The sequence below is a fragment of the Aeromicrobium duanguangcaii genome (genome assembly GCF_024508295.1).
GTDB lineage: Bacteria > Actinomycetota > Actinomycetes > Propionibacteriales > Nocardioidaceae > Aeromicrobium > Aeromicrobium duanguangcaii.
The window spans coordinates 789588-1011684 of record NZ_CP101990.1 but is presented as its reverse complement, the minus strand read 5'-3'; the positions used below and the strand labels follow the sequence as shown (position 1 = coordinate 1011684).

The 222097-nt window shown below is 70.9% G+C and carries 232 protein-coding genes, 7 tRNA genes and 1 pseudogene (2 of these 240 only partly in view); 79 read left to right on the top strand and 161 right to left on the bottom strand.

Annotated features, from left to right (window positions below; genetic code table 11):
- A protein-coding gene (locus NP095_RS05200) for a thiamine-phosphate kinase (protein WP_232417046.1) crosses the window boundary here: on the bottom strand, positions 1 to 823 show its 5' portion. The gene continues 134 nt to the left of window position 1, outside the view; 823 of the gene's 957 nt are visible here — the first part of the coding sequence; the start codon lies at positions 821 to 823; the stop codon falls past the left edge of the window.
- 79 nt (positions 824 to 902) lie between these two features.
- Between NP095_RS05200 and NP095_RS05195 the strand changes: the two genes are divergently transcribed.
- Positions 903 to 1139 carry an Lrp/AsnC ligand binding domain-containing protein gene (locus NP095_RS05195; RefSeq protein ID WP_232417047.1) on the top strand — a complete coding sequence of 79 codons (237 nt, stop codon included), beginning with the start codon at positions 903 to 905 and terminating at the stop codon, positions 1137 to 1139.
- Between the two features lie 144 nt (positions 1140 to 1283).
- Positions 1284 to 2189 (top strand): DUF559 domain-containing protein, encoded by a 906-nt coding sequence (locus NP095_RS05190; RefSeq protein WP_232417048.1) that lies wholly within the window; start codon positions 1284 to 1286, stop codon positions 2187 to 2189.
- A 51-nt stretch (positions 2190 to 2240) separates the two neighbouring features.
- Here NP095_RS05190 and NP095_RS05185 read toward each other — a convergent pair whose 3' ends face one another.
- Entirely contained in the window at positions 2241 to 3293 is a 1053-nt protein-coding gene (locus NP095_RS05185) for a D-alanine--D-alanine ligase family protein (RefSeq protein WP_232417049.1), read from the bottom strand.
- A 34-nt stretch (positions 3294 to 3327) separates the two neighbouring features.
- Here NP095_RS05185 and NP095_RS05180 point away from each other — a divergent pair, with 34 nt between their 5' ends.
- Positions 3328 to 4356, top strand: coding sequence for a trans-sulfuration enzyme family protein (locus tag NP095_RS05180; RefSeq protein WP_232417050.1), 1029 nt, complete (start codon positions 3328 to 3330; stop codon positions 4354 to 4356).
- A gap of 84 nt (positions 4357 to 4440) precedes the next feature.
- Here NP095_RS05180 and NP095_RS05175 read toward each other — a convergent pair whose 3' ends face one another.
- Genes NP095_RS05175 through leuC form a run of 4 tightly spaced genes read right to left on the bottom strand, consistent with a single transcriptional unit; the run spans position 4441 to position 8226 of the window.
- A complete protein-coding gene (locus tag NP095_RS05175) occupies positions 4441 to 5442 on the bottom strand; it encodes an NAD(P)H-dependent glycerol-3-phosphate dehydrogenase (protein ID WP_232417051.1) in 1002 nt (333 codons plus the stop codon).
- Positions 5442 to 6176, bottom strand: coding sequence for a lysophospholipid acyltransferase family protein (locus NP095_RS05170; RefSeq protein WP_232417052.1), 735 nt, complete (start codon positions 6174 to 6176; stop codon positions 5442 to 5444). Before NP095_RS05170 ends, NP095_RS05175 begins: the two co-directional genes overlap by 1 nt.
- A 41-nt stretch (positions 6177 to 6217) precedes the next feature.
- Positions 6218 to 6817, bottom strand: a complete 600-nt coding sequence (leuD, locus tag NP095_RS05165; RefSeq protein WP_232417053.1) for a 3-isopropylmalate dehydratase small subunit — start codon at positions 6815 to 6817, stop codon at positions 6218 to 6220.
- An 11-nt stretch (positions 6818 to 6828) separates the two neighbouring features.
- Positions 6829 to 8226, bottom strand: coding sequence for a 3-isopropylmalate dehydratase large subunit (gene leuC, locus NP095_RS05160; RefSeq protein ID WP_232417054.1), 1398 nt, complete (start codon positions 8224 to 8226; stop codon positions 6829 to 6831).
- A 56-nt stretch (positions 8227 to 8282) separates the two neighbouring features.
- On the opposite strand from leuC, the gene NP095_RS05155 reads away from it, so the two are divergent.
- Positions 8283 to 8993, top strand: coding sequence for an IclR family transcriptional regulator (locus tag NP095_RS05155; protein WP_232417055.1), 711 nt, complete (start codon positions 8283 to 8285; stop codon positions 8991 to 8993).
- A gap of 7 nt (positions 8994 to 9000) precedes the next feature.
- Here the strand turns inward: NP095_RS05155 and NP095_RS05150 are convergent, their stop codons facing one another.
- The 3 genes from NP095_RS05150 to NP095_RS05140 form a co-directional block, all read right to left on the bottom strand.
- Positions 9001 to 9462 carry a methylated-DNA--[protein]-cysteine S-methyltransferase gene (locus tag NP095_RS05150; RefSeq protein WP_232417056.1) on the bottom strand — a complete coding sequence of 154 codons (462 nt, stop codon included), beginning with the start codon at positions 9460 to 9462 and terminating at the stop codon, positions 9001 to 9003.
- Complete coding sequence (locus NP095_RS05145) at positions 9459 to 10883, bottom strand: AlkA N-terminal domain-containing protein (protein ID WP_304523538.1); 1425 nt, start codon at positions 10881 to 10883, stop codon at positions 9459 to 9461. The genes NP095_RS05150 and NP095_RS05145 overlap by 4 nt, the downstream gene beginning before the upstream one ends.
- A 64-nt stretch (positions 10884 to 10947) precedes the next feature.
- Positions 10948 to 12105, bottom strand: a complete 1158-nt coding sequence (locus NP095_RS05140; protein WP_232417058.1) for an HNH endonuclease — start codon at positions 12103 to 12105, stop codon at positions 10948 to 10950.
- A 165-nt stretch (positions 12106 to 12270) separates the two neighbouring features.
- Here NP095_RS05140 and NP095_RS05135 point away from each other — a divergent pair, with 165 nt between their 5' ends.
- Positions 12271 to 13371, top strand: coding sequence for an S-(hydroxymethyl)mycothiol dehydrogenase (locus NP095_RS05135; protein WP_232417059.1), 1101 nt, complete (start codon positions 12271 to 12273; stop codon positions 13369 to 13371).
- Complete coding sequence (locus NP095_RS05130; RefSeq protein WP_232417060.1) at positions 13371 to 13976, top strand: MBL fold metallo-hydrolase; 606 nt, start codon at positions 13371 to 13373, stop codon at positions 13974 to 13976. Before NP095_RS05135 ends, NP095_RS05130 begins: the two co-directional genes overlap by 1 nt.
- 55 nt (positions 13977 to 14031) lie before the next feature.
- Here NP095_RS05130 and NP095_RS05125 read toward each other — a convergent pair whose 3' ends face one another.
- Both NP095_RS05125 and NP095_RS05120 read right to left on the bottom strand, forming a co-directional pair.
- Positions 14032 to 14538 (bottom strand): flavin reductase family protein, encoded by a 507-nt coding sequence (locus tag NP095_RS05125; protein ID WP_232417061.1) that lies wholly within the window; start codon positions 14536 to 14538, stop codon positions 14032 to 14034.
- A complete protein-coding gene (locus tag NP095_RS05120) occupies positions 14535 to 15059 on the bottom strand; it encodes an NADPH-dependent FMN reductase (RefSeq protein WP_232417062.1) in 525 nt (174 codons plus the stop codon). Before NP095_RS05120 ends, NP095_RS05125 begins: the two co-directional genes overlap by 4 nt.
- Before the next feature lie 138 nt (positions 15060 to 15197).
- On the opposite strand from NP095_RS05120, the gene NP095_RS05115 reads away from it, so the two are divergent.
- The 3 genes from NP095_RS05115 to NP095_RS05105 all read left to right on the top strand — a co-directional run bounded on the left by NP095_RS05115 (position 15198) and on the right by NP095_RS05105 (position 18400).
- Positions 15198 to 16109, top strand: coding sequence for a LysR family transcriptional regulator (locus NP095_RS05115; RefSeq protein ID WP_232417063.1), 912 nt, complete (start codon positions 15198 to 15200; stop codon positions 16107 to 16109).
- A gap of 93 nt (positions 16110 to 16202) precedes the next feature.
- Positions 16203 to 17624, top strand: a complete 1422-nt coding sequence (locus NP095_RS05110) for an FAD/NAD(P)-binding protein (RefSeq protein WP_232417064.1) — start codon at positions 16203 to 16205, stop codon at positions 17622 to 17624.
- A gap of 71 nt (positions 17625 to 17695) precedes the next feature.
- Positions 17696 to 18400, top strand: a complete 705-nt coding sequence (locus NP095_RS05105; RefSeq protein ID WP_232417065.1) for an HNH endonuclease family protein — start codon at positions 17696 to 17698, stop codon at positions 18398 to 18400.
- On the opposite strand, the gene NP095_RS05100 is transcribed toward NP095_RS05105, so the two are convergent.
- From NP095_RS05100 to NP095_RS05090, 3 genes are read right to left on the bottom strand one after another with little or no spacing between them, the layout of a single operon-like run.
- Positions 18366 to 19292 carry an LLM class flavin-dependent oxidoreductase gene (locus NP095_RS05100; RefSeq protein ID WP_232417066.1) on the bottom strand — a complete coding sequence of 309 codons (927 nt, stop codon included), beginning with the start codon at positions 19290 to 19292 and terminating at the stop codon, positions 18366 to 18368. The genes NP095_RS05105 and NP095_RS05100 overlap by 35 nt on opposite strands.
- A complete protein-coding gene (locus NP095_RS05095; protein WP_232417067.1) occupies positions 19289 to 21469 on the bottom strand; it encodes an LLM class flavin-dependent oxidoreductase in 2181 nt (726 codons plus the stop codon). Before NP095_RS05095 ends, NP095_RS05100 begins: the two co-directional genes overlap by 4 nt.
- A 17-nt stretch (positions 21470 to 21486) precedes the next feature.
- Entirely contained in the window at positions 21487 to 22128 is a 642-nt protein-coding gene (locus tag NP095_RS05090) for an FMN-dependent NADH-azoreductase (RefSeq protein ID WP_232417068.1), read from the bottom strand.
- Between the two features lie 84 nt (positions 22129 to 22212).
- On the opposite strand from NP095_RS05090, the gene NP095_RS05085 reads away from it, so the two are divergent.
- A complete protein-coding gene (locus tag NP095_RS05085; protein ID WP_232417069.1) occupies positions 22213 to 22740 on the top strand; it encodes a MarR family winged helix-turn-helix transcriptional regulator in 528 nt (175 codons plus the stop codon).
- 270 nt (positions 22741 to 23010) lie between these two features.
- Here NP095_RS05085 and NP095_RS05080 read toward each other — a convergent pair whose 3' ends face one another.
- The 8 genes from NP095_RS05080 to NP095_RS05050 form a co-directional block, all read right to left on the bottom strand.
- Positions 23011 to 23376: a hypothetical protein gene (locus NP095_RS05080; RefSeq protein ID WP_232417070.1), complete on the bottom strand. Its 366-nt coding sequence runs from the start codon at positions 23374 to 23376 to the stop codon at positions 23011 to 23013.
- Between the two features lie 579 nt (positions 23377 to 23955).
- Entirely contained in the window at positions 23956 to 24264 is a 309-nt protein-coding gene (locus NP095_RS05075; RefSeq protein WP_232417071.1) for a hypothetical protein, read from the bottom strand.
- Positions 24265 to 24346: 82 nt separating this feature from the next.
- Positions 24347 to 24559: an RNA polymerase sigma factor gene (locus tag NP095_RS15295; protein ID WP_404801102.1), complete on the bottom strand. Its 213-nt coding sequence runs from the start codon at positions 24557 to 24559 to the stop codon at positions 24347 to 24349.
- Between the two features lie 186 nt (positions 24560 to 24745).
- A tRNA-Glu gene (locus tag NP095_RS05070) sits at positions 24746 to 24821 on the bottom strand.
- A 42-nt stretch (positions 24822 to 24863) separates the two neighbouring features.
- Positions 24864 to 24935 (bottom strand) — tRNA-Gln (locus NP095_RS05065).
- A 97-nt stretch (positions 24936 to 25032) separates the two neighbouring features.
- Entirely contained in the window at positions 25033 to 26502 is a 1470-nt protein-coding gene (gene gltX / locus NP095_RS05060; protein WP_232417072.1) for a glutamate--tRNA ligase, read from the bottom strand.
- Positions 26495 to 27274 (bottom strand): fumarylacetoacetate hydrolase family protein, encoded by a 780-nt coding sequence (locus NP095_RS05055; protein WP_232417073.1) that lies wholly within the window; start codon positions 27272 to 27274, stop codon positions 26495 to 26497. The genes gltX and NP095_RS05055 overlap by 8 nt, the downstream gene beginning before the upstream one ends.
- Positions 27275 to 27284: 10 nt before the next feature.
- Positions 27285 to 28151, bottom strand: coding sequence for an NAD(P)/FAD-dependent oxidoreductase (locus tag NP095_RS05050; RefSeq protein ID WP_232417074.1), 867 nt, complete (start codon positions 28149 to 28151; stop codon positions 27285 to 27287).
- A 54-nt stretch (positions 28152 to 28205) separates the two neighbouring features.
- Between NP095_RS05050 and NP095_RS05045 the strand changes: the two genes are divergently transcribed.
- On the top strand, positions 28206 to 28631 hold the full coding sequence (locus NP095_RS05045; RefSeq protein WP_232417075.1) for a MerR family transcriptional regulator: 426 nt from the start codon (positions 28206 to 28208) through the stop codon (positions 28629 to 28631).
- 10 nt (positions 28632 to 28641) lie between these two features.
- On the opposite strand, the gene NP095_RS05040 is transcribed toward NP095_RS05045, so the two are convergent.
- From NP095_RS05040 to recO, 3 genes are all read right to left on the bottom strand, one after another.
- Complete coding sequence (locus NP095_RS05040) at positions 28642 to 29514, bottom strand: NAD(P)/FAD-dependent oxidoreductase (RefSeq protein ID WP_232417076.1); 873 nt, start codon at positions 29512 to 29514, stop codon at positions 28642 to 28644.
- A 234-nt stretch (positions 29515 to 29748) separates the two neighbouring features.
- Complete coding sequence (locus tag NP095_RS05035) at positions 29749 to 30504, bottom strand: isoprenyl transferase (RefSeq protein ID WP_232417077.1); 756 nt, start codon at positions 30502 to 30504, stop codon at positions 29749 to 29751.
- Positions 30504 to 31232, bottom strand: coding sequence for a DNA repair protein RecO (gene recO / locus NP095_RS05030; protein ID WP_232417078.1), 729 nt, complete (start codon positions 31230 to 31232; stop codon positions 30504 to 30506). Before recO ends, NP095_RS05035 begins: the two co-directional genes overlap by 1 nt.
- A gap of 53 nt (positions 31233 to 31285) precedes the next feature.
- On the opposite strand from recO, the gene NP095_RS05025 reads away from it, so the two are divergent.
- Positions 31286 to 32218: a pyridoxal-phosphate dependent enzyme gene (locus NP095_RS05025; RefSeq protein WP_232417079.1), complete on the top strand. Its 933-nt coding sequence runs from the start codon at positions 31286 to 31288 to the stop codon at positions 32216 to 32218.
- Between the two features lie 9 nt (positions 32219 to 32227).
- Here the strand turns inward: NP095_RS05025 and amaB are convergent, their stop codons facing one another.
- Positions 32228 to 33730, bottom strand: a complete 1503-nt coding sequence (gene amaB, locus NP095_RS05020; protein WP_232417080.1) for an L-piperidine-6-carboxylate dehydrogenase — start codon at positions 33728 to 33730, stop codon at positions 32228 to 32230.
- Positions 33727 to 34806: a saccharopine dehydrogenase family protein gene (locus NP095_RS05015; protein ID WP_232417428.1), complete on the bottom strand. Its 1080-nt coding sequence runs from the start codon at positions 34804 to 34806 to the stop codon at positions 33727 to 33729. Before NP095_RS05015 ends, amaB begins: the two co-directional genes overlap by 4 nt.
- Before the next feature lie 54 nt (positions 34807 to 34860).
- Between NP095_RS05015 and NP095_RS05010 the strand changes: the two genes are divergently transcribed.
- Together NP095_RS05010 and NP095_RS05005 are read left to right on the top strand one after the other, a co-directional pair.
- Entirely contained in the window at positions 34861 to 35769 is a 909-nt protein-coding gene (locus NP095_RS05010; RefSeq protein ID WP_232417081.1) for a LysR family transcriptional regulator, read from the top strand.
- 112 nt (positions 35770 to 35881) lie between these two features.
- Positions 35882 to 36595, top strand: a complete 714-nt coding sequence (locus NP095_RS05005) for a hypothetical protein (protein ID WP_232417082.1) — start codon at positions 35882 to 35884, stop codon at positions 36593 to 36595.
- Positions 36596 to 36783: 188 nt separating this feature from the next.
- Here the strand turns inward: NP095_RS05005 and leuA are convergent, their stop codons facing one another.
- The gene (leuA, locus tag NP095_RS05000) at positions 36784 to 38478 is read right to left on the bottom strand and encodes a 2-isopropylmalate synthase (protein WP_232417429.1); all 1695 of its coding nucleotides are present in this window, start codon (positions 38476 to 38478) and stop codon (positions 36784 to 36786) included.
- A 257-nt stretch (positions 38479 to 38735) separates the two neighbouring features.
- Between leuA and NP095_RS04995 the strand changes: the two genes are divergently transcribed.
- Positions 38736 to 39716 (top strand): glutathione S-transferase C-terminal domain-containing protein, encoded by a 981-nt coding sequence (locus NP095_RS04995; RefSeq protein ID WP_232417083.1) that lies wholly within the window; start codon positions 38736 to 38738, stop codon positions 39714 to 39716.
- 1 nt (position 39717) lies between these two features.
- Here the strand turns inward: NP095_RS04995 and NP095_RS04990 are convergent, their stop codons facing one another.
- The 3 genes from NP095_RS04990 to NP095_RS04980 are packed head-to-tail and all read right to left on the bottom strand — an operon-like array spanning position 39718 to position 43897.
- Complete coding sequence (locus tag NP095_RS04990) at positions 39718 to 41844, bottom strand: transglutaminase TgpA family protein (RefSeq protein WP_232417084.1); 2127 nt, start codon at positions 41842 to 41844, stop codon at positions 39718 to 39720.
- Positions 41841 to 42980 carry a DUF58 domain-containing protein gene (locus NP095_RS04985; RefSeq protein WP_232417085.1) on the bottom strand — a complete coding sequence of 380 codons (1140 nt, stop codon included), beginning with the start codon at positions 42978 to 42980 and terminating at the stop codon, positions 41841 to 41843. Before NP095_RS04985 ends, NP095_RS04990 begins: the two co-directional genes overlap by 4 nt.
- Before the next feature lie 2 nt (positions 42981 to 42982).
- Entirely contained in the window at positions 42983 to 43897 is a 915-nt protein-coding gene (locus NP095_RS04980) for an AAA family ATPase (protein WP_232417086.1), read from the bottom strand.
- Between the two features lie 69 nt (positions 43898 to 43966).
- Between NP095_RS04980 and NP095_RS04975 the strand changes: the two genes are divergently transcribed.
- Positions 43967 to 44416 carry a flavodoxin family protein gene (locus tag NP095_RS04975; RefSeq protein ID WP_232417087.1) on the top strand — a complete coding sequence of 150 codons (450 nt, stop codon included), beginning with the start codon at positions 43967 to 43969 and terminating at the stop codon, positions 44414 to 44416.
- Between the two features lie 3 nt (positions 44417 to 44419).
- Here NP095_RS04975 and NP095_RS04970 read toward each other — a convergent pair whose 3' ends face one another.
- Together NP095_RS04970 and NP095_RS04965 are read right to left on the bottom strand one after the other, a co-directional pair.
- Positions 44420 to 45439 carry a PHP domain-containing protein gene (locus NP095_RS04970; protein ID WP_232417088.1) on the bottom strand — a complete coding sequence of 340 codons (1020 nt, stop codon included), beginning with the start codon at positions 45437 to 45439 and terminating at the stop codon, positions 44420 to 44422.
- 29 nt (positions 45440 to 45468) lie between these two features.
- Entirely contained in the window at positions 45469 to 46068 is a 600-nt protein-coding gene (locus NP095_RS04965; RefSeq protein ID WP_232417089.1) for a LysE/ArgO family amino acid transporter, read from the bottom strand.
- Positions 46069 to 46147: 79 nt separating this feature from the next.
- Here NP095_RS04965 and NP095_RS04960 point away from each other — a divergent pair, with 79 nt between their 5' ends.
- Complete coding sequence (locus NP095_RS04960; RefSeq protein WP_232417090.1) at positions 46148 to 46990, top strand: LysR family transcriptional regulator ArgP; 843 nt, start codon at positions 46148 to 46150, stop codon at positions 46988 to 46990.
- A gap of 12 nt (positions 46991 to 47002) precedes the next feature.
- Here NP095_RS04960 and era read toward each other — a convergent pair whose 3' ends face one another.
- The 8 genes from era to hrcA form a co-directional block, all read right to left on the bottom strand.
- The gene (gene era, locus NP095_RS04955; RefSeq protein ID WP_232417091.1) at positions 47003 to 47929 is read right to left on the bottom strand and encodes a GTPase Era; all 927 of its coding nucleotides are present in this window, start codon (positions 47927 to 47929) and stop codon (positions 47003 to 47005) included.
- On the bottom strand, positions 47926 to 48258 hold the full coding sequence (locus NP095_RS04950) for a cytidine/deoxycytidylate deaminase family protein (RefSeq protein WP_154595428.1): 333 nt from the start codon (positions 48256 to 48258) through the stop codon (positions 47926 to 47928). The genes era and NP095_RS04950 overlap by 4 nt, the downstream gene beginning before the upstream one ends.
- A 29-nt stretch (positions 48259 to 48287) precedes the next feature.
- On the bottom strand, positions 48288 to 49571 hold the full coding sequence (locus tag NP095_RS04945) for a hemolysin family protein (RefSeq protein ID WP_232417092.1): 1284 nt from the start codon (positions 49569 to 49571) through the stop codon (positions 48288 to 48290).
- 4 nt (positions 49572 to 49575) lie between these two features.
- Positions 49576 to 50043: an rRNA maturation RNase YbeY gene (gene ybeY / locus NP095_RS04940; RefSeq protein WP_232417093.1), complete on the bottom strand. Its 468-nt coding sequence runs from the start codon at positions 50041 to 50043 to the stop codon at positions 49576 to 49578.
- Complete coding sequence (locus NP095_RS04935) at positions 50021 to 51043, bottom strand: PhoH family protein (RefSeq protein ID WP_232417094.1); 1023 nt, start codon at positions 51041 to 51043, stop codon at positions 50021 to 50023. Before NP095_RS04935 ends, ybeY begins: the two co-directional genes overlap by 23 nt.
- Before the next feature lie 47 nt (positions 51044 to 51090).
- Positions 51091 to 51435 (bottom strand): histidine triad nucleotide-binding protein, encoded by a 345-nt coding sequence (locus NP095_RS04930; RefSeq protein WP_232417095.1) that lies wholly within the window; start codon positions 51433 to 51435, stop codon positions 51091 to 51093.
- A gap of 96 nt (positions 51436 to 51531) precedes the next feature.
- A complete protein-coding gene (gene dnaJ / locus NP095_RS04925) occupies positions 51532 to 52674 on the bottom strand; it encodes a molecular chaperone DnaJ (protein WP_232417096.1) in 1143 nt (380 codons plus the stop codon).
- A 39-nt stretch (positions 52675 to 52713) separates the two neighbouring features.
- A complete protein-coding gene (gene hrcA, locus NP095_RS04920; protein WP_232417097.1) occupies positions 52714 to 53730 on the bottom strand; it encodes a heat-inducible transcriptional repressor HrcA in 1017 nt (338 codons plus the stop codon).
- A 110-nt stretch (positions 53731 to 53840) separates the two neighbouring features.
- Between hrcA and NP095_RS04915 the strand changes: the two genes are divergently transcribed.
- Positions 53841 to 54269 (top strand): hypothetical protein, encoded by a 429-nt coding sequence (locus NP095_RS04915; protein WP_232417098.1) that lies wholly within the window; start codon positions 53841 to 53843, stop codon positions 54267 to 54269.
- A complete protein-coding gene (locus tag NP095_RS04910) occupies positions 54262 to 55098 on the top strand; it encodes a DUF3097 domain-containing protein (protein ID WP_232417099.1) in 837 nt (278 codons plus the stop codon). Before NP095_RS04915 ends, NP095_RS04910 begins: the two co-directional genes overlap by 8 nt.
- A 3-nt stretch (positions 55099 to 55101) precedes the next feature.
- Here NP095_RS04910 and NP095_RS04905 read toward each other — a convergent pair whose 3' ends face one another.
- The 5 genes from NP095_RS04905 to NP095_RS15245 form a co-directional block, all read right to left on the bottom strand.
- Complete coding sequence (locus NP095_RS04905) at positions 55102 to 56349, bottom strand: arginine deiminase (RefSeq protein WP_232417100.1); 1248 nt, start codon at positions 56347 to 56349, stop codon at positions 55102 to 55104.
- A gap of 25 nt (positions 56350 to 56374) precedes the next feature.
- Positions 56375 to 57805: a basic amino acid/polyamine antiporter gene (locus NP095_RS04900; protein WP_256766120.1), complete on the bottom strand. Its 1431-nt coding sequence runs from the start codon at positions 57803 to 57805 to the stop codon at positions 56375 to 56377.
- A 50-nt stretch (positions 57806 to 57855) separates the two neighbouring features.
- Positions 57856 to 58974, bottom strand: a complete 1119-nt coding sequence (hemW, locus tag NP095_RS04895; protein ID WP_232417102.1) for a radical SAM family heme chaperone HemW — start codon at positions 58972 to 58974, stop codon at positions 57856 to 57858.
- A gap of 24 nt (positions 58975 to 58998) precedes the next feature.
- Positions 58999 to 60834: an AMP-dependent synthetase/ligase gene (locus NP095_RS04890; protein WP_232417103.1), complete on the bottom strand. Its 1836-nt coding sequence runs from the start codon at positions 60832 to 60834 to the stop codon at positions 58999 to 59001.
- 99 nt (positions 60835 to 60933) lie between these two features.
- Positions 60934 to 63168, bottom strand: a complete 2235-nt coding sequence (locus tag NP095_RS15245; RefSeq protein ID WP_306173283.1) for an esterase-like activity of phytase family protein — start codon at positions 63166 to 63168, stop codon at positions 60934 to 60936.
- A gap of 273 nt (positions 63169 to 63441) precedes the next feature.
- Between NP095_RS15245 and NP095_RS04875 the strand changes: the two genes are divergently transcribed.
- Positions 63442 to 64377 carry a hypothetical protein gene (locus tag NP095_RS04875; RefSeq protein ID WP_232417104.1) on the top strand — a complete coding sequence of 312 codons (936 nt, stop codon included), beginning with the start codon at positions 63442 to 63444 and terminating at the stop codon, positions 64375 to 64377.
- A gap of 115 nt (positions 64378 to 64492) precedes the next feature.
- Here NP095_RS04875 and lepA read toward each other — a convergent pair whose 3' ends face one another.
- Together lepA and NP095_RS04865 are read right to left on the bottom strand one after the other, a co-directional pair.
- The gene (gene lepA, locus NP095_RS04870) at positions 64493 to 66352 is read right to left on the bottom strand and encodes a translation elongation factor 4 (protein WP_232417105.1); all 1860 of its coding nucleotides are present in this window, start codon (positions 66350 to 66352) and stop codon (positions 64493 to 64495) included.
- A 51-nt stretch (positions 66353 to 66403) separates the two neighbouring features.
- Positions 66404 to 66739, bottom strand: a complete 336-nt coding sequence (locus NP095_RS04865) for a hypothetical protein (RefSeq protein WP_232417106.1) — start codon at positions 66737 to 66739, stop codon at positions 66404 to 66406.
- Positions 66740 to 66885: 146 nt separating this feature from the next.
- Between NP095_RS04865 and rpsT the strand changes: the two genes are divergently transcribed.
- The gene (gene rpsT / locus NP095_RS04860; protein ID WP_232417107.1) at positions 66886 to 67146 is read left to right on the top strand and encodes a 30S ribosomal protein S20; all 261 of its coding nucleotides are present in this window, start codon (positions 66886 to 66888) and stop codon (positions 67144 to 67146) included.
- A gap of 65 nt (positions 67147 to 67211) precedes the next feature.
- Here the strand turns inward: rpsT and holA are convergent, their stop codons facing one another.
- From holA to NP095_RS04825, 7 genes are all read right to left on the bottom strand, one after another.
- Entirely contained in the window at positions 67212 to 68186 is a 975-nt protein-coding gene (holA, locus tag NP095_RS04855) for a DNA polymerase III subunit delta (RefSeq protein WP_232417108.1), read from the bottom strand.
- A 14-nt stretch (positions 68187 to 68200) separates the two neighbouring features.
- Positions 68201 to 70420: a ComEC/Rec2 family competence protein gene (locus NP095_RS04850; protein WP_232417109.1), complete on the bottom strand. Its 2220-nt coding sequence runs from the start codon at positions 70418 to 70420 to the stop codon at positions 68201 to 68203.
- Positions 70401 to 71144, bottom strand: a complete 744-nt coding sequence (locus NP095_RS04845) for a helix-hairpin-helix domain-containing protein (RefSeq protein WP_232417110.1) — start codon at positions 71142 to 71144, stop codon at positions 70401 to 70403. The genes NP095_RS04850 and NP095_RS04845 overlap by 20 nt, the downstream gene beginning before the upstream one ends.
- 89 nt (positions 71145 to 71233) lie before the next feature.
- Positions 71234 to 72076 (bottom strand): DegV family protein, encoded by an 843-nt coding sequence (locus tag NP095_RS04840; protein ID WP_232417111.1) that lies wholly within the window; start codon positions 72074 to 72076, stop codon positions 71234 to 71236.
- Between the two features lie 61 nt (positions 72077 to 72137).
- Positions 72138 to 74951, bottom strand: a complete 2814-nt coding sequence (gene leuS, locus NP095_RS04835) for a leucine--tRNA ligase (protein ID WP_232417112.1) — start codon at positions 74949 to 74951, stop codon at positions 72138 to 72140.
- 40 nt (positions 74952 to 74991) lie between these two features.
- Positions 74992 to 75666, bottom strand: coding sequence for a potassium channel family protein (locus NP095_RS04830; protein ID WP_232417113.1), 675 nt, complete (start codon positions 75664 to 75666; stop codon positions 74992 to 74994).
- Positions 75659 to 77014, bottom strand: a complete 1356-nt coding sequence (locus NP095_RS04825; protein ID WP_232417114.1) for a TrkH family potassium uptake protein — start codon at positions 77012 to 77014, stop codon at positions 75659 to 75661. Before NP095_RS04825 ends, NP095_RS04830 begins: the two co-directional genes overlap by 8 nt.
- A 49-nt stretch (positions 77015 to 77063) precedes the next feature.
- On the opposite strand from NP095_RS04825, the gene NP095_RS04820 reads away from it, so the two are divergent.
- From NP095_RS04820 to arr, 5 genes are all read left to right on the top strand, one after another.
- Positions 77064 to 78830: a CDP-glycerol glycerophosphotransferase family protein gene (locus tag NP095_RS04820; RefSeq protein ID WP_232417115.1), complete on the top strand. Its 1767-nt coding sequence runs from the start codon at positions 77064 to 77066 to the stop codon at positions 78828 to 78830.
- 70 nt (positions 78831 to 78900) lie between these two features.
- A complete protein-coding gene (locus NP095_RS04815; RefSeq protein WP_232417116.1) occupies positions 78901 to 79863 on the top strand; it encodes a glycosyltransferase in 963 nt (320 codons plus the stop codon).
- Positions 79856 to 81025, top strand: coding sequence for a UDP-galactopyranose mutase (gene glf, locus NP095_RS04810; RefSeq protein WP_232417117.1), 1170 nt, complete (start codon positions 79856 to 79858; stop codon positions 81023 to 81025). Before NP095_RS04815 ends, glf begins: the two co-directional genes overlap by 8 nt.
- Positions 81018 to 82220 carry a CDP-glycerol glycerophosphotransferase family protein gene (locus NP095_RS04805; RefSeq protein ID WP_232417118.1) on the top strand — a complete coding sequence of 401 codons (1203 nt, stop codon included), beginning with the start codon at positions 81018 to 81020 and terminating at the stop codon, positions 82218 to 82220. Before glf ends, NP095_RS04805 begins: the two co-directional genes overlap by 8 nt.
- A gap of 59 nt (positions 82221 to 82279) precedes the next feature.
- A complete protein-coding gene (gene arr, locus NP095_RS04800) occupies positions 82280 to 82693 on the top strand; it encodes an NAD(+)--rifampin ADP-ribosyltransferase (RefSeq protein WP_232417119.1) in 414 nt (137 codons plus the stop codon).
- A gap of 30 nt (positions 82694 to 82723) precedes the next feature.
- Here arr and NP095_RS04795 read toward each other — a convergent pair whose 3' ends face one another.
- Positions 82724 to 84145, bottom strand: coding sequence for an MFS transporter (locus NP095_RS04795; protein WP_232417120.1), 1422 nt, complete (start codon positions 84143 to 84145; stop codon positions 82724 to 82726).
- Between the two features lie 96 nt (positions 84146 to 84241).
- Between NP095_RS04795 and NP095_RS04790 the strand changes: the two genes are divergently transcribed.
- Positions 84242 to 84688, top strand: a complete 447-nt coding sequence (locus tag NP095_RS04790) for a MarR family winged helix-turn-helix transcriptional regulator (RefSeq protein WP_232417121.1) — start codon at positions 84242 to 84244, stop codon at positions 84686 to 84688.
- A gap of 19 nt (positions 84689 to 84707) precedes the next feature.
- On the top strand, positions 84708 to 85049 hold the full coding sequence (locus NP095_RS04785; RefSeq protein ID WP_232417122.1) for a DUF2200 domain-containing protein: 342 nt from the start codon (positions 84708 to 84710) through the stop codon (positions 85047 to 85049).
- 4 nt (positions 85050 to 85053) lie between these two features.
- Here NP095_RS04785 and NP095_RS04780 read toward each other — a convergent pair whose 3' ends face one another.
- Positions 85054 to 85635, bottom strand: coding sequence for a TIGR03086 family metal-binding protein (locus tag NP095_RS04780; RefSeq protein WP_232417123.1), 582 nt, complete (start codon positions 85633 to 85635; stop codon positions 85054 to 85056).
- 100 nt (positions 85636 to 85735) lie between these two features.
- Here NP095_RS04780 and NP095_RS04775 point away from each other — a divergent pair, with 100 nt between their 5' ends.
- Together NP095_RS04775 and NP095_RS04770 are read left to right on the top strand one after the other, a co-directional pair.
- Positions 85736 to 86083 (top strand): TraR/DksA family transcriptional regulator, encoded by a 348-nt coding sequence (locus NP095_RS04775; RefSeq protein ID WP_232417124.1) that lies wholly within the window; start codon positions 85736 to 85738, stop codon positions 86081 to 86083.
- Between the two features lie 19 nt (positions 86084 to 86102).
- Positions 86103 to 86495: an ASCH domain-containing protein gene (locus NP095_RS04770; RefSeq protein ID WP_232417125.1), complete on the top strand. Its 393-nt coding sequence runs from the start codon at positions 86103 to 86105 to the stop codon at positions 86493 to 86495.
- Position 86496: 1 nt separating this feature from the next.
- On the opposite strand, the gene NP095_RS04765 is transcribed toward NP095_RS04770, so the two are convergent.
- From NP095_RS04765 to NP095_RS04755, 3 genes are all read right to left on the bottom strand, one after another.
- Positions 86497 to 86691 (bottom strand): PLDc N-terminal domain-containing protein, encoded by a 195-nt coding sequence (locus NP095_RS04765; protein ID WP_232417126.1) that lies wholly within the window; start codon positions 86689 to 86691, stop codon positions 86497 to 86499.
- Positions 86692 to 86801: 110 nt separating this feature from the next.
- Positions 86802 to 88133 carry a hypothetical protein gene (locus NP095_RS04760; RefSeq protein ID WP_232417127.1) on the bottom strand — a complete coding sequence of 444 codons (1332 nt, stop codon included), beginning with the start codon at positions 88131 to 88133 and terminating at the stop codon, positions 86802 to 86804.
- 197 nt (positions 88134 to 88330) lie between these two features.
- A complete protein-coding gene (locus NP095_RS04755; RefSeq protein ID WP_232417128.1) occupies positions 88331 to 89902 on the bottom strand; it encodes an FMN-binding glutamate synthase family protein in 1572 nt (523 codons plus the stop codon).
- Positions 89903 to 90008: 106 nt separating this feature from the next.
- Here NP095_RS04755 and NP095_RS04750 point away from each other — a divergent pair, with 106 nt between their 5' ends.
- On the top strand, positions 90009 to 90350 hold the full coding sequence (locus NP095_RS04750; RefSeq protein WP_232417129.1) for a YciI family protein: 342 nt from the start codon (positions 90009 to 90011) through the stop codon (positions 90348 to 90350).
- Positions 90351 to 90403: 53 nt separating this feature from the next.
- Here NP095_RS04750 and NP095_RS04745 read toward each other — a convergent pair whose 3' ends face one another.
- The 6 genes from NP095_RS04745 to NP095_RS04720 form a co-directional block, all read right to left on the bottom strand.
- Positions 90404 to 90955 carry a nucleotidyltransferase family protein gene (locus tag NP095_RS04745; protein WP_232417130.1) on the bottom strand — a complete coding sequence of 184 codons (552 nt, stop codon included), beginning with the start codon at positions 90953 to 90955 and terminating at the stop codon, positions 90404 to 90406.
- Positions 90948 to 91778: an ABC transporter permease gene (locus NP095_RS04740; RefSeq protein ID WP_232417131.1), complete on the bottom strand. Its 831-nt coding sequence runs from the start codon at positions 91776 to 91778 to the stop codon at positions 90948 to 90950. Before NP095_RS04740 ends, NP095_RS04745 begins: the two co-directional genes overlap by 8 nt.
- On the bottom strand, positions 91775 to 92515 hold the full coding sequence (locus NP095_RS04735) for an ABC transporter permease (protein ID WP_232417132.1): 741 nt from the start codon (positions 92513 to 92515) through the stop codon (positions 91775 to 91777). The genes NP095_RS04740 and NP095_RS04735 overlap by 4 nt, the downstream gene beginning before the upstream one ends.
- A 34-nt stretch (positions 92516 to 92549) precedes the next feature.
- On the bottom strand, positions 92550 to 93386 hold the full coding sequence (locus NP095_RS04730; RefSeq protein WP_232417133.1) for an ABC transporter ATP-binding protein: 837 nt from the start codon (positions 93384 to 93386) through the stop codon (positions 92550 to 92552).
- Positions 93387 to 93393: 7 nt separating this feature from the next.
- Positions 93394 to 94455, bottom strand: a complete 1062-nt coding sequence (locus NP095_RS04725) for an ABC transporter substrate-binding protein (RefSeq protein WP_232417134.1) — start codon at positions 94453 to 94455, stop codon at positions 93394 to 93396.
- Positions 94456 to 94585: 130 nt separating this feature from the next.
- Positions 94586 to 95062 (bottom strand): nucleoside deaminase, encoded by a 477-nt coding sequence (locus NP095_RS04720; RefSeq protein WP_232417135.1) that lies wholly within the window; start codon positions 95060 to 95062, stop codon positions 94586 to 94588.
- A gap of 106 nt (positions 95063 to 95168) precedes the next feature.
- Here NP095_RS04720 and NP095_RS04715 point away from each other — a divergent pair, with 106 nt between their 5' ends.
- Positions 95169 to 96101 (top strand): XdhC family protein, encoded by a 933-nt coding sequence (locus NP095_RS04715; protein ID WP_232417136.1) that lies wholly within the window; start codon positions 95169 to 95171, stop codon positions 96099 to 96101.
- On the opposite strand, the gene NP095_RS04710 is transcribed toward NP095_RS04715, so the two are convergent.
- Genes NP095_RS04710 through NP095_RS04660 form a run of 11 tightly spaced genes read right to left on the bottom strand, consistent with a single transcriptional unit; the run spans position 96070 to position 108524 of the window.
- The gene (locus NP095_RS04710; RefSeq protein WP_232417137.1) at positions 96070 to 98799 is read right to left on the bottom strand and encodes a molybdopterin-dependent oxidoreductase; all 2730 of its coding nucleotides are present in this window, start codon (positions 98797 to 98799) and stop codon (positions 96070 to 96072) included. The genes NP095_RS04715 and NP095_RS04710 overlap by 32 nt on opposite strands.
- Entirely contained in the window at positions 98796 to 99572 is a 777-nt protein-coding gene (locus NP095_RS04705; protein WP_232417138.1) for an FAD binding domain-containing protein, read from the bottom strand. Before NP095_RS04705 ends, NP095_RS04710 begins: the two co-directional genes overlap by 4 nt.
- A gap of 4 nt (positions 99573 to 99576) precedes the next feature.
- Entirely contained in the window at positions 99577 to 100413 is an 837-nt protein-coding gene (locus NP095_RS04700; protein ID WP_232417139.1) for a MurR/RpiR family transcriptional regulator, read from the bottom strand.
- Positions 100410 to 101645 carry an allantoate amidohydrolase gene (locus tag NP095_RS04695; RefSeq protein WP_232417140.1) on the bottom strand — a complete coding sequence of 412 codons (1236 nt, stop codon included), beginning with the start codon at positions 101643 to 101645 and terminating at the stop codon, positions 100410 to 100412. Before NP095_RS04695 ends, NP095_RS04700 begins: the two co-directional genes overlap by 4 nt.
- Entirely contained in the window at positions 101642 to 102856 is a 1215-nt protein-coding gene (locus tag NP095_RS04690; RefSeq protein WP_232417141.1) for a pyridoxal-phosphate-dependent aminotransferase family protein, read from the bottom strand. The genes NP095_RS04695 and NP095_RS04690 overlap by 4 nt, the downstream gene beginning before the upstream one ends.
- Entirely contained in the window at positions 102853 to 104202 is a 1350-nt protein-coding gene (allB, locus tag NP095_RS04685; protein ID WP_232417142.1) for an allantoinase AllB, read from the bottom strand. The genes NP095_RS04690 and allB overlap by 4 nt, the downstream gene beginning before the upstream one ends.
- Positions 104203 to 104204: 2 nt before the next feature.
- Positions 104205 to 105110 (bottom strand): factor-independent urate hydroxylase, encoded by a 906-nt coding sequence (gene pucL, locus NP095_RS04680; protein WP_232417143.1) that lies wholly within the window; start codon positions 105108 to 105110, stop codon positions 104205 to 104207.
- 2 nt (positions 105111 to 105112) lie between these two features.
- Positions 105113 to 105418: a hydroxyisourate hydrolase gene (gene uraH / locus NP095_RS04675; protein ID WP_232417144.1), complete on the bottom strand. Its 306-nt coding sequence runs from the start codon at positions 105416 to 105418 to the stop codon at positions 105113 to 105115.
- Entirely contained in the window at positions 105415 to 105906 is a 492-nt protein-coding gene (uraD, locus tag NP095_RS04670; RefSeq protein WP_232417145.1) for a 2-oxo-4-hydroxy-4-carboxy-5-ureidoimidazoline decarboxylase, read from the bottom strand. The genes uraH and uraD overlap by 4 nt, the downstream gene beginning before the upstream one ends.
- Positions 105907 to 105954: 48 nt before the next feature.
- Positions 105955 to 107475 (bottom strand): amidase, encoded by a 1521-nt coding sequence (locus tag NP095_RS04665; RefSeq protein WP_232417146.1) that lies wholly within the window; start codon positions 107473 to 107475, stop codon positions 105955 to 105957.
- Positions 107472 to 108524 carry an acetamidase/formamidase family protein gene (locus NP095_RS04660; RefSeq protein ID WP_232417147.1) on the bottom strand — a complete coding sequence of 351 codons (1053 nt, stop codon included), beginning with the start codon at positions 108522 to 108524 and terminating at the stop codon, positions 107472 to 107474. Before NP095_RS04660 ends, NP095_RS04665 begins: the two co-directional genes overlap by 4 nt.
- 82 nt (positions 108525 to 108606) lie before the next feature.
- On the opposite strand from NP095_RS04660, the gene NP095_RS04655 reads away from it, so the two are divergent.
- Positions 108607 to 109281 carry a DUF1275 family protein gene (locus tag NP095_RS04655; protein WP_232417148.1) on the top strand — a complete coding sequence of 225 codons (675 nt, stop codon included), beginning with the start codon at positions 108607 to 108609 and terminating at the stop codon, positions 109279 to 109281.
- Here NP095_RS04655 and NP095_RS04650 read toward each other — a convergent pair.
- On the bottom strand, positions 109229 to 110452 hold the full coding sequence (locus NP095_RS04650; protein ID WP_232417149.1) for a DUF6544 family protein: 1224 nt from the start codon (positions 110450 to 110452) through the stop codon (positions 109229 to 109231). The genes NP095_RS04655 and NP095_RS04650 overlap by 53 nt on opposite strands.
- 139 nt (positions 110453 to 110591) lie before the next feature.
- Between NP095_RS04650 and NP095_RS04645 the strand changes: the two genes are divergently transcribed.
- Complete coding sequence (locus NP095_RS04645) at positions 110592 to 111428, top strand: sigma-70 family RNA polymerase sigma factor (RefSeq protein WP_232417150.1); 837 nt, start codon at positions 110592 to 110594, stop codon at positions 111426 to 111428.
- A gap of 70 nt (positions 111429 to 111498) precedes the next feature.
- A complete protein-coding gene (locus tag NP095_RS04640; protein WP_154595482.1) occupies positions 111499 to 111735 on the top strand; it encodes a DUF1059 domain-containing protein in 237 nt (78 codons plus the stop codon).
- A gap of 10 nt (positions 111736 to 111745) precedes the next feature.
- Here the strand turns inward: NP095_RS04640 and NP095_RS04635 are convergent, their stop codons facing one another.
- Positions 111746 to 112396, bottom strand: a complete 651-nt coding sequence (locus NP095_RS04635; RefSeq protein ID WP_232417151.1) for a M23 family metallopeptidase — start codon at positions 112394 to 112396, stop codon at positions 111746 to 111748.
- Between the two features lie 82 nt (positions 112397 to 112478).
- Here NP095_RS04635 and NP095_RS04630 point away from each other — a divergent pair, with 82 nt between their 5' ends.
- Entirely contained in the window at positions 112479 to 113105 is a 627-nt protein-coding gene (locus NP095_RS04630) for a maleylpyruvate isomerase family mycothiol-dependent enzyme (protein ID WP_232417431.1), read from the top strand.
- 15 nt (positions 113106 to 113120) lie between these two features.
- A complete protein-coding gene (locus NP095_RS04625; protein WP_232417152.1) occupies positions 113121 to 113360 on the top strand; it encodes a hypothetical protein in 240 nt (79 codons plus the stop codon).
- A gap of 4 nt (positions 113361 to 113364) precedes the next feature.
- Here NP095_RS04625 and NP095_RS04620 read toward each other — a convergent pair whose 3' ends face one another.
- From NP095_RS04620 to NP095_RS04610, 3 genes are all read right to left on the bottom strand, one after another.
- Positions 113365 to 114192 carry an alpha/beta hydrolase gene (locus tag NP095_RS04620; protein WP_232417153.1) on the bottom strand — a complete coding sequence of 276 codons (828 nt, stop codon included), beginning with the start codon at positions 114190 to 114192 and terminating at the stop codon, positions 113365 to 113367.
- Positions 114193 to 114217: 25 nt separating this feature from the next.
- On the bottom strand, positions 114218 to 115015 hold the full coding sequence (locus NP095_RS04615) for a hypothetical protein (RefSeq protein WP_232417154.1): 798 nt from the start codon (positions 115013 to 115015) through the stop codon (positions 114218 to 114220).
- A 61-nt stretch (positions 115016 to 115076) separates the two neighbouring features.
- On the bottom strand, positions 115077 to 115868 hold the full coding sequence (locus NP095_RS04610; RefSeq protein WP_232417155.1) for an EthD domain-containing protein: 792 nt from the start codon (positions 115866 to 115868) through the stop codon (positions 115077 to 115079).
- Between the two features lie 105 nt (positions 115869 to 115973).
- Here NP095_RS04610 and NP095_RS04605 point away from each other — a divergent pair, with 105 nt between their 5' ends.
- Positions 115974 to 117029, top strand: a complete 1056-nt coding sequence (locus tag NP095_RS04605) for a tocopherol cyclase family protein (RefSeq protein ID WP_232417156.1) — start codon at positions 115974 to 115976, stop codon at positions 117027 to 117029.
- 12 nt (positions 117030 to 117041) lie between these two features.
- On the opposite strand, the gene NP095_RS04600 is transcribed toward NP095_RS04605, so the two are convergent.
- The 5 genes from NP095_RS04600 to NP095_RS04580 all read right to left on the bottom strand — a co-directional run bounded on the left by NP095_RS04600 (position 117042) and on the right by NP095_RS04580 (position 120511).
- Positions 117042 to 117638: a malonic semialdehyde reductase gene (locus tag NP095_RS04600; RefSeq protein WP_232417157.1), complete on the bottom strand. Its 597-nt coding sequence runs from the start codon at positions 117636 to 117638 to the stop codon at positions 117042 to 117044.
- A gap of 55 nt (positions 117639 to 117693) precedes the next feature.
- On the bottom strand, positions 117694 to 118209 hold the full coding sequence (locus NP095_RS04595) for a flavodoxin family protein (protein ID WP_232417158.1): 516 nt from the start codon (positions 118207 to 118209) through the stop codon (positions 117694 to 117696).
- A complete protein-coding gene (locus NP095_RS04590; protein WP_232417159.1) occupies positions 118206 to 119675 on the bottom strand; it encodes a DUF4389 domain-containing protein in 1470 nt (489 codons plus the stop codon). The genes NP095_RS04595 and NP095_RS04590 overlap by 4 nt, the downstream gene beginning before the upstream one ends.
- Positions 119676 to 119743: 68 nt before the next feature.
- On the bottom strand, positions 119744 to 120040 hold the full coding sequence (locus NP095_RS04585) for a DUF2277 domain-containing protein (protein ID WP_232417160.1): 297 nt from the start codon (positions 120038 to 120040) through the stop codon (positions 119744 to 119746).
- Positions 120041 to 120109: 69 nt separating this feature from the next.
- Positions 120110 to 120511 (bottom strand): VOC family protein, encoded by a 402-nt coding sequence (locus NP095_RS04580; protein WP_232417161.1) that lies wholly within the window; start codon positions 120509 to 120511, stop codon positions 120110 to 120112.
- Positions 120512 to 120617: 106 nt separating this feature from the next.
- Here NP095_RS04580 and NP095_RS04575 point away from each other — a divergent pair, with 106 nt between their 5' ends.
- A complete protein-coding gene (locus NP095_RS04575) occupies positions 120618 to 120908 on the top strand; it encodes a TFIIB-type zinc ribbon-containing protein (protein ID WP_232417162.1) in 291 nt (96 codons plus the stop codon).
- Positions 120909 to 120918: 10 nt separating this feature from the next.
- On the opposite strand, the gene NP095_RS04570 is transcribed toward NP095_RS04575, so the two are convergent.
- The 5 genes and pseudogenes from NP095_RS04570 to NP095_RS15290 form a co-directional block, all read right to left on the bottom strand.
- Positions 120919 to 121818: a carbohydrate kinase family protein gene (locus NP095_RS04570; protein WP_232417163.1), complete on the bottom strand. Its 900-nt coding sequence runs from the start codon at positions 121816 to 121818 to the stop codon at positions 120919 to 120921.
- 56 nt (positions 121819 to 121874) lie between these two features.
- Positions 121875 to 122348 (bottom strand): DUF3995 domain-containing protein, encoded by a 474-nt coding sequence (locus NP095_RS04565; protein WP_232417164.1) that lies wholly within the window; start codon positions 122346 to 122348, stop codon positions 121875 to 121877.
- A 69-nt stretch (positions 122349 to 122417) separates the two neighbouring features.
- Positions 122418 to 123170 (bottom strand): PIG-L deacetylase family protein, encoded by a 753-nt coding sequence (locus NP095_RS04560; protein ID WP_232417165.1) that lies wholly within the window; start codon positions 123168 to 123170, stop codon positions 122418 to 122420.
- 40 nt (positions 123171 to 123210) lie between these two features.
- Positions 123211 to 123723, bottom strand: coding sequence for a zinc-binding dehydrogenase (locus NP095_RS04555; RefSeq protein WP_232417166.1), 513 nt, complete (start codon positions 123721 to 123723; stop codon positions 123211 to 123213).
- Positions 123724 to 123866: 143 nt separating this feature from the next.
- A pseudogene (locus tag NP095_RS15290) lies at positions 123867 to 124217 on the bottom strand (alcohol dehydrogenase catalytic domain-containing protein); the annotation flags it as partial.
- A 61-nt stretch (positions 124218 to 124278) separates the two neighbouring features.
- On the opposite strand from NP095_RS15290, the gene NP095_RS04550 reads away from it, so the two are divergent.
- Positions 124279 to 124800 carry a hypothetical protein gene (locus tag NP095_RS04550; protein WP_232417167.1) on the top strand — a complete coding sequence of 174 codons (522 nt, stop codon included), beginning with the start codon at positions 124279 to 124281 and terminating at the stop codon, positions 124798 to 124800.
- Here the strand turns inward: NP095_RS04550 and NP095_RS04545 are convergent.
- A complete protein-coding gene (locus NP095_RS04545) occupies positions 124713 to 125186 on the bottom strand; it encodes an SRPBCC family protein (RefSeq protein WP_232417168.1) in 474 nt (157 codons plus the stop codon). The two genes, NP095_RS04550 and NP095_RS04545, sit on opposite strands and share 88 nt — an antisense overlap.
- Positions 125187 to 125218: 32 nt before the next feature.
- The gene (locus NP095_RS04540; RefSeq protein ID WP_232417169.1) at positions 125219 to 125914 is read right to left on the bottom strand and encodes a GAF and ANTAR domain-containing protein; all 696 of its coding nucleotides are present in this window, start codon (positions 125912 to 125914) and stop codon (positions 125219 to 125221) included.
- 282 nt (positions 125915 to 126196) lie between these two features.
- Between NP095_RS04540 and NP095_RS04535 the strand changes: the two genes are divergently transcribed.
- On the top strand, positions 126197 to 127015 hold the full coding sequence (locus tag NP095_RS04535; protein WP_232417432.1) for a pseudouridine synthase: 819 nt from the start codon (positions 126197 to 126199) through the stop codon (positions 127013 to 127015).
- A gap of 12 nt (positions 127016 to 127027) precedes the next feature.
- On the opposite strand, the gene NP095_RS04530 is transcribed toward NP095_RS04535, so the two are convergent.
- The 3 genes from NP095_RS04530 to NP095_RS04520 form a co-directional block, all read right to left on the bottom strand.
- A complete protein-coding gene (locus NP095_RS04530) occupies positions 127028 to 128470 on the bottom strand; it encodes an MFS transporter (RefSeq protein WP_232417170.1) in 1443 nt (480 codons plus the stop codon).
- A gap of 174 nt (positions 128471 to 128644) precedes the next feature.
- Positions 128645 to 130057: a bifunctional cytidylyltransferase/SDR family oxidoreductase gene (locus tag NP095_RS04525; RefSeq protein ID WP_232417433.1), complete on the bottom strand. Its 1413-nt coding sequence runs from the start codon at positions 130055 to 130057 to the stop codon at positions 128645 to 128647.
- Between the two features lie 18 nt (positions 130058 to 130075).
- The gene (locus NP095_RS04520; RefSeq protein ID WP_232417171.1) at positions 130076 to 130852 is read right to left on the bottom strand and encodes a siderophore-interacting protein; all 777 of its coding nucleotides are present in this window, start codon (positions 130850 to 130852) and stop codon (positions 130076 to 130078) included.
- Positions 130853 to 130870: 18 nt separating this feature from the next.
- Between NP095_RS04520 and NP095_RS04515 the strand changes: the two genes are divergently transcribed.
- The 4 genes from NP095_RS04515 to NP095_RS04500 are packed head-to-tail and all read left to right on the top strand — an operon-like array spanning position 130871 to position 135857.
- Positions 130871 to 132823, top strand: coding sequence for a M13 family metallopeptidase (locus NP095_RS04515; protein ID WP_232417172.1), 1953 nt, complete (start codon positions 130871 to 130873; stop codon positions 132821 to 132823).
- Between the two features lies 1 nt (position 132824).
- Positions 132825 to 134033: an MFS transporter gene (locus tag NP095_RS04510; RefSeq protein ID WP_232417173.1), complete on the top strand. Its 1209-nt coding sequence runs from the start codon at positions 132825 to 132827 to the stop codon at positions 134031 to 134033.
- Between the two features lie 55 nt (positions 134034 to 134088).
- Positions 134089 to 135291 carry an HNH endonuclease signature motif containing protein gene (locus tag NP095_RS04505; protein WP_232417174.1) on the top strand — a complete coding sequence of 401 codons (1203 nt, stop codon included), beginning with the start codon at positions 134089 to 134091 and terminating at the stop codon, positions 135289 to 135291.
- Positions 135288 to 135857 carry a GNAT family N-acetyltransferase gene (locus NP095_RS04500; protein ID WP_232417175.1) on the top strand — a complete coding sequence of 190 codons (570 nt, stop codon included), beginning with the start codon at positions 135288 to 135290 and terminating at the stop codon, positions 135855 to 135857. The genes NP095_RS04505 and NP095_RS04500 overlap by 4 nt, the downstream gene beginning before the upstream one ends.
- A 9-nt stretch (positions 135858 to 135866) precedes the next feature.
- On the opposite strand, the gene NP095_RS04495 is transcribed toward NP095_RS04500, so the two are convergent.
- From NP095_RS04495 to NP095_RS04450, 10 genes are all read right to left on the bottom strand, one after another.
- Positions 135867 to 136589, bottom strand: coding sequence for an ABC transporter ATP-binding protein (locus tag NP095_RS04495; RefSeq protein ID WP_232417176.1), 723 nt, complete (start codon positions 136587 to 136589; stop codon positions 135867 to 135869).
- Entirely contained in the window at positions 136586 to 137728 is a 1143-nt protein-coding gene (locus tag NP095_RS04490) for an ABC transporter permease (protein WP_232417177.1), read from the bottom strand. The genes NP095_RS04495 and NP095_RS04490 overlap by 4 nt, the downstream gene beginning before the upstream one ends.
- Positions 137729 to 137801: 73 nt before the next feature.
- Positions 137802 to 138374 carry a TetR/AcrR family transcriptional regulator gene (locus NP095_RS04485; RefSeq protein WP_232417178.1) on the bottom strand — a complete coding sequence of 191 codons (573 nt, stop codon included), beginning with the start codon at positions 138372 to 138374 and terminating at the stop codon, positions 137802 to 137804.
- A gap of 22 nt (positions 138375 to 138396) precedes the next feature.
- Positions 138397 to 139338 (bottom strand): quinone oxidoreductase family protein, encoded by a 942-nt coding sequence (locus tag NP095_RS04480; RefSeq protein ID WP_232417179.1) that lies wholly within the window; start codon positions 139336 to 139338, stop codon positions 138397 to 138399.
- A 69-nt stretch (positions 139339 to 139407) separates the two neighbouring features.
- A tRNA-Ala gene (locus tag NP095_RS04475) sits at positions 139408 to 139480 on the bottom strand.
- A gap of 57 nt (positions 139481 to 139537) precedes the next feature.
- Positions 139538 to 140206 (bottom strand): histidine phosphatase family protein, encoded by a 669-nt coding sequence (locus NP095_RS04470; RefSeq protein ID WP_232417180.1) that lies wholly within the window; start codon positions 140204 to 140206, stop codon positions 139538 to 139540.
- Positions 140203 to 140562 carry a ribosome silencing factor gene (rsfS, locus tag NP095_RS04465; protein ID WP_232417181.1) on the bottom strand — a complete coding sequence of 120 codons (360 nt, stop codon included), beginning with the start codon at positions 140560 to 140562 and terminating at the stop codon, positions 140203 to 140205. Before rsfS ends, NP095_RS04470 begins: the two co-directional genes overlap by 4 nt.
- Positions 140559 to 141188, bottom strand: coding sequence for a nicotinate-nucleotide adenylyltransferase (nadD, locus tag NP095_RS04460; RefSeq protein ID WP_255668730.1), 630 nt, complete (start codon positions 141186 to 141188; stop codon positions 140559 to 140561). The genes rsfS and nadD overlap by 4 nt, the downstream gene beginning before the upstream one ends.
- 2 nt (positions 141189 to 141190) lie before the next feature.
- Positions 141191 to 141340 carry a hypothetical protein gene (locus NP095_RS04455; RefSeq protein WP_232417182.1) on the bottom strand — a complete coding sequence of 50 codons (150 nt, stop codon included), beginning with the start codon at positions 141338 to 141340 and terminating at the stop codon, positions 141191 to 141193.
- 20 nt (positions 141341 to 141360) lie between these two features.
- A complete protein-coding gene (locus tag NP095_RS04450; protein ID WP_232417183.1) occupies positions 141361 to 142605 on the bottom strand; it encodes a glutamate-5-semialdehyde dehydrogenase in 1245 nt (414 codons plus the stop codon).
- 35 nt (positions 142606 to 142640) lie between these two features.
- On the opposite strand from NP095_RS04450, the gene NP095_RS04445 reads away from it, so the two are divergent.
- A complete protein-coding gene (locus NP095_RS04445; RefSeq protein ID WP_232417184.1) occupies positions 142641 to 143684 on the top strand; it encodes an FUSC family protein in 1044 nt (347 codons plus the stop codon).
- 1 nt (position 143685) lies between these two features.
- On the opposite strand, the gene NP095_RS04440 is transcribed toward NP095_RS04445, so the two are convergent.
- The 7 genes from NP095_RS04440 to NP095_RS04410 all read right to left on the bottom strand — a co-directional run bounded on the left by NP095_RS04440 (position 143686) and on the right by NP095_RS04410 (position 153340).
- Positions 143686 to 146703 (bottom strand): hypothetical protein, encoded by a 3018-nt coding sequence (locus NP095_RS04440; protein ID WP_232417185.1) that lies wholly within the window; start codon positions 146701 to 146703, stop codon positions 143686 to 143688.
- A gap of 69 nt (positions 146704 to 146772) precedes the next feature.
- Positions 146773 to 147858: a glutamate 5-kinase gene (gene proB / locus NP095_RS04435; RefSeq protein WP_232417186.1), complete on the bottom strand. Its 1086-nt coding sequence runs from the start codon at positions 147856 to 147858 to the stop codon at positions 146773 to 146775.
- Entirely contained in the window at positions 147855 to 149435 is a 1581-nt protein-coding gene (gene obgE, locus NP095_RS04430) for a GTPase ObgE (protein WP_232417187.1), read from the bottom strand. The genes proB and obgE overlap by 4 nt, the downstream gene beginning before the upstream one ends.
- 83 nt (positions 149436 to 149518) lie before the next feature.
- The gene (rpmA, locus tag NP095_RS04425; protein WP_232417188.1) at positions 149519 to 149773 is read right to left on the bottom strand and encodes a 50S ribosomal protein L27; all 255 of its coding nucleotides are present in this window, start codon (positions 149771 to 149773) and stop codon (positions 149519 to 149521) included.
- Between the two features lie 12 nt (positions 149774 to 149785).
- Positions 149786 to 150091: a 50S ribosomal protein L21 gene (gene rplU, locus NP095_RS04420; RefSeq protein ID WP_232417189.1), complete on the bottom strand. Its 306-nt coding sequence runs from the start codon at positions 150089 to 150091 to the stop codon at positions 149786 to 149788.
- 64 nt (positions 150092 to 150155) lie between these two features.
- Complete coding sequence (locus NP095_RS04415; RefSeq protein WP_306173282.1) at positions 150156 to 152429, bottom strand: Rne/Rng family ribonuclease; 2274 nt, start codon at positions 152427 to 152429, stop codon at positions 150156 to 150158.
- 134 nt (positions 152430 to 152563) lie between these two features.
- A complete protein-coding gene (locus NP095_RS04410) occupies positions 152564 to 153340 on the bottom strand; it encodes a TIGR03936 family radical SAM-associated protein (RefSeq protein ID WP_232417190.1) in 777 nt (258 codons plus the stop codon).
- 66 nt (positions 153341 to 153406) lie between these two features.
- Here NP095_RS04410 and NP095_RS04405 point away from each other — a divergent pair, with 66 nt between their 5' ends.
- Together NP095_RS04405 and NP095_RS04400 are read left to right on the top strand one after the other, a co-directional pair.
- Complete coding sequence (locus tag NP095_RS04405; RefSeq protein ID WP_232417191.1) at positions 153407 to 154222, top strand: CAP domain-containing protein; 816 nt, start codon at positions 153407 to 153409, stop codon at positions 154220 to 154222.
- 4 nt (positions 154223 to 154226) lie between these two features.
- Positions 154227 to 154523 (top strand): hypothetical protein, encoded by a 297-nt coding sequence (locus tag NP095_RS04400; RefSeq protein ID WP_232417192.1) that lies wholly within the window; start codon positions 154227 to 154229, stop codon positions 154521 to 154523.
- A gap of 6 nt (positions 154524 to 154529) precedes the next feature.
- Here the strand turns inward: NP095_RS04400 and NP095_RS04395 are convergent, their stop codons facing one another.
- The 3 genes from NP095_RS04395 to NP095_RS15240 are packed head-to-tail and all read right to left on the bottom strand — an operon-like array spanning position 154530 to position 158634.
- The gene (locus tag NP095_RS04395; RefSeq protein WP_232417193.1) at positions 154530 to 154928 is read right to left on the bottom strand and encodes a hypothetical protein; all 399 of its coding nucleotides are present in this window, start codon (positions 154926 to 154928) and stop codon (positions 154530 to 154532) included.
- Position 154929: 1 nt separating this feature from the next.
- Complete coding sequence (locus NP095_RS04390; RefSeq protein WP_232417194.1) at positions 154930 to 156861, bottom strand: TIGR03960 family B12-binding radical SAM protein; 1932 nt, start codon at positions 156859 to 156861, stop codon at positions 154930 to 154932.
- 18 nt (positions 156862 to 156879) lie between these two features.
- Positions 156880 to 158634, bottom strand: coding sequence for an Ig-like domain repeat protein (locus NP095_RS15240; protein ID WP_304523540.1), 1755 nt, complete (start codon positions 158632 to 158634; stop codon positions 156880 to 156882).
- 136 nt (positions 158635 to 158770) lie between these two features.
- Between NP095_RS15240 and NP095_RS04370 the strand changes: the two genes are divergently transcribed.
- Together NP095_RS04370 and NP095_RS04365 are read left to right on the top strand one after the other, a co-directional pair.
- Positions 158771 to 159517: a PspA/IM30 family protein gene (locus tag NP095_RS04370; RefSeq protein WP_232417195.1), complete on the top strand. Its 747-nt coding sequence runs from the start codon at positions 158771 to 158773 to the stop codon at positions 159515 to 159517.
- Positions 159514 to 159996: a DUF2505 domain-containing protein gene (locus tag NP095_RS04365; protein WP_232417196.1), complete on the top strand. Its 483-nt coding sequence runs from the start codon at positions 159514 to 159516 to the stop codon at positions 159994 to 159996. The genes NP095_RS04370 and NP095_RS04365 overlap by 4 nt, the downstream gene beginning before the upstream one ends.
- 3 nt (positions 159997 to 159999) lie before the next feature.
- Here the strand turns inward: NP095_RS04365 and NP095_RS04360 are convergent, their stop codons facing one another.
- From NP095_RS04360 to NP095_RS04345, 4 genes are read right to left on the bottom strand one after another with little or no spacing between them, the layout of a single operon-like run.
- Positions 160000 to 160302 carry a hypothetical protein gene (locus NP095_RS04360; RefSeq protein WP_232417197.1) on the bottom strand — a complete coding sequence of 101 codons (303 nt, stop codon included), beginning with the start codon at positions 160300 to 160302 and terminating at the stop codon, positions 160000 to 160002.
- Complete coding sequence (locus NP095_RS04355) at positions 160299 to 161705, bottom strand: WS/DGAT/MGAT family O-acyltransferase (RefSeq protein ID WP_232417198.1); 1407 nt, start codon at positions 161703 to 161705, stop codon at positions 160299 to 160301. Before NP095_RS04355 ends, NP095_RS04360 begins: the two co-directional genes overlap by 4 nt.
- Before the next feature lie 46 nt (positions 161706 to 161751).
- Complete coding sequence (locus NP095_RS04350) at positions 161752 to 162864, bottom strand: AAA family ATPase (protein WP_232417199.1); 1113 nt, start codon at positions 162862 to 162864, stop codon at positions 161752 to 161754.
- Positions 162861 to 163493: a hypothetical protein gene (locus tag NP095_RS04345; RefSeq protein WP_232417200.1), complete on the bottom strand. Its 633-nt coding sequence runs from the start codon at positions 163491 to 163493 to the stop codon at positions 162861 to 162863. Before NP095_RS04345 ends, NP095_RS04350 begins: the two co-directional genes overlap by 4 nt.
- A gap of 101 nt (positions 163494 to 163594) precedes the next feature.
- Here NP095_RS04345 and NP095_RS04340 point away from each other — a divergent pair, with 101 nt between their 5' ends.
- Entirely contained in the window at positions 163595 to 163840 is a 246-nt protein-coding gene (locus tag NP095_RS04340) for a helix-turn-helix domain-containing protein (RefSeq protein ID WP_232417201.1), read from the top strand.
- Here the strand turns inward: NP095_RS04340 and NP095_RS04335 are convergent.
- Positions 163797 to 164288 (bottom strand): hypothetical protein, encoded by a 492-nt coding sequence (locus NP095_RS04335; RefSeq protein WP_232417202.1) that lies wholly within the window; start codon positions 164286 to 164288, stop codon positions 163797 to 163799. The two genes, NP095_RS04340 and NP095_RS04335, sit on opposite strands and share 44 nt — an antisense overlap.
- Positions 164289 to 164340: 52 nt before the next feature.
- Positions 164341 to 164769 carry an Hsp20/alpha crystallin family protein gene (locus NP095_RS04330; protein ID WP_304523541.1) on the bottom strand — a complete coding sequence of 143 codons (429 nt, stop codon included), beginning with the start codon at positions 164767 to 164769 and terminating at the stop codon, positions 164341 to 164343.
- 107 nt (positions 164770 to 164876) lie between these two features.
- On the opposite strand from NP095_RS04330, the gene NP095_RS04325 reads away from it, so the two are divergent.
- The 3 genes from NP095_RS04325 to NP095_RS04315 all read left to right on the top strand — a co-directional run bounded on the left by NP095_RS04325 (position 164877) and on the right by NP095_RS04315 (position 166224).
- A complete protein-coding gene (locus NP095_RS04325; RefSeq protein ID WP_232417203.1) occupies positions 164877 to 165173 on the top strand; it encodes a MerR family transcriptional regulator in 297 nt (98 codons plus the stop codon).
- Between the two features lie 128 nt (positions 165174 to 165301).
- On the top strand, positions 165302 to 165784 hold the full coding sequence (locus NP095_RS04320; RefSeq protein WP_232417204.1) for a LysM peptidoglycan-binding domain-containing protein: 483 nt from the start codon (positions 165302 to 165304) through the stop codon (positions 165782 to 165784).
- Positions 165781 to 166224, top strand: coding sequence for an Rv3235 family protein (locus NP095_RS04315; protein WP_232417205.1), 444 nt, complete (start codon positions 165781 to 165783; stop codon positions 166222 to 166224). The genes NP095_RS04320 and NP095_RS04315 overlap by 4 nt, the downstream gene beginning before the upstream one ends.
- Position 166225: 1 nt before the next feature.
- Here the strand turns inward: NP095_RS04315 and secA are convergent, their stop codons facing one another.
- The 10 genes from secA to NP095_RS04265 all read right to left on the bottom strand — a co-directional run bounded on the left by secA (position 166226) and on the right by NP095_RS04265 (position 178826).
- Complete coding sequence (secA, locus tag NP095_RS04310) at positions 166226 to 168964, bottom strand: preprotein translocase subunit SecA (protein ID WP_455423610.1); 2739 nt, start codon at positions 168962 to 168964, stop codon at positions 166226 to 166228.
- A gap of 9 nt (positions 168965 to 168973) precedes the next feature.
- Entirely contained in the window at positions 168974 to 170188 is a 1215-nt protein-coding gene (locus NP095_RS04305) for a winged helix-turn-helix domain-containing protein (protein WP_232417206.1), read from the bottom strand.
- Complete coding sequence (locus tag NP095_RS04300; RefSeq protein ID WP_232417207.1) at positions 170185 to 170847, bottom strand: response regulator; 663 nt, start codon at positions 170845 to 170847, stop codon at positions 170185 to 170187. Before NP095_RS04300 ends, NP095_RS04305 begins: the two co-directional genes overlap by 4 nt.
- A gap of 26 nt (positions 170848 to 170873) precedes the next feature.
- Positions 170874 to 171500 carry a ribosome hibernation-promoting factor, HPF/YfiA family gene (gene hpf, locus NP095_RS04295; protein WP_232417208.1) on the bottom strand — a complete coding sequence of 209 codons (627 nt, stop codon included), beginning with the start codon at positions 171498 to 171500 and terminating at the stop codon, positions 170874 to 170876.
- A 42-nt stretch (positions 171501 to 171542) separates the two neighbouring features.
- Positions 171543 to 172235, bottom strand: coding sequence for a ComF family protein (locus NP095_RS04290; RefSeq protein ID WP_232417209.1), 693 nt, complete (start codon positions 172233 to 172235; stop codon positions 171543 to 171545).
- A gap of 62 nt (positions 172236 to 172297) precedes the next feature.
- Entirely contained in the window at positions 172298 to 173950 is a 1653-nt protein-coding gene (locus NP095_RS04285; RefSeq protein ID WP_232417210.1) for an LpqB family beta-propeller domain-containing protein, read from the bottom strand.
- A complete protein-coding gene (gene mtrB / locus NP095_RS04280) occupies positions 173947 to 175473 on the bottom strand; it encodes an MtrAB system histidine kinase MtrB (RefSeq protein ID WP_232417211.1) in 1527 nt (508 codons plus the stop codon). Before mtrB ends, NP095_RS04285 begins: the two co-directional genes overlap by 4 nt.
- The gene (mtrA, locus tag NP095_RS04275) at positions 175473 to 176174 is read right to left on the bottom strand and encodes an MtrAB system response regulator MtrA (protein ID WP_232417212.1); all 702 of its coding nucleotides are present in this window, start codon (positions 176172 to 176174) and stop codon (positions 175473 to 175475) included. The genes mtrB and mtrA overlap by 1 nt, the downstream gene beginning before the upstream one ends.
- Positions 176175 to 176176: 2 nt before the next feature.
- Positions 176177 to 177619 carry an adenosylhomocysteinase gene (gene ahcY / locus NP095_RS04270; RefSeq protein ID WP_232417213.1) on the bottom strand — a complete coding sequence of 481 codons (1443 nt, stop codon included), beginning with the start codon at positions 177617 to 177619 and terminating at the stop codon, positions 176177 to 176179.
- Between the two features lie 49 nt (positions 177620 to 177668).
- A complete protein-coding gene (locus NP095_RS04265; protein WP_232417214.1) occupies positions 177669 to 178826 on the bottom strand; it encodes a PrsW family intramembrane metalloprotease in 1158 nt (385 codons plus the stop codon).
- A 57-nt stretch (positions 178827 to 178883) separates the two neighbouring features.
- Here NP095_RS04265 and NP095_RS04260 point away from each other — a divergent pair.
- A tRNA-Arg gene (locus NP095_RS04260) sits at positions 178884 to 178957 on the top strand.
- A 20-nt stretch (positions 178958 to 178977) separates the two neighbouring features.
- Entirely contained in the window at positions 178978 to 179199 is a 222-nt protein-coding gene (locus NP095_RS04255; protein WP_232417215.1) for an amphi-Trp domain-containing protein, read from the top strand.
- An 8-nt stretch (positions 179200 to 179207) separates the two neighbouring features.
- Here the strand turns inward: NP095_RS04255 and NP095_RS04250 are convergent, their stop codons facing one another.
- Positions 179208 to 179945, bottom strand: a complete 738-nt coding sequence (locus tag NP095_RS04250) for a DsbA family protein (RefSeq protein WP_232417216.1) — start codon at positions 179943 to 179945, stop codon at positions 179208 to 179210.
- Between the two features lies 1 nt (position 179946).
- Positions 179947 to 180702 carry a DsbA family protein gene (locus NP095_RS04245; protein ID WP_232417217.1) on the bottom strand — a complete coding sequence of 252 codons (756 nt, stop codon included), beginning with the start codon at positions 180700 to 180702 and terminating at the stop codon, positions 179947 to 179949.
- A gap of 83 nt (positions 180703 to 180785) precedes the next feature.
- Here NP095_RS04245 and orn point away from each other — a divergent pair, with 83 nt between their 5' ends.
- Both orn and NP095_RS04235 read left to right on the top strand, forming a co-directional pair.
- Positions 180786 to 181394, top strand: a complete 609-nt coding sequence (orn, locus tag NP095_RS04240; RefSeq protein WP_232417218.1) for an oligoribonuclease — start codon at positions 180786 to 180788, stop codon at positions 181392 to 181394.
- Between the two features lie 54 nt (positions 181395 to 181448).
- A tRNA-His gene (locus NP095_RS04235) sits at positions 181449 to 181524 on the top strand.
- 47 nt (positions 181525 to 181571) lie between these two features.
- Here NP095_RS04235 and NP095_RS04230 read toward each other — a convergent pair.
- The 4 genes from NP095_RS04230 to glpK are packed head-to-tail and all read right to left on the bottom strand — an operon-like array spanning position 181572 to position 186433.
- The gene (locus NP095_RS04230; protein ID WP_232417219.1) at positions 181572 to 182126 is read right to left on the bottom strand and encodes a nucleosidase; all 555 of its coding nucleotides are present in this window, start codon (positions 182124 to 182126) and stop codon (positions 181572 to 181574) included.
- The gene (locus NP095_RS04225; protein WP_232417220.1) at positions 182123 to 183850 is read right to left on the bottom strand and encodes a glycerol-3-phosphate dehydrogenase/oxidase; all 1728 of its coding nucleotides are present in this window, start codon (positions 183848 to 183850) and stop codon (positions 182123 to 182125) included. Before NP095_RS04225 ends, NP095_RS04230 begins: the two co-directional genes overlap by 4 nt.
- A gap of 19 nt (positions 183851 to 183869) precedes the next feature.
- Positions 183870 to 184928, bottom strand: coding sequence for an alpha/beta hydrolase (locus NP095_RS04220; RefSeq protein ID WP_232417221.1), 1059 nt, complete (start codon positions 184926 to 184928; stop codon positions 183870 to 183872).
- Positions 184925 to 186433 (bottom strand): glycerol kinase GlpK, encoded by a 1509-nt coding sequence (glpK, locus tag NP095_RS04215; protein ID WP_232417222.1) that lies wholly within the window; start codon positions 186431 to 186433, stop codon positions 184925 to 184927. Before glpK ends, NP095_RS04220 begins: the two co-directional genes overlap by 4 nt.
- A gap of 42 nt (positions 186434 to 186475) precedes the next feature.
- On the opposite strand from glpK, the gene NP095_RS04210 reads away from it, so the two are divergent.
- Positions 186476 to 187990: a phytoene desaturase family protein gene (locus NP095_RS04210; protein WP_232417223.1), complete on the top strand. Its 1515-nt coding sequence runs from the start codon at positions 186476 to 186478 to the stop codon at positions 187988 to 187990.
- Between the two features lie 64 nt (positions 187991 to 188054).
- Positions 188055 to 188130 (top strand) — tRNA-Lys (locus NP095_RS04205).
- Positions 188131 to 188169: 39 nt separating this feature from the next.
- On the opposite strand, the gene NP095_RS04200 is transcribed toward NP095_RS04205, so the two are convergent.
- Both NP095_RS04200 and NP095_RS04195 read right to left on the bottom strand, forming a co-directional pair.
- Positions 188170 to 188436 carry an acylphosphatase gene (locus NP095_RS04200; protein WP_232417224.1) on the bottom strand — a complete coding sequence of 89 codons (267 nt, stop codon included), beginning with the start codon at positions 188434 to 188436 and terminating at the stop codon, positions 188170 to 188172.
- 10 nt (positions 188437 to 188446) lie between these two features.
- Positions 188447 to 188689: a helix-turn-helix domain-containing protein gene (locus tag NP095_RS04195; protein WP_232417225.1), complete on the bottom strand. Its 243-nt coding sequence runs from the start codon at positions 188687 to 188689 to the stop codon at positions 188447 to 188449.
- 76 nt (positions 188690 to 188765) lie between these two features.
- Between NP095_RS04195 and NP095_RS04190 the strand changes: the two genes are divergently transcribed.
- Together NP095_RS04190 and NP095_RS04185 are read left to right on the top strand one after the other, a co-directional pair.
- Positions 188766 to 189224 (top strand): MarR family winged helix-turn-helix transcriptional regulator, encoded by a 459-nt coding sequence (locus NP095_RS04190; RefSeq protein ID WP_232417226.1) that lies wholly within the window; start codon positions 188766 to 188768, stop codon positions 189222 to 189224.
- A complete protein-coding gene (locus NP095_RS04185) occupies positions 189221 to 189526 on the top strand; it encodes a hypothetical protein (protein ID WP_232417227.1) in 306 nt (101 codons plus the stop codon). The genes NP095_RS04190 and NP095_RS04185 overlap by 4 nt, the downstream gene beginning before the upstream one ends.
- Positions 189527 to 189530: 4 nt before the next feature.
- On the opposite strand, the gene nhaA is transcribed toward NP095_RS04185, so the two are convergent.
- Together nhaA and NP095_RS04175 are read right to left on the bottom strand one after the other, a co-directional pair.
- A complete protein-coding gene (nhaA, locus tag NP095_RS04180; protein ID WP_232417228.1) occupies positions 189531 to 190781 on the bottom strand; it encodes a Na+/H+ antiporter NhaA in 1251 nt (416 codons plus the stop codon).
- A gap of 86 nt (positions 190782 to 190867) precedes the next feature.
- Positions 190868 to 191341, bottom strand: coding sequence for a PaaI family thioesterase (locus NP095_RS04175; RefSeq protein ID WP_232417229.1), 474 nt, complete (start codon positions 191339 to 191341; stop codon positions 190868 to 190870).
- 38 nt (positions 191342 to 191379) lie between these two features.
- On the opposite strand from NP095_RS04175, the gene NP095_RS04170 reads away from it, so the two are divergent.
- The 3 genes from NP095_RS04170 to NP095_RS04160 are packed head-to-tail and all read left to right on the top strand — an operon-like array spanning position 191380 to position 193896.
- Positions 191380 to 191940: a TetR/AcrR family transcriptional regulator gene (locus NP095_RS04170; protein WP_232417230.1), complete on the top strand. Its 561-nt coding sequence runs from the start codon at positions 191380 to 191382 to the stop codon at positions 191938 to 191940.
- 4 nt (positions 191941 to 191944) lie between these two features.
- On the top strand, positions 191945 to 192271 hold the full coding sequence (locus NP095_RS04165) for a DUF503 domain-containing protein (protein WP_232417231.1): 327 nt from the start codon (positions 191945 to 191947) through the stop codon (positions 192269 to 192271).
- 53 nt (positions 192272 to 192324) lie between these two features.
- On the top strand, positions 192325 to 193896 hold the full coding sequence (locus tag NP095_RS04160; RefSeq protein ID WP_232417232.1) for an SLC13 family permease: 1572 nt from the start codon (positions 192325 to 192327) through the stop codon (positions 193894 to 193896).
- On the opposite strand, the gene NP095_RS04155 is transcribed toward NP095_RS04160, so the two are convergent.
- The 5 genes from NP095_RS04155 to NP095_RS04135 are packed head-to-tail and all read right to left on the bottom strand — an operon-like array spanning position 193853 to position 201816.
- A complete protein-coding gene (locus NP095_RS04155; protein WP_232417233.1) occupies positions 193853 to 195073 on the bottom strand; it encodes an MFS transporter in 1221 nt (406 codons plus the stop codon). The genes NP095_RS04160 and NP095_RS04155 overlap by 44 nt on opposite strands.
- Positions 195070 to 195834 (bottom strand): respiratory nitrate reductase subunit gamma, encoded by a 765-nt coding sequence (gene narI, locus NP095_RS04150; RefSeq protein WP_232417234.1) that lies wholly within the window; start codon positions 195832 to 195834, stop codon positions 195070 to 195072. Before narI ends, NP095_RS04155 begins: the two co-directional genes overlap by 4 nt.
- Positions 195834 to 196460, bottom strand: a complete 627-nt coding sequence (narJ, locus tag NP095_RS04145) for a nitrate reductase molybdenum cofactor assembly chaperone (protein ID WP_232417235.1) — start codon at positions 196458 to 196460, stop codon at positions 195834 to 195836. Before narJ ends, narI begins: the two co-directional genes overlap by 1 nt.
- Positions 196457 to 198118 (bottom strand): nitrate reductase subunit beta, encoded by a 1662-nt coding sequence (narH, locus tag NP095_RS04140; RefSeq protein WP_232417236.1) that lies wholly within the window; start codon positions 198116 to 198118, stop codon positions 196457 to 196459. The genes narJ and narH overlap by 4 nt, the downstream gene beginning before the upstream one ends.
- Entirely contained in the window at positions 198118 to 201816 is a 3699-nt protein-coding gene (locus NP095_RS04135) for a nitrate reductase subunit alpha (RefSeq protein ID WP_232417237.1), read from the bottom strand. The genes narH and NP095_RS04135 overlap by 1 nt, the downstream gene beginning before the upstream one ends.
- A gap of 66 nt (positions 201817 to 201882) precedes the next feature.
- Between NP095_RS04135 and mobA the strand changes: the two genes are divergently transcribed.
- From mobA to NP095_RS04105, 6 genes are all read left to right on the top strand, one after another.
- Positions 201883 to 202446, top strand: a complete 564-nt coding sequence (gene mobA / locus NP095_RS04130) for a molybdenum cofactor guanylyltransferase (protein WP_232417238.1) — start codon at positions 201883 to 201885, stop codon at positions 202444 to 202446.
- Positions 202433 to 202681, top strand: a complete 249-nt coding sequence (locus NP095_RS04125) for a DUF6457 domain-containing protein (protein WP_232417239.1) — start codon at positions 202433 to 202435, stop codon at positions 202679 to 202681. Before mobA ends, NP095_RS04125 begins: the two co-directional genes overlap by 14 nt.
- A complete protein-coding gene (locus NP095_RS04120) occupies positions 202678 to 203808 on the top strand; it encodes a molybdopterin molybdotransferase MoeA (protein ID WP_232417240.1) in 1131 nt (376 codons plus the stop codon). Before NP095_RS04125 ends, NP095_RS04120 begins: the two co-directional genes overlap by 4 nt.
- A gap of 14 nt (positions 203809 to 203822) precedes the next feature.
- Complete coding sequence (gene arsC, locus NP095_RS04115) at positions 203823 to 204164, top strand: arsenate reductase (glutaredoxin) (protein WP_232417241.1); 342 nt, start codon at positions 203823 to 203825, stop codon at positions 204162 to 204164.
- A gap of 99 nt (positions 204165 to 204263) precedes the next feature.
- Positions 204264 to 205313 (top strand): HpcH/HpaI aldolase/citrate lyase family protein, encoded by a 1050-nt coding sequence (locus NP095_RS04110; RefSeq protein WP_232417242.1) that lies wholly within the window; start codon positions 204264 to 204266, stop codon positions 205311 to 205313.
- A gap of 10 nt (positions 205314 to 205323) precedes the next feature.
- The gene (locus NP095_RS04105; protein ID WP_232417243.1) at positions 205324 to 206193 is read left to right on the top strand and encodes an HpcH/HpaI aldolase/citrate lyase family protein; all 870 of its coding nucleotides are present in this window, start codon (positions 205324 to 205326) and stop codon (positions 206191 to 206193) included.
- 67 nt (positions 206194 to 206260) lie between these two features.
- On the opposite strand, the gene NP095_RS04100 is transcribed toward NP095_RS04105, so the two are convergent.
- The 4 genes from NP095_RS04100 to NP095_RS04085 form a co-directional block, all read right to left on the bottom strand.
- Positions 206261 to 206410, bottom strand: coding sequence for a hypothetical protein (locus tag NP095_RS04100; protein WP_154595564.1), 150 nt, complete (start codon positions 206408 to 206410; stop codon positions 206261 to 206263).
- Positions 206411 to 206871: 461 nt separating this feature from the next.
- Positions 206872 to 207987 (bottom strand): FUSC family protein, encoded by a 1116-nt coding sequence (locus tag NP095_RS04095; protein ID WP_232417244.1) that lies wholly within the window; start codon positions 207985 to 207987, stop codon positions 206872 to 206874.
- A complete protein-coding gene (locus NP095_RS04090; RefSeq protein ID WP_232417245.1) occupies positions 207987 to 208307 on the bottom strand; it encodes a GroES family chaperonin in 321 nt (106 codons plus the stop codon). Before NP095_RS04090 ends, NP095_RS04095 begins: the two co-directional genes overlap by 1 nt.
- Positions 208307 to 208576, bottom strand: coding sequence for a DUF3618 domain-containing protein (locus NP095_RS04085; protein ID WP_232417246.1), 270 nt, complete (start codon positions 208574 to 208576; stop codon positions 208307 to 208309). Before NP095_RS04085 ends, NP095_RS04090 begins: the two co-directional genes overlap by 1 nt.
- Before the next feature lie 46 nt (positions 208577 to 208622).
- Here NP095_RS04085 and bcp point away from each other — a divergent pair, with 46 nt between their 5' ends.
- Together bcp and NP095_RS04075 are read left to right on the top strand one after the other, a co-directional pair.
- Positions 208623 to 209099 carry a thioredoxin-dependent thiol peroxidase gene (bcp, locus tag NP095_RS04080; RefSeq protein ID WP_232417247.1) on the top strand — a complete coding sequence of 159 codons (477 nt, stop codon included), beginning with the start codon at positions 208623 to 208625 and terminating at the stop codon, positions 209097 to 209099.
- Between the two features lie 29 nt (positions 209100 to 209128).
- Positions 209129 to 209211: transfer RNA gene (locus NP095_RS04075), tRNA-Leu, on the top strand.
- A 3-nt stretch (positions 209212 to 209214) separates the two neighbouring features.
- Here the strand turns inward: NP095_RS04075 and NP095_RS04070 are convergent.
- Positions 209215 to 209652 carry a nitroreductase family deazaflavin-dependent oxidoreductase gene (locus NP095_RS04070; protein ID WP_232417248.1) on the bottom strand — a complete coding sequence of 146 codons (438 nt, stop codon included), beginning with the start codon at positions 209650 to 209652 and terminating at the stop codon, positions 209215 to 209217.
- Positions 209653 to 209755: 103 nt separating this feature from the next.
- Between NP095_RS04070 and NP095_RS04065 the strand changes: the two genes are divergently transcribed.
- Together NP095_RS04065 and katG are read left to right on the top strand one after the other, a co-directional pair.
- The gene (locus NP095_RS04065) at positions 209756 to 210211 is read left to right on the top strand and encodes a Fur family transcriptional regulator (RefSeq protein WP_232417249.1); all 456 of its coding nucleotides are present in this window, start codon (positions 209756 to 209758) and stop codon (positions 210209 to 210211) included.
- Positions 210204 to 212411, top strand: a complete 2208-nt coding sequence (gene katG, locus NP095_RS04060; RefSeq protein ID WP_232417250.1) for a catalase/peroxidase HPI — start codon at positions 210204 to 210206, stop codon at positions 212409 to 212411. The genes NP095_RS04065 and katG overlap by 8 nt, the downstream gene beginning before the upstream one ends.
- A 58-nt stretch (positions 212412 to 212469) precedes the next feature.
- On the opposite strand, the gene NP095_RS04055 is transcribed toward katG, so the two are convergent.
- Positions 212470 to 213666 carry a fibronectin type III domain-containing protein gene (locus NP095_RS04055; protein WP_232417251.1) on the bottom strand — a complete coding sequence of 399 codons (1197 nt, stop codon included), beginning with the start codon at positions 213664 to 213666 and terminating at the stop codon, positions 212470 to 212472.
- Between the two features lie 81 nt (positions 213667 to 213747).
- Here NP095_RS04055 and NP095_RS04050 point away from each other — a divergent pair, with 81 nt between their 5' ends.
- Complete coding sequence (locus NP095_RS04050; RefSeq protein WP_232417252.1) at positions 213748 to 214317, top strand: NYN domain-containing protein; 570 nt, start codon at positions 213748 to 213750, stop codon at positions 214315 to 214317.
- A 4-nt stretch (positions 214318 to 214321) separates the two neighbouring features.
- Here the strand turns inward: NP095_RS04050 and NP095_RS04045 are convergent, their stop codons facing one another.
- The 4 genes from NP095_RS04045 to NP095_RS04030 form a co-directional block, all read right to left on the bottom strand.
- Positions 214322 to 214714 (bottom strand): hypothetical protein, encoded by a 393-nt coding sequence (locus NP095_RS04045; protein WP_232417253.1) that lies wholly within the window; start codon positions 214712 to 214714, stop codon positions 214322 to 214324.
- Positions 214715 to 214849: 135 nt separating this feature from the next.
- Positions 214850 to 215521: a methionine ABC transporter permease gene (locus tag NP095_RS04040; protein WP_232417254.1), complete on the bottom strand. Its 672-nt coding sequence runs from the start codon at positions 215519 to 215521 to the stop codon at positions 214850 to 214852.
- Positions 215518 to 216537 (bottom strand): methionine ABC transporter ATP-binding protein, encoded by a 1020-nt coding sequence (locus tag NP095_RS04035; RefSeq protein ID WP_232417255.1) that lies wholly within the window; start codon positions 216535 to 216537, stop codon positions 215518 to 215520. Before NP095_RS04035 ends, NP095_RS04040 begins: the two co-directional genes overlap by 4 nt.
- A gap of 2 nt (positions 216538 to 216539) precedes the next feature.
- A complete protein-coding gene (locus NP095_RS04030) occupies positions 216540 to 217469 on the bottom strand; it encodes a MetQ/NlpA family ABC transporter substrate-binding protein (RefSeq protein WP_232417256.1) in 930 nt (309 codons plus the stop codon).
- A 149-nt stretch (positions 217470 to 217618) separates the two neighbouring features.
- Between NP095_RS04030 and NP095_RS04025 the strand changes: the two genes are divergently transcribed.
- Genes NP095_RS04025 through NP095_RS04015 form a run of 3 tightly spaced genes read left to right on the top strand, consistent with a single transcriptional unit; the run spans position 217619 to position 219882 of the window.
- Positions 217619 to 218080, top strand: coding sequence for a tRNA (cytidine(34)-2'-O)-methyltransferase (locus tag NP095_RS04025; protein WP_232417257.1), 462 nt, complete (start codon positions 217619 to 217621; stop codon positions 218078 to 218080).
- Positions 218081 to 218122: 42 nt separating this feature from the next.
- Complete coding sequence (gene dapD, locus NP095_RS04020) at positions 218123 to 219061, top strand: 2,3,4,5-tetrahydropyridine-2,6-dicarboxylate N-succinyltransferase (protein WP_232417258.1); 939 nt, start codon at positions 218123 to 218125, stop codon at positions 219059 to 219061.
- Entirely contained in the window at positions 219061 to 219882 is an 822-nt protein-coding gene (locus tag NP095_RS04015; protein ID WP_232417259.1) for a hypothetical protein, read from the top strand. The genes dapD and NP095_RS04015 overlap by 1 nt, the downstream gene beginning before the upstream one ends.
- 137 nt (positions 219883 to 220019) lie before the next feature.
- Here NP095_RS04015 and NP095_RS04010 read toward each other — a convergent pair whose 3' ends face one another.
- The 3 genes in view from NP095_RS04010 to NP095_RS04000 are tightly spaced (at most 54 nt apart) and all read right to left on the bottom strand, a layout consistent with a single transcriptional unit that may run on beyond the window.
- Entirely contained in the window at positions 220020 to 220811 is a 792-nt protein-coding gene (locus tag NP095_RS04010; RefSeq protein ID WP_232417260.1) for an ABC transporter permease, read from the bottom strand.
- Positions 220808 to 221734 (bottom strand): ATP-binding cassette domain-containing protein, encoded by a 927-nt coding sequence (locus NP095_RS04005; RefSeq protein ID WP_232417261.1) that lies wholly within the window; start codon positions 221732 to 221734, stop codon positions 220808 to 220810. The genes NP095_RS04010 and NP095_RS04005 overlap by 4 nt, the downstream gene beginning before the upstream one ends.
- 54 nt (positions 221735 to 221788) lie before the next feature.
- On the bottom strand, positions 221789 to 222097 hold the end of the coding sequence (locus NP095_RS04000; protein WP_232417262.1) for a sugar ABC transporter permease. The gene runs 918 nt beyond the window's last position; only the last 309 of its 1227 coding nucleotides appear in the window; its start codon lies beyond the right edge, outside the window; the stop codon is at positions 221789 to 221791.

The window sequence follows — 222097 nt, the reverse complement described above, 5'->3', positions numbered from 1 at the left end:
GGGCGTAGTCGTCGCCGCCGGTCAGGACGAAGCCCAGCGGATCCACTCCCCCGAGCGCCCCGGCGACCGTCTGCACGGCGTCGAGGATCTCGAACGAGGTCGGGTGGACGTCGATCGCGACCTTGCTGGCGCGGGCGACGTGGCCGAGGTCGGCCAGCAGCCCGTCGCTGATGTCGATCATGGCGGTGGCCCCGGCGACGGCGGCGGCCGGACCGGCGGCGTAGGGCGGGTGCGGGGCGCGGTGTTCGTCGACCGCGGCCTTCGGCGAGCGGAAGCCACGGCTGAGGGCGCCGTAGCCGGCCGACGCCAGCCCCAGCGTGCCGGCGAACGCGACCTGGTCGCCGGGCTGGGCGCCCGAGCGGGTCACGGGGCGCTCGGCGTCGCCGAGGGCGGTGATCGAGATGACCACCTGGTCGGCGGCCGACATGTCCCCGCCGACGATCCGGGCGCCGACCTTGGCGCACTCCTCGACCATCCCGGCGACGAGGTCGGTGACCCACGCGACCGGAGTGTCACCCGGCGCGGCGAACGCCACGAGCAGCGCGGTGGCCACGCCGCCCATCGCGTTGATGTCGGACAGGTTGGCCGCGACGGCCTTGCGGCCGATGTCGGTCGCCGTGGACCAGTCACGGCGGAAGTGGCGTCCCTCGATGAGGATGTCGGTCGCCGTGACGTAGGTGCCGTCCGCCGTCGCGATGTGCGCGGCGTCGTCGCCCGGCCCCACGAGCACGTAGTCGCTGGTGCCGAGTTGTCCCCGCACCAGGTCGATCAGCGCGAACTCGCCGACGTCGGCAATGGTCTGGTCGTTCTGTCGCTGGGTCACCGGGTCATTGTCTCAGCCCGGCGCACCGCTCCGGCGTGACTGCGATAGCGTGTCATGGCCCGAACGAAAGGACGTCCCCATGGCCGTTCACGCCTACATCCTCGTCCAGACCGAAGTCGGCCAGGCCGCCGAAGTCGCCGCCGCCATCGCCCAGATCCCCGGGGTCGAGCAGTCCGAGGACGTCACCGGTCCCTACGACGTGATCGTCCGCGCCGAGGGCCCCTCCGTCGACGAGCTCGGCACCCTGGTGGTCTCGCAGATCCAGCGCGTCCCCGGCATCACGCGCACCCTGACCTGCCCCGTCGTCCGCATCTGACCTCTCCCCCCGGTCCCCAGATTTGCTCTGATTCTGACCTTTCAGGAGCCCTGAAAGGTCAGAATCAGAGCAAATCCGGGTGTGCGGGAGTGCGCCTGTGGACGGCCGCCCCGCGCGCCCGCCGCGATCGGCACGCTGGCCGGCATGGCTCGCCTTGCCGCACTGCCCGCTGAGTTCACGGACTCGGTGTTCTCGCGCCGTCAGGCGCTCGCCGCCGGACTCACCGAACGCGTCCTGCGTGGCCCGCGATGCGCTGCGGTGGCGCCGGGTTGGTACCGATACGCCACCACCGACCTGACGCCCGAGCTGGCAGCGCGGGCCGGCCTCGGCTGGCTCGGCGCCGAGGCCGGCCTGAGCCACACCAGCAACCTGGCGTGGCGCGGCCTCTCGATGCGTGCCTCCACGCCGGTGCATCTGGCGACGCGCCGCCGGGTCGATCGTTCAGCCGAGGGGTTCGCGGTCCACCGATTCCAGGGCCCGTTGTTCCTCGAAGATGTCCGCGGGCTGCCCTTGGTCGGCGCCGCCCGCACCTTCGTCGACTGCGGCACGCTTCTGTCCTGGCGGGAGCTGGTCCTCGTGGGTGACTGGATGATCTCGACCGGCCTCATCGCGCGGCTCGACCTGCTGGCGTTCGTCCACGACGTCCACTTCGACGGCGTCAAGCGCGCGCGACGCGCCATGGAGTGGGTCCGCGATGGCTCTGCTTCCGTCCAGGAGTCGCGAGTCCGACTCGAGCTCGTCCGCGCCGGTCTCCCTGAACCCGAGTCGAACGCGCTGATCACGGACCGCCACGGTGGCTTCCTGGCCTACGGGGACCTCGTCTATCGCGCCGAGCGGATCGTCGTGGAGTACGACGGATGGCAACACGAGCGCGATGCCCGACAACGCCAGCACGATCTGCGCCGCCGTGAGCTGCTCGAGGGCGAGGGCTGGCGCCTCATCGTGGTGACCGTCGCCGACCTCGAGAACCCGACGATGGTCGTGAACCGGGTGGTCGCCGCCCTCCACCGCGCGAGATTTGCTCCCATCTCGACGTTTCAGCGCCGCTGAAAGGGAAGAAACGGAGCAAATCTCGGGACGGGGCGGGGCGCGGGACCGCCGTCAGCGCAGGCCGAGAGGGCGCTGCAGGGCGAGCTGGATCAGCCGGTCGACCAGCTCGGTGTACTCGATGCCCGAGGCCTGCCAGAGCTTGGGGAACATCGAGAAGGGCGTGAAGCCCGGCATCGTGTTGATCTCGTTGATCACCAGACCGCCGCCGACGCTGTCGGTGAGGAAGAAGTCGACGCGCGCCAAGCCCTCGCAGCCGATCGCGTCGAAGGCCTGCAGGGCGTACTCGCGGATCCTCTGACGCACGGTCTCGGGCAGATCGGCGGGCACGACGTTCGTGCTGGTGCCGTCGAGGTACTTGGCCTCGAAGTCGTAGTACTCGTGATCGGCCTCGGCGGCCACGACGATCTCGCCGACCTCGCTCGCGATCGGCATGCCGCGCTCGTCCTGGATCACGGCGCACTCGACCTCGCGCTTGCCGTGGGCCGCCGACTCGACGATGACCTTGGGATCGAACTGCCTGGCCGTCTCGACCGCGACGTCGAAGTCGTCCCAGCTGTGCACTGGCGTGACGCCCGAGCTGGACCCGGCGCGCGCCGGCTTGACGAACACCGGCAGGCCGAGCGCGTGGACCCGCGCCTGGACCCGGTCGCGCTTGGCGTCCCACTCCCACGGCTGGATCGTCACGTAGGGCAGCTGCGGCAGCCCGGCGGCCGAGAAGACGGTCTTGGTGAACGGCTTGTCCATGCCCACGGCGCTGGCCAGCACGCCGGCGCCGACGTAGCGGACGCCCGACAGCTCGAGCAGGCCCTGGATCGTGCCGTCCTCGCCCCACGGGCCGTGCAGCAGCGGGAAGACGACGTCGAGATCGCGCAGGCGGTCCCACGAGAACGGCGGCAGGTCTGCGCGGACGGACGGCAGCGCTCCGGGCTCGAGGTCGTCCCAGACGGCGGTCTCCTCGACCCACCGGCCGTCGGTTGTGATGCCGACGGGGACGACGTCGTACCGGTCGCGATCGATGACGGCGAGCACCTCCCGCGCGGTCAGGCACGAGACACCGTGCTCACTGGACTGGCCTCCGAAGACAACGGCGATCGTGGTGCGCATCGGCTCGACTCTACTCGCCTGTGACACTGGAACCATGCAGCCCGACACCGTGACCGTCATCGCAGGTCGCCCGGCCAAGCAGCCCGGCGCGCCGCTGAACGCCCCGATCACCCTCGCGAGCTCGTTCCACGCCGGCGGCGACTTCGAGTACGGCCGCCACGGCAACCCGGCCTACGAGTCGTTCGAGCAGGTCGTCGGCGAGCTCGAGGGCGGTCGCGCCCTGGCCTTCGCCTCGGGCATCGCGACGGCCGCGGCGACCCTGGGCCTGGTCGAGCCGGGCGCGGTCGTGGTGCTCCCCCGTCACGGCTACAACGGCACGACGAGCCTCGTGCAGAGCGGGCCGTACGAGGTGCGCCTGATCGATCCGTCGGACACCGAGGGCAGCATCGCGGCGTTCGCCGGCGCCGACCTGGTCTGGCTCGAGTCGCCCACCAACCCGGCGATGGAGGTCGGCGACCTGCCGACGCTCGTCTCCGCCGCGAAGGACGCCGGCGCCCTCGTCGCCGTCGACAACACCTTCCGCACTCCCCTGCGCGATCGGCCGCTGTCGTACGGCGCCGACATCGTGGCCCACTCGGCCTCGAAGCTGCTCGGCGGGCACAGCGACCTGGTGCTCGGCGTCATGGCGACCGCCGACGACGCACTGTTCGAGCGCCTCCTGCAACACCGGTCGCTGCACGGCGCGATCCCCGGCGCGCTGGAGAGCTTCCTTGCGGCTCGCGGCGTCCGCACCCTGGCCGTCCGGCTTGACCGCGCCGAGTCCAGCGCGGCGGTCCTGGCCGACCGGCTCAAGGCCCACCCCGCCGTCTCCGAGGTCCGCTACCCGGGCTTCGGGACCATGGTCTGCTTCGTCATCGACGACCCCGAGCACGCGCAGCGCACGACGGAGTCCAGCCGCGTCATCACCCACGCCACGAGCCTGGGCGGCGTCGAGTCGACCTGGGAGCGCCGCCGCCGCTTCCCCGCCGAGCCCGAGACCATCCCGGCCGGCCTGATCCGGCTCAGCGTCGGCATCGAGGCCGTCGAGGACCTCTGGGCCGACATCGAGGCCGCCCTGGGCTGAGTCCCCGCGCCCCGAGATTTGCTCCGCAGCTGACCTTTCAGAGGGTCTGAAAGGTCAGATTGGGAGCAAATCTCGGGACGGGGGTCAGCGGGTCTCGGCCTTGGCCGAGCGGCTGATGAGGGTCTCGACCAGCTCGGCCGGGGTCATCGTGCCGTCGACGAGGGCACGGACGTGCTCGACGATCGGCATGTCGACGCCGTGGAGGCGGGCCAGCTCGGCGACCGAGACGCAGGACTTCACGCCCTCGGCCACCTGGCGGGTCTGCGAGGTGATCTCCTCGACGGTCATGCCGCGGCCGAGCTTCTCGCCGAAGGTGCGGTTGCGCGACAGCGGCGACGAGCAGGTGGCCACGAGGTCGCCCAGGCCGGCCAGACCCATGAACGTCATCGGGTCGGCGCCCATCGCGAGCCCCAAGCGCGCCGTCTCGGCCAGTCCGCGGGTGATGACCGACGCCTTGGTGTTGTCGCCGAAATCGAGACCGTCGCACACGCCGACCGCCAGGCCGATGATGTTCTTGACCGTGCCGGCCAGCTCGCAGCCGACGACGTCCTGGTTCGTGTAGGGGCGGAAGGCCGGCGTGTGGCAGTACTTCTGCAGCTGCAGCGCCACGGACGCGTCCGCGCACGCGACGACGCTGGCGGCCGGCTCACGCTTGGCGATCTCCTTGGCCAGGTTGGGGCCGGTAATGACCGCGATCCGCTCGGGACCGGCGCCGGTGAGCTCGGCGATGACCTCGCTCATGCGCAGGTGCGACCCCAGCTCGACGCCCTTCATCAGGCTGACCATCACGGCCGACGGATCGATGAGGTGACCCCACGACTCGAGGTTGGCGCGCAGGGTCTGCGACGGCACGGCGAGCACCACGATGGAGGCGCCGGCCAGGGCCGTCGCGGGATCGGTCGTGGCGCGGACGGTCTCGGGCAGCTCGAGACCGGGGAGGTACTCGGTGTTCTCGTGACGCTCGTTGATGTTGGCGCAGGTCTCCTCGCGACGCCCCCACAGGTGGACGTCGTGGCCGGCATCGGCCAGCACGATCGAGAAGGCGGTGCCCCAGGACCCGGCTCCCATGACTGCAGCAGTGACCATCAGCTCTCCTCGTATCGGGTCTTGGGCTTGCTCAACGTACGCACGTCGATGCGCGGCGAGGTCGGGACCTCGCCGCGGATCTGCGACTGCAGCGCCGTGATGGCGTCCATCAGCCGATCGGTCGCGGCGTGGAACTGGGCCTGCGTGGGGTGCTCCCCCAGGTCGGACAGGTCGATCGGCGCACCGGCGCGCACGTGGATCGTCTTGCGGGGGAACAGCCGGAACTCGCGGCGGTAGGGCCACATGATCGCCTGCGGGCCCCACTGGGCCACGGGCACGAGGGGAACGCCTGCGGCGTGCGCCGTGCGGACGGCGCCGTCGCGGCCCGACATCGGCCATCCCTGCGGATCGCGCGTCATCGTGCCCTCGGGGTAGATCGTGACGATCGAGCCGGCCTCGGCGGCGTGGATCGCGGCGCGCAGCGACTCCGCGGCCAGGCCGGTGCCCCGGTACACCGGGATCTGCTCGGCCATCCGCAGCAGCCGGCCGATGACCGGCACGGCGAAGAGCGGGTCCTTGACCAGGAAGCGCGGCGGGATGTCGTGGTCGACGAGCCAGTGCCCGAGCAGGAACGGATCGGTGTACGACAGGTGATTGGCCGCGATGACGTAGCCGCCGGACGTCGGCAGATGCTCGTCCCCGCGCCAGTCGCGACGGGTGACGACCATGAAGATCGGCCGCAGGATCCACACGACCACCCGCAGCACGGGTGGCAGGGGACGCGTGCGTGACATGGGACGACCCTAGTACGGCCGTCCCATGTCAGGCGCGAGCGTCAGAGCGTCGCGGGCTTGAAGCTCGGGCGCTTCGCCTCGTACGCGGCGATGTCGTCCGCGTGACCCAGCGTGATGCCGATGTCGTCCAGGCCCTCCAGCAGGCGCCAGCGCGTGTAGTCGTCGATCGTGAACGAGTCCTCGATCCGGTCGACGCCCTCGCCGGCCGAGATCGTGCGCGACTCCAGGTCGACGCCGATCTGCGCGCCCGGGTTGGCCTCGAGGTACGCCCACAGCGCGGCGACGACCTTCTCGTCGACCTGCGCCGCAAGCAGCCCGGCCTTGCCCGAGTTGCCGCGGAAGATGTCACCGAAGCGCGGGCTGATGATGACCTTGAAGCCGTAGTTCTGCAGCGCCCACACGGCGTGCTCACGCGAGGAGCCCGTGCCGAAGTCCGGACCGGCGACCAGCACGGTGGCGTTCTGGTAGGCGGGTTGGTTCAGCACGAACTCGGGATCGTTGCGCCACGCGGCGAACAGGCCGTCCTCGAAGCCCGTGCGGGTGACGCGCTTGAGGTAGACCGCGGGGATGATCTGGTCCGTGTCGACGTTGCTGCGACGCAGCGGGGCGCCGACACCGGTGTGCGAGATGAACTTGTCCATGGTGTGAGTCCTCAGAGCTCGGCCGGCGAGGCCAGGTGGCCCGTGACGGCGGTGGCGACGGCGACGTCGGGCGAGACCAGGTGCGTGCGGCCACCCTTGCCCTGACGGCCCTCGAAGTTGCGGTTGGAGGTCGAGGCACTGCGCTCGCCCGGCGTCAGCTGGTCGGGGTTCATGCCCAGGCACATCGAGCAGCCCGCGCCACGCCATTCGGCGCCGGCCTCCTTGAAGACGACGTCGAGGCCCTCCTCCTCGGCCTGCAGGCGCACCCGGACCGAGCCCGGGACGACCAGCATGCGCGTGCCGTCGGCGACCTTCTTGCCCTTGATGAGCTCGGCGGCGCGACGCAGGTCGCTGATGCGGCCGTTGGTGCACGAGCCGACGAAGACGGTGTCGACCGTGATGTCGCGCATCGGCGTGCCGGCCTCGAGGCCCATGTAGCGCAGCGCGTTGGCCGCGGCCTCGCGCTCGTCGGGATCGGCGAAGTCGTCCGGGTTCGGGACCAGGCCCGACAGCGCGACGCCCTGGCCGGGGTTGGTGCCCCACGTGACCCACGGCGTGACCTGCGAGGCGTCGATCGTGACGACCTTGTCGAAGTGGGCGTCCTCGTCGGTGACGAGGCCCTTCCAGTACTCGACGGCCGCGTCCCAGTCGGCGCCCTGCGGCGCGTGCGGACGGCCCTGGATGTAGTCGAACGTGGTCTCGTCGGGCGCGATCAGACCGGCCTTGGCGCCCCACTCGATGCTCATGTTGCAGATCGTCATGCGCTCTTCCATCGAGAGCTTGCGGATCGCCTCGCCGCGGTACTCGACGATGTAGCCCTGGCCGCCGCCGGTGGTCTCCTGGGTGATGAGCGCCAGGATCAGGTCCTTCGCGGTGGTGCCCGCGGGCAGGTCGCCGAGGACCTCGACGGCCATCATCTTGGGCTTGGCCTGCGACAGCGACTGCGTGGCCAGGACGTGCTCGACCTCGCTGGTGCCGATGCCGAAGGCGATCGAGCCGAACGCGCCGTGCGTCGAGGTGTGCGAGTCGCCGCACACGATCGTCATGCCGGGCTGGGTCAGGCCCAGCTGCGGTCCGACGACGTGGACGATGCCCTGCTCGATGTCGCCCATCGGGTGCAGGCGGACGCCGAACTCGGCGCAGTTGCGGCGCAGCGTCTCGACCTGCGTGCGCGACACGGGGTCGGCGATCGGCTTGTCGAGGTCGGTCGTCGGGATGTTGTGGTCCTCGGTCGCCAGGGTGAGGTCGGGACGACGCACGCTGCGCCCGGAGAGACGCAGTCCGTCGAACGCCTGAGGGCTCGTGACCTCATGAAGCAGGTGGAGGTCGATGAACAGCAGGTCCGGCTCTCCCGGGGCGGAACGGACGACGTGGTCGTCCCAGATCTTCTCAGCGAGCGTCTTGCCCATGGTTCTCTCTCAGTTCGGGGGTTGCGTCTCACAATGCGATACGGCAGTATCAAGACATGGACAACTCTAGCGGAGTCGGCGTTCTTGACAAAGCCGCCCTCGTACTGGCGGCGCTCGAGCCGGGACCGGCGACACTGGCCGGCCTCGTGACCGCCACGGGCCTGGCCCGGCCGACCGCACACCGCCTCGCGGTGGCCCTGGAACACCACCGACTGGTGGCGCGCGACATGCAGGGACGCTTCATTCTAGGCCCGCGATTGTCCGAGTTGGCCGCTGCTGCGGGCGAGGACCGACTGCTCGCCGCGGCCGGTCCCGTGCTGGCCCGGCTGCGCGACATCACGGGCGAGTCGGCCCAGCTGTTCCGTCGTCAGGGCGACCACCGCGTGTGCGTCGCGGCGGCCGACCGGCCGACGGGTCTGCGCGACTCGATCCCCGTCGGCAGCCAGCTGACGATGGCGGGCGGCTCCGCCGCTCAGGTCCTGCTGGCGTGGGAGGACCCCGAGCGCATGAACAAGGGCCTCATGAAGGCCACCTTCTCGGCCGCCGAGCTGTCCGCCGTGCGCAAGCGCGGCTGGGCCCAGAGCGTCGGTGAGCGCGAGCCGGGCGTCGGCTCGGTCTCGGCACCCGTCCGCTCCCCCAGCGGCAAGGTGGTCGCCGCGGTGTCGGTCTCGGGTCCGCTCGAGCGGCTCACGCGCCAGCCCGGCCGCATGCACGCGCCGGCCGTCGTGGCGGCCGCCGAGAAGCTCTCGCAGAACCTGCGGCGCTGACCGTCGGTCAGAACAGGCCGGGGCGCTCGAGGTCGAGCAGGATCTGCTTGCGCTCGAGCCCTCCGGCGTACCCGGTCAGCCTGCCATTCGATCCGATGACGCGGTGGCACGGCACGATGATCGGGATCGGGTTGGCGCCGTTGGCGGCGCCGACCGCGCGCGAGATGCCCGGCTCGTAGCCCAGGTCGGTGGCGATCTGGCCGTACGTCACGGTCTCGCCGTACGGGACCTTCCGCAGGTACGCCCACACCTTCTTCTGGAACTCCGTGCCGTCCGCCGCGAGCGGGAGGTCGAACTCGCGGCGCTCCCCGGCGAAGTACTCCCCCAGCTGGCGCTCGACCTCGTCGAGCAGGTCGTCGGCCACGGGGGCGCCGTCCGGTTCGGCATCGAACGTGATCGCCGTCAGCAGTCCGGCGTCGACGTGCAGTCGCAGGCCGCCGATCGGCGAGTCCATCCAACGTGTCTTCATGCCGTCCTCCACAGGTGCAGTGAGGCGTACGACCGCCACGGTCGCCACCGGTCGGTGCGTGCCCGGTCGAGCCCCTCACGCGCGAGGACACGGCGCAGCACGAGGTCGGTGTCGAGCAGGACGTCGGGATCGCCGAGTGCCCGCATCCTGACGTAGTCGGCGGTCCACGGGCCCACGCCGCGGACGGCGAGGAGCTGCTCGCGTGCGCGCTCCCGGTCGGCGCCCGGATCGAGGTCCAGCTCTCCCGAGGCCATCGCGTGGGCGACCGCGATGATCGCCCCGGCGCGGCCTCGGGGCATGGCGAACTCCTCGGGCACCGCCTCGGCGACGGACTCGGCGGTGGCGAAGGCGTGCGTGAGCCCGTGCCGACGCGCCAGCTCAAGCTCCACCTCGGTGCCGCGCGAGCGGGTGATCCGGCCCAGGATCGTGCGGGCCCCGGCCACCGAGACCTGCTGGCCGACGATGGCGCGCAGCACCATCTCGAACCCGTCGACCTGGCCGGGCAGTCGGATCCCGGGCACCTCCCGCACGAGGTCGGCCAGGAGCGGATCGGCCGACAGCGCCTCGTCGATCGCCACGGGATCGGCATCGAGGTCGAGCAGCCGGCGACAGCGGTGCACGGCGGTCGCCAGGTCTCGCAGGTCGGTCAGCTCCAGGTCGGCGGTGACGTGGTCGTCGTGCATCTCCAGCTCGACCGCGCCGACGCCGTGCGGCAGGTTGAGGACGCGGGCGTAGGTGCGCTCGCCGACCGCCTCGACCCCCTCGATCGCGCGCGGCGCGAACCACTCCAGCAGGCCCGCGGAGTGGAACGGCGGCCGGACGGCCAGCTCGAGCCGGATCCGGCCTGCGCCCTCGTGGACCGCACGCCGCGACCGGGCGCGCAGCTCACGCGGGGTGAGCCCGAACGACTCACGAACGGAGTCGTTGAACTGCCGCACGGACCCGTAGCCCGCGGCGAACGCCACGTCCGCAACCCGCATCGCCGTGGTCTCGAGCAGGACCCGGGCCGTGCGTGCCCGATTGCTGCGGGCGATCGCCTGCGGCCCCGCGCCCAGCTCGGAGGTGACGAGGCGGTTGATCTGGCGCTCGCTGTAGCCGAGCCGGCCGGCGAGTCCGCTGACGCCCTCGCGCTCGACGACCCCGTCGCCGATCAGCCGGACCGCTCGCGCGACGACGTCCGCACGGGCGTTCCACTCGGGCGATCCCGGCGTGCTGTCGGGCCGGCAGCGGCGGCAGGCGCGGAAGCCGGCCACCTCGGCGGCGGCCGCGGACGGGTAGAAGGCGACGTTCGACTCCCGCGGCGTCATGGCCGGGCACGAGGGCCGGCAGTAGATGCCCGTCGTGCGGACGGCCGTGTAGAAGACACCGTCGAACCGCGCGTCCCGAGCACTCACGGCGCGGTAGCAGTCGACGGGGTCCATGACTCCCATCCTGTCCCACGCACGACAACACTTCTCGCGGGAATCGGACATGACCGTGGGGCGATCAGCCGGCCCTGGCCAGCACCGTGTCGTGGCGGTGGGTGTGGCGGTGGCAGGCGGTGCAGAGTCCGACGAGGTTGGCCAGGTCGGTCGGGCCGCCGTCGGACCATCGCTTCCGGTGGTGGACGTCGTCGATCGGATGGTGGCAGTGGTCGGTGTCGCAGCGGCCTTCTTGCTGGACCCAGACCGCGTGGCGTTGCTTCGCGGTCGCGTCACGATGGCGGCGGCCGACGTCCAGCACGGTACGGTTCGGGCCGACTCGGTCGACCAGGACCGGGATGAGGTCGGCGCCACAGGTCAGGTGCGCCAGCAGGTTCGGTCCGATGTGGCCGAAGCCGTGGAGCACCGCCGGCTCGACCGGCTCGAACGCGCTCTCGATGTGGGGCGCGAGCGCCTGCTGCAGGGTGCCCGCATCGACCAGGACGTGAATCTGCGGACGCACCGTGCCATCGGTGGGCAGGCCCTCGGCGAGCACACGGGTGAGCAGCTGATCCAGGCCGTCGATGCGGCGCTCGGACGCCGATCGCCGGTCCCCCGCCTCACGTGGCACGGAGACCGCGTCGAGGACGACATTGAGCTTCGCGCCGACGTCGATGGGCAGGAAGCCGGTGACGTGCCAGCCGTCCTGCAGGGCGTTCAGCGTCAGGTGCGCCTTGTCGGCGCCGGCGATCCACGCCTCGTCCAGCTCCTCGGCATGGAGGATGGCCCGCAACCGGTCGACCAGCGACTGGACCCGCGACGGCGGGTGCAGCAGCGCCACCGTGACCAGGTGTGACTCCCACCGTCGCACCTCGACCTGGTCGACATGGGCCAACGCGAACGAGAACCGCGCGACATGATCGATCGAGATCCGACCGGCCCGTGCGGCCTGGCCCACCTCGGAAAGCTCGCGCATCGTGCCCGCAGCCCGGATCAGCTGGCGGGTGCGCCGTGCGTCCTGACGCAACTCACGCCGGGCCCACGTCGACACACTCGAAGCATCCTCAGCCACATACCCCCGCGACTCGTCCAACTCGGACAGCCGCTCGGCCATTGCAGCCTCGACCGCATCACGCACCTGCGCCAGAGCCCGCAACTCGTCGGCGGTCGACGTGGTCACCGAGCGCACGGCGTGCGCCGCCGTGCGCAGTGCACCGACCAGCTCGTCGACCCCCGAATCCATACCCACACCTTATTGGGTCATGTGTTCGAATGTCGAGCGTTTTACCCTGCGATCTCAGCATCCAATATCCCCTCCGGCCTGAAGGCGAGAGCGGGCCCCACTACCACTCGCAGACGGTCGTCTGGCACGCTCGAACGACCACCCCCCGCAACGAAGGAGTCACCCGTGCAGCAGGTCAAGGGCGTCATCGCGCGAGCGAAGGACGCACCGGTCGAACTGGTCACCATCAACGTCCCCGATCCGGGTCCGGGCGAGGCCGTCGTGAAGATCCAGGCGTGCGGCGTCTGCCACACCGACCTGCACTACCGCCAGGGCGGCATCAACGACGAGTTCCCGTTCCTGCTCGGCCACGAGGCCTCCGGCATCGTCGAGGCCGTCGGCGACGGCGTCACCGAGGTCGCCCCGGGTGACTTCGTCGTCCTCAACTGGCGCGCCGTCTGCGGTGAGTGCCGCGCGTGCAAGCGCGGCGACCTGCAGTACTGCTTCGCCACGCACAACGCCAAGCAGAAGATGACGCTGGAGGACGGGACCGAGCTCTCCCCCGCCCTGGGTATCGGCGCGTTCATCGAGAAGACGCTCGTCGCCGCCGGCCAGTGCACGAAGGTCGACCCGGAGGCGCGTCCCGCCGCCGTCGGCCTGCTGGGCTGTGGGGTCATGGCCGGCATCGGTGCCGCCATCAACACCGGCGCGCTGACCCGCGGGCGCTCCGCGGCCGTCATCGGCTGCGGCGGCGTGGGGGTCGCCGCCGTCGCGGGTGCGGCTCTCGCGGGCGCCAGCCCGATCATCGCGGTCGACATCGACCCGGCGAAGCTCGAGGCCGCACGGAAGATGGGCGCGACCCACACCGTCGACTCCTCGCAGGTCGATCCGGTCGAGGAGATCAAGCGGATCTGCGCGCAGACCTACGAGGGCGCCGAGGGCGCCGACGTGGTCATCGAGGCCGTCGGCCGACCCGAGACCTGGAAGCAGGCGTTCTACGCCCGCGACCTCGCCGGCACGGTCGTCCTCGTCGGCGTGCCGACCCCGGACATGACGGTGCCCGAGCTGCCCCTGATCGACGTCTTCGGACGCGGTGGAGCGCTCAAGTCCAGCTGGTACGGCGACTGCCTGCCCAGCCGCGACTTCCCGATGCTCGTCGACCTGTACCAGCAGGGCCGGCTCGACCTGGACGCCTTCGTCACCGAGGAGATCGGCATCGAGGACGTCGAGGCGGCCTTCGAGAAGATGCACCACGGCGACGTGCTGCGCTCGGTGGTGGTGCTCTGATGACCGCGCGCATCGACCACGGCGTCGTCTCGGGCACCTTCAGCCTCGACGGCGAGACGTTCGACGTCGACAACAACGTCTGGGTCGTCGGTGACGACAGCGAGTGCATCGTCATCGACGCGCCGCACGACGTGGACGCGATCATGCAGATCGTCGGCGACCGCAAGGTCACCGCGATCGTGCTGACCCACGCCCACGACGACCACTGCCGGGTCGCGCCCGAGCTGCGCGAGCGGACCGGTGCGCCGATCTGGCTCAACCCCGACGAGCGCCCGCTGTGGGAGCTGACCCACACGAACGTGTCCTGGGACCGCGACCTCACGGACGGCACCGAGCTCACGGTCGGCGGCACGACCCTGCGTGCGATCCACACCCCGGGCCACGCGCCCGGCGCGACGTGCCTGCTGGCCGAGGACCTGGGCTGCGTCTTCACCGGCGACACGCTCTTCCAGGGTGGCCCCGGCGCCACGGGTCGCTCCTACAGCGACGCCGACGTCATCCGTGAGTCGATCGCCGCGCGTCTCTTCACCCTCCCGGGCGAGACCGTCGTGCACACCGGCCACGGTGACGACACCACGATCGCCGCGGAGCGCGACCGCGCCTGAAACGCTCGAGGGCCCCGCACTGCTCCGGCAGTGCGGGGCCCTTCGCATCCCACCGTCACTCGGCAGCCGCCAACTGGCCGAACACGCTGCGGTGGAACAGCAGCGGTCCCCCGTCCGACCGGTGTTCGACGGCGTGGAGCTCCAGCAGCACCAGGATGTGATCGCCGGCCGGCACCTCGCGATGGATCGTCGTGTCGAACGTGGCCATCCCGTCGTCGATGAAGATCGACCCCTCGGGGCTGACGCTGTAGTCGACGCCCGTGAACCGCTGCCCGACCGCCCCGGCCAGCTGCCGGCACAGTGGGCCGTGGTGGCTGGCGAGCACCGTCACCCCGAGCTTGACCGCGCGCCGCAGGTCGGGCCAGGTCTTGGACGTCGCGGCGAGGTTGATCGACACCAGCGGCGGGTCGAGGCTCACGCTCGTGAAGCTGCTGGCGGCCAGGCCGACGGGCACCCCGTCGACCTCGGCCGCCACCGCCACGACCCCCGTCGGGAAGTTGCCGAAGGCCGAGCGGAGCCTTTGGGGGTCGAGGTCCTGGTTGGTCGGGAACGCGGCCGTCATGCGACCGCCTGCAGCAGGGCCTGCGCCATCGGCCGGACCTCCTCGAGCCACGGGGCGTAGGCCGCCGGCTCCTCGTACTGGGTGTCGAGGACGAACAGGCCCCTCCCCAGGACGGTCGCGCCCAGCTCGGTGAGGACCGGTCGCAACGTCAGTTCCGACGCCAGGGCGTGCTGCGAGCCCGCGCCGAGCAGCAACGGCACTGCCAGCCCTCGAAGGCCGGTGCCGCCCGCGAACCTGTCGAGGAACACCTTGAGCAGGCCGGTGTAGGTGCCCTTGTAGGTCGGCGACGCCACGACGACGAGGTCGGCCCGTCCGACCAGCCCGACCAGCTCGGCGACCCGAGCCGAGCCGTGGTCGAGCACCTCCGCCCCGAGGGTCGCCAGGTCGATGACCAGGTCCGGCTCGGATCCGGTCAGCTCACGGGCGACGTACGTGGCGGCGGACAGCGTGCGTGACTCGGGCTTCGGGTTGCCGACGACGACCGCGGTGCGGACCGGGCGATGTGTGCGGGAGTGACTCATGCGAGGTGCCTCCTCTCGAGGGCGGGTGCTGACGACGCTAGGGATTCCGGCGTCGCGGTCGCGGCCGTCTCACGACGCGGGAGATCACCTGAACGGCCCCGCCGATCACGTAGCGTCACCGGAGATCGGAAGGAAGCCATGCGCCTGGAGCAGCTGGAGTACGTCCGCGCCGTCGGTGAGCACGGCTCGCTGCGACGGGCCGGCGAGCACCTCCACGTGTCCCTGCCCGCGTTGAGCGAGGCGGTCACCAAGCTCGAGCGCGAGCTGGGCGTGACCCTGCTGGACCGGCACCGCTCCGGCACGCGCATCAACGGCACCGGGCGCGAGCTGCTGCCGCGGATCCTCGAGGTGCTGGACGCAGCCGACCGGCTGCGGGCCGCTGCTCGTGGCGAGTCCGAGTTCCACCGTCCGGTGCGCGTCGGCAGCGTGTACTTCGGCATGACGGCGATCGTGCTGCCGGCGATGCTCAGTCACGAGATCGACCACGAGCACACCACCGTCGATCTGCGCCAGCTGCGGCACGTGGAGGTGCGCGATGGCCTGCGGGACGGCTCCCTCGACTTCGGACTCGTCAGCCTGCTGCCCGGTGACGACGTCCCTCCCGATCTCGAGGCGACCGAGCTGATCCACGGGCGTCCCGTCGCCGTCCTGCCGGGGAACGCCGCCCTGGCCCGACAGGCGCGGGTGTCGGTCGACGACCTGCGCCAGGAGGTGTTCATCGGCGCCCGCCCGGGATATCTCATGGACCGCGTGGCCCGGCGGGTGTTCGGCGACTCGCCACCGCTGAAGTGGCACACCGCCGACAGCGCCGACGTCAGCAAGCAGATGGTGTCGTCCGGGATCGGGGTGTCCCTGATGCCTGACTTCGGCCTGCAGGGCGACCCGTTGGAGGCCAACGGCGCGCTCGCGTTCCGGCCGATCGACGACGAGGAGACCGTGATCCGGCTGGTCATGCTGCGCCGTCGCGGCGGGCGGCCGGCGCCGGCGGCTCGCGCCCTCTTCGACCACGTCGCCCGCCACGCCGCGCTGCACGTGAACGCCCCGGCCTGACCGCGTTCCGCCCCGTCTCCACGCACCGTGGCGCCCGTCACGGCGGCGAGGCCACCACCGAATATCTGTAAGTCGTGCGGTTTACTTGACAACATGAACACCCCGTCCGCCCGTCCCACCGTGGTCGTCGTCGGTGGCGGCGCCGCCGGCTCGCTGGCGGCCTTGCACCTCGCGCGCGAGGCGACGGACGGCGTGGACCTGGTCGTGATCGACCCGGCCGAGGACCTCGGCACCGGCACGGCGTTCGGCACGACCGACCCGACCCACCTGCTCAACGTCCCGGCATCGGGCATGAGCGCCCTCCCCGACGACCCCGGCCACTTCGCCCGGTGGCGCGCGGCGACGACGGGCGACGAGGTCGACCCGCACGAGTTCGCACCTCGCGCCGCCTGGGGTCGCTATCTCGCCGACACGCTCTCGAGCGCCCTGGCGGACGCCGGCTCGCGGGTGACCCTGCGTCACGTGCGCCGACGCGCGGTCGGGGTGGAGCACGACACGCACGGCGTCACGGTGACCCTCGACGACGACAGCACCGTCACGGGGCAGGCTCTCGTCATCGGCACGGGACTGCCCGTCCCCTCGGTCGCGTGGGCGCCCCCGGCCCTGCGTGACAGCGAGCGCTTCCTGCCCGACCCGTGGGCCCCGGGGATGCTGGAGCGGGTGCGCCATGACGTCGCGTCCCTGCCCGACGTCCTCGTCGTGGGCACGGGCCTGACGATGGTCGACATCGTCTCGACCGTCACGACGAACGCCCGCAGCGATCGCTTCGTCCATGCCGTGAGCCGCAGTGGTGAGCTCCCCCGCCGCCATGCCGACGGCCCGCAGGCGCCCGCCGTCCCGGACATCAGCGAGTGGGGCCACGCGCTCGACGCCATCGTGTCCCACGTGCGGGCACACCTGACCTCCGCCGAGCGACTCACCGGCGACTGGCGCCCGGGCGTCGACGGCCTGCGCCACCTCGTGCAGGACCTCTGGGGACGGCTCGACGAGGCCGACCGAGTGACGTTCCTGCGCGACCACGCCGGCGAGTGGAACCGGGTCCGCCACCGCATCCCCTCACCCAGCGCACGCCGCATCGACGACCTGCACGTCGGCGGCCGGCTGGCGACCTACGCGGCCCAGGTGACGGACGCCGAGGTCCTGGACAACGGCCTGCGCGTGCACCTCTCGGACGGAAGCGTGCGCGACGTCGGATGGGTCGTGAACGCCACGGGCCCGGACACCGACGTCCGCAATCTCCACGACCCGCTGCTCGACGACCTGCTGCGGCCGCGGCCCGACGGCAGTCTCGCGGTCACCGCCACGGCGGGCATGGGCTTTCGCACGCGGGGCGGCCGCCTCGTCGGCTCGTCCGGTCACCCGCAGGCGCCGATCTGGGTCCTGGGCGCGCTGCGTCGCGGCGAGCTGTGGGAGTCGACGGCCGTCCCCGACATCCGCAACCAGGCGCTCGCGACCGCCGAGGCGGTACTGTCGGCCAGCACGTCCGGAGCCGTGACCGAGGACGTCACGCCCTAGCAAGAGGGTGCCCGCCCGCGTGCACCTCCTACCCGCCGGAACGGTCAGCCCCGCGTGACAGGGTGACTCCCGTGAGAATCCGAGCTGCGATCCTCGCCCTGCTGTTCGTGCCGCTCTCCGGCTGCGAGCTGCTCGAGCAGGCGAGTGACCCCTTCGACGATGCCGCCGCGGTGGCGCCGGCCCCGTCGTACTCGCCCACGACCGCGCGCGAGCAGCTGCCGACGCTGCGGGTCGCGGAGCGGCGTCCCGCCGACGTTCCGGACTACTCTCGGCGCGAGTTCGGCACCGCGTGGAAGGACGTCGACGGCAACGGCTGCAACCAGCGCGACGACGTGCTGCTGCGCGACGCCGTACCCGGCACGACCGTGGTCCAGGTCCAGCGCTCCTGCCCGCACGACGTGCTGGCGGGCACGTGGGTCGACCCCTACAGCGGCAAGCACCTCACCTTCACCGACCTCAAGGACCAGCGGCAGGCCCAGGCGATCCAGATCGATCACGTGGTCCCCCTCGCCGAGGCCTGGGTCTCCGGTGCTCACGCGTGGTCGGCCGAGCGCCGCGTGCGGTTCGCCAACGACCTCGAGGTCCTGCTCGCGTCCGATGGCCCGACCAACGCCTCGAAGGGGTCCAGCGACCCCGCGGCGTGGCGGCCCAAGGCGCCGTTCCAGTGCTCCTACGCGACCCACTGGATCGACGTGAAGCACCGCTGGGAGCTGGCGGTCGACCGCAGCGAGGCGCGCGCCCTCAGCGAGATGCTGGAGACGTGCGACCCGAGCTAGCCCGCGCCTTGCGGACCTCCTCGCGGACGGCCGGAGCCACCTCGTGGGCGAACAGCTCGGTGGTGGCCGTGTCGTCCGAGGCCAGGATGAACCCGGTCGTCCCGTAGGTCAGCGTGGTGTCGACGAGCTCCTCGACCCACTGGTCGGGCGGTCCCTCGAGGAACCCGCTGCTGGTCGTGCTGAAGCGTCCCACGATGTTGAGCATCCGCCGCACGTCGCGTGGGCTCCGGCCCGCGCCCTCGGCCGCGCCGTCGATGCGCTCGTTCATCTCGGCGAGGTCGGCGACGCCGCCGGGGAGGTACGCCAGCGACGGCAGCCACCCGTCGGCGAGCCGGCCGGTCAGCCGCAGGATGCGCGGCTTGTAGGCGCCGAGCCAGATGCCGGGCTGGTGCGCCGGCGCAGGGCCGCGCTTGGCGCCCGTGAGGACGTAGTGCTTCCCCTCGTAGCTCAGGCCCCCGCGCGTCTCGGTGTCCCAGATCCCGCGGATGATCTCGATGGCCTCCCCCAACGCGACGATCGACTCGCCGGGGGTGCGCCGCGGGCCGCCCATGGCCTCGACCGGGTCCCAGAAGCCGCCGGCGCCGAGACCCAGCTCGATCCGCCCACCGGACAACAGGTCCGCCGTCGCGACGCTGCGGGCCAGGACCGCCGGCGGACGCAACGGCAGGTTGGTGACGTTGGCCGTCAGGTGGATGCGCTCGGTGCGGGCGGCGGCGTAGGCGATCAGCGTCCACGTGTCGTGGAACCGCGCGACGTACGGATGGTCCTGGAAGGTCACCAGATCGAGTCCCGCGCGATCGGCCACCACCGCCTGCTCGACGGCCTGGTGCGGTGGGTGATTGGTCGGTGTGACGAACGTGCCGAACAGCAGCTCGTGTCCGTAGTCGGTCATGTGGCGCTCCCGGCGGTGAGGGGTGCCGCGACGTTGAAGTTGTCGCGGAACAGGGTGGTGGGGTCGAGTTCGCGGTTCAAGGATCGCAGCCGGTCGAGGGTCGCCGCAGGGAACGCCTCGGCGACCTGTTCGGGTCCGGTGCGGGTGTCGAAGCTGAGATAGGTCCCGTTCAGGTACGGGCTCAGGTGGTTCCAGGCGCGATCGAGCGACGCGTCGTCGGCGCCCATGGCCGTGATCTGGAACCGTGCCCGGCGGTGGGCGAAGGCCGTCGCGTCGGGGGCGACGTCGGACACCGCACCGCCGATGCTGCGGATCTGGAAGAAGTGGACGGCGCCGGTGTTCATCAGCCGCGCGCTCGCGGCCGCGACCTCGGGCGTGAGGTCGTCGACGAGTCCCGACCGCGCGATCGGCTCGCCCGCGGCCTGGTGCGGCGCGTCGGGGTACATGTCCATCACGTCGGCGTACGGGGCGATCACGACCTGCTGCTGGACCATCGGCGCGATCTGCGCGAACGGCTGCAGCTGCGACCAGATGACGTCGGGATCGTCGGAGTCCACCATCGCCATCACGTGCGCCATCCCGGACCTGCCGAAGACCAGGAACGGCGTCGTCTCGCGTGGCGCCGCGGTCGTCACGCGACCGAAGTCGGCCAGGAACGCCGCCGGGTCGGCGACGTCGAATCCCAGCTGGGCCCAGCCGACCGCGGGGACCTCGTCGACGACGAACTCGAACGCCGTGGCGATGCCGAAGTTGGCCCCGGCGCCGCGGGCGGCCCAGAACAGCTCGGCGTTCTCCTGCTCGGTGGCGCGCACGACGGAGCCGTCCGCGAGCACCATCTCGACCGCACGCAGGTGATCGATCGTCAGACCGTGCTTGCGCCCGAGGAAGCCGATGCCCCCGGCCGTGGCCAGGCCGCCCACACCGACGCCCCCGTAGTCGCCCGAGCTCAGCGCCCAGCCGTGCGGCTGTAGCGCCCGCGCGACCTGCTTCCACCGCGCGCCCGGCCCGATCCGGACGAGACGCCTGGCCTCGTCGATGACCTCGATCCGGTTCAGGGCGCCGACGTCGATCACCAGACCCCCGTCGTTGGTCGACCGCCCGCTGATCCCGTGTCCGCCGCTGCGGACGCCCAGGGGCACGTCGCGGTGGCGCCGGGCGAAGGCCACGGCGTCGACGACCTCGGCCACGGTCTGCGGACGCAGCACGAGGCCCGGCCGACCACCACGCAGGTACGTCGAGCGCACGCCCGAGTAGCCGAGGTCGCCGGGCTCCACGGCCGTTCCGACCAGGGAGTCGGGCAGCCCGTCGTAGTCGATGCCGGGACGGCGCTGGGCACGAACGACGGACCGACGGAGGGGACGATCGGCCACGAGCCCCGCCTCGACCGCTCGGCGAGCCGACTCCTCCAGGGCGGGCGCGACCTCGTCCGCGAACCACTCGAGTCGCTCGACCGGCGCCCACTCGCCCACGCGCAGCACGAAGGTCGTGACCCCGTGCTCGGCGAGCGGCCGCAGGCACTCGACCCACTGCTGAGCGGTGAACGACTCCCGGTCGAACGCCCTGACGACGCGACGGAGCTCGCGGACGTCCCGGCCGGCCTCGTCGGCGTGCCGACGCAGGGCGTCGAGCCGTTCGAGCAGCGGCTCGGTGCCCTCCTCCGGGCCGAGGCGTCCGACCCACCCGTCGCCCACACCACCGGCGACCTCGACCAGGCCGGGGTCATCCCCGCTCACCCACACCGGGACCTCGTGCGCCGGCGCGGGACCGGGCTCGGCCCCGCGCACGCGATGGTGGCCCTCGCGATGGACCGCCGGCGCGAGCGGGTCCCACATGCGACGCACGACGGCGACCGCGTCGGCCACCGCCGCCGGGTCGTCGCCCGACAACCCGAGGGTCACTCGCCCGCCCGACAGCAGGTCGAGACCCGCGGTCGACCTGGCCAGCACCGTCGACGGCCGCGTGGCGTCGTCGGTCAGGGCGGCCAGGGCGATGCGCTCGGTCCGGCCCGCGACCCAACTCAACGTCGTCCACGCATCACCGAACCCCTCGCCTGCGTCGGCGGCGACGACGAGGTCGTAGCCCACGCGCTCGGCGGTGGCGGCCAGTTCGACGGCCTCGGCGGGATCGCCCCGCCCGTCGAGCTCGACGCCGAGGCGGATCAGGCGTTCGTGCACCATGTCGGATCTCCGTTCGGTCAGGCCGCGCGGCGGGCGGCGAGAGCGGCGCCGGCCTCGACCGCCGCCTCCTCGGCGCTCTTGCGCATCTGGGTCGCCATCTCGGTGAACTCGTCCAGCGCCGGGTTGACGCCCACGAGCGTGAACTCGCGCTCGACCACGGTCAGGTCCGCGCCCCAGATGTCCACGAGGATCTGCCGGAGGAAGTCGGTGTTGTGGTCCCACCCCTCGCGCGGGGTCCCCGGGCCGTAGGCGCCGCCGCGCGTGGTCACCAGGACCGTGGGCTTGCCCTCGAGCAGTCGCGTGCCTTGAGGGCCGCCCGCGAGGGCGACGTCGATCCACGTCTTGGCGTGCTGGGAGATGCCGAAGTTGTACAGCGGCAGCGCGAGGACGACGGCCGTGGCCTGGCGCAGCTCCCCCGCGACCTCCTCGGCGATCGCCAGGGCCTCGCGCTGGTGCTCGCTGCGCTCGTCCTCGGGCGTGAACCCGGCGGCGTGAGCCGTGGCCCAGACGTCGGCGGGCAGCGGGTGTTGTCCCAGGTGGCGCCGCACGATCGGCACGCCCGGATGGCTGGCGACGAATTCGTCGACGACGAGATCGGCCAGCGCGCCGCTGGCGGACATCTCGCCCTGGATGCTGGCGTCGACACGGAGCAGGGTCATGCGGATCTCCCGATGTTGTTTGAATGTTCAAGTGGAGCCTACGACGTTTGGGTTGAACATTCAAGTGCGGGTAGTATCGAGATCGTGACCACTGAGATTCCGGACAATCCGACGGCCGACGAGGTCGTTCCCTGGCTGTCGGAGGAACAGCAGGACCACTGGCGCGCCCTGGTCGACCTGCTGGCGGTCCTCCCCCCGGCGATGGACGCCCAGCTCAAGCGCGACGCCGGAGTGAACCAGTACGAGTACCAGGTGCTGGCCGCGCTGTCCGCGGGGCCCGACCGCACGCTCGGGCTCTCCGACCTGGCCACCCACGCCCGCTGCTCGCTCTCGCGGCTCTCCCACGCGCTCACGCGGCTCGAGAGGGACGGCTGGGTCGAGCGATTCAGTGCGAGCGAATCGGGCGCGCGACGGATGCGCGCGCGACTCACCGACGTCGGCATGGCCGAACTCGAGGCGATCGCCCCCGGCCACGTCCGCGAGGCTCGTCGGCTCGTCGTCGACGTGCTCACTCCCGAGCAGTTCGCCGCCCTCGCCGAGGCCGCGCGAGCGATCACCGCCGCCGCGCTGGACCCCGAAAGCGCGACCTGCCGGGAGATCACCGACTGCTGAGGTCGGTGCTCCCCGGTCGCTGGACCGTCAGGGGTGCGCAGGCCACAGAGAGGTCGCGAAGAGACGCTCGACGTCGAGCCCAGAACCGCACGAGCGAAGCAGACGCGCGCCCAGCCGAATCCCTCAGGAGACCTCTCATCGGCGAACACGACGCAAGAGTGGCACGCGAAGACTTCTCATCGCATTCAGATCCGTTGCGCTGAACTGACCAGCCGTTCACGTCGAGCGATCCCCTGGGACGTCACCGTCCGGAGCTTGCGATCCACGCCTTCAGCGCTCACACCACTCCTGCGCACGGGCGATCTTCATCAGCTCGGTGATCTTCGGTTCGCTGAGATCGGTCTTGAGGCCTCCGGTCAGGTACGTAGCGGCCATCCGCTCGACGTTCGGCACGTCATCGAGCATGGCAACACACGTCGAGCGCATCGCCTCCGCCACGCGATCCGGCTCCACCTCGATGCGGGGAACGACGGCTTGGACCTCGTCAGCCAGGACCGCCTGCTGAGCGTCGGTCGGGTAGGCGACCGTTCGAGCGGCCGATTGAGTCGCCCGCTCTTGCGCTGGTTCAGACTCGGCCGAACACCCGTACGTCGAGCCGAGCAGGATTGCTGCGAACACGACCTTGCGCTTCCCCACGACACCCCCTTTGACGACCATCAAGATACCCGTCAAGCGCCGCTTGGGCGGGCGGACAGCCGATCAACTCAGGCTGGCGGGAACGCTGCCGCGAGTGAGCGATGAAGGCTCTCGATCGCGTCAGAGTTTCTCTCGACAATCGGGTCGGCGACCGGCTCCGTGGCGAAGACTCGTGGCGTGGAGCTGCCGTCGCCACAGTCGCGGGTTGGTACGCCATCGGGCAACTGTGGTGACTCCAGCGTTCGATCACCGAGGTGAAGCACGATCCCCCGAGAACGGCATCGCTGCGCGGCGTGAATCCCTCCAGCCTGAACTGCCGGCATCCCCAGACATGAGAAAGGCCCCGATCCGTGAGGATCGGGGGCCTTTTCGCTGGTAGCCCCGACGGGATTCGAACCCGCGCTACCGCCTTGAGAGTTCGTTCAAGGAGTGTAAGAACAACGTTGGAAAGTGACCTTTGCGCAGGTCAGAGGCACTTTGGATGGTCGGGCATCGTTGACGGAATCGAGCGATTTCGTGGCCCCGCGTGGCCCCAGTGTGGCCCCAGCGATCTTCGCCGTCCTGTTTCGGATCGGTCGCTCAGAAGTCCTCCGGGCGAATGCCAATCCGCTCTCTCTCAGAGGAGACGAGCTCCGAGGCTACCCAATCGATGCCATACCGATCGCCGTGGAGCTCGATGAAGCCATCCAGCATCTCCGCCACATATGTCCACGGCGGATAGTCCTCGATTCGCGTCTCCTTCTCCCCAGATCGCCAGACAATCACGAACCACACCCATGGTTGCTTGGTCCTCGGCGCAAATGGCGTGACGAAGGACCAGACCTCGCTCGCAATGTGGCCGACGAACTCCCCGTCGCGCGTAAGGACGGCGAGCCCGCCCTCGAACACGGCAAGGTCGGGTGGCACAACGAATTCCCGTGGCTGTCGCCTTCGGCCGAACCCAAAAACATCATGACTCTCCTAGATCACTTCACACTCGCTTGGGATGCCTCACGCACGTGGGACCGCCGCGCCACAACTCGAGAAACGCCATCGCCGCGACATCCTCGGCATCGTGACGCGAGGCACCCCTGCGCAGCACGTGGGCGAAGACGCGGTCTCGATGCCGGTCCCAGATCAGCACGAACGACGAAGCGTCTCCCTCGAGAACGCGCCCCCATACAGCTTCGTCCGTTTCGTCCATCACAGCTGAGTATGTCCGGACACGACCCAAAGGTGGCATTTACGAGCGAGACACGTCTCGACTCAAAAGGGCCAGGAGACGTGTGCGACCCAGACGCAATCTCCGATGTGGCCCCAGCGCCTTCGACGGGAAATGAGAAACGGCCCGTGGTTCCAGGTAAACCTTGGAACCACGGGCCGTTCATGCTGGTAGCCCCGACGGGATTCGAACCCGCGCTACCGCCTTGAGAGGGCGACGTGCTAGGCCGCTACACAACGGGGCCAGCAGTGAGTAACGCTATCAGATTGCTCTGCGAGCGTTCTCGCTGGGGTACTAGGACTCGAACCTAGAATGGCGGTACCAGAAACCGCTGTGTTGCCAATTACACCATACCCCATGGGGGTATCAGATCAGTGCCTCTCGGTACCTCTCCGAACCAAGAGATCACTTTACCGGACACCCTTGCGCGGGCCCAAACCGGGCCCGCGCATCGGTCACAGGACCGCGTCGAGACGGGCCAGAGAAGCCTCGCGTCCCAGCAATTCCATGGACTCGAACAGCGGCGGCGAGATGCGCTTGCCCGTCACGGCGACGCGCACCGGACCGAACGCGAGACGCGGCTTGAGGCCGCGCTCCTCGACCAGCGCCTGACGCAGCGCCGCCTCGATCGACTCGGTGTTCCACTCACCCACGCCCGCGAGCGCCTCACGGGCCGCCTTGGCGACCTCGAGGCCGTCCTCGTTGAGCTGCTTGGCCGCATCGTCGGGGTCGACGGTGAAGTCGTCGCCGGCGAACAGGAAGGCCAGCATGTCGGCGGCCTCGGTCAGCAGGTTGCTGCGCTCCTGGACCAGCGGCGCGGCGGCGGTCACGAGATCGACATCCACGCCCTCGGGCAGGTACGGCAGCAGCCGCTTCACGAACTCCTCGGGCGACAGCATGCGCACGTGGTCGCCGTTGATCGCCTCGCACTTCTTGAGGTCGAAGCGCGCCGGGTTCGGGTTGACCCGCTCGATCTCGAAGGCGGCCACCATCTCGTCGAGCGAGAAGATGTCGCGGTCCTCGGCGATCGACCAGCCCAGCAGCGCCAGGTAGTTCAGCAGGCCCTCGGGCAGGAAGCCCTGGTCGCGGTAGCCCAGCAGGTTCGACTCGGGGTCGCGCTTGGACAGCTTCTTGTTGCCCGAGCCCATGACGTACGGCAGGTGGCCGAACCGCGGCGTGAAGCCACTGCCCACACCGATCTCGGCGAACGCCTCGTACAACGCCATCTGACGCGGCGTGGACGAGAGGATGTCCTCGCCGCGCAGCACGTGCGTGATGCCCATCAGGGCGTCGTCGACCGGGTTCGTCAGCGTGTACAGCGGCTGACCGTTGGCGCGGACGATGACGAAGTCCTGGACGTTCTCGGCGCCGAACGTGATCTCGCCACGGACGAGGTCGTCGAAGGTCCAGTCGCGCTCGGGCATCTTGAACCGGATGACCGGCTGGCGGCCCTCGGCCTCGTACGCCGCCTGCTGCTCGGGCGTGAGGTCGCGGTGCAGTCCGTCGTAGCCGCTGGGCTTGCCGGCGGCGCGAGCCGCGTTGCGGCGCTCCTCCAGCTCCTCGGCGGTGTCGTAGGCCTTGTAGGCGAACCCGGCGTCCAGCAGGCGCTGCGCGACGTCGGCGTAGACGTCCATGCGCTGGCTCTGGCGGTACGGACCGTTCGGGCCGCCCACCTCGACGCCCTCGTCCCAGTCCAGGCCCAGCCACCGCATGACGTCGAGCAGCAGGTCGTAGGACTCCTGCGAGTCACGGCTGGCGTCGGTGTCCTCGATGCGGAACACGAAGCGGCCGCCGTTGTGCCGAGCGAACGCCCAGCTGAACAGCGCCGTGCGCGCCATGCCCACGTGCGGGTTGCCGGTCGGGGACGGGCAGAAGCGTGCGACCACGTCGCTGCCCGTCGCGGTTGTCCATCGGGTCTCAGTCATCGGCCACCACCGGGTTGGTCAGGGTGCCCAAGCCGTCGATCGTCACGGCCACGTGGTCGCCGGCCTGCATGGGGCCAACTCCCTCGGGGGTGCCGGTGAGGACGACGTCGCCGGGCAACAGGGTCATGAAGCTGGTCACGTACTGCAGGATCGAGGGGACGTCGAAGACCATGTCCGACGTGTTCCCGTCCTGCTTGATCTCGCCGTTGAGCGTCGTGCGCACGCGCACGTTCGACGGATCGAAGTCGGTCTCGATCCACGGGCCCAACGGGCAGAAGGTGTCGAAGCCCTTGGCGCGGGCCCACTGCCCGTCCTTGGACTGCAGGTCGCGGGCCGTGACGTCGTTGGCGACCGTGTAGCCGTAGATCACCTTGGGGGCGTCCTCGAGCGTGAGGTTGCGGCAGATCCGGCCGATCACGATGGCCAGCTCGCCCTCGAAGTGCAGGTCCTGCGTCTGCTTCGGGTAGAAGATCGGCTCGCCGGGGCCGATGACGGAGGTGTTGGGCTTCAGGAAGATCAACGGCTCCTGTGGCACCTCACCACCCATCTCGGCGGCGTGCGCCACGTAGTTCTTGCCGACGCAGACGACCTTGCTGCGCGGGATGACGGGCGCCAGCAGGCGCACGTCCTCCAACGGCAGCTTCTCGCCGGTCAGCTCCAGTGGAGCGTAGAGGGGGTCTCCCTTGAGAGGAGCGATGATCGGTGTGTCGCCATCGGTTCCGACGACCCCGTAACGGGGGTCGTCGTCGCCGGCGAATCGGGCCACGCGCATGGGCTCCAGACTACCGAGCGTCGCTCCCCTCGGCCGACTCGACCGCCTGCGCCGCCAGGAACCGCACGACACTGGACGCAGCAACCTGCCCGGCGGCCGCGGCCAGCAGCACCGAGGCCATCGGCATGGGCAACTCGGGCACGTGCGCCAGGTCACCGCCGGCGAACACGCGCGGGTGACTGGTCTGGCCGAGGACGTCGATCCGGATGCAGCCCGAGGCCAGCATCTCCAGCCCCACCTGCTCGGCGAAGGGCGAGGACTGCGTGAAGCCCGGATGCAGGAAGAGGCCCGCCACCGCCACCGGCGCGGCGGCCTCGCGGTGCACGAGGACGCCGTCGGCGGTCCGCTCGATCTTGGTCACCTCACCGTCACCGAAGCGCACGACCTCCGAGCCGATCGGGTCGAGCATCGCCACCATCATCGGGATGTGGGGTCCATCGCCGACGAGACCGATCACCCGGCCCGCGAGCTCGTGACCGTGGCAGAACGGGCACGTGGCGACCTCGAGGCCCCACGCCTCCTCGAGCCCCGCGATGGCCTGCAGGTCGTCCCGCAGGCCGGTCGCCAGGACGAGGGTGCGGGCCTCGATCGCTTCCTCATCGGTCTCGGCGACGAAGCCGTCCTCGACCTCACGGACGCGCTGGACCGTCGTCTCGCGCACCTCCACCGTCTCGTAGGCGACGAGGTCCTCGCGAGCCAGGCGCCGGATCTCCGCGGGCGCCCGTCCGTCGTGGGTCAGGAAGTTGTGGGCGTGCTCCACGGCGTCGTTGCGGTAGTGACCGGAGTCGGCCAGCACCACCGTCCGGTGCATGCGGCCGAGCGTGAGTGCGGCCTGCAATCCGGCCGGTCCGCCGCCGATCACGAGTGCGTCGTACATGGTGTTCCCCTCTCGATATGGAATATCGAGACGAGCGTGCGACTTCAGGTTGACATGAAGTCAAGTCAGTCGATCGGCGACGTCGCCGCGCGGTTCGGGATCGAGACCCATGTGCTGCGGCATTGGGAGGACGTCGGCCTGTTGCGGCCCGCGAGGGACGGAGCCGACCGGCGCCGGTACGGCGACGACGACCTGGTGCGCATCGCGGTGATCCTTCGCAGCAAGGCGGCGGGAATGTCGCTCGACCAGATCGCGGTGCTGCTCGACGAGGAGGCGCCGTCACGACACGAGGTGCTCGAGTCCCACATCGCCGACCTCGACCGTCGGATGAGCGAGATGGAACGGTCCCGCGCGATGACCGAACACGCCCTGCGCTGCCGATCCCACGACATCACGCAGTGCCCACGGTTCCGCGGGTTCGTGGCCGACGTCCTGGCGGGTACGGCGCACTGGTCGGTCGACGGGCCCGTCACGGCCTGATCCTGCGTGGTCAGTCCGCGTCGGTGAACGGGTTGCCCTCGTTCTCGGACTTTGGGTTCGCGAGGAACCGCACCGCGCTGGCGCCCGCCGCCTGACCCGCCGCGAGTGCCGCGAGGATCGACGGCATCGGCACAGGCAACTCCTCGACGTGCGCGAGGTCTCCCGCCGCGAAGACCCGTGGATGACTCGTGCGGCAGAGTGCGTCGACACGGACGCAGCCCGACGACAGGATGTCCAGCCCCAGGTCCTCGGCGAACGGCGCGGCCTGGGAGGTGCTCGGGTGCAGGAACAGCCCGGCCAGCTCGACCGGGTCGCCGTCCGGTCGATGGGCGAGCAGGCCGTCGTCGGTGCGCTCCACCTTCGTGAGGTCGTCGCGACCGAAGGTGATGACCTCGGACCCGATGGGAGCCAGCATGGACTCGAGCTCCCCGATGCTGGGCCCGTCGCCGAGCAGGCCGATGGGGCGGTCAGCGAACTCATGGCCGTGACAGAAAGGGCAGTTGGCCACCTCGGCGCCCCACGCGTCGGCCAGGCCCGGCACGTCCGGCAGCTCGTCGCGCATCCCGGTGGCCAGCACGAGCGTGCGCGCCTCGACCGGCTCGCCGTCCGTCTCGGCCACGAACCCGTCCCCCGTCTCGCGGACGCGCTCGACCGTGCCCTCGCGCATCTCGACCGTCGCGTAGTGCTCGAGGTCCTCGCGCGCCAGTCGCCGCAGCTCGGCGGGGGCGCGGCCGTCGTGCGTAACGAAGTTGTGCGCGTGCGCGACCGGGTCGTTGCGGTACTGGCCCGAGTCGATCAGCAGCACCGTGCGGTGCATGCGGCCGAGCGTGAGCGCCGCCTGCAGGCCCGCGGGTCCACCGCCGATCACGAGTGCGTCGTACATCTGGTCTCCCTCTCGTTCGTGTGACCAGAGGTACCCGCGACGGCGAATCCGACACCACCTCGGCGACACGGGACGTGTGGCACTGCTCACCGAAGGCCGCGGCCTGGGCGGTGCGCGCCTCACGGCACGCGAGATGTGTAGCGGTGTCCACCGGAAATGGGCCGAAACGGCCAAGAACGGGTGGCTAACGCTACACATCTCGCGGGGCGGAGCCCTGACGACGGCGGCGTGAGGTTAGGCGGAGCCGTAGCGACGCTGCCGGGTCGCGTACTCCTCGACGGCCGCCCAGAGGGCGCGGCGGTCGACGTCGGGCCAGGCGATGTCGCTGAACACCAGCTCGGCGTAGGCCGACTGCCACGGCAGGAAGTTGCTGGTGCGCTGCTCACCCGAGGTGCGCCAGAACAGGTCGACGTCGGGCATCCACGGCTCGTCGAGGTACCGGGCGAACGTGGCCTCGGTGATCTTGTCCGGGTTGACCCGGCCAGCCTTCACGTCGCGGGCCAGGGCGGCCGCCGCGTCCGCGATCTCGGCGCGGCCGCCGTAGTTGACGCACATCGTCAGGGTGCAGACGGTGTTGTCCTTCGTGAGCTCCTCGGCCGTCTCGAGCTCGCGGATGACGCTGCGCCACAGCCGCGGACGACGGCCGGCCCAGCGGACCCGGACGCCCAGCTCGTGCATCTCGTCGCGGCGGCGGCGGATGACGTCGCGGTTGAAGCCCATGAGGAACTTCACCTCTTCGGGCGAGCGCTTCCAGTTCTCGGTGCTGAAGGCGTAGGCGCTGACGGCCTTGACGCCCACCTCGATCGCGCCCTCGACGACGTCGAAGAGCGCGGCCTCGCCGGCCTTGTGGCCCTCGGTGCGCGGCAGCCCGCGCTCCTTCGCCCAGCGGCCGTTGCCGTCCATGACGATCGCGACGTGCTGGGGCACCTGCTCGGGGGCAAGGCGCGGGGCGGTCGCACCCGAGGGGTGCGGGGTGGGCTTTCGGGGCATCAGCGATCCACGTGTGCGAGAGAGCGCAGTCCGCGCTCGAGGTGCCAGGACAGGTAGTTGGCGACGATGCCGCCGGCCTCGCGCCGGGTGCGGTCGTCGGCCAGGGCGACGGAGTTCCAGTCGCCCACGAGCAGGGCCGCCAGCAGGGCCACCGTGGTGGCCGCCGGGACGGAGGAGCCGGGGACGCGGCAGGTGTCGCACAGCATCCCGCCCGAGCCGGCGTGGAAGTGGCGGTGCGGACCCTCCAGCCCGCATCGCGCGCACCCGTCGAACGAGGGGGCGTAGCCGGCGATCGCCAGCGATCGCAGCTGGAAGGAGTCCAGCAGGACACCCGGCGGCTGGCGGTGCTCGGTCAGGGCGCGCAGGGCGCCGACGAGCAGCTGGTACTGGGGCACCGACGGCTCGGCCGTGTCGGACACGAGCCGCTCGGCCGTCTCGAGCATCGCCGTGCCGGCCGTGTAGGCGCCGTAGTCCTCACCGAGGTGCGAGGCGAAGGGATCGATCGTGACGACCTGGGCGACGATGTCGAGGGTGCGCCCCTCGGCGAACTGGACGTCGACGTGCATGAAGGGCTCGAGCCGGCCGCCGAAGCGGCTGGACGTCTTGCGGACACCGCGGCCGACGGCCCGCACGACTCCGCGACCGCGCGTGAGCATCGTGACGATGCGGTCGGCCTCGCCCAGCTTCTGGGTGCGCAGGACGACACCGGTGTCGCGATAGGTGCCCACCGCCCCATTCTGCCCCAGCCACGGTCGCTCTTCGGTGTGGCACGCTCGGAGCCATGGACCTGAGCGATCGGCCGCGCGCCCACCTGGGTCTGTGGCCCACTCCCCTGCAGGACGTCGACGGGCTCTGGATGAAGCGCGAGGACCTGAGCGGCTTCGGCTTCGGCGGCAACAAGGTGCGCAAGCTCGAGTTCCTGCTGGGCGCGGCGCTCGCCCGGGGCCAGAGCCGCGTCGTCACGTTCGGGGCGCTGCAGTCGAACCATGTGCGCGCGACCGCCGCCGCCTGCGCCCGGCTGGGCCTGCGCCTGGACGCCATCGCGGTCGAGGCCGTCCGGCGCACCGACGTGGACTACACCGCCTCGGGGAACGCCTTCCTCACCGAGCTCTTCGGCGCGACCCGGCACGTCGTGCCCGACGACGACGCCGCGGGAGCGCTGGCGCTCCAGCTGATGGCCGAGCACGGCGACGACCTCGCGGTGATCCTGCCCGGCGGGTCGGACCGGATCGGCGCGCTCGGCCACGTGGACACCGCGCTCGAGCTCTACAGCCAGTTGGAGTTCGACCCGCACGAGGTCGTGGTCGCCGCCTCCACGTGCGGCACGATGGCGGGCCTGGTGATCGGACTGGCCGCCGCCGAGGTCGACACGGTGGTGCGCGGAGTGTGCGTCTACCACTCGCGGGAGCAGACCGAGGCCGCGCTGCGCGACCTGCTGATGCAGACCAGTGACGAGCTGGGCGTGCCGGTGCCCGACGACGACCGATGGATCCTCGACGACACGCAGTTCGGTGACGGGTACGGGATCCCGACCGAGGCGGGCCTGAACGAGATCCACCGGGTCGCCACGACCGCCGGGATCACGCTGGACCCGGTCTACACGGCCAAGGCCTACGCGGCGCTGCCCGGCGATCCGGAGCTGCGCCGCCGCACGGTGTTCCTGCACACCGGCGGCGGCCCCTCCCTGTTCGCCTACCGCTCCGCGCTGGGCTGACGGGATCCGTCAGCCGAAGTCGACGCCCTGGGCCAGCGGCAGCTCGGTCGAGTAGTTGATCGTGTTGGTCGCCCGGCGCATGTAGTTGCGCCACGCGTCCGAGCCGGACTCGCGCCCGCCTCCGGTCTCCTTCTCGCCGCCGAACGCGCCGCCGATCTCGGCGCCCGAGGTGCCGATGTTGACGTTCGCGATGCCGCAGTCCGAGCCGGTCGCGGAGACGAACAGCTCGGCCTCGCGGACGTCCATCGTGAAGATCGCGCTGGACAGGCCCTGGGCCACGCCGTTGTGCAGGGCGATGGCCTCGTCGAGGTCGCGGTACGTCAGCACGTAGAGCAGGGGCGCGAAGGTCTCGGCCTTCACGATCTCGGTCTGCGCGGGCATGTCGACGATCGCCGGGTGCACGTAGTGGCCGCCCTCGATCCCCTCGGCCGTGGTTCCGCCGGTCAGGACGGTGCCGCCGTCGGAGCGGGCCTGGTCGATGGCCTTCTCGAAGCCCTGGGCCGCCGAGGCGTCGATCAGCGGGCCGACGAGCGTGCCGCCGTCCAGCGGCGAGCCGATCGGCAGCGTCTCGTAGGCCGCCACGAGCCGCGAGACGAGCTCGTCCTTGATCGACTCGTGGACGATGACGCGGCGCAGCGAGGTGCAGCGCTGGCCGGCGGTGCCGACGGCCGAGAACACGATGCCGCGGACCGCAAGGTCCAGGTCGGCGCTCGGCGCGATGATCGCCGCGTTGTTCCCGCCGAGCTCGAGGAGGGTCCGGCCGAGCCGGGCGGCGACCCGCGGGGCCACCTCCTTGCCCATGCGCGTCGAGCCGGTCGCCGAGACCAGCGGCACGCGCGGGTCGTCGACCAGGGCCTCGCCGACCTCGCGGGCGCCCACGACGACCTGCAGCAGGCCCTCGGGCGCACCCGTGCGGCGGGCCGCCTCGGCGGCGATCGCCCGGCACGCCAGCGCGGTCAGCACCGTCTTCTCCGACGGCTTCCACACGACGCTGTCGCCGCAGACGAACGCCAGCGCCGCGTTCCAGGACCACACGGCGACCGGGAAGTTGAACGCGCTGATGACGCCCACGACGCCCAGCGGGTGCCACTGCTCCATCATCCGGTGGCCGGGACGCTCGCTGGCGATCGTCAGGCCGTGCAGCTGGCGCGACAGACCGACCGCGAGGTCGCAGATGTCGATCATCTCCTGCACCTCGCCCTGGCCCTCGGAGACGATCTTGCCCGCCTCGATCGTGACGAGGGCGCCGAGATCGTCCTTGTGCTCGCGCAGCAGCTCGCCGAGCTCACGGACGAACGCGCCGCGTGCCGGCGCGGGCACCGTGCGCCACTGCTCGAAGGCGGCGTGCGCCTCGCCCACCTTGTCGGCGACGGAGGCGGCGGTGTCGGCGGTCAGGCGGCCCAGCTCGGAGCCGTCGATCGGGGTGCGGCAGACGATCTCGCCGTCGGCGCTGAACGCGACCGGCGCGCCGATCCGCTCGAAGATCTCGGTGACGTGCTCAGTGATGCTCATGCATCGACCTTTCCATGGGTCTCGAAGAGTCGGCCGGAGTGCGTGCCCAGCAGGTCGTCCAGGGAGATGTCCTCCTGGCGGACGAAGCCGCTCGCGGGGAGCCGGCCGCCCGCCACGAGCTCGACGACGGCCACGGCGCTGGCCGCGGTCGTCCAGCTGATCGCGCGCCAGGTCTGGCCGTCGATGTCGATGGGGTGGTACGCCCGGACATGGTTGCGGCGGTACGGCTGGCCCTCGAAGATGCCCTCGACCGAGGCGTGCAGGTAGACGACGTCGTCGTTGACCGGCGGCTTCGCCTCGACCAGGATCCGGCCGACCAGCTCGCGCTCGTCGCGCAGGTTCAGCTCCTCGAACAGGAAGTGCATCTGGCGGAAGTGGCCCGGGTACCGCATCGTCTTGTAGTCGAGCCGCTGGACGCGGCCCTCGTAGGTCTGGCACATCGTGCCCAGGCCGCCGGACGTCAGCGCCGCCTCGAGCTCGACGCCGCCGATGAGGACGCGCTCGGTCTCGGTCATGGCCGGCACCATGCGTCGCTCACCGGCGCGCACGACCTCGCAGTCGTTGAGGTACTCGTTGACGACGCCCTCGGCGGACCAGTTGAAGGCGTAGCCCAGCAGGCCGGTCGGGTTCTGCGGCAGCGCGCCCACCTTGAGCTCGATGCTGCGGATCGAGTCGAACGAGGCAGCCAGGCTCGCCCCGACGATGCCGACGAGACCGGGCGCCAGCCCGCACTGCGGCACGAAGGCGCTCTTGGCGTCGGCCTTGGCCAGCTCGATGACCCGGTTCGTGGTCGGGACGTCCTCGGTGAGGTCGAAGTAGTGCGCGCCCGTGTCGTGCGCGGCCTCGGCCACGGCGATGTTCAGGTGATACGGCAGGCACGAGACGACGGCGTCGACCCCGGCGAGGGACGCGCGCAGGGCGTCCGCGTCGCTCACGTCCAGCACCCTGGTCTTCAACGACGGGATCTCCCGTTCGCGGGAGTCGAATCCCACGACCTCGAAACCCGCGCGGGCGAGCAGGTGCGCGACCAGCTCTCCCACCTTGCCCAGGCCGAACACGGCGACGCTCTCGATCATCACGTTCCCATCGTCCTGCCTGATGGGGCACACTGTCCACCATAAGTTGTGCTTATGCCTCAGGAGGCCTCGCCCGTGAAGGACCTGCCCGATCCGACTCGCCTGCGATTGCTGGTCGACGTGGCCCACCACGGGTCCATCGCCGGCGCCGCGAGGTCGAACGCGATCACCGCCTCGGCCGTCTCGCAGCAGCTCACGACGCTGGAGCGCGAGTGCGGCGTGCCGCTGCTCGAGCGACTCCCCCGCGGCGTCGCCCTGACCGCCGCCGGCGAGGTCCTGGCCGAGCGCGGCCGTGCCCTGGTCCGCCTGCTGGAGGCCGCGCGCGGCGACATCGACGGCTTCGACGACCTGCTCGTCGGCCGGGTGCGCATCGGGACGATCGCCTCGGCGGCGCAGGCACTGATCCTGCCCGCACTCGCCCGGCTCGGCAGGGAGCATCCGGGCATCGACGCGACCGTGACGGTCGCCGAGCCCCAGTCCAGCCTGGCCGCCCTGCACGAGGGCCGCATCGACCTGGCTCTCGTCGACGTCTACGAGCACGCGCCGATGGCGATCCCGCCGCGCGTCACCGCGACCACCGTCCACCGCGAGCCGCTGGTGCTGATCGGGCGTGAGCCGTTCGCGCCGGGGACCACGCTGGCCGACCTCGCCGACGAGCGCTGGGTCATGCCGCCCGCGGACGCGGCGTGCGGCCAGGCCACGCGCTATGCGTGCCGCCAGGCGGGGTTCGAGCCGCAGGTGCGCTGGGAGACCGACGACATGCAGTTGCTCTCGCAGGCGGTCGCCGCCGGTCAGGGCGTCGCGCTGCTGCCCCGCCTGGCCATCGACGTGGACCGTCCGGGCCTGCACACCGCGGTGCCCACGTGTGCCGAGCTGGGTCGTGAGATCCGTGCGGTCGTGCGCTCAGGCGAGCGGGAGCGACCGCTCCTGCACGCCGTCACCGACGCGCTGCCGCGGGGCTGAGCCGCGGGCGGTACCCCCCGATTCCGGGGGATCACACGGTGCGCGATTCGTGGAAAAGTCGGTGCGGGTCACCTGACCCACGCTGCCACGACCACCATCTGAGGGAATCATCTTGCGCACTGCTCGACCGATCAAGGCCGCCGTCACCGCCGTCGCCACCACCGCACTGCTCACGCTGAGCGCGTGCGGCTCGGACGGGGACTCCGACAAGGACGAGACCAGCGAGGTCCAGTCCGAGGCCTCCGAGGCGCCCGAGTCCGAGCCCGCCGCCGACGAGGCCGCTGCCGCCTCCGGCGACCAGCCCGCCTGGGCGGGCCCGGTGACCACGAAGGGCGACAAGATCACGAGCTTCAAGGTCGGCGACGTCAACGTCGACGTCTACCAGGTGGGCACCGCGCCCGCGCCCAAGCAGGGCAACTGGGTCGACCCCAAGACGAACAAGCCGCTGATCGCCAAGGGCGACCCGCTGGTGTTCGTCAACTACGTCGTCACCAACAACGGCGACTCGATCGACCTCGGCTCCTCGCTGGTCAACATCTCGCCGCGGTACGACGACTGGCAGTACGCGCAGGGCATGGGCGGGATCACCGACAACGCCCTCTTCGAGGCCCAGGGCGTCAACACCTCGGCCGTCAAGCCGGGCGGCTACCAGGAGTCGAACGTCTACACACTCGGCGCCGGCCAGCAGTACTCCTACGGCGAGAACTTCCACCAGCAGGCGGGCTCCAAGATCACCTTCGAGGCGACCATCGTTCCGGTCGACGCCGAGGGCGAGCTGCTGCACGACCAGCGCATCGAGGGCCAGGGCACCGGCACCATCAAGTGACCCAGCCCCGACACGGTGACGTCCCGCCAACGGGGGGTGGCGGGGCGTCGTCGTGTCGGGTCAGACGTCCGTGAGGACGTCGCGGCGCTAGGGACGGTCCGCCGTCTCGGGGCGGACGGTCCAACGACTCGGGGCGTTGACACACCACAGGTGTGTCAACGCCCCGAGTCGTCATGTCCCACGGACGCTCAATGCGTCGGGATCGTGGTGGCCTCGGCCCGGTTCGCGGCGCAGACGACGGCGTGCAGCGAGGCGGTGACGATGTTCTCGTGGATGCCCACGCCCCACACGACCTCGCCGGCGATCTCGCACTCGACGTAGGCCGCGGCCTTGGCGTCGCCACCGGAGCTGAGGGCGTGCTCGCTGTAGTCCAGCACCCGGATGTCGGCGCCGGCCTGGCGCATGCCGTCGACGAACGCCGCCACGGGACCGTTGCCCTCACCCTTGAAGGAGCGCTCCTCGCCGCGGACGACCAGGTCGACGACCTGCTCGTCGTTGCCGTCCTCGCTCGTGACCGAGCTGTATCGCGTGAGCGCGTACGGCTCGTCGCGCTCCAGGTACTCACGGGTGAACGCGCCCCAGATCTCCTCGGGCTGGATCTCGCCGGCCTCGCCCTCGCTCATCGACTGGATGGCGCGGCTGAACTCGATCTGCAGGCGACGCGGCAGGTCCAGCTGGTGCTCGGACTTCATGATGTACGCGACGCCACCCTTGCCGGACTGGCTGTTGACGCGGATGACGGCCTCGTACGTGCGGCCCACGTCATGCGGGTCGATCGGCAGGTACGGCGCCTCCCACGTCATCTCCGAGACCGGAACGCCCTGCTCGGCGGCGCGGCGGTCGAGGTCCTCCAGACCCTTCTTGATCGCGTCCTGGTGCGAGCCGCTGAAGGCGGTGTAGACCAGGTCGCCCGCGTACGGGTGGCGCGGGTGCACCGGCAGGTTGGTGCAGTACTCGACCGTGCGACGGACCTCGTCGATGTCGGAGAAGTCGATCTGCGGGTCGATCCCCTGGCTGAACAGGTTCATGCCCAGCGTGACCAGGTCGACGTTGCCCGTGCGCTCGCCGTGACCGAACAGGCAGCCCTCGACGCGGTCGGCGCCGGCCATCATCGCCAGCTCGGTGGCGGCGACGGCCGTGCCCCGGTCGTTGTGCGGGTGCAGCGAGATCGCGACCGCGTCGCGGCGGCTGATGTTGCGGCTGAACCACTCGATCTGGTCGGCGTACGTGTTCGGCGTGGCCATCTCGACGGTGGCGGGCAGGTTGAGGATGATCTCGCGGTCGCCCTCGGGCTGCCAGACGTCCATGACGGCCTCGCAGACCTCGATGCTGAAGTCCAGCTCGGCGGAGGTGAAGATCTCGGGGCTGTACTGGTAGCCGAACGCGGTGTCGCCCAGCAGCTGCTCGGCGTACTTCATCACCAGCTCGGTGCCCCGCGTCGCGATGGCGCGGCACTCGTCGCGGTTGACGTCGAACACCACGCGGCGGAACAGCGGCGCGACGGCGTTGTACAGGTGGACGTTGGCGCGCGGCGCCCCGACCAGCGACTCGACGGTGCGCTCGATCAGGTCCTCACGAGCCTGGGTCAGGACCGAGATCGTGACGTCCTCGGGCACCGCGTCGCCCTCGATCAGCGAACGGACGAAGTCGAAGTCGGTCTGGCTGGCCGACGGGAAGCCGACCTCGATCTCCTTGTAGCCCATGCGCACGAGCAGGTCGAACATGCGGCGCTTGCGCGCGGGCGTCATCGGATCGATCAGGGCCTGGTTGCCGTCACGCAGGTCGGTGGAGAGCCACCGGGGAGCCTGGGTGATCTGCTGGCTGGGCCACGTGCGGTCCGGCAGGTCGATGGGGGCGAACGGCTGGTAGCGCCCGAACGGCATCGGCGAGGGCTGCTGGGGCGAGACGGGGTTGTTCTTCACGGAAGGATCTTTCCTCGGGGGCTCGACGTCGAGCGGTGGTCAGCGGTCGGATGTGCCGAACTCCGCGCCGAGGGGTCCGACCTTCAGTGGACCTCGGCGCGGCGACGAAGGAGCCCGCGGAGCAGGCTCGACTCGAGAAGATTCGCGATCCGCATGATGCGGTCAGCGTATCACCGGCGTTCGGGGCACGTTCCGGACTCGGTGGCTAGGGTCGAAGCATGGCCGACGACTCCCCCCTCACCACGTCCGGTTCGTACGTCAAGGCCGGCGCGGCCTTCGATCGCGACATGAACTACATCCCCGACCGGATCACCCGCACCGGCGGAGCGCCGGTCGACGACCGCGCCGGAACCGGCAAGCCGCCCGTGGCGGACGCACCCACCTGGCCCGTCGAGCCCGGCCGCTACCGGCTCATCGCCGCCAAGGCGTGCCCGTGGGCGACCCGCGCGCTCATCGTGCGCGACCTGCTGGGCCTGCAGTACGTCATCGGCGTCGGCCTGCCGGGCCCCACGCACGATGCCCGCAGCTGGACGTTCGACCTCGACCCCGGCGGTGTCGATCCCGTGCTGGGCATCGAGCGGCTGCAGGACGCGTACTTCGCGCGGTACCCCGACTACCCGCGTGGCATCACGGTCCCGGCGATCGTCGAGGTCGCCACCGGCGCCGTCGTCACCAACGACTTCCCGTGGATCACCCACGACCTGTTCTTCGAATGGAGCGACTTCCACTCCCCCGACGCGCCTGACCTGTGGCCCGCCGAGGTCCGCGACGAGATGGAGGACGTGATGCTGCGCGTCTTCACCGAGGTCAACAACGGCGTCTATCGCTGTGGCTTCGCCGGCTCGCAGGAGGCCTACGACTCCGCCTACGAGCGGCTGTGGACCGCGATGGACTGGCTCGAGGAGCGGCTGGCCGATCGCCGCTACCTGATGGGCGAGCAGATCACCGAGGCCGACGTCCGCCTCTTCACGACCCTCGCGCGCTTCGACGCGGTCTACCACGGTCACTTCAAGTGCAACCGCAACCAGCTGATCGACATGCCGAACCTGTGGCGTTACGCGCGGGACCTCTACCACCAGCCGGCGTTCGGCCAGAACACCGACTTCGAGCAGATCAAGCAGCACTACTACGTCGTGCAGACCGACATCAACCCCACGCAGATCGTGCCGCGCGGCCCCGATCTGTCCGTCTGGGACTGACTCAGCGCAGCAGCGATCGCGGGGCGATGCGGGCCAGCCACCTGGCCCGCCGCCCGCGGGACGCCTGCAGCGACTCGACGACCTGCTGCGCCTCACCCACGTGCGACCGCGTCGCGACGCTGCCGGCGTAGCGGTCCTGCTCGACCGCACCGACGACCCGGTCCATCGCGGCCGCGTCCACTCCGTACGTGCTCAGCCGGCGGGCGAATCCGCGCGGTGTCTCGCTGGGGTCCGGCTCGATGCCGAGGTCGCGCGCCGTGTCGGCGATCTCGGTCCACAGCGGCTCGCTGGCCGACTGCCCGGCGGTCCAGCGCCGGCGGCGGCGCAATTGCCGGACCACGGCAGGCACGGCGCCCAGGACGGCCAGCACCACGACCGCCACGAGCGCCGGACGCCACGTCGCGGTCGGCGCCTCCTCGGCCTGCTCGCCGGCCTGGTCGTCGCCGGGGTCGAGGCCCCGTTCCGAGCCACCGCCGGCCTCGGGCACCTCGGCATCCGTCCCCGGCAGGTCCTGGGGCTGGGCCTCCTCGGCGAACTCGGTGGCCTCGCCGACGCCCGGCGTCGCGTCGAAGCCGATCCAGCCGATGCCCGGGAAGTACGCCTCGGTCCAGGCGTGCAGGTCGTCGGAGTCGACGCCGTAGGTGGTCCCCTCGGTCGTGCGGCTCAGCAGGTTGTCGCCGGGGGCGTAGCCGACCGCGACCCGCGTCGGCACGCCGACGATCCGCCCCATGACGGCGAGGGTGGAGGCGAAGTGGACGCAGTATCCCGACTTCTTGCGCAGGAACTCCTCCATGACGTCCAGACCGTTGCCGTCGTACCCGTCCTCGACGGGCGCCTCCACGGAGTACGAGAAGTCGTCGCGGAGCCAGTCCTGCAGGGCGACCATGCGGTCGTAGTCGGTGCGCGCGCCCGCGGACTTCGTCCGGGCCAGACGGTTGACCAGGTCCGGGACCGCGCGGGGAAGGGTCCGATAGACGTCCAGCCCGGGCCCGGCCGCAGCCGCCGCGCGGATCTGCTCGGCCGTGGGCTGCCGGTCGACGCTGGTGACCGTGTACCGCTGGTCCTCGGTGGTCGTGCGGTCTTCGCCGCGGACGGTGCTGCCGTCGCGGAGCCAGCGCCACTGCCCCTCCAGTCCGCGCACCCGGGTCGCCGGGTACGGCACGGGCAGAAGGTTCGAGCGCAGGCTGTCGATGCGGACCCGTGTCGAGATGTCTCGCGTCTCGATGCCGTCGTCGAGGTCGTCGATCCCCTCGATGTCGGCATCGCCCAGCACAGGGCTGGGCCCCCACGTGCGTCCGGTGAACTGGCGCAGGGTCGCGACCTTGAGGTACTGGCCCTCGCCGGCGTCGGAGGTGTAGGTGAGCACCCGGCGCGGCGTGGACTGGCGCAGGTTCTGGCCCAGCTCGATCATCGGGTTGATGCCCGCGCCGAAGACCTCGCTCTCGCTCACCCCGAAGTCGCTCGAGGTGGGGTCGATGTCGGGACCGAGCACGGGCAGGGCCAGCGCGACGACGAGGGCGCCGGCGCCCGTCAGGCCGGCGGCTCGCGTGGGCAGGTGACCCACGTGCGGCGACTCGGACCACCACAGCCACAGCCACGCCGCCGCGGCGCCCAGGAACACTGGCCAGCTCGGCATCTGCATCGAGATGACGCTCGGGACGACCAGCATCGTGGCCCACAGCAGGCCCAGCAGCGGCACCCGCCAGGTCTGACGCGCGACGGCGTCGGCCAGGACGAACGTGACGAGGAAGGTCACGGCGATCAGCAGCACGATCGAGTCCGGCGGCGTGATGGGCGCGACCTCCTCGAGGATCACCGAGCGTGACCGGCCGAGCAGATCACCCAACGCGGTGAGCGACCGCGGCGTCGGCAGCCCGAGGACGGTGGCGCCCGGGACGAACACCCAGACGAGCATCAGCACACCGGTCAGGGCCGCCACCGGTGTCCCCCACGCGGGGGCGCGGAGCCGGACGACCGCCGTGACGGCCGCGACCGGAACCAGCACCGCGAGCACCGTGAGCGCCCAGCGGTAGCCGTCCAGCAGCGGCGCGAATCCGGCCAGGAGGACGGCCGAGGCGACGAGGACGACGAGGGTGTCGCCGAACTCGTCCACCCGTGACCGGCTCATCGCGCGATCACCGCCATCGTGTCCTCCCAGATCGTGGCGAGGTCGTCGTTCGGGTCCCGGACGACGACGTGCCAGCCGGCGCCCACCAGCACCGACCGGGCCGCCTCGGTGGTGGAGCGGGCGACGAAGGCGATCGTGTCGCGCGACGGGACCTCGGCGACGAGGCGGTCGGCGGCGGCGCTGTCGAGCGCGCCGGTCAGGACGATGGTGGTGCGCTCGCGGCTCGGGACCACCGGGGGCGACGCGTCGGGCTCGGCCAGGGCCAGCGTCACGAGGGCGTCCTGCACCCCGTGACCGGACTCCAGCGAGACCAGGGACGGCCCGCTGGCCAGGTCGACGTCGAAGCCGCGCTCTCCGTAGTGCGCCACGATCGAGGCTGCCGCCGAGACGCTCCACTCGAAGCCCGCGTGGTCGTGCACCCGCGGATCGGCGTCGAGGACGACCAGCATGGTGGGCCGCACCTGCGACTCCTCCTGGCGGACCATCGGCTCGCCGTGGTGCGCCGTGGCCTTCCAGTGCCAGCGCTTGAGCGCGTCGCCCGGCAGGTAGGGCCGCGCGATGACGTCGTCCTGGCCCAGGCCGGAGGCGGCGCGGAGGCGCGTCGTCCCCTCCATGGCGCCGGCCGGCCCGACCCGGACACCCAGCGCCTGACGCCTCGGCAGGACGACGAAGCGGTCTCGCCCACCGGCGCTCAGGGAGCGCTCGACCAGACCGAAGGCGTCACCGACCACGACCGAGAACGGGCCGATCTCGTGGCTGCCCCGGCGCCGGCCGCGCACCTCGTACGCGAACCGGACCCGGGACGACTCCGCGACCGGGACGGTCCCGGTGGCCGTGCCCAGGACGGCACTCGGCACGCGGTCGCGCCACCGGCCGGTCACGACGGGGACCCCCGACCGAACCGCCAGGTCCAGCACGACCTCGACCGGCTCGTCGGGCTCGACGATCGCGGGCTCGATCGTGCGCCGCAACTCGAGCCGGGGGCGGGCCAGCACCGCCAGCAGCAGTGCCACCGCCACCAGCCCGGCACTCAGGCCGGTCACGTAGAGCAACGCGGGGATCCCGGCCAGGAGCGCGAGCGACAGACTCAGCGCCGCGGTGGCGATGAGGGCGACGGACCGGCCGGTGAGCCACATCGTCAGACCGGTACCCGGCGCAGGACGTCGGCGACGACCTCGTCGGCGGAGCCACCTCCGCGCAGGGGAACGAGACGGTGCGTCAGCACGAGCGGGGCCAGCTCGGCGACGTCGTCGGGCAGCACGAACTCACGGTCGCGCAGGGCGGCGAGCGCCTTGGCCGCGCGGACCAGCTGCAGCGTCGCGCGCGGGCTGGCGCCCAGCCGCAGGTCGCCGGACTCGCGGGTGGCCCGGGCGAGGGCGACGACGTAGCGCTCGACCGACTCGGCCACGTGGATCGAGCGCACGTGGGTGATCATCTGCTGCAGGTCGTCCGCCATGACGACGGGCTCGAGCAGGGTGGCCGGATCGCGCAGGTCCCGGTCCCGCAGCATCGCCAGCTCGGCGTCGGCGTCGGGGTAGCCCAGCGAGATGCGAGCCATGAACCGGTCGCGCTGGGCCTCGGGCAGCAGGTACGTGCCCTCCATCTCGAACGGGTTCTGGGTGGCCACGACCATGAACGGCCCCGGCAGCGGATACGTCGTGCCGTCGACCGACACCTGACGCTCCTCCATCGCCTCGAGCAGCGCGGACTGGGTCTTGGGGGACGCGCGGTTGATCTCGTCACCGATGACGATGTTCGCGAAGACGGCGCCGGGCTTGAACTCGAACTCCGACAGCGCCTGGTTGAAGACCGAGACGCCGGTGACGTCCGAGGGCAGCAGGTCGGGAGTGAACTGGATCCGCCGCACGGAGCAGTCGACCGAGCGGGCCAGGGCGCGCGCGAGAGCCGTCTTGCCCACCCCGGGGACGTCCTCGATCAGCAGGTGTCCCTCGGCCAGCATCACGACGAGGGCTGTCTCGATGGCGTGCTGCTTGCCATCGATGACCGTGGCGACGTTGTCGAGAACGGACTGTGCTGCTGCGGCGAAGTCCATGCGCTGATCGTAGGCACACCGAGCAATGTCGGGCACGTCGTCGAGAAAGTCCGGCGATACGGTGGCGCCATGGCCCGCCTCCTCGTCGTCCAGCACTGCCCGACCCCGCGCCTGACGCAGATCGGCGACGCGGTCCTCGCCGGCGCCCGAGACAGCTCCATCGCGGGAGTCGAGGTCGTCGTGCGGCCCGCGCTCGAGGCGACGGTCGAGGACGTGCTCGCCGCCGACGGCTATCTGCTGGGCACGAGCGCGAACCTGGGCTATCTCTCCGGTGCGCTCAAGCACTTCTTCGACACCGTCTACAACGACGTGCGCGAGCCCACCGCCAAGCGGCCGTTCTCGTACTGGATCCGGGGCGGCTACGACACCACCGGCGCCGAGCGCGCGATGGAGTCGATCACCACGGGACTGCAGTGGTCGCTGGCGGCCACTCCCCTGGTCTTCACCGGGGACGTGGAGGCGCACCTGGACGCGGCGACCGAGCTGGGCGGCACGCTGGCCGCCCTGCTCATGGACTGACGCTCACCGCGAGCGGACGAGCCAGGTCCGCAGCCGGTCGAGCGGCCACGTCGTCACGATGCGGTCGGGGTCGATGCCGCGCTCGGCGGCCCGGGCGGCGCCGAGGTCGAGGAAGTCCAGCTGGCCCGGCGCGTGCGCGTCCGTGTCGATCGAGAACAGGCAGCCCAGCTCGTTCGCGAGGTCGATGAGCTCGTCCGGCGGGTCCTGGCGCTCGGGTCGCGAGTTGATCTCGACCGCGACGCCGTGATCGGCACAGGCGCGAAAGACCTCCTCGGCGTCGAACTGCGACTGACGGCGCTGGCCCCGGCCACCCTCGACGAGGCGACCGGTGCAGTGCCCGAGCACGTCCGTGTGCGGGTTCGAGACGGCGGCCACCATGCGCCGCGTCATCGACGGCGCGTCCATCGCGAGCTTGGAGTGGACGCTGGCCACCACGACGTCGAGCCGGTCCAACAGGTCGTCGTCCTGGTCGAGGGAGCCGTCGAGGTGGATGTCGACCTCGATCCCCGTCAGCAGGGTGAGGCCGTCGAGGCGGGTGTCGAGGTCGGCGATGACCTCGAGCTGCACCTCCAACCGCTCGCGGCTGAGGCCGTTGGCGATGGTCAGCCGCGGCGAGTGATCGGTGATCGCCTGGTACTCGCGGCCGCGCCAGGCCGCCGCGGCGGCCATCTCCTCGATCGGGCTGCCGCCGTCGGACCAGTCGGAGTGGCTGTGCAGGTCGCCGCGCAGCAGCGCGCGCAGCTCGGCGCCGCCGCTGGCCAGCGGCTCGATGTTCCGCTCACGCAGGTCGACCAGGTAGGCCGGCACCTTACCGTCGAGCGCCTGCTCGACGACCGTCGTGGTGCGGGGGCCGAGGCCCTTCATCCGGCCCAGCGCACCGGTGTGGGCCCGCTCGGCGATCTCGTCGGCCGGCAGGTCGGCCAACGCGGCCGCGGCCTTGCGGAAGGCCTCGACCCGATAGGTGGAGGCGCGCTCTCGCTCGAGCCAGAACGCGGTCTCACGCAGTGCTTCGACGGGATCCACGAACCCATCGTGCAAGAACCGGGCCGGTCTCACCAGATCAGGGTCGCGGCGATCACGAACATCACGATGCCGATGAGCAGGTCGAGCACCTGCCATGCGCGCGGACGGGCCAGCAGCGGGGCCAGTCTCGTGGCGCCCAGTCCCAGGCTCGAGAACCACAGCACGCTGCCCAGGCACGCACCCGCCGCGAACCACCAACGGTCCACGGACCCGTGGGTCTGGGCGATCGAGCCGAGCAGGACGACGGTGTCGAGGTAGACGTGCGGGTTGAGCCACGTCAGCGCCAGGGCCTGCAGCGCGACGGCCCGGCGCAGGCCGACCGTCCGCCCGGCGGTCTCCAGCCGCTCCGGGTGGCGGGCCCGGCGGATCGACGCGATGCCGTACCCGACCAGGAAGGCGACGCCGAGCCACGTGACGACGTCGATGACCCACCCCGCGCGGTCGACGATCGCCCCGATGCCGACGACCCCGGCCAGGATCAGGGCGACGTCCGAGGCCGCGCAGATCGCGACGACGAGGACGACGTGGACTCGCCGGATCCCCTGCCGCAGGACGAAGGCGTTCTGGGCGCCGATGACGACGATGAGGGACAGGCCGGTCAGCATTCCGGTCACGAGGGCGTGCAGCACATCCCCGAAACTAGGCCCCGGCGCAGGTGAAGTCCAACGAATCATTCTGTACTTGGTGAAGGACTGCTTAACTGGCCGGGTGGACCTCTCCCCCGCCCAGCTGGCCACCCTCGTCGCGATCGCCGACCACGGCTCCTTCGAGGCCGCGGCGCAGCGCCTGCACATCACGCCGAGCGCCGTGAGCCAGCGCATCCGAGCACTCGAGAACGCCGTCGGTCGAGTGCTCGTGGGGCGCGGCTCGCCCTGCACCCCCACCGAGGCCGGCACCGCACTGGTGCGGCTCGGTCGCCAGCTCGAGCTGGTCTACGCCGAGGCGCTGGCCGACGACGGTCCGACCGATCTGGCCCTGGCGGTCAACGCCGACTCGCTCGCGACGTGGTTCCGCCCCGTCCTCGCCGAGGTCGCCGCGTGGGACGAGGTCGCGCTCAGGCTGCGGGTCGAGGACGAGGGGCACAGCCACGACCTGCTGCGCCGTGGCGAGGTCGTGGGTGCGATCACGAGCGACCCGGCACCCGTCCAGGGCTGCTCGGTGACGCCGCTGGGCACGATGCACTACCTGCCCGTCGCCCACCCGGGCCTGCTGGACCGGTTCGGCGGGCGCCCCGACTGGGCGGCTATGCCGATGGTGGTGTTCAACGCCAAGGACCGCCTGCAGCACGAGGAGCTGCACCACCACACCGATGCCGAGCCCCGCGTCGTGCACGAGGTGCCGTCGTCGGACGACTTCCGGGCAGCGATCGAGGCCGGGCTGGGCTGGGGTCTGCTGCCCCGGGACCAGGCGGCCGCCGGGATCGAGGCCGGAGCCCTGGCCCGGCTGGGACGATCGGCCACGCGGGTCGCGCTGTACTGGCAGCGCTGGAAGCTGGACTCCCCGCTGCTCGACCGGCTCAGCGAGCGCCTGCTGGCGCACGCGCCGCGCTGAGTCCGGCTCGCGTCAGAAGCCGAGCTTGCGCAGCTGCTTGGGATCGCGCTGCCAGTCCTTCGCCACCTTGACGTGCAGGTCCAGGTGCACCGGAGTGCCGAGCAGGCGCTCGATCTGGCCGCGGGAGTCGATCCCGATCTGCTTGAGCCGGGCGCCCTTCTTGCCGATGATGATGCCCTTCTGGCTGTCACGCTCGACGTAGACGTTGGCGCGCACGTCGAGCAGCGGGCGATCGGCGGGGCGGTCCTCACGCGGGACGACCTCCTCGACGACGACGGCCAGCGAGTGCGGCAGCTCCTCGCGGACGTCCTCGAGGGCGGCCTCGCGGATGATCTCGGCGATCAGCGTGGCCTCGGGCTCGTCGGTCAGCTGGCCCTCGGGGTACAGCGGCGGGCCCTGCGGCAGGGTGTCGATCAGCAGCGAGGCGAGCAGGTCGACCTGCTCGCCGGAGACGGCGGACACCGGCACGACCTCGCGCCACGTCAGTCCGGCCTCCTCGCCGGCCGCGGCGATGTCGGACAGGTGCTGGATCAGCCGCTCCGGCGACACCAGGTCGGTCTTGGTCGCGATCGCGAACACCGGCTTGCGGCGCAGCGCGGCGATCTCCTTGATCAGGTAGCGGTCGCCCGGGCCGATCTTCTCGTTGGCGGGCAGGCACATGCCGACGGTGTCGACCTCGGCCCACGTGGTGCGGACCAGGTCGTTGAGCCGCTGGCCCAGCAGGGTGCGCGGCTTGTGCAGGCCGGGGGTGTCCACGAGGACGAGCTGCGCGTTCTCGCGGTTGACCAGCCCGCGGATGGCGTGGCGTGTGGTCTGCGGGCGCGACGACGTGATGGCGATCTTGCCGCCGACCAGGGCGTTCGTCAGGGTCGACTTGCCCGCGTTCGGCCGCCCGACGAAGCAGGCGAAGCCGGAGCGGAATCCCTCGGGCGTGCTCATGTGGTCAGCACCGTGTCGACCGTGCCCTTCGGATCGGCGACCACGACGGTCACGCCGACGCCGCCGAACTCGATCACCGCGTCCAGTCCGACGGGCACGTCGCCCTCGGTCACCAGGGCGACGGCCTCGAGGCCCTTGGCGCCCGAGGAGACGGCCATGGCGACCGCGAGGTCGACGGCCGAGATCGTCAGGGTGTCGAGGTTGACGGTCGCGGCGGCGTAGGTGCGGCCGTCGAGGTCACGGACGGCGGCCCCCTGCGCGACGTCGAGGCGGGCTCGCGAGGTCCGGGCGAGCGTCACGAGCTTCGCGTCCTCTGGGGGAAGATCCATGCCTCGAATGTACCGCCCGGGACTCACCCTCAGGCGTCGGCGGTCACGTCGAGCGGCTCGACGCGGGACACGACGACGCGCCCGATCCGGTTGCGTCGGCCGACCGGGGCCTGCGCCTCGAGACGCAGCCCGTCGACCTCGACGACCGCTCCGGGGATGGGCACCGTGCCCAGGTGCTTGGCCATCAGGCCGCCCACCGAGTCGACGTCCTCGTCGCGCACGGGGATGCCGAAGAGCTCCTCGAGGTCGTCCACGTCGAAGCGCGCGCTGACCCGCCAAGCGCCGTCGGCCAGCTGCTCGCGCTCGTCCGGCTCGTCGTCGTACTCGTCGGTGATCTCGCCGACGATCTCCTCGAGGATGTCCTCGATCGTGACGAGTCCCGCGGTGCCGCCGAACTCGTCGATGACGATGGCCACGTGGGTGCGCTGGGCCTGCATCTCGCGCAGCAGGTCGTCGGCGTGCTTGGTGTCGGGCACGAAGACCACCGGCCGGCAGATCGAGTCGACCTTCTCGGTCGTCTCGGCGGCGTGGTTGTCGAAGACGCGCTTGGTGATGTCCTTGAGGTAGGCCATGCCGATGACGTCGTCGAGGTTCTCGCCCGTGACCGGGATGCGCGAGAAGCCGCTGCGCAGCCCCAGCGACATCGCCTGGCGCAGGGTCTTGTGGCTCTCGATGTAGACCAGGTCGGTGCGCGGGACCATCACCTCGCGCACGATCGTGTCGCCCAGCTCGAAGACCGACTGGATCATCTTGGACTCGCCCGACTCGATGACCGACGAGGCCGCGGCCAGGTCGACCAGCTCACGGACCTCGACCTCGGAGGCGAACGGTCCCTCGGCGAAGCCACGGCCGGGGGTCAGCGCGTTGCCGATGAGGATCAGCAGCCGCGGCACCGGACCCAGCAGAGCCGTCAGCCAGATGACCGGCCCGGCCGATGCGACGGCGATCTTCTCGGAGTGCTGGCGGCCCAGGGTGCGCGGCCCGACACCGATCGCGACGAACGAGACCACGGACATGGTGCCGCCGGCGATCAGGACGTTGGGCCAGTAGCCCGCGACCCGGTCGGCCACGACCGCGGCCACCAGGACGATGCCGGCCGTCTCGGAGACGATGCGCAGCAGCAGCACCGAGTTCAGGAAGGGGGCCGGGTCCTCGAGGATGCGGCCGAGGCGCTTGGCGCCGGAGACGCCCTCCTCGGTGAGCTCGTCGGCGCGGGCGCGAGAGAAGGTCGAGATCGCCGCCTCGACCGCCACGAGCAGACCGGCGAGCAGGACGAGGACGACGGCCAGCAGCAGGGCGCCGGTGCCGGTCATCGACTCACGGCTCCCGCAGGGCCGGGTCGGCCCACTCCAGCAGCAGCCGGCCCTGGATGCCGAACATCTCGGCGTGCTCCTCCGGCTCGGCGTGGTCGTACCCGAGCAGGTGCAGCATGCCGTGGACGGTCAGCAGCGCCATCTCGTCGTCGCGCTCGTGACCCGCGGCCGGGGCCTGCTGCTCGGCGATCTGCGGGCACAGGGCGATGTCGCCGAGGTAGCCCGCCTCGCCGCGGTCCTCGTCGTCGTCACCGGGGGTCAGCTCGTCCATCGGGAACGACAGGACGTCGGTGGGACCCTTCTTGCCCATCCACTGCTCGTTGAGGACGGCGATGGTGTCGGTGTCGACGAGGCGCAACGTCATCTCGGTCTGCGGGTGCAGGCGCATGCGGCGCATGACGAACCGGCACAACGACGTCAGACCTGCGACGTCGACCTCGACGCCGGACTCATTGAGAACGTCGACGGTCATGTGCTCCCCCGGCGGACTCGGCGGCAGGCCGACCCTTCGCCTCGTAGTCGTCATAGGCGGCGACGATGCGGCCGACCAGCTTGTGGCGGACGACGTCGTTGCTCGTCAGCCGGCTGAAGTGCACGTCCCGGACGTCACCGAGGATCTGCTGCACGATGCGCAGCCCGCTCGTGGCGCCGCCGGGCAGGTCGACCTGCGTGACGTCGCCGGTGACGACCATCTTGGAGCCGAAGCCCAGTCGGGTCAGGAACATCTTCATCTGCTCGGCGGTCGTGTTCTGCGCCTCGTCGAGGATGATGAACGCGTCGTTGAGCGTGCGCCCGCGCATGTACGCCAGCGGCGCGACCTCGATGACACCCGACGTCAGCAGCTTCGGGATCGTCTCGGGGTCGAGCATGTCGTGCAGCGCGTCGTAGAGCGGACGCAGGTACGGATCGATCTTCTCGCTGAGCGTGCCCGGCAGGTAGCCCAGTCGCTCGCCGGCCTCGACCGCGGGACGGGTCAGGATGATGCGAGTGACCTCCTTGGCCTGCAGCGCCTGCACGGCCTTGGCCATCGCGAGGTAGGTCTTGCCGGTGCCGGCGGGACCGATGCCGAACACGATCGTGTGCTCGTCGATCGCGTCGACGTACTTCTTCTGGTTGAGCGTCTTGGGGCGGATCGTGCGGCCCCGGCTCGACAGGATGTTGTGGCTCAGCACGTCGGCCGGGCGCTCCTGCGTCTCGGTGCGCAGCATGGTGATGCTGCGCTCGACGGTCTCGGCGTTGAGCGCCTGACCGGTGCGCAGAATCGTCACGAGCTCGTCGAGGAGACGCTCGACGAGCGCCATCTCGGCGGGCTCGCCGACGAGGGTGACCTGGTTGCCACGCGCATGGATCTGCGCATCGAAGGCGGACTCCATCAGACGCAGGAACTCGTCGGCGGGGCCGAACAGGGAGACCAGGGGGACGGAGGCGGGGATCGTGACCGTGTGCCGGGCCTCGGAGATGTCTTGTGTCATACCCCTCCAGTCTACGGCTCGGTCACAGTCCACGCAGCCACGTCGGCTCAGGCCAGGAACAGCTTCGAGACGTCGACCCCGGCCAGCACGTGGGCATGGGCGTGGAAGACGGTCTGGCCCGCGTTCGCCCCGGTGTTGAAGACCAGGTTGTAGTCCTCGTACCCCTCCTGCGCCGCGATGACGCGCGTCTGGGCCAGCAGCTCGGCGGCGATCGCCGGCTCGGCCTGTGCGAGCTCGGCGGCGTCGCGGGCGTGGACCTTCGGCACCACGAGCACGTGCACGGGCGCCTTGGGGTTGATGTCCCGGAACGCCAGCGTGTGCTCGCTCTCGGCGACGACGTCGGCCGGGATCTCGCCCGCGACGATCTTGCAGAAGATGCAGTCAGCAGCCATGCGCCGACTCTAGCGACCTCCCGAGATTTGCTCCTCAATGAACCTTTGAGACCGACTCAAAGGTCAGATGGGGAGCAGATCTCGGGAGGCGGGAGATCACTTGAAGGCGTCGCGCAGGCGGCCGAAGACGCCCCGCGAGCTGTGGCTGACGACCGGGTCGACGTGCTCCTCGTCGCGAGCGGCCGCGAGCTGCTCGAGCAGCTCGCGCTGCGCGGCGTCGAGATCGCGCGGCGTCTCGACGACGACCTGCACCGTGAGGTCGCCGCGACCCGAGCCGCGCAGGCGCGGGACGCCGAAGCCGCGAGCGACGATCGTCTCGCCGGACTGGGTGCCCGACGGCACGTCGATCGCGACGGACTTCTCGAGGTCCGGGAGGTCCTCGCGCTCGGCGTCGAGCGTCGGCAGGTCGATCCGGGTGCCCAGCGCGGCCGCGGTCATCGGGACGGTGACCTGGCAGACCAGCGCGTCGCCCTGACGGGTGAAGACGGGGTGACGCGCGACCTTGATCTCGATGTAGAGGTCGCCGGCCGGTCCGCCGCCCGCGCCGACCTCGCCCTCGCCGGCGAGCTGGATCCGGTTGCCGTCGTCGACGCCGGCGGGCACGTTGACCTGCAGGCTGCGACGCGAGCGGACGCGGCCCTCGCCGGCGCACTCGCGGCACGGGTCGGGGATGACCGTGCCGTAGCCGTGGCACGTGGGGCACGGACGCGACGTGCGGATGTCACCGAGCAGCGAGCGCTGCACGTGATGGACGCTGCCGTGCCCGTGGCACGTGCCGCAGGCGACGGGCTCGGAGCCCTCGTTCGCGCCGGAGCCGTCGCAGACCTCGCACGTGACGGCCGTGTCGACCTTGATGTCGCGGGTGACGCCGAACGCCGCCTCCGCGAGGCTGACCGACAGGCGCAGCAGGGCGTCCTGACCGCGCTGGACCCGGGACCGGGGACCGCGCGACGACGTCTGGCCGAAGAACGCGTCCATGATGTCGTCGAAGCTGAAGCCCTGGCCGAAGCCGCCGCCCATGCCGCCACCGGACAGCGGGTCACCGCCACGGTCGTAGACCGACCGCTTCTGCGGGTCCGACAGCACCTCGTAGGCCGTCGTGACCTCCTTGAATCGCTCGGAGGCGTCCGGAGCGTCGTTGACGTCGGGGTGCAGCTGGCGGGCCAGCCGGCGGTACGCCTTCTTCAACTCCTCGGGAGTGGCCTCGCGGGAGACGCCGAGCAGTTCGTAGTAGTCCAAGATCTCTTCTCTTTCGCAGTCAGTCGCGAGGTGGGGCGCTCAGCCGTCGGCGAGGATGCGGCCGACGTAGCGGGCGACGGCGCCGACGGCGGCCATCGTGGCGGGATAGTCCATGCGGGTCGGTCCCATCGTGCCCAACTGGGCGTAGGACTCGCCATCGGGGCCGTACGTGCTGGCGACGACGGCGGTTCCGGAGAGGTCGTCGCGGCCGGTCTCGCGACCGATGCGCACGTGGGGTCCGGCGGTGGCCTCGCCGAGCAGGCGCAGCAGGACGACCTGCTCCTCCATGGCCTCGAGCACGGGCCGGATGGCGGTGTCGAAGTCGGCGCCGAAGCGGGCGAGGTTGGCGGTGCCGCCGACGGCGACGCGCTCGTCGGACCGCTCGTTGGAGAAGGTGTTGGCCAGCGTCGTGACGATCGAGGAGACGACCGGGCGGTCCTCGATGTCGAACGTGTCGATGAGGTCGGCCAGCTGCAGCGAGGCCTGCGGGAGTCGCTCGCCCAAGGTGGCGCGCACGATGCGCGACTTCAGGTCGGCGAGCAGCTGGTCGCCGGGGGTCTGGGCCAGCTCGACGATGCGCTGTTCGACGCGGCCGCTGCTGGTGATGACGACGATGAGCACGCGCGAGCCCTCGAGGGCCACGAGCTCGACGTGGCGCACGGTCGAGCGGGTCAGCGACGGGTACTGCACGATCGCGACCTGGTTGGTCAGCTGGGCGAGGATCTTGACGCTGCGCATGACGATGTCGTCGACGTCGATGGCGCCCGACAGGAAGGTCTCGATCGCGCGCCGCTCGGCGACGGAGAGCGCCTTCACCTCGGCCAGCCGGTCGACGAACATCCGGTAGCCCTTGTCGGTCGGGATGCGGCCGGCGCTGGTGTGCGGGGCGGTCAGGTAGCCCTCGTCCTCCAGGGCGGCCATGTCGTTGCGGATCGTGGCCGACGAGACGCCCAGCCGGTGGCGCTCGACCAGGGCCTTCGACCCGACCGGCTCCTGCGTCGCGACGTAGTCCTCGACGATCGCGCGCAGGACGTTGAGACGGCGGTCCTCGATCACGCTGTCACCTCCACGCTGCTGGCACTCGACCCGGTCCAGTGCCAGTCTACCGGCGAGTCACACGGCGGTGCGCCTGCACGAACCCCTCGCCAGCATGGCAATCTGTCGGGGTGAGTGACGTGTCCGTGCGCGACGACGGTTCGATCCAGGTCGTCGACGGCGATGAGGTCCTGGTCTACACGCCCTATGCCGTCACGGCGCCCGACGGAACGACCGTCCAGCACGAGTCCCGCGGCGGCCAGATGGCCGCGGTGTGGGCCACCGCCGTGGGCGAGACGTTCGTCGAGATCTCCCACCTGGGCCACGGCCCCGAGGGCGGCGAGCTCGTGATGGTGGTGACGCGACCGGGGCACTCCCCCGACGTCGCGCTCGGCGCCCTGGTCACCGATGACGTCCCCGACACCGTCCCCGACTCGTGGCCGGCCGCGGTCGACCTGGCGATCGGCCTGATCGTGGACGACACCCTCGACAGCGGCTCGAAGGACGACATCGAGGCGTTCCACCAGCGGTTGCTCGGCGTGTGGTTCGGGCATGGCTGACCGGTACGGCCAGGACGTCCTGTCCGGTGACTGGCGCAAGCCCAAGCGCGGCCGCTCGACCGAGCTGGCCGCCGACCTCGGCCTCGTCGTCGAGGAGGCCTCCAGCGGCTTCGTCGGCGAGATCATGCGCGTCGAGCGCGATCTCGGCACCGTCGAGCTGGAGGACCGCCGGCTGCGCCGCAAGGTCTTCCCGCTGGGACCGGGCTTCCTGATGGAGGGCAAGCCGGTCGTCCTGGTCGCACCGACCCCGAAGACCGCGGCCGCGCCCACCCGCACCGCCTCGGGATCACGCCTGGCGGCCGACACGCGCGCCAGGGTGGCGCTGCCCAGCCGGATCTACGTCGAGGGTCGCCACGACGCCGAGCTGGTCGAGAAGGTGTGGGGCGACGACCTGCGCGCCGAGGGCGTGGCGGTCGAGTACCTCGGCGGCATCGACGACCTGGCCGCGATCGTGCGGGACTTCAAGCCCACCGCGAAGCGTCGCCTCGGCGTCCTGGTCGACCATCTCGTGAAGGGCTCGAAGGAGCAGCGGCTGGCCGACGAGGTCAAGCACGTCCCCCACCTGCTGGTCGTCGGCCACCCCTACGTCGACGTGTGGCAGTCGATCAAGCCGCAGCGCCTCGGCATGGACGCGTGGCCCACGATCCCGCGCAACGTGGAGTGGAAGAAGGGCATCTGCGCCCATCTGGGCTGGCCGCACGAGAACCAGGCCGACATCGCGCGCGCCTGGAAGGCCATGCTCGGACGGGTCGACTCCTGGACCGACCTCGAGCCCGCCTTCCTCGGCCGGGTCGAGGAGCTCATCGACTTCGTCACCCAGCCGGCGTAGGACTCAGTCCACCGCGTCGCGGATCAGCGGGCCCGTCATGCAGTGGCCACCACCGCGGCCGCGCCCCAGCTCGGCGCCGACGATCTCGATGACCTCGAGCCCGGCCTGGCGCAGCAGCGAGTTGGTGTGGGTGTTGCGGTCGTAGGCCACCACGACGCCCGGCTCGAGCGCGACGAGGTTGTTCCCGCTGTCCCACTGCTGGCGCTGGATGTCGTACTCGCTGCCGCCGGTCTCGACGACCTGGAACTTCCCCACACCCATGGCCTTCGCCACCACCTCGAGGAACGGGGTGTCGTCGTGATCGATCACCTCGATGCCGGGTGCGACGTCCGAGGGCACGATCGTGAAGGCATGGATCGTGTTCACGATCTCGGGATAGACGGTCACGACGTCACGGTCGGCGAACGTGAAGACCGTGTCCAGGTGCATCGCCGCGCGCAGCTTCGGCATCCCCGCGACGATGACCCGCTCCGCCGCGCCCTGCTCGAACAAGGCCTTGGCCAGCTGGGTGATGCCCTGCCGCGAGGAGCGCTCGCTCATCCCGATCAGCACGACGCCCCCGCCGGGCACCATCACGTCGCCGCCCTCCACGGTGGCGGTGCCCCAGTTGACCTCCGGGTCGCCCCACCACACGGTCGACCCCACGAACTCCGGGTGGAACTCGTAGATCGCCTTCATCAGGAGCGTCTCGTCCTTGCGGGCCGCCCAGTAGAGCGGGTTCAGCGTCACCCCGCCGTGCACCCAGCAGGTCGTGTCGCGGGTGTAGAGGGTGTTGGGCAGCGGCGGCATCAGGTACTCGTGGCCGCCGTGCGCCTGGCGGACGAGGGCGCGGTACCCCGCGGAGAGCTCGCTGGGCAGCTCGCGGGTCGACAGGCCGCCGATGAGGTAGCGGGCGAGGTCGGCCGCCGCGAGGCCGTCGAGGTACGCCCGGGTCTCCTCCACGAGCCCGATGCCGACCTCGTTCGGGACGATCTTGCGGTCCAGCAGCCAGGTGCGCGCGGCGGGGTCGGCCATCGTCTGGGCGAGCACGTCGTGCAGCTCGACCACCTCGATGTCGCGCGCTCGCATCATCGCCACGAAGTCCGCGTGGTCGCGCTGGGCGTGCTCGACCCACAGCACGTCGTCGAACAGCAGGTCCTTGCAGTTGGACGGCGTGAGCCGCTCGTGGGCCAGCCCCGGCTCGCAGACCAGGACCTTGCGGAGGCGGCCCACCTCGGAGTGGACGCCGTAGGCGTCGGACGGCTGGGTCATCGGAGGTCCTTCCGGTGGTGGCGGGTCACACGTCGATCCCGCCGGTCGAGAGCGTGTAGACGCCGGCGATCGCGCCGACGCAGATGATCAGGAAGAGCACGAGCTCGGCCCGGGTGAAGATCCGTCGGCCACGCTCGGTGCGCGCCCGTACGTACAGCAGCGCTGCCGGCGCGTAGACCAAGCACGACAGGAGCAGGAAGGGCGGTCCGGCCGCCACGAAGAGGAAGATCGCGTAGGCCACGGCCAGCACGGCGATGACGGCGTGCCGTCGCCGGTGGCGTGCGTCGTGCTCGTAGGTCTCGCCCGTGACGGCGAGCTTGAGCGCGTAGGCGGCGGCCAGCAGGTACGGCACCAGCACCATGCACGTGCTCAGCGCCAGCATGAAGTTCAGCGAGTCGCTGATCAGCAGCGTGAGGCCCAGCAGCACCTGGGCGCCCACGGTGGTCGCCAGCAGCGCGCCGATCGGCGTGCCGTGGTCGTTCTCGCGCCCCAGCGCGGCCGGCATGTCCTCCGCGCGGGCGGGAGCGTGCATGACCTCGGCCGCCATCAGCGTCCACGCCAGGTAGGCGCCGAGCACGGACACCACGACGCCGGCGCTGACGAACCACTCGCCCCACGGCCCGACGACGCCCTCGAACAGGCCGACCATCGACGGCTCTCGCGTCTGGGCGATCCGGGACCGGTCGAACGCCCCGTAGGAGACCATCGTCACCAGGGCGAACAGCGCCAGGACGCTCAGGAAGCCCAGCACGGTGGCTGTGCCCACGTCCTCACGGCGCTGGGCGTGGCGCGAGTAGACGCTGGCGCCCTCGACCCCGATGAACACGAACGTCGTGATGATCATCGTGTTCCTGACCTGGTCGGTCAGCGAGCCGAGTTCGTCCCGGGCGAGGAAGTTGGCGCGGAACACCTCCGGGTCGAACTGCGTGGCCAGCACAACCACGAACACCAGGATCGGCACCAGCTTGCAGATCGTGACGATCCGGTTGACGACCGCCGCGTCCCGCACGCCGCGGGCGATGAGGAAGTGGAACACCCACACCCCGACCGTCGAGACGGCGACCGCCAGCAGCGTGCCGCCGCTGCCGAACCCCGGCAGGAACGCACCGATCGTCGCGGTGATGAACACCCAGTAGAAGGCGTTGCCGGCCACGCCGCTGGCCCAGTAGCCGATCGCGGAGTTGAAGCCGACGTAGTCGCCGAAGCCGGCCTTGGCGTAGATGAAGACGCCGGCGTCGAGCTCGGGTCGGCGCAGGGCCAGGTTCTGGAAGCACAGCGCGAGCATGAGCATGCCCGTGCCGGCCAGCGTCCACGCGATGAGCGCGCCGGCCACGCCGGTGGTCGTCGCGAAGCCGCCCGGCAGCGAGAAGACCCCGCCGCCGACCATCGAGCCGATCACCATCGCGGTCAGGACCGGGCGGCCGACCTTGGTGACCGTGGAGTGATGCGTCGTCATGCCCGCCTCGCCCATGGGGTGAACGTAGCCGAACCGGGGCGGGTCCGCGCTCAATCGAGCGCCTCGACCGCCTCGAGCACGACCCGGTCCGCCATGAGGCGCCCGGTGCGGGTGAGCACCATGCGGTCCCCGACGGGCGTCAGCCAGCCGGCGTCGACGAGGCGATCGGCGTCGCCCAGCAACGCGGTCTCGATGCCCTCGGCGAGACGGATCCGCAGCATGACGTCCTCGAGGTGCCGCGCGTCCGCATCGGGTCGCTCGCCGTCGGCGCGCGGCGACTCGCCCGCGGTCAGCCGCTGGGCGTAGGCCGCCGGGTGCTTGACGTTCCACCAGCGCTCACCGCCGACGAAGGAGTGCGCGCCGGGCCCGACGCCCCACCACTGGCCGCCGTTCCAGTAGCCGATGTTGTGACGGCACTGCGCGGCCTCGTCCCGGGCCCAGTTGGACAGCTCGTACCAGTGCAGTCCGGCGGCCGCCATCAGGTCGTCGGCGAGCAGGTACTTGTCCGCGGTCTCGTCGTCGTCGGGCATGACGACCTCGCCGCGGCGGACCTTGCGCGCGAACGCCGTGCCTTGCTCGACGATCAGGGCGTAGGCGCTGATGTGGTTCGGTTCCATGGCCAGCGCGGACTCCACGGAGTGCCGCCAGTCGTCCATCGACTCGGTCGGCGTGCCGTAGATGAGGTCGAGGCTGACCTGCTCGAATCCGGCCTCGCGCGCCCAGGCGACGGCCTGCGGGACGCGCTCGGGATCGTGGGTGCGCTCGAGCACCGACAGGACGTGGGGCACCGCCGACTGCATGCCGAACGAGATCCGGGTGAACCCGCCCTCGCGCAGCTCGGCCAGCGACTGCGGCGAGACGCTGTCGGGGTTGGCCTCGGTCGTGACCTCGGCGCCGGGTGCGAGGCCCAACCGGTGGTCGACCGCGCGCAGGAACCGCACGAGGTCGCCCGCCGGCACCTGCGACGGCGTGCCGCCCCCGACGAACACGGTGTCGACCGTGCGCTCGGGGACGAGCGACAGCTCGGCCAGGGCCGCCTCGATGTAGGTGGCCCTGGACGCGCCGATCACGTCGGGTCCGCCGAGCTCGTCGGCGGTGTACGTGTTGAAGTCGCAGTAGCCGCACCGCACGGAGCAGAACGGCACGTGCAGATAGATGCCGAACGCCACGCTCCCAGAGTACGCGGCCCCGAATCAGGCCTCGACGTAGAAGCTGTTGAGCAGGTCGGCGTTGCGCTCCTCGACGACGCGGCGCTTGACCTTCATGCTCGGGGTGATCTCACCGGACTCGATGGACAGGTCGTGGTCGAGCAGGGCCCACTTCTTGATCGTCTCCCAGCGGTTGAGCCGCGAGTTGAGCTCGTCGATGTACCCGGCCATCTCGGCCAGCATCTGGTCCGACGCGGCGATCTCGGCGTAGGTCGCACCGGCCATGCCGTGGCTCTCGGCCCAGGCCTCGGCCGCGTCCGGGTCGAGCGTGATCAGGGCCGAGCAGAAGTTGCGGTCGTTGCCGTGGACGACCATCTGGCTGGCCAGCGGGCAGACGGCCTTGAACGTGCCCTCGACGTGCGAGGGGGCCACGTACTTGCCGCCGGAGGTCTTGAACAGGTCCTTCTTGCGGTCGGTGATGCGCAGGAAGCCGTCGGCGTCGAACTCGCCGATGTCACCGGTGGCGAGCCAGCCGTCCTCGGTCAGCGCGGAGGCCGACTCACCCTCGAGGTTGTGGTAGCCGCGCATGACGTTGGGGCCCTTGATCATGACCTCGCCGTCGGCGGCGATCTTGGCCTCGGTGCCCGGGAACGCCCGGCCGACCGTGCCGATCTTGAAGTCGTCGGGGTCGTTCACGAACGCGCCGGCCGACGTCTCGGTCAGGCCGTAGCCCTCCATGACGAGCACGCCGGCGGCGTGGAACCACTCGGCGATCTCGGTCGACAGCGCCGCGGCGCCGGAGATGAAGAAGCGCACGCGCCCGCCGAAGCGATCGCGGATCTTGCTGAAGACCAGCTTGTCGGCGATGCGGTGCTGAATCTTGAGCCCGACCGGGATCGGCTTGCCGGCGCGCTGGAGGCGCGAGACCTGCAGACCGACCTTCTCGGCCCAGCGGAACAGCTTGAGCTTCGCGCCGCCCTCCTCGACCATCATGCCGACGACGCGGCCGTAGGCCTTCTCGAAGATGCGCGGGGCCGCGCCCATGAACGTGGGGCGGACGACGGCGAGGTTGTCGACGATCTTGGGCACGCGGCCGTCGACGGCGCACGGGTAGCCGATCGTCAGCTGGGCGGTCAGCAGCACCTTGCCGAAGGAGTGCGCCATCGGGAGCCAGCGGTACTCGAGGTCGCTCTCGGACAGCGAGCCCGGGGCGGCGACGGCGGCGCCCTCGAACGTCCAGCAGTCGTGGACCAGGCGCACGCCCTTGGGGCGGCCGGTGGTGCCCGACGTGTAGATCAAGGTGGCGAGCGACTCCGGCTCGGTGCCCGCGACGCGCTCGCGCAGGATGTCGGGGTGGTCGAGCAGGTACTTCTCGCCGAGCGCGATCAGGTCGTCGAGCGAGATCACCCAGTCGCCGTCGGCCTCGCCCTCGTAGATGACGACACGCGAGACGCTGGGCAGCTCGGAGCGCTTCTCGCGCAGCTTCGCGACCTGCTCGTCGTCCTCGGCGAACACGATGCGGCTGTCGGAGTCGGACAGGATGTAGGCGACGTCGTCGGTGCTCGACGTCGGGTAGACGGTGGTCGTCGCCGCGCCGGCCACGTTCACCGCGAGGTCCGAGAGGATCCACTCGATGCGGGTGCCCGCGGCGATCGCGACGCGCTGTTCGGGCTCGACGCCCAGGGCCACGAGCCCGGCGGCGATCTTGGAGACCTTCTCCCCCGTCTCGTTCCACGTCATCGAGATCCAGTTCTCGTTCGCGTCGGGGTACCGGAACGCCTCACGCGGCCCGGACGCCTCGACCCGCCCGTAGAAGAGCTCCCCCACATTGCGGGCGCGGTTCTCGACGATCGCGAGCTGGTCGGCGGTGGACACTGCCATGAAGTTCTCCCGGGGACGGTGGGACGAGGGGGTGTGATCTCCATCACCCTAGCGTCCCCGAGGCCTCCAGACGAGGACTTGAGCCTTTCGATGTAGCAATCAGCGCCCGACGGCCGCGGCCCCCGCCCCCGGGTTGTCGGTGAAGAACCCGTCCATCCCCACCGCGAGGAAGGCCCGGATCTCCCCCGCCAGATCACCGATCCCGGCCGGATCGGCACCACGGCGGAACTCCACGGGCAGGAACTGGTTCTCCCGGCGGAACGTCCATCCGTGCACCGTCAGCCCCGCCGCGTGCGCATCGGCGATTGCCCGCGTCGGTCGGCCCAGCCGCCCGTCGGCGGTGCGCGGGATCATCCGGTCCTTGCACAGCCCGACGCCGTCGGCGTACCGGCTGATCGCCCGCAGGCCCTTCTGGCTGACGAGGTCGGCATAGGTGCGCGGGTCCCCGGTGGCCACGAGGTCGTACGGCGCGCCCGTGCAGTCGACGAGCTGGACGATGCGGGCCCCGCTCCGCCGGTCGAGCTCGCGCAGGTTCTGCGTCTCGAAGCTCTGCAGCACGACCCGCGCGCCGGGCCGGTCCAGCCCGGCGCGGCGCAGCCCCTCGACCAGCGGCTCCTCGAGCGAGAGGTCGATCGAGTCGAAGTACGTCGGGTGCTTCGTCTCGGGGTAGACCCCCACCGGCCGGCCGTCGCAGGTACGCGAGCGACGGGCCAGGTCGAGCACCTCGTCGAGCGTCGGCACCGGGTACAGCCCGTCGAAGGCCGTGTTGGCGGGGCGCAGGGCCGGGATGCGCTCCTTCGCGCGCAGCGTCCGCAGCTCGGCCAGGGTGAAGTCCTCGGTGAACCAGCCGGTGACCGCGCGGCCGTCGATCGTCCGGGTCGTGCGCCGGCCGGCGAACTCGGGCCGCCCGGCGACGTCCGTGGTGCCGCCGATCTCGTTCTCGTGCCGCGCCACGAGGACGCCGTCCTTCGTCGAGACCAGGTCGGGCTCGATGTAGTCCGCGCACTGGCGGATCGCCTCGGCGTAGGAGGCCAGCGTGTGCTCAGGCCGGTGTCCGGACGCCCCGCGGTGCCCGACCACGAGCGCGTCGTTCCCGCGCACGTGCTGGCGCCGCAGCTCGACGACGGCGATCTCGGTGTCGTCCGGCGTGCCCGGGACCCGGGCGTCGTTGCCGGGGAAGTTGTTGTCGTTGGCGATCAGCAGCCGCCCGTCGCGCAGCTGCACGATCGTCTCGAAGGACTGCACCGGCAGCGAGAACGGATCGCCCGTGCCGTATCCGTCACCGGCGCCGATCCGCGCGGGGTTGGCGATCTTGAGCGCGTCGAGCACGACCTCCTTCTGGACGAAGCCGTCGCGGTCGCGGCGGTCCAGGTCGACCCGGTACACCCGCTTGACGACCGCCTGCTCCCCCTCGAAGTCGTCACGCTCCGCGACCAGCAGCTCGTGACGGCCGACCGTGAAGGCGTCCGCGACCAGGGAGGCGTCCGTGTCGGACTCGTAGGCCCACCGACGCGGGGTGTAACGCTTCGCGCGGGTGTCGAACTCGTGGATCCAGCGCCGCCTGGGCTGCGCGTCGTCGGTCCGGGCCCCCTCGAGGATCGGGTACAGGTAGCGGCCGTCGGCGCTGGCGGCCATCGCCTCGAATCCCTTGCTGTTCGGCAGGTTCGCGGTGCCGGCGGGAGTCGGGTGGGACGGGGACTGCACGCCCGGCAGCGGCACCGGAGCCTCGAGCAGCACGCCGCTCGCGTCGACGTGCAGCAGGAACGGACCGAACTCCTCCCCGATCCAGAAACTGCCGTCCTTCGCCCGGACGATCGACTCGACGTCGAAGTCCGCACCCGTCAGCAGGCGCTCCCTCGTGTCCTCGTTGACGATCGGGAAGCCCGCCCGGCGGTGCGGGTCACGCAGGGACACGAACCGGTCGAGCCGGATCCGTCCCGGCCCACCGCGGGCGGTCTCCCACTGCGGCGTGATCCGGTAGATCCGCAGCAGGAAGTCCGCCGAGTTCGCCTTCGACCCGAAGCCGTTGTCCGGCAACGCCCAGAACGTGCCGTCGCGGTTCTCGATCATCGCCGAGAAACCCGGGACGACCTGGCCACCGAACGGTCCGGTGCGGCCGTTGGCCGCCGTGGCCTTGGCTCCCGACGGCGGGCCGGGAGCCAGGTGGTCGGCCGACAGCGTCGCGCGGGCGACCAGCGTGGGAACGGTGGTCGTGCGCTGCGTCGGCCGCGGCTCCGGTGTGGCGTGGGCCGCGGCGGCGGTACCGGCCAGGAGCGCACCGGTCGTGGTCAGTGCGAGCAGGCTGCGGGCTGCTCGTCCCCCGATGTGAGTCATGGTCCGAGGCAATCGGACCCGGCGAACCGTGGAACAAGATCCAGGTGAAGCGTGCGTGAACGCTCGCCCACCGCCCGCGCCTGCGCCCGCGCTCCGCAGCCCCCTGCCCACTTTTGGAAGCCGATCCACGTTTTCCGTCCGGGAAAAGGTGAAACGAGGTCCAAAAGTGGGAATGCTGGCGGCTCTTCCCCGCCCGCGGCGGGGGCGGGCTGGCTGTCCACAGCCTCAGGGCGCGGGCTGGTTCGCCCGTCGTCGGAGGTCGAGGCTCGGTTCGTGCGGCCGATCCCCGAGTCCTTGCGTGGGCGGCCGTTCACGACCGGCGAGGCCGCCGCGCTCGGTGTGACCCGACGGATGCTCGACGGACGCCGCTTCGAGGCGATCCACCCGGGTCGCGGCGTGTGGGCGGTGGCGCAGGAATCCCGCGACTTGCGCTTCCTGCTCCGGGCCGACCTCCTGGTCCTGCCCCGCGATGCCGCGGTGAGTCACGTGACGGGGCTGCAGCTCCACGGGCTCGACGTCGACACGAGCCTGCGGCACTGGTCGACGAACACGCCGAACCGCCGCGGCCTGGGCTCGGTCACGCTGCACCGCCGTCAGGCGCCGTTGCGTCCCGTGGACATCGACGGCGTCCCCGTCCTGCCGGCACATCGCTGCCTCGTGGACGCGGCCATCATGCTCAGCCACCGCGACATCGTGCGGTACGCAGATGCCCTGATCGCCGCCGAACAGATGACTGCCGAGAGCTTCGCGCACTACGCGTGGACCCGACACCTCCACGGCGTCCGGCGATCTCGTGCCAACCTCGCACTACTGCGCGACCGCGTGCGCTCGTTCCGCGAGACCGACCTGCGCCTGCTTCTCGTGATCGCAGGCCTGCCGGAGTTCGAGGTCAACCTCGACATCTTCGATGCACGCGGAGCACACCTCGGGTGCGGCGACCTCGTGCTTCCGCGGCACCGCATCGTGCTCGAGTACGACGGCTGGTACCACGAGCGGACGGCCGCGCAGCGGCGCAAGGACATCGCGCGCCGGGAGGGGCTGGAGGCCGACGGATGGCTCGTGATCGTGGTCGTCTCCGGCGACCTGGACCACCCGGCCGGCCTGATCGGTCGAGTCTGGCGCGCTTTGGTCTCACGCGGCCACAGCGGTCCACCGCCACGCTTCGTCCCGTGGGCGCTCGAGGAGCTCAGCCGCAACCCGAAGGGCTAGCGGGCGCCCACGGGACCACTTTTGGAACCGGATCCACCTTTTCCGACCGAACTTGCGTGGATCCCCTTCCAAAAGTGGGAGGGAGGTGGCGGGCCCGGGCCGAGGCGCGCGGGCCTCAGGACTGCTTGGTCTCGCCGGTGGAGAGGGCGGCGATGAACGCCTCCTGGGGGACCTCGACGCGGCCGACCATCTTCATGCGCTTCTTGCCCTCCTTCTGCTTCTCCAGCAGCTTGCGCTTGCGGCTGATGTCGCCGCCGTAGCACTTGGCGAGCACGTCCTTGCGGATCGCGCGGATGTTCTCGCGGGCGATGACGCGCGCGCCGATCGCGGCCTGGATCGGGACCTCGAACTGCTGGCGCGGGATGAGCTCCTTGAGCTTGCCGGCCAGCGAGACGCCGTAGGAGTAGGCGTTGTCGCGGTGCACGATCGCGCTGAACGCGTCGACGACCTCGCCCTGCAGCAGCACGTCGACCTTGACCAGGTCGGCGGCCTGCTCGCCGGACAGCTCGTAGTTCAGCGAGGCGTAGCCCTTCGTGCGCGACTTCAGCGCGTCGAAGAAGTCGAACATGATCTCGCCCATGGGCAGCGTGTACCGGATCTCGACGCGATCCTCGGAGAGGTAGTCCATGCCGCCGAGCTTGCCGCGACGCGACTGGCACAGCTCCATGATCGTGCCGATGTAGTCGGTCGGCGCCAGGATCGTCGCCGACACGACGGGCTCGTAGACCTTGGCGATCTTGCCGTCGTTCGGGTACTCGCTCGGGTTGGTGACGACGCGCTCGCTGCCGTCCTCCATCTCGATGCGGTACACGACGTTCGGCGCGGTCGAGATGAGGTCGAGGTTGAACTCGCGCTCGAGCCGCTCGCGGACGATCTCCAGGTGCAGCAGGCCCAGGAAGCCGATGCGGAAGCCGAAGCCCAGCGCACCGGAGGACTCCGGCTCGTAGACCAGGGCGGCGTCGTTGAGCTGCAGCTTCTCCAGCGCGTCACGCAGCGTCGAGAAGTCGTCGCCGTCGATCGGGTACAGGCCGGAGAAGACCATCGGGTTCGGGTGCTGGTAGCCGCTGAGGGCCTGCTCGGCGGGCTTGCTGGCCGAGGTCACCGTGTCACCGACGCGGCTCTGGCGTACTTCCTTCACGCCGGTGATCAGGTAGCCGACCTCGCCGACGCCGAGGTGGTCGGCCTTGACCGGCTCGGGGCTGATGACGCCGACCTCGAGCATCTCGTGCACGGCACCGGTGGACATCATCTTGATCTTGTCGCGGTGGCTGAGCTTGCCGTCGAAGACGCGGACGTACGTGACGACACCGCGGTAGGTGTCGTACACGGAGTCGAAGATCAGCGCGCGCGGCGGCCCGTCGGGATCGCCCTGCGGCGGGGGCACCTCATCGACGATGAGGTTGAGCAGCTCGCGCACGCCCTGGCCCGTCTTGGCCGAGACCCGCAGCACGTCGTCGGGCTCGCCGCCGATGATGCCGGCGATCTCCGCGGCGTACTTCTCGGGCTGGGCACCGGGCAGGTCGATCTTGTTCAGGACCGGAATGATGTGCAGGTCCGCGTCCATCGCCAGGTAGAGGTTCGCCAGCGTCTGGGCCTCGATGCCCTGCGCGGCGTCGACCAGCAGGATCGCGCCCTCGCACGCCTCGAGCGAGCGGCTGACCTCGTACGTGAAGTCGACGTGCCCGGGGGTGTCGATCATGTTCAGCACATAGGTCGTGCCGTCGTCGTCGCCGTCGGACTTCGTGAACGGCATCCGGACGGCCTGGCTCTTGATCGTGATGCCGCGCTCGCGCTCGATGTCCATGCGGTCGAGGTACTGCGCACGGGCGGCGCGCTCGTCGACGACGCCGGTCAGTTGCAGCATCCGGTCGGCGAGCGTCGACTTGCCGTGGTCGATGTGCGCGATGATGCAGAAGTTCCGCAGCAGCTCGGGCGGCGTGGCACCGGGGCTCGGGGCGGGAGTGGGGCGCGTCATGATGCGTCCATTCTCGCACCCGTGAGACCGGGTGCGGTCATCGCCAACGGGTCACCAGAGGATGGCGAGCAGGATGTTCAGGCCCACGAGCCCGAACAGGATGCCGGCGGCCTTGTTCGGCGTCGGCTTGTTGGTCTGCACGAACGCGTAGACCGTCGCCACGGCCGCGACCAGCAGCTTGATGCCGATCTTCATGTGGTTGTAGTCCTTGTCGAGCGAGGCGACGGACTCCCCGAGGCCGACCAGGATGATGCCGGTGACCAGCGCCGTGGCGATGGCGTGGGCGGCTCCCTTGCGGATCACGCCGCCGCGCGGATCGATGAGCGCGAGCGCTCCGAGCCACGAGAGGATGTGCAGGCCGACGATGACGGTGTACAAGGTTTCCACGAGCAGAACCTTATCCGGGGACTGCGATTTGAGGCGCACGGCCATGCGCTGGTAGAGTTGTTCCTTGCGTGTCCAGCCCAACGTACGACGGGCTCGGATACGACCAAGACTTCTCATCACCGGAACGACGAAAGAACAGGTTTGCCGTGGCGAACATCAAGTCGCAGATCAAGCGCAACCGGCAGAGCGAGGCCGCTCGTGAGCGCAACAAGTCCGTGCGCTCGGCACTGAAGACCTCGGTTCGCCGCTTCCAGGAGGCCGTCGAGGCCGGCAAGAGCGACGAGGCCAAGACCCTCGCCGCCGACACCGCAAAGAAGCTCGACAAGGCCGCGTCCAAGGGCGTCATCCACAAGAACCAGGCCGCGAACCGCAAGTCCGCGATCGCCAAGAAGGCCGCCGCTCTCTGAGCCGCTGACAAAGGCCCCGCACCCGATGGGCGCGGGGCCTTTTCGCGTGCCCTGACGCAGGACGCTCAGCTGCGCGAGCGGGCCACCGCGACGTCGATGATCATCTGCTCGACGGCGTGAGCCGGCTCGGCCGAGCCGCCCTTGACCCGCAGGTCGGCCTTGGCGACCGCGTCCAACGCGTGACGCAGGGACGTCTCGTTCCAGCCGCGCGCACTCTGGCGCAGGGCCCGGATCTTGAACGGCGGCGCGCCGATCTCGCGCGCGAGGTCGGCGTCGCGCAGGCCCGGAGGGGCCGTGACGACGCGCGCCAGCTGTCGGAGGCCCGACGCGAGCGCGGCGGTGATCAGCAGCGGGGCCACGCGGGCCGCCTCGGCCCACCGAGCCCGCTCGAGAGCCAGGTCGAGACGGCCGTCGAGGGCGGCGTCGGCGATCTCGTACCCGCGGACCTCGGCGCGGCCGCCGAAGTAGCGCCGGACGACCGTGGCGTCGAGGCTCTCGCCCTCGGCCAGCGTCGTGACGAGCTGGTCGACCGCGGCGGCCAGCGACCGCAGGTCCGAGCCCACCGCCGAGACGAGCACGGCGGCGCCCTCCTCGTCGATGGACCGGCCGAGCGTCCGGGACTCCTGGCGGACCCACGCAACGAGATCGCGCTCGTACTTCGGCGCCTGCTGCGAGACCTCGGTGACGGACGGCAGCTTGCGCAGCTTGTCGAGCACGCCCTTGCCCTTGGCCCCGCCGCCGTGGATCAGGACGACGGCCGCGTCGTCGGACGGGGCGGCCGCGTACTGCAGCAGCTCGGAGGCCACCTGTTCGCCGAGGTCCTGCAGGTCGGTGAGCACCACGGCCGCGGCCGTGCTGAACAGCGAGGCGCTGGTGAGGGCGGTGAACTCGCCCGGCGCGAGGGACGACGCCGTGGCCTGGGCGACCTCGGCCTCGGGCGCCGCGGCCTTGATCTGGTCGACGGCCTGGCGCCGGGCCCGGTCGGACAGGAACTCGGAGTTGCCGGTGATCAGCCAGACCTTGCCGAACGGATTCGCCACGTCCCGAGAATAGGTCACCGCACCGACACGGCGAGGGCCCCGTCGCGTTCGACCACCGCGACGGTGCCCGATCGGTCCGTCCGCCAGACGGCGACACCCGCGTCCGAGAGGGTCGACAGCGCCGGCGGGGCCGGGTGGCCGTGCGGGTTGTCGGCTCCCACGCCGATCAGGGCGACGGACGGCCCGACCCGCTCGACCAGCCCGGGCCAGTGGTCGGCGCTGCCGTGGTGGGCCACCTTGAGGACATCGGCCGACAGGTCGGGGTGCAGCCGGGCGAGTCCGCGCTGGGCCTCCTCCCCCAGGTCTGCCGTGAACAGCACGCGGTGTCCCCGCACCGTGGCCCGGACGACGACGCTGGCGTCGTTGCGGGCCGCGGCCGGCACCCGGTCGACTTCGCTGCGCGGCCAGAGCACCTCGAGCCCGACCGCGCCGACGGTGACCCGGTCCCCCGACACCAGCCGCACGCGACGGCCGGCCGGCACGTCGGGCCCGCCCGAGGGCCCGTCGGCCAGCACGTCCACCCGGCGGCCCCGCACGGCGCCGCGCCAGCCGTCGACGTGGTCCGCGTCGCCGTGGGTGAACAGCAACAGGGCGATCCGGTCGATGCCCAACTCGGTCAGGCACCGGTCGATCGGGGCCGGCTCCTCACCGACGTCGATCACGATCGCCTCACCCGGCGCCGTGGGCACGACGAAGCCGTCGCCCTGACCCACGTCGCACGCGACGACCACGACCTCCTCCGGCGGCCACCCCGGCGTGGGCGGGCGCAGCACGGCGACCAGCAGACCGAGGGTCACTCCGACAGCGAGGGCGGGCCGTCGCGCCAGCCGCCACAGCCCGGTTCCGACCAGGAGGGCGACCGGCACGAGCGTCCACGGCGGCCACGGCCACGCGATCGCGGCGCCGGGAGCGGCGGCCCCGATCCGGGCGACCTCCACGATGACCCACGCCGACGCCCAGGCGACGGTTCCGGGCACCACGGCGACGACGGGGACGACGAGGTCCACCAGACCGGCGGCCAGCCCGGCGACGGTCGCCGGGGCCACGACCGGTGCCGCGGCCACGTTCGCGAACACCGCCACCAGCGACACCTCGCCACTGAGAGAGGCCACGACGGGCAGGCAGGCCAGGTGCGCCGCGATCGGCACGGCGACGGCCTGCGCGACGGGCTCGGGCAGCCAGGCCAGTCGGCGGGCCAACGGGGCGGCCAGGACGATGATCCCCGCCGTCGCGCAGACCGACAGGACGAACCCGGGACGAGTCGCCAGCCACGGGTCCAGCACGAGCAGGACGATCACCGCCCAGGCCAGGGCCCGCAGGCCCGCGCCGGTCCGGCCGACCAGCAGGCCCGCCAACGCCACCGAGCCCATCACCGCGGCACGCTGCACGCTCGGCTCGGGACGCGCCACGAGGACGAACGCCACGACCGTGAGCGCCCCAGCCAGCAGCAGCATCCGGCGTGAGGCGCCGGCCGAGCGCAGGCCCAGGAGCACGACGCCCAGCACGATGGTCAGATTGGCGCCCGACACCGCCAGCAGGTGGGTCAGCCCGGTCCGGGTGAACTCCTGCCGGGTCTGCTCCGAGAGGCGCGCGTCGTCCCCGGCCACCAGCGCGGGCACGAGCGCGGCGGGCTGGTCGTCGCGGTGGTCGACCCCGCCGCGGATGCCCTCACGAACCACCTCGGACCAGCGCCACCACCACGGTCCGTTCCCCAGGACGCGCCAGTCCAGGAGGCGCAGGACGGCAGCCTCGTCCGTTCCGTCCGCCGGCTCCAGGTCGGCCCGGACGGCCAGTCGCGTGCCCGTGACGAAGGCATCGGCCGAGCCGTCGGCGAAGGCCGTCACCCGCACCCGGACCCGCCACGTCCGCTCCCCCGACTCGACGACCCGCACGGTCAGGGGCACGACGACGCCCGGACCCGCGCGACCGTCGTAGGCCCGACCGTCCTCGCGCACGACGACCTCGGCGCGGACGATCGTGCTGCGCTCGGCCAGCTGCGCGACGGGAGAGGCCTCGACCGCCGTCGCGCGCCAGCCGCAGCACGCCGCCACCAGTGCGAGACACACGGCGGGGAACGCCACGGCGGGCCGTCGCCAGCCCACAGCCCCGACCAGTGCGGCGGCGACCACCACGCCGAACGCCCACCCGGGACGGACGTGGGACAGGGCCGCGGCGAACGCCCACACCGCGACCGCGGCCGGGACGACCCGCAGGTCAGACCGTGACGCGGTCACGCAACTCGGCCAGCGTGGCCTCGCCGATCCCCTTGACGTCCAGCAGGTCATCGACCGAGCGGAAGGGGCCGTTCTCGTCGCGCCACGCGACGATGGCCTCCGCCGTCACCGGCCCCACTCCGGGCAGGGTGTCGAGGGCCACCAGATCGGCGGTGTTGAGATTGACCTGCCCCGCCGGGCCACCGGGCGCGGGCGAGGATCCCGAGCCAGTTCCCGGCGCGCCTGCGGCCGGAGCCGGCGCCGCTCCGACCACGACCTGCTCGCCGTCGTTGAGGACCCGCGCCAGGTTGAGGGCGGTGGTGTCCACGCGGCCCCGCAACCCCCCGGCCGCCGCGATCGCCTCGTGCACCCGCGAGCCGGGCGGCAGCGTGACGATGCCGGGCCGACGGACCTTGCCCGCCACGTCGACGACCAGTTCGTCCGAGACGGTCGCCGACGCCGCGGCGCCCGCGACGTCGACGGTCGACGCGGGCGGCACCGCCACCTCCTGCGGACGACCGGCCAGCAGCCACCACACGATGAGGACGGCCGCGAGCCCGGCGGTGACGCCCGCGAAGCGCACGTGCACCGGACGCAGGCGGCGACGGACGGGCTCGGGCTTGCGGCGCCGCCCTGCCCCCGGCTCGTCCGGTTCTTCGGGCAGGGAGGCGTCGAACGTCGCTGCGAGCTCGGCGAGCCGCTGCCGGGCGACCTGGGCGCGGGTCTCGGGCGGGACGGGGACCATGCCGCGACCCTAGGAAGACCGCGTCCCCGACGGAACCGCCCGCGGCTCGGCTGTGGACAGCCTGCGCCTCGGACGCGGGATGTGGACCGTCAGCGGGCGCTGACGGTGACCGCGATCATCCCCGGACCGACGTGGGCGCCGATGTCGGCACCGACCTCGTCGATCGCGATCGCGGGACGGTCGAGCTCCTGCGCCAGCGACTCCGCGACGGAGACGGCCACCGGCTCACTGGCCAGGTGCAGGATGCCGATGTCGTAGCCGTCCGGATGGGAGCGGGCGGTCTCGACCCCCAGGGCGACGAGCCGCGCGAGCGCCTTCGACGAGGTGCGCACCTTCTCCAGCGGCGTGACGACCCCGTCCTCGATCGTGAGGATCGGCTTGACCGCCAGCGCCGAGCCGATGAGGGCCGCGGCCCTCCCGATCCGGCCACCGCGGCGCAGGTACTCGAGGGTGTCGACGTAGAGCAGCACGCGGGAGGTCCGCGCCGACTCCAGCGCGGCCGCGGCCACCTCCTCGGCCGTGGCCCCGGCGGCGCTCGCGCGGGCGGCCTCGCCGGCGGCGAACCCGGTGGCGAGGCCGACCTGCAGCGTGTCGACGACGTGGACCGGGATGTCGACCCGGTCGGCCGCCAGCCTCGCCGCGTCGACGGTGCCGGAGACCTTGGAGCTGATGTGGACCGAGACGATCGCGTCGACCCCGGTGGAGGCCAGCGCGCGGTACACCGCCTGGAACGTCTCGGGCGACGGGCGCGACGTGCTGACCGGCACGTTCTGCGCCAGTGCGTCCGCGATCATCTGCGAGGTCACGTCGACGCCCTCGGTGTACACCCGGGCGCCGATGATGACGGTCGTCGGGACGACGCTGATGCCCTCGCGGGCGGCGTCGTCGGGGTCGAGCGACGCGGTCGAGTCGGTCACCACGGCCACGGTCATGGCCGAAACCCTACTGGGTGGCGGGTCTCGTGAGGCGCGCGACGGAGCCGCGTCCGAGCGATCAGACGACGACGCTGACGAGCTTCGGCGCGCGCACGATCACCTTGCGGATCTCGCGGCCGTCGATCGTGCGGACGACGTTCGGCTCGGCCAGCGCCAGGGCGGTGAGCTCCTCGTCGCTGATGTCGGCGGGGACCTCCAGCTTGCCGCGGACCTTGCCCTGGATCTGCACGACGCACGTGACCAGGTCCTCGACGAGGTACTGCTCGTCGGCGGCGGGCCAGGACTCGTACGTCAGCGTCTGGTCGTGGCCCAGTCGCGACCACGCCTCCTCAGCCACGTGCGGGGCGAACGGCGCCAGCATGAGCACGAGCGACTCGATCACCGTGCGCGAGCGCACGGACTCCTTCGTCAGGTGGTTCGTCAGCTCGATCAGCTTGGCGATCGCGGTGTTGAACCGCAGCTCGGCCATGTCCTCGGTGACGCCGGCGATCGTCTGGTGCAGGGCACGCAGCGTGGCGGTGTCGGGCTCGCTGTCGTCGACGACGACCTCACCGGTCTCCTCGTCGACGATCAGGCGCCAGACCCGCTGCAGGAAGCGCTGCGAGCCGACGACGGCCCGGGTCTCCCAGGGGCGCGATTGCTCCAGCGGACCCATCGACATCTCGTAGACGCGCAGGGTGTCGGCGCCGTACGCCTCGTACATCTCGTCGGGCGTGACGGAGTTCTTGAGGCTCTTGCCCATCTTCCCGTACTCGCGGTTGACGGGCTTGCCCTCGAAGAAGAACTCGCCGTCGCGCTCCTCGACCTGCTCGGCGGGCACGTAGACGCCACGCTCGTCGGTGTACGCGTAGGCCTGGATGTAGCCCTGGTTCACCAGTCGCTGGAAGGGCTCCTCGCCGCTGACGTGGCCGAGATCGAACAGCACCTTGTGCCAGAAGCGCGCGTACAGCAGGTGCAGCACCGCGTGCTCGACACCGCCGACGTACAAGTCGACGCCGCCGGCCTCGCCGGGCGCCTTCGGGCCGAGCCAGTAGCTCTCGTTCCTCGGGTCGGCCAGGACGTCGGAGTTGGTCGGATCGGTGTAGCGCAGCTCGTACCAGCTGGAGCCGGCCCAGTTGGGCATCGTGTTGGTCTCGCGCCGGTAGCGCTTCGGGCCGTCACCCAGGTCGAGCTCGACCTCGACCCACTCGGGCACCCGCGCCAGCGGGGGCTCGGGCATGCTCGTGACATCGTCGGGCTCGAACGTCTTGGGCGAGTAGTCCGGCACCTCGGGCAGGTCGACCGGCAGCATCGACTCGGGCAGCGCGATGGCGCGGCCGTCCTCGTCGTAGACGATCGGGAAGGGCTCGCCCCAGTAGCGCTGGCGGCTGAACAGCCAGTCGCGCAGCCGGTAGGTGGTGGTGCCCTCGCCGACCCCGCGCTCCTCCAGCCACGCGATGATCGCGCGCTTCGCCTCGTCGACGGCCATGCCGTCCAGGCTGACGCCCTCGTCACCGAAGATGTCGTGGTTGTCGGAGTTGATCGCGACGCCGTCGCCGGTCCACGGCAGCACCGCGTCCTCAGGCGACTGGACCACGGGGGTGATGCGCAGGCTCAGCTCGGTGGCGAACTCGAAGTCGCGCTCGTCGTGGCCGGGGACGGCCATGATCGCGCCCGTGCCGTAGCCCATCAGGACGTAGTCGGCGATGAACACCGGCACGGCCTCGCCGTTGACCGGGTTCGTGGCGAAGGAGCCGATGAAGACACCGGTCTTCTCCTTGTTCTCCTGGCGCTCGACGTCGGACTTCGCGGCGGCCGTGCGGCGGTACTGCTCGATCGCCGTGATCGGGTCGTCGGCTCCGCCGGTCCAGCGCTCGTCGACGGCCTCGGGCCAGGTCTCGGCGGCCAGCTGGTCGACCATCGGGTGCTCGGGCGCCAGCACCATGTAGGTGGCGCCGAACAGCGTGTCGGGACGGGTCGTGAAGACCTCGATCGGACCGGCGGCGGACTCGAAGCGCACCTTCGCGCCGTGCGAGCGGCCGATCCAGTTGCGCTGCATGAGCTTGACCGGCTCGGGCCAGTCGACGCGCTCGAGGTCGTCGATCAGCCGGTCGGCATACGCCGTGATCCGCATCTTCCACTGGCGCAGGTTGCGCTTGAAGACCGGGAAGTTGCCCCGCTCACTGCGTCCGTCGGCCGTGACCTCCTCGTTCGCGAGCACCGTGCCCAGGCCCGGGCACCAGTTGACCGGCGACTCGTCGATGTAGGCCAGCCGGTACTGGTCGATGACCGCGGGGTCGTCGGTGCCCAACTCCTCGATCAGCTCGGCGATGGGCCGGGCGCGGCGCTGCTCGGCGTCGTACCAGGAGTTGAAGATCTGCAGGAAGATCCACTGCGTCCACCGGACGAACTCCGGCTCGATCGTGGCGAACGAGCGGCGGTTGTCGTGCGCCAGGCCCAGCCGGCGCAGCTGCCGGCGCATGTTGGCGATGTTCTCCAGCGTCGTCTCGCGCGGGTGGCGGCCGGTCTGGACGGCGTAGATCTCGGCGGGCAGGCCGAAGGCGTCGTAGCCCAGCGCGTGCAGGACGTTGTCGCCCTTCATCCGGCGGAAGCGCCCGATGACGTCGGTGGCGATGTAGCCCAGCGGGTGGCCGACGTGCAGGCCCGCGCCCGACGGGTACGGGAACATGTCCATCACGAAGAACTTGGGCCCGTGCGCGTTGTGAGCGGAGTCGGGCAGCGCGAGATCGCCGACCGGGTTGGGCGCCTCGAAGGTGCCCTCGGTCTCCCAGCGGTCCTGCCACGCCGTCTCGATCCGGCCGGCGAAGTCACTGGTGTACCGGTGCGCTGCACCGTCGGGTGCCGCACTCTCCTGGGGGTCCTGGTTGCTCACCGGTCAAGGTTATCCGCAGGCCGTCACCGCCCCGCGCGCGCTACGTGTAGCTCAGGGCGCAGAAGCTCTCGACCTTCTTCGTGGGTCCGGAGACGATCAGCTCGTCCGAGGTCTCGATCGAGGTCTCGGGCCGGGCGTACGTGAAGTCCTCGCCGCGGCGCTTCACCCCGACCACCGTGACGCCGAAGCGGGCGCGCAGCTGCGACTCGAGCAGGGTGCGCCCGGCGGCGAGCTTGGGCGCGCGGGTGCGTGCGATCGAGAAGCCGTCGTCGAACTCGATGTAGTCGATCATGGCGCCGGTGACCATGTGGGCCACCCGCTCGCCCATGGCCGACTCCGGTCGCACGACGTGCGTGGCTCCGACGCGCTCGAGGATGCGGGCGTGCTTGGTGTTGATCGCCTTCGCCCACACCTCGGAGACCCCGAGCTCGACGAGGCTCAGCACGGTCAGGACACTGGCCTCGATGTCGGTGCCGATGCCCACGACGGCGCGGTCGAACTGATCGGCGCCGATCTGCTTGAGCGCCTCGCTGTCGGTGGTGTCGGCCGCAACGACGTGGGTGAACTCGCTCGCGAAGCGCTGCACCAGGTTGGGGTCCTCGTCCACGCCGAGCACGTCGTGACCCAGCCGGACCAGCGAACGCGCGACGGCGGAACCGAACCGGCCCAGTCCCACGACGAGGACGGGTGCGCTGAGGGGGTCGTTGTTAGCCAATGATCGGTTGCTCCTCGGGAAGGTGATACCTGGATTGGCGGCGGCGGAGCACGAAGGCAGATGCTGCCGTAATCGTGCCCACTCGGCCGATGAACATCAAGAAGATCAAGGTCAGCTGGCCCGGCACGTTGAGCAACGGCGTGAGTCCGGTCGAGAGTCCCACGGTGCCGAACGCCGAGGTCGCCTCGAACAGTCCCTCGGCGAACGAGACGCCCGAGAAGATCATCAACAGCATCGATCCCACGGCCACGAGGCCCACGGCGATCAGGGCGATGCTCAGTGCCGTGCGGATGGTGCGCGGGCTGATCGCACGCGAGCCGATGCGCACCTGCTCCTCGCCGCGGACCTCGGCCAGGATCACGTAGCCCAGCAGCAGGAACGTCGTCACCTTGATGCCGCCGGCCGTCGAGGCGCTGCCGCCGCCGATGAACATCATGATGATCGCGGTGTTGAGCGTGACGGGCTCGACGCTGCCCCAGTCGAAGCTGTTGAAGCCGCCGGAGCGGGGCATGATGCCGCCCTCGATGCCGGTGATGAGCTTGTCCAGCGGGCTCAGGGTGCCGATCGTCGCCGCGTTGTCCCACTCGGCCGCGATGAACAGCGTCGAGGCGACGACCAGCAGGAACAGCGAGCCCCACACGGTCAGGCGAGTGTGGATCGTCCACGTCGAGGGCGAGCGCCACTCCTTGTAGAGCTCGGCCAGGACGGGGAAGCCCACGCCGCCGGCGAACACCGCGACCGAGATCGGCAGGATCACGGCGTAGTCGCCGGCGTAGCCGGTGAGGCTGTCGGCGTGCAGCGAGAAGCCCGCGTTGTTGAAGGCCATGACGGCGTCGAACACGCCGTGCCACAGCGAGTAGCCGAACGAGTCGAAGTAGTGCAGGTAGTAGCGCAGGGTCAGCACGACGGCGGTGAGTCCCTGGAACAGCAACATCGTGACGGCCACGCGGCGGAACAGCGGGCCGACGTCGCCCAGGCTCACGACGTGCATGTCGGTCTGCGCGGCCAGCCGCGTGCGCAGCCCCAGCCGCCCGCCGACGAACAGGCCCAGGATGGTCGTCATCGCGATGATGCCGATACCGCCGATCTCGACCAGCACGACGATGATCGCCTGCCCGATCGGCGACCAGTAGCTGCCCGTGTCGACCGTGGCCAGGCCCGTGACCGTGACGGCTGAGGCGGACGTGAAGAGCGCGTCCATGAACGAGGGATCGTGCTCGCCCGCGCGTGCGAACGGCATCAAGAGCAGCAACGTGCCGACCACGATGAGGGTCAGGAAGGCCAGCGGCAGCAACCGCACGGGATGAGCGATCGACGCCGGCAGGCGGTAACGGCGGCGCCAGGGCACGAACCGACGGTACACCGGTCCCGCCTCGGCGACCCGGTAGATTGCCGCCATGGCTTCCCCGGCGAGTTTCCTGCGTGCGCTCGTGGCCAGACTGGGCCGGAGCTCGGAGCTTCCGGGCCTGCTGCTGGTCAACGGCACGATCATCCTGGCGCTGCTGCTCGTGGTCCTCGACCAGGACCTCGCGGCCGTCATCACGCTGCTGGTCTCGATCGTCTCGGAGTGGTGGCTCGAGCGGCGCTCGCCGACGACCTCGATGCTGCTGCGCCAGGCCTCGGCCGGTCCCCCGCTGCGATTCGCCCTGCGCGCCCTCGTGGCCGTCGCGGCGTCCTCGCGCTTCGACGACCGGGCGGCCCTGTACTCGTTCGTGGCCGTCGCGCTCGTCATCGTCACCGGCCTGTGCGCCCGCGCCCTGCACGCCGAGTACCGCCGCATCGGCCCGCTGAAGCCCATGCGCACCCGGCACATCCCCGGCGCCACGCGCATCGACGAGGAGCCGACGAGCCGTCCCGTGCTGGTGGCCACGGTCGAGCTCGCCGCCGTCATGCCGGCCGTCTTCGGCGCCGCCTGGTACGACGTCCTGCTGGTCGGCGCGGTCGCGTTCGGCGCCCTGATGGCCGGGACCGTTCCGGAGTTCCGCACCAGCTGGCAGATGCGCGCGGCCAAGCGCGCGACGGGCTTCACGCCGCAGCTGTCGGCCGTGCAGGAGTTCATCGACGAGTACCAGCCCGAGGTGATCGTCCATCTCTCCGGTCCCGACACCGCGGCCTACCAGATCAACACCTGGATCGAGGCGCTCGAGAGCCTCGACCAGCGCGTCTTCGTCATCTTGCGCGACCACCCCCTCTTCGAGAAGATGGCGCCCTCGTCGCTGCCGACCCTGTCGCTGCCGGCGCCGAGCGAGCTGCTCATGCTCGACTTCTCGTCAGCCCGGGTCGCCCTGTACCCGAGCAACACCGGAAACAACATCCACCTGCTGCGGCTGCCGACCATGATGAGCGCCTTCATCGGACACGGCGACAGCGACAAGAGCGCCTCGAACAACCCGTTCTCACGCGTCTACGACGAGCTCTGGGTCGCGGGTGAGGCCGGCGCCGACCGGTACCGCCGCTCGGGCATGCACATCCCCGAGGACCAGTTCCGCTTCGTCGGCCGGCCCCAGGTCCACGCCATTCTCCCCACGCCGCGCGTCGGCGACGCCGAGATCCCCACGGTGCTCTACGCGCCGACGTGGGAGGGCGTGAACCAGCTGCAGGAGTACTCGTCCCTGCGCGCGATCGGCGTCCAGCTGATCGACGCGCTGCTGGCCGACGGCTCGGTGCGCGTCGTCTACAAGCCGCACCCGTTCACGGGCCAGCGCGACGCCAAGTACCGCACGGCCCACGTGGCGATCGTCCGCCGGCTCAACGAGGCGAAGCTGAGCACCGGCATCGACCACCGCGTCGTGTCGCGCGGATCCCTGACCGACTGGATGAACCAGTCGACCGCCCTGATCAGCGACATCTCCAGCGTCCTCTCGGACTGGCTCGCGGGCGAGAAGCCCTACGCGGTCTTCAACCACACGGGCATGTCGACCAAGCAGTTCCGCGAGCAGTTCCCGTCCAGCGCCGCCGCGACGCTCCTCGACCGCGAGGCCCACGGCGTCGACGAGCTCATCGACGTGGTCACCGGCCGCGCTCCCGACCAGCTGGCCGAGTACCGCTCGAAGCTGGCGAGCTACCTGCTCGGCCCGCCCGAGCAGCGCACGCTCGAGGCCTTCCGCGAGGCGGTCACGGCGTTCGTGGCCCGCTCGGAGGCCGAGCGGGCGATGTACCGCTGATCCCCGGTTCAGCACGCCGATACGACAGCCGGATTCACTCATCCGACATCGCGGCAGATAGCCTGTCGTGGTGAGTTCGACGACCGGCCCCCTGGCGATCGCCATCGTCACGTTCAACCGATCTGCCCTGCTCGACGAGCTGTTGCAGAGCGCTTCGACGATGACGACGGCGCCTGATCGCATCGTCGTCATCGACAACGCCAGCACCGACGACACGCAGCAGGTCGTGTCCGCCTGGGAGTCGAAGTTCCCTCCCGGCGTCCTGGTCAACCACCGCATGGCGACCAACACCGGCGGCGCCGGCGGCTTCAGCGAGGGCACCAAGGTGGCGCTCGAGCTGGGCGCCGAGTGGGTCTGGCTGATGGACGACGACGTCGAGATCCTCCCGGACGCGCTCGAGCGCTTCGCCCCGTGGATGGAGCGGTTCAAGGTCATCCACGGCCGCCGCTACGACGTCGACGGCACGCCCTTCTACTGGCAGGCCAAGTTCAACCAGTTCCTCGGCGTCCCGCTCCCCTACTCGATCAAGACCTTCAACACCGACGGCTACGCGCTGACCAACTCCGGCACCTTCGAGGGCATGCTCGTGCACGCCGACGTGGTGCGCCGGATCGGCCTGCCCGACCCGCGGTTCTTCATCTCCTGGGACGACGCGATCTACGCCTGGCTGGCCTCGCTCGAGACCGAGGTCGTCTACGTCGACGAGTTCGTCCTGCAGAAGAAGCGCGAGCAGAAGCAGGTCAGCCTCGGCATCCGCCACCTCAACGACTCCAGCCCGCTGGCGAAGTACCACGTGATGCGCAACCGGGCCTACGTCGGCCGCTACTTCGAGGAGCACGGCCGGCTCAACCGGGTCGGCTTCGCGATCGGCACGTTCCTGACCTTCGCCAAGGAGATCGTCCGCCTCGTCGTGGTCGAGCGCTCGGCCAAGGGCTTCACGTCCCTCGTGAACGGCTGGCGCGACGGCCGCAAGATCTGGGCCGACCGCACGTGGCGCCCCATGCCCGCGCTGACGGGCGGCTCCGATGACTGACGTCCTGGTGGTGGGGTCGGGCTTCTTCGGCCTGACCGTGGCCGAGCAGCTGGCGAACGACCCCGGCCTGAAGGTGCACGTCATCGACCGCCGCCCGCACGTGGGCGGCAACGCCTACAGCGAGGCCGAGCCCACGACGGGCATCGAGGTTCACCGCTACGGCGCTCACCTGTTCCACACCTCCAACGAGCGGGTGTGGGACTACGTCAACCGCTTCACGACCTTCACCGACTACCGCCACCACGTCTACTCGACCTACCGGGGTGAGGTCTTCCCGCTGCCGATCAACCTCGGCACGATCAACCAGTTCACCCGCTCGGCGATGTCGCCGGCCGAGGCCCGCGCCTGGGTCACCGAGCAGGCCGGCACGGCGTTCTCCGGTGGTGCGGCCGCCGCGGCGAACCTCGAGGAGAAGGCGATCAGCCTGATCGGGCGTCCCCTCTACGAGGCGTTCATCCGCGGATACACGTCCAAGCAGTGGCAGACCGATCCGACCGAGCTCTCGGCCGACATCATCACGCGGCTGCCGGTCCGGTACACGTACGACAACCGCTACTTCAACGACCGGTACGAGGGCCTGCCCACCGACGGCTACACGGCGTGGCTCGAGCGCATGGCCGACCACCCGAACATCACCGTCAGCCTCGACACCGACTTCTTCGACGAGGGCCAGCCGCTCAACAAGGCCGCGACGGTCGGGCAGCTGCCGATCGTCTACACCGGCCCGGTGGACCGCTACTTCGACCACGCCCACGGCCCGCTGGGCTGGCGCACGCTGGACTTCGAGTCCGAGGTGCTGCCGATCGGCGACTTCCAGGGCACGCCGGTGATGAACTACGCGGACGAGGAGATCCCCTACACGCGGATCCACGAGTTCCGCCACTTCCACCCCGAGCGGGACTACCCGTCGGATGCCACGGTGATCATGCGCGAGTTCAGCCGCTTCGCGCGCGCCGGGACCGACGACGAGCCGTACTACCCGGTCAACACCGCCGACGACCGCACGGCGCTGAAGGCCTACCGCGACCTGGTCGACGGCGAGAGCGGCGTGCACTTCGGTGGCCGGCTCGGCACCTACCAGTACCTCGACATGCACATGGCCATCGCGTCGGCGTTGTCGATGGTCGACAACGTCCTGAGGCCGGGACTCGTCCGTGGCTGACTCGCGGGTGGGTCTGGTCCCCCGCCTGCGCCAGTGGGCGATCGGCCGGATCCGCCGCTCGCGCTTCCTGCCCGTGGGCATGCCCGACAAGCGCACCGACGAGGACCGGCTCGGCCGCCCCTTCAACCAGACCGTCCTGGTCTACTTCCCCAACGGCGCCGACGCGCTCTACCAGCTGCGACCGTGGTTCGCGGCCCTGCAGGCGCTCGACGCGACGCACGGCGTGGTGGCGGTCTTCAAGGACTCGCGCACGGCGGCGATCGTCCGCGCCGAGTCGGGCCTGGACTGCGTGACGCTGGCCCGGTACGGCCAGCTCGACGAGATCCTGGCCCTCAGCGACGTGAAGCTGGCGCTGTACGTCAACCACGACCCGATCAACTTCGAGTGCCTGAGGTTCACCTCGCTCATGCACGTCTACCTGGGCCACGGCGACAGCGACAAGGGCGTGTCGATCTCGAACCAGGTCAAGGCCTACGACTTCTGCTTCCTCGCCGGTCAGGCCGCGCTCGACCGGACGCGCGCCGGCGTCATGCTCTACGACGCTCCCGCCCGCTCGGTGCTGATCGGTCAGCCGCAGCTGGACGCGCCCGCTCCGGTCGCCGCGCCGGATCCGAACCGCCGCACCGTGCTCTACGCCCCGACCTGGGAGGCCTCGCAGCCGTCCGTCTCGTACGGATCCCTGTTGACGCACGGCGCCGCGATCATGGACGCGCTGGCCGGCACGTACCGCGTGATCTACCGCCCCCATCCGCTCAACGGCGTCATCGACCCGGCCTACGGCGAGGCCGACGCGGCGGTCCGCGCCCGGGCCGACCGCGTCGACACGGACGTGCCGCTGGAGCGGTCGTTCGCCGATGCCGATCTGCTGATCACCGACGTCTCCGCGGTGACCCTGAACTGGCTGCCCGGCGGCAAGCCGGTGCTGGTGACCCGCCCTCGCGTGCCGGTGCCCCCGTCGCGCCTGATGGACACGCTGCCACTGCTGGACGAGGGCGCCGACGTGGCCGCCGTCGTGGCCGAGCACCTGACCGCCGACCCCACGGCCGCCGCCCGTCGCGAGCTGCTCGAGTACTACCTGGGCGACACCACGCCCGGCGTCGCCACGCAGCGCTTCCTGCAGGCCTGCACCGACGCGATCGAGTTGCGCGACCGGACCTGGGCCGAGCACCGAGCCCTGGGCGCGACCGGCCCCTGAGTCAGGCCGACAGCGGTCGTCCATTGCCAGCCTCCCACCGGCTGGGACATCCTGTTCCGATGACTCGACCGGGCCCCGAGGACGGACCGTTCTTCCACGGCACGAAGGCCGTGCTCTTCCCCGGCGATCTGCTCGAGCCGGGTCGCCGCTCGAACTTCGGCGAGAACCGGACCGCCGGGCACATCTACTTCGCAGCGACACTGGACGCGGCGGTGTGGGGCGCCGAGCTCTCGGTCGGCGAGGGGCGGGGCCACATCTACCGCGTCGAGCCGACCGGAGCGTTCGAGGACGACCCGAACCTGACGGACAAGAAGTTCCCGGGCAACCCGACGCGCTCCTATCGCAGCACGCAGCCGATCCGCGTCGTCGAGGAGGTCCGGGACTGGGAGGGGCACCCGCCCGAGGTCCTGCAGCACATGCTCGACAGCCTCGCCGCGATGAAGGAGCGGGGCGAGGTCGTCATCGATGACTGACCCCGCCCCGCCCGGCGATGCGACCTGCGATCAGGCCCTGCTGCGGCCCTGACGCGGCACCAGCAGCGCCACGAGCGCACCTGCGAAGGCCGCGCCGGCGCCGATGATGAAGCACAGCTGGAAGGCGCCCTTGTCGGGGATCGCGACCCCGGCGAAGTCCACCGTCTTGCTGGTCAGCACGGCGGCCATGACGGCGCCGGCGATGGTGGTGCCGACCGAGCGCATGAGCGCGTTGAGGCCGACGCCCGAGCCGGACTCCGACTCCGGGACGTTGTCCAGGATCAGCGTGGGCATCGCGGCGTAGCCGATGCCGACACCGGCGCAGGCGACCAGCGAGCCGAGCATCAGCTGCCACGGGGCGTCCATCAGGAACAAGGTCACGAGGTAGCCGACCGCCAGGACCGTCGCGCCGATCGACAGCGTGCGACGGGCGCCGATCGAGGTGATCAGCCGGCTCGACACCGGGGCGAAGAACATCATCATCAGACCGCCGGGGGCCATCCACAGGCCCGCCTGCAGGATCGTCTGGCCCAGGCCGAAACCGGTCTCCTCGGGCATCTGCAACAGCTGCGGCAGCACGATGGACTGCGCCATCATGCCGAACCCGATCAGGACGGCGGCGAGGTTGGTGAACAGCACCGGCGGGTGGGCGCTGGTGCGCAGGTCCACCAGCGGGTCGTGGTGGCGCAGCTCGAACCAGCTCCACAGCAGCAGCACGACGACGCCGAGGACGATCGCGCCGATCGTGCGGCCGTCGCTCCAGCCCCACTCGCTGCCCTTGCTGACGCCGATCAGCGCCGACACCAGTCCGACGGCCAGACCGATGACGCCGACGACGTCGATCCTGCCGGGGTGCTCGTCATGGATGTTCGGGACGACGATGAGCGTGGCGAAGAGGATGACCGCTGCGAGCACGGACGAGAACCAGAACAGCGCGTGCCAGGAGTAGTCCTGCGCGATCCACGCGGCCAGCGGCAGGCCGAGGGCGCCACCCACGCCGAGGGTCGCACTGACGGCGGCCACGGCCGTGGCGCGCTTCTCGACCGGGGCGATCTCGCGAACCATGCTGATCGCGACCGGGATGTAGCCCATGGCCATGCCCTGCAGGGCGCGGCCGACGAGGAACGGCGCGAGCGAGCTCGACATGGCGGCGATGATCGAGCCGACGACGAGGATGCCGGCCGAGGCCACCATGACCTTCTTCTTGCCGTACAGGTCGGCGAGGCGGCCCGTGACCGGCATCGTCACGGCGGCGGCGAGCAGCGTGGCGGTCACGGCCCAGGACGCGTTGCCCGGCGCCGTGTTCAGCAGCTGGGGCAGCTCACTTTGGATCGGGATCACGAGCGACTGCATGAGCGCGCCGGCGAGGCTGCCGAAGCAGAGCACGAGGATCACCGCGATCGGTGGGAAACGGGTCTCGACGGGCGCGTCGGCGACGGAGGGAGAGTGCATGGAGGGGTAGTCCTGTCCGAACAGCGATGTGTAACCTACACATCAAGCGGATATGTACACTACACATGTCGACGCCCCCGCCCCATCGGAGCACGCATGACGTCCATCACGCAGGCCGCCCGCGCCAACCCGGCCTGGGGCGCCCTCGCGGCGATCGCGAGGATCGAGCGGGGCCGCCGAGCCGCCGACAGCCTGCGCTTCACCCACGCCGATCAGCGGTTGCTGTGGATGTTCTCCGACGGCAAGCCCCGCACGCTGCGCGAGATCGCGGACGAGCTCGGCCTCGAGCAGTCCACCGTGAACCGTCAGGTCAACAGCGCCCTCAAAGCCGGTCGCCTGCGACGGTCCCGCGAGCCCGGCCAGACGGCGTGGCAGTTCCTGGCCACCGACGAGGCCCTGGCCGAGTTCGTGCGGGACCTGCAGGATCATCTGGCCCTGTTGGAACAGGGTCTCCAGGCCGTGCCGGAGGACGAGCGTTCGCGCTTCCTCGAGCACCTCGGGGCCTTCGCCACGGCCTACAACGAGGCTGCCACGCAGCGCTGATCGCGCCTAGACTCACCGGATGCACCGGATCTTCACCACCCGCTTCGCCGACGTGTACCCGCACTACGTGGCCAAGGCCGAGCGCAAGGGGCGCACCCGCGCCGAGGTCGGCGAGATCGTCGAGTGGCTGACCGGCTTCGACGAGACCGCGTTGCACCACCATCTCGACGCCGGCACGACCTTCGAGGACTTCTTCGCGCAGGCTGATCTCAACCCGAGCGCCTCGCTCATCACCGGTGTCGTGTGCCATGTCCGCGTCGAGGACGTCGAGGATCCGCTGATGCAGAAGATCCGCTATCTCGACAAGCTCGTCGACGAGCTGGCGAAGGGCAAGGCGATGGAGAAGATCCTGCGCTCCTGAGTCGTCAGCTCGGGGCCCAGCGCGGATCGCGTCCGGCGCGGGCCACGAGGCGGTCGAGCACGGGCGCGTCCTCGGCCACCGGCACGGCCGGTCCGAAGAGCCCCGGCGTCCCGGCCGGGTCGAAGGTCTCGATGAACTCCAGGCAGGCCGCGGCCGTCGCGTCCTCGAGCGTGTACTCGCGGCCCATGGCGCGGGCGAGGTCCCAACCGTGGAGCACCACCTCGTCGAGGGCCACCAAGCCCGCCACCGCTCCGGGCAGGTCCACTCCCCCGGCCCGGGTCATCCCCTCCCAGGCGGAGTCCGCGCACCAGGCCGTCACCAGCCGGGGCACCTGCTCGTGCAGCGCGTCCCGCCAGCCCGGCTCGAGATCAGGCCAGCCGCCCGCGTCGGGCGGTGTGTCGGTCAGTGGCCCGAGCTCCTTGTCGGCGGCGGCGCGGAAGGCGAGGGTCAACCCGACGATGTGCTGGAGCAGCTGCCCGACGGAGACGCCCTCGCAGGGCGTGGGCCGGTCGAGGTGCCCGTCCTCGCTGTCCTCGACGATCCCCATCAAGGTCCGGCAGGCCGGATCGAGCTCACACGTGTCCATACCCCGAAGTGTCGTCTTCTGTCGGCCGTCGCGGAACCCCTGGCCTTGGCGCGGCGGGGATCATGGGGAGACGATGCCGGTCGATGAACGGAGGTCCGCCATGACGGTCGAGGATCGTGAGCGGCTGGAGGCCGAGCGGCTGCGGACGGTGCAGCAGCTGACGAGCCTGAGCCGGGACTTCGACGCCGTCGTCGAGGCGTCCCAGGACTCCAACGCCGACGACGAGCACGACCCCGACGGGGCGACCGTGGCCTTCGAGCGGTCCCAGGTGGACTCGCTCCTGCAGCAGACCCGCCGGCACCTCGACGAGATCGACGACGCGCAATCGCGCCTCGATGAGGGATCGTACGGAGTGTGCGAGAGCTGCGGCCGACCGATCGCGACAGCGCGGCTCGAGGCCCGGCCCGTGGCCCGCACCTGCATCGAGTGCGCGTCGGCAGGGCGTTGACGGCAGTCAGGAGACGACGATGAGCTGGCCACGAGTGGGAGCGCTGCGCGGACTGGAGCTGGGAACGCCCGGCCGGATGCGCGAGCGGCTGAACGGGCTGGTCCTGAGCGGCCGGAAGCAGGCCACGGCCGGGCTGCTCTCGGAGTACGAGGTCGAGGGCGAGGAGCTCGAGCACGTCGGAGAGCGGCTTGCCCTGCTGGACGACCTGGGCGATCAGATCTCGACGGTCGAGATCACGGACGTGCAGATCGTGCCCTTCATCGACGTCCCGTGGGAGTTCGCCGCGGCCGAGGGCGAGGGCGACGCCGACCTGGAGGAATGGCGCGACGGCCACCGCGCCTTCTGGACCGCCGAGGGGACGCCGGTCGAGGACGACACCGCGGTCGTGTGCCTGTGGTTCGTCCTGGTCTGACTCAGACGGAGGTCGGGTCCGCGAGTCCCCCGGGGGAAGCCACTCGACGGAGCGCCGGCCTCGCGATGACGAAGTACAAGATCGCGCCGACGATTCCCGCGAGGACGATCACGAGCACCCAGAGCAGCTGGTTCTGGTTCGCGCGCGCCCACTGCGAGCCGGGTTGCCGCACCGCGTCCACGAACGCAGCACCCACGGCATCACCATCGGTGTGAGCACAGGCATGGCACGACGGATTCTCATGCTCCGCTGTGCTCCGCGCCGAGATGTCGCGCCAGCACTCGGCGGCTGAGACAACGGCGCGGATCAGGACGCCCCGACGGGTCCGTCCTGCGATGACAAGGAGACGGAGCGAAGCCCGTCCTCCTCACCCTTGACCTCGGGCCGAAGTCTGGGGGCTGTCGGCGTCCAGGCCTTGAGGTTTTGCATGACGTCGCCATAGAACTGATCCACCGATTTGACGACGGAATCGATGAAACTGCCCTGCCCGCTACCGCGCTTGGCACCTGCCTTGGAGTCCATGGCGATGCGGAAGGAGCGTAGATCCTTCGAAGCATCCGGAGCGAGCAGCTTCGGGTCCTCTCGCACCGCCGCGAGAAGATCCGCGTTGCCTGTGCGCGATCGAACGGCGAAGGACTCGAGCCTGATGCTGTCCGGCGCGTCGCGAAGCTGGCGCAGCAACCAATTGACGCGCGTGGTCTGCCGCCCCTCCCTCGGGGCGTCAATCTCGACGTGGCTCGTGATGATGTTGGCTCGTAGATCCGCCGTCACCACGAGGTGCCCCACCGCGTTCGGAATGCGCAGGGCGCCTCTCAGCACCCCGGAGGTCGCAAGTTCGTTCATTCGATCGGCAAGGTGGCCGGTGGGATTCGTTGTGCTCTTGCGGTCGACGACCTGCGACACGTCGATGCCGAGCCGGCGCCCGAGACGAAGGGCGAGGTACTGAAGGAGTGCATCGAACCGAGCGATCACCTCGGGCGCGATCTTGTCGTTGGCGCGCAGGGTGCCCGCTGCAACCGAGTCTCGGACGGAGACCCAGTTCGGTCCCATGTCATCGAACTCCAACGCTCCAGACCGGTCGTGCTCGAGGTACCGGATCAACTCACCGAGGATCCATGCCTGATCGGGATCTGCGATTCCGCGATGCTCCTTCTGAACGATCGCGGTCGACAGCACGTAGGACCAGGACCAGTGGTGGATCTGCACCTTGCGGAGTTTGCGCTTGTCCACCGCGGTGGGATGCACACCCGGCAGTGAGGGGACCTCGTTGCTGATCGTCACCAAGGCGTCGAAATTCTCGGTCCGCGCAACGTCCAAATAGTTGTCCAGCTGATCTGCTTGGAGTTCGCTCTTCCCCGTCTTCACTTCGACCAAGGCAGTCCAGACCTTGTTGCCGCGACTCACCCGGATCAGGCCGTCGGGGATCACCCGCTTGCCGGACAGATCGAACGGAACTTCGATGTATGTCTCCGGCACCCGGCCAGGCGCGCCGAGAGGTCCGAGAAGCGCCTTGGCGAACTCCGGGACCGCCCCCATGACGGCGAGAAGAGCCGACGTGGCTCGCTTCTCCTGCTCTTGCGCCCCGTTGATCCCACTGGTTGGGATGAGTCGAGCCTCATGCCACGCTTCTTCGCTCACCGACAACCTCTCCGCCTCGGATCACAGACGCGCCAACATTATCTATTCCGAAGGGTCGGCTCAGGCAATTCGGTGAGACCTACGAGACATCAGTCGGTGGCCGTCCGATGCAGACACAGGTTGCAGTCGTGCGTTGTGGCGATCCGAGGACTTCAGCCCCCCTAAGAAGACGCCCAGCCACTCACTCCCGCCGGCACTCAGGACGCCTGCTCCTCGCCGAGTGACTCCATCACGTCGAGCAGCTCCATCTGGAGCTTCTCGCCCAGCTCGCCCCAGCCGGACTCGTACCCGTAGAGCTCGCGCAGGGACTCCCCCGACCGCTGGCCGTCCATGATGTCGATGTCGTCCGCCGTGATGAGTCCGGGGTGGACGACGCCGACTGCCTCGGAGACCTTGAGCAGGTCGCGCCGCAGCGCCAACACGTAGCCCGCCAGCCGGTGCTTCTTGAGCGTCGGGTCGAGCCCTCGGGTGTAGCGCGGGTTCTGGGTGGCCACCCCGACCGGACAGTGGTCGGTGTGGCACTTCTGTGCCTGGATGCAGCCGATCGACAGCATCGCCTCACGGCCCACGTTGACCATGTCGGCGCCGAGGGCGAACGCCACCAGGGCGTTCTCGGGCAGGCCCAGCTTCCCCGCTCCGATGAACGTCAGGTCGTCGGTCAGCCCCGCGGCCGCGAACCGCTTGTAGACCTCGGTGAAGGCGATCCGGAACGGGTACGCGACGGAGTCGGCGAAGATCATCGGCGCGGCGCCCGTGCCACCCTCGCCGCCGTCGATGTTGACGAAGTCGACACCGCGCGTCCGCGGGATCATCTGCTCGACGAGCTCGTCCCAGAACTCGAGGTTGCCGACGGCCGACTTGATCCCCACCGGCAGTCCGGTCGCGTCGGCGATCGTCTCGACGAAGTCGAGCATCGAGTCCACGTCGTCGAAGGCGGTGTGCCGGCTCGGCGAGACGCAGTCGACGCCCTCGGCGATACCGCGGATCTGCGCGATCGTCGCGTCGACCTTCGCCCCCGGGAGCATCCCGCCCAGTCCGGGCTTGGCACCCTGCGAGAGCTTGATCTCGATGGCCCGCACGGGCGCCGACTGCACCAGGTCGACCAGTCGCCCCAGGTCGAAGCGCCCCTGGTCGTCACGGCAGCCGAAGTACGCCGTCCCGATCTGGAAGACGAGGTCACCGCCGTGTCGGTGGGCCGGCGCGATCGACCCCTCCCCCGTGTTCTGCATGCAGCCCGCCAGCGCGGAGCCCTCGTTCAGCGCCTGGATCGCCGGGGCCGACAGCGCCCCGAAGCTCATCCCCGAGACGTTCACGATCGAAGCCGGCCGGAACGCGTGACGCCGGCCGCGCGGACCGCCCAGCACCTTCGCGGACGGCAGGGGGACGCCCTCGCTGCCGTGCCGCGACGTGCTGGCACCCGGACCGGCGAACGTGCGGTGCTTGATGATCGGGTAGCCCGAGCTGCGCTCCACGTCGTTGTCGGTGCCGAACCCGAAGTAGTTGTTCTCGCCCTTGCAGCTGGCATAGATCCAGCGGCGCTGGTCCCGCGAGAACGGGCGCTCCTCGTCGTTGCTGGTCACGATGTACTGGCGCAGCTCGGGCCCGACCGTCTCGACCCAGTAGCGGAAGTGACCGACCACCGGGAAGTTCCGCAGGAGCGCATGCTTGCGTTGCGTCAGGTCGTGCACCACCACCCCGCCCAGCGCCGCTGCTGCCAGTCCCGTGACCGCGGCGCCCGTTCCTCGGCGCCTGCGTGTGCCTTCGTCCATCCCTCAGGTCTAACACCGCGAAGAGGGTCGGGCGACCGCTCGGGGGTCCACACTGGGGGTAGCGGCCCGAGCCGGGCCGGCGGGGGACGATCGGAAGGACCTGAGCATGTCCAAGTTCCTGATCTCGTTCGCCGAGGGCGCGATGAAGATCCCGGAGGAGGAGATCCCCGGGGTCGTCGAGGCCGCCCACGCCGTGGTCGAGAAGGCCCGGGCGGCCGACGCCTGGCTTCTCGGCGGAGGGCTGATGCACCACGAGCTCGCCACCGTCGTCCACCCGGACGGCACCATCGCCGAGGGGCCCGACCCCGAGCGCCACAGCCACCTCGCCGGCTTCGGCGTGGTCGACGTCGAGTCGCTCGAGGACGCGCTGGAGTGGGCCGCCACCTTCGCCGCCGCGTGCCGCTGCGTCCTCGAGGTCCGTGAGTTCGTCCCCGAGCCCAACCTCTGACGTCCCGAGATTTGCTCCGCATCCCACCTTTCGAGGGCGCTGAAAGGTGAGTTTCAGAGCAAATCTGGGGGGCGGTGGTCGATGTCGTCACCACCGCCGAGTGCGCTGCAGTCGACCGTCGTGGCGCCCAGCGCGGCCAGCACGTCGCCTGGCCGACGGCCGTCGGTGAGGGCCGGCCAGTGCCGTCGGCCGACGACCACCGGGTGGCCGGGCCGCCCTCCGTAGGTCGCCCGGGCGACGGTCGAGTCGTCCGCGCCCGCCAGCAGGCGCACCACGGACCGAGGCGTCAGATCGGGAAGGTCCACCAACGTCACGAGCGCGACCTCGGCGCTCGTGGCCGCGAGGCCTGCGCGCAACGACGCGGACGGTCCGTCCGCCCAGTCCCGCGCCAGCACCACCTCGGCGTGCGACGGCACGAGATGCAGCGCGGTCTCGGCCATCGCGCCGAGCACGACGACCACCTCGTCGCAGCCGCCCGCCACCAGGGTGTCGACCGCCCGCGTGCACCACGGCCTCCCGTCGGACGCTCGGGCGAGCGCCTTGGGCATGCCGTACCGGCGCCCCTCCCCCGCGGCCAGCACGATGCCGACCGACCGGTCAGGCACGGCCCGCATCCTTGCCGTACCGAGCGAGCACGAACGTCTCCAGCACCTGGGCCAGCGTGTAGAGCAGCAGCGACACGAGGGTCACCACGATGACCAGCGCCCAGACCTCGTTGTTCTTCGACTGCCCCGCAGCCGAGACCACGGCGTAGCCGATGCCCTTTCCCGTGGCGAGCCACTCGGCGATCAGGGCACCGGTGATGGCGCCCGGCACCGAGATCCGGATCGCCGCGAACAGTGAGGGCAACGCCGACGGGAACGAGACCTTGAACAGGACGTCCCGCTCGCTGCCGCCGTAGACCTGCACGACGTCGTGCATCTGGCGACTGGACGAGCGCAGGCCGAAGACGAGTCCGACGACCGCCGGGAACAGCACGACGATGCCGCTGATCACCGCAACGGCCGAGACGCCTCGCCCGAAGATCATCCGGATCACCGGTGCGAGAGCGATCAACGGGACGGCACGCAGGACCATCGCGACCGGCATGACCGTCGCCTCCACGCCGCGCGACAGGACGATCGCGCCCGCCAGCACGACCGCCGCGACCATCCCCGCCGTGAAGCCGATGGCCGCGTCGCGCAGCGTGATGCCCAGCTGGCCCATCACCCGCGTGCGGTTCTCGGTCGCATCGTCACCGGTGAACAGGAACTCGGCGACGTCGCCCGGGCCCTTCGCCACGAACGGGTTGTCGACCAGCGCGACCACCAGGACCCACAGCACGTAGACGATCGCCGCGACGAGCAGGGCGTTGCCGAGCGCCTTGCCCACCCCTCTGGCCACGGCGGACGCGACGCCGCCCGGCGCGGACACCGTCAGCGCGCTCACGCGGTCCTCCCGGTGGACCAGGGCGTGACGAAACGGCCCAGCAGACCGAGCAGCACGTACGCCGCCCCCGCGACCAGCGCACACCCGAACATCAGGCCCCAGGCCCGCTCGACGTCGAGGTTCTGCTGCGCGTTGATCAGCGCCGGACCGACACCCCGGTCCACGCCGCCGATGTACTCGCCCAGGATCGCGCCCAGGAACGCCGCCGGTGCGGCGACCTGCAGCGCCGAGACGATGTACGGCAATGCGGACATCAGCTGCACCTTCGACATCTGCTTCCACCGGCCACCGCCGTACACGCTGACGAGGTCCAGGCTGGTGGTGTCGGCGGAACGGAATCCCAGCACGGCACCGACGACCGTCGTGAAGAACACCGAGATCGCGGCCAGGACGACGGCGGTCGGCGACGCGTCCCCAGGGCTCTCGGCGCCGCCGAGGATGATGTAGAGGATCGGCACGATCGCGACGATCGGCACGCAGTAGCTGATCACCGCGATCTGTGTGATGACCTTCTCGAACAGCGGAACCAGCAGTACCACCGCAGCCAGCGCCAGGGCGATCAGGTTGCCCCAGAAGAACCCGATCGCCGCCTCCTTCACCGTGCCGCTGAAGTTCGCGATGTAGAACGCGATGCCGTCGTCGGCGAAGCCCGACAACACGCCCCACGGCGTCGGGATCGCCTTCTCGGCGAAGACCGTGCGGGCCAGCAGCGCCCACACGGCGACGAGCCCGCCCAAACCGAGAGCCCCGTGCAGAACGGCGCGACGTGACTCAGTCGTCATCGGCCGCGGTCCCGTGGGCGCCGAACAGCAGCTCGGTCGCCCGGTCGTGCAGGGCGTGGAACTCGGGCGTCCGCATCATCTCCGGCACCCGCGGCCGGGGCAGGTCGACATCGATGACCTCGGCGACCCGACCGGGCCGCGCGCTCATCACCGCGACCTTGTCGGACAGGAAGATCGCCTCGGAGATGCCGTGCGTGACCATGAGCGTCGTCGCCGGCTTCTCGGTCCAGATCCGCAGCAGCTCGACGTTCAGCCGCTGGCGCGTCATGTCGTCGAGGGCGCCGAACGGCTCGTCCAGCAGCAGCACCGAGGGCTTGACCACGAGCGCCCGTGCGATCGAGACGCGCTGGCGCATGCCGCCGGAGAGCTGGGCCGGCTTGGCCTTCTCGAACCCCTCGAGCCCGACCAGCTTGATCAGCTCGGCCACGAGGGCGTCGTCGGGCGTGCGCCCGGACACCTCGAACGGCAACCGGATGTTCGACAGCACGCTGCGCCACGGCAGCAGCGCCGAGTCCTGGAACGCGATGCCCAGCTCGTGGTTGCGGCGCAGCTCCAGCGGCGACTTGCCGTCGACGAGCGCCGTGCCGCTGGTCGGCTTCTCCAGGCCGGCCAGGATGCGCAGGATCGTCGACTTGCCGCAGCCCGAGGGGCCCAGCAGCGACAGGAAGCTGCCCTGGTCGGTGAAGAGGGTGGCGTCGTCCAGCGCGGTGACGCTCTTGCGCCCCATCGTGAACGTCTTGGTCAGGTTCTGCAGGCGGACCCCGGTGCCGAGGGAGCCATCGGCTCCCACGGCACCGGACGCGGCCAGCACATCAGGCGTGCTCATGGATCCGTCAGCCCTTGAGGTCGGGCTTCTCCTCGTAGAGCTCGTCCAGCAGCGACAGGTCGAAGACCTCGTCGGCCTCGACGTCGATGCCGGCGCCGGCCAGGGACTTCAGGTTCTCGGCCAGCAGCTCGTCACTGATCGTGAAGATCCCGTTCGTCGCGGTCTCGTCGGTGTTGATGAGGTCCTCGCACTGCACGGTGTTCTGCTCGATCTCCTTGGCCATCTCGAGCTTGAGGTCCTTGCCGTACTCCTCGACCGCGAGGCGGGCACCCTCCTCGAGGTCGGCGCACGCGTCCTTCCAGCCCTTGATCTCGGCCTCGAGGAACGCCTTGACCATCTCGGGCTTCTCCTTGATCGTCTGGTCGGTCGCGATGATCGACTCCGCGACGAACGGCAGGCCGTTGTCGGCGAAGGGCAGGTTCGTGACCTCGATGCCCTGCGACGCCACCAGGATCGACTCGTTGGTCAGGTAGGCGACGAAGCCGTCGACCTCCTTGTTGACCAGCGGGGCCGGGTCGTACTCGACCGGGACGATCGTGACCTCGTCCTCCTTGATGTCGTTGGCGGACAGCAGCGCCTTGAACAGGATCTCGTTGCCGCCGGCCTGCACGCCGATCTTCTTGCCCTTGAGATCGGCCGGGGTCGCGATGTTCCCCTTGTCCTTGCGGGACAGGATCGTGAACGGGTTCTTCTGGTAGGTCGTGCCGACGATCTTCAGCGGCGCGTCCTCCTGCGTGATGACCTGGGCGGCGGTCACCGCATTCGTGAGGCCGAAGTCGGCCTTGCCCGAGGCCACCAGGTTCTCGGTCGCACCCGGACCGGCGTTGAGCTTCACGCTGGAGAAGCCCGCATCGGCGAAGTAGCCCTTCGAGTCGGCCATGAACTCACCCGCGAACTCGGCGTTCTTGACCCAGGACAGCTGCACGGTCAGCGCGCCGAAGTCGGCCTCGCCGCCCGAGCCCGAGCCCTCATCCTCCGAGTCGGAGCCGCACGCGGCCAGAGTGAGTGCTGCGGCCGACAACGCGACGGCCAATCGCGCGGTCTGACCTCGACGGAACGACATCTTCATGGTGTGAACTCCCTAGTCCGAGCGACCGGATCGACCGCTTCGACGAAACCCCCGTGACAGGCTGTGACGCTATGAGCGGTTCGTTTCACGACTCGACGCGACCGATTACGCGAGCGTTAATCCTCGCCGGTCAGTAGGCGACGCGGTCGACCTTGGACAACCACGCGGCGAAGGGCCGGTCGGCGTCCGCCGGGCGCGACTCCTCCACGACCGTCGGCCACGTCGCGCGGTCGCGGGCGAACAACTCGTAGAACTCGCGATCGTCGAAGCCGCCGCGGGCCGCGTCGTCGCGATCGGCCGCGTAGACGACCCGGTCGACCCGGGCCCACAGCGAGGTCGCGAGGCACATCGGGCACGGCTCGCACGAGGTGTACAACGTCAGTCCCGCCAAGGAGAAATCGCCGATCGCCCGGCACGCGGCGCGAATCGCGACGACCTCGGCGTGGGCCGTGGGATCGAGGTCCGGGGTGACCCGGTTCCGGCCCGTCGCGATCAGCTCGTCCCCCCGGACGATCAGGGCGCCGAAGGGTCCGCCGCCCTCCGCGACGTTCTCGACGGCGAGGTCGATCGCGGTCTCCAACCACCGGAGGTCGTGCTGGTGCGTCATGGTGCTCCTTCGAGGACGGTTCGGGCGGTCATCGTCGCAAGCAGGTGTTTCCTGTCCGTTTCGTCGGCGTCCCCCGCGTGAAACACGCGTCTCTTAGTGTCGCCCCATGCTGCAGATCGCCGCCACCCTGCGAGCCTGGGCGGCCGAGGGCCGCCGGGTCGCGGTGGCCACCCTGATCGCCGTGGACGGCAGCGCCCCGCGGACGATCGGCGCGGCCCTGGCCGTCGACGACACGGGGCGCGTCGCGGGCAGCGTCTCGGGCGGTTGCGTCGAGGCCGACCTGGTGGCCGAGTGCGAGCAGGTCCTCGCCGGCGGCCCGGCGCGGCGGCGGCGCTACGGTGCCGGCGACTGGCTGGAGCCGGGCCTGATGTGCGGGGGCACGGTCGAGGTCCTCATCAGCGACGTGGCCGCGCTGGACGACGCGGCGTGGCACCAGGTCGAGCGCGCCGCCGCCGGCCTGGACGCCACCCTCTCGCTGGACGCCGAGGGCCGGGCCTGCGCCGACGACCCGATGGTCACACTGTCGGTCCGCCGACCACGACACCTCGTCGTCGTGGGCGCGGTCGAGTTCGGCGCGGCGCTGTGCGCCCTCGGAGCCCGGGCCGGCTTCGCGGTGACGGTCCTGGACCACCGTGCCACGTTCGCCACGAAGGAGCGGTTCCCCGACGCGACCGCCGTCGTCGTCGGACCTCCGGCCACCGGGATCGCCGAGCGGGGCTGGGTCGCCGACGACGCGATCTGCATCCTGGGTCACGACCCCGGGCACGACACCCCCGCGATCCTCGCGGCGCTGCGCGGAGGCGCCGGCTACGTCGGCGCGATGGGGTCGCGGGCCACGCACGAGCGCCGGGTCGAGGCACTCCATGATCTGGGGGCCTCGACCGCCGAGATCACTCGGCTGCGCTCACCGATCGGGCTGGACCTCGGCGGCTCCACGCCCGAGCACACGGCCGTGGCGATCCTCGCCGAGATCCTCGCCGTCCAGCACGGGACGACGGCCCGGCCGCTCAGTGCGACCGACGGTCCCCTGCACCGCTGACCTGCTGTGCCAGCCGCCACACCCGGTCGCGGGTCATCGGCAGCTCCCTCGGTCGCACGCCGAGCGCATCGGTGATCGCGTTCGCCAGCGCGGGCGCGACGGGGTTGTACGGCGCCTCGCTCATCGACTTCGCTCCGCGCGGGCCGAGCGCGTCGACGGTGTCGGCGAGGAGCACCTCCGTGTGGGGGATGTCGGCCATCTGGGGCACGCGGTAGTTGCGGAACGTCCGGGTCACCACGATCCCGTCGTCCACGACGACCTCCTCCTGCAGCGCCGAGCCGATCCCCTGCGCCACGCCGCCCTCGATCTGCCCGCGCAGCTGCTCGGGGTTGATGACGACACCCGCGTCCGCGGCGTGCACCGACTGCAGGATGCGTACCTCCCCGGTGGCCGGGTCGACCGCGACCCGGAACCCGTGCACGTTGAACGCGACCGACCGCGGCGTGCCGTCATGACTGCCGTCGGCCGTCAGTCCGCCGGGCGCGATCTGCGAGAAGGGCACGAGCGTCCCGTCCGGCAGCACCACGCCGTCGCGATGGATCGAGCAGTGCCCCGTGTCGACGCCCGCGGCGCGTGCGGCGAGCGTCAGCAGCTCGGCGTGCAGTCGCTCGGCCGCGGCCTGCACGGCGCGACCGGCGACCACCGAGCCCGTCGAGCCGAAGGCGCCGGTGTCGTAGCCGGAGGTCGCGGTGTCGCTCTGGAGAATCCGTACGCGGTCGGGCGTCGTGCCCAGCTCGGTCGCGACGAGCTGGACGTGCACGGTGGTCGTGCCGTTGCCGAACTCGGCCGTGCCCACGGCGACCGTGTAGACGCCGTCGTCGTCGACCGAGACCGTGACGTGCGAGAAGTGTCCGCGCGGCGGGATGGTCGCGATCATCGCCATGGCGACGCCGCGCCCGGTCGGCCATCCCTCGGGGGCCGGCACGCCCTCTCCGGACGCCAACGCCTTGTCGACGAGGTCGATGCACTGGTCGAGTCCGTACGAGCCGCCGTACTCCAGGTCGCCCTGCTCGTCCGACGTCACCACGAACGGGTCGCCGGGCACGACGGCGTTCCGGCGGCGCAGCTCCAGCGGGTCGATCCCCAGCTCGCGGGCCAGGTCGTCCATGGCCGACTCGAGCCCGAACATCACCTGGCCCAGGCCGTAGCCACGGAACGCGCCCGACGGGATCTGGTTCGTGTAGACCGCCTCGGCGTCGACTCGCTTGTTCGGGCAGCGGTACTGGGCCACCGACTCGTGGCAGCCGTGGAACATCACACCGATCGCGTGGTTGCCGTACGCGCCGGTGTCGCTCAGGACGTCGAGCCTCATCGCCACCAGGCGGCCCTCGGCGTCGGCGCCGAGGGTGACCTCGACCCGCATCGGGTGCCGGCACGGCACGATCGTGAACTGGTCCTCCCGGCTGAGCTCGTACTGGACCGGTCGCCCGGTGCGCAGCACCGCGAGTCCGATCAGGTCCTCCACGAGCAGCTCCTGCTTGCCGCCGAAGCCGCCGCCGACACGGGCGGCGATCACGCGGACGCGCTCGTTCGGCAGGTCGAGCAGCCGGGCCAGCTCGGCCCGCACCAGGAACGGCACCTGGGTGCTGGTGCGCACCACGAGCGTGCCGTCCTCGTCGAGCCAGCCGATGCCGCCGTGGGTCTCCAGCTGGGCGTGCGAGACCCGCGCGGTCCGCCACGTGCTCGACACGGTCGCGTGCGCCGACGCCAGCGCCGCCTCGACGTCGCCGTGCTCGTCGTGCAGCTGGGCGACGACGTTGCGGGACGGGTCGGCGACGCGGGACTCGACCGGGTCCTTGTCCCCGTGCAGGACCGGAGCGCCGGGGCGCCGTGCCTCGTCGGGGTCGAACACGGCCGGGAGCAGCTCGTACTCGACGTCGATCAGGTCGAGCGCCGCCCGAGCCAGGCCGACGGTCTCGGCGATGGCGACCGCCACCCTCTGCCCGTGGAACCGCAGCACCGGATCGAGCATGCGGGTGTCGTCGGGGTCGTCGAGGCGGTTCTCGTGGCGGCCGGTCGAGTACAGGACGTCCGGGACGTCGTGGTGCGTCAGCACGAGGTGCACCCCGTCGAGCGCAGCCGCGCGCGTCGCGTCGATCCGCACGATGCGGGCGTGGGGATGCGGACTGCCCAGGACCGCCACGTGCAGCAGGCCCTCGGGCGCCGGCAGGTCGAGCGTGTACGGCTCCTGGCCGCTGACGATCCGCTCCGCGGCGGGCGATCGCGTCGACGTGCCGAACGCCTGTCCGTCCTGCGGGGACTGCACGTTGACGGTCCCGGCGAGCGCATCGTGGATCGCGCGGTACCCCGTGCAGCGGCAGAGGTTTCCCTTCATCGCTCGGCACCGCGGCTCGCGCTCCCCGATCCCGTCGTCCAGGCCGGCGGCGGTGACCACCATGCCGGCGGTGCAGAAGCCGCACTGGAACCCGGCCGCGTCGACGAACCGGCGCTGGACGTCGTGCAGCGCGTCGGGCTCGCCCAGCCCCGCCACCGTCGTGACCTCGCGGCCGACGGCGCGCACGGCCGGCGTCACGCAGGAGTGGACCGCCGCGCCGTCCAGCAGCACCGTGCAGGCGCCACAGTCGCCGGCGTCGCAGCCCTTCTTGACCTCGGTACCGCCGTGCTCGCGCAGGAAGGTGCGCAGACACTGGCCCGGGCGGGGCGACGTCTCGACAGCGGTGCCGTTGATGCGAGTCATGACAGCTCATCCAGGATCTCGTGCACACACCGGCGGGTCTGGGCCCGACGCCAGTCCGGGGCGCCGTGGGGGTCGTCGTACCAGGGATCGATCCGGTCCAGGGCCCCGTCGACGGAGCCCCGATCCACGTCGAGGACCCACGGCCGCCGGGTCGCTCCGGTGATCGTCACGACCACCCGGTCGCCCACCGGACGACCGATGACGACGCCCCCGGACCGGCCCATGTCGGTGAGCGCGAAGCGCCGGACCGCGGCCGGACGGGCCAGCACGTCGTGGTCGATCTCGAACGACCGCACCACCTCGCCGGAACCCAGCGAGGTCCGCCGTACGCCGCGCACGAGATCGGCCACCGGCTCACGACGCTCCCCCGCCGTGCCCCTGACGACGGCCGTGGCGCCGAGTCCGGCCAGCAGGGAGGTCATCGCGCCCGCCGGCAGGGCCAGGCAGACGTTGCCGCCGACCGTCGCCGCTCCCCAGATCTTGGTCGACATCACGAGCGACTCGGCGCACGAGCGCGCAACCGCCAGGGCGGGCAGGGCCGACGCCTCCGCGTGCTCGACCAGCTCGGCGATCGTGCAGGTGGCCCCGATCGTCACGCCGGTGGGCCGCTCCTCCCAGGCCGGCCAGCCCAGGGCGGTCAGGTCGACCAGCCCGTGCACGCCCGGCTGCGGCTCGGAGAACAGCCAGGTGCCCCCGGCCACCCACGTCTCACCCCGGGCCAGGCTCAGATCGGCGCCGGCAGCTCGGAACGTCTCGACGGTGTGCAGGTCCATCAGGTCACCCCGCCTCGATCTCGCCGACGAGGCGGTAGGACGCGTCGATGGCCGCGGCCCGCGATGTGGCGTCCGGCCCCACCCGGTCCAGCACCCGGGCCGAGACGGCCGCCACGACACTCATCGCCGCGGCATAGCTGTCGAACGCCGTCTGGGTCGATGCCCCGCACTCGATCCACACGTCGCCGTGGCGGGCCAGCCGGCGGCCGGACGGGTCGCCGAGCAGCACGACCGACGTGCCCTCCTGGCGCAGCAGGCTCAACAGGCCCGGCACCTGGGGCGGCCGCCTGCGGAACGCGACCACCACGGCGGCATGGTCGGGGCCGAGCCCCACGAGGTCGTCGGACAGCGACTGTCCCGGCGCCGGCGAGACGCGCACGCGGGTCCGGGCCTGGCCCAGCTGCTGGGCCAGATGGAGTGCTACCGGGTAGCTGTTGCGCAGGCCGACGACGGTGACGGAGGCACTGGCGGCCAGCAGCTCCGCCGCGCGCTCGATGGCCGGCTCGGCCGTGTGCAGCACCCGTTGCAGGTGCTCGGTCTCGGCCCGCACGTGGTGCTCGACCGACGGGGCGCCGTCGACCGTGACCGGCACGCCCGAGCTGCGCATCGTGCGCAACTGCTCGCGGACCTGGGTGAAGTCGTCGTAGTCGAGCCGCCGGAAGAGCCGGCTCATCGTCGCCTTGGAGACACCGGCCAGCTCGGCCAACTCGGCCGCCCGGTAGACGGCGAGGTCGTCGAGGTGGTCCAGCAGGGCATCGGCCGCGCGGCGCTCCTGCGGCGAGAGCGTCGCGTAGCGCTCGGCGATCCGCGACTCGATCGGGCGCGCGTCCGTGAAGGTCATCGTCCCTCCACCCGCTCGGCGACCGAGAGCACCGCCCGCTCGAGCGCGTCGAGGGCCCGCGCGACGTCGATCTCGCGCACGTCCTCGTCGGGGTGGTGGCTGATCCCGTCGTGGCACCGGATGAAGAGCATCGCCACATCGGTGATCGCACCCATCGCCATGCCGTCGTGACCGGCCCGGCTCCACAGTCCCAGGGGGTCGGGGTCACCGGTCGCGGCGATGCCGTCGACGATCGCCTCGGTCAGCCACGGTGCGCAGGGCGTCGCCGGCGCGCGGTGCGTCTCGACGACGGTCAGCCCCAGGCCCCGTGCCTCGCAGATGCCGTGCAGCTCGACGTCGAGCCGCTTCCACATCGCGTCGCGGTCCTCGTCGGTCGCGGCACGCAGGTCCAGGGTGAAGTCGGCCCGGCCCGCGATCACGTTGACCGCCCCGGGGTGTGCCTCGATCCGGCCCACGGTCGCGATGCACCCGGACGGGCGCACCAGCCGCTCGACGGCGGTGATGCACTCGGCAGCACCGACGAGGGCGTCCTTGCGGCGGTCGTAGGGCGTGCCGCCGGCGTGGCGGGCCTCGCCCAGCACGCTGATCACGAAGCGTCGTGCGCCGGCGATCGCGGTGACGTGGCCCAGCGAGGCGTCCGCCTCCTCCAGATACGGACCCTGCTCGATGTGGGCCTCGAGGTAGCCGACCAGCTCGTCGGGAGGCCGGGCCGCCTCACCGATGCGATCGGGGTCGAGGCCGAAGTCGAGGAACGCCTGACGCAGGCTCGTGCCGTCCGCGTCCTGCTGGTCCCACCAGGCCGGGTCCCACGTGCCCGCCACGGCGCAGCTGCCGAGCAGGGCCTTGCCGAACCGGGCGCCCTCCTCGTCCCCGAAGCCGATGACCTCGAGCGCGAACGGCAGGTTCCCGATGCGATCGCCCAGCCGTTCGGCCACGGCGACGGCCAGAACCACGCCGAGCATCCCGTCGTAGGAGCCCGCGTCCGGCACCGTGTCGAGGTGCGAGCCCAGCAGCAGCGCGGGCAGTCCGGGCTCGCGGCCCTCGCGCCGGCCGTACTGGTTCCCGCCCGCGTCCTGCCACGTCGTCAGTCCGGCTCGGGTCATCCACTCGGCCACGAGCGCGTTGGCCGCGGCGTGCTCCGGCGTCAGGTGCACCCGTTCGAGATGCGTGGGGTGCGCCGAGTGCCGGTCCAGCTCGGCGCAGCGGGACAGGACCTCCGCGGCGGTCGTCATGCGTAGATCTCCTGGGCCGCGCCCACCCCGCCACCGGCCGTCACGGGGACGCCCGCCGCCCGCAGCACCTGCTCCAGCGCGGCGAGGGTGACCAGCACGGCGTCCTTGCGCGCGTTGTGCCCCATCGTGCCGATCCGCCAGACCTTGCCGTGGAGCGGCCCGAACGACGTCCCGATCTCGATGCCGTAGTCCTGCAGCATCCCCGCGCGGGCAGCGTCGCCGTCGACCCCGTCGGGAATGTGCACCGCGACGACGTTGTGCATCTTGTGCGCGACGTCGCCGAACACCTCCAGCCCCAGTCCGCGGACGCCGGCCAGCATCGCGGCGCCGTGCAGTCGGTGCCGCTCCACCACCACGTCGAGCCCTTCGTCGACCAGCAGGCGCGCGCACTCCCGCGCGCCGTAGAGCATCGTGGTCGCCTCGGTGTGGTGGTTCAGCCGCCGCGGGCCCCAGTAGTCCATGATCTGCGCCAGATCGAGGTAGTTCGACGCGATCGGCACGCCGCGCCCGACGTCGCCGGGCTCGGCGATCCCGGCCTCGACGTGCCGCCGGCTCTCGATGACCGCGACGGCACGCTCACCGATGGTGATCGGCGCGCTGCCCGACGGCCCACCGAGGCACTTCTGCAACCCGGCGGTGGCGACGTCGATCTCCCAGGCGTCGACGTCGAAGCGGTTGCCGCCGAGGGTCGCCGTCGCGTCGCAGTACAGCAGGACGTCGTACTGCCGGCAGATCTCGCCGAGGTCGCCCAGCGGCTGGCGCATCGTGGTGGCGGTGTCCCCGTGGACCACCGCCAGCACCTTCGGGCGCACCGCGGCGACCGCCTCCTCGATCTGCTCGGGGGTGAAGACCGTGCCCCACGGCGTCTCGATGGTGTGGACCTCGGCGCCGCAGCGCCGCCCGATCTCGGCGAGCAGGTGGCCGAACCGCCCGAACACCGGCACGAGCACCCGGTCACCCGGCTCCAGCAGTGAGACCAGCGCGGCCTCGATGCCGGCGCGAGACGTGCCGTCGACGAGGAAGGTCTGCTCGTTCTCGGTCCGGTAGACCTTCCGGTAGAGCTCCATCGTCTCGTTCATGTAGGCCGTCATCGCCGGGTCGTACTGGCCGACCAGCTGGGCGGACATCGCGCGCAGCACGCGGGGGTCCGCCGTGATCGGGCCGGGCCCCATCAGCAGTCGCGGCGGCGGGTTCACGGGCAGGGTGGTCATCGGTCGTCTCCGTGGTCGGGTCGGGACAGCAGGCGCCCGAACGTGGGATCGAGGTCGGGCCCGGCGACGAGGCGGCCGCGCACGACGGTGCTGGTGACCCGTCCGTCCAGCCGCAGGCCGTCATAGGCCGAGATGGGGTTGCGGTGGGCCAGTCGCGCGGCCTCGACGTGCAGCGTGGCGGTGGGGTCGTGGATCACGACGTCGGCGTCGGCGCCCACCTCGAGTCGGCCCTTGCGGTCCAGCCCCACCAGATCGGCGGTGTTCCGCGACATCCACCGGCTGACCCGGTCCAGCCCGATGCCGCGACGGGCGGCCTCGTGGGCGACGGCGCTGAAGCCCACCTGCAGCCCCGAGACGCCGCCCCACGCCTGCTGCAGGTCGCCGTCGCCCCGGCGCTTCTCGGCCACGGTCGAGGGCGAGTGGTCGCTGACGACGCAGTCGATCAGTCCCTCGTCCAGCGCCTGCCAGAGCGCGTCGCGGTTCCCCGCGTCGCGGATCGGCGGGCAGCACTTGAACTCCGGAGCCGCGTCGGGGATCTGCTCGGCGCTGAAGCACAGGTAGTGCGGGCACGTCTCGACCGTGAGCCGCAGCCCCTCGGCCCTGGCGTCGGCGATGACGTCGAGCGCCCGGGCGCTGGACAGGTGCAGCACGTGCACGCGGGCGCCGGTCTGCCGCGCGCCGTCGATCACCTGCTCGATCGCCGCGACCTCCGAGGCATCGGGGCGCGAGGACACGAAGTCGCGGTACGACCGGCTCGCGGGAGCGGGCGCGTCAGCGAGGATCGCGGCGTCCTCCGCGTGGACGATCATCAGCCCGCCGAACCGGGCGACCTCGCCCAATGCGGCGAGGAACTCGGAGCGGTCGAGGGGTGGGAACTCGTCGACCCCCGACGGCGACAGGAAGCACTTGAAGCCGAAGACCCCCGCCTCCCACATCGGCTCGAGGTCCGCCCCGTTGCCGGGCACCGCGCCGCCCCAGAAGCCGACGTCGACGATCGACTGGCCCTGCGCCGCCGCGCGCTTGAGCTCGAGGTGCTCGACCGTCGTGGTGGGCGGGATGGCGTTCAGCGGCATGTCGACGAGCGTCGTGACGCCGCCGCGCGCGGCCGCCTCGGTGGCGGACCGGAATCCCTCCCACTCGGTGCGGCCCGGCTCGTTGACGTGCACGTGGGTGTCGACAACGCCGGGCAGGACGAACGCACCGTCCGGGGCGTCCAGCACGGCACCGTCGGGCACCACACCGAACGGCTCGATCGCCGCGATCCGACCGTCCCGCAGCAGCAGGGTCGTGGGCCGGAACGCTCCGTCGACCAGGACCTGACGGCCCCGGATCGCATCGAGATGCATGCTCAGCAGAACCCGGCCACGGTCGCCCAGGCCTGCGGCGCCTCGGGGGCGCCCTCGCGCTGGACCGTCGCCTCGATCAGCCCGTAGGGACGGTCCGCGGCGAAGAACACCTCGTTCGGGTTCTTCAGGCCGAACGGCGCCAGGTCGACCAGGAAGTGGTGCTTGTTGGGGCACGAGAGCTTGACCTCGGCGACCTCCGGGAACTGCTCGAGCACCGCCCTGCCCATCGCGAAGATCGTCTGCTGCAGGGCCAGCGAGTGCACCCCGGCGAAGGTCTCGAGCATGAGGTCGCGGATGGCGGCGTAACGCTCGTTCCAGTCGCCCAGGTCTGCCGAGGTGTACCGCCACCAGGCGGTCACCGAGGTGGCCAGGATCCGGTCGTCGGTCTCGGCCAGGGTCGTGTACCGGTCACGCGGGAAGCCGTGGAACTCCGAGCCCGTCGTCTTCATGACCGTGCAGTCGGTGAACCCGGCGAGGACCCACGTGTCGGGGCCGTCCATCTGCACCAGCGTCGTGCGGACCTCGCGGCCCTCCCGCAGGAAGGCGTGGTCATGGGGCTCGCCGTCCACGCCGATCCGGTCCCACGCGTACAGCTGGGACTCCCAGCGACCGCCGGCGACCTGCGCGAAGTCGTCGACGAAGTGCCGGCCCAGGGTCGTCAGGAACTGCTCCGGCGAGCCGATCCCGTGCTCGCGGGCGTAGGCGTAGACCGTGTTCTTCTGGGTGTCGGTGGCCACGACGTGGCTGTTGTCGCCGACCGTGTGACAGTCGGTGAAGTCACCGCGCAGTTGCGTCGTGACGTTGAGGTCCTCGACGCGGTGCACGTCGGTATCGCGGGTGACCCGGACCAGCCGGACCTCCGCCTTTCCGTACTGGTTCGGTCCCAGGACGATGTCGCCGTGCGCCATGATCAGCTCCCTCGGTAGGCGGTGTAGGAGAACGGGCCCAGCAGCAGGGCGACGTGCAGGTGGGCGCGTTCGGGCTCGACCTCGAACGTCAGCGGCACCGACGGAAAGAACGTGTCGCGGTCCTGACCGGCGAACCACTCCCCCGTGGCGTACTCGAGCGTGTGGGCGCCCGCGGCGAGGTCGCCGTCGAAGGCGATCCGCCCGTCATCGTCCGTCGCGAGGGTCTGCGTCCCGTCGAGCGTGACCGTGATCGCCGCGGCGGGCAGGCCGCGCGCGGAGTCCAGGACGTGGGTGGACAGGGTGGTCATGAGAACGATCCCTTCAGCCGCAGCGCGGCGATCTCGCGGAGTTGACCGGCGGTGACCGCCAGCTCGGTGTCGGGGTCGTTGTCCAGCCGACGCTCGAGGTGCTCGAGGATCTCCTCGGCGTCGCGGCCGGCGGCCCGGATCAGGAAGATGCGCCCGAAGCGGTCCTCGTAGCGACGGTTGCCCTCGGCCAGCCGCGCGACGGTGTCGGTCGAGCGGTCGACACCCGACTGCTCCTGCCGCGACAGGCCCGCCCCGGCACCCGCGCCCTCGTGGCGCTCACCGATGCGCGGGTGGTCCGCCAGGGCCTCCTCGACCTCGGTGGCGCCCCACCGGGCGCTCAGCGCGCCGGCCAGGTCGAGCAGGTTGTCGAGGCTCCCGTACGGCCGGCTCGCGACGACGTCGTCGACCCACGACTCGATCGCGGCGCACGCGCGGACGAGCGCCGCTGCCGTCGCCGGGTCGGCCTCGTCGAAGGTCGTGATGTCCATGCGCCCTGACGCTAGGGGCCCGGTGTTACACGAGCTGCAACGATCGTTTCAGGGGCGTAAACGTTCGGCGTGGGCGACGGCGAACGCCAGCAGGTCGCGGTCGCGGCCCGGCGCGGCGACCAGGCTCACGCCGCAGGGCAGGCCCTCGGCCGTGGCGGTCGGGATGCTCACCGCGGGGAGCCCACCGAGTCCCGCCAGGCACGTCAGCCGCAGGGTCGCGTCGCGCACCTGACCCGGATCAGCGCCCAGCAGCGGGGCGACCGACGAGGCAGAGGGCAGCACGATCACCCGGTCGCCGACCAGCTCGCGGATCGTCTGCCGCGCCGCGGTCACCCGGGCGGCTGCGACGGACGCCTCGTCGGGCGAGATCGCGGCGGCTGCCTCGAACCGGCCGCGGACGTCGGGTCCCAGCACGTCGAGGCGGGTCCGCAACCACGCGCCGTGCGACGCCCAGGCCTGCGCCGCCTGGTGCACCCGGAACGCCTCGCGCCAGGACTCCAGCTCGCCCAGGTTCCACGACTCCCGCGGGGCCGACTCCCGGTCGGCGAACGCCTCGACGGCGGCGGCGACGTCCGGCTCGGCCAGGGCCAGCAGCTCGGGGACGACGACCACCTCGCGGACCGGGCGCGGCGCCACATCGGGCAGCAGCACGTCACCGACCCGCGCGAGCAGCCCCGCGTCGCGGGTGAGCCAGCCGACCGTGTCGAAGGACGGCGCGAGGGGCATGACTCCGGCCGTCGGGACGGCGCCGTGGGTCGTGCGCAGCCCGTACAGCCCTTGGTAGGCCGCCGGCACCCGGATCGAGCCGCCGGTGTCGGTGCCCAGCCCGATCGACGCGTGCCCCAGCGAGACCGCGCTCGCCGAGCCGGAGCTGGAGCCTCCGCTGATCCGTCCCGGCGCGCGGGGATTGGGCGGCGTGCCGTGATGGGCGTTGGTCCCCGCCAGGCTGTACGCGAACTCGTCGGTGCGGGTGATGCCGCGGACCGCTGCGCCTCCCCCGGTCAGCATCCGGACGGCCCAGGCGGGCGTCGGCTCGACCGGGGCCTGCTCCAGCCAGGCCGGGTTCCCTGCGCCGACGGGCTGGCCGGCCACGGCGAAGAGGTCCTTGACTGCGACGGTCTCACCATCGAGCGGTCCGGAGCCCGTGGGCCGGACCAGCGGGTCGCCGACGACGCGCCAGACGCGCGAGTCGAATGCCGGAGCGGGCACGGCCACGTGGGCGGCCATCACGCGCCAGCCGTCGGCGCCGCGTCGCCAGACCTGGGTCTGCTGACCTCGGCCGCCTCGCTCCAGCTCGGTGATCGCGATGACGAGCGCGTGCGCATGGCTGAACGACCGGACGTGCACCTCCAGCACGGAGCGCGCCGGCGCCCCGCCGCGGCCGCCACGGAAACGGCTGATCTGCTCATGCCCGACGAGCAGCCCGGCCGCGTCGCCGCGCAGGGTGTCAGGCCCCTCGGCGAAGAGGCGGTCGAGCGCCGCGAGGTCGTCGCCCATCAGCGCAGTCTCATAGGCCCAGAAGGCCTCGAGCAGCCCGTCCGGCGCGGGATCGCCCAGCACGTCGGTCATCGGAAGTCCTCCAGCCGGATCCGCGCGTGCACGCCCTTCACCAGGTCCACGACCTGACTGATGTTGAAGTCCGTCGCGGCACTCAGGTACGCGTACGCGTGCGCCGGGTCCATCCCGTAGCGCGCCTGCAGCAGACCGATCGCCGCTCGCACGCAGTTCTGCACGGCGACGTCGAGATCGGGGTCCATGCCGGTGGGGACGAGGAACTCGCTGGTCCGCGCCAGCGGGCCGGCGACGTCGCCGAACTCACGCAGCGCATCCTCTCGGGCGACGACGTCGAACCGGACGGTGGCGCGCAGCGAGGCCTCCATCGCGGTCAGCGCGACCTCACCGTCACCCTGGGCGAAGTGCGGGTCGCCGACGTACGCGAGCGCTCCGTCGACCTGGATCGGGAGGTAGAGCGTCGATCCCGCGGTCAGCACGTTGATGTCGATGTTGCCGCCGTGCGGGCCCGGCGGGACGCTGTGCGGTCGCTCGCTCCCGGCGACCGCCACCCCCATGATCCCCAGGAACGGCGCCAGCGGGAACCGCACGGTGCGGGCGTCGTCGGGCCCGTAGGCGATGTGGCCGAGCCCGTCCTCGGCCCGGGCGAAGACACTCATCACGTCACCGGTGGCGGGGTACTCCCCCGGCAGCGCGCCGCGTCCGTGCCGGTTCGAGACGACGCCGTACGGCACGCGCGGCACCGCGTCGACGACGGTCATCGCCAGCAGGTCTCCCACCCGGGCACCGCGGACGGCCACCGGGCCGGTCACCACATGAGGGCCGTCCACGCCGAAGGTCCGGGGCACGTCGGACCGCGCCAGCGCCACGGCGTCCTCCAGCACGTCCACGCCGTACGGCTCGAAGAAGGCGCGGGGATCGCGCCCCTGGTCCTCGAGGATCCCCTCGTGGCTGATCGTGTCGAACACGACGGTGTCCCCCGGGTCGACGGTCAGCACCGGGCGGTCGGCGGCGCACGGCAGGCGCCCCCAGAGGACATGGTCGAGCGAGGCGGGCAGGTAGGTCGCCCCACGCGCCAGGCCGACGCCGGTGTGCAGAACGGTCATCCCGCGAGCGTAGGGAGGTCGTGTAACGCCGCCGTGACGCGTCGATGACACTCCGGTCGCCGACGTGGCCCATGATCGAGAGGTGATCCGACGCCTGCCCGCCGAACGCCAGCACCTCGTCCTCATGCTCGCGCTGACCTTCTCGACGGGCATCGTCGACGCCGTCGGATACCTCGGGCTGGACCGCGTCTTCACGGGCAACATGACCGGGAACATCGTCATTCTGGGCATGGCCGCCGTGGGCGCCGAGGACCTCCCGTTCGTCGGCCCCCTGCTGGCGCTGGTCGGCTTCATGGCCGGCGCCGCACTGGGTGGCCGGGTGCTGAGGTTCGCCATGCCGGGCTGGTCGCGGCCGGTCACGGTGCTGCTGGCGCTGGTCGGCCTGGTGATCCTGGCGCTGGCGGTGACCTTGCTCGTCGACGACCAGCCCGGGCGGGCCGTGGAGCTGACCATCAGCACGCTGCTGGGCGCGGCGATGGGCCTGCAGGCGGCCACCGCGCGCTTCATCGCGGTCAAGGACGTGACGACGGTCGTGGTCACGTCGACGATCACGGGCCTGGCCGCCGACTCGGTGCTGGGCTCCGGCAAGGGCGGCGGCAGCGGGCGCAGGCTCGTTGCGGTCCTGCTGATCCTCGCCGGCGCCGCGGTCGGAGCGGCCCTGCTGCAGTGGCATCTGGGCGCCGGCCTGCTCGCCGCGGCGGTCATCACCTTGCTCGTCGTGGCCGGCGGTGCGTCATCTCGCCGCGTGGCCGACTGACCCGCTCGGGGGTCAGGCCCTGGAGCGCCGGGCCGGAGGCGGGACCGGTCTCCACCTCGTGCACGTTGTACGTGATCTCGTCGTACTCCAGCTCGATGTAGGTGAACCATCCGTCCGGTCCCAGCCAGCGCGCGGCTCCCGTGGTCAGCAGCCGGAGCCCGTCCACGTCGCGATGCGTGCGCAGCGGGGTGGACCAGGTCTGCGGGGTGAAGGAGCGCCCGTCCGCAGACGCTCGCGACCGGTCGTCGGAGACGAAGTCGATGAGGTCGTCGCGCTCGTCGAACGTCAGGACCGCCGAGACGCTCTGGCTCCCCAGGGTGAAGACGCCGCGGACCTGCCGCTTGCCGACGCAGGTCCACGTGATGGGAGCGTCGACGATCGCGCCGGGCGCGAGGACGACCAGGTCGTTGAAGACCGTGACCGTCTCCGAACGGTCCATCTCCGGCCCGGACGCGTCGACCACGGTGAGCAGGGACAGCACCTTGCCCCGCATCGTGGCTCGCCCGTCCGCGAAGCAGTGCAGCACCGTGATGGGGACTCCCGAGCGCGACGCGATCATCAGGAACGTTCGCGTCGGGTTGTCACCGAACGTGTTGACCTGGCGGCCGCGGAACGGCATCCACTCGGCGTCCGCGTCACTGCGGATCCGGCCGTGGAACCGGGCGTGGAGGCTGGCCTCGCGCGGCTCGCCCTGCCGCAGCGAGCGACGGATGTACGCCGCCAGCGGCTCCGGCAGACCAGCCAGCTCGTCCTCGGTCAAGGGCGTCGGGTCGGGATCCACCGCCGCCAGCGCCTCCTTCGACCGCCGCCGCCACTGACCCCGGAAGCTGGGCGGGCCGCGCAGCAGCAGCGAGTAGATCGCGATGAGGATCAGCAGGACGTTCACGAGGGTGCCCGAGCCCGAGACACTCCAGGACGTCATGATCGCCGCCTCGGACGTCACGGCGGCGACAATCGCCAGGAGCCACCACCAGGTGGGGGCGCCGAGGGCGGCGAGCAGGGCGGCCGCCAGCAACAGGATCGCCGCGGCCAGCCACAGGACGCCCAGGGCCGGATCCCGCGCGAGCACGGGGTCGTCGACCCACCCGAACCGCTGGACCGCAGCCAGCAGATGAACGAATCCGTGCAGCACGAGGATCGCCACCACAGCCCAGCGAAGAAGATTCGTCATGACCTTCTCCCCTCCCCCTGGTTCCACTGTGCTCCCGTGCGGGGCCTTGCGAAAGTCCACCGCGACGGCGGCGTCCGGTCACACCCGCGTCGTCCCGATCGTCAGAGGGATGACAGCCGGACGTGGAAGGGTGAGGACCGTGCAGCAGGACGAATGGTTCGAGGCCGAGCGGCCGCGTCTGGTGAGGATCGCGAGCCGGATGCTCGGCGACGCGAACGAGGCCCACGACATCGTGCAGCAGGCGTGGCTGCGCTGGCACGGGACCGATGCCGAGATCGAGAACCTGCCCGGCTGGCTGACGACCGTGACGACGCGGCTGTGCCTGGACCGGCTGCGGTCGCGCACCCCGGTGCCGGTTGACGACCTCGATCCCGGTGAGACCGTCGGCGACCCCGCGGACGACGTGACCCTGGCCGACACCGTCGGGGCCGCGCTGAGCGTCGTCCTGGATCGGCTCAGTCCCGGCGAGCGCGTGGCGTTCGTGCTGCACGACTCGTTCGGCTACGAGTTCACGACGATCGCGGAGCTGCTGGACACGACCCCCACGGCCGCGCGCAAGCTGGCGTCCCGCGCCCGGGCCAAGGTCCGCCAGCCCGCGCCCGAGGACCGTCTCGCCGACTGGGAGGTCGTCGACGCGTTCATGGCCGCGGCGAAGAGCGGCGAGTTCGACCGGCTGCTGCAGCTGCTGGCGCCGGAAGCCACCGTGACCGCCGATCGCGCGGCCATCCTCGTGGGCACTCCGGAGCGCATCGAGGGCCGCGACGAGGTGGCGACCTTCTTCAACGGCAGCGCCCAGGCAGCCCTGCCGGTGTTCGTCGAGGGCCGGCCCGCCACGGCCTGGTTCCACCTCGGCCAGGCCCGTGTCGTCTTCGACTTCACCGTCGAGGACGGGCAGGTCACCGCCATCGTGTTCCGCGCCGAGCCCGACGTGCTCGCCCACGTCGTCCGCCGCGATGGAGGCAACCCGCGCGGCTGACGGTCACACATCGACCGCCTCGATCGTCATCAGGACACAGCACCGCACCGCACCGGAAAGAGGAGAAGCCATGAAGACCATGACCTGTCGCCAGCTCGGAGGCCCCTGCGAGCTCGCGCACCGCGGCGAGACCGCCGACGACGTCATCGCCGCCCAGGACCAGCACCTCAAGGACGCCGAGAAGGCCGGGGACGCGACCCATCAGGAGGCGCGCGACGCGATGAAGGGTCGCTGGCGCCACCCGAAGAAGTCGCTCGGTTGGTACAACGACATGAAGAAGTCGTTCGCCGGGCTGCCGGAGGACTGACCCTCGCGGCTCAGGCCGTGACGATCTGCGACTCGGCGGGCAGGCCGGGGCCGTGGGCTCCGACGAATCCGATCGGGAGCCCGCGGGCCCGCTGCCAGTCGAGGCTGTCGGTGGCCTGGACGTGCACGTGCGGCTGGATGCTGTTGCCGGAGTTGCCACAGTCCCCGAGGACGTCGCCCGCGCCCACGTGATCGCCCACGGTGACGCGGGTCGATCCCGCGCGCAGGTGCGCCAGCAACACGAACGGCCCGGCATCGCTCACTGCGACGACCACGTGGTTGCCCGCGATGGCGGGCGGGCCTCCGCGCACGCGCTCGGCCTGGCGCAGCAGGTACGGCACGCCGGCGACGGGTGAGCGCCGGGCGACTTGGTCCGGCTCGCCGTCGTGGACGACGACCACCCGCCCCGGGCAGGGAGCCAGGATCGGCCGACCGAAGCCGACGAACGCTCCCGGCGGCTCGGTGGCCAGGGCCGCGCGCCAGGACCACGGCGCCGAGCGGCCCCGCGCGTCGACGCCGACGAAGTCGATCGCGTAGGTCGTGCCCATCAGGTGCGTCCCGTGGCTCGGCACGCGCCGGGCGGGGCTGTTGCGCGCCATCCACCGGCCCGTGAACGGGTACGCCAGCACCAGCGGCTCGGCGTGGTCCTGCGGAAGAGCCATGTCTCACTGTCGCAGGCCCGGGGACGGACGCAGTGATCGAGGTCTAGCGTGAGGAACGAACCTCGAGACGCCGGGAGTGCAGATGTCGGATGTGTGGCCGCTGGTTCATGCCGAGCGCCGAGCCCTGATCGCCGATCTGGACCAGGTGTCGCCCGCGGCGTGGGACACGCCCTCGCTCTGCCCGGGCTGGACGGTCCACGACGTGACCGCGCACCTCGTCGACAGCGCGCTCACCACGCGGCGGCACTTCGTCGCGGCGCTGCTGCGCGCGCGGTTCGACTTCCACGCCCTGAACGAGCGCGGGATCCAACGACGTCGCGGCCGGACGCCGGCCGAGACGCTCGATCGCCTCCGAGCCGCCGCGGACAGCACCGCGACACCGCCGGCGCCACTGGACAGCCGGCTCGTCGAGGAGGTCGTCCACGGCGAGGACATCCGCCGGCCGCTGGGCATCGAGCACGTCTACCCGCAGGAGGCCGTGCTGCGCGCCATCCACTCGCAGGTGCGCACGCCGGGATCCCTCGGCGGGGCCAAGGACCATCTGTCGGCGGTCCGCGTCACCGCCACCGACGCCGAGCTCGAGTTGGGCGACGGTCCCCTCGTCAGCGGCCCGGCGCTGTCGGTGCTTCTTGCGCTCTCGGGGCGCACGGCCGCGCTCGACGACCTCGACGGCGCGGGCGTCGTGACGCTCGCCGAGCGCCTGCGATGACCCGGGTGACAACACATGGCTGAGTTCGTCCCGGCGGTCGGGAACATCCTGAGCCTCATCGAGCGGCGGGACTGGAACCGGCTCGAAGCGTCCCTCTCCCCCGACGTCGTGTGGGTGACGGCGGTCGAGGAGCGCCTGCACGGGCCGGCCGAGGTGATCGCGGCCCTGCGCGAGGATCCGGTGCCCGGTCCGCCCGCGTTCCACGAGGTCGGCGAGGACGGACGGCTGACCCACTGGGTCGACAAGATGGGCTGAGCCCTCACCCCACGCGCTCGGCCAGGCGCAGGACCGCGTCCGCGACCTCGGGTCCGAACATCACGGGATCGTTGTGGTCGCCGGTCAGCACGAGTCGTTCCGCCAGCACGCGGGTCTCGTCGGCCACCCGCACGCTGAGGCTCGTCGGCACGACGGAGTCGCGATCGCCGTGGATGACCGTGACCGGCACCTCGCTCACGGCCAGGTGCTCGACGACCGGGAACCGGTCCCGCAGGAGCCACCGCACGGGCAGCCACGGGTAGTGGTGGGCGCCGACGTCGGAGAGCTCGGTGAACGGCGAGCGCAGCACGACGCCCGCGGGCGTGGTCCGGGTCTGCAGTGCGGCGACCACACCGGTGCCGAGGGACTCGCCGAAGAAGATCGTCCGCTCCGGCGGGTACCCGAGGTCTCGGAGCGCCTCGACCGCCGCGTCGGCATCGGCCGCCAGGCCCTCCTCCCCCGGCGTGCCGGGATTGCCGCCGTACCCGCGGTAGTCCATCAGCAACACGGCCAGGCCCCGCCGACTCAGCTCCTCGGCGAGCTCGGCCCGGCCGGACCTGTTGCCACCGTTGCCCGGAGCGAAGAGCACCGCCATGGCCGTGTCCTGACCGGAGGGCGGCACGAACCAGGCATCCAGCTCGAGCCCGTCCTCGGTCCGCAGCGTGACGTCACGCCCACCCGTCACGGCGTCGGCCGCTGCAGGCACGGGTGCCGTGTCGGGGAAGTAGATCAGCTGACGCTGCAGCGCCCACAGCACGGCGACCCCCGTTCCGACGACCAGCACCACGACCAGCAGGCCCCGGGCGAGCGTCCGAGGGGTCGGCGTGGTCATCCCTCATGCTCGCCATGGCGCAGCGTCACGGCAACCTCGCTGAGCCCGTCCCCCGATTCCGGCTCATCATCGTCAGCGCCAAGGCGCCGAGGTCCAGGCTCCGGGCACGTGCGGCGACGGCGGTGGTGATGATGCCCCGCCGCTCGAGATCGGCGATCGCGGCGTCGAGGTCGGCTCGGATCGTCGTCTGTTCGGCGTCGTCGAGCTCGGCCGCGCGGGCGGTGCGCGCGTCGAGGGCGTCACTGCCCTCGAGGGACAGGGCGCTGGACGCCTCGTGGCGGAGCTTGATGACGAGCAGGACGCATGCGTGGACACCGCTCACCACGGTGGCGAGGACGACGGGGATGATCCACCGGTCCCACGTCTCGACCCCGCCCGCGGTGCCGCGACGCCACACCGACAGCGTCGTCATCGCACCGAGCACCGCGGTGATCCCCAAGTATCCCAGGTCCATGCGCGCCTTCGGGCGTCCGTTCCGGAGCCAGATGACGATGTGTGACAGCACCACGACGAGGGCACAGGCATAGAAGGATCCCGCCACGGCGATCGTCACCGAGGGGTCCGAGTCGGGTGCGGCGGTGGCGAACCGGCTGCCGTCAGCGGCGATCGCCACGTATCCCCAGATGGGGGCGCCGGCCACCACCGCGGCGAGGAGTCCCAGTGGGGCGAGCAACAGCCACTCCCGGGGCTTGGGCGGGCCCGAGCTGCCCGACTTCGGCCCGGCGAGCACCTCCGGATGTGCCGAGAACGCATCGCGCTCCAGCCTGTCCCAGCGCACGGTCGAGCCGGGCTGCAGCTGTCGGGCACGGTGCAACGCGCTCATCGATCGTCCTCCGGGTCGGCCTCGCTGCCCGGAGCCTAGAGGAGCGGGGGCGCTCGCGAGGTCAGTTCCCGTCGGACACGAAGCGGTGGACGGTCGCGTCGTAGGCGTGCACGGCGGCGGCGTGACTCATCAGCCCGACGGCCAGGACCTCGGGCACGGGCCCGGAAAGGAACTCCTGCAGCGTCTCCCGATCGCCGAACCCGAGGCTGATCGAGGCGTGGAAGCGCTGGTCGCGCGGGTTGTCGTGGGCGACGCGCGGGCTGTTCCACAGCGCCCTGCGCCAAGGCAGGAAGACGTGGGTCCGCAGCTCGGTCAGCGTGCCGGCCCCGTACAGGTCGTCGATGAGCCCGTGTCGCATGAAGTCCCGGAGCCCCCGCGGGGAGACGCCGGGCCGGCGGCGCAGCAGGACGTACAGCCAGATCCGCGTGTCGACGGACCCGGCGACGTCGTACCACCGGGTCGAATGCGGGGGCCCGGCATAGAGCAGGGAGCGCCGGAAGTTGTGGACCTCGTCCTCGCGGGCGTCGGCTGCGAGGCCCCGGCCGCGCCAGGCGGCGGCCAGCGACGCGTACGTCACCTCCGCGACGCCGTCGACCCTGGTGTCAGGCGGGATCTGCGTCTCGACCCCGGGAATCGCGGGCCAGAGCCCGGGACTGTCCTGTGCCACGTGGAGCTGCCGGTACTCCTCCCGCCCAGGTGTCGCGGTGGTGAGGTCCGCATGCGTGCTCTTCCAACGCCGCATGCTCTGCTCGCGCCGGACGCCGTCGGCCACCCAGAGCAGGAGCGAGAGCGCGAGTGGCTTCGTGGAGTGCATCGGCCGCTCGACCGCACCGCGCTTTCCTGCACCGGCCATCGTGATCCCCCCAGATCCCCCGGTACTTCCACTATGAGCACGACGGGCACCGGTGTCGAACCGACGCCAGATGCGCCCACGGCGACGTGCTGCCACAGTGCTGACATGATCCCGCTGGTCCGAGACACCCTGACCTCACTGCGTCGCGCGTACCGGGCGAGCGGCGCCGATCGACCGTTCGGCGACCCCCTGCCCGCGCACGGTGTCGCGATGGAGGGCTACTTCTGGCGCTTCACCGACCCCGCGACCGGTCGCGTCGTCATCGCCCTGGACGGCGTGAACCGGGCGGCGGACGGCACCTGGTCGACGCTGGGACTCGCGGCGCACCCGACCGGCTTCCTGCGCACGACGGTGCACCCCGAGGGTCACGCCGAGGAGGACCGGTTGGGCGTGGTCTCCGGGATCGCCTTCCGCGGCTCCTCGGACCGCCTGCACGTCGACCTCGGTCCGGACGCGCGCGTCGACGTCGCGATCACCGACCCGGTGCCGTGGCCGCGCCGCAGCGTCGGCGGCTCGAGCGTCTTCCAGTCCGTCCCGGGCCTGAACCAGTACTGGCACCCGTGGCTCCTCGGCGGCTCGGCGCGCGGCGAGGTCACCGTCGGGAACGACATCTGGGAGCTGGACGGCTGGTCGGTCTACGCCGAGAAGAACTGGGGCAAGGGCGGCTTCCCCGACTCGTGGTGGTGGGGCCAGGCGCAGGGCTTCGAGGACCCGGCCGTGTGCGTCGCCTTCGCCGGAGGCGAGGTCACCGCAGGGCCGCTTCGCACGACCGTGACCGCGCTCGTGGTCCTGCTGCCGGGCGGACGACTCGTCCGGCTCGGCGACCCGGTGGTGTCGCCGGTGCACGCCGACGTCACGGACGAGCGCTGGTCACTGCACGGGCGCAGCGCCCAGTGGAGCATCGACGTCGAGGGGTCGGGCAGCCTCGCCAGCGCCCACGTCCTCCCGGTCCCGCTGCCGTTCGAGCGGCGCAACGTGCCCGGTGCGATCGAGCACCTCGGCGCCCGGATGCGCGTCACGGTCCGGCGCCGGGGCGTCGTCGTCTGGGAGGGCGAGTCCGACGTCGCGGCGCTCGAGCACGGCGGCATCGACCGCGCTCGCGCCGAGGTCACCCGGCGTGGGCACGGTCCCGAGGCGGTGGACGCTCCGCCGCTCCCCTGAGTCCTGCCGGACTCAGAGCGTCGTGACGACCTGCTCGTGCTCAAGGCGCGGCAGGCGGTCGAACCAGGCGTTCTCACCGGGGTGGCCGATGTTGACGACGACCATTGCCTTGAAGCCGGTGCCGGCCAGCAGGTCCTCGTCGATCCCGGCGGCGTCGAAGCCGGTCATCGGGCCGGCGGCCAGGCCCGCGGCGCGCACGCCCATCAGGAAGTAGCCGATCTGCAGGCCGGCGTTGAGGCGCGCCATGGCCTCGCGGGCCTCGGGATCCGGGAACCAGTCCTTGGCGCCCTCCGCGTGGGGGAAGACCTGGGGCAGGTTCTCGTTGAAGTTCGTGTCGGCGGCGAGGATCGCCACGAGCGGGGCCGTGGCCGTCTTGACCCGGTTGCCGTCGGACATGTGCTTGAGCAGCCGGGCGCGGGCGTCGTCGCTGCGGACGAGGATGACGCGCAGCGGCTGGCAGTTCATCGCCGTGGGGCCGTACTTGACGAGGTCCTGGATCGCCTCGACCTGCTCGTCGCTCACCGGTTCGTCGGTGAAGGAGTTGGCGGTTCGGGCCTCGCGGAACAGCAGGTCCTGGGCTTCGGGGGACAGCTTCAACAGATCGCTCACGTGAGGAAGAACGTCCCAGCAGCATCACGCGTTCCACCCGACGGGGTGGGACTTCTCACACGCCCGGCGACAGCCCGCCGTGCCGGCTCAGGATGGAGGCGCCCCAGTCGCGGGCGCGCTCGAGCTCGCCGTCGAGCAGCGGGCCCTCCCTGTCCTCGACGTAGAAGCTCTCCTCGTCGATCAACCGCCCCAGGTGGTGCCTCTTCACCGACCGGGCCGCCGCCTTCGCCGCGGACCCGGGCAGCCGGCGCACCTTCGCGACGCGGGTGTCGAACGTGGCCACGTCGATGTCGTCACGCCCTTCCTGGTCGTCGAGCCACTCGCGGATTCCCCGGGTGATGTGTCCCGGTGGCGCTCCGTGCTCGACCGCGTCCTTGCGGGTCGCGTCGCGGCTCATCGAGAAGGCGTGCGTCGGGCCGCCGAGCACCAGCAGCTCCAGCTCCGGCGGCAGGGGCGCGGGCGCGGCGATGACGTCGACGACCGGCACGTCGGGTCCGAGCCCCTCGGCCACCGCCTCGGCGATGGCGCGGGTGTTCCCCCACCAGGACTCGTAGATCACCAGTGCGCTCATGATGCGCTCCTCTCCTCGTGGTGGCGGCTCAGCTCGCGGGACACCATCCAGATGGACACGGCGATCAACACGATGCCGAGCAGGAAGGCGACGCCGGCTGTGACCAGCAGGGCGACGACCGAGGCGGCCACGATCGGGAACTCGGCGCCGGCGGCGATGCGGGTGTCGACCACGGGCGTGCCGTCCGCGTTCATCACGACGACGGTCCAGTCACCGTCCTTCGGAGTCCAGGTGATCTGCACGTCCTCCACGCCGGCGTCCTGCACGTCCCAGAACCGCTCGCCCGTGGGCGCCGTCGGCGGCGGGCCGCCCGTCGTGACGCGGTACTTCGCCTCATCGTCCTCGTCGTCCAGCCCCACCAGCGTGTCGTGGCCGACCCCGGAGAGGTAGCGATCGACGTCCGCGGTGGGCCCGATGCCGATGAAGATCGGGCGTCCGGTCACGCTGTCGGCGTTGAGCCGGACGTCTCCGGTGATCGCCTCCGGCAACCGGGCGGCCTCACCGTCCAGGTGCAGCCTCAGGCTCTCCGAGGCGATCGCGAAGGAGTTGCTCCGCAGCGGCTCGTGCTTGGTCATGAGGAACCCGTCGTCGTCCTCCTCGGACACGTCGAACACGGCCAGCGCCAGTCCCGCCAGGGCGATGACGAGCGAGGTCATCACCAGCACGGAGCCGACGACGAGCGGAATCGTCCGGCCGACCGACCAGCGGGCCCGGGCGTGCGCTGCCACCGCCCCGCCGGCGGGGGTGGGAGCCGGATCTCGTCCCCCTTGGTCCAGCGCGAACGGCGGGTAGCGGTCGGTCATGAGGGACACGTAGCCGGCAACCCTGAAGGTCCAACGATCCAAGCCCGCGACGAGGTCGAACAGTCGCCGGGGGTAGTGCCCTTGGAACAACAGCACCACGGCAGCGACCAGCACGAGGAAGCCGATCAGCCCCAGGCCGACGAACGGGACCTGGTCGTCGCCGATCGTGTTGCCGTCATACGAGCCCATGAGGAAGGCCACGACGACGAAGTGCGGGATCGCCAACAGCCACCACTTCACCAGCACGAGCCCTCGCGACAGGCGTTCGGGATAGTCCACCCAGAACCGGGCGGGATAGTCGGGCCGCTCGGCCAGCGTGAACGGCGGATAGCGGTCGGTGCCGAGGGCGTGGTAGCCGTAGAAGGCCACGCGCCACGACCACCGCAGGACGCCGACGTTGAAGTCGAACAGCGAGCGCGGGAAGCGACCGGTGATCAAGATGGCGAAGAAGGCCAGGACGGTCGTGACCCAGAAGGCCACCCACAGCAGCCCCAGCACGATGTAGTGCGGGATCAGCAGGATCCACTTGACGATCCACAGTCCGCGGCTGAGGCTCGGGTCGAGGTCGCCCTCGACGTGGACCGGATAGTAGGAGTCGGGCGCCGGCGGAGCGGTCACCGTCTCCCCCGGGTTGGCGGGACCTTCGGGCGTCGTGACCGTCATGGCGGATCAACTCCTTTTCCTCCATCGTCCCTGCGTTCGCGTGGTCGGCAAGCGGGAGACGGAGGGGGTCAGGCGGAGGCGGTCCGGTTGCGAACCTCGCGCTCCATCCGCCTCTCGTGCCGCTCGCGCCCCTTGATCGCCTCGTTCTCACGGGTCTTCGGCGGCGCGTTCGTCACGAGGTCGTCGAGGAGGTGGCGGGTGGCGTGCGCGATCTCGTCGACCGCCCGGTCGAACGCCTCGGCGTTCGCCTGCGAGGGGCGCGTCGAGCCGCTGACCTTCCGCACGAACTGCAGCGCGGCCTCGCGGACCTCGTCGTCCGTGGTCGCCGGCTCGAAGTTGTGGAGCACGCGGATGTTTCGGCACATGCTTCGACGGTAAGCCTGTCGAGTGCCGCCAGAACACCCTTCGGCACCCGAAATCGCTGGAATCGGCGCTCAGCCGTCAGCGGCCGCCACCTCGGCCTCCGAGCGCAGGATGCAGAACTCGTTGCCTTCCGGATCCGCCAGCACCAGCCACCCCGTCCCGGGTCCGTGGATCCCGCGATGGTCCTCGACCTCGCGCGCACCCAACGCCAGCACGCGCTCGATCTCGGCATCGCGGTCCCCCGAGCGCGGTCGCAGGTCGAAGTGGATCCGGTTCTTCACGGTCTTCGACTCGGGCACCTCGATGAACAGGATCTCGTGACCGGAGTCCGGGTCACGGATCGCGCACTCCTCGTCGCCCGGCTCGTTCGGGTCGTCCTCGATGTCGACGTAGCCCAGCAACTGCTTCCACCACTGCGCGAGCTCGTAGGCGTCGGCGCAGTCGACCGAGGTGTGCGAGACGAAGGAGGTCATCCCCGCAGGCTGTCAGCGATCGCCGTCCTCGGCAATCCTCGCGCCGGACTCCGCGTGATGGACGGGGTCCTACGCTGGGCGCAATCTGTCCAGCCGAGGAGGACCCATGAAGTGCCCCAACGACGAGACGACCCTGGTGATGAGTGAGCGCGCCGGCGTCGAGATCGACTACTGCCCCGAGTGCCGTGGCGTGTGGCTCGATCGTGGCGAGCTGGACAAGATCCTCGAGCGCGCCGAGGCCGAGGCGTCGCGCACGGCCGCGCCCACGCCGGCCCCGCCGCGCGACGACCGGTACGCGTCGCGGCCCTCCTACGACGACCGCGACCGTCGCTACGACGACCGCAGCGGGTACCGGGGCAAGAAGAAGAGCCACTGGCTGGGCGAGCTCTTCGACTGACCCACCGGCCTCAGCCCTGCCGCAGCTCGTCGCGCCAGGGCGGGTCGGCGCCGGGGCGTGACACGGTGATGGCGGAGGCACGGACGGCGACCTCGCCGAGCTCGCGCAGCTCGTCGGCACCGAACCCGGTGCGGTCCACCCAGCCGCGCAGCAGCAGCTCGGCCAGCAGGGTCCCCATCCAGGTGTCCCCCGCTCCGATGGTGTCGGCGACCGCGACCTGCGGCACCGGCACCTCCACCTCGTGATCGCCGGATCGGAGCACGGCCGACGCGCCACCTCGGGTCATCGCGGCCAGGGCCGGGCCCTCAGCGGCCAGGATCCGGAGCACAGACTCCGGACTGCCTCCCTCCGCGAGGACCGACGCGTCCTCGTCGCTGAGCTTCACGAAGCGGCTGCTCGAAGCAAGGTCGAGGACGCGCTGGCGCAGCACCGGGACCGGTGGGCCGAGCGTGAGCCGGACGTTCGGGTCGAAGCCGACCGCCTGGCCTTCGTCGTGCGCCCGACGCACCAGATCGGCGACCGCGTTCGCCCCGGGCTCCAACCACGCGCCGATGGAGCCGACGTGGAGGAGGTCGAAATCGGCCGGATCGGGCAGCCGCTCGGGCGCCCAGCGGAGGTCGAACTCGTACGTGGCCGCCCCGCCGGCGTCGATTGTGGCAGTGGCCGAGCCCGTCGGCCCGGAAGGTCCGGCGTCCAGGAGCGTCACGCCGCTGCGATCCAGATGGGCCCGGATGAGATCACCGAAGCGATCGTCACCGACCTGGGCGGCCAACGTGGTGTCGATGCCCTGACGCGCCATCGTCACGGCGACGTTCAACGGCGAGCCGCCGGGGTGCTCGGCGACGGTGCCGTCCGGCATCCGGGTCACGTCCACCAAGGCCTCGCCGACGAGGAGTGCGCGTGGTCCCATTCGGTGGTCGCCTTCCGCAGAGCCGGTGCCCTGATCGTATTCCAGACCCGTCGGCGTCACCGCGGTCCGCGCGCTCGGGACGCGAACAATCCGACCGCGAGGCACACACCCCACGCGAGGAACAACGGGTCCCACACGAACGCGTGGCCGATCATTCCCGCCCGGTCGACCTCGCCTGGCTCGATGACCGCCCCCAGCACGAGCATGCCGACGACCGTGTTCGCACTGCCCCAGCCGACCAGCAGCACCGCCCCCAGCCAACACAGGCCCCGGGTGGTCCGACGCCACGGCCAACCGTGCCGAGCGAGCAGCCAGGGGCCGACCGCGGCGAAGGCCTTGACCGCACCGACCGGCAGGAGCAGCCACTCGTGACCGCGCAGGCTCTGGGTCAGGTCCTCCCCCAGCGTCCACAGCAACACGGTGCCGCCCGCCGCCCAGTAGAGGCTGGCCACCGCGTGGACGCCTCCCAGGAGGGCCGCCCACGCGAGGCCGGCGGGCACCCGCCTGCGGGTCGAGAGTGACGGCACCATCTGGCCATGATCACCCCGCGCGGCGTCCGTCCACATCGGGGAAGCCACGGGGCGAACCCCGGTACGAAGCTACGCCTCGGACAGCGGCGCCTCGAAGTCGAACGCCCGGAACAGTTGGGCATGCTCCACGCCCAGCCGTCGCCCCTCCTCTGCGGTGAACTGCGGGATCAGCTCACGCGGCGGCGGGTGCCACGGCAGGCCTGCCAGGTACTGCTCGTGGGCCTCGAGCGAGGCGATCCCCCGCTCCAACGGCTCCCCCGTGACGTCCACGCCGTGCGTGGCGGCTGCGTCCCCGGACACCAGCAACCACCGTGGTGACCACGGCTCGAGCCCCTCGGTCACCAGCTCGGGGAAGACCCAACGGTTCCCCGCATCGCGCAGCGCGTCGAGCGTGGCCAGGCCCGCCACGCGGTGGTCGGCGTGGTTCAGCATCCCGCCCGCGAACTCCACCTCCCACGCGCCGACCACCACGGCGTTCGGCCGGAACCGGCGGATCGCCATCGCGATGTCGCGACGCATTCCCAGCGAGTACTCCAGCAGCCCGTCGGGGTAGTCCAGGAACTCGACCGACGAGACCCCCACGACCTCCGCGGCCGCCACCTGCTCACGCTGGCGCAACGGTGCCGCCTCGTCCGGCGCCAGCGCGTCCATCCCGGCCTCGCCACGGGTCAGCAGGAGATAGCCGACCTCGATGCCCTCGGAGGTCCATCGCGCCACCGCGGCCGACGTGCCGTACTCGACGTCGTCGGGGTGGGCCACGACGCACAGGACACGCTCGAACGCGTCCGCCGGCAACGGCGGCAACAGCTCATCGGCACTCATTCTTGAGAGCCTACGCCGGGCCACGGCCGCTGCGACAGGCTCACGGACACACGACGACCCGTCCCAGCGGCCGGCCCGACATCAGGTGTCGCAGCGCATCGGATGCCTGCTCCAGCGGGAACGCGCGGTCGACGACCACGCGCAGCCTGCCACTGGCCATCAGCCCGGTCAGCGTGCTCATGAGGTCCTGCTTGTCCGGTGACGCGAACGACGGACCACGCAGCTGCGGGTTCACCGCCGAGCGGGCCACGAGTCCGAGCTGGAGCGGCATGCCGCCGAGCCAGTGGCGTCCGGCCGCGCCGAACGCATCGTGGCCGATCAGCAGGTAGCGACCGTCCGGTTCGACGACCCGCCGCACCTCGCGGAACGCATGGTTGCCGGGGACGTCGAAGACGACGTCCCATCGCTCGCCCCTGCGGGTGAAGTCCTCCGCGGTGTGGTCGATGACCCGGTCCGCGCCGAGGGAGCGGACCAGGTCGAGCTTGCTGGTGTGCTCGACCGCCGTGACCTCCGCCCCGTAGGCTTTCGCGAGCTGCAGGGCGATCGCGCCCACGCCCCGCCCGCGCCGTTGACCAGCACCCGGGACCCCGGCGAGACCCACCGCTGCGGCAGGTTGTTGAGGGCGATGAGGCCGGCGGTGGGCACGGCAGAGGCCTCCTCGAAGGTGACGTTCGACGGCTTGATCGCGAGTCCCACCTCGGGCGCCGCGACAAACTCGGCGTAGGCGCCCCCGTTGCGCCATTGGCCCCCGCGCACCGTCTCACCGAAGACCTCGTCACCGGGCTTGAACCGTGTCACCGCGCTCCCGACGGCCTCGACGGTGCCGGCGACGTCGGTCCCCGGAACCTGCTGACGAGGACGCCGGATTCCTGAACCCATCAGCCGCAGGGCGGCGGGCCGGCCGGCCACCACGTGCCACACGTCAGGGTGCACCGAGGCGGACCGCACCCGGATCAGCACCTCGTCGTCGGCGGGCTCCGGACGAGGGACCTCGCCCACGCGTAGGTGGTCGACCGAGCCGTACGCGTCCTGGATGATCGCTCTCATGATGACGACACCGTAGGGGCAAAAGGCCCCCCGCGACCTCCCCCGGCCCTACGCTCCAGCCATGACCTCGGGCACTCCGTCGCGACGCCGCCGTCGCGTGGCCGCCTGGGGCGTCGCTGTCGCCGCTCTGGTCCTCGTGCTCCTGGGTGGCCACGCCGTCCTCGCGGGTCCCCTCCGTGACAGCGACGTGGCGCGACTCGCCTTCGGCGACCCCAGCAGGGAGGACGCCCTCACCGGTTGCGCGGAGTGGATCGCCGAAGAGCGCGGCACCACGGCACCTGCCGACCTCAGCGCCGTGACGACCAGCTTCGGCACCGACCCCCTGAGGTGGGAGGTGGACGGCTTCGCCACGACCGGAGGCGACCCCGAGCCATTCGCCTGCACTCTCGCGTGGTTCCCCCGCCCGGCGGTCATCTACCGCACCAGCCTGGACCTCCACGACGGCCTGAGGTTCGGGCTGGAGGGTCCAGCCTCGACGACTGAGGATCCACGCGCTCAGAGCGAGTCGAGGACGACAGGGTCCTCGCAGGCGCGCGCCCACGCCGCGATGCGGGCCCGGATCTCGCGGCCCAACAGCCACTGACCGATCGGCTCGGCGACGAACCTGAGCCACGACGGGCGCACGGAGTACGTGTACTTCCAGACCGCGCGAGTGCCGGCGCGACCGTCCTTCTCCGCGGAGACGAAGCGCCAGCCGCCGCCGAACGAGGCGAAGAACCACGGCCCGGTCACCATCGTCATGCCCACGGACGTCGGCGGCCGGTAGGAGACGTACTCCGACACCATCCGCGGCCCGACCCGGGCCCGGGTGTGGGTCCGGACGCCCTTCGCCGGCACGTCGGCGTCGATCAGGTGCTGCTCGCGGATGAACGGGTCCCACCGCATCCGGACCTCACCGGTGGTCTGCGAGACGGCGAACGCCACGTCGGGCTCGACCGGGACCCACCCTTCCGCCGTGACCTGAGGCATGGCGGTCACCGTACCGGGGTGCCACGCGTTCCTCAGTCGAACAACTCGGCCCGGACACCGCGACCGACGATCTCGCTGGCCACCACGTGCAGTTTGATGTTCTTGCTCTGGGACACCCGCACGAGCGCGGCGAACGCCTGGGGGGGCGTGATCTGCAGGGCCTGCATCAGCATCCCCTCGGCCTGACCGATCACGGTGCGGTGAGCCAGCGCGGACTCGAAGTCGTCCTTGTCCTTCGCCGCAGTCATCGCCACGGCGATGTGCGATGCCAGCGCGAGGGCGGACACCCGGTCGACGGTCCCGAACGCCTGAGGGCTCTGGGAGTACAGATTCAACGAGCCCATCGAGTCGGGTCCGACGAAGAGCTGGAGCGACAGAGTGCTGCGGATACCGAGCTCGGTCGTCGCCTCAGCAGCCCACCGGGGCCACCGCTGGTCGACGCGCAGGTCGTCGGAGTAGACCGTCTCCTGCTCACGAATGCTCTGCAGGCACGGCCCGTCATTGACGTCGTACTGCAGCTGATCGGCACGGATCGCCGTCTTGTCCGTCGGCGCCACCGTATCGATCTTGCGGCCCTTCGACACGACCGAGATCCCCGCGTGATCGCAGTTGGTGACGATCGCCAGCGCGGTCGCGGTGGCCTCCTCGATCGTCGCGGTCGCCCCGAGCGCCCCGCTCAGGGAGCGGGCGATGACGTTGTACTGGTCGCCGGAGAAGTCATTCACCATGGCCCGATTCTTCCACGATCGGGGGCGCGGTGATTCGGAGCGAGACAGCCGGGTACACGTGGGGTAGGAGCAACTGGTGCGCTGCAGCCACCGTTGGTCCCAGGCGCCGCCGGTTCGAACCACGTGCTGGCGGCGCTGTCCTCAGCGAATCGGCGATGGCCGGGGTGTCACGCCTAGAATCGGGCAGTGCCCCCACGTTCCCCGCTGCCGCCCCGACACGGCCTGCAGTCGGCGTGGCTGCGGACGCCGGACCGGGATCCGCAGGGATCGCCGTGGCCCACGATGACCGCCTGGCTCGAGCACGAGGTCGCACCCCACGCCGACGTGCACGAGATGCTGGCTGACGAGCGCTTCGTCTACGACGACCTCGCGCCCGTGCGGGTCAACGACCCGTACACCCCGCACACCTTCGTCTGGTTCCACCGCGACCTGCGCGAGGAGGTCGAGGTCCCCGGTGAGATCAGGATCCTGCACCGCGACGAGCGGATCATCGTCGTCGACAAGCCGCCCTTCCTCTCGACCATCCCGCGCGGGAAGCACGTCCTGCAGAGCGTCGTCGTGCGGCTGCGCACCGCCCTCGACCTGCCCGAGCTCACTCCCCTGCACCGACTCGACCGGGTCACGTCCGGAGTCCTGCTGCTGGCCACCGAGCGTCGCTGGCGCGGGCCGTACCAGAGCTTGTTCGAGCAGCGGCAGGTCAGCAAGACCTACCGCGCCCTCGCCCCGTGGCAGGAGGCGCTCGAGTCACCCGTCGTCGTCCGCAACCACCTGCGCAAGGACCGCGGCGCGCTCCGGGCCGAGGTCGTCCCCGACGCCCCGGAGAACGCCGAGACCCTGATCGAGATGGAGTCGCGTCGCGGCGACCTCGCCGTCTATGAGCTGCACCCGAGGACGGGCCGCACGCACCAGCTGCGCATGCACCTGGCCGGGCTCGGCAGCCCGATCGTCGGCGATCCGCTCTACCCCACCGTCACCGAGGTCAGCATCGACGACTTCTCACATCCGCTCCAGCTCCTCGCCAGCGAGCTCGCGTTCACCGATCCGGTGGACGGCTCCGACCGCAGGTTCGTCAGCGACCGGAGCTTCCCGCTGGGTCAGTGACCCGCGCAGGCGTCAGCGGGCGGTCGCCACCGCGTCGACGGATTCCGGCACCTCGGGCTTGGACCCGCGAAACAGGACGAAGGACGTGGCGGCCCCCAGGATCATCGCCCACGCCGCTGCGAAGAGGACGTCACCGTACGCGCCGGCCAGGGCGGGCAGCCTCTCGGTGCCCTGCGCCAGCGCATCGGCCATCGCCGAGCTGTACAGCGCGGTGAACACGGCGACCGCGATCGACCCGCCGACGTGCATCGACGCGTTGGCCATCGCGGAGGCGACCCCGGCATCGTGCGCATCGACACCGGACAGGGCGAGGTTCTGCACCGGGACGAAGATCAACGAGAAGCCCAGACCCATCACGACCAGGCCGGGGAGCACCTCGGACCAGTAGCTGCCCTCGGCGGTGATGCCGCTGAGGAAGAACAGTCCGGCCGCGGCGAGCAGAGGCCCGACGGTGAGCACCACCCGGGGACCGAACGTCGTGAAGAGCGTGGTCGAGATCGGCGCGGTCGCCATGATCACCACGGTCATCGCGACGTTGCCGAAGCCGGCCATCAAGGGGCTCATCCCGAGGACGATCTGGAAGTGGAAGGTCAGGTAGAGCATCGCGCCGACCATGACCACGCCCACCATCGCCTGGAGGAGGAACGCGCCGCCGCGCACCCGGTCGCGGACCACGCGCAGGGGCAGGAGCGGGTGCGAGGTGCGACTCTGCCACCACACGAAGACGCCCATCAAGCCGGCTCCGACGGCGAGGAAGCCCCAGGTCTCGGGCTCGTCCCAGCCGTGCTCGGCGCGTGCGAAACCGTAGATCAGCGCGCCGAGGGACAGCGCCACGATGACGGTGCCGACGATGTCGTAGCGGGTGTCGCCCTCCGCCTTGCTCTCGACGAGCAGGACCTTGCCGCCGATCAGTCCGGCGACGACGAAGACCAGGTTGACCAGCAGGCACCAGCGCCAGTCGGCGTACTGGGTCAGCGCGCCGCCGAGCAGGAAGCCGAAGGCAGCGCCCGTGCCGGCGATGATGCCGAAGACGGCGAAGGCCACATTGCGGTCACGGCCGCTGGGGAACAACACCGAGACCATCGCCAGAGCGGAGGGAGCCAGCAAGGCCGCGAAGACGCCCTGCAGTCCACGCGCGGCGATCAGCTCACCGCCGGACTGCGCCAAACCTCCCCACGCGGAGGCGACACCGAAGCCGACCATGCCGACCATGAAGGCGCGCTTGCGGCCCCAGAAGTCGGCGATGCGTCCGCCCAACAGCAGCAGTGCGGAGAAGCTCACGGCATAGGCCGTGACGACCCATTGGCGCTGCCCGTCGGCCATGCCGAGGTCGGCCTGTGCTGCGGGCAGGGCGATGGCGACGATGGTCCCGTCGAGGACCACCATCAGTTGGGTGAGGCCCAGGATGGCGAGCGACCACCAGCGGGTGCGAGAAGACGGCAGGGCCGAAGGCATGCGGAAACTCCAGAGATGTCGAAAGAGATGCTGGAGGTTTTCAGCCTCGGACCGCCGGCGCAGAGCGCACGTTCGCCTCTCCCGGCCGTGCCGGGTCAGAGATCAAACATAACTCAGCCGAACTCGGCCATCGGCCACGAACCAGCGTGAGTTCGGCGACACCGCCGAGTGGGCTCAGTGACCCCCGCCGATGGCCGCGGGGCCTCCCTCGCGGCGGATGTCGATGACGTGACCGGTCATGTCGGCCAGCAGCACGTCGAGCGAGCGCCGCGCGACCTCCTCGGACGACAGCAGCGTGCCCTCGGGCTCCTCGCCGAACGCCTTCGTGCGCATCGGGGTGCCCGTGCGCTCGGGGTTCACGCAGTTCACGCGCACCTCGCCGGCCCACTCGTCCGCCAGCGCCTGCGTCAGGTTGACCGTCGCGGCCTTCGCCGACGAATAGAGCGAGTAGCCCTTGCGGCCGCGCGTGTAGGACGACGACGTGAACAGCAGCAGCGAGCCGTTCGTCTCGGCCAGCAGCGGCCGGAACTCCTGCGCGATGAAGATCGGCGCGAGGTAGTTGATCTCGGTGGCCGACCAGATCGTCTCCTCGGACGTGTCGGCCAGGTCGCCGATCGGCAGGACGCCGGCGGTGTTCACGACGAAGTCGACCTTGCCGGCCTTCGCGACGACCTCGCGCGCGGCCTCGGCCACGTCCTCGCGGCGGTCGACGTGCGTGCCCGTGGAGGACCGCGAGAACGCGTGCACGTTCGCGCCGTACGACTCGGCCAGCTTCGCGATGTCGCCGCCGATCCCGTAGGAGCCGCCGAAGACCACTATCGTCTTGCCCTCGAGGGCGGCGCGGTACTGCTCGTCGTCGAGCGCCTCGGGCTCCTCGGCGGACGCCAGCTGGAACAGCTTGTCGGCGATGTAGACGTCGATCGGCTCGGTGACCTTCATGTTCCGCTCGTGGCCCTGCACGACGGCGATCGGCACGTCCGGGCGGTACCGCAGGACGACGGTGCAGTCGTCGGTGGCGGTGAAGTCGGGGTCCTGCCACGCCTTGTCGTAGGCGTCGCGGATGATCGACGCGCGGAAGGCCTGGGGCGTCTGGCCGCGGCGCAACAGGTCGCGGCGCAGCACGTCCGAGATCGTGTCGAGGTCGCCCTCGCTCTCGGGGTGCACCGAGACCACCGTGTCCGCCGACGGGATCGCGGTGTCGACGGCCTCGTAGGTGCCCAGCGCCTCGACGACGTCCTCGATGATCTTCTGCGAGACCAGCGGACGGACGGCGTCGTGGAACAGGACGTTGCACTCGTCCTCACCCAGCGCCTTCAGCGCCAGGCTGGTGGTCTCGTTGCGCGTCGCGCCACCCTCCAGCACCTGCGTGACCTTCGGGTACTTGCCGTCGCGCACGATCGCGTTGACCGGGTCCAGGTGACCCGGCGTCATCAGGATGATGATCTCGTCGACCGCGTCGGCGGCCTGGAAGACCGCGATCGTGTGCTCGAGGATCGTCTTGCCCGCGATCTTGATCAGCTGCTTGGGGATCGACAGGCCCACCCGGGTCCCGGTTCCACCGGCGAGGATCACGGCGACGTTGCGCATTTCGGTCACCCGACGAGGTTACCGGGGACCGCCGGGGCGGATGACGGCATCCTGCTGCTGCTTCTTCCAGGCCCGGAAGCCCTCCTCCGTCTCGCCACAGCGCCAGTACGCCGAGACCGAGATGTCCTTGCGGTCGACCCGTCCGTCCAGCAGGTACGGCCGCACCGACTTCAGCAACGCCGACTCGCCGTGCACGAACGCCTGCACGCGACCCTGCGGGAACTCCCACGCCCGCACCGCCTCGTCGAGCAACCGGGTCGAGCCGGGCGCATCTCCATCCCGATGCAGCCAGTGGATGGTCAGGTCGCCCGCGGTCGGCAGGTCGATCTCGTGCTCGGGTCCGTCGACCTCGATGAAGGCGGTGGCGGCCGCGCCGGGCTCGAGCACGGCCACGGACGCGCCGATCGCCGGGAGGGCCGATTCGTCACCGATGAAAAGGTGGTGGTCCGCCGTCGGATCGGGCCGGTACGCGCCGCCCGGGCCACGGAAACGGAGACTTTCTCCCGGTTTTGCGGAGGTCGCCCACGGGCCTGCAAACCCTTCGGTCCCGTGCGTCACGAAGTCGATCGCCAGCTCGCGCGCCTCGGCGTCCACCCACCGCACCGTGTACGTCCGTTGCACGTCTCCTTGCCCGTCATTCGAGGCAAAGACGAGCTTGACGTAGGTGTCCGTCGCGGGCAGGTGGGCGTCGAGGTATTCGTCGAATGCCGGTCCACCCAGAACCACCCGCCGCATCCGCGGAGCCAGTTCCTCCGTACGGAGAACGGTCATTTCCACGTCGATCCGGTTCGCCACGCTGTGTAGCCTAACCGCGTGAGCAATGGCCTCGATCCCACGACCTTCGACTCCCAGACCCGTGTCCAGGACGACCTCTTTCGTTATGTGAACGGGCCGTGGCTGCGCGAGGCGCCCATCAAGCCCGACCGCGCGACGGCAGGCGGGTTCATCGACCTGGTCGACGAGGCCGAAGAGCTGGTCCGCACGATCGTCGAGCGCTGTGCCGCGGAGCCCCAGGACGACGAGGAGCGCAAGATCGGCGACCTCTTCACCAGCTTCATGGACACCGAGCGCATCGAGCAGCTCGGCGCCGCTCCCCTGACCGATGACCTGGCCAGGATCGACGCGGTCACCTCGATCCCCGAGCTGGTCCGCGCGATCGGCGCCCTGGAGCGCTCCGGCGTCGACAGCATCGCCGGCCTCTACATCGCCCCCGACCGCGGCCGCCCGGACCGGTACGTCACGCACGTCGTCCAGTCCGGGATCGGCCTGCCGGACGAGTCCTACTACCGCGAGGACCAGTTCGCCGAGATCCGTGAGGCCTACCGGGCGCACATCGCCACCATGCTGAGCCTGGCCGGGTTCGACGAGGCCGACCAGCGCGCCGATCGCGCGCTCGACATCGAGACGCGGATCGCCTCGCACCACTGGGACCGGGTCGCCTGCCGCGACGCCCAGAAGACCTACAACCTGATGACGCTCGACCAGCTCGACGCGCTCACCCCCGCCTTCGACTGGCGCGCCTGGGCCGACGAGGCCGGCATCGCCCACGAGGTGCTGGCCGAGGCCGTCGTCTCCCAGCCCTCCTACCTCGAGGGGGTCCAGACGCTGCTCACCGACGACCTGCTGCCGGGCTGGCTCGACTGGCTGCGCTGGCAGCTCGTCCACGGTGCCGCTCCGTTCCTCTCCGACGACTTCGTCGCGGCGAACTTCGAGTTCTACGGCAAGACCCTGCAGGGCACCGACGAGCTGCGCCCCCGCTGGAAGCGCGGCATCGGATTCGTCGAGGGCTCGATGGGCGAGGCCGTCGGCAAGATCTACGTCCGCACCGAGTACCCGGCCGAGGCCAAGTCCCGCATGGAGGAGCTCATCGCGAACCTCCTCGAGGCCTACCGGATCAGCATCCGCAAGCTGCCGTGGATGAGCGACGAGACCAAGCAGCGTGCGCTGGACAAGCTCGACTCGTTCACGCCCAAGATCGGCCACCCCGAGAAGTTCAAGGACTACTCCGCGCTCGAGACCGACCCGGGCGACCTGGTGGGCAACACCCGCCGCGCCCAGTCGGTGGCGATGGACCGCGAGCTGGCCAAGATCGGCAAGCCGATCGACCGCGACGAGTGGTACATGACGCCGCAGACGGTCAACGCCTACTACAACCCGACGATGAACGAGATCGTCTTCCCCGCCGCGATCCTGCAGCCCCCGTTCTTCGACGCGCAGGCCGACGACGCCGTGAACTACGGCGCGATCGGCTCGGTCATCGGCCACGAGATCGGCCACGGCTTCGACGACCAGGGCTCGCAGTACGACGGCACGGGCGCCCTGAGCAACTGGTGGACCGACGACGACCGCGCCGCGTTCGACGCCCTCGCGGCCAAGATCATCGCGCAGTACGACGACCTCAGCCCGGCCAACGCCGACGGCCAGACGGTCAACGGCGCGCTCACGATCGGCGAGAACATCGGCGACCTCGGCGGACTCGGCATCGCGTACCTGGCCTTCAAGCTGGCGCAGCAGGACAAGCCCGCCGAGCCGATCGACGGGTTCACCCCCGACCAGCGCTTCTTCCTGTCCTGGGCTCGCGCCTGGCAGGGCAAGTCTCGTCCCGCCGAGACGCTGCGCCGGCTGACCGTCGACCCGCACTCGCCGCCGGAGTTCCGCTGCAACCAGGTCGTGCGCAACATCGAGGCGTTCTACGACGCCTTCGACGTGACCCCGGACGACGCCCTGTGGCTCGACCCGGCTGAGCGCGTCACCATCTGGGCCTGACGTGGGCTGGCCCTCCCAGCGGCGGACGGTCGGCACCCTCGCGCTGGTCCAGGTGGTCGGCGGTATCGGCAACGGCGCCGGCCTGGCGGTCGGCGGTCTGCTCATCGAGGACGTCACCGGCTCGGCCGGCTGGGCGGGCATGGCGGTCGTCGCGACGACCTTGGGCGCTGCCCTGTTCACCGTCCCGCTGTCGAACTTCGCCGTGCACCGCGGCCGCCGGCCCGCGCTGACCGCGGGATGGTGGGGTGGCTCCCTCGGCGCCGTCGCCGTGGTCGGCGGCGCGGCCTGGGAGTCCCTGCCACTGCTGTTGCTGGGCTTCCTGCTGTTCGGCGCCAGCACTGCCGCCAACCTGCAGTCGCGGTTCGCCGCGGCCGACCGTGCGGAGCCCGCCGAGGTGGGCCGCTCGATCGCGCTCGTCGTGTGGGCCACCACGATCGGATCGGTCGCCGGGCCCAACCTGACCGGACCCGGCGCCACCGTGGCGCGTGCCCTCGGCATCCCCGAGCTGGCCGGGCCCCAGGTGTTCTCGGGGGTGGCCTTCGCGGCCGCCGGACTCCTGACTTGGCTGATGCTGCGCCCCGACCCGCTCGAGCGCCGCTCGGCGTCCGCGCCCGCGCCGCCGCGGATCGCCGCCGCGCTCCCCCACGTCCGGGGCGCCACCGCCGTGGCCATCACCGCCGTCGCGCTCTCGCACGCGATCATGGTGTCCGTCATGGCCCTGACGCCGGTCCACATGTCCGGCCACGGCGCCGAGCTCTCGGTCATCGGCCTCACGATCAGCCTGCACATCGCGGGCATGTTCGCGCTCTCGCCGCTCTTCGGCTGGACCACCGACCGGTGGGGCGCCGTGCCCACCATCGTGGCCGGCCAGATCGTGCTCGTGCTGGCCTGCGCCATCGCCGGCACGGCGGGGCACTCGAACGTCCAGATCACGGCGGGCCTGATCCTGCTCGGCGTCGGCTGGTCGATGTCCGTCATCGCCGGCGCCGCCCTGCTCACCCGCAGCGTCGATCCCGCCGTGCGCCCGCTCGTCCAGGGCTTCAGCGACCTGACGATGAACCTGGCCGGTGCGGCCGGCGGACTGCTGGCCGGGCTCGTGGTGGCGGTGTGGAACTACGGCACCCTGACGGGCGTCGCGGGCGTCCTGACGCTGCCGGTCATCGCCGCGATCGTCCTGGCGTCCCAACGAAAGCGCGAGCATCTCACGTAGCGAGAACGTCGGGCCTTTTCCGTTCTTCGTCGAACACCTGTTCTATTCTAGGGACATGACCTCGCCCGCCGCCGACGCCTTCGTCGAGGTACGGCGCGACCGGGCCCGGGCGGAGTTCGCCGAGTGGAACCTCGTGATCGGCTTTCGCGAACGCGAGATCCGGCGCATCGACTCCACCGATGACGCTCCGATCAGCAAGGAGCTGGCGCGGCGAGCCATCGCGCTCGACATCGCGCAGCAGCTGCGGATCACCGAGAACGCGGTCTGGCGGATCATCGTGCAGGGCGAGGAGGTCCGCGACCGCACGCCGGCCGTCTGGGCCGCGTTCCGCGAGGGCGTGCTCGACGCCCGTCGCATCGGCCTGATCGCCGACGTGGTGGCCAAGCTGCACACGCCCCGGGCGCTCGAGGCCGTCGACCAGAACGCGGCCGCGTACGGCGCCGAGCACACCCCGGGCGAGCTGCGCGGCTGGCTCAAGCGACTGCGAGCGCGCCTCGAGCCCGAGCAGGTCGAGGACGAGTCCGCGCACGCCATGGAGCGGCGACACGTCGAGATCTCGCACAACGACGACGGCACCTCGTGGCTGAGCGCGCTGCTGCCCACCGGCGTCGCCGTCGCCGTCGGCAACCGCCTGCGCGCCGCCGCGAAGGCGCTCCCCTCGGTCAATCCCGACACCGGCGAGCGTGACCGCCGCACCCGCGACCAGAAGCAGGCCGACCTCGTCGCGCACTGGCTCACCTGCAGCGAGGGCACGTCCACCGACATCCGCGCCGAGATCGCCATCACGATCGACGCCACCGACCTGATCGGACTCACGCACGGCGGCGGCTTCACCCGTGGCGGCCGCGAGCCCGTCCCCGCTGCCTGGGCGCGCGAGCTGGCCGCCAGCGAGCACGCGTTGTTCCGCCGGCTGGTGCTCGATCCGCTCGGCAACGTCATGGACACGACGAAGCTCGGCTACCAGCCCGCCGGATCCCTGCGCGAGGCACTGCGCTGGCGCGACGGCACCTGCCGAGTCGCCGGATGCCAGGCCGACATTCGGGACACCGACCTCGACCACGAGCTGGCATACGACCGCGGCGGCACGACCTGCGCCGACAACCTGCGATCCCTGTGCAGGAAGCACCACAACATGAAGTCCCACGACCACCTCGACCGGCGCAGTCTCGCGCCGCCGGTCCGACTCGTCGAGTCGTACGTCGTCGGGGCGCCCGTGATCTACCGCCCCGTTCCCACCGAATCTAGGATCTCCTCATGACCATCGACGTGCGCCCCGCCGCCGAGTTCGACGACGTGCGCACCATGGTCGGGCCCAAGCGGCCCGACGCGGAGTCCTGCTGGTGCCTCAGCTATCGCGTGCCGGGCGCCGTGAACCGCGAGCTGCGCGGTCCGGCCCGCGGTGAGTACGTCCGCGCGCTGATGGCGCAGGGCCCGCCCGGGGTGCTGGCGTACGACGGCGACGAGGTCGTCGGCTGGGCCGGGATCCATCCCCGCTCCGACACGTCCTTTGCGACGGCCCGCAAGATCCCCCACGTCGACGACCTGGACGTGTGGAGCCTGTGGTGCGTGCGCGTGCGGCCCGGCCACCGCAAGCAGGGCATCACCGGCCGGCTGATCGCAGGAGCGGTCGAGTACGCCCGCGACCAGGGCGCCCCGGCCGTCGAGGCCTATCCGGTGGACAACCAGGGCGCCAAGGTCGACCTGACCATGGCCTACGTCGGCACGCGCGTGATGTTCGAGCGCGCCGGGTTCGAGAAAGCCGCTGACACCGATTCGGTGCTCAGCGGCTTCCCTCGTGTACTGATGCGGCTCAGGCTGTCCTGAGCACCTCGGTCACTGCGATGCGGTGTCCATGGTGCTGGCAGCCCGCGCCCAGCCGACCAGCGGCTCGAGTCGCCCGTCGATCATCTCCAGCACGCGGTCGCAGTGCTCGAGGATGTCGTGGTCGTGCGTGACCATGACGACGGCGACGTTCTCGTCGCGCGCCTTGTCGGCCAGCAGCTGCACGACCTCGTGACTGCGACGCCGGTCCAGCGCCGCGGTGGGCTCGTCGACCAGCAGCAGGGTGGGATCGTTCACCAGGGCGCGGGCGATGCCGACGCGCTGGCGCTCGCCACCGGAGAGGTGGCCGGGACGGTGCTTCGCACGGTGGGCCATGCCCACCGACTCCAGCACGGGCTCCGGGTCGACCTTGCGGTTGCCGGCCATGCGCCCGGCCAGCTTCAACTGGTCGGCCGCAGTCAGCGCGGGCAGCAGGTTGCCGGACTGGAAGACGAAGCCGATGTTCTTCATCCGGAACTTCGCAGCGGCGCCCTTCGACAACGTGCTCAGATCCGTCCCGTGGACCTTGACGCTGCCCGAGTCGGGGTTCGACAGCGCGCCCGCCACGGCCAGCAGCGACGACTTGCCCGAGCCCGAGGGACCCACGATGGCGACGAACTCGCCTTCCTGGACGGTCAGGGACACGGAGTCCAGGGCGCGGACCCGCGAGTCACCGTCGCCCAGCTCGAGCGTCGCGTCGACGATCTCCAGGGCGGGTGTGGTGGTGGTGTTCATCGACGGCCTCCCAGCGCGGCGAGGGGATCGATCCGGGTGATGCGCAGCACCGAGACGCCGGCGCCCAGCAGACCCAGACCGATGGTCAGGAGCGAGGCGACCGCGATCGGGCCGGCCTCGAGTTCGAACGGCATCGCAGCGGGCATCGCAGCGCCCAGCGCCACACCGGCAGCCACGCCGATGCCGGTGAAGACCAGCAGGACGATCGTGGCCTGCGCGAGGCTGTCGCGCAGCAGGAAGCGGCTGGACGCGCCCATGGCACGCAGCACGGCCAGGTCACCGGCCCGCTGGATCGTCCACACCGTGAAGAAGGCGCCCACGACGAGCGCGCAGATCACGTAGAGGAAGACCTGGATCATGCTCAGGGTCATCGTCTCGGCCTGGTAGCCCGGCGACGCGTTGAACGACTCGGTGAGAGTCATGCTCGTGGTGCCGGCAGCCTTGTCGGCGGCGGCGAGATCGATGTCCGCGCCGTCCTTCGCCTGCACCGCGATGGTGCTGAACAGGCTGTAGTCGGCGGCGGCGACGGTGGCCTCGGTGGGAGCACCCGGCTGCGCCGTGTTCGACGCGATGAGCTGCCACGTCGAGAGCGGCAGGTAGGCGACGTCGACGTGACCGAAGGTCGCCTGACCCTCGGTGAAGCCCACCACCGTGAGCTCGGTGTCGATCCGGTCCAGCGTCATGACGGTGCCGATCTCGACACCCTCGTCCTTCAGCGTGTCGGAGACGACGATGCCGTTCACCGGGCCGAGGCCCTCGCCCTGCGAGGTCTTCGGAGCCAGGAAGCCGTCGGTCTCGACGCCGAAGAGCGTCAGGTCGACCTGCTTGCCGTCGTTCGTCGTGCTGTTGACGATGCTCACGCCCATCGGCTCGGCCGCGTCGACGCCCTTGGCGTCCTTCCACGGCTGCAGCTGGTCCTCCTCGATGACCGAGCGGCTGAAGGCGTTGTCCTTCATCGTGCCCTCATCGAAGGCGAAGGCAGTGACGGGCATGGACTTGAGGCCGGAGACACCGTCGTTGACGAGTCCGGAGGACAAACCGGACAGCAACACGACCAGCACGGAGATCAATGCGAGCACCGTGCCCATCAGGGCGAATCGGCCACGAGCGAACTGCAACTCGCGCAAGGCTAGGAACATGCGTTTCCCTTGGGTCTGAAGTTACCGACACAGTGTCGGCAACAGTCCCAGTCTGTCACCCCCGGTCAAGCGCTCAGGCTTCGGGCAGTCCCGCCGTCAGGACCACGAAGACGTCGTCCGCCGTCTGCGCCGGGTCGACACCGCGCTGGACCAGCTGGACGCCCGACATGAGGGCGCCCTGCGCGAGGTAGACGAAGCGCTCGGGCACACCGAGCTCGGCGAGCACCTCTGCCACGGGCCGCAGCAGCATGTCGTGCAGGGCCATCAGGTGCTCGAACTGCGTGGGCGACAGCTCGGCCTGGCGCAGGGAGCTCGCCACGCGGTGATCGCCGTCGGCCGTCATCTGCATCGTCGCGTCGATCAGGGCACGCAGCCGCGGGAGGCCCGGGTCCACCGGCTTCATCGCGTCGTACAGCTCCTGGTTCCAGCGGTCGAACGCCTCGATCGCGATCGCGACGATGAGGTCGTCCTTGGAGGGGAAGTAGTCGTAGAAGCTCGACCGCGACAGTCCCGCCCGCTCGCTGACACTGCGCGGGCTGACGGCGGACAGGCCGGTCTCCTTCAGCAGGTCCTCCGCGGCGCGCAGCAGCGCGGCACGCTGTGCCTCGCGGTGCGCGCCGACGGTGGGCGCCGAGATCTTGGGCATCTTCCCATTATGGCTCGCGCTCTCAGGGGACGAGAACGATCTTTCCGCGCACGGCGTGGGACTCGCTGATCCGGTGCGCCGCGGCGGCCTCCTCGAGGGGCAGCACGCGGCCGATCTCGACCTGGAACTCGCCCGAGGCGATGAGTGGCAGGACCGCGGGGACGGCCTCCTCGCGCCAGGCCTGCTGCTCGGGCGTGAGCGGCTCGGGCGAGCCGCCGGACCACGCCTGCAGCCCGAGGTCGTGGTACTGCGCGCCCTGCACGATCGTGCCGATCCGCGCGCGGTCGACCAGCTCCAGGCTGGCCTCCAGGGCCTCCTGCGTGCCCGCACAGTCGAGCGAGACGGTGTAGCCCTCAGGGGACGCCTCGCGCAGTCGCTCCAGCAGACCGTCGCCGTAGGTCACGGGCGTCGCGCCCAGTTCGCGGAGGCGGTCGTGGTTGCGCTCCCCCGCCGTCGCCACGACCGTGGCGCCCCGGGACACGGCGAACTGGATCGCGGCCTGGCCGACGCTGCCGGACCCGCCGTGCAGCAGCAGTCGGTCCCCGGCCTCGACCTCGAGGGACTTCACGGCTTGGTACGCGGTGGAGACGGGCACGCCCAGGGCGGCTGCCGTCTCGAAGTCGACGCCCTCGGGCTTGACCGTGAGGTTCGCCGGATCGGCCACGACGTGCGTGGCGTACGTGCCCTGCGTGTTCTGCACGACGACCTCGTCGCCGACGCCGCAGCCGCCCACGCCGTCCCCCACCGCCACGATGACCCCGGAGCCGTCGAAGCCCACCCGGCGCGGTTCGGTGAACGGCGGCGAGGGCCGGATGCCCGCGCGCAGCTTCGTGTCGATCGGGTTCACCCCGGCCGCACGGATCTCGACGACCACCTGCCCGTCACCGGGCGTGGGGTCGGGCCCCTCGTGCAGTTCGAGGACCTCGGGTCCGCCGGTCCGGGAGTACGTCACATAGCGCGCCATGCCCCCAGTCTGGACCACTCCCGGACATGAGAAGAGGCCGATCCATTCTCTGGATCGGCCTCTGTTCGGTGGAGCATAGGAGATTCGAACTCCTGACCTCTTCCATGCCATGGAAGCGCGCTACCAACTGCGCCAATGCCCCTCTAACAACCTCAGCAATACTAACTGCTCCCTCTCGAGACCCCCAAACCGGGGTCCCCTATTCGGTCTCGTCGTCCGACATGACGGGCTCCGGGAGCGATCCGGTGTTCCATTCGGACAGTCGCCACTGCGACCAGTCCTGGTACCGCGCCTCCTCCAGCACCGACCAGTGGCAGTTCGACAGACCGCCGAACTGGCGCCACGAGGACTCGGGGATGCCGAGGAACTCCAGGATGCCCGTGCGCAGGACGGCACCGTGCGCGACGACGACGAGCGTCTCGCCGAGCGGGAGTTCGTCGACGTACTCGCGCAGCGCAGCGGCGAGGCGGGCCCCGGCCTGGGCATGCGTCTCGGCGCCCTCGATCTGGGTCTCGTCGCCGTCGGCCCACGCCTGCATCTGCGTCGGGAACCGCTCCCACGACTCACGCCACGTCAGCCCCTCGCGGGCGCCGAAGGCCAGCTCGCGCAGGCGCGGGTCCGTCTCGACCGGCACACCCGTGCGATCGCTGAGGGCGCGCGCGGTGTCGGCCGCACGCGACAGGTCCGAGCTGACGATCCGCGCAGGCGACAGCGAGGCCAGCCGCGCGGCGGCCTCGGCGGCCTGCTGGCGGCCGACCTCGTCGAGCGCGATGTCGGTCTGGCCCTGGACGCGGCCGGCCACGTTCCACTCGGTGCGGCCGTGCCGCCACAGGATGACGCGACGGCCCATCGTGCTGCCGGGCTTCACGAGAGCTGCAGGTCGATCGCCGGGCAGTCGTTCCACAGCCGCTCGAGGGCGTAGAACGCGCGCTCCTCGGAGTGCTGGATGTGCACGACGATGTCGCCGTAGTCCATGAGGATCCAGCGCGACTCGCGCTGGCCCTCGCGACGGATGGTCTTCGCGCCGAGCTCGAGCAGCTTCTCCTCGATGGCGTCCTTGACCGCGTTCATCTGCGGCTGGTTCGACGCCGAGGCGAGCAGGAAAACATCGGTGATGGCGAGCTGATCGGAGACGTCGAAGGCGATGAGGTCGTCCGCCTGCTTGTCGGCGGCGGCATGCGCTGCGGCACGAGTCAGTTCGATCGCGCGATCGGTGGCGGTCATGAGGCGTCCTTCGTGGTGTGTTCGTGGGGTTCGTAGAGGCCGTGCTTGCCGATGTACTGGACGACGCCGTCGGGCACGAGGTACCAGACCGGCTCGCCGCTGTGGACCCGCGCACGGCAGTCGGTGGAGCTGATGGCGAGCGCCGGGATCTCGACCAGGGTGACGCGCTCGCGCGGCAGGCCCTCGAGCGTCGACTCGTTCATCTCGTGACCGGGCCGGGTACAGCCGACGAAGTGCGCCAGCTCGAACAGCTCGCGGTGGTCGCGCCAGGTGAGGATCGCCGCCATGGCGTCGGCGCCGGTGATGAAGTACAGATCAGCGTCGGGATACGTGGCCGCGAGGTCGCGCAGGGTGTCGATCGTGAAGGTCGGCCCCTCGCGGTTGATGTCGACCCGGCTGACCTTGAAGCGCGGGTTCGCCGCCGTGGCGATGACCGTCATCAGATAGCGGTCCTCGGGCGGGGACACCTCGCGGTCGGACTTCTGCCACGGCTGCCCCGTCGGGACGAAGATGACCTCGTCGAGGTCGAACCACGACTGCACCTCGCTCGCGGCGACGAGGTGTCCGTGGTGGATGGGGTCGAACGTGCCGCCCATCACGCCGATGCGGCGGCGACGATCGCTCATGCTCAGGTGTGCTCGCGACCCAACCCGAAGACGACGGTGATGAGGAGGAGCGCCATCAGGACAGCGAGGGCGATACCGCCGAAGACGAACGGGCTCACCGCGGCCTCACCGTGTTCAGCCGCTTCTTCAACGGCCAGGATCAAGTCGAGCATGCGCCCAATCTACCAGCGAGTCAGCGCGTCTGACCGGCGCCCGTCACCACGTAGGTGGTGGTGGTCATCTCGGTCAGGCCCATCGGACCGCGCGCGTGCAGCTTCTGCGTCGAGATGCCGATCTCGGCCCCGAAGCCGAACTCGCCACCGTCGGTGAACCGCGTGGAGGCGTTCACCATCACCGCGGCCGAGTCGACCCCCATCGTGAAGCGGCGAGCGGCCTCCAGCGACCGGGTCACGATGGCCTCGGTGTGGCCCGAGCTGAACCGGCGGACATGGTTGACCGCCTCGTCGAGCGAGTCCACGACCTTCGCCGAGATCTCCGAGGCGAGGTACTCGGTGGCGTAGTCGTCGTCCGTGGCCGCGTCGACCCCGTCGAAGGCCTGGAACGCGGCGTCGCCGTGGATCAGCACGTCGCGCCCCTGCAGCTCCTTGACGACCTGCGGCAGGAACTCGTCGGCGACGTCACGGTGGACCAGCAGCGACTCGGCCGCGTTGCACACGCTCGTGCGGTGGGTCTTGGAGTTGATGACGATGTCCAGCGCCATGTCCAGGTCGGCGTCGGCGTCGACGTACACGTGGACGTTGCCCGTGCCGGTCTCGATCACCGGGACGGTGGACTGCTCGACGACGGTGCGGATCAGGCCCGCTCCCCCGCGCGGGATGACCAGATCGACCAGGCCGCGCGCCGTCATGAGGTCGGTGGAGGTGCTGCGGTCCTCGGCGCTGACGGCCTGGATCGCGTCGGCGGGCAGGCCCGCGGAGGCGACGGCGTCGCGCATGATCCGGGTGATGACCGCGTTGGAGCGGCGTGCCGAGCGGGAGCCGCGCAGCAGCGAGGCGCTGCCGGCCTTGAGGCAGATCGCGGCGGCGTCGGCCGTGACGTTGGGGCGACCCTCGTAGATCATGCCGATGACGCCCATGGGGACGCGGATCTGCTGCAGCTGCAGGCCGTTGGGCAGCGTCGAGCCGCGGACGATCTCGCCGATCGGGTCGGGCAGCGCGGCGATGTCGCGGACACCACCGGCGAACGCGGCGACGCGCTCGGGGTCGAGCGCCAGCCGGTCGATGACGTTCTCGGGCGTGCCCTCGGCCCGCGCCTCGGCGACGTCCTCGGCGTTCGCGGCGACGATGCGGTCGGTGCCGGCCACCAGCGCCTCGGCCATGGCCGTCAGCGCGGCATCCTTCTGTGTGCGCGTGGCGAGCGCCAGCACCCGCGCGGCGTCCCGCGCGCGCAGCGCGGCTTCACGAACCTCGGTACCCATGCGGCGAGTCTAGTTCCGAGTTCTACCATCGAGGGGTGCCCTCCTCCGACTCCACCGCCCTGCATCGCGCGTGGGAGTCACTGACGGCTTTCGGTCCGCACGGGGACGCACACTGGGTCGCACTGCGCGCCGGCGTCAGCATGGGCGTGCCGCTGCTCCTGCTGTGGGCGATCGGTCGCCTCGACCTGGCGCTGCCGGCCACCTTCGGTGCGTTCACGGCTCTGTACGGCCGGGCGAACTCCCACCGGCCACGCGCCCTGATGCAGAGCACCGCGGCCGTCATCCTCGTCGCCTCGGTGGCGACCGGCACGGTGCTCTCCGCCGTCGGAGCCGGTGAGTGGCTCGTCGTCGTCGGTCTCGCCGGGATCGCGGCCGTCGCCGCCCTGGCCTCGCTGGTCTGGGCCTGGCACCCGCCCGGCGTCCTCTTCCCCGTCTTCGCGGTCGGCGCGACCGCGGGGGCGTCTGTTTCAAGCCGGGACGTCGCCCTTCACCTCGCGGTCGCCGTTGCGACAGCGCTCTTCGCTCTTGTCGTCGGGGCCATGGGCGCCCTGACGCCGGCACGTCACCGCCCCCGCCAGCACTGGGACGCGCCCCTGCACGCCGCGCTGCGGTCGCCGCGCACGGCGCCCGAGGTCACCCGCGTCACGCTCGCCGTCGCCCTGGCTGCGATCGTCGCCACCGTCTTCGGGCTCGGGCACGCCTACTGGGCGTCGGTCGCGGCGGCCGCCGCCATCGCCGGGCCGAGCACCCGGAACCAGGTCCTGCGCGGCGTGCACCGCGCCGTCGGCACCTTCCTGGGCGTCGTCGTCGCCGCGGGGCTGCTGGCCCTCGACCTGGGGACGCTCGCCACGATCCTGCTCGTGATCGTCCTGCAGGTCGGCGCCGAGCTGCTCATCGGCCGCAACTACGCGGTCGCGCTGATGGTCGTCACCCCGCTCGCGCTGCTGATGGTGCACCTGGGCTCGACCGCGCCCGTGACGTCGTTGCTGCAGGACCGGCTGTCCGACACCATCCTCGGCGTCGTGGTGGGCCTGGCGGTCGTCGTGGCCTGGGATCGCGTGCTCCCCCGGCGACGGTAGGTCACGCCGGCGGCAGCGGCTCGGTGCTCGCCGGGTCCGTCGAGGGCACCTGCACCGTCTCGCCCGTCCACTCCGCGATGGCCTCGCGATACTCGGGCGTGTGCTGGTAGCCCCCGTGCGTCATCACCATCGAGCCGGGATCGCCTGAGCCCTCGCGCCGCACCTCGAGCGTGGGACGGTCGAGGACCACGTGGTCCCGGTCGGAGTACACGCGGTACCCGAGCGGGTCGGACCGGCGGAACAGGTTCACCCAGTGCGCCGGGTCCTGCAGTCGCTCGCGGAGCCCCACCGCCATCGCCGGTGAGTCGTCGGGCGGTGTGTTCGGGACGTCGGGCCACGCCTCGCGCATGCGCGCGGGCCCGGTGGTGGGGACGTAGCCCAGTGCGTCGGGTCCGGCGGCGGCCGGGAAGACCCGCCCGTAGAGCGCCCGGATCTGGCTCCCGTACGTCAGCAGTCGCAGCTGCTCCGCCCGTCCGTTCAGGCGGCTCGCCACTGCGACGCAGATCAACGAGCCCTGGCTGTGGCCGGACAGCACCACGACGCGGCCCGGGTCCTCGCCTTCCTCCCCCATCGCCCAGCGCACCCGGGTGGTGATCTCGGGGACCACCCGCTCCGCGTAACAGGGCGGCGCGAACGGATGAGCCGCCCGCGGCCAGAACGTCGTGATGTCCCACAGGACGCCCACGTTCCGTCGCGCGGTGGGTGAACGGCGGATGCGGGCGCCGAGCATCATCAGCGCGACGCTCAGGCCGAGGGCCACGTACAGCGAGAGCGTCGCGAGCGGCCGCGCCGGCTCCCACCAGTCCCACGGCGGGCGTCCGGCGGAGGACAGGGCGAGCGTGGTCACGGCCAGCAGTGAGGCGACGGCGCCGATCCCGTCGAGGAGCCGCTCGCCCCGGTGCGCCAGGGCCGCCGTGACCCGGGCGTTCTTCACCGCTGTCCGATCCTGTTCGGGAACGACCGGGTCGTCGTCATCCACGCGCTTGCGGATGAGCGGCGCGGCGCGGTGGCGGAATCGCCACACCATGAACCCGGTGACGACGGCACCCGAGACGATGATCGCCAGCTGCATCAGCGGGGTCCACACGAGGATCTGCGGCACGACGAGCGGGGTCTGCGGCGGGTCCGTCACCTCGAGCGCCACCCGCCCACCGGCGGCCTCGACCGTGAGGCATCGGCGCACCGTCCCGTCCACCTCGCACGTCGGCCTCACGATGAGCACCCCGGCCGTGCGGAAGCCCTTCGACTCACCGGTGCAGACGGCGCTGCGCTTCGCGGAGTCCGTGGCGAAGCACGAGGACACGAGCCGCACGGTCGTGACGCCCTCGGGCAGGGCCAGGGTCGCGTGCTGCACCCGTGACGACGCCATCGAGTAGGAGGAGTCGGGATCCACGCGACTGCGTCGGGTCAGCGCGTCCGTGCGCACCGTGCCGTGGGTGACCGCGACGGTCGTGTTCGTCCGCACGATCCGCGCCCCCTCGAGGACGACGTCGCCGGCCAGGGTCAGGGTCTCGGTCTCCCCCGCTGCCGACAGCGGCGCGTTCTCGTTGCGGCGGGTCGTCAGGTCGGCCACCGACTGCGAGCCGTCGTTCAGGTAGTCGGCCGCGGCGACGGCGGCGGCCGAGGTGAACAGGAGCGCGACCATCGTGGCCCCGCCCAGCATCACCGAGGCGCCCGCGCCGCCCCAGGCGAACGCGGCCTGCTCGGGCTTCGCGGCCTGCCGGTGGTGCCAGATCATCAACCCCAGCCAGACCAGCGCGGTGAGGCCCGCCAGCACGAGGGTCGGGAGCTCGCGGCCCCCGACCACCAGGGCCAGCAGGAGCAGGACGACCAGGAAGGTGACGCGCAGTCGGGCCCGGCCGCCGACGAAGACGATGACGTGCACGATCGTCAGCGCGACGAACAGGCCGATGAACCACAGGTTCGCGCCGTACCAGTCCCCGTCCTGCCTGGTGACGTCCGTGGTCCACAGCACCGCCAGGTGCGCGGCGACGACCACCGCGGCCGCCACGACCACGGCCCGCAGCGGCATCCGGCGCAGCAGCTCTCCCGGCCCGGTCATCCAGTGCATCGGCTGTCGGGGGAACTCGTGCACGGTGCCGGCGACGGAGACCTTCCACGTGTCGCGGAACTCCGGGTCGTCCTCATCGACGGAAAGCGCGCGGGCCACCACGAGCAGCGCCACGGCGGCCGCCGCGAGCGTGGTCGCCCACACGGGTCCGGTCGCCTCACGCGCGATCAGGTGCACGCCGGAGAACAGCACGATGGTCGCGAGCGCCAGGGCGACGTGGAGGTAGAGCAGCTGGCGCGTCCGGTGCTCGCCCTGCCACATCCTCGGGTGGCCCAGGACGTTGTCGGCGCACCGGTCGTGTTCCTGGTCCCGCGTCGCCTGGGCCGGGGCGTCCGGGGTCGCCTCGTACCGGGTGACGCTCTGGCGCGTCAGGGCCACGAGGCCCAGGACCATGGCGACGGGCACCAGCGAGGTCACGGCGATCCGCCGGCCCGCGGTCAGGGAGGCCAGGCCGTCCATCCACCCCGGCAGCACCGGACACGCGACGGAGTTCGCCCGGAAGCACTGCCACGCGATCAGGTCGATCGCGATGAAGCACGCCGTCAGCACCGCGATCGCGGTCAGGATCAGACCGCTCACGCGCACGGCGCGCAACCCCCAGCGGGCCTGGCCGTTGTTCTCACCGACCTGCGTCCGCGCCCAGAAGGCGAGGTTCACCAGCGCGAACGGCAACAGCCCCAGCCAGAGCACGCGGGTCACCCACCCCCACATGCCGCGGACGCCCGACGTCAGCTCGCCCCAGGAGTACGCCTCGAGGGCCAGTCCGGGCGGCAGCGTCCGCAGCGGCGGGTCGGCGCCGTCGGCGATCCGGTAGAAGCCGGTGAGCCGGTCCCCCGCCACCTGGACGACGCGGCTCTGGTCGACGCCGAGCATCGACGCGGTCGGGGTCCCGCGCACGCCGTGCACGCGCAGTTCCATGACCACCTGGGCCGTGCTGGGTGCGGGCATCGACCGACCTCCGTGACTTGACCGTGTCACCGAGGGAGAGGCCGTGCAAGGCGTGCTGATGCGCCAGCGTCAGGACATGAGGACCAGATCGTCGCGGTGGATGACCGCGCGATCGTGATCGGCGCCCATCGAGGCGGCCAGCTCCGAGGTGGAGCGACCGAGCATCTCAGGCAGCTCGTGACTGTCGTAGTTCACGATCCCGCGGGCGACGAGCGCGCCGTCCGGACCGACCACGTCGACCGGGTCGGCAGCGGAGAACTCGCCCTCGACGGCAACGATGCCGGCGGCCAGGAGCGAGGCGCCGCGCTCGACGAGGGCACGCCGGGCGCCGTCGTCCAGGACGAGCCGGCCCTGGGTCTCGCTGGCGTGGGCCAGCCACAGGAGGCGCGGGCCACGGCGCTTGCCGGTCGGGGTGAACAGGGTGCCCACCGGCTGACCCTCGACGGCCTCGATGGCGCGAGCGGCCGAGGTGAGGCGGACGGGGATGCCGGCCGCCGTCGCGATCCGCGCGGCCTCGATCTTCGTGACCATGCCGCCGGTGCCGACGGCCGAGCCGACACGGGCGACGTCGATCCCCTCGAGGTCCGCGTCGGAGGACACCGTGGCGACGGGCCGCGAGCCGGGCAGGTCGGGGTGGGCCGTGTAGAGGCCGTCGACGTCCGACAGCAGGATCAGCTCGTCGGCGTGGACCAGATGGGCCACCAGCGCGGCCAGCCGGTCGTTGTCGCCGAAGCGGATCTCGGAGGTGGCCACGGTGTCGTTCTCGTTGACGACCGGGACGACACCCAGCTCGAGCAGCTTGGCGAAGGTCTGCCGCGCGTTGCGGTAGTGACTGCGTCGGGTGACGTCCTCGACGGTCAGCAGCACCTGTCCGACGGTCAGGCCCGCGGCAGCGAACGCCTCGGAGTAGTGCGCGATGAGGGCGCGCTGGCCCACCGCCGCCGCGGCCTGCTGCGTGGGCAGGTCGCGCGGACGGTTCGGCAGTCCGAGCGGCCCGAGGCCGGCTGCGATGGCTCCGGAGGAGACGAGCACGACCTCGTCACCGCGAGCGCGCACCGTGACGACGGCGTCGACGACGGTGCCGATGCGGTCGGGGTCGAGATGTCCGTCAGGCGTCGTCAGCGAGGACGATCCGACCTTGAGGACGACCCTCACCGATCGTCCTCGTCAAGCTCGTCGTCGCCGGGGTACTCCTCACCGATCTCCCAGTCCGGAAGGACCGTGCGCGGATCGAAGGGCTCGGGCTCGCGGCCCTCGGCGCGTGCGGCGACCGCTTCGAGCTCCCAGGCGCGGCGTGCCGCGAGCAGCTCGCGACGCTCCTGGTTGGTGCGTCGGGTGCTCTGGTCGAGACGCAGGTCCTCGCCACGACGGCCCAGCACCTCGGCGCCGGCCGTGATGGTGGGATCGAAGTCGAAGACGACCTCGTCACGACCCAGGTCGGCCTCGCTGGCCGCGCCGATGACGACGTCGTCGCCGGCCTTGGCACCCAGCTTGAGCAGGTGGTCCTCGACGCCGATCCGGTTGAGCCGGTCGGCGAGGAAGCCCACGGCCTCGTCGTTGCTGAAGTCGGTCTGGCGGACCCAGCGGGCCGGCTTCTCGCCGATGACGTGCCAGCGGCCCTCGATCTGGCGGACCTCGAACTCGCGGCCGACACCGGACGGGGCCGGCGGGCGCAGCACGATGCGCGTGGCTTCGCGGTGCGGCTCGGCGGCGCGACGGGCGGCGACGATCTCGGCCATGGCGAACGACAGCTCGCGCAGACCGGCGTGGCTGGCCGCCGAGACCTCGAAGACCCGCAGGCCGCGCTGGCGCAGCTCGTCGGTGACGAACTCGGCGATCTGGGCGGCGTCGGGGACGTCGGTCTTGTTCAGGGCGACGAGGCGGGGCCGATCGCTGAAGTCGACGCCGGCGTACTCGCCGTAGCGCGCGAGCTCGTTCTCGATGACGTCCAGGTCCGACAGCGGGTCACGACCCGGCTCGACCGTGGCGCAGTCGATGACGTGCACCAGGGCGGCGCAGCGCTCGACGTGGCGCAGGAAGTCGTGGCCCAGGCCGCGGCCCTCACTGGCGCCCTCGATCAGACCGGGGACGTCGGCGACCGTGAAGGTGGTGTCGCCGGCCGTGACGACGCCCAGGTTGGGCACCAGGGTCGTGAACGGGTAGTCCGCGATCTTGGGACGGGCCCGCGACAGCGACGCGATCAGGCTGGACTTGCCCGCCGAGGGGAAGCCGATCAGACCGATGTCCGCGACGACCTTGAGCTCGAGCGTGACCGTGCGCTCCTCGCCCGGCTCGCCCTTGAGCGCGAACCCGGGGGCCTTGCGCTTGCTGGACGCCAACGCGGCGTTGCCGAGACCGCCGCGGCCGCCGGCCGCGATGACCAGCTCGGTGCCGGCGCCGACCAGGTCGGCCAGCACCTCGCCATTGGCGTCGCGGACGACGGTGCCGTCGGGGACGCGCAGGACGAGGTCCTCGCCGTTGGAGCCGCTGCGGTTCGAGCCCGCGCCGGGCGCACCGCTGGTGGCCTTGCGGTGGGGCTCGTGGTGGTAGTCGATGAGCGTCGTGACATCGGGAGCGACGACGAGGATGACGTCGCCGCCGTGCCCGCCGTTGCCGCCGTCGGGTCCACCGAGAGGCTTGAACTTCTCGCGGTGGACGGACGCGACGCCGTTGCCGCCGTTGCCCCCGGAGACGTGCAGGGTCACCTGGTCAACGAAGCTGGGGATCGCCATGGGTTCTCCTGAACGTGGTGGGGGAAAAAAGAGAAAGGGCAGCCCGCATCAGCGGACCGCCCCTTCTCAGGAAGATCTGCGCGTCACTGCTCCGGAACGATGTTCACGACGCGACGGCCGCGCTTCGAGCCGAACTCGACCGAGCCGGGCGCGAGGGCGAACAGCGTGTCGTCGCCGCCACGGCCGACGTTGGAGCCGGGGTGGAAGTGGGTGCCACGCTGACGAACGATGATCTCGCCCGCGTTGACCAACTGGCCGCCGAAACGCTTGACGCCGAGGCGCTGGGAGTTGGAGTCGCGGCCGTTCTTGGTGGAGGCTGCGCCCTTCTTGTGTGCCATGTCGTCAGTCCCTTACTTGGAGATGCCGGTGATCTTGACCTGGGTGTACTTCTGACGGTGACCCTGGCGCTTCTTGTAACCGGTCTTGTTCTTGTACTTCTGGATGATGATCTTCGGGCCCTTGAGCCCACCGATCACCTCTGCGTCGATCTTGGCCTTGGAGGCGTCGGCACCGGCCGTCACCTGGTCACCGTCGACCACCATGACCGCGGCGAGCTGGACGGTGTCGCCCTCGGTCACCTTGAGCTGGTCGATCGAGATGACGTCGCCGACGGCAACCTTGGTCTGGCCGCCGCCATTGCGCACGATTGCGTACACCACGGGATTCCTCACTTCGTCCTGAAAAAGTCGGGAGGTGCGCAATGCGCACCGACTGTCGATTCTACTCGGGCGCACCATCGTCGGTCAAAACGGGTGCCTCAACCGCCGCCGGCTCCTGCGAAGGAGCCTGCGACGACTCGTCGTTTCGGGGTTCTTCACTCTTCACGGCATCGTCGTCGGACTCGTCATTCTTGTCCTGACGCGGCGGGCGACCCCCACCGTTGCCGTTGCTGTTTCCACCGTTGCTGCTCCCGCCGCCGTTGCGAGCGGAACGGCCGCCTCGGCGACCACGGCGCTGACCGTCGTCCTTCTTCGGCTCGACCGGCGCGTCCTCGATGATGACGCCACGGCCGTGGCAGTGCTCGCACTCGTGACTGAAGGACTCCAGCAGGCCCGTGCCGATGCGCTTGCGCGTCATCTGCACCAGGCCCAGCGAGGTGACCTCCGCGACCTGGTGACGCGTGCGGTCACGACCGAGGCACTCGACCAGGCGACGCATCACCAGGTCGCGGTTGCTCTCGAGCACCATGTCGATGAAGTCGATGACGATGATGCCGCCGAGATCGCGCAGCCGGAGCTGACGCACGATCTCCTCGGCCGCCTCGAGGTTGTTCTTGGTGACGGTCTCCTCGAGGTTGCCACCCGAGCCGGTGAACCGGCCCGTGTTGACGTCGACGACGACCATCGCCTCGGTGCGGTCGATGACCAGCGAGCCACCCGAGGGCAGGTGGACCTTGCGGTCCAGTGCCTTGTGGATCTGCTCGTCCAGGCGCCGCTCGGCGAAGATGTCGTTCTCGCCCTCCCAGCGCTTGACCCGCTCCTCCAGATCGGGGGCGACGTGGGCGATGTAGCCCGCGACCATGTCCCAGGCCTCGTCGCCCTGGATGGTCAGCGTGGCGAAGTCCTCGTTGAACAGGTCACGGATGACCTTGATCATCAGGTCCGGCTCGGAGTACAGCAACTGGGGCGCCTTGCCGGCGGCCACCTTGCTCTCGATGTCCTCCCAGCGGGCCGTGAGCGCGGTGATGTCGCGCTGCAACTGGTCCTCGGTGGCGCCCTCGGCGGCCGTGCGCACGATGACGCCGGCGCTCTCGGGCAGCGCCTCCTTGAGCAGGCCCTTCAGGCGGGCGCGCTCGTTCTCGGGGAGCTTGCGGCTGATGCCGTTGCTGCCACCGCCGGGCACGTAGACCAGGAACCGGCCGGGCAGGCTGATCTGGCTCGTGAGCCGCGCGCCCTTCTGGCCGATCGGGTCCTTGGTCACCTGGACCAGGACGGTCTGACCGGGCTGCAGCGCGTCCTCGATCTTGCGCTGCTTGCCGTTCTGGATGTTCGACCAGTCGACCTCACCGGCGTAGATCACGGCGTTGCGGCCGGCGCCGATGTCGACGAACGCGGCCTCCATGCTCGGCAGCACGTTCTGGACCTTGCCCAGGTAGACGTTGCCGATCAGCGAGGTCTGCGACTCACGGGCGACGTAGTGCTCGACCAGCACGCCGTCCTCGAGGACGGCGATCTGCGTGTAGTCGTCGTGCTGGCGCACGACCATCTCGCGGTCGACGGCCTCGCGGCGGGCCAGGAACTCGGCCTCGCTGACGATCGGGGCGCGGCGGCGGCCGGCCTCGCGGCCCTCACGGCGGCGCTGCTTCTTGGCCTCGAGGCGGGTCGAGCCGGTGACGCCGGTGATCTCGTCCTCGGCGGTGCGGCCCTCGCGGACCTTGACGACGGTGTTCTCGGGGTCGTCGGGAGAGCCGTCGGCTCCCTCACCGGCCCGTGCGCGGCGACGGCGACGGCGGGTGGACCCGGTCGAGGTCTGCTCCTCGTCGCCGGACTCGTTGTCCTTGGCCTCGGTCTCGGCCGAGTCGCCCTCGGAGTCGTCCGAGCCCTCGGAGCCACCGTCCTGGTCGCTCTTGCGACGGCGACGACCGCCACGGCGTCGACGGCGGCGTCCGCCCTCGCTGCCCTCGTCATCGCCGGACCCGTCCTCGTCGTCCGAGGTGTCGGCGTCGCTCATGTCGGTGTCGAGCTCGTCCTGCGGCTCGACGCGCTTCTTCTGGCGCGGGGGCGCGAGCTCGGCCGGGGGGGGCTGGAACATCGCACCGACGGGCGGCAGCTTGCGGGCGGGCGGGGCGGCGGGCTCCTGCGCCTCGTCCTCCTCGGTCTCCTCGTCCTCGGCGGTCACCGGGGGCTCGGGAGCCTCCTCGACGGGAGGTGCGAACACCGCCGCCGGCGGACCGGCGGGTCGGCCGGCAGCGCGACGGCGCGTGCGCGTGGGGGCCTCGGTGGTGTCGGGCCCGGTGGCGTCGGGCGCGTCGTTCGCGTCGTTCGGATCGAGCATGTGCTCTCCTTCGCCCGGCAGCGGCGCAGCCACCCACCGGGCTGGTCAACGGTCCCGCGGGACCTCAAGTCTGTCTGCAGGACGGCGCTTAGGCCTGTCACACGGCGATCCCTCTACCTGCCGCGGTCAGCACCTCACGGTGCGTCGCGGCCGGTGGCGAGCGGATCGCCGACCGTACCGATCTGAACATCGAGCGGCCCTTGGTCCGAGCGGGTCGCCAGAGGCGCCTTCTCGATCGGCAGGCCGCACAGGGTGCGCAGTCCGGTGATCACGTCGTCCGGTCGCACCGACGGGATGTCATGGCGTACGACCACGTCCAGTATCGCACACCCGTCCGTGCCGGACCGGTCATCGACGCGAAGTCGAATGACGGCATCGCGGCAGTCGAACGTGCGCAGACCCTTTTTCATCATGCGCTCGACGAGGACCTCGTCACGCGCCAGGAACGTCTCGACGGCGGCCGCGGCGTCCTGCGCCGACACCTCGGGCAGCTCGATGAACCAGCGGCTGGCCTGCAGAAGATCGGCCAGCGCTCCGCCCGGGGACACCACCACGTCGAGGATGTCCAGGCCGGTCGGCAGCGCCTCGTCGAGCGCCGCCTTGACGTCGTCGGGCTCCATCGCACGGATCAGCCCGATCTCGAGGTATTCCGCCTCGCTGGCCGCGCCCGTGGGCGACGCGCCCGCGTACGAGATCTTCGGGTGCGGCGAGTAGCCCGACGAGTGGGCGATGGGCAGCGCCGCGCGCCGGATCGCCCGCTCGAAGGCGCGGGCGAAGTCACGGTGGCTGGTGAACCGCATCCGACCGCGCTTGGCGTACCGGATGCGCAGCTTCTGCACGATCGGCAACTGCGGGTTCGGGGCCTCCGGATTGGGAGTGCCCTGCAGGGTCGTACCGCCGTCGTTGCTCACGGGACCAGCCTACGGCGACGTCGGAAGGGGTTCCGCTGGCCTGTCCTCACAGTTACCGTGTGCCCCATGCGTCACACCCTCGTCCTCCTGCTGACCGCCTGCGCCCTCGTGCTGGGAGGTGCTCCCGCCGGCGCCGCCGGCACGACCGCCACGAAGGTCCGCGGCCTCACGTCGAAGGCCCAGTCGGTCAAGCCCGGCGCCACGGTGAAGTACACCGTCAAGGTCACGGCCCAGGGCAAGGCCTCGAAGAGCCGAGTCGCGACGCTGCAGCGCCGCGTCAACGGCCGCTGGGTCAGGGCCGACCGCAAGCGCACCAACCGCTACGGACGGGTCGTGCTGCGCCACCGCGTCTCCACGAAGGCCGGCGCCGCGGTGAAGCTGCGGGTCCGCGTGTCGGCGAAGGGCCGGTACCGCGCGGTGAACAGCCCGGTCAAGACGGTCAGGACCCGCACGGCGTGGACCCCCGACGCCCGGTCGAAGCGAGTGCTCGCCCTCGTGAACGACGCCCGATCCACGGCACGCGAGTGTGGCGCCGAGTCGTTCCCCGCCCGTGGCCCGCTGCGCCTGAACGCGCGCCTGACGAAGTCGGCCCAGGCGCACGGCGCCGACATGGCCGCCCACGGCTACTTCAGCCACACGGGGCGCAACGGCTCGACCCTGCGGGACCGCGTCGAGGCCCAGGGATACAGCTGGTCCACGATCGGCGAGAACATCGCGGCGGGCTACCCCTCGGCCGAGGCGGTCGTCGCCGGCTGGATCAAGAGCCCCGGACACTGCCGCAACATCATGGCTGCGGGCTTCAAGGAGCTCGGCGTCGGCTACGTGACCAGCAAGGACAAGTACGGCACCTACTGGGTCCAGAACTTCGGTAGGCCACGCTGATGTCGTGACCTCCTCCCCCATGCCGACCGCTCGCGGTCGGTGGCTGGTCGGCGTCGCCATCGTGCTGCTGGCCCTGAACCTACGGGTCGCGGTCGCGAGCCTCGGCGTCGTCCTGCCCGAGCTGCGCCAGGACCTGGGCTACCTCGTGGCCGGACTGGGCCCGTTCGGCGTCGGCGCGTTGCACGACGCCACCGGCTCGTGGACCGCTCCCCTGGTGGCGCTCATCGCCTCCTCCGCCGTGATCGCCGCGGCGGGAGTCGTGGTCAGCCGTCCCCGGATGCTCGAGGACACGCTGCGCTGAGGGTGGTCAGTCGTCGGTGTCGGAGCGCCGGTCGAGCACGTCCATCGCGTAGGAGAGCACGGCCCCGGCCACGCCGAGGACGAGCCGCGGGTGCGCGACGCCGCGGCGAACGAGCGCCCGCTCGAACGCCCGGTCGGTCGCGATGCCCGCGACGGTGGCTCCGGCGGCGAGGACACCCAGCCCGGCGCTCACCACCGCCGACTGTCGGGCCGGAACCGGCTCACGGGCGGCCGCGATGAGATCGGGTCGACGGAGAGCGACGAACGCCGCACCGCCGGCGGTCAGGCCCGTCCCCGCGGCGAGAGCGGCCTTGACGCCCCGTGGGGCGCGGCCGATCGGCAATATCGACACGACGCCCGTGGCCACCGCCAGTAGGAGCGACTGACGCGGCGACTGCGCACCCATCTCAGACCACCGAGAGGGGCAGGAGCTTCTGACCGGTGGGGCCGATCTGGATCTCGAGATCCATCTCAGGACACACGCCGCAGTCGAAGCACGGCGTCCAGCGGCAGTCCTCGACCTCGGCGGGGCCGTCGGGGTCGATCGCGTCCTGCCAGTCCTCCCAGAGCCACTCACGGTCCAGGCCCGAGTCCATGTGGTCCCACGGCAGGACCTCGTCGTGGTCGCGCTCGCGGGTCGTGAACCAGTTCAGGTCGACGCCCAGCGGCGAGAGCACCTCGGCCGACTTCTCGGCCCATCGCTCGTAGCTGAAGTGCTCGCTCCAGCCGTCGAACCGGCCGCCGTCGCGCCACACGGCCTCGATGACCCCGCCGACGCGACGGTCGCCGCGCGACAGCAGTCCTTCGACGATGCCGGGCTTGCCGTCGTGGTAGCGGAAGCCGATGGCCTTGCCGTAGCGCTTGTCGGACTGGACCGAGGCCCGCAGCTTGCGCAGCCGGTCGTCCGTCGTCTCGTGGTCCAGCTGGGCGGCCCACTGGAACGGCGTGTGCGGCTTGGGCACGAAGCCGCCGATCGAGACCGTGCAGCGGATGTCGCGACGGCCCGAGACCTCACGGCCCGTATCGATGACGCGCTTGGCCAGCTCGCCGATCTGCAGGACGTCCTCGTCGGTCTCGGTGGGCAGGCCGCACATGAAGTAGAGCTTCACCTGGCGCCAGCCGTGCGAGAACGCCGCCGAGACGGTCCGGATCAGGTCGTCCTCGCTGACCATCTTGTTGATGACCTTGCGCATGCGATCGCTGCCGCCCTCGGGCGCGAACGTCAGGCCCGAGCGCCGGCCGTTGCGGCTGAACTCGTTGGCCAGCGTGATGTTGAAGGCGTCCACGCGGGTCGACGGCAGGGACAGCGAGGTGTTGGTGCCCTCGTAGCGATCGCCGAGCTGCTTGGCGACCTCGCCGATCTCGGAGTGGTCGGCGCTGGACAGGCTCAGCAGGCCGACCTCCTCGAAGCCGGACTGCTTCAGGCCGTTGTCGACCATCTGGCCGATCGTCTGGATCGAGCGCTCGCGCACCGGACGGGTGATCATGCCGGCCTGGCAGAACCGGCAGCCGCGGGTGCAGCCGCGGAAGATCTCGACACTGAACCGCTCGTGGACCGTCTCGGCCAGCGGCACGAGCGGCTTCTTCGGGTACGGCCAGGCGTCGAGGTCCATCAGCGTGTGCTTGGCGACCCGGGCGGGCACGCCGGGACGGTTCGGCGTGATCGCCTCGATCTGACCATCGACCCGGTACGTGACGTCGTAGAACTTGGGCACGTAGACGCCGCCGGACGCGGCCAGACGCGCCAGCACCTCGTCGCGGCCGCCGGGACGACCCTCGGCCTTCCACTCGCGGACGACCTCGCTGATCGCGAGCACGACCTCCTCGCCGTCGCCCATGACGGCGGCGTCGACGAAGTCGGCGATCGGCTCGGGGTTGAAGGCGCTGTGGCCGCCGGCGATGACGATCGGGTGCGAGTCGTCGCGGTTGACCGCGAGCAGCGGGATGACGGCCAGGTCGAGCGCCGTCAGCAGGTTCGTGTAGCCCAGCTCGGTCGAGAAGCTGATCCCGAACAGGTCGAACTCCGCCACGGGCCGGTGCGCGTCGACGGTGAACTGCGGGATGCGGTGCTCGCGCATCACCGCCTCCATGTCGGGCATGACGGCGTACGTGCGCTCGGCGAGGATCCCCTCGCGCTCGTTGAGGACCTCGTAGAGGATCTGGACGCCCTGGTTGGGCAGGCCCACCTCGTAGGCGTCGGGGTACATCAGCGCCCAGCGGACGTCGGCCTCGTCCCAGTCCTTGACGGTGGAGTTCAGCTCACCGCCGATGTACTGGATCGGCTTGGAGACCCCCGAGAGCAGCGGCTCGAGTCGGGGATAGACGGAGTCGACAGGCATGACACCAGCGTACGTGGCCTACTTCGTGACAGTGAGGGTGCGCGCGGCGGCTGCCGAGGGATCGACCAGGTCGGTCCCCGAGAACGCGGCCGTGATCGCGTGCTTGCCCACCGCGAGCTTGGGCAGGGTCACGACGACCTTGCCCTTCGACGCGGCCGTCACGGTCGCCGTGGCGATCGTCTTGGTCCCGGCCTTCACGGTGATCGTGCCGGCGGTGAGGGCGGCGCCCCGGCCCGACTGCACCGTCACGGTCAGCTTCGCCGAGGCGGTCGCCTTGACCGAGGTCGCCGACAGGGCGGTCGTCGTGACCGACCGGTCGCGGACCACGAGCGGGACCTCCGGACTCGCCGAGGCGGTCTGGAACGTGGCGCCGCGGTACTGCACCGCGATCTTCCGGGTGCCCGGCTCGAGGGCCGGCAGGGCGATCCGGACCGACCCGCGGGCGGCCGGGGTCAGGGTCGCCGCGGCGACCTTCACCCCGTCGGCGAGCACCCAGACCTCACCGGAGGTGGGCGCGACCTTCCGCGTCGTCGTCACGGTGGCCGTCACGTGCGCGGGCTCGGCCGGGCCGACCGAGGACTTGTCCAGGGTCACGCCGGCGGTCGTGGGCTCGACCACGGTGAAGCTCACGGCCTTGGCGTAGGACCGACGCACCGTCTTGGAGCCCCAGTACGTGGCCCGGATCGTGTGCTTGCCGGGGGCCAGAGCGGGCAGGCGGACCGAGACCTTCCCGCGCTTGGCCTTGGTCAGGGCGGGCGAGGCGATCCGCTTGCCGTCGACGTAGACCGAGATCTTGTTGGTCACGACGCGTCCGTCCGTCGGCTTCACGGTGACGGTGGCCGCGGGCCGGGCGCCGGTCGCGTACGGCCCCTTCGGCAGCGCGATCGTCGTCTTCGCCGAGACGACCTTGGGCGGCTTGGTCACGACGACCTTGATGGTGCGGCTCGTGCTCTTGCGGATCTGGGAGTTGCCCACATAGACCGCCGAGATCCACTGCTTGCCACGCTTCATCTTCGGGATCGCGACGGTGGCGGTGCCCTTCGACGCCGCGGTCAGGTTGACGGTCTTGACCGTGACCCCGCCGCGGCGGATGTGCACTTTGCCGACCGGCGCGACCCGACTGGCGGACACCTTGACGGTGACCTTGGGAGCGATGCGGGTGCTGACCTTGGCCGGAGCCGACACGGCGACGCTCGCCTTCACCGGCGTCGGCGCGGGAGCGGGTGCTGGCGTGGGGGTCGGGGTGGGAGTCGGAACCGGCGCGCCCGGCGCGCCCAAGTCCTTGAAGTGGATGAACCGCTCGGGGTACCAGGAGTCGCCCGTCGAGACCTTGTACCGGCGGTAGACCTTCGAGGTGTAGCTGTCCTCGGACAGGATCAGGTGCTTCGGGCCGACCTCCTCGACGTACGCGACGTGGCTGGAGGCCTTGGACCACTGCGCGATCGCGCCGACCGCGGGACGGTTGTCGACGACGTATCCGAGCTTCTTGGCGTTCGTGTGCCAGTCGCGCGCGTTGCCCATGAGGATCTTCGGCTCGGGGACCCCGTTGCGCTTCAGCCGGTACGCGACGTAGTTCGTGCAGTTGTGACCGGCGTACATCCGCCAGTGCATCTGGTGCATGACGTCGGCATAGCCCGAGGTGTCGCACGCGGCGACCTGGGCCTTCGTCTTGCCGCTGCAGATCAGCGCGAACGCCTGCGCCGAGGACGCGGTGGCGGTGAGCCCGGCCATGACGAAAAGGCACACGAGTCCCACGAGTCCCAGTCGACGCATGATCGACACCCTATGGCACCGACACGCCGATGTGAACCTAAAGCCAAACTTTAAGGTTTGTTCGTGTTAATGACACCGGTGTCATTCTCGGGCATGGAGGTTGCGGCTGCTTTGCACGGTGCACCATGATCGACGCATGGCACAGAAACAGTCCATCCTCGGGCGCATCTCCCAGCTGACGAAGGCGAACATCAACGCCCTCCTGGACAAGGCTGAGGATCCGCAGAAGATGCTCGACCAGATGGTCCGCGACTACACCAACTCCATCGCCGAGGCCGAGAAGGCCGTGGCGCAGACGATCGGCAACCTGCGGCTGGCCGAGGCCGACCACGCCGAGGACGTCGCCGCCGCGAAGGAGTGGGGCGCCAAGGCGATCGCCGCCTCCAACAAGGCCGACCAGCTGCGCGCCGGCGGGCACGCGGGCGAGGCCGACCGCTTCGACCAGCTCGCCAAGGTCGCGCTGGGCAAGCAGATCTCCGCCGAGAACGAGGCCCGCGCCGCTGCGCCGATGATCGCCCAGCAGGGCGAGGTCGTCGAGCAGCTCAAGACCGGGCTGGTCGCCATGCGCGGCAAGCTGACCGAGCTCAACGCCAAGCGCGACGAGCTGGTGGCCCGCCACCGCACGGCCGAGGCGCAGGCGCAGGTCACCGGCGCCATCAGGTCCCTCGACATCCTCGATCCCACGAGCGAGCTCAGCCGCTACGAGGAGCGGGTCCGCCGCATCGAGGCCCAGGTCCAGGGCCAGCAGGAGCTCGCCTCCACGAGCCTGGACGCCCAGTTCGCCGAGCTGGAGGCCGACGCCGGCCAGCTCGAGATCGAAGCCCGCCTGGCCGAGCTCAAGGGGCTCGGCGCCGGCTCCCCCACCAGTGAGGACGACGCGTGAAGTTCACCGAGCGGTTCGAGTACCCGGCCGACCCCCAGCAGGTCTTCGGCCTGATCAGCGACCTGGCCTTCCGTGAGGAGTCCTGCGAGCGCCAAGGAGCGCGCGACTACACCGTGACCGTCGAGTCGCAGGGCGACACCACGACCGTCACGATCGTGCGCACGATGGAGTCGGACATGCCCGACTTCATAAAGAAGCTCACCGGCGACGCCGTGACGGTCACCCAGGTCGAGAAGTGGGGCCCGGCCGACGCGGCGGGCTCGCGCACCGCCGACGTGTCGGTCGACATCCACGGGCAGCCCGCACGGATGCAGGGCACCTCCACCCTCGCGGCCCACGGCGCCGCCACGACGATGTCGGTCGACGGTGACGTCAAGGTCTCCATCCCGCTCATCGGCCGCCGGATCGAGCCGGAGGTCGCCAAGGCGATCTCGGCCTCGCTCAAGGACGAGGTCGAGTACGGCAAGACCCGCCTCTGACGGTCACGCGTCCAGGAGCTCGATGACGTCGTCGAGCTCCTGCGGCGCGTACCAGGCCAGGTCGCCGGTGCCGTCGATGTCGACGTGCAGGGCCTGGAGCCCGTCGAGGCGCACCGGAGCGCCGTCGGTCTCGACGAGCGCGCACACCACGACCGCGCCGTCCTCGGCCGCGGTCATCAGCGCGTCGTACTCGTCCTCCTCCTCCGCCGAGGCGGCGATGACGTAGTCGAGGGTGACCGGTTGGTCGTCGGCCAGCGCGCGCAGGGCCTGCACGTCCGCTGCTGCGTAGACCCGGACGTCGCTCATGTGGGCCTCTTCCTTCCGCGCGGGGCGCGAGTTCGACGGGGACCGATCGTCTCGGTCAGCTCTTCCAGCGCCTCCAGGATGCACTGCCCCAGGACGTCGGCGTCCGGAACCGACTCCCGGTCGGTGACCACCCCGAAGTAGACGTGGCCGTCATAGGACGTCACGCCCACCGAGATCGTCCGGTGGCCGGTCAGCGGGAGCGCGGGATAGATCTCCTTGAGCTGCTGTCCGGCCATGTACACCGGGTCCTGCGGACCGGGGACGTTGGTGATCACGAGGTGGTACGGGCGGTGCGACTCGTCCGCGGCGACGCGGGCGCCCACCGCGTGGAAGGTGGAGGTGGCGAAGCCCGGCAGGCTGGCCATCTTGTTCGCGGCCACGGCCGACCCCATCTCGCGGTGGCCCTTGAGCGCGTAGGACACCTGGTGCAGGCGCACGACCGCGTTCGACTCCCCCACCGGGAGCGTGAGCATGAGTCCGCGCACACGCGGCCCCAGCGAGGTCGGGAGCCCTTCCCCGGCCGGTCCGTCGCGCGTGACCGACATCGGCACCATCGCCCGGAACCCCGTCTTGGCCGTGACGGGCTCGGCGCGGGTGAGCATCCAGCCGCGCAGGCCGCCGGCGATCGCCGCCAGGATCACGTCGTTGACCGTGCCGCCGTGCTCGTCACGCACCCGGCGGAAGTCGCTCAGCGGAGCGCTGACGGTCGTGAAGCGGCGGTGCCGCGACAGCGCGGAGACCAGCGGGCTGTGCGTGGCCGAGTCGGGACTCAGGACCGGCAGCTTCGAGGTGAGCCGCGACCACTGGTACTCGCCGCTCCACAGCAGCTCGGCGGGTCGGCTCAGCTGGGAGCGCACGGAGCCGGCGACCAGCTCGATCGCGCCGGGCGCGGACCGCGGGATCCACTCCTCGTGCGGGATCGTGCGATCGCGCTGGGTCTCCTCCAGCAGGACCTGGGCCAGGTCGACCGTGTGGGAGCCGTCGACGAGCGCCTGGTGCGACTTGAACAGCAGGGCCAGCTCGCCGCCCTGGAGCCCCTCGATGAGGTAGAGCTCCCACAACGGGCGCTCGTGGTCGAGCCGACGCGCGACGAGGCGGCCCACGAGCTCGTGCAGGGCATCGCGCCCGCCGGGTCGCGGCAGCGCCGAGCGCCGCACGTGCAGGGAGAGGTCGAAGTGCTCGTCGTCCACCCACACCGGCATGCCGAGCCCACCGGGCACCCGGCGCGGCACCTGGCGGTAGCGCGGCACCAGGTCGATGCGTTCGTTGATCACCTGGATGAGCCGGTCGTAGTCCAGGGGCCGCTCACCGGGCGTGATGATCGCCAGCGAGGCGACCTGGCGCGGCGTCTCGGGATGGTCCTGATGCAGGAACATCGCATCGAGCGGGCTCAGTCGTTGCATTCCGTCTCCTGATGTCCTCGCCTCGGTGCTCGCGTAGCTCCGCAACTTACCACCGGGCGGGCACCAGATCGGCCGCAAGACGCTCGACCCGGGACACGTATCCCGAGCCCGGAGCGACCTCGCGGACGGGGCGACCGGTCATGACCGCGAGGTCGTGTCCCGGGCCGTCCTGGGGCAGGAACGCCCACGGCGTCTGGCCCGTCAGCTCACGGACCGCCTGGGCGACCTCACGCTCGGTCCAGCCCAGAGCACTGCGGAACCCGTTGAGCACCAGCCGCGGCGGGCGGGACCACGGCTCGGCGTCGTCGAGGGCGCGCACGAGCCGGGCCAGGCCGACCGGGTCGACCCGGCCGACCACCATCACCTCGTCGGCCAGGTCGAGAACGCGTCGGGTCACCTGGTCGCGGGACGGCTGCTGGCCGAAGCCGGCCTCCACGCCGAAGCCGCAGTCGACCACGACGAGCTCGTGATCGCGGCAGAGCGCACGCAGCACCCGTTCGAGGGCCTCGGGTCGCAGGTGGTGCCACATGTCGGATCGGGGCACGCCCGTCAGCAGGTTCCAGTGCGGAGTCACCTGCAGGAGATGGGACGTGGCGGCCTCGGGGCGGCCTCGGTTGACGTCGCGGCAGGCAGCCATGATCCCGCTGACCTCGTCGAGGACGCCCAGCAGCTGACCGATGGACCCGCCGTACACGTCCGCGTCGACCAGGGCGACGCGGTGGCCGCCCGCCGCCGCCGCGGCAGCGAGGGACACGGCCAGCGTGCTGCGCCCCGGTGCCCCGGTCGCTCCCCAGACCGCGACCAGCCGGCCGGGCTCGCCCTCGGGCTCGCGCGGCTGCACCGGCACGGCGCCCATCGCCGCGAGATCGCCCAGCCGCGCCGCGTGCTCGATGCCCAGGTGCGTGCCGTCGGCCTCGACCGTCGCCGCCCGCACACCCGACTCGGCGAGGCGGTCCACGACGGCGGCGTCCAGGCCGGGCGCCTCGACGGCCAGCAGGGCGACGTCGATCCGGTGCGTGCCGGCCGTCGCGAGCAGATCGGCCACGTCGACGCAGCGCCGCACCAGGAGCAGGCGGGGGTCGCGCTCGATCTCGTCGAGCACCGCGGCCTCCCAGGAGGCTCCGCAGGCGGCGACGGCGACCCGCACGAGGTCGGTCACGGGACGCGCACCACGCTCAGCCGGCCGCGGGCGACCGCGTCGACGACCTCGGCGTCGGGACCGCGTCGATCCGTGTCGACGACGAGCGTGCGCGATCCCGTCCCGTCCGGAGCCGACACGGTGACGACGGCGACGTCGGCCAGCACCCGACGGGTCGAGACCGTGCCGTCGCCCGTCTCGCCCGGACCGGCCCACACGTCCACCCGGTCCCCCGTCTCCAGATCGGGTGGAGCCGACCCCGCGGTGAGAGCCATCGCCAGTTGGCGGCCCGGCTCGACCCCGCGGTGCACCGCGTCGCGCGTCATCAGGGTGCCCGCTCCGACGTCGCGCGACCAGACGCCGCGCGGCACGCCGTACTCGATGGGCAGGAGGGCGTCCGCCCCCGCCGCCTCGACCCGTCCCGACACCGGCGCCAACTGGTCGGCGCGGACCGGCTCGCCGGCCTTCACCTCGGCGCGCACCAGCCAGTAGTCGGTCGAGTCGCGCGCGGTCGCGACGAGCCAGCCGCCTGCGACGGCCGACGTCAGCACCAGGACGGCGCCCATCAGGAGTCGCGGATTGCGCCATCTGGAGATCGAGGTGCGCCGGGCGCTGGTGCGCCGGGGCGTGTCACCCCCCGTGACATGCATGAGGCATGCATACGGGGTCACGCGGACCCGGTGCCACCGTTCGTCCACAGTCCGGTCGTGACCTGCGCCTCGTCCGCGGGGCACCGTGTGAGAATGACGCCATGGCTCCCGAGCACCAGTTCCTCACCGCGAACGACGTCGCCGAGACGCTCAAGGTCGACGTGCGGGTCGTCTGGAGCCTGCTCAAGTCCGGCGAGCTGCGCGGGTTCCAGGTCGGTGGCCGCAAGATGTGGCGCATCGAGGCCAGCGCGCTCGAGGACTACATCGCCCGCCAGTACGAGCGGACGGCGCGCGACACCGAGGTCAGCGCTCCTCGAGAGCCGCAATCGACGCCCACGGCAGACTGACGCTCCGGCCGGTCGCGGTGATCTGCACGAAGTCCGACCCGACGGCCGCCACGACCCCCTCGACCGCTCGGCCGTCACGGCGGACGACGCGCACCCGCGCACCGGCGTCCCGCAGGGCACGAGCCAGCTGACCGCGCGTCCGGCGCAGCGCCGGGGCGGCCGACGCACGGCCGTCCGATCCGCTGATCGCGACGATCGCCTCGGGCAGGACCACGATCGTGCGCAGGCCGTCCTCCACGAGAACCACGTCGCCCACGCCGACCACGCGACCCCTGATCTCGCCGAGACCGGCCACCTCCAGGCGGACGTCCGGCCCGCCCAGCAGGTCGGTCCAGGACAGTCGTGACCACTGCTCGTCGCGCAGGTCCTCGGCCAGGGCGTCCCGCTCTTCTGCGTGGGCATCCACCGCGGCGCCCTCGAGATCGGTGAACAGTCGGTCCCAACGCATGAAGACACCGTAGGGCCTCCCGATGGGAGGCCCTACGGTGTCGGTGGATCGATCAGACGCCGATGGCGGCCTGGTCGTCCTTCGTCGTTCCGGTGATCTCGATCTTGCGCGGCTTGGCCCGCTCGGCGACGGGGATGCTCAGCCGCAGGACGCCGTCGTCGTAGGCGGCCTCGATGCGGTCGAGGTCCAGATTGTCGCCCAGGACCAGCTGGCGGCTGAACATGCCGCGAGCGCGTTCGGTGGCGAGCATCTCCCAGTCGCCGTTGCCGACGACGCGCTCGGCGCGCACGGTCAGGACGTTGCGCTCGATGTCGAGGTCGATGCTCTCCTTGGACACACCGGGCAGGTCGAACTCGACCACGAAGGTGTCGCCCTCGCGCCATGCGTCCATGGGCATGACCGCGGGGCGGTTGGTGGTGCCGAAGAGCTGCTGGGTGAGCCGGTCGAACTCACGGAACGGGTCGGTCGAACGAATCATCATGTTCGTCTCCTCCTCACGGTGATCGGGGTGGTTCCCGCTGATTGAAACGTATATTGCCCGTTTCATATTCCTTGTCAAGTACGATGCAGGTGACAGGAGGGACGACGATGCGTGAGGACGACGAGACCGGCGTGTACGCCATCTCCGTGGCCGCCGAGATGGTCGCCATGCAGGTGCAGAACCTGCGGGTCTACGAGCGTCGCGGCCTGCTCGAGCCGGACCGCACCGCCGGTGGCACCCGCCGCTACAGCCGCGCGGACATCCGGCGACTGAGGCGCATTCGCGACCTCCTGGCCGAGGGCCTGAACCTGGCGGGCATCGAGCGGGTCCTGGCACTGGAGGCCGAGCTCGAACGGCTGCGGCTCGAGAACCAGCGCCTGCGCCGGGCCCAGACCGCGCGCTAGCGCCTGTCCACATCCCCGCACCCGCGTCATTGACGCGGCGCTTCGGCATGCGCTTCTCTGGTCACGACGTCATATGGCGTCAAATGCATGCATCGGAGTTCATCCGACGCCATGGATCGGGGATGCGCATGGACGATCTGTCGACGCTGGGGTGGGAGACCGCGCTGCGCTGGCTGCTGGCCGCCGTCCTGGCGGTCTGGGTCCTGTGGTGGCTGCTGGGGCTCGCGCTGGCGCTCATCGATCGCCGGCTCGCGGCACGACTCGGCCCGCCGCTGCTGCGTGCGCTGCTGGTCACCGGGGCCGTCGTCGCGACGGCGACGCCCGCCCGGGCCGGCTCCCCCCAGGGAGCCCTGGACGGCCTGGCGCTGCCGGAGCGGCCACTGACGCAGGCGCCGACCGCGCACCGCTCGACGCCGCCGGCCGCTGAGGTCCACGTCGTCGTCGCGGGCGAGTCCCTGTGGTCGATCGTCCGCGACCACTCCCCCGGCGCCGACGACGACGCGACCGTCGCCGAGGTCGCCCGGTGGCACCACGCCAACCGCGACGTCATCGGCCCCGACCCCGACCTCATCCATCCCGGCCAGCGACTCGACCCACCAGGAGCACGATGATCACCGCCACCGCACTCGCCACCGACCCGTTCGCGCCGCACCAGGTGCCGCTGCCCTTCCCGCCGTCGCCTCCGCTGCTACCGGTGCCGGTCGAGCGCGGCGACGCCCGCGAGCTGCGTCACCGGTGCGCGCGATTCACGCAGGCGCTGGCCGAGGTCATCACCGGCGTGCGACCGCCGCGGCAGCTCGGCGCGTGGCTGAGCCGCGACGTGTACGAGCAGCTGCACGAGTACGTGACCGCACGGTTCGTCGCCGGCGGCGCGCGCCACAGCCCGCGAGTCGTCTCGGTGCACATCGCGATGGTCGACGACGGAGCCGCCGAGATCGCCGCACGCATGGTTCACCGCGGTCGCTCCCACGCGATCGCGGTGCGGCTGCAGCGCGGTCGTGACCATCAGGGGCGCACGACCTGGCGCTGCACCGCAGCCGCGTGGGCCTGAGTCAGCGGTTCTTCTTGCGCGACTGACGAGCGGCCTTCGCCTTGCGGCGAGCGGCCTCCTTGGCCTTGTTCTGGCGGGCGACCTCGTTGGCGTCGAGCTCGTCGTCATCGACCTCGACCGACTCGTCCACCGCGATCGCCGAGCCGTCCTCCGACGGGGCCGAGTACGACAGCTGCTTGGGCGTCGTGTCCGGCTCGAGGCCCTTGGCCATGATCTGCGGGGCGTCGTCGTCGTCGCCCTCCTCGACCTCGACCTCGACGCTCAGGTTGAACAGGTAGCCCACCGACTCCTCGGAGATGCCCTCCATCATCGCGTTGAACAGGTCATAGCCCTCGCGCTGGTACTCGACCAGCGGGTCGCGCTGGCTGTACGCGCGCAGGCCGATGCCCTCGCGGAGGTAGTCCATCTCGTAGAGGTGCTCGCGCCACTTGCGGTCGAGCACGCTCAGCACGACCCGGCGCTCGAGCTCACGGGCGACCTCGTTGCCGAGCTCGGCCTCGCGCTTGTCATACGCGGCCAGCGCGTCCTCGACGACCAGCTTGCGCAGCGTCGGGGCATCGAGACGCTCCAGTCCGCCGACCTCGTCGACGACCTGGTCGGGCTCGAGCGAGATCGGGTAGAGGGTGCGCAGCGCGGTCCAGAGCTTGTCGAGCTCCCACGTCGTGGAGTAGCCCTGCGTGGCGGCCGTGACGTAGGCGCCGGTGACGTCCTCGATCATCTGACGCACGCGCGGCTCGAGGTCCTCGCCCTCGAGAACGCGACGGCGCTGGGAGTAGACGACCTCGCGCTGGGCGCTCATGACGTCGTCGTACTTCAGGATGTTCTTGCGGGTCTCGAAGTTCTGCGCCTCGACCAGTCCCTGCGCCGACGCGATCGACTTCGTGACGCGCTTGTTCTCGATCGGCACGTCGTCGGGGATCTTCATCGTCTGCAGGATCCAGTTGACCCACTCGCCCTTGAACAGGCGCATCAGGTCGTCCTCGAGCGACAGGTAGAACCGGGTCAGGCCCGGGTCGCCCTGACGGCCCGAGCGGCCACGCAGCTGGTTGTCGATACGGCGCGACTCGTGCCGCTCGGTGCCGATCACCGCGAGGCCACCGGCGGCGATGACCTGCTCCTTCTCGGCAGCGACCTGCTTCTCGATGCGCTCGAGGGTCTCGGGCCAGGCGGCCTCGTACTCCTCGGGCGTCTCGACCGGGTCGAGCCCCTTGCTGCGCAGCTCGGCGTCGGCCAGGAACTCGACGCTGCCGCCGAGCATGATGTCGGTACCGCGGCCGGCCATGTTCGTGGCGACGGTGACGGCGCCCTGGTGACCGGCGCGCGCGACGATCGCGGCCTCACGGTCGTGCTGCTTGGCGTTGAGGACCTCGTGCGCGATGCCCTTCTTCTTGAGCATCTTGCTGAGCCGCTCGCTCTTGGCGACGCTCGTGGTGCCCACCAGGACCGGCTGGCCCTTCTCGTGGCGCTCGGCGATGTCGTCGACGACGGCGTTGAACTTCGCGTCCTCGGTGCGGTAGACGAGGTCGGGCAGGTCGTCGCGCCGCACCGGCTTGTTCGTGCGGATCGGGACGACGCCCAGCTTGTAGATCTTGTCGAACTCGGCGGCCTCGGTCATGGCCGTGCCGGTCATGCCCGAGAGCTTGTCGTACAGGCGGAAGTAGTTCTGCAGCGTGATGGTGGCGAGCGTCTGGTACTCCTCGCGAATCCGCACGCCCTCCTTCGCCTCGATCGCCTGGTGCAGGCCCTCGTTGTAGCGGCGCCCCTCGAGCAGGCGGCCGGTGTGCTCGTCGACGATCAGGACCTCGCCGTCGATGACGACGTAGTCCTTGTCGCGCTTGAACAGCTCCTTGGCCTTGACGGCGTTGTTCAGGAAGCCGATCAGCGGCGTGTTGACCGCGTCGTACAGGTTCGCGATGCCGAGCTGGTCCTCGACGACGTCGATGGCCTTCTCGGTGACGGCGACGGTGCGCTTCTTCTCGTCGACCTCGTAGTGCTCGTCGATCCGCATCGCGTCGATCATGCGGGCGAACTCGCCGTACCACTTGACCTCGTCCTCGGTGGGGCCCGAGATGATCAGCGGCGTGCGGGCCTCGTCGATGAGGATCGAGTCGACCTCATCCACGATCGCGAAGTGGTGGCCGCGCTGGACGCACTCGTCCAGGCTGTCGGCCATGTTGTCGCGCAGGTAGTCGAAGCCGAACTCGTTGTTCGTGCCGTACGTGATGTCGCAGGCGTAGGCCTCGCGGCGCTGCGCGGGCGTCTGGCCGGCCACGACGACGCCGACCGTCAGGCCGAGGAAGTGGTGGACGCGGCCCATCATCTCGGACTGGTAGGTGGCCAGGTAGTCGTTGACCGTGACCACGTGGACGCCCTTGCCGGTCAGGGCGTTCAGGTACGACGGGAGGGTCGCGACGAGGGTCTTGCCCTCACCGGTCTTCATCTCGGCGATGTTGCCCAGGTGCAGTGCGGCGCCACCGAGCAGCTGGACGTCGAAGTGTCGCTGCCCCAGCACGCGCGAGGCGGCCTCGCGGACCGTGGCGAACGCCTCGGGCAGCAGGTCGTCGAGCGACTCGCCGCCGGCCAGCCGCTCCTTGAACTCGTCGGTCATGGCGCGCAGCTCGGCGTCGCTCATGGCGGCGAACTCGTCGCTCAGGGCGTTGACCTGGTCGGCGATGCGGTCGAGGCGCTTGAGGATCTTGCCCTCGCCCGCACGCAGGATACTGTCGATGATCTTCGGCACCCGATCATCCTAGTGCGCGGTGGCACACTCCGGCGCCAGCATCGCGGCCAGATCACCTCGTGGACGAACCTCGACCTCGCCCAGGCCCAGCCAGCCGGCCAGTCGCAGCAGTTCCTGCCCCAGCTCACGGGCCGTCTCGGCGGGGGCGCCGGGCTCGGCGAACGACCCGAGCACCAGCAGCCGCCCGGACGCGCGGTCCGCCTTGAGGTCCACGCGCGCGACGATCCGGTCGCCCAGCAGGAAGGGCAGGACGTAGTAGCCGTGCACGCGCTTCTCCTGGGGCACGTAGATCTCGATGCGGTAGCGGAAGTCGAAGAGCCGCTCGGTGCGCGTGCGCTCGAAGACGAGGGGGTCGAAGGGACTGAGCAGGGTCCGCGCCTCGACCCGACGGGGACGCGCGGCCTCGGCGTGCAGGTAGGCCGGTCGCTTCCAGCCCTCGATGGTCACCGGCTCGAGGACGCCGTCCGCCACCAGGGCACTGACCGCTGCCGCGGTCGGAGCGGGCGCCAGCCGGAAGTAGTCCCGCAGGCACTGCACCGTGGCGACGCCCAGGGCCTGTGCCGCATGGCTCACGAGCGTCAGGTGCGCCTCCTCGTCCGAAGGCTCCGGGAGCGCGAGCACCCGGGCCGGCAGCACCCGCTCGGGCAGGTCGTACTCGCGCTCGAAGGCGGCGTTGCGCCGGGCGGACGACAGGCGCCCCACGAAGAACAGGTACTCCAGCGCCTGCTTGGTCTGCGACCAGTTCCAGCCCCAGTGCGTCCGGTCGCGCTCCTGCGCGCCGAGCCGGGCCTCCAGCTCACGCGCCGTGATCGGGCCTGATCGCGCGACGGCCGCCTCGACCTGGTCGATCAGCTCGGGGTTCTCCTGGACGGCGCGGGCCATCCCGCCCCACATGCCCCGCCCCGAGCGCATCTTGTGGTGCATCGCCGGCCACAGGTCGACGTCGACGAGCGCGGCCTCGTGCGCCCAGTACTCGAACAGCAGCCGCGGCGCCCGGCCGGCGGCCCGATGCAGCAGATCGGTGTCGTAAGGACCCAGCCGCGAGTACAGCGGCAGGTAGTGCGCCCGCTGCAGGACGTTGACGGAGTCGATCTGGAAGAAGCCCAGGCGGCGCGCCACCCGGGCCACGTGCTCGCGGCGCACCTGCTCGGGCTGCGCGCGGGTGAACCCCTGCGCTCCGAGCGCGATGCGCCGAGCCTGCAGCGCCGAGAGGCGCGCCGTCACAGAACGTCGTCGATGAGCTTGCTGCGGACGGCGTACATGGCCGCCTCCATCCGCGACTTCATCTGCAGCTTCTCGAGGATGTTCCGGATGTGGTTCTTGACCGTGTTCTCGCTGATGAAGAGCTCACCGGCGATGTCGCGGTTGCTCTTGCCGTGAGCGACCAGGCGCAGCACCTGCAGCTCGCGCGCGGTCAGGGTCGTGGCCGGCGCCGGGCCCTTGGCCATGTGCACGAACTCGTCGAGCAGCTTCGTGGCCATGCTGGGGCTGATCAACGACTGACCGGCCGCGACGAGCTTGACCGCCTCGGCGACCTGGTCGTACGTCGAGCCGTCCTTCAGCAGGTACCCGGCGGCGCCGGCCTTGATCGACTCGTACAGGTCGGCCTCGTCGTCGCTGGCCGTGAGCATGATGATGCCGGTCGTGGGTGCGGTCTCCTTGATCGCGCCACAGATCTCGACGCCGCTGCGGCGAGGCATCCGCACGTCGAGGAGGACGACGTCGAACGGCTCCTCCGCGATGCGTTCCAACGCGGCGTCACCGTCGTCGACGTCCTCGATCTCGAACCCCCCGTCGGCGCCGAGAACCATGGTCACGCCACGTCGGAACAACTCTTGGTCGTCGACGAGCAGGACCCGGATGGCATCCCCGTGTGCAGTCACGGGTCCGATCATGCCACGTCCGAAGGTTAGCCCTCGACCGTCAGGCGAATCACGCCGTAGTCGTATCCCTTGCGGCGGTAGACGACGCTCGGCTTCATCGAGTCCTTCTCCACGAAGAGGTAGAAGTCGTGCCCGACCAACTCCATCTCGTAGAGGGCCTGATCCAGGGTCATCGCCTCGGACACGTGCTCCTTCTCGCGCACGACGAGCGGGCCGTCGCCCTCGACCTCGAGCGGTCCGACCTTGCGGATGTCGGACTCCACGGTGTCGTCCAGCTCGTCGAAGTCGGCCACGGGGAGGTCGGCCGTGGCCGCCGCGATGGACTCGGGACGGTGCTTGTCGCGGTGGCTGCGCTTGCGCTCGACGACCTTGCGCAGGCGGGTCTCGAGCTTGTCGACCGCGGCGTCCAGGGCCGAGTGCTGGTCCGTGGAGCTGGCCTCCACCCGGACGGCGGGGCCGCGCGAGCGGAGCGTCATCTCGACGCGGGCGGCGGTCTCCGGCTGACGCGGGTTCTTCTCGTGCGTCACCTCGACCTCGACCCGGCTGATCCGCTGGCGGCTGTCGAATTTCTCGATCCGCTGGAGCTTCTCGGCGACATGGTTGCGGAACTTCTCCGAGATCTCACTGTTGCGACCGGTGACCACGATTTCCATGTTCGTCTCCTTGCTCGAATGCGAGTCCCGAAACGTCTCGCCCTACCTCGACCGTAGTCCGTCGTCGGGGTGACTCGCCACCGGTGAGGAACCCGCCTGCGCAGTCACGACTGCGGCTGCACCGAGGATCGGGAACGCCCCGGCTTCAGCCAGCGCGCGCACCGCCTCGAGCAGGGTCGAGCCGGTCGTGAGGACGTCGTCGACGACCACCACGGGGCCGCTCGGCGCCCGCTGCGCCACCATCGATCCGGCGACGTTGAGCGCCCGTTCGCGCCGGCTCAGCGCGTGCTGGTCGCGCGTCTGGCGGCGCAGTCGCAGCACCGGGCGGACCTGCGCGTCGACACCCACGCCGACGAGCGTGCGCGCCGTCGCCGCGGCCAGGTCGGTGACGAGGTCGCGACCGCGCTCACGGCGCGAACGCCGGGTCGACGGCACCGGCACGAGGGCCAGCGAGGAGGTCTCGCCGATCAGGGACACCACGGCCGCCGCCAGGTGGTGGGCCATCAACGGATCCAGGCTCGCCGCCCCACCGACCTTCCAGGCCAACAACGCCTCGCGTCGCGGTCCCTGGTGGACACCCGCGACCGCCACCGAGATGTCGCCGACGTCCAGCAGGACCGGATCGGGTGCGATCGCAGTGACACACGCTCGGCACGCGTGCAGACCGGGCGCCCCGCACAGCGGGCAGCAGACCCCCAGGACCAGATCGGCCGCCGCCTGCCACCACCCGCGCACCCGGCCAGTCTGACCTCGGGACCGGACGCCCAGCCAGCCCGCGCACGCCGGCTGTGGACGAGTCAGGCGATCCCGCGTGCGGCGTCGATGTCCACCGCGACCCAACGGGTCCGGTCGAGCATCCACAGGCCGCCCTCGCTGTCGAGCAGGTACAGGTCCGAGTCGGCCGCCGCCGTCGCCACGAGGGCGACCGGCTCGATGTCCGGCAGGAGCTGGCCGCCGCCGGGCCAGGCGTCGACCGCCTCGGTGCCGTCGATCCGCAGCGAATGCACCTGACTGCCCGGCGGCCCCAGATGGGCTACGCGCGAGCCGTCGACCCACACGACCTGACGGGCTCCGGCCGCGGTCGCCAGCCGGGTCGCGTCGGTCAGGCCCACGACGCGACCCTCGCGTCGCTCGACCCCGCCGACGAACAACCGGCCATCGGCCGTCGCCGCGTACCGAGCTCCGTCGGGCGAGATCGCGAACGACGAGAGTCCCGGCAGGTCGGGCGCCGGGACGCCGACGAAGGACTCGCCGTCATGCACCCGGACGCGGGTCCGGCCGGCCGGCCGGTCGACCAACCATGCGTTCCCGTCGATGTCCAGGATCGGGCGCAGGAACCGCTCTCCGGTGATCTCGACGGGGTCCGCTCCGTTCGCGGTCGACACACGGGCCCGATCGCGCCAGATGGCCACGACCCGCTCGTCGTCCGCCGTGACCATCGACGCACCGGCGTCGTTCGAGCCCCAGTCCCCCGCCAGCGGCTCGCGGGAGCGCGGTCCGACCTGCTGGACGCCACCGTCGAGCACGACGGTGGCCCAGCGACGCGACTTGTCGGGTCCGAAGGAGGTCCATCCGCCGGCGTCCTGGACCGGTTCACCCGCGGGCGCGACGACCGTGCCGCCACCGGTGATCTGGACGTCGGTCACGACAGGAACCTGACGCAGCGTCCACGCCACCTGGGCCGAGAGACGCTTCTGCACCCCGGGCGCCAGATCGCCGACCCGCGTCGAGAACTCGATCTGCGCCACCCCGTCCACCACCGGGACGGAGGCGCGCAGGTCCTGGACGGGCGGGACGGCCGTCGTGAGCCCCGGCGCCGAGCCGGACTGCGGCCCGATGGCCAGGCTGGTCATCAGCGACGTCGCCAGCTGATCGCCGACGACCTCATGGACGGGCACGGGCACCAGGTGACTCCCGGTCGGATCGAGGAAGTACAGGTCGAACGTGCGGACGTAGTCCTCGAACCAGTCCCGGCTCACCAGCACGCCGTCGGGCGGGGTTGCGATGCGCCACTGGCCGTCGATCCGCTGCAGGTCGAGATCCCACCGTCGCGACGCCGCCACCCGGCTCAGCCGGCCCTGGGCGTCGAGGCGCACGTCGGCGGTCAGGTCGATCCGCCCCGCACCCACGCGGTCGGAGGACACCTCCGCCCCCGTGTACACCGTGGTGCTCTGCCCGGGGCGCCACTCATCGGCGGCCTCCGGGGTCAGGTACTCGGCCGCGACCCGGTGCGTGACCGGATAGGCCAGCATGGCGTCCAGGAAGCCACGCACGATCTGGGCCTCGGTCGCGTGGGGCGCCGGCCCCGCCGGCGTGTAGCGGACCGTGCTCTCACCGAACCCCGATTCGTCCTCGACCCTCTCGACCGGGCCGGAGGTCGGGATGCCCGTGCATCCCGCCAGCACGGCGGCGACGATCGTCAGCACCAGGGCCGCCCGCTGCGCCCTCATGCGAACACCGACGCCGTGACGGGCTCCCACACGCGCTCCCCCGCCACCCGCGGCAGGGTCAGGATGAACTCGGTGCCCTCGCCGGGGCGTGACCACACCTCGAGCGTCCCGCCGTGCAGGGCCGCGTCCTCCCGCGCGATCGCCAGGCCCAGTCCCGTGCCGCCGTGCGAGCGCGCGGGATCACCGCGCCAGAAGCGGTCGAAGACCCGGCGGACCACGTCGGGCTCCATGCCGACGCCGTAGTCGCGGACGGCCAGCGAGACCCGGTCGTCGGCCTGGGACACGATCACGTCGACGTCCTCGGACTCGCTGTAGCGGGCCGCGTTGGTGATGAGGTTGCGCACCATCCGGTCGACGCGGCGGATGTCGGCCTCGACGATCGCCGGCCGCTCGACACCGCGGGCGTGGCCCACGATGCCCGCACGCTTCAGCACGTCGTCCGCGGCGGCGGCGCGGGCCACCGCCGCGAGGTCCACCGGGTCGGTCTCCAAGGTGGCGGCGCCGGCGTCGAAGCGGCTCAGGTCCAGCAGGTCCGACAGCAGCGCCTCGAACCGGCCGACCTCGGTCTGCAGCAGCTCGGCCGCCCGCGCCGTCTGGGGGTCGAAGCCCGTGCGCGCCTCGTACAGCACCTGACCGGCCATCTGGACCGTCGTCAGGGGCGTGCGCAGCTCGTGGGAGACGTCCGAGACGAACCGCTGTTGCAGCCGGGACAGGTTCTCGAGACGGCGGATCTGGCTCTGCAGGCTCTCGGCCATCTGGTTGAAGGACGTGCTCAGCCGGGCGATGTCGTCCTCGCCCTTGACGTGCATGCGTTGCTCGAGGTTGCCGGCGGCGAACCGCTCGGCGATGCGCCGGGCCAGCCGGACCGGCTCGACGACCTGACGCGCGACCAGCCCCGCGACGAGCGTCACCATGACCAGCAGACCCGCGCCACCGGCCAGCAGCGCGGTGCGGACGAGCCCGAGCGTCTCCTGCTGGTCGGCCATCGAGAACACGTAGTAGAGCGCGTACCGGTCGTTCGAGCCCGGTGCGGTCACCCGGCCGCCGACCGTGACCACCGGCACGTCGCCCGTGCCGAAGATCGACAGCTCCGAGAACGTCCAGAAGATGCCCTGCTCGGAGGACACCTGCCGAGCCAGGTCGGCGGGCACGTCGTCGATGCCGACGTTGCCCGACGCCCGCACGGGCGCTCCCCCGGCCTCGGCCAGAGGACCCTGGAGGACCAGCTCGTAGGAGCGGTTCTCGCCGCGGGTCGCCGCCAGCGCGTCGACCAGCTGCGTCAGCGCCGGCGACTGGCGGGTGGGCTCGCTGTCGACCGCGGCGTCGAGCTGGGACTGGGCCTGCTCCAGGCCGGCGCGCGCCTCGCCGATCGCGGCGTCACGGCGGTTCTCGGCCAGGCCGCCGGCCACGTCGTGCAGCAGCGCCCAGCCGACGATCAGGATGACGGCCGTGCTCAGCAGCACCGTGTTGATGACGACCCGGGTGCGCAGCGAGCGGCGCCACAGCCCCACGAGCCGACGCATCAGCGGGACGCCGGGTCGATCGCCTGGTAGCCGATGCCGCGCACCGTGCGGATGACCTGCGGGTTCTCGGCTTCGTCCTCGATCTTCTGCCGCAGGCGCGTCATGTGGACGTTCACGAGCTTCGTGTCGCCGGGGTGGTGGTAGCCCCACACCTTCTGCAGCAGCACCTCGCGGCTGAAGACCTGCTCGGGCGCCGAGATCAGGCAGGCCAGCAGGTCGAACTCAAGCGGGGTCAGCGAGACCGGACGCCCGTCCCGCGTGACCGTGTGCGCCTGCGGGTCGAGCACGATGCCACCGAACTCGATCCGCCCGCCGAGCGGATCGCGCCGACGCAGGCGCGCCCGGATGCGGGCGATCAGCTCGCTGTTGCGGAACGGCTTGGTGAGGTAGTCGTCGGCTCCGACCTCGAGGCCGTCGACGATGTCACGCGTCTCGCCCTTGGCGGTCAGCATCACGATCGGGACGCCCGAGACCTCCCGGATCTGGCGGCACACCTCCATGCCGTCCAGACCCGGGAGCATCCGGTCCAACAGGACCACGTCGGGCTTGAACTCCTCGAACGCCTCCATCACCGCGTCGCCGGTGTGACAGACGGACGTCCGGAATCCCTCGCCCTCAAGGACGATCGTGAGCATCTCCGCCAACGACGCATCGTCGTCGACGACGAGCACCCGATCGTGCTTGGGGCGACGTTGCGACATGCTCAGTAGCGGTAGTGGTCCGACTTGTACGGACCCGCCACGTCGACGCCGAGGTACTCGGCCTGCTCCTTGGTCAGCTCGGTCAGCTCGACGCCGAGGGCATCGAGGTGCAGGCGAGCGACCTCCTCGTCGAGGTGCTTGGGCAGCACGTGCACGCCCAGCTCGTACTGGTCGGCCTTGCTGAACAGCTCGATCTGCGCGAGGACCTGGTTCGTGAACGAGTTCGACATCACGAACGACGGGTGGCCCGTCGCGTTGCCCAGGTTCAGCAGGCGTCCCTCGGACAGCACGATGATCTTCTTGCCGTCGGGGAAGATCCACTGGTGAACCTGCGGCTTGATCTCGTCCTTGACGATGCCGGGGATCTTGGCCAGACCGGCCATGTTGATCTCGTTGTCGAAGTGGCCGATGTTGCCGACGATCGCCTGGTGCTTCATCTTCTCGAAGTGCTCGACCCGGATGATGTCGAAGTTGCCCGTCGTGGTGATGAAGATGTCGGCGTACTCGACGACCGACTCGAGGCGCTTGACCTCGTAGCCGTCCATCGCGGCCTGCAGCGCGCAGATCGGGTCGATCTCGGTGACGATGACGCGAGCGCCCTGGCCGCGCAGCGACTCCGCGGAGCCCTTGCCGACGTCGCCGTAACCGCACACGACCGCGACCTTGCCGCCGATCATGACGTCGGTGGCGCGGTTGATGCCGTCGATCAGCGAGTGGCGGCAGCCGTACTTGTTGTCGAACTTGCTCTTGGTGACCGAGTCGTTGACGTTGATCGCCGGGAAGAGCAGCGTGCCCTCACGGAAGCGGTCGTACAGGCGCAGCACGCCGGTGGTCGTCTCCTCGGAGACGCCCTTGATGTCCTTGGCGATGTTCGTCCAGTGCTGCGGCTTCGTCTCCAGCGAGCGGGCCAGGACGCGCAGCACCTCCTTGAACTCCTCGTTGTCGGTGCTGTCCTGCGGGGGAACGGCGCCGGCCTTCTCGAACTCGACGCCCAGGTGCAGCAGCATCGTGATGTCGCCACCGTCGTCGAGCAGCACGTTGGGGCCGCACTCGGCACCCTGCTCGTCGGTGAAGTCGAAGACCTTCTCGGCCTCGTCCCAGTACTCGGCGAGCGTCTCGCCCTTCCACGCGAAGACCGGCGTGCCCTGCGGATCGTCCGGCGTGCCGTTCGGCCCGACGACGACCGCGGCAGCTGCGTGGTCCTGGGTGGAGAAGATGTTGCAGGTCGCCCAGCGGACGTCGGCGCCCAGCGCGGTCAGGGTCTCGATGAGCACCGCCGTCTGGATCGTCATGTGCAGCGAGCCGGCGATACGGGCGCCGGCCAGAGGCTTGCTGTCCCCGTAACGCTCACGCATGGCCATGAGGCCGGGCATCTCGTGCTCCGCGAGCTCGATCTCCTTGCGGCCGTACTCGTGGAGGGACAGGTCCTTGACGCGATAATCCATGGGCCTGATCGTACCGTCCGGTACCGAGCCTCACCGAATCGACGCGTGACTACCTCACGCCCGGCGGAAGAGCCGGGGGCAGGCGCAGGAACGGGCGCAGGTGCCACATCCGGTCCAGCAGTGCGTACGTGCGGTCGGGTCCGCCCGGTTTGGCCACGCCCGTCATCACCGCGTCGTGCAGGAAGGCGACCTCGGTCGCGAGCCGCTGGTACCGCTTCACGGCCTCGACGGCCACGGGTCCGTAGTGCGCCGCGTAGACCCTGGCCTGGCGCCGCCGGCCGAACCGGACGAGCCACGGCACCTCGGCCGGATGGATCCACCCGCGACGGGCGATGTCGGTCAGCGCCCGGGCCAGGATGTCGAGCTGGCGCATGCGCAGCACGACGGCCGTGACGCCCAAGCCCAGCAGCAGGGCCGCCAGCACGATGTAGGCCAGCAGGAATCCGATGCCGCCGCCGACCACGATGGCGCCGTTCCAGAGCGCATGCAGGCCGACGCTGACGACGTAGCCCAGCGCGAGCAGGCCCCAGCGCTGCACCCGCGACGAGCGGTGGACGGCCAGGCCCATCGCGATGCCGATGGCCGAGGTGAACAGCGGGTGGGCGAAGGGGCTGAACAGGCCCCGGACCACGAACGTCGCGGTGGCCATCTCGGCGCCGGAGTACGGCACCTCGTCGAATCCGAGGTAGCTGGCGGCGTAGTAGCCGACGTTCTCCATCGCCGCGAAGCCCAGCGCGACCAGGCCCGAGACGATGAGGCCGTCGAGGACCCCGTCGATGATCCGGCGCACCCGCACGAGCGTCAGCACGACGAACAGGCCCTTGGCGAACTCCTCGGCCACGGGCGCGCCGAGCGCCGTGAGCCAGTCCTCGTTCATGCCGAGTCGGGACATCGCGATCTCGACCGGCAGCGCGATGCCGACGGCGATGACCGCGCCCCACACGAAGGCGGCGGCCTTGTAGCGGAACGGCTCGGGCTCGACCCGGTCGAGCCACCAGTAGGCGAACAGGGCGACGGGCAGCGGGATGAGCGCGTAGACCAGCGCGATCGACGCGCCGGCGACCGAGCCGGAGGTCGACGCGAAGAACACCGCGCCGCCCGCGCCGACCAGGGCGGCGATCCACACCAGGACGACCAGGAGCGTGCGGCCGCGCTGGCGCAGGGGGTCCACCTCGGGAGGCAGTGCCAGCGCCTCGGTCGTCGTCACGGGCAACAGCCTAGAGCGCCGCGGAGACACCGGCCCGCCCCGATAGTCTGGCCCCGAGCGCCCGTAGCTCAGCTGGATAGAGCAAGAGCCTTCTAATCTCTAGGTCGCAGGTTCGAATCCTGCCGGGCGCGCAGATCCGTCAACGAAAGGCATGACCGTGGACCTCTTCGAGCTCGACCAGACCCAGCGCCTGCGCCGCGAGGAGGCCGCCGCGAAGCTGCACGCCCTCGCCGACGCGCTCGCGCGCCACAACTCCGTGGAGTTCATCAAGGGTGACAACCGCATCACGGTCGACGTGCCCGACGAGGTCGAGCTCTCGGTCGAGATCGAGATCGGCGAGGAGAACGAGCTGGAGATCGAGCTGCGCTGGTGAGCTGAGCCTCAGGCCGCGTCGATCGCGGCCTGCAGCTTCGCGGCCGTGGGCTCGTCGACCTTCTCGCCGTCGACCAGCACGGTGGGGGTCCCGGTGACCCCGCGGTCGCGCGCCGCGTCGCGCGGCTCGCTCAGCCAGGGGACGAACCGGCCCTCGTCGATGCACGCGTCGATGCCCTGGGCACCCGCATCCTGCGCGATCGCGGTGAGCTCCGTGCTCGACGGCGCGGACCCGTCCTCGTGGAGACCGGCGGCGAACAGCGCCGTGTGCATCGCCCAGAACCCCTCGGGACCCTGGACGTCCGCCGCGCAGACCGCCGCGTTCATGACGTCGTGGGCCGGACCGTCGGACGCCCGGCCGTCCATGATCGTCATGGGGACGAAGCGCAGGGAGATCTCGCCGGCCTCGGCGCGCTCCTTCAACAGGCGCTCGCCGTCGGAGTCCGCGAAGTCGGCGCAGTGCGGGCACAGGAAGTCGGCGTAGACCTCGACCACGGGCGCGGCCGGGTCGGCCTTCGCCGGGAAGGCGAAGCCGGGAGTCCCGACGCTGACGTGGCGCGGGGCCACGAACTCGCGGTCCTCGCCCGAGGCGAGAGCCGACACGCCCCACGCCGCTGCCGCGACGAGCGCCGTGGCGGCAGCGGCGATCGAGCCGGTGAGGATGAGCCGCTTGCGGCGTTCAGCCCGCTCGCGCTCGAGGCGAGCCGCCTCGGCGCGAGCGGACTGCTTGCGACGCTGGTTCGTCACGTCAGGACTTCGACGCGTCGGCGATCGCCTTCTGGAGCTCGTCGGGCGTGCGCGCCTCGCTCTCCTTGCCGTTGATGAAGACCGACGGGGTGCCCGAGACCTTGCGGTCGTCGGAGAAGGTCTTCTGGATCTCGTCGATCCAGGGCACGAACTTCTCGGTGCGCACGCAGTTCTCGATGCCGGTCACGCCGGCCTGCTCGGCGAGGTCGATGAGTGCCGCGTCCTCGGGACCGGCGCCACCCTCCTGCGGCTGGGCGGCGTAGAGCGAGTCGTGCACCTTCCAGAACGCCTCGTCGCCCTTCTCGTCGACGACGCACATGGCCAGGTTCGTGGCGCGGCGCGAGTAGTCGTTGGTGCTCTGACTGTGCAGGAACGAGAACGGCATGAAGCGCAGCTGGATCTCGCCGGCAGCCGCCTGGCTCTGCAGGAACTTGCCGCTGAGCTGCTCGAAGGAGCCGCAGGCGGGGCACAGGAAGTCCTCGAAGAGCTCGACGATCGGCTTCTGGGCGGCGTCGGCTCCCTCGGTCGCCGGGAACGGCACGCCGTTGTCGACGAGGTTCCTGGGCTCGATGACCTCGGTGGTCTTCGCGTTCTGCTCCGAGAGCGACTTGACGCCCCAGCCGGCCAAGGCGATGAGCACGATGACCACGGCGACGATGGCGACGGTGATCTTGTTGCGCTGCTTGCGCTCGGCCTTCTGGCGTTCCTTGCGCATCTGCTCGGCGCGGGCGGCGCGGGCCTGGCGGTCGTTCGTCACGTGAGCTCCTCAAGCATGGGTGGTACCGACGAGAGCCTACCGGGCGCGGCGCACCCGTTGCCGATGCGCACTAGGGTGGCGGGGTGAATGACAAGCTGGTGTGGGTCGACTGTGAGATGACGGGGCTGTCGCTCCAGGACGACGCCCTGATCGAGATCGCGGCCCTGGTGACCGACTACGACCTCAACGTCCTCGGCGACGGGGTCGACCTGATCATCAAGCCGCCGCAGGCGGCGCTGGAGCAGATGAACGAGGTCGTGACGACGATGCACACGAACTCGGGCCTGCTCGAGGAGCTCGACTCCGGCATCACGGTCCGCGAGGCCGAGGAGCAGGTGCTCGAGTACGTGCGCCAGTACTCCCCCGAGCCGGGCAAGACGCCGCTCGCCGGCAACTCGATCGGCACCGACCGCGCCTTCCTGGCCCGCGACATGACCGAGCTGGAGTCGTACCTGCACTACCGCGTCATCGACGTGTCGTCGATCAAGGAACTGGCTCGCCGCTGGTTCCCCCGGGCGTACTTCGCCGCTCCCGAGAAGGGTGGGGCTCACCGCGCCCTGGCCGACATCCGCGAGAGCATCGACGAGCTGCGCTACTACCGCCGCGCGATCTTCACCCCCGATCCGGGCATCGACACCGAGACCGCACGCGCCATCGCCGCCGAGATCATGGCGGACACCCAGCCCGAGTAGGACCCGGCAGCGACGTCCGGTAGACTCGTCGCGCTGCGCCGCGAGGCGCACATGGTGGGTGTAGCTCAGTTGGTAGAGCACCGGCTTGTGGTGCCGGTGGCCGCGGGTTCAAGTCCCGTCATCCACCCCAGGAAGAGCGCCCCGGATCCGTCCGGGGCGTTCTGCTTTTCTCCGGGGTCAGCCGATCTCGTCGCGGACCCAGTGACCGATCAGCCGGGCGCACGCGTCGACGACGGCCGACCACTCGAGCGCGGAGTCGTCAGCGGCGTCGCTCACGATCTTGACCAGCCGGCACGGCACACCGGCCAGCTGGGCGGCGCGTGCGACCGCGAAGCCCTCCATGTCGACCAGGTGAGCCCGCTGCGCGAGCGCGTCGCGCACTGCCGGATCGGTCACGAACAGGTCACCGGTGGCCAGGACCGTGCCATCGCCGCCCGCGATCTCGATCTCGTCGACGGCGTCGTGCCCCAGCGCCCGGACCGCGTCGGCGGAGTAGTCGTGGTTCACCACGGTCGAGGGCAGGAACAGACCGGTCAGCCCGGGGCTCAGGGCGCCGGCCGTGCCCACGTTGAGGACCAGCTCGGGGCGGGACCGGGCGATCGCGGCGGCCGTCACGGTCGCCGCCTCGACCTTGCCGATCCCGCTCAGCACGAGCTCGAGGTGCTCGGGCACGTACGCCGCCTCGACCTTGGTCGCCGCGACGACCAGGACGCGCGACGGATCGACGCTCACAGGTGCCCGACCGGCACGACATCGGGAGCGCCCATGCGCGCCGCGTCGGCCGTCTCGTCGTCGGGCATCGTCTGGCTCTCGCGCTCGGCCTCCACCCGCTTGAGGTAGTGGTCGACCTCGCGCTCACGGTGGGCGTCGGACCAGCCCAGGGCCTCGGCCATGAGCCCGGCCGCCTCCTCGGCACACTCCGTGCCGCGGTGGAAGGTCTCGATCGAGATCCGGGTCCGGCGGGCCAGGATGTCGTCGAGGTGCCGCGCACCCTCGTGGGTGACCCCGTAGACGACCTCGGCGCGCAGGTAGTCGTCGGCGCCGCCGAGCGGCTCGGCCAGGTCGGGGCGCTCGGCGATGAGCTCGAGCACCTCGGTGGCGAGCGTGCCGAAGCGGTTGAGCAGGTGCTCGATCCGGCCCACGCCCAGCCCGTGGGTCTCGGCCAGGCTGTGCCGGCGGTTCCACAGCGCCGCGTAGCCGTCGGCGCCCAGCAGCGGGATGTCGTCGGTGACGCACGCGGGCACCCGCCGGTCGAGCAGCGAGCTCATCTGCTGGACCGCGGCGTCGATGGCGTCCTTGGCCATGATCCGGTAGGTCGTGTACTTGCCGCCGGCGATCACGACCAGCCCCGGCACCGAGGTGGAGACGGCGTGCTCGCGCGAGAGCTTGCTCGTGGCCTCGTCCTCACCGGCGAGCAGCGGCCGCAGCCCGGCGTACACGCCCTCGACGTCCTCGGGCACGAGCGGCTCGACCAGCACCCGGTTGACGTGCTCGAGCAGGTACTCGATGTCCTTGGCGCTCGCTGCCGGATGGTCCTTGCTCAGCGACCAGTCCGTGTCGGTCGTGCCGATGATCCAGTGCCGGCCCCACGGGATGACGAACAGCACCGACTTCTCGGTGCGCAGGATCAGGCCGGACTCGCCACGGATGCGGTCGCGCGGCACGACGAGGTGGATGCCCTTGCTGGCCCGCACGTTGAACTGGCCGCGCTCCCCCGCGAAGGACTGCGTCTCGTCGGTCCAGACGCCGGTCGCGTTGACGACCTGGCGGGCGTGGACGTCGATCTCGCGGCCGCTCTCGAGATCCTTCACGCGGGCGCCGACGACGCGGCCACCTTCACGCAGCAGATCGATCACGCGCGTGCGGCTGGCGACGTGGGCGCCGTACGCGGCGGCCGTCCGCGACAGGAACATCGTGTGACGGGCGTCGTCCACCTGGCCGTCGTAGTAGTGCAGCGCACCGACCAGGGCGTCCTTGCGCAGCGCCGGCATGATCCGGCGGGCTCCGGTGCGGGTGAGGTGACGGTGGTGCGGGACGCCGCGCGAGCGGCCCGAGAGCAGCGCCATCGAGTCGTAGAGCGCGACGCCGGAGCCGGCGTAGAACCGCTCCCACACCCGGTGCGTGAGCGGGTAGAGGAACGGCACGGGCTTGACCAGGTGCGGCGCCAGCTTGTCGATCATCAGGCCGCGCTCCCCCAGCGCCTCGGCCACGAGCCGGAAGTCGAGCATCTCCAGGTAGCGCAGACCACCGTGGATCAGCTTGCTCGACCGGCTGGAGGTCCCGGACGCGAAGTCTCGCGCCTCGACCAGGCCGACCGTCAGCCCACGCGTCGCGGCGTCGAGGGCAGCGCCGCCGCCGACCACACCACCGCCGATGACGAGCACGTCGAGTTGCGTGGAGCCCAGTGCGTCCAGGGCGTCCTCGCGGTGGGTCGGAGACAGGGCAACCGGTCGCATGGTGACCAGTCAACCAGCCTCACGCCATCGACGCCTCGATCGCCCGCGCGATGCGGACCGTCGCCTCCCGGGCCGTCCGGCTGACACCGGTGATGTTGATGAACGCATGGATCAGCGATCCCTCACGCGCCAGCGTGGTGCGGACGCCCGCCTCCTCCAGCCGCCGGGCGTAGGCGATGCCCTCGTCGCGCAGCGGGTCGAACCCGGCCACCGCGACGTAGGCCGGCGGCAGCCCGCTGAGGTCCTCGGCCAGCAGCGGCGAGGCGCGCGGGTCCAGGGCGTCGGCCGGGTCGGCCAGGTAGCGCTCGGCGTACCAGTCCATGTGCTGCTCGGTGAGGAAGAAGCCCTCGCGGAACTCGGCGTAGGACGGGTGCTTCGTCGACAGGTCCGTGACCGGGAAGAGCAGCAGCTGCAGGACCGGCACGATGTCGCGGCCCCGGAGGTGGTGCGCCAGCACGGCCGCCAGGTTGCCACCCGCGCTGTCGCCGGCCACGACGATGCGCGTCGGGTCGACACCCCAGCCCGGGGCGTGGTCGACCGCGAAGTCCCACGCGGCGGCCGCGTCCTCGACCGCCGCCGGGAACGGGTGCTCCGGCGCCAGCCGGTAGTCGACGGAGAGGATGTCGACCCCCGCCTCGCGTGCCAGGAAGCGCACGGCCGAGTCGGTGCTGACGCGGCTGCCGAGCACCCAGCCTCCGCCGTGGAAGTACACGACCAGGCCCTTCGACTCCGTCGTGGCGCGGTACCGCGTCGCGGGGATGGGACCGGCCGGGCCGGGGATCACGAGGTCCTCCTCGACCGCGAAGTCCTCGAACACGTCGGCGAACACGAGCGCCTCGTCGGTGAGCATGCGGCGCGCCTGCTCGACCGGGTACTGGGTGAAGTCGTTGCCGGGGATCCGGTTCATGACCCGCAGGGCGACCGCGATCTCGGGGGCGAGCTGCTCACCGTCGCGGTTCACCGGCGCATGCCGGCCGAGTCGGGCGACGACCGATTCGGGCAGCTTGGCGAAGCCGCGGATCACGGCCCGCTCGGCCTGCAGCGCGGCCGACAGGCCGGCGCGGGTCCCGGCGCTCACTCGACCCACCCGAGCGTGCGCTCCACGGCCTTCTTCCACTGGTGGTATCCCGCTTCGCGGTCCTCGTCGGACCATTGCGGGGTCCACCGTTTCGACTCCGACCAGTTGGCGACCAGCTCGTCGGTGCCGGCCCAGAACCCGACGGCCAGTCCGGCCGCGTAGGCGGCGCCCAGCGCCGTCGTCTCGGCGACGACCGGCCGGCTGACCCCGATGTCAAGGATGTCGGCCTGGATCTGCATGCACAGCTCGTTGGCGGTGATGCCGCCGTCGACCCGCAGCACCTCCAGCTCGATGCCGGAGTCCGCGATCATGACGTCGACGACGTCCTTGCTCTGGTAACAGATCGCCTCGAGCGCGGCGCGCGCCACGTGGGCGACGGTGTTGAAGCGTGAGAGGCCGACGATCACGCCGCGGGCGTCCGGGCGCCAGTACGGCGCGAACAGGCCGCTGAAGGCCGGCACGAAGTAGACCCCGCCGTTGTCGTCGACGGTCTCGGCGAGCGACTCGGAGTCGGCCGCCTCGGCGAACACCTTGAGCTGGTCGCGCAGCCACTGGATCGCCGAGCCCGTGACCGCGATCGATCCCTCGAGGGCGTAGACCGGCGGCGCGTCACCGAAGCGGTAGGCCACCGTGGTCAGCAGGCCCCGGTCGGAGCGCACGATCTCGGTGCCGGTGTTGAGCACGAGGAAGTTGCCCGTGCCGTAGGTGTTCTTGAGCATCCCCGGCTCGAAGCAGGCCTGGCCGACGAGGGCGGCGTGCTGGTCGCCGAGGTTCCCCGCGAGGATCACCTCGGCCCCGAACGGACCGTCGGCCGGCGTGCGGGCGAACTCCTCGGACGACGACGTGATCTCGGGCAGCATCTGCCGCGGGATCTCGAAGATCTCGAGCAGCTCGTCGTCCCACTGCAGGTCCTCGATGTTCATCAGCATCGTGCGGCTCGCGTTGGTGACGTCGGTGACGTGGACTCCGCCGTCCGGGCCTCCCGTGAGGTTCCAGATCAGCCAGGTGTCGATCGTGCCGAACAGGGCGTGCCCCGCCTCGGCGTCGGCCCGCACCCCGTCGACGTTCTCGAGGATCCAGTGCAGCTTCCCGCCGGCGAAGTAGGCCGCCGGCGGCAGGCCCGACTTCGCGTGGACGATCGCGCCGCGGCCGTCGTCCTCGATGGCCTTGGCGAGGGCCGCGGTGCGGGTGTCCTGCCACACGATCGCGTGGCCGTACGGCTCGCCCGTGCGACGGTCCCAGACCACCGTGGTCTCGCGCTGGTTGGTGATGCCGACGGCGGCGAGGTCGGACGCGGCGATGCCGGCGTCCTCCAGGCCCTTCTCGATGACGGTGCGCGTGTTCGTCCAGATCTCGGCGGCATCGTGCTCGACCCAGCCCGCCTGCGGCAGCATCTGCTCGTGCTCCACCTGGTGGCGACCCACCTCGTCACCGGCATGGTCGAACACCATGAACCGCGTGCTGGTCGTGCCTTGGTCGATCGCCCCGACGAACTCCTGTGACATGGGCCTCACCCTAGAAGACCCGCGGCGTCATACGCTCGTGCCATGGCCGAACGCGTCGTCATCGTCGGAGCTGGACACAACGGACTCGTCGCCGCGGCGCTGCTGGCCCGCGCCGGGCACGAGGTGCTCGTGCTGGAGCGCCTGGACCGCGTCGGCGGCGCCGCCGTCAGCGCGCCGGCGTTCGACGGGTACGACGCGCGGCTCTCACGGTTCTCCTACCTGGTCAGCCTGTTCCCGCAGGCCCTGATCGACGAGCTGGGACTGGACCTCGAGCTCCGCTCGCGCGACACCGCGTCGTTCACCCCGTGGCAGCGCGACGGTCACGCGGGCGGGCTCCTCGTCGAGACGGAGCCGGGCGAGCCCACCCGGCAGAGCTTCGCCGAGCTGACCGGCGACGACCGCGCGTTCGACGCCTGGAACGGCTTCTACGACGAGGTCGCCACGCTGGCCGAGGCGCTCGCGCCGACCCTGCTCGAGCCCCTCCCCCACATCGGCGACATCCGCGACCGGGTGCCCATGGCGATCTGGACCGACGTCATCGAGCAGCCGCTCGGCACGGCACTGCGTCGCCGCTTCGACGACGACATCGTGCGTGGCGTCGTCGCCACCGACGCCCTGATCGGCACGTTCGCCTCGCTGGACGACCTCTCGCTCGTGCAGAACCGCTGCTTCCTCTACCACCTGATCGGCAACGGGACGGGCGAGTGGCGCGTGCCGGTCGGCGGCATGGGCGCCGTCACCGCCGAGCTGGCCCGCGTCGCCACGGAGGCCGGGGCGACGATCCGGCTGAACTCCGAGGTCGACGGGATCGACGTCAGCGACGTCGACGTCACGATCTGCGGCGACGGGTTCGTCGAGCGCGCCGATCGCGTCCTGGTCGGCACCGCGCCCTACGTCCTGGAGCGCCTGCTGGGGCACACGCCCGCGACCAAGCCGGCCGGCGCCCAGCTCAAGCTCAACATCCTGCTCTCGCGGCTGCCGCGGCTGGCGTCCGGCGTCGACCCGGCGGTGGCCTTCGCGGGGACCTTCCACCTCGACGAGTCGTTCGACCAGCTGCAGCTGGCATGGGCGACCGCCGCGTCCGGCGACCTGCCCGCGGCGACCGGCGAGTTCTACTGCCACACGCTGACCGACCGGTCGATCCTCGGACCGGACCTGCGCGACTCCGAGGCCCAGACCCTCACCTACTTCGGCCTGCACACGCCGCCGGGCGTCCTGGACGCGCCGGGCGCCAAGGACGCGGCGGTCGCCCAGGTCCTGGCCGCCCTCGACGCGCACCTGGCCGAGCCGATCGAGCCGCTCATCCTGGGGCTCGAGGCCAAGACGCCCTCGGAGATCGAGCACGAGCTGTGGATGCCCGGCGGGCACATCTTCCACGGCGACCTGGCGTGGCCGTGGCTCGAGGAGGAGGAGCATCCTCACACCCCGGCGCAGCGGTGGGGCGTGGCGACGGCGCATCCGCGGGTGCTGCTGTGCGGCAGCGGCGCCCGCCGCGGCGGCGCCGTCAGTGGAATCGGAGGCCACAACGCGGCTCGGGCGGTGCTGGACCAGGCATGAGGGGGCCCCGGATTTCACCCCCGGCGAGCGTATGCGGTAGTGTTGGTGATCGCGCAGCGCGTGAGCACCCCTAGCTCAATTGGCAGAGCAATTGACTCTTAATCAATGGGTTCTCGGTTCGAGTCCGAGGGGGTGTACCAACGAAGAAGGCCCCGGTTCGCCGGGGCCTTCTTCGTCTGTCAGCGGACGGTGAATCCGCCGTGCTCGGTGGGCGCGAGGTCGGAGGCGTCGACCGAGTCGACGTGGGCCCCCGGCGGCCCTTCGGCCATCCACTCCAGCACGGCGTCGACCTGCGCGGGCGCACCCTGCAGCTCCGCCTCGACGGAGCCGTCGTCGAGATTGCGCACCCAGCCCGTGACGCCGTTCTGCCGCGCGACCAGGCGCGTCGACCAGCGGTACCCGACCCCTTGGACCAAGCCCCGCACGATCACGTGGACACGCCTCATGGCTTCGACCTCAGGTGCCGCCGTACTGCTTGATGGCGCGACTGATGCTCGTGTGCGAGACGCCCACCTCGTCGGCGATCTCCTGGTAGGACATCCCGGCCTCGATGGCGGCGGCCAGCGCGACCGCCCAGTCGCTGCGGGCGCGCGCGATGGAGCGCTCGTATTCCGCCGTGGCGGAGTCGTACGCCTGACGGGCGGTTTGGAGGGCGCGCGGCACTGATTCGTCGTACTTGCGGCGGTGCCGGAAAGCCATGCAGTCAACCTACGACGGCATCGCGGAAGTCGCAGCCCGATGTCGTGAGTACACGAACAGTTCGTACACTGATGACATGAGCGAGCCCCGCAATCCCCTCTCGTTGGACGAGCAGGTGTGCTTCGCCCTCTCGGTCGCCTCGCGCACCGTGATCGGCTGCTACCGCGACGTTCTCGAGCCCCTGGGGCTCACCCACCCGCAGTACCTGGTCATGTTGGCCCTCTGGGAGTCCGACGGGCTGACCCTGCGCGGCCTCAGCGACGTGTTGCGGCTCGAGCCGGCCACCGTCTCCCCCCTGGTGAAGCGGCTCGAGGCGGCCGGCCTGGTGCGCCGCGACCGGCGCCCCGACGACGACCGGGCCTTCTCGCTGACCGTCACCCCCGAGGGGCGAGCGCTGCGCGAGCGGGCCCTGGACGTGCCGACCACGATGCTCGAGCGATTCGACATGGACGTCGCCGAGCTCGAGCAGGTCAACCGCCGGTTGCGCGAGCTGATCGAACGGGCCGACCACGCCCAGGAAAGGACCACGGCATGACCTCCCGCCTCCCGGACTCCTCGGAGGAGTCGCTCAACCTCGTCCGGCGCCGGATCCTGGCGATCACGTGGGTCGTCACGGCGATCCACGGGCTGTTCGGCACCCTCGGCGGGGCCTGGGCGCTGGGCTCGGACCGCCGGGGCGACCAGATCATCCTGCTGGTCGTGTCGGTGCCGTTGGCGTTCATCATCTTCGGCGTGACCCGGGTGATCCTCGACAAGAAGGTCTTCACGTGGCGCTCGCTGCCGTTCCTGCTGGTGCTGCTCGTGCCCACCGTGGCGGCGTTCTTCGTGCTCCTGTGAGCCGTCAGCGCTGGAACGCGTCGGGGATGCCGTCCCCGTCGTCGTCCGCGGACTCCTGCTCCTCGATGCGCCGGTAGTGCCGGTTGCGCGACCGCAGCACGATCGCGGCCAGCGCCGCCGCCAGCAGCGAGCCGCCGAGCACGCCGATCTTGACGTACTCCTCCAGGCTGTCGTCGACGAACGCCAGGTCGCCGATCAGCAGCGAGACCGTGAATCCGATGCCGGCCAGCATCGCGACCCCCACGACGTCGATCCAGCGGATGCTGGGGTCGAGCTGGGCCCGCGTCGTGGCCGACAGCAGCATCGAGCTGCCGACGATGCCCAGCGGCTTGCCCAGCACCAGACCCGCGACGATCCCCCACGTCACGACCGATCCCGCGGCCCCGGACAGCACCTCGCCCGAGACAGCGACACCGGCCGCGAAGAACGCGAAGACCGGCACGGCGAACCCGGTCGAGACCGGCCGGACCAGGTGCTCCATCCGCTCGGCGACGCTGTCATCCCCGCGCGCCGGGACCATGAATCCCAGCAGCACACCGGCGACCGTCGCATGGACGCCCGACTCGTGCATGAGCACCCAGGTGACGAGGGCCAGGGGGATCAGCAGCCACCACCAGTGGGGCGCGCGACGCACGACGAAGGCGAAGATCCCCAGCGGGACGACCGCCCCGACCAGCATCAGCAGGTCCACGGACTCGGTGTAGAAGACGGCGATGACGGTGATCGCCAGCAGGTCGTCGACGACCGCCAGGGTCAGCAGGAAGGTGCGCAGGGCCGCCGGCAGGTACGTGCCCAGCACAGCCAGCACGGCGACGGCGAAGGCGATGTCGGTCGCGGTCGGGATCGCCCAGCCGTGGGCGGTGCCGTTCCTCGCGTTGAACGCGACGAAGATCAGCGCCGGGGCGATCATGCCGCCCATGGCGGCGACGACGGGCAGCATCGCGCGCTTCGGATCCCGCAGATCGCCGGCGACGAACTCGCGCTTGAGTTCGAGGCCGACGACGAAGAAGAAGATCGCCAACAGGCCGTCCGCAGCCCAGTGCGCGACCGTCAGGTCCAGGTGGAGCGCCTCGGGTCCGATGCGCAGGGCCGCCAGGTCGAAGTAGGCGTCGGACCAGGGTGAGTTGGCCAGCACCAACGCGGCGACGGCGGCGACCAGCAGGATCGAGCCGCCGACGGTCTCGCGACGCAGGACGTCGGCGATGCGGGCGGTCTCGGGCCAGCTGCCGCGCGTGAACAGGCCAGGTGAGCTCATGGGTTTCCTTCAGGGGTCGGCAGCAAGGACGCCGACCAGACTTCCCGGCACACCTGAGTCCAGCCTATCCCCGAGCCGCGAGCGGCTCAGGAGTAGATCATGCAGGTGGTCGTGCCGTGTGCGACGAGCTTGCCGTCGGCGTCCACGACGCGGCCCTCCGCCGTGGCCGTGCTGCGGCCCAGATGGATCACCGATCCCGTCCCGATCAGCGTGCGACCGTCGACGGGCACCGTGCGGATGTAGTTGACCTTCAGCTCGAGCGTCCCGTACCCGACCCCGGGGCCCAGGCGCGTGTGCACGGCGCAGCCCATGACCGAGTCGAGCAGCGTGGCGCACGCCCCGCCGTGCAGGCTGCCCAGCGGGTTGGCGCCCGACGGCAGCGACCGCATCGAGAACGTGGCGGCGCCCTCGTCGAGCGACACCGACTCGAAGCCGAAGAGGTCGCCGATCACGGGCGGGCGCTGGTCGCGCGGCAGCGAGAAGGCGAAGCGCAGGAACTCCAGACCGGTCATCTGGGAGGCCGCGGCGAGCTGCTCGGCCGAGAGCGGGAGGTTCGTCATGCTGGTCACCATAGACCGATCGGTCTATCGTGACCAGCATGGGAACGTCGCGAGGTCCGCGCGAGCGTCTGCTCGACGCCACGATCACATCGCTGCGCCGCAGCGGGGTCCACGGAACCGGCATCGCCGAGGTCCTCGCCACCAGCGGCGCCGCCCGCCAGTCGATCTACCAGCACTTCCCCGGCGGCAAGGCCGAGCTCGTGGCCGAGGCCACCCGACGTGCGGGCGCCTACGTCACCCGCGGCGCGCCCGACGACCCCCACGAGCAGGTCGACCAGCGGATCGACTGGTGGATCGACCAGCTGCAGCGCCACGACTTCGCCCTCGGCTGCCCGGTGGCGGCGGCCGCCCTGGCGGGCTCGGACTCCCCCGACGTCGTCGCCGCGGCCGCCGAGGTGTTCGCCGACTGGTCCGCCCGGTTCGCCTCGCGCCTGGAGCGGGCGGGCGCCGACCCGCAGGCCGCCAAGACCCTGGGCCGGTTCCACGTCAGCGCGATCGAGGGCGCGGTGCTGACCGCCCGCGCCCTGCGCACCACCGAGCCCCTCGAGGACCTGCGCGCGATGCTGCACCGGCTCGTCGACGACGTCCTGCCAGACTGACGCCATGTGGGTGGGATGGATCGAGTTCGACCTCCGGCTCGGCGACGTGCACTCCCTCAAGGAGAAGCGCGCCATCGTCCGGCCGGTCGTGAACGAGCTGCGCCGCAGGTTCTCGCTGTCAGCGGCCGAGACCGACTCGGTCGACCTGTACCGCCGCGCGGGCATCGGCGGGTCGCTGGTGTCGATCGACCGCGCGCACGTCGTCGAGGTGCTCGACGCGGTCGAGCGCTGGATGGCCGAGCGGCCCGAGATCGAGATCCTCGAGGCCCACCGGCACCTGACGACGAGCGCCGACGACGAGGACGACCAGGGCGAGCTTCCATTCGCGTGATGCGCCGCTGTCTCCTACGTTGATGTGATCCAGGTCATGTCACAGGGGGCGTAGTGAGCGACACCGAGAAGAGACCCACCACCTACCGCACCTTCGACGAGGTCCAGGAGACGCTCAGTCCGGCCGAGCAGCGATTCGAGCGGATCAGGCGGACCACCGGGCTGTTCGCGGGACCCGTCGTCGGAATCGTCGTGTACTTCGCCTGCGGGGCGCTCGACGAGCCGGCGCAGCGCCTGGCCGGCGTCCTGGCGTGGGTCGCCGTCTTCTGGGTGTGTGAGGCCATTCCGATCCCCGTCACGGCGATGCTGGCGATGTCGCTGGTCATCGCGCTCGGCATCGCGGACGCCGACGACGTGTTCGGCGGCTTCGGCAACAGCACGATCTTCGTGTTCATCGGCGGCTTCATCCTGGCCGAGTCGATGAGCAAGCACGGCCTGGACCGGCGCTTCGCGTTCGGCATCCTCAGCCTGCCGGGCGTGGCCGCCTCGACGACGCGCATCATCGTCGCGTTCGGCCTCATCACCGCCATCCTGAGCGGCTTCGTCTCCAACACCGCGACGGCGGCCATGATGATGCCGATCGCCGCCGGCATCGTCGGGTTCATGGTCTCGGCGATGCGCCGGGCCGACGCGGACGCCGAGATCCACCCGGAGCGACTCCAGTTCTCGACGGCCCTGATGCTGATGGTCGCGTACAGCGCGAGCGTCGGCGGGCTGCTGACTCCGGTGGGAAGTCCCCCGAACCTGATCGGCCGCGCGTACCTCGAGCAAGAGCTCGACATCACGATCCCGTTCTTCCAGTGGATGGTGCTGGCTGCGCCACTCGTGCTGGTGATGTTCCTGGTCCTGTGCGTCGTGCTGATCCGGCTGAACAAGCCCGAGGCCAAGCACGTCGAGGGCGTCGAGGACTACATCTCCGAGGAGCGCTCGAAGCTCGGCGCGATGGGCGCCGGCGGCCGCAACACCCTCATCGCGTTCGGTGTCGCCGTCACCTTGTGGGTGCTGCCGGGCGTGGTCGGTCTGGCCACGGGCGGTGAGTCCGACACGTACGACTGGCTGCTGGAGCACCTCAACGAGGGCGCGGTCGCGATCTTCGCCGCCTCACTGCTGTTCCTGCTGCCGGTGAACTGGGGCCGGCGCCAGTTCACCCTGACCTGGAACGACGCCGTCACGATCGACTGGGGCACGATCATCCTGTTCGGCAGTGGCATCGTGCTCGGCGGGCTGCTGTCCTCCACCGGCCTGGCCGAGACGATGGGCACCTCCCTGTCCGGCCTGCTGGGCACCGACACCCTGGTCGGCATCACGATCCTCGCGACCGTCATCGCCGTGGTGATCAGCGAGACCACGAGCAACACCGCCAGCGTCGTGGTGGTCGCGCCGATCGCCGCACAGCTGGCGCTGGCGGCCGACGTCAACCCGGCGGTGCCCGTCATCGCGGCGATCTTCGGCGCCTCGTTCGGGTTCATGCTGCCGGTGTCGACGCCTCCGAACGCGATCGTCTACGGCACCGGCATGGTGCCCATCACCCGCATGCTGCGCTCGGGCATCGTGTTCGACGTCCTGGGCATCATCATCATCGTCACGGGCGTGACGCTGATGGCGAACCTCCTCGGGATCGGCTGATCCCCCACTGGGAGAACACCAGCGCCGCGAGCGCGACGAGCATGAGCAGCCCGAGGCCGATCGTGTAGCTGTGGTCCTGCTCGTTGTAGGTCGCGCCCATGACCAGCGGCGGGAAGAAGCCGCCCAGGCCGCCGGCCGCGCCGACGATGCCGGTCACGCTGCCGACCCGCTCGGCGGGCGCCAGCTGCGCGACCCACGCGAAGATCGATCCGGTGCCCAGTCCCAGGAAGATCGCGAGCAGGACGAAGGACGCGCCCGCCGGGATCTCGGGCTCGGGCTGCAGGGCGACGACGCCGGCCATCACGACGGTGCCGGCGAACGAGACCGCGGTGATCACCTTGGGTCCGACCTTGTCCGACAGGACGCCACCGAGGGGACGCGCCGCCACGGCGGCCACCGCGAACCCGGCGGTGCGCGTCCCGGCTGCCGAGAGGTCGAAGTCGTACACGTCCTTCAGATAGGTGGGCAGGTACGTCGAGAACGCGACGAATCCGCCGAACGCCACGGCGTACAGGAAGGACAGCTGCCAGGTGACCGGCAGCTTCGCCGCGGCGACCAGCTTGGGCACCACGGAGTCGCTGCTGGGCGCCCACGCCGGTGAGTCCCGCATGCCGATCCACGACAGGGCCGCCACCGCGACCAGCACGGCCGCCACGATGCCGTGCGTGGCGCCGTACCCGAACCAGTCGACGAACCGGGGTGTGAAGAACGCCGACAGTGCCGTCCCGCCCATGCCCGCGCCGAAGACACCCGTGGCGAAACCGCGTCGCGGCTTGTCGAACCACGCGTTCACGAACGGGATGCCGACCGCGAACGTCGTGCCGGCGATGCCGAGGAAGAAGCCGAACACCAGCAGCAGCGCGTAGGACCCCTGGTCCCCCGCGAACGCGACCAGCAGCACGAACGGCGCCGAGATCAGCAGCAGCACCGTGAACATCACCCGGCCGCCGTACCGGTCGGTCAGCGCACCTGCCAGGATCCGACCCACCGACCCGACGAGCACGGGCGTGGCGACGAGCAGCGACTTCTGGCCCGACGACAGGTCGAGCTGGTCGGCGTATCGGACCCCCAGCGGGGCGATCACGTTCCACGCCCAGAAGCTCACGGCGAAGGCCAGGGTCGCCAGGGCGAGGTTGCGGCCGCGGCCGGCCGCCAGCGCCTGCTGCTGATCACTCATCGGATTCTCCGTCCGGTCGTCTTGTCCGGGGTCCCGATCGGGTCCCAGCCGCGGCGGATGGGGCGGGTCCCGACGGTGGGGCGCGCGTCCCGGCTGCGGTACACGATGTATGGCCGGAACAGGTAGTGCACGGGCGCCGTGAAGGCGTGGACCAGGCGGGTGAACGGCCAGATCGTGAACAGCAGCATCCCGAGCAGGGTGTGGATGTGGAAGCTCAGGGGCGCCGCGGCCATCGAGTCGACGTCGGGCTGGAGCACGAAGATCGAACGGAACCACGGCGAGACCGTCTGGCGGTAGTTGTACGACTCGGCGTCGCCCGCGCCGACCGAGGCCAGCGTGGTCCACAGCCCCAGCACGATGGCCCCGACCAGCACGACGTACATGACCTTGTCGTTGGCGGTCGTGGCCATGAAGACCGGGCCGGTGGTGCGGCGTCGCCAGATCAGCAGGAGCACGCCGGCGAGGGTCGCGATGCCCGCGATCGAGCCGAGCAGCAGCGCCTGGGCGTGGTAGGCGCCCTCGGTGACGCCGATGGCCTCGGTCCAGCTCTCGGGGATCACCAGGCCGATGAAGTGCCCGATCACGACCACGAGGATGCCGAAGTGGAACAGCGGCGACCCGATGCGCAGCAGCCGGGACTCGTACAGCTGGGAGGACCGCGTGGTCCACCCGAACTTGTCGTAGCGGTAGCGCCAGATCGTGCCGCCGATCAGGACCGCCAACATCACGTACGGCAGGACTCCCCACAACACGACGTCCATCAGCGTGCCCCTTCCGCCAGCGGCAGGAGCCGCGGATCGTACGGCTCGAGACCGACGGTCTCGGCCGGCTGCACGGGCCCGGCCAGGGCCATGGCCTCGGTCCGGGTCCTCGGCGACGCTCCGGGCAGCGTGGCGCACACGGCACGCACGGCCCCGGCCCACGGCGACTCGTGGTCCTCCAGCTCGATGCGCAGCATCTCCAGGCTCGCGCGGTACCGCTGCAGCAGTGCCGTTCCCGCCTTCGGGTCGACGAGCGCCGCGAACTCCAGCACGACGGGCAGGTGGTCGGGCAGCTCACCGTCGAGGCGCACCACCATCCCGCTGTCGCGGTACACCTGCTTGAAGGCCGCCAACACCTCGCCGCGACGCCGCGTGTCCCCCTCGGTCCAGTACGACAGGTGCAGCGCGTGCCGCCGGTTCAGGTCGAACGTCTCGACGTAGTCGTTCCGCAGCTGGGCGGGCGGGGTCCGGGCCAGCCAGGCCAGGACGGCCTGCATCTCGCGCACCGCCGGGTCGGCGGGCTGCTCCCCCAGGGCGGAGGTCAGCTCGGGCAGGGCCGCCAGCACCTCGTCGTGGGGATACGACAGGACCCACGAGGCGATCTGGTGCACGATCCGTGCGCTCATCGGTCCCGCTCCCCTTCCGGGAAGAGACCGGTCGGCCGCCCGTTGCCGTCCCAGTTCAGCAGGTTGACCCGGTCGCGCATGTTCTGGTTGCCGGCCACGGAGTTGGACTCCTGGCGGTCCTTCAGCGCGTGGAAGGTCTCGACCGCCACCGGCGTCGGGGTGCCGCTGGCCTCGCCGAACGGACCCGAGCCGCCCATGCCCGGCCCGTCGTCGAAGTCCAGCGAGCAGCCCAGCTCCTCGAGGTCGTGCGCCTTCTCGGCGTGCGCCGTCGGGATGACGTAGCGCTCGTCGTACTTCGCGATCGCCATCAGCCGGTACATCTCGTACATCGACTCCTCGCTCATCCCGACGGCCTCGGGAATCGAGGCGTCGCTCTCGCGGCCGAGGTTGATGTCGCGCATGTACGCCCGCATGGCGCCGAGCTTGGCCAGCACGTCCGAGACGACCTTCGTGTCCCCGGCGGTGAACAGCTCGGCGAGGTACTCGATCGGGATGCGCAGCGCGTCGATCGCGCCGAACAGCGTGCCGGCCTCCTCGCTGTCGTGGCCCTGGTCGCGCAGCAGGTCGACGATCGGCGACAGCGGCGGGACGTACCAGACCATCGGCATCGTCCGGTACTCCGGATGCAGCGGCAGGGCGACGCGGTACTTCTTCGCCAGCGCGTACACCGGCGACCTCTGGGCGCCCTCGAGCCAGTCCTCGGCGATGCCCTGCTCACGGGCGGCGCGGATCACCTCGGGGTCGTTCGGGTCGAGGATGATGTCCAGCTGGGCCTCGTAGAGGTCCTTCGGGTCGGGGACCGAGGCCGCCGTGGTGACGGCGTCCGCGTCGTAGAGGTACAGCCCGATGTAGCGCAGCCGGCCCACGCAGGTCTCGGCGCAGACCGTCGGGATCCCCACCTCGATCCGCGGGTAGCAGAAGGTGCACTTCTCGGCCTTGCCCGACTTGTGGTTGAAGTAGATCTTCTTGTACGGACAGCCCGTGATGCACATGCGCCAGCCGCGGCACTGGTCCTGGTCGACCAGGACGATGCCGTCCTCCTCGCGCTTGTAGATCGCGCCCGACGGGCACGAGGCCATGCACGACGGGTTGAGGCAGTGCTCGCAGATCCGCGGCAGGTAGAACATGAAGGTCTGCTCGAACTCGAACTTGATCTTGTCCTCGCTCTCGCGCCGGACCTTCTCGACGATCGGGTCCAGATCGCCCATCTCGCTGGTGCCGCCGAGGTTGTCGTCCCAGTTCGCCGACCACGTGATCGCGGTGTTCTCGCCGGTGATCAGCGACTTGGGCCGCGCGACCGGGAAGTCGTCGCCCAGGGGCGCGTCGATGAGCATCGAGTAGTCGTACGTCCACGGCTCGTAGTAGTCGCTGAGCTCGGGCATGACCGGGCTGGCGAAGATCCCGAACAGCCGGCGCAGCCGGCTGCCGGTCTTCAGCTGCAGGTTGCCCCGTCGCAGCTCCCACCCGCCGCGCCACTTCTCCTGGTCCTCGTACCGCCGCGGGTACCCCTGACCGGGACGCGTCTCGACGTTGTTGAACCACACGTACTCGGTGCCCGCGCGATTGGTCCACGCCTGCTTGCACGTGACGGAGCACGTGTGGCAGCCGATGCACTTGTCGAGGTTCATCACCATGCCCATCTGGGCCATGACTCGCATCAGTAGGTCACCTCCTGCGACCGGCGACGGATCGTCGCGATGTTGTCCCGCTGATTGCCCGTCGGGCCCAGGTAGTTGAAGGCGTAGGACAGCTGGGCGTAGCCGCCGATGAGGTGGCTCGGCTTCACCAGGACGCGCGTCACGCTGTTGTGGATGCCGCCGCGGCGACCGGTCGCCTCGGACTTGGGCACGTCGATCGTGCGCTCCTGGGCGTGGTGGACGTAGGTGACGCCTTCGGGGATGCGGTGGCTGACGATCGCGCGGCACACGAACACGCCGTTGGGGTTCACGCACTCGATCCACTCGTTGTCCTTCACGCCGATGGCCTCGGCGTCCTCGCGGCTCAGCCAGGCCGTGGGGCCTCCGCGCGAGAGCGACAGCATCAGCAGGTTGTCCTGGTACTCGGAGTGGATCGACCACTTGTTGTGCGGCGTCAGGTAGCGCACCGTGATCTCGCGGTCGCCGTTCGGGCCGAGCCGGGGTCCGCCGAACAGCCGGCTCATGTCCAGCGGTGGCCGGTACACCGGCATCGCCTCGCCGAGGTCGCGCATCCAGTCGTGGTCGAGGAAGAAGTGCATCCGTCCCGTGAGGGTGTGCCAGGGCTTGAGCCGCTCGACGTTGATCGTGAACGGCGAGTACCGCCGCCCGCCCGTCTCCGACCCCGACCACTCCGGCGAGGTGATCACGGGCTGGGGCGCCGTCTGCGTGTCGCGGAAGGTGATGCGCCTGTCGCGCGCCCCTTCGGCGAGGTCGGCCAGCGGCTTGCCCACCCGCTTCTCCAAGGTGTGGAACCCCTGCACCGCCAGCTCGCCGTTCGTGGTGCCCGAGAGTGCCAGGATCGCCTCGGCCATCTTCGCGTCGGTGTCGATCGCCGGGCGGCCGGCCGCGGCGCCGCGGTCGAACACACCTCCGGACCTCGCGAGGATGTCCAGGGCCTCCTTCAGCTCGAAGGTCACGTTCTTGACGCCCAGCCCGAGTCGGTCGGCCAGCGGTCCGATGGCGGCGAGCTTCTCGGCGACCGCCGTGTAGTCGCGCTCGATGACGTGCAGGGCCGGCATCGTCTTGCCCGGTATCGGCTCGACGTCGCCGTGCTTCCAGTCCCGGACGACTCCCCCGGGCTGCGAGGTCTCACCCGGGGTGTCGTGCTGCATCGGCACGGCCACGATGTCCTTGCGGACCCCCAGGTGCGTCTTGGCCAGCTCGGCGATCTTGCGGGCGACGTGGTGGAACATCTCGAAGTCGCTCTGGGTCTCCCACGGCGGGTCGATCGCGGGCGTGAACGCGTGCACGAACGGGTGCATGTCGGTCGCGGACAGGTCGTACTTCTCGTACCAGGTCGCCGCCGGGAAGACGATGTCCGACAGCAGGGTCGTCGAGGTCATCCGGAAGTCGGCGGACACGAGCAGGTCGAGCTTCCCCTCGGGCGCCTCCTCGCGCCAGGTCACCTCCTGCGGCCGCACCGCGGGGTCCCCGTCGACCGCCGTGGCATTGGAGTGCGTGCCCAGCAGGTGCTTGAGGAAGTACTCGTTGCCCTTGGCCGACGAGCCGAGCAGGTTCGACCGCCACAGCGTCAGGGTCCGCGGCCAGTTCTCGGGCGCGTCGACGTCCTCGATCGCGAAGTGCAGCGAGCCGTCCTTCAGCCGCTGCACGACGTACTCGTTGACGTCCGCGGCCGTCCCCGCGTCCACCGCGGCCTGCGCCTCGTCGGCCAGGTCGAGCGGATTGCGGTCGAACTGCGGATAGAACGGCATCCATCCCAGGCGCGTGGACTGGGCGATGGTGTCGGCGGTGTGCATCCCGGCGAGGTGGCCCTCGGCCAGCGGCGAGGCCAGCGCGTCGGCCCGGTAGCCGTCGGACCGCCACTGGTCGGTGTGCATGTACCAGTACGAGGTGCCGGTCATGGTGCGCGGCGGACGGCTCCAGTCGAGGTTGTTGGCCAGCGAGATCCAGCCCGTGATCGGCCGGCACTTCTCCTGGCCGACGTAGTGCGCCCAGCCGCCGCCGTTGCGCCCCATGCAGCCGGTCAGCATCAGCATCGACAGGATCGCGCGGTACGTCGCGTCGCCGTGGAACCACTGGCACACGCCGGCGCCCAGGATGATCATCGAGCGGCCGCCGGACTCCTCGGAGTTGACCGCGAACTCGCGGGCGACGCGGATGCACGCCTCGGCGGGGACGCTCGTGATCTCGGCCTGCCACGCGGGGGTGTACGGGGTCGACGCGTCGTCGTATCCGGTCGGCCACTGACCCGGCAGGCCCGGACGACCGACGCCGAGCTGGGCCAGCATGAGGTCGAACACCGTCGTGACCAGCCGCCCGGCCACCCGGGTGACCGGAACGCCGCGGCGCAGCACCTCGCCCTCGCCGGAGATGCCGGCGAACGACGGCAGCAGCACCTCCGCGGACTCGGCCGGCACGTTCGCCTCGCTCAGGGTCAGCGCGGGCACGACCCCGTCGAGGTCGAGGTTCCAGCGGCCCTCGCCGGACTCGGCGTACCGGAAGCCCAGCGAGCCGTTCGGCACGACGGCCTCACCTGTCGCGGCGTCCAGGAGCACCGTCTTCCAGGCCCCCTCGGCCGCCGTGTCCCCCAGGTCGGCCGCCGTCAGGAACTTCCCCGGGACCAGACCGCCGTGCTCCGTGTTCTCCGTGAGCGTCACCAGGAACGGCAGGTCGGTGTACTGGCGCGTGTAGTCGACGAACATCGGCACGCGGCGCTCGACGAAGAACTCCTTGAGGATGACGTGGGTCATCGCCATGGCGAGCGCGCCGTCGGTGCCCGCCTGCGCCGGCAGCCACTCGTCGCCGAACTTCGTGTTGTCCGCGTAGTCGGGGCTGATCGCGATGACCTTCGTCCCCCGGTACCGGACCTCGGCCATCCAGTGCGCGTCCGGCGTCCGGGTGACGGGCACGTTCGAGCCCCACATCATCAAGTAGGTCGCGTCCCACCAGTCGCCCGACTCGGGCACGTCCGTCTGGTCGCCGAAGACCTGGGGGCTGGCGACCGGCAGGTCGGCGTACCAGTCGTAGAACGACGTCATCGCGCCACCGAGCAGGTGCGTGAATCGGGCCCCCACCGCGTGCGACACCATCGACATCGCCGGGATCGGGCTGAACGTGGCGATGCGGTCCGGCCCGTGCTCCTTGATGGTGTGCACCTGCGCGGCGGCGGTCATCTCGACCGCCTCGAGCCAGTTGGTGCGCACGAACCCGCCCTTGCCGCGCGCCTGCTGGTAGCGGCGGCGGCGCTCGGGGTCGCTCATGACGTCGCCCCAGGCCAGGACGGGATCGCCGAGCCGCTCCTTGGCCTCGCGGTACATCTCCAGCAGCACGCCGCGGGCGTACGGGTACCGCACCCGGGTCGGCGAGTAGGTGTACCAGGAGAAAGCAGCGCCCCGAGGACAGCCGCGCGGCTCGTACTCGGGGCGATCGGGTCCCACCGACGGATAGTCCGTCTGCTGGGCCTCCCACGTGATGATCCCGTCCTTGACGTAGACCTTCCAGGAGCAGGACCCGGTGCAGTTCACGCCGTGGGTGGATCTGACCACCTTGTCGTGGCTCCAGCGGTCTCGGTAGAAGACGTCGCCGCGGCGGCCCCCCTCGCGGAAGACGGCCCGCCCGTCCTCCGTCTCGTCCCATCGGGTGAAGAACCGCCCGGTTTTGAGCAGGGCCGTGGACGCGGGGCCATCGAGCTTCGCCATGATTCAATGAAGCGCGTGAGTTGAGTCACATGCAAGTGCTGGCCGCCATGGGGCACGATGAGCCCCATGGCCCCGTTCCATGCACTGTTGCTGGCCGGAGGGCGGGCGAGCCGGCTGGGCGGACGCGACAAGCTCATGGTGCGCGTCGGCGGCAGGACCGTCCTCGAGGGCGTGGTCGCGGCCGTGCCCGACACCGGCCGGGTGGTGATCGTGGGCCCGCGCCGTGATCTCGAGCTGGACCGCGAGGTGCTCTGGATCCGTGAGGACCCGCCCTTCGCCGGGCCCCTCCACGCGGTGGCCGCGGGGATGGCCGCGCTGCAGCCCGCGGACGACGACGAGGTCCTGATCCTCGCCGGCGACCTACTGCGGCCGGACCTGGTCGTGGATGCGCTGACGGCCGGGTCCGGCGCTCGAGTCGCCGTCGACCCCGACGGACGTCGACAATGGGCGTGCAGTCGTGTTCGCGCCGGTGACCTGGCGCGCGCCCTGGCCGCGACCGACACCGCCGATGCCCCGCTGAAGGCGGTCATCGGAGCACTCGACCCGCTGGACGTCCCCCTCACCGCCGAGGCCACCGCCGACCTCGACACCCCCGACGACCTGGAGGAGTACGCCGATGTCGAACGATGACGAGATCCTGCAACGCTGGTGGCGCGATCTGTGCACCGCGTTGGGTGTCGAGCCGGACGCCGACCCCGAGGTCCTGCTCGACCTCGCCGGCACCGCCGCGCACGCGGTCGTCCGGCCCGCAGCGCCGCTGACCACCTTCTTGGTGGGCTACGCCGCGGGTCTGGCCGACGCCGACGCGGCCGGCATGGACTCACTCGTCGAGCGCGCCGAGCGCGCCGCCGAGGACTTCGGGTGACCGATCCGTCGTGGTCCGAGGCCCGCGACCTGGCCCGGGCGTCCCTGCCCCGGGGCGAGATCATCTCGGTGACGCTCGCGGGGGCGGTGGGCGCCGTCGCGACCGAGGACCTGCGGGCGCTCGGCCCGATCCCCCGTGCCGCGACGTCGGCGATGGACGGCTGGGCGGTCTGCGGCCCCGCGCCGTGGCACCTCGACTCCGGTGACGACCCGCTCTCCCCCGGCCGGGCGCGGCCCATCGTCACGGGCGCCGTTCCGCCGGACGGGACCGACGCCGTCGTGCCGTCCGAGTGGGGTCGGGTGTCCGGCGATGTCCTGCACGCTGAACGTCCTCCGCCCGGCCGCCACGTGCGTCCCGCCGGCGAGGAGGCGCAGGAGGGTGACGTCCTCGTCCCGGCCGGCCGACTGCTGACCCCGGCCCGGCTCGGGGTGCTGGCGATGACCGGTCACGACCGGGTCGACGTGCGCCGTGCGCCCCTGGTCCACCTGGTCGTCACAGGTGACGAGCTGGTGCCCTCCGGCCTGCCCCAGCCCGGGCACGTCCGCGACGTCATGACGCCGATGCTGCCGCCGATGCTGAGCGCTCTCGGGGCCAAGGTCGCGCGGCTCGACCACGTGCGCGACGATCCACGCGCCCTGGCGGCGAAGGTCGCGGCCGGCGACGCCGATCTCGTGATCACCGCGGGCGGCACCGGCCACTCGACCGCCGATCCGATCGACGGAGCGTGGGAGCGAGCGGACGTCGACGTGCGGTTCCGCGGCGTGGACATGCGTCCCGGCCACCCCGTCTCCCTGGCGGTCCTGCCGGACGGGCGGCCGTGGCTCGCCCTGCCGGGCAACCCCCTCGCCGCGATGCTCACCGCGCTGTCGTTCGTCCCGGCTCTGGTCGAGGGATTCACGGGCGCCACCTCGGTCGAGCCGGTATGGGCCGTGGCCAACGAGGCATTCGACGGACGAGCCGACACGACCCTCGTGCCGGCGCGCCACACCGCCGCGGGTCTCGTGCCCGTCGGCAGGAGCCGCCCCCATCTGCTGACCGCGCTGGCCGGCGCCGACGTCGTGGCGATCGTACCGCGCGGGGGGATCGGGCCGGGCGATCCGGTCGCCGTCCTGCCCCGCTCGTGGTGAGTACCGTGGGGCGCGTGGACGCGACGATCTATCACCATCCCCGCTGCACGACCTCCCGCAAGGCGCTGGACCGCCTGCGCGACGCCGGGATCGAGCCGGCGGTCGTGAAGTACGTCGACGAGGGCTGGACCGAGGCGCAGCTGCGCGAGCTGTTCGACGCCGCCGGCCTGACTCCCGGCCGGGCGGTGCGCAAGCGCGAGAAGCTCTACACCGAGCTGGGCCTGGCCGACGCCACCGACGACGAGCTGCTGGCCGCCATGGTCGAGCACCCGGTCCTGGTCGAGCGACCGTTCGTCGTCACCGCGAAGGGCACCCGGCTGGCCCGCCCGCTCGAGAGGCTCGACGAGATCCTCTGAGTCGCGGATCGCGAGCTCCGCCAGCCGGACCCGCCGCGCTCTCGCGCGCACGGCGCGCCATACTGGCCCCGACCCTGACTCCCACGGAAGAGAGTTCCCGTGCGCAATCCCCGTGCCTTCCTGCGTCCGCTCGCCGTCGGCGCCCCGAAGCCCAGCTCCGACGTGCCGTTCCGCCCGAGCCGGATGATCCACTTCTTCGACCCGAGCAACGAGAAGATGGCGGCCAAGGTGCCGGACATCGCGAAGAAGGTCGACATCATCCTGGGCAACCTCGAGGATGCGGTGAAGACCGAGAAGAAGGAGGCCGCGCGTCAGGGCCTGATCGACATTGCCAAGGCCACCGACTTCGGCGACACGCAGCTGTGGACCCGCGTCAACAGCCTCGACTCGCCGTGGGTGCTCGACGACATCGTCACGCTCGTCACCGAGATCGGCGACAAGCTCGACGTCATCATGGTGCCGAAGGTCGAGGGCGCCCAGGACATCCACTACGTCGACCGCCTGCTGGCCCAGCTCGAGGCCCGCGCCGGCCTCGACCGCCAGATCCTCGTGCACGCGATCCTCGAGACCGCCGAGGGCGTCGCCAACGTCGAGGAGATCGCCGCGGCCAGCCCGCGCATGCAGGGCATCAGCCTCGGCCCGGCCGACCTCGCCGCCAGCCGCCGCATGAAGACCACCCGCGTCGGCGGCGGTCACCCCGGCTACATCGTCCGCCAGGACCCCACGGGCGAGGACCTGACCACCGGTCGCGCGACCTACCAGCAGGACCTGTGGCACTACACGATCGCGCGCATGGTCGACGCCTGCGCGATGAACGACATCCTGCCGTTCTACGGACCGTTCGGTGACATCAAGGACGTCGTCGCCTGCGAGGACCAGTTCCGCAACGCGTTCCTGCTCGGTTGCGTCGGCGCCTGGAGCCTGCACCCGGTCCAGATCGACATCGCCAAGAAGGTCTTCTCCCCCAGCCCCGAGGACGTCGCGCACGCCAAGCGCGTCGTCGAGGCCATGGGCGACGGCTCGGGCGCGGTGATGATCGACGGCAAGATGGAGGACGACGCCTCCTGCAAGCAGTGCCTCGTCATGCTCGACCTGGCCAAGTCCCTCGCCGAGCGCGACCCCGACCTGGCCGCGGCCTACGACCTCTGAGGAGCCCACGATGACTGAGATCCGCCCCCGCCGCTCCGTCCTCTACATGCCCGGCGCCAACGAGCGCGCGCTGGAGAAGGCCAAGAGCATCGACGCCGACGCGCTGATCCTCGACCTCGAGGACTCGGTGTCGCCCGACGCCAAGGAGACCGGCCGCGCCAACGTGTGCGCCGCCGTCACCTCGGGCGAGTACGGCCACCGCGAGCTGGCCATCCGGGTCAACTCGATCGGCACCCAGTGGCACGACGACGACGTCGCCGCGGCCGCCAAGGCCGGCCCGGACGCCATCCTCGTGCCCAAGGTCGAGTCGGCGCAGCAGGTCCTGGACCTGGTCGCCGCCATGGAGGCCGCCGGCGCCCCCGAGAGCACGCAGCTGTGGGCCATGATCGAGACCCCGAAGGCCCTGCTGCACGCCGAGGAGATCGCGGCCGCGCACGAGCGGCTGACCGTGATCGTCATGGGCACCAACGACATCGTCAACGAGACGTACGGCCTGCACGTGCCGGGCCGCAACCCGCTCGTGCTGACCGCCCTGTCGTGGACGCTGCTGGCCGTCCGCGCCGCCGGCAAGGTCGTCATCGACGGCGTCTACAACGACGTCAAGGACGCCGAGGGCTTCGTGGCCGAGGCCCGCCAGGGCCGTGAGATGGGCTTCGACGGCAAGACGCTGATCCACCCGTCGCAGGTCGATCCGGCCAACGAGGCGTTCGCCCCGAGCGAGGCCGACATCGAGCGCGCCCGGGGCATGATCGCGGCCTTCGACGAGGCCGCCGCGCAGAAGAAGGGCGTCGCCACCTTCAACGGCAAGATGATCGAGGAGCTGCACATCCGTGACGCCCAGCGGATCCTGGCCTACGCCGAGGCGTTGCAGGGCCGCTGAGCCGAACGCACACGAGGCGCGTATCGAGACCTGGGTCTCGGTACGCGCCTCGTGCCGTTGATGCGCCTCATCGGTTGGCGCGCAGGCCCCACAGCTGGCTGTGCACCGCGCGCATGTGCCGCTCGGCCCGGCGGCGCTGCTTCAGCCGCTCCAGGATGACGAGACGATCGAGGTCGGCGCGCGACTGCGGCCGGTTCCCGTAATCGAACAATGACATGGAGATCACCCCCTCTCCCGTGATCGCTTCCGTGTGTGCGGTCCCGGAATTCGGGACTGGAGTCGGAAGTGTGGTGTTCGCGGGCATGAGGGTGAAGTGGGGGAATGTCGTGGTCATGACGCGCCTCCTTTCTGATTCGTCGGGTGGGTGGACACAAAGAGAAACCGCCTCGGACGAGCGTCCGAAGCGGCTGGTGATACAGGTCGACAGAATCGACTAGGTCAACATCACGACGGAGGCGTGCCCGGGGGCGAACGGGAAGGCGTTCTTGTTCGTCATGGGGCTCACCTCCTGTGTGTGTGACACGTCACTTCGATCGAAGTGCTGAGAACGACCCTAGGGGACTCAGTCGTCCTCTGTCGAGGTCTCGTCCTCGGATTCTGAGGATGCGTCGGATTCGCCGTCGCGCGCCAGGTCGGCCAGCCGTTTGCGCAGCTGGGCCAGCAGATGTCGAGGTTCCATCAGTCCACGTCCAGGATGTCGTCGAGTGCGGTGCGGGGCACTCCCCCGGCCATCAGCAGATCGGCTGCCAGGGACCGCACCTGCGCGGCCACCGATGCGGTGTTCACCGTGAGTCGTCCCGGCAGGGCGCGCATGGCCAGGTCCGACGCCTCGACGAGGCGGTCGTTGGCCCGGGCGAGGTCGACGGCCGAGGCGAACTCGTCGCCGTAGATCTGCACGGCGTGGATGAGGATCTCGACGGCGTCCGTCAACCCCGTGGGCACCTTCTCGTCGTGGCGCAGCATGGCCGCCACCCGCCGGGCCAGCACCCGTGCGTCGCGCATCGCGTTGTCGAGGTCGTCGACGCTGCCGGCGTAGCGCTCGATGTCGGCCCGCTGGCTCCAGCGCAGCGGCGCCAGCCGCGCGATCTCGCTGACGTTGGCCGCCGTGGAGTACAGGGACTCGATGATCGGCTGCGTGTCGCGGGCCTCGGTCAGGGCGGCGTCCGCCAGGGCGGCGTCGTCCGTGCGCATGGCCTGCGCGATCTTGTCGAGGACGTCCGCCAGGCCCCTCAGCAGCTGCTGCAGGCTCGCGTCGATGTCGCGCTTGGTGTTGCGCGGCAGGACCAGCATCATCACGAAGCCGCACATGCCCCCGATCAACGCGTCGGTGAAGCGCGTGACGGCGGGGGTGGCGTGACCCGCCACCGGCACAATGGCCGCCAGCAGCACCCCGGAGTTGATCGCTTGCGTCAGCGCCATGCCGCGCAGGTTGAACAGCATCGCGACGATCGCCGTCAGGGACGCGACCAGGGCCATCTGCCAGCCACCGCGGCCGATGAGCAGGATGAGCAGCTCGGCGACCAGCACCCCGAAGGCCACGCCCAGCACCAGCTCGAAGACGACGCGCTGGCGGCGCCCCGCCCCGCCCATCATCGTGATGACGGCGGCGATGGGGGCGAAGAACGCCTGAGCATGGCCGAGCAGGTACGTCGCGATCGTGAACGCGCCGCCGGTGGCGACGGCCAGTCGCAACAGCAGGCGCCAGTTCTCGCGGACCCGGCCCAACCGCTCGCGGATCGTGACCTCAGGACGTGGCAGGCGCAACCGGCGGAAGGGGAGCCGGTCGCCGCTCATCACAGATAGAGGCCGGTCTGGCCCTCGTCGATGCGCTCCGACGCGACGGCGTGCAGGTCGCGTTCGCGCAGCAGGATGAAGCTCTCGCCCCGGACCTCGACCTCGGCGCGGTCCTCGGGGTCGAACAGGACGCGGTCGCCCACCTCGACGGCGCGGACCTGGGACCCGACGGCCTGGACCCGAGCCCAGGCCAACCGCCGGCCCAGGGCCGCGGTGGCCGGGATGACGATGCCTCCGGACGAGCGTCGGTCGCCGGCCTCGGTGTCCAAGGACACGAGGAGCCGGTCGTGCAGCATCCGGATCGGGAGCTTGGCGTCCATCAGTTCAGGAGTCGACGCAGCACCGCGAGTCCGGCGATCGTGGCGACGGTGCCGACGACGACGGGCACGATGTGCTCGAAGCGCGGGCCGGTCTCCTCGTCGACGAAGTACTCCTTCACGCGCTCGACCTGTCGCTTGACGACGTTGGCGGGCTTGACGCGATCGACCAGCTCGTCGACGTTGTCGCTGAGCCGACTCAGGAGCACTTCCAGCTCGTCGACGATCTCGTCGGGAGACGCCTGGACGGGTTCGGCATGTCCTCGTGCCACGGGAGTCCTCTCGATCGGTGCGGGGTGCCTTGTCAGGATAGTGCCCATGACGACCCGACTGCAGCCCGGCGACACGGCTCCCGACTTCACCCTCCCGACCGACGACGGGAACGAGGTCACGCTCTCGGACCTTCGGGGCCAGCGCGTGATCGTCTACTTCTACCCCGCGGCGATGACTCCGGGGTGCACGAAGCAGGCGTGCGACTTCAGCGACTCGATCGACCGGCTGCAGGCCGAGGGCCTGACCGTGCTCGGCATCAGCCCCGACCAGCCCGAGAAGCTGGCGAAGTTCCGCGAGCGCGACGGCCTCACGATCACGCTGCTCTCGGACCCCGACAAGTCGGTCCTGACGGCCTACGGCGCCTTCGGCGAGAAGAAGCTCTACGGCAAGGTCGTCCAGGGCGTCATCCGCTCGACGTTCGTGATCGACGCCGAGGGCAAGGTCGAACTGGCGCAGTACAACGTCAAGGCCACGGGCCACGTCGCCAAGCTGCGTCGCGATCTGGGCCTCGACGCTGCCTGAGCGCCGGCGAGCCTAGACTCATGCCCGTTGCCGGTGTGGCGGAACGGTAGACGCGCCAGGTTTAGGTCCTGGTGTCCTCACGGGCGTGCAGGTTCAAGTCCTGTCACCGGCACCCTCAGGCGATCGGCTCCAGCACGAAGACGGGGATCTGACGGTCGGTCTTCTTCTGGTACTCGGCGTAGTCCGGCCACACGGCCACGGAGCGCTCCCACCACGTGGCGTACTCGTCGCCCTCGAGCTGGCGGGCGCGGTAGTCGCGCTTGACCTCGCCGTCCTGCAGCTCGACGTGCGGGTTCTTCACCAGGTTCCAGTACCAGGCCGGGTGGTCGGGGGCGCCGCCCTTGGACGCGACGACGGCGTAGTCGCCGTCGTGTTCGACGCGCATCAGCGCGGTCTTGCGCAGCTTGCCGGACTTGGAGCCCACGCTCGTCAGCACGATGATCGGCACCCCCTTGAGCAGGTTGGCCTCGCGGCCTCCCGTGGCCTCGTACGTCTCGGCCTGGGTGCGCGCCCACTCGGACGTGCTGGGTTCGTGCTCTCCGGTCAGCGGCATGGGTGATCTCCTCACGGTGGCGGGCTTCCAGCAAACCACGGATGGGCTCGCCGGGCCGACCCCGCTTTCTTGATTGATTCAAGAAAAGGGTAGGGTGGGCGTCATGCCCCACTCCCCCGACCTCGAGCAGGCGCTGCGCGCCGCCGGGTTGCGGGTCACCCGCCAACGGACCGCCGTCCTGCACGCGGTCACGGCCCACCCGCACTCCGACACCGCGGCGATCATCGACCGTGCCCGCGAGACGATCCCGGACCTGTCCCACCAGGCCGTGTACGACTCGCTGCACGCCCTGACCGACGCCGGCGTCGTGCGCTGCATCGAGCCGGCCGGCTCGACAGCGCGGTACGAGACCCGCACGGGCGACAACCACCATCACCTGGTGTGCCGGTCGTGCAGCCGCATCGTCGACGTCGACTGCACGATCGGCGCGGCACCGTGCCTGACCCCCGGCCAGGACCACGGCTTCGTCATCGACGAGGCCGAGGTCGTCTTCTGGGGCCTGTGCCCCTCCTGCTCACCTGCGACCCCCGAACCCATCGAAAGGACACTGCATGTCTGACCAGAACCACCCCGACGCGATCCTCGCCGAGGTCAACGACCCGGACGAGGCCAAGGGCAAGTGCCCCGTCGTCCACAACCAGCTGCCGAAGCCGACGGCCGGTGACGCCAACCGCAAGTGGTGGCCCGAGCGTCTGAACCTGCAGATCCTGGCCAAGAACTCCCCGGCCCGGAACCCGATGGACGACGACTTCGACTACCGCGAGGAGTTCTCCGCGCTCGACCTGGACGCGCTCAAGGCCGACATCGCCGCCGTCCTGACCGACTCCAAGGACTGGTGGCCGGCCGACTTCGGCAACTACGGCCCCCTCATGATCCGCATGGCGTGGCACAGCGCCGGCACGTACCGCGTGACCGACGGCCGCGGCGGCGCGGGCGCCGGCCAGCAGCGGTTCGCCCCGCTCAACTCCTGGCCGGACAACGTCAACCTCGACAAGGCCCGCCGCCTGCTGTGGCCGGTCAAGCAGAAGTACGGCAAGAAGATCAGCTGGGCCGACCTGATGATCCTCGCGGGCAACGTGTCCCTCGAGACCATGGGCTTCCCGACCTTCGGCTTCGCCGGCGGTCGCGAGGACGTGTGGGAGGCCGACGCCGACGTCTACTGGGGCGCCGAGACCGAGTGGCTGGGCGACGAGCACCGCTACGAGGGCGACCGCGACCTCGAGAACCCGCTGGCCGCCGTCCAGATGGGCCTGATCTACGTCAACCCCGAGGGCCCGGCCGGTCACCCCGACCCGCTCGCCTCGGCGCGCGACATCCGCGAGACGTTCGGCCGCATGGCGATGAACGACGAGGAGACCGTCGCGCTCATCGGCGGTGGACACACCTTCGGCAAGACGCACGGCGCCGCCGAGGCCGACCACCTGCAGCCCGAGCCCGAGGGCGCGCCCATCGAGCAGATGGGCCTGGGCTGGAAGAACACCCACGGCACGGGCCACGGCCCCGACACGATCACGTCGGGCCTGGAGGTCACCTGGACCTACCACCCGACCCGCTGGGACAACGAGTTCTTCCACATCCTGTTCGCCTACGAGTGGGAGCTCTTCACCTCGCCGGCCGGCGCGCACCAGTGGCGTCCGATCAACGGCGCGGGCGGTGACATGGTTCCCGAGGCGTTCGGCGACGGTCGTCGCGAGCCTCGCATGCTGACGTCGGACATCGCCCTGCGCGAGGACCCGGCCTACCGCGAGATCGCGCTGCGCTTCAAGAACGACCCGCAGGCGTTCACCGACGCGTTCGCGCGCGCCTGGTTCAAGCTGACGCACCGCGACATGGGTCCGAAGGCGCGCTACCTCGGTCCCGAGGCGCCGCAGGAGGACCTGCTCTGGCAGGACCCGCTGCCGGCGTGGGAGGGCGAGGTCATCGGCGACGCCGACGTCGCCGCGCTCAAGGCCAAGGTCCTCGAGACCGGCCTGACCGTCTCCGAGCTCGTCTCCACGGCGTGGGCGGCTGCGTCGTCCTTCCGTGGCAGCGACAAGCGCGGCGGCCTCAACGGTGCCCGCATCCGGCTGGCCCCGCAGAACGGCTGGTCGGTCAACAACCCGGCGCAGCTGGCCAAGGTCATCTCGGTCCTGCAGGGGGTCGCGGACGGCTACGACAAGGCCGTCTCGCTGGCCGACGTCATCGCCATCGCCGGTGCGGCCGCGATCGAGAAGGCCGCCCGTGACGGCGGCGTCGAGATCACGGTGCCCGTCTCGGTCGGCCGTGTCGACGCCAGCGCCGAGCAGACCGACGTCGAGTCGTTCTCGTACCTGGAGCCGCGTCACGACGGGTTCCGCAACTACGAGGGCAAGGGCGGCATGCCGGCGGAGTACGAGCTGATCGACCGCGCCAACCTGCTGACCCTGACGGCTCCGGAGACGACCGTCCTGGTCGGCGGCCTGCGCGTCCTGGGCGCGAACTACGACGGCTCGAACCTCGGTGTCCTCACCGACCGGGTCGGCGCCCTGACGAACGACTTCTTCGTCAACCTGCTCGACATCGACACCGAGTGGACCGCGACGGACGAGTCGAGCACGCGCTTCGCCACGAAGGACGGCCGCTGGTCCGGCACCCGCGCCGACCTGGTGTTCGGCTCGAACTCCGAGCTGCGCGCGGTGGCCGAGGTCTACGCCAGCGCCGACGCGAAGGAGAAGTTCGTCAAGGACTTCGTCGCCGCCTGGACCAAGGTCATGGACCTGGACCGGTTCGACCTGCGCTGAGTCCGCTGAACGATCGACGCCCCCGGGATCACTCCCGGGGGCGTCGTCGTGTCCGCGGTCAGGACAGGCGCAGGACCACGCGGATCGGGCAGTGGTCGGACCCGACCGGACCGGCGTACTTCGCGCCGCGGCGCGGGTTGATGTTCGCCCACGACAGGACGCCGATGCCGTCACCCTTGCGGATCCACACCTTGTCGACGTGGTCGCCCCACGTGTACGACTTCACCGGCTTGAGCTCGCCCTTGGTCCCGCTGTTGTAGTTCGGTCGCGACAGCGTCCGGGCCTGGTCGTAGGCATCGAGGTACCCGGCGCCGCCCATCACGCGGGCCGGGGTGTCCTGGGCGCGGCCGCGGGACTTGTTGGAGTTGAAGTCCCCCAGGTAGACCACGCGGGAGCGGTTCGTGTTCGCCGCGTCGACCTGGCGCATCAGCGAGAGGGTCTCGGCCTTGCGACGCCGGTTCGCCGCGGCGCTCTTGTCCGGCGAGAGGTGGGCGGACACGAAGATCGTGCGCTTGCCCGTCCGCTGGTCGCGGAGCTCGGACCAGGTCGCCCGGCGTCCGTTCCCGAGCTCGATCGTGGCGGCACGGGGCGTCGTCTCGGTGACCATGACCTGGTCGAACCGCGACGTCCGGAAGAGCAGGCTGGAGGTCTGGTAGTGGCCGAAGTCCGGCACGGCCGTGTAGGTGGGCCGGAGGTCGGCAGCGACGGTGCGCCAGCCGGACGACTCCTGCAGCGCGATCACGTCGGCGCCCGAGCCCAGGACGGTCCGGGTCACGACGGGTCGTCGTTGCGCCCACGGCTTCATCCCGGCCCACCACGCCTCCTTGCTCGAGTCGCAGGCCTTCGAGCAGATGTTGTAGGTCAGGGTGCTGACGGTGGCGCCCCGGCTCGGCACGGAGATCGCGGCGGTCGGCTTGCAGGTGCGGGCGCTCGTCGCGACGTGCCTGCCCTTGCGGTTGTAGGCACGCACCTTGAAGCAGTACTCGACGCCGGGGCGCAGGCCGCGCACGGTGGCCCGAGTCCGCTTGGCCTTGACCGTGCGGACGCCCTTCGTGAAGGCGTAGTTGGCCGCGCGCTGCACCCGGTACGTCTTCGCGCCCCGGTACTTCGGCCACGTGAGCGTGACGGAGGTGGCCGTGACGCCGACGGCCTGCACGAGACCGACTCGGGGTGCGGCGTGAGCGGGAGCCGTCGACAACCCGGCGAAGAGGGTGACGAGAGCCAGGGCGCTGAGGAGGATGGGGCGCATGTGCATGGAGCGACCAACGCTAAGCGGAACCCTCGCGATCGCGCAGGTGTTTTCCCGCCTTCGTCCCACTCCGCGTAGGGTCGACCCGTGAACGACATCGCGCCCGGCGCCCTGACCTACCTGCTGGTCGACGGTGAGAACATCGACGCCACCCTCGGCATGTCCATCCTGGGCCGCCGCCCCCAGCCGCAGGAGCGCCCGCGGTGGGACCGGTTGCTGCGGTTCGCCGAGAAGGTCTGGGACCAGCCCGTGCAGGGCCTGTTCTTCCTCGCGGTCGACACCGAGCTGCCGATGCCGTTCGTCCAGGCGCTGACCTCGATCGGCTACCGGCCGGTGCCGCTGTCGGGCACGCCCGACCAGAAGGTCGTCGACCTGGCCATCCAGCGCACGCTGGAGGAGATCGCGCGCCGCGATGCCGACGTCATGCTGGCCAGCAACGACGGCGACTTCGTGCCGCAGGTCGAGGCGCTGGTCCAGGGCAGCCGCCGCGTCGCGGTCCTGGGCTTCGAGGAGTTCCGGAACTCTCGGTTCGCCGCGCTCGTCCCTCGCGGCCTGGAGTGCTTCGACCTCGAGCACGACGTGGACGCCTTCACCGTCGAGCTGCCGCGCATCAAGGTCATCCCGATCGACGAGTTCGACCCGCGCGACTTCCTCTGACGGTTCAGGCGGCCTCGGCCGTCACCAGCGGCGCACCCCGCAGGAGCTCCTCCCAGCCTGGACGGCTCAGCAGGTCGATCTCGACCCCGAATGCCTCGGCGCCGGTCCCCTCGGGCAGGGCGAACTGCGGACCCACGAGGACGTGGGCCGGCGGACCGTCGGACCCCGGCACACGGATCCACCGGGCGGTGCCCGGCACCGTCAGCACCGCGTCGTGCAGCGGGAGGAGCACGCAGCGGCCGGCCTCGCCGGTCAGGGCATCGACGAGCTCGGCGCGGCGGCTCGTGCCGACCGGCTGGGAGATCGCGCACACGACATAGACGTCCCCACCATCGTCCGGAGCGATCAGGTCGCCGGCTCGCAGCTGCGAGACCGGCCGGCGAATCGGCTCGATCATGACGGTCACCTCCATACGTCCACTCGTGCAGGCAGGACTCCAGTCAGTCACGCGCCTCCGACAGTTTCCAGGGATCTCACGATGCGGTCCGCGCCCGCAACGAGATCCGTGGCGTCGGAGCCCCGGTGGGGTCCGTCAGTAGCGCAGGACGCGGCGGGCCGCGGTGTTGCCGAGGAACTGGCCCAGCTGGACGAACACCACGATGATCAGGACGACCGTCCACGTGACGACGGTGTCGAACTGGCGGTAGCCGTACTGCAGGGCGAAGTTGCCCAGGCCGCCGGCGCCGATCGCGCCGGCGATCGCGCTCATGTCGACGATCGCGACGAAGGCGAAGGTGTAGCCCAGGATCAGCGGGCCGAGCGCCTCCGGCACGACGACGGTCGTGAGGATGCGCAGCCGGCTGGCGCCCATCGACCGCGCGGCCTCGATGACGCCGGCGTCGACGGTCACGAGGTTCTGCTCGACGATGCGGGCGATGCCGAACATCGCGGCCAGCGTCATCGCGAAGATGATCGCCTTGTTGCCGATGCCGATGCCCACCACGAGACGGGCCAGCGGCTGCACCGTCGCGATGAAGATGACGAACGGGATGGGCCGGAAGAAGTTGACCACGAGGTTCAGCAGCGTGAACGCGACCCGGTTCGCGAACAGCCCGCCCGAACGCGTCGCGTAGAGCGCGAGTCCCACGCACAGGCCCAGGAAGCCGCCGATCGCGACCGTGATCGCGACCATGTAGACGGTCTCCCACGTCGCTGTCCCGATGAGCGACCACAGCTCGGGCAGGTTGGTGTCCTGGCTGATCATGCGAGCACCTCCACGCCCTCGAGGCGACCGACCTCGGCCACCGCGTCGTCCACTCCCTCGCCGCGGACCGCCAGGGTCACGTGGCCGAAGACCGCCGGGCCGACGCGGTTCACGCCACCCTGGACGACCTCGACGGACAGACCGCGGGTCGCCAGCGCCGTGAACACGTCGGACTGGCTGGTGTGCCCCTCGACGTCCACGACGATGAGGCGGCCCTCGAACTGGCGCCGCAACGCCTCGAGCTCGGCCCCCTGGGGGACCTCGTCGACGAGCGTGCTGACGAACCGCTTCGTCACCTGCTCGCGGGGGCGCGCGAAGATGTCGATGACCGGACCGCTCTCGACCACCCGGCCCGCCTCCATGACGCTGACCTTGTGCGCCAGCGTCCGCACGACGTCCATCTCGTGCGTGATGACGATGATCGTGATGCCCAGCTCGTCGTTCACCTTGCGCAGCAGGCCGAGGACCTCGCGCGTGGTGTCGGGGTCCAGGGCGCTGGTCGACTCGTCCGCCAACAGGATGGACGGGTTCGTCGCCAGCGCCCGGGCGATGCCGACGCGCTGCTTCTGCCCGCCCGAGAGCTGCTCGGGGTAGGCGTGCGCCTTGTCGGCCAGGCCGACGAAGTGCAGCAGCTCGGAGATGCGCCGCTGGCGCTCGGCCGGGTCGACGCCCGCCAGCTTCAGCGGGAACTCCAGGTTCCCCCACACGGTGCGCGACCGCATGAGGTTGAACTGCTGGAAGATCATGCCGATCCCCTGCCGCACCCGGCGCAGGTCCCGCTCCCCCAGCTGGTCGAGCCGCGTGCCGTCCACCGTCACCGTGCCGGACGTGGGCTGCTCGAGGGCGTTGACGAGTCGCACCAGGGTGGACTTGCCCGCGCCGGAGTAGCCGACGATGGCGTGGATCTCGCCTGCCTCGACGTCGAGGGAGACCCCTCGGACCGCCTCGATCGGCGCGCCTCCGCGTTTCGTGGGCGCGAACGTCTTGTGGACGTCACGCAGCTCGACCAGTGCCATCGTCAGCCCTGCGCGCGGGTGTCCGCCTCGACCTTGGCCAGCGAGGCCTCGAGGTCGGCGACCGGAGTCGTGAGCAGCTGCGCCGTGCCGCCGGCGATCTCCTGCACGCCGTCCTGGACCAGCTTGCTGTTCTGGTAGATCTCGACCAGCTTGGCGTAGGTCGCGTTGTCCTTGTCCTCGGCGCGGACGGCGAAGATGTTGATGTACGGGACCGCGTTCGGGTCGGACGGGTCGTCCTTCGCGATGGCGTCCTCGAACTTCAGGCCGGCCTTCTCGACGAAGTCGTTGTTGACGATCGCGGCGGCCACGTCGGGCAGCGAGGTGGGCGTCAGGTCGGCCTTGATCGCCTTGACCTTGACCTTCGAGGCGTCCTTGTCGATGTCGGCGAGCGTCGAGAAGATCGAGCCGCCGTCCTTGAGCTTGATCAGCCCGGCGGACTGCAGGATGCCCAGCGCGCGCGCCTGGTTGCTGTCGTCGTCGGGGACGACGACCGTGTCGCCGGCCTTGATCTCGTCGACCGAGTCGACCTTCTGCGAGTACAGGCCCAGCGGGTAGATCGCGGTGGAGCCGATCGGCGTCAGGTCCTGGTCGTTCGCGACGTTGTAGTCGGCCAGGTAGACGATGTGCTGGAACTGGTTGATGTCGATCTCGCCCTCGGTCAGCGAGGGGTTGGGCTGCGGGTAGTCCGCGAAGTCGACGACCTCCAGGTCGATGCCCCCCTCCTTGGCCTCGTCCTTCAGCGTCTTCCAGTACGGGTCGCTCGCGCCGACCACGCCGAGCTTGACCTTCTCCAGGTCGGCGCCGGCGGAGTCGTCACCGCGGGTCAGGGCGAAGGCGACCAGGGCGCCGACGACGACGAGCACGGCGACGGCCAGGGCGATCGCGCGACCGCGACGCTTCGGTGCCTCGATCAGGGGGGAGTTCTCGGACACGGGTGTTCCTTTCGATGTGCGGGCGACCCCGTGGTGCTGAGGGGTCGAGATGACCGTAGGCCCGTCACACCCGCCTCCCTGACCACGTCTCACCTGTCAGGAACGGACGTCCGGAGTGCCGAGAAAGTGCTACCGCCTACTGTGGGGTCGTGTTCCGGATCCTGTTCTTCGAGCCACGCATCGCCGGCAACACGGGCAACGCCATCCGGCTCGCCGCCGCCACCGGCAGTCACCTGCACCTGGTCGACCCGCTCTTCGACTTCGAGGACGCCAAACTGCGCCGCGCCGGTCTGGACTATCACGACCTCGCCGTCGTCACGGTCCACGCGACCCTCGAGGAGGCGTACGAGGCGTTGCTTCCGGCGCGAGTCTTCGCCTTCACCACGGCCGCCACGACCGCGTACACCGACATCGCCTACGAGCCCGGCGACGTGCTGCTGTTCGGGCCTGAGCCGACCGGGCTGCCGGACGAGGTCCTGGGCGACGAGCGCGTCACGGACCGGCTGCGACTGCCCATGCTGCCGTCACGGCGCTCGATGAACCTGGCGAACTGCGCCTCGATCGCGGTGTACGAGGCGTGGCGCCAGCACGGGTTCGCCGGCGGCGTCTGACACACCATCACGGGCGTGACCGGCCTCGATAGCCTTGGGCCCATGAGCGACACCCGATCGGCCCACGCCTGGGGCCTGGCCACCGTCACGCCCGAGGGAACCGTCCTGGACGTCTGGTACCCCGAGCCGATGCTCGGCCCCTCCCCCGAGACCACCGTCGAGCCCTCCGACCTGGTCGCCGCGGAGCGTGAGGACCCGATTCGCGGAGTCAGCACCCACGTCATCCACACCGAGATCACCGATCTGGACGCGCCGCCGGCCGACGCCTACGACGTCTACCTGCGCCTGCACCTGCTGTCGCACCGCCTCGTCCAGCCCCACGGCCAGAGCCTCGACGGCATCTTCGGCCTGCTGACCAACGTCGTGTGGACCTCGATCGGCCCGTGCGCCGTCGACGACTTCGAGGCGGTCCGCGCCCGGGCCCGCGCCGCCGGGCTGGTCGTGTCGGTCACGAGCGTCGACAAGTTCCCCCGCATGACCGACTACGTCGTGCCCAGCGGCGTGCGCATCGGCGACGCCGACCGCGTCCGCCTGGGCGCCCACCTCGCCGAGGGCACCACGGTCATGCACGAGGGCTTCGTCAACTTCAACGCCGGCACGCTCGGCCACGCCATGGTCGAAGGCCGCATCTCGGCCGGCGTCGTGGTGGGCAACGGCTCCGATGTCGGCGGCGGCGCGTCCATCATGGGCACGCTCTCCGGTGGCGGCAAGGAGATCGTCAGCGTCGGCGAGGGCTGCCTGATCGGCGCCAACGCCGGTATCGGGATCTCGCTGGGCAACGACTGCGTCGTCGCGGCCGGCACCTACGTCACCGCCGGCTCCAAGGTCACCATGCCCGACGGCTCGGTCGTCAAGGCCGCCCAGCTCTCGGGCGCGGACGGCATCCTGTTCCTGACCAACAGCCAGACCGGCGCCCTGGAGGCCCGTCCGCGCGGCGGCCGGACCGGCGTGGAGCTCAACGCCGACCTGCACGCCAACTGATGCGATGGATCGTCGCCACGGTCGTCGCCACGGCGGCGCTCGTGTTCGTCGTCCTGAAGTCCTTCGAGAACGGCATCGAGAACCGCGGGTTCTGCGTCGCGACGGTCGGTGACCGCACGGTCGAGGTCGACGTCGAGCAGGCGAAGTGGGCCGCGCTGATGGCGGCCCAGGCCCACGAGCGCGGCCTGCCGCCGCGGGCGACGACCATCGCGATCGCCACGGCGTACCAGGAGTCGAAGATCCGCAACATCGACTACGGCGACCGCGATTCGGTCGGGCTGTTCCAGCAGCGGCCCTCGCAGGGCTGGGGAACCGTCGAGGAGATCCTCGATCCGGTCTACTCGACCGGGAAGTTCTACGACGCGCTGGCCACGATCGAGGACTACGAGTCCATGGAGATCACCGACGCCGCCCAGGCCGTTCAGCGCTCGGGGTTCCCGCAGGCCTACGCGGACCACGAGGCGGACGCGCGCGTGCTGGCCTCGGCCCTGCGCGGCTACTCCCCCGCGGCGTTCGCCTGCGCGACCGACCCGAAGGCCGGGTCCACCGGCGCCGACCTCGAGGCCTACCTGAACCAGGCCTGGGGGCGCGTGCGCGTCGACTCCGATCCCTCGTCCGGGCAGCACGCGATCGCGCTGACCGGCGACCAGATCGACACCCGCGGCTGGGCGCTGGCGCAGTTCCTCGTGGCGAACTCGACCGAGTTCCGCATCAGCGAGGTCACCTTCGACGACATGGCCTGGGTCGCGGACCAGGACGAGCCCGGCTGGCGCCCCTCGCGGGATACCAGCCGGACCGACGTGCGGTTCGTCCGCCGCTGAGCGGGCTCGCTCAGCCCTCGGCCCTCGGCCCCTCGGCCCCTCCCCCGCTCGCACTTTTGGAAACGGATCCACCTTCCGCCGGAGCAGAAAGGTGGATCCGTTTCCAAAAGTTGCCAGGGGGCGGCGGCGGGAGTCGCTCAGCCGATGTCGCGGCGCAGGGTCACGAAGCGGCCCAGCAGCACGAACACCAGCACGTAGGCCAGCAGCACGATCGCCCCGGGCCCGCGCGAGAGCAGGTCCGTCGTGGTGTCCTGGGCGAAGAAGCTCGACCCCAGGACGGCATCGGCCGCGGCGCCCGGCAGGTACTTGGCCACCTCGGACGTCGCGTCCCAGGCACCGAGCGCGACGCGCGCGACCGGCTCGACGAACTGGGTGAACGCCAGGATCACGATGATCGCGGCGACCTGGTTCGTCAGGACGCTGCCGATCGCGGTGCCCAGGACGGCCCAGATCGTCATGACCAGGACCGACATGCCGAGCAGCGTCAGCACGCTCTCGGCGCCGAGGTAGGCGCCGTCGCCGCGCCACGCGAGCACGGGAGCCGCACCGGCCACGGTCGAGGCCGTCCCGATGACGCCGTAGATCAGGCCGACCACGACGGCCGCGGCCAGCTTGGCGGCCATCAGCACCGACCGGTTGGGCTGGGCCAGCAGGGACGCGGTGATGGTCTTGTGGCGGAACTCTCCGGTGAACAGCAGGCTGCCCACGATGAGCGGGAAGACGTAGCCGATCGGACTGGTGAGCGAGTAGACGACGCGCGCCAGCTCCTCACCCACCGGCATGCCCGAGTCGTCGCCCATGTCGACGGTGAACGAGAACGAGATCACCACGGCGATGAACACGAGGTACGCCACCAGCACGAGGGCCAGCAGCCACCACAGACGGGTACTGAAGAGCTTGCGCAGCTCTGCCTTGAACGCGGCGCTCATGCGGCCACACCTCCTCGCGACGCCGGGGCGTCGGGACTGGAGGTCAGCCGCAGGAACACGTCCTCGAGGCCGACTCCGACGTTCGCCAGCTCGTGGACCTCGATGCCGGCGGCGAAGGCCGCGGCGCCCACCTCGGCCGCGGGGACGTCGACGACGTCGATGCCGCCGGCGACCGGCTCGTGACGCCAGCCCCGGTCGGTTGCCAGCGCGGCGATGCGCTCGGGGGCGGGGCCGGCGATCCGGACCCGCGACTCGACCAGGGCATGCAGGCCCTGCAGCGGCGAGGCGTGCACGAGGCGGCCGCTCGCGATGATCACGACGTCGTCCACGGTGTGCTGGACCTCGCTGAGCACGTGGCTCGAGACCAGGACCGTGCGGCCCTCGTCGGCGAAGGCGCGCAACAGGTGCCGCAGCCAGACGATGCCCTGCGGGTCCAGGCCGTTGGCCGGCTCGTCGAGCAGGATGACGTCCGGGTCGCCCAGCAGCGCGTAGGCCAGGCCCAGGCGCTGCCGCATGCCCATCGAGTAGCCGCCGACGCGCCGCTTGGCCGCGTCGGTCATGCCGACCAGCTCGAGCAGCTCGTGGCAGCGCGCGTCGCTGGCTCCGACCTGCGGCGCGTACACGCGCAGGTGGTCCAGTCCGGTCCGTCCGGGGTGGAAGCTCGAGGCTTCGAGCGCGGCGCCCACGGTGGCGCCGGGCTGCGCGATGTCCTCGTAGCGCTTGCCCCCGATGAGGGCGCTGCCTCCCGTGGGTCGCACCAGGCCGAGCAGCATCCGCAGGGTGGTGGTCTTGCCGGCTCCGTTGGGACCGAGGAATCCGGTCACCGCGCCGGGACGGACGGTGAAGCTGAGGTCATCCACGGCCTTGACGGAGCCGAACTGTTTGGTCAGGTGATCGACGACGACGTCGGTCTCAGTTCGCATGACCTGACCTTACCGAGCCGCAGGCGGTTGGTCCGCACGTGACACAAACGGCCCTCACCCACTGCCGCTGCTCTTGCGCGCCTGCCTCGAGAGCGAGTCGATCGTGACCGCCAGCAGCAGCACGGCGCCGGTGACCATGTAGCGCACGTAGGCGTCGACCCCGACCAGGTTGAGGCCGCTGGTGATCGACTGCAGCACGAGCATGCCGAAGAGCGCCGAGTAGACCGACCCGCGACCACCGAACAGGCTCGTGCCGCCGATGACCGCCGCGGCGATCGCCATGAGGTTGGTGTCGGTGCCGCCACTGGACTGGCTGACCGCCTGCAGGCGGCCGGCCGCCAGCACGCCACCGAGCGCGGCGAA

Coding starts and splice junctions, on each gene's coding strand:
- NP095_RS05195 (WP_232417047.1), top strand. CDS start 903: ATGGCCGTTCACGCCTACATCCTCGTCCAGACCGAAGTCGGCCAGGCC.
- NP095_RS05190 (WP_232417048.1), top strand. CDS start 1,284: ATGGCTCGCCTTGCCGCACTGCCCGCTGAGTTCACGGACTCGGTGTTC.
- NP095_RS05185 (WP_232417049.1), bottom strand. CDS start 3,293: ATGCGCACCACGATCGCCGTTGTCTTCGGAGGCCAGTCCAGTGAGCAC.
- NP095_RS05180 (WP_232417050.1), top strand. CDS start 3,328: ATGCAGCCCGACACCGTGACCGTCATCGCAGGTCGCCCGGCCAAGCAG.
- NP095_RS05175 (WP_232417051.1), bottom strand. CDS start 5,442: ATGGTCACTGCTGCAGTCATGGGAGCCGGGTCCTGGGGCACCGCCTTC.
- NP095_RS05170 (WP_232417052.1), bottom strand. CDS start 6,176: ATGTCACGCACGCGTCCCCTGCCACCCGTGCTGCGGGTGGTCGTGTGG.
- leuD (WP_232417053.1), bottom strand. CDS start 6,817: ATGGACAAGTTCATCTCGCACACCGGTGTCGGCGCCCCGCTGCGTCGC.
- leuC (WP_232417054.1), bottom strand. CDS start 8,226: ATGGGCAAGACGCTCGCTGAGAAGATCTGGGACGACCACGTCGTCCGT.
- NP095_RS05155 (WP_232417055.1), top strand. CDS start 8,283: ATGGACAACTCTAGCGGAGTCGGCGTTCTTGACAAAGCCGCCCTCGTA.
- NP095_RS05150 (WP_232417056.1), bottom strand. CDS start 9,462: ATGAAGACACGTTGGATGGACTCGCCGATCGGCGGCCTGCGACTGCAC.
- NP095_RS05145 (WP_304523538.1), bottom strand. CDS start 10,883: ATGGACCCCGTCGACTGCTACCGCGCCGTGAGTGCTCGGGACGCGCGG.
- NP095_RS05140 (WP_232417058.1), bottom strand. CDS start 12,105: ATGGATTCGGGGGTCGACGAGCTGGTCGGTGCACTGCGCACGGCGGCG.
- NP095_RS05130 (WP_232417060.1), top strand. CDS start 13,371: ATGACCGCGCGCATCGACCACGGCGTCGTCTCGGGCACCTTCAGCCTC.
- NP095_RS05125 (WP_232417061.1), bottom strand. CDS start 14,538: ATGACGGCCGCGTTCCCGACCAACCAGGACCTCGACCCCCAAAGGCTC.
- NP095_RS05120 (WP_232417062.1), bottom strand. CDS start 15,059: ATGAGTCACTCCCGCACACATCGCCCGGTCCGCACCGCGGTCGTCGTC.
- NP095_RS05115 (WP_232417063.1), top strand. CDS start 15,198: ATGCGCCTGGAGCAGCTGGAGTACGTCCGCGCCGTCGGTGAGCACGGC.
- NP095_RS05110 (WP_232417064.1), top strand. CDS start 16,203: ATGAACACCCCGTCCGCCCGTCCCACCGTGGTCGTCGTCGGTGGCGGC.
- NP095_RS05100 (WP_232417066.1), bottom strand. CDS start 19,292: ATGACCGACTACGGACACGAGCTGCTGTTCGGCACGTTCGTCACACCG.
- NP095_RS05095 (WP_232417067.1), bottom strand. CDS start 21,469: ATGGTGCACGAACGCCTGATCCGCCTCGGCGTCGAGCTCGACGGGCGG.
- NP095_RS05090 (WP_232417068.1), bottom strand. CDS start 22,128: ATGACCCTGCTCCGTGTCGACGCCAGCATCCAGGGCGAGATGTCCGCC.
- NP095_RS15295 (WP_404801102.1), bottom strand. CDS start 24,559: ATGGACGAAACGGACGAAGCTGTATGGGGGCGCGTTCTCGAGGGAGAC.
- gltX (WP_232417072.1), bottom strand. CDS start 26,502: ATGACTGAGACCCGATGGACAACCGCGACGGGCAGCGACGTGGTCGCA.
- NP095_RS05055 (WP_232417073.1), bottom strand. CDS start 27,274: ATGCGCGTGGCCCGATTCGCCGGCGACGACGACCCCCGTTACGGGGTC.
- NP095_RS05050 (WP_232417074.1), bottom strand. CDS start 28,151: ATGTACGACGCACTCGTGATCGGCGGCGGACCGGCCGGATTGCAGGCC.
- NP095_RS05045 (WP_232417075.1), top strand. CDS start 28,206: ATGAAGTCAAGTCAGTCGATCGGCGACGTCGCCGCGCGGTTCGGGATC.
- NP095_RS05040 (WP_232417076.1), bottom strand. CDS start 29,514: ATGTACGACGCACTCGTGATCGGCGGTGGACCCGCGGGCCTGCAGGCG.
- NP095_RS05035 (WP_232417077.1), bottom strand. CDS start 30,504: ATGCCCCGAAAGCCCACCCCGCACCCCTCGGGTGCGACCGCCCCGCGC.
- NP095_RS05025 (WP_232417079.1), top strand. CDS start 31,286: ATGGACCTGAGCGATCGGCCGCGCGCCCACCTGGGTCTGTGGCCCACT.
- amaB (WP_232417080.1), bottom strand. CDS start 33,730: ATGAGCATCACTGAGCACGTCACCGAGATCTTCGAGCGGATCGGCGCG.
- NP095_RS05015 (WP_232417428.1), bottom strand. CDS start 34,806: ATGATCGAGAGCGTCGCCGTGTTCGGCCTGGGCAAGGTGGGAGAGCTG.
- NP095_RS05010 (WP_232417081.1), top strand. CDS start 34,861: ATGCCTCAGGAGGCCTCGCCCGTGAAGGACCTGCCCGATCCGACTCGC.
- leuA (WP_232417429.1), bottom strand. CDS start 38,478: ATGCCGTTCGGGCGCTACCAGCCGTTCGCCCCCATCGACCTGCCGGAC.
- NP095_RS04995 (WP_232417083.1), top strand. CDS start 38,736: ATGGCCGACGACTCCCCCCTCACCACGTCCGGTTCGTACGTCAAGGCC.
- NP095_RS04990 (WP_232417084.1), bottom strand. CDS start 41,844: ATGAGCCGGTCACGGGTGGACGAGTTCGGCGACACCCTCGTCGTCCTC.
- NP095_RS04985 (WP_232417085.1), bottom strand. CDS start 42,980: ATGTGGCTCACCGGCCGGTCCGTCGCCCTCATCGCCACCGCGGCGCTG.
- NP095_RS04980 (WP_232417086.1), bottom strand. CDS start 43,897: ATGGACTTCGCCGCAGCAGCACAGTCCGTTCTCGACAACGTCGCCACG.
- NP095_RS04975 (WP_232417087.1), top strand. CDS start 43,967: ATGGCCCGCCTCCTCGTCGTCCAGCACTGCCCGACCCCGCGCCTGACG.
- era (WP_232417091.1), bottom strand. CDS start 47,929: ATGAGCACGCCCGAGGGATTCCGCTCCGGCTTCGCCTGCTTCGTCGGG.
- NP095_RS04950 (WP_154595428.1), bottom strand. CDS start 48,258: ATGGATCTTCCCCCAGAGGACGCGAAGCTCGTGACGCTCGCCCGGACC.
- NP095_RS04945 (WP_232417092.1), bottom strand. CDS start 49,571: ATGACCGGCACCGGCGCCCTGCTGCTGGCCGTCGTCCTCGTCCTGCTC.
- ybeY (WP_232417093.1), bottom strand. CDS start 50,043: ATGACCGTCGACGTTCTCAATGAGTCCGGCGTCGAGGTCGACGTCGCA.
- NP095_RS04935 (WP_232417094.1), bottom strand. CDS start 51,043: ATGACACAAGACATCTCCGAGGCCCGGCACACGGTCACGATCCCCGCC.
- NP095_RS04930 (WP_232417095.1), bottom strand. CDS start 51,435: ATGGCTGCTGACTGCATCTTCTGCAAGATCGTCGCGGGCGAGATCCCG.
- NP095_RS04910 (WP_232417099.1), top strand. CDS start 54,262: ATGGCTGACCGGTACGGCCAGGACGTCCTGTCCGGTGACTGGCGCAAG.
- NP095_RS04905 (WP_232417100.1), bottom strand. CDS start 56,349: ATGACCCAGCCGTCCGACGCCTACGGCGTCCACTCCGAGGTGGGCCGC.
- NP095_RS04900 (WP_256766120.1), bottom strand. CDS start 57,805: ATGACGACGCATCACTCCACGGTCACCAAGGTCGGCCGCCCGGTCCTG.
- NP095_RS04890 (WP_232417103.1), bottom strand. CDS start 60,834: ATGGCAGTGTCCACCGCCGACCAGCTCGCGATCGTCGAGAACCGCGCC.
- NP095_RS15245 (WP_306173283.1), bottom strand. CDS start 63,168: ATGACTCACATCGGGGGACGAGCAGCCCGCAGCCTGCTCGCACTGACC.
- lepA (WP_232417105.1), bottom strand. CDS start 66,352: ATGACGCGCCCCACTCCCGCCCCGAGCCCCGGTGCCACGCCGCCCGAG.
- NP095_RS04845 (WP_232417110.1), bottom strand. CDS start 71,144: ATGGTCCCCGTCCCGCCCGAGACCCGCGCCCAGGTCGCCCGGCAGCGG.
- NP095_RS04840 (WP_232417111.1), bottom strand. CDS start 72,076: ATGACCGTGGCCGTGGTGACCGACTCGACCGCGTCGCTCGACCCCGAC.
- NP095_RS04820 (WP_232417115.1), top strand. CDS start 77,064: ATGGCTTCCCCGGCGAGTTTCCTGCGTGCGCTCGTGGCCAGACTGGGC.
- glf (WP_232417117.1), top strand. CDS start 79,856: ATGACTGACGTCCTGGTGGTGGGGTCGGGCTTCTTCGGCCTGACCGTG.
- arr (WP_232417119.1), top strand. CDS start 82,280: ATGACTCGACCGGGCCCCGAGGACGGACCGTTCTTCCACGGCACGAAG.
- NP095_RS04795 (WP_232417120.1), bottom strand. CDS start 84,145: ATGCACTCTCCCTCCGTCGCCGACGCGCCCGTCGAGACCCGTTTCCCA.
- NP095_RS04790 (WP_232417121.1), top strand. CDS start 84,242: ATGACGTCCATCACGCAGGCCGCCCGCGCCAACCCGGCCTGGGGCGCC.
- NP095_RS04785 (WP_232417122.1), top strand. CDS start 84,708: ATGCACCGGATCTTCACCACCCGCTTCGCCGACGTGTACCCGCACTAC.
- NP095_RS04780 (WP_232417123.1), bottom strand. CDS start 85,635: ATGGACACGTGTGAGCTCGATCCGGCCTGCCGGACCTTGATGGGGATC.
- NP095_RS04775 (WP_232417124.1), top strand. CDS start 85,736: ATGACGGTCGAGGATCGTGAGCGGCTGGAGGCCGAGCGGCTGCGGACG.
- NP095_RS04770 (WP_232417125.1), top strand. CDS start 86,103: ATGAGCTGGCCACGAGTGGGAGCGCTGCGCGGACTGGAGCTGGGAACG.
- NP095_RS04755 (WP_232417128.1), bottom strand. CDS start 89,902: ATGGACGAAGGCACACGCAGGCGCCGAGGAACGGGCGCCGCGGTCACG.
- NP095_RS04750 (WP_232417129.1), top strand. CDS start 90,009: ATGTCCAAGTTCCTGATCTCGTTCGCCGAGGGCGCGATGAAGATCCCG.
- NP095_RS04730 (WP_232417133.1), bottom strand. CDS start 93,386: ATGAGCACGCCTGATGTGCTGGCCGCGTCCGGTGCCGTGGGAGCCGAT.
- NP095_RS04725 (WP_232417134.1), bottom strand. CDS start 94,455: ATGAAGATGTCGTTCCGTCGAGGTCAGACCGCGCGATTGGCCGTCGCG.
- NP095_RS04720 (WP_232417135.1), bottom strand. CDS start 95,062: ATGACGCACCAGCACGACCTCCGGTGGTTGGAGACCGCGATCGACCTC.
- NP095_RS04715 (WP_232417136.1), top strand. CDS start 95,169: ATGCTGCAGATCGCCGCCACCCTGCGAGCCTGGGCGGCCGAGGGCCGC.
- NP095_RS04710 (WP_232417137.1), bottom strand. CDS start 98,799: ATGACTCGCATCAACGGCACCGCTGTCGAGACGTCGCCCCGCCCGGGC.
- NP095_RS04705 (WP_232417138.1), bottom strand. CDS start 99,572: ATGGACCTGCACACCGTCGAGACGTTCCGAGCTGCCGGCGCCGATCTG.
- NP095_RS04700 (WP_232417139.1), bottom strand. CDS start 100,413: ATGACCTTCACGGACGCGCGCCCGATCGAGTCGCGGATCGCCGAGCGC.
- NP095_RS04695 (WP_232417140.1), bottom strand. CDS start 101,645: ATGACGACCGCCGCGGAGGTCCTGTCCCGCTGCGCCGAGCTGGACCGG.
- NP095_RS04690 (WP_232417141.1), bottom strand. CDS start 102,856: ATGACCACCCTGCCCGTGAACCCGCCGCCGCGACTGCTGATGGGGCCC.
- allB (WP_232417142.1), bottom strand. CDS start 104,202: ATGCATCTCGATGCGATCCGGGGCCGTCAGGTCCTGGTCGACGGAGCG.
- pucL (WP_232417143.1), bottom strand. CDS start 105,110: ATGGCGCACGGCGACATCGTCCTGGGACCGAACCAGTACGGAAAGGCG.
- uraH (WP_232417144.1), bottom strand. CDS start 105,418: ATGACCACCCTGTCCACCCACGTCCTGGACTCCGCGCGCGGCCTGCCC.
- uraD (WP_232417145.1), bottom strand. CDS start 105,906: ATGGACATCACGACCTTCGACGAGGCCGACCCGGCGACGGCAGCGGCG.
- NP095_RS04665 (WP_232417146.1), bottom strand. CDS start 107,475: ATGACCGACGTGCTGGGCGATCCCGCGCCGGACGGGCTGCTCGAGGCC.
- NP095_RS04660 (WP_232417147.1), bottom strand. CDS start 108,524: ATGACCGTTCTGCACACCGGCGTCGGCCTGGCGCGTGGGGCGACCTAC.
- NP095_RS04650 (WP_232417149.1), bottom strand. CDS start 110,452: ATGACGAATCTTCTTCGCTGGGCTGTGGTGGCGATCCTCGTGCTGCAC.
- NP095_RS04640 (WP_154595482.1), top strand. CDS start 111,499: ATGAAGACCATGACCTGTCGCCAGCTCGGAGGCCCCTGCGAGCTCGCG.
- NP095_RS04635 (WP_232417151.1), bottom strand. CDS start 112,396: ATGGCTCTTCCGCAGGACCACGCCGAGCCGCTGGTGCTGGCGTACCCG.
- NP095_RS04630 (WP_232417431.1), top strand. CDS start 112,479: ATGTCGGATGTGTGGCCGCTGGTTCATGCCGAGCGCCGAGCCCTGATC.
- NP095_RS04625 (WP_232417152.1), top strand. CDS start 113,121: ATGGCTGAGTTCGTCCCGGCGGTCGGGAACATCCTGAGCCTCATCGAG.
- NP095_RS04620 (WP_232417153.1), bottom strand. CDS start 114,192: ATGACCACGCCGACCCCTCGGACGCTCGCCCGGGGCCTGCTGGTCGTG.
- NP095_RS04615 (WP_232417154.1), bottom strand. CDS start 115,015: ATGAGCGCGTTGCACCGTGCCCGACAGCTGCAGCCCGGCTCGACCGTG.
- NP095_RS04610 (WP_232417155.1), bottom strand. CDS start 115,868: ATGGCCGGTGCAGGAAAGCGCGGTGCGGTCGAGCGGCCGATGCACTCC.
- NP095_RS04605 (WP_232417156.1), top strand. CDS start 115,974: ATGATCCCGCTGGTCCGAGACACCCTGACCTCACTGCGTCGCGCGTAC.
- NP095_RS04595 (WP_232417158.1), bottom strand. CDS start 118,209: ATGAGCGCACTGGTGATCTACGAGTCCTGGTGGGGGAACACCCGCGCC.
- NP095_RS04590 (WP_232417159.1), bottom strand. CDS start 119,675: ATGACGGTCACGACGCCCGAAGGTCCCGCCAACCCGGGGGAGACGGTG.
- NP095_RS04585 (WP_232417160.1), bottom strand. CDS start 120,040: ATGTGCCGAAACATCCGCGTGCTCCACAACTTCGAGCCGGCGACCACG.
- NP095_RS04580 (WP_232417161.1), bottom strand. CDS start 120,511: ATGACCTCCTTCGTCTCGCACACCTCGGTCGACTGCGCCGACGCCTAC.
- NP095_RS04575 (WP_232417162.1), top strand. CDS start 120,618: ATGAAGTGCCCCAACGACGAGACGACCCTGGTGATGAGTGAGCGCGCC.
- NP095_RS04570 (WP_232417163.1), bottom strand. CDS start 121,818: ATGGGACCACGCGCACTCCTCGTCGGCGAGGCCTTGGTGGACGTGACC.
- NP095_RS04565 (WP_232417164.1), bottom strand. CDS start 122,348: ATGGTGCCGTCACTCTCGACCCGCAGGCGGGTGCCCGCCGGCCTCGCG.
- NP095_RS04560 (WP_232417165.1), bottom strand. CDS start 123,170: ATGAGTGCCGATGAGCTGTTGCCGCCGTTGCCGGCGGACGCGTTCGAG.
- NP095_RS04550 (WP_232417167.1), top strand. CDS start 124,279: ATGACCTCGGGCACTCCGTCGCGACGCCGCCGTCGCGTGGCCGCCTGG.
- NP095_RS04545 (WP_232417168.1), bottom strand. CDS start 125,186: ATGCCTCAGGTCACGGCGGAAGGGTGGGTCCCGGTCGAGCCCGACGTG.
- NP095_RS04540 (WP_232417169.1), bottom strand. CDS start 125,914: ATGGTGAATGACTTCTCCGGCGACCAGTACAACGTCATCGCCCGCTCC.
- NP095_RS04535 (WP_232417432.1), top strand. CDS start 126,197: ATGACCGCCTGGCTCGAGCACGAGGTCGCACCCCACGCCGACGTGCAC.
- NP095_RS04530 (WP_232417170.1), bottom strand. CDS start 128,470: ATGCCTTCGGCCCTGCCGTCTTCTCGCACCCGCTGGTGGTCGCTCGCC.
- NP095_RS04525 (WP_232417433.1), bottom strand. CDS start 130,057: ATGCGCAACGTCGCCGTGATCCTCGCCGGTGGAACCGGGACCCGGGTG.
- NP095_RS04505 (WP_232417174.1), top strand. CDS start 134,089: ATGACCTCGCCCGCCGCCGACGCCTTCGTCGAGGTACGGCGCGACCGG.
- NP095_RS04500 (WP_232417175.1), top strand. CDS start 135,288: ATGACCATCGACGTGCGCCCCGCCGCCGAGTTCGACGACGTGCGCACC.
- NP095_RS04495 (WP_232417176.1), bottom strand. CDS start 136,589: ATGAACACCACCACCACACCCGCCCTGGAGATCGTCGACGCGACGCTC.
- NP095_RS04490 (WP_232417177.1), bottom strand. CDS start 137,728: ATGTTCCTAGCCTTGCGCGAGTTGCAGTTCGCTCGTGGCCGATTCGCC.
- NP095_RS04485 (WP_232417178.1), bottom strand. CDS start 138,374: ATGCCCAAGATCTCGGCGCCCACCGTCGGCGCGCACCGCGAGGCACAG.
- NP095_RS04480 (WP_232417179.1), bottom strand. CDS start 139,338: ATGGCGCGCTATGTGACGTACTCCCGGACCGGCGGACCCGAGGTCCTC.
- rsfS (WP_232417181.1), bottom strand. CDS start 140,562: ATGACCGCCACCGATCGCGCGATCGAACTGACTCGTGCCGCAGCGCAT.
- nadD (WP_255668730.1), bottom strand. CDS start 141,188: ATGAGCGATCGTCGCCGCCGCATCGGCGTGATGGGCGGCACGTTCGAC.
- NP095_RS04455 (WP_232417182.1), bottom strand. CDS start 141,340: ATGCTCGACTTGATCCTGGCCGTTGAAGAAGCGGCTGAACACGGTGAG.
- NP095_RS04450 (WP_232417183.1), bottom strand. CDS start 142,605: ATGGGTACCGAGGTTCGTGAAGCCGCGCTGCGCGCGCGGGACGCCGCG.
- NP095_RS04440 (WP_232417185.1), bottom strand. CDS start 146,703: ATGCCCGCACCCAGCACGGCCCAGGTGGTCATGGAACTGCGCGTGCAC.
- obgE (WP_232417187.1), bottom strand. CDS start 149,435: ATGGCGATCCCCAGCTTCGTTGACCAGGTGACCCTGCACGTCTCCGGG.
- rpmA (WP_232417188.1), bottom strand. CDS start 149,773: ATGGCACACAAGAAGGGCGCAGCCTCCACCAAGAACGGCCGCGACTCC.
- NP095_RS04415 (WP_306173282.1), bottom strand. CDS start 152,429: ATGCTCGATCCGAACGACGCGAACGACGCGCCCGACGCCACCGGGCCC.
- NP095_RS04405 (WP_232417191.1), top strand. CDS start 153,407: ATGCGTCACACCCTCGTCCTCCTGCTGACCGCCTGCGCCCTCGTGCTG.
- NP095_RS04395 (WP_232417193.1), bottom strand. CDS start 154,928: ATGGGTGCGCAGTCGCCGCGTCAGTCGCTCCTACTGGCGGTGGCCACG.
- NP095_RS04390 (WP_232417194.1), bottom strand. CDS start 156,861: ATGCCTGTCGACTCCGTCTATCCCCGACTCGAGCCGCTGCTCTCGGGG.
- NP095_RS15240 (WP_304523540.1), bottom strand. CDS start 158,634: ATGCGTCGACTGGGACTCGTGGGACTCGTGTGCCTTTTCGTCATGGCC.
- NP095_RS04370 (WP_232417195.1), top strand. CDS start 158,771: ATGGCACAGAAACAGTCCATCCTCGGGCGCATCTCCCAGCTGACGAAG.
- NP095_RS04360 (WP_232417197.1), bottom strand. CDS start 160,302: ATGAGCGACGTCCGGGTCTACGCAGCAGCGGACGTGCAGGCCCTGCGC.
- NP095_RS04355 (WP_232417198.1), bottom strand. CDS start 161,705: ATGCAACGACTGAGCCCGCTCGATGCGATGTTCCTGCATCAGGACCAT.
- NP095_RS04345 (WP_232417200.1), bottom strand. CDS start 163,493: ATGCATGTCACGGGGGGTGACACGCCCCGGCGCACCAGCGCCCGGCGC.
- NP095_RS04340 (WP_232417201.1), top strand. CDS start 163,595: ATGGCTCCCGAGCACCAGTTCCTCACCGCGAACGACGTCGCCGAGACG.
- NP095_RS04335 (WP_232417202.1), bottom strand. CDS start 164,288: ATGCGTTGGGACCGACTGTTCACCGATCTCGAGGGCGCCGCGGTGGAT.
- NP095_RS04330 (WP_304523541.1), bottom strand. CDS start 164,769: ATGATGATTCGTTCGACCGACCCGTTCCGTGAGTTCGACCGGCTCACC.
- NP095_RS04325 (WP_232417203.1), top strand. CDS start 164,877: ATGCGTGAGGACGACGAGACCGGCGTGTACGCCATCTCCGTGGCCGCC.
- NP095_RS04320 (WP_232417204.1), top strand. CDS start 165,302: ATGGACGATCTGTCGACGCTGGGGTGGGAGACCGCGCTGCGCTGGCTG.
- NP095_RS04315 (WP_232417205.1), top strand. CDS start 165,781: ATGATCACCGCCACCGCACTCGCCACCGACCCGTTCGCGCCGCACCAG.
- hpf (WP_232417208.1), bottom strand. CDS start 171,500: ATGGAAATCGTGGTCACCGGTCGCAACAGTGAGATCTCGGAGAAGTTC.
- NP095_RS04285 (WP_232417210.1), bottom strand. CDS start 173,950: ATGAGGGCGCAGCGGGCGGCCCTGGTGCTGACGATCGTCGCCGCCGTG.
- mtrB (WP_232417211.1), bottom strand. CDS start 175,473: ATGCGTCGGCTCGTGGGGCTGTGGCGCCGCTCGCTGCGCACCCGGGTC.
- mtrA (WP_232417212.1), bottom strand. CDS start 176,174: ATGTCGCAACGTCGCCCCAAGCACGATCGGGTGCTCGTCGTCGACGAC.
- ahcY (WP_232417213.1), bottom strand. CDS start 177,619: ATGGATTATCGCGTCAAGGACCTGTCCCTCCACGAGTACGGCCGCAAG.
- NP095_RS04255 (WP_232417215.1), top strand. CDS start 178,978: ATGACCGTGGACCTCTTCGAGCTCGACCAGACCCAGCGCCTGCGCCGC.
- NP095_RS04225 (WP_232417220.1), bottom strand. CDS start 183,850: ATGCGACCGGTTGCCCTGTCTCCGACCCACCGCGAGGACGCCCTGGAC.
- glpK (WP_232417222.1), bottom strand. CDS start 186,433: ATGTCACAGGAGTTCGTCGGGGCGATCGACCAAGGCACGACCAGCACG.
- NP095_RS04210 (WP_232417223.1), top strand. CDS start 186,476: ATGGCCGAACGCGTCGTCATCGTCGGAGCTGGACACAACGGACTCGTC.
- NP095_RS04200 (WP_232417224.1), bottom strand. CDS start 188,436: ATGAGGCGTGTCCACGTGATCGTGCGGGGCTTGGTCCAAGGGGTCGGG.
- NP095_RS04195 (WP_232417225.1), bottom strand. CDS start 188,689: ATGGCTTTCCGGCACCGCCGCAAGTACGACGAATCAGTGCCGCGCGCC.
- NP095_RS04190 (WP_232417226.1), top strand. CDS start 188,766: ATGAGCGAGCCCCGCAATCCCCTCTCGTTGGACGAGCAGGTGTGCTTC.
- NP095_RS04185 (WP_232417227.1), top strand. CDS start 189,221: ATGACCTCCCGCCTCCCGGACTCCTCGGAGGAGTCGCTCAACCTCGTC.
- nhaA (WP_232417228.1), bottom strand. CDS start 190,781: ATGAGCTCACCTGGCCTGTTCACGCGCGGCAGCTGGCCCGAGACCGCC.
- NP095_RS04175 (WP_232417229.1), bottom strand. CDS start 191,341: ATGACGAACCTCCCGCTCTCGGCCGAGCAGCTCGCCGCGGCCTCCCAG.
- NP095_RS04170 (WP_232417230.1), top strand. CDS start 191,380: ATGGGAACGTCGCGAGGTCCGCGCGAGCGTCTGCTCGACGCCACGATC.
- NP095_RS04165 (WP_232417231.1), top strand. CDS start 191,945: ATGTGGGTGGGATGGATCGAGTTCGACCTCCGGCTCGGCGACGTGCAC.
- NP095_RS04155 (WP_232417233.1), bottom strand. CDS start 195,073: ATGAGTGATCAGCAGCAGGCGCTGGCGGCCGGCCGCGGCCGCAACCTC.
- narI (WP_232417234.1), bottom strand. CDS start 195,834: ATGGACGTCGTGTTGTGGGGAGTCCTGCCGTACGTGATGTTGGCGGTC.
- narJ (WP_232417235.1), bottom strand. CDS start 196,460: ATGAGCGCACGGATCGTGCACCAGATCGCCTCGTGGGTCCTGTCGTAT.
- narH (WP_232417236.1), bottom strand. CDS start 198,118: ATGCGAGTCATGGCCCAGATGGGCATGGTGATGAACCTCGACAAGTGC.
- NP095_RS04135 (WP_232417237.1), bottom strand. CDS start 201,816: ATGGCGAAGCTCGATGGCCCCGCGTCCACGGCCCTGCTCAAAACCGGG.
- mobA (WP_232417238.1), top strand. CDS start 201,883: ATGGCCCCGTTCCATGCACTGTTGCTGGCCGGAGGGCGGGCGAGCCGG.
- NP095_RS04125 (WP_232417239.1), top strand. CDS start 202,433: ATGTCGAACGATGACGAGATCCTGCAACGCTGGTGGCGCGATCTGTGC.
- NP095_RS04105 (WP_232417243.1), top strand. CDS start 205,324: ATGACTGAGATCCGCCCCCGCCGCTCCGTCCTCTACATGCCCGGCGCC.
- NP095_RS04100 (WP_154595564.1), bottom strand. CDS start 206,410: ATGTCATTGTTCGATTACGGGAACCGGCCGCAGTCGCGCGCCGACCTC.
- NP095_RS04095 (WP_232417244.1), bottom strand. CDS start 207,987: ATGAGCGGCGACCGGCTCCCCTTCCGCCGGTTGCGCCTGCCACGTCCT.
- NP095_RS04090 (WP_232417245.1), bottom strand. CDS start 208,307: ATGGACGCCAAGCTCCCGATCCGGATGCTGCACGACCGGCTCCTCGTG.
- bcp (WP_232417247.1), top strand. CDS start 208,623: ATGACGACCCGACTGCAGCCCGGCGACACGGCTCCCGACTTCACCCTC.
- NP095_RS04070 (WP_232417248.1), bottom strand. CDS start 209,652: ATGCCGCTGACCGGAGAGCACGAACCCAGCACGTCCGAGTGGGCGCGC.
- NP095_RS04065 (WP_232417249.1), top strand. CDS start 209,756: ATGCCCCACTCCCCCGACCTCGAGCAGGCGCTGCGCGCCGCCGGGTTG.
- katG (WP_232417250.1), top strand. CDS start 210,204: ATGTCTGACCAGAACCACCCCGACGCGATCCTCGCCGAGGTCAACGAC.
- NP095_RS04055 (WP_232417251.1), bottom strand. CDS start 213,666: ATGCACATGCGCCCCATCCTCCTCAGCGCCCTGGCTCTCGTCACCCTC.
- NP095_RS04045 (WP_232417253.1), bottom strand. CDS start 214,714: ATGATCGAGCCGATTCGCCGGCCGGTCTCGCAGCTGCGAGCCGGCGAC.
- NP095_RS04040 (WP_232417254.1), bottom strand. CDS start 215,521: ATGATCAGCCAGGACACCAACCTGCCCGAGCTGTGGTCGCTCATCGGG.
- NP095_RS04035 (WP_232417255.1), bottom strand. CDS start 216,537: ATGGCACTGGTCGAGCTGCGTGACGTCCACAAGACGTTCGCGCCCACG.
- dapD (WP_232417258.1), top strand. CDS start 218,123: ATGAGCGACACCCGATCGGCCCACGCCTGGGGCCTGGCCACCGTCACG.
- NP095_RS04015 (WP_232417259.1), top strand. CDS start 219,061: ATGCGATGGATCGTCGCCACGGTCGTCGCCACGGCGGCGCTCGTGTTC.
- NP095_RS04010 (WP_232417260.1), bottom strand. CDS start 220,811: ATGAGCGCCGCGTTCAAGGCAGAGCTGCGCAAGCTCTTCAGTACCCGT.
- NP095_RS04005 (WP_232417261.1), bottom strand. CDS start 221,734: ATGCGAACTGAGACCGACGTCGTCGTCGATCACCTGACCAAACAGTTC.